Here is a 176,228-nt window from a genome sequence, read left to right on the forward strand (position 1 = left end):
ATGCAGGTCGGCGACCGGCTCGACCAGCGCCAATTGCTCGCCGATCTCGTCGCCCAGCAATACAAGCGCCGGGACATGGATTTCCAGCGCGGCTCCTTCCGGGTGCGCGGCGATACCATCGAAATCTTCCCCGCCCACCTGGAGGATGCCGCCTGGCGCATCTCCATGTTCGGCGACGAGATCGACGCGATCACCGAGTTCGACCCGCTCACCGGCCAGAAGACCGGCGACCTGAAATCGGTGAAAATCTACGCAAACTCCCACTACGTCACCCCCCGCCCGACGCTGAACGGCGCGATCAAGTCGATCAAGGAAGAGCTGAAACTGCGCCTCGCCGAGCTCGAAAAAGGCGGCCGCCTGCTGGAAGCCCAGCGGCTGGAACAGCGCACCCGCTACGATATCGAGATGCTCGAGGCCACCGGCTCCTGCGCCGGCATCGAGAATTATTCGCGCTACCTCACGGGACGCCGTCCCGGCGAGCCGCCGCCGACGCTGTTCGAATACATCCCCGACAACGCGCTCCTGTTCATCGACGAAAGCCACGTCTCCGTCAGCCAGATCGGCGGCATGTACCGAGGCGACTTCCGACGCAAGGCGACGCTCGCCGAATACGGCTTCCGCCTGCCCTCCTGCATGGACAACCGCCCGCTGCGCTTCGAGGAATGGGACGCCATGCGCCCGGATACCATCGCGGTGTCGGCGACCCCGGCAGCCTGGGAGCTGGAACAGTCCGGCGGCGTCTTTGCCGAACAGGTCATCCGCCCCACGGGCCTCATCGATCCGCCGGTAGAGGTTCGCTCGGCAAAAACCCAGGTCGACGACGTCCTGGGCGAAATACGCGAAACCGCCGCCGCCGGTTACCGCACCCTCGTCACCGTGCTCACCAAGCGCATGGCCGAGGACCTGACGGAATACCTGCACGAGCAGGGTGTTCGCGTGCGCTACATGCACTCCGACATCGATACGCTGGAGCGCATCGAGATCATCCGCGACCTGCGTCTCGGCGCCTTCGATGTGCTCGTCGGCATCAACCTCCTGCGCGAAGGCCTCGATATCCCCGAATGCGGCTTGGTCGCCATCCTTGATGCCGACAAGGAAGGTTTTCTGCGCTCGGAAACGTCCCTCGTGCAGACTATCGGCCGCGCGGCGCGAAACGTCGACGGCAAGGTCATCCTCTATGCCGACCAGATCACCGGCTCGATGAAGCGCGCCATGGACGAAACCGCCCGCCGCCGCGAAAAGCAGATGGCCTACAACGAGGCCCACGGCATCACCCCGGAATCGGTGAAGGCAAAGATTTCCGATATCCTGGATTCGGTCTACGAAAAGGACCATGTCCGCGCCGATATCGGCATCAAGGGCGTCAAGGGCGGCATCAACGAGCTGGTGGGCGGCAACATGCAGGCCCATCTGGATGCGCTGGAAAAGCAGATGCGCAACGCCGCCGCCGACCTCGACTTCGAAACCGCCGCCCGCCTCCGCGACGAGATCAAGCGCCTCAAGGCCGCCGAACTTGCCGTCATGGATGATCCCATGGCCCGGGAAGAAGCCAAAGCCATGGAAGGCTCATCCAGGAAAAAGAAAGGCACGGCATCCACGGGTCCAATCTCCCCCCTTGAGGGGGAGATGTCGGCAAAGCCGACAGAGGGGGGTGGTTCCACAACCTCCGCCCCCTCCTACTTCGCCAAACCCTCGCTCGACGACATGGGCCCGGGCACAGACACCGCCCGCCCGCTGTTCCGCAAGAACGACCTCGACGAAATGACCGTCGGCCGCACCGAAAAGCCGGTCAGGGGCAACCTGCCGGAAAAGCCGGACGCCGCCAAATCCACCAAACGCTTCTCACCCCTGCTGGAAGGCCAGCCCGAACGCGCCGCCCCCTCTCCGTCATCCTCGGGCTCGACCCGAGCCGACGACGCCCGCCCGCTTGTACGCGGCAAGGTTGGTGCAGGGAGCTATGAGGATGGGGGAGATGCGAAGCGGAAGGGGCGGACAAAGGGCAAGACGGGGCGGCCGGGGAAATAACTGGTCGATAAGATATATGATAGTAGGATTTCATATCCTAGGTGAACAGCTAAAATGAATATCCAAAACAACCTCCACGAGATGAAAATAAAAATGGCCTGCGCGAGTTGGCTAGAAGAAAAATACAACAAATTTTCGGATGGAATAATTATAAACGAGTTTAGCTCAAATAAAAGCAAGGCGAGAGCAGACCTAGCGTACGTATCCACAGAAGAACTAGTAGCAATAGAGATAAAAAGCAGTAAAGATAAATTATCACGACTTAGTGCACAAATAAAATTTCTTAAAGAGTGCTACAATAGGGTTGAAGTAGTAACAACAAAAAGACACATGCAAGTTGCAAGAGAAATTTGCATATTAGAAAACGTGGGACTTCATATAGTTGAAGACAATAGCATCATCACCATTCTTAAGGGGCGAAGAAGGAACATATCTAAAGAATCGCTTGAGCGACGGATATTTCCAGCAATGATCAGGAAAAGGCGCGACTTCACGCCTACAGAAGAATACTATAAAAAATTTCTACTAAAAAAATACACTCAAGAACAAATTAGAAAAACTGAAGGATTGGAAATTACCGAATGCTATATCAGAAGCTTGAACCCGAACCACATGAAGCGAACAAAGGCGGAACAACGTCGACTGGCATACCAACATGACCTTGAATCACTATTCAAAACCCTTCAATCAGCCCACTCTTCCTCCAACTCTTGAGCGGAAAAATCAGCGCCATAAAGCGACTGCCTGGTAAGGTGGATATTTATGCGACATGCGGTTGATTTCGCTGGGGATGTAATGCCAAACTCGCTTCGCAATTGCGTAATCTTTATCAATTGCGTACCCCAAATGTTAAGGCTTTCGTCCCAATCGACGCTCCTAATAGCGTGATCAGCCATTTGCCCATAAGCCTCAATTCGACGCGCACGGAATTCCTCGTCGGTCTCGCCGTCATCTCTTACGCAATCGCTTCTATAAAAATTCCATTGCGACTGAGTAGGGAGATCAATGCGAGGTCGGGGCACCCCACCACCACCTTGCTCCATAGCCCGCGCGCTGCCGCGGTCACTAAATACTAGACCACCAGCTTCGGAATTTACGACATTGAAAAAGCTACGTTCAAATATTTCTTGCGAAATGTTACCAGTGAAAGCGGAAGGGAAGGTCGTTGACGACAGAGATATTGTCGCAGCGGGCAGACGTTCTCTGATGTAAGCTACATCTTGCAACGCTGGTATAACATTAACCAACAGCCTTGCGTCACGCTGACCGTAGTCAATAATGATCGTAAAGTTTACTCCAGGCCGTTGAGAAAGAACATCAATTAAGGGGTGAATAGATAGAAGTGCTCGATCAGCAAAAGTTCGATCTATTCGAACACCAACTCCTCTTCCCAAATCAGCCGCTCTATCGACTTGTTCTAAGATAACAGCAGCAGATATAGCGCCTCTAAGCTGCAGCACAGGAATTGCCCCGTGAACTGCCTCTACAAACGCGATCCAATTAGAAAAACCATTGTTAGCGTTTCGCAGATTCTGAATTTCGGCGTATGATTCAGCGGCGAGTGGTGGATCGTATTCAGGATCAAGCTCAGCAAACCACCGACGTGAAGATAAAGCATGCCTAATCTTATCTATCCCGCGGGTTAAAGTACCGGAGCCGAGCCAAGGCTTGATTAGGATCAAAGGCACCAGCCTATCTTTCGCCAAATCAGGCAATTCAGCCAAAGCCACAACTTCCGCAGGACGGACTGATAAGATTGGAATATACGTCAACATTACTTCATCCCTAGACGTATACGCATTGCGTCCTCAGAAACTTGAAATCGAGTCGCAAGCAATGAAACAGCATCAGCCATACGATTCACTTCTAAATCCGACTTTATTTCTTTTATCTTATTAACAGGCATCAATATGTCGGACGCCAATCTGTTGGCTTCAGCTTCACATGAATCACTAAGCCGAGATCTGTATAAAACATTGTCACTTATGCCATCGCCTATCATATGCTTATGCAAAAAATAGTGAGACAATTCGTGAGCCAAGGTAAATCGACGTCAATACGATGGTTCATGTTTATTGATAAGTATTTTGTATAAATTCCCAGAGGGAAAAATCATTCCAGAAATACCTACATCCAACGTAGATATCTTCACCTCAAGCCCAAAATATTTAGCAAGTTCGCCAATCTTAACTGGGACTTGGTCCTGAAAACTGGCGATCACGTTGCGTATATCACTCGGCAACCGATCCCATTCTTGAGAATTACGCATCATTCTCCATACTCCGATTCCGGATTAGGGAAATCATCGACAGAGCGACGCCCGGCTTGTGAGCGGGCCACAATGACATCGACTCGCGCCTCGATGATCTGGCGGAGGTCACCATCTTCCCCCAACTGCTCTTGGGCATGCTCGAAGGCTGCATTGAATGCCTCAGTTTTCAGAATGCCGAAGCCAAAGACACCGACCACGGCAATAATTATGCCCAAAGCTGTAAGCATCAAAGGCAATGCTGTTAACACGACAACGATAGTGGTTGCGGCGTCAAAATTTAAATCTAATCGAGGTGGCTCCTGCCATTTCACAAAAGCGGAGAGCAGGAAAGCGCTGAATATGAAGCCGCCAATAAAGCCTGCAAGGGCCGCGCCAGTGGCAAACGTAGCTCGTCTTTTAGCTTTCGACATCTGGACTGATTCTTTGTTTCCCCTAAAAACATTATCACCGCTTTAAGTTGCAAAATCAATCTTGGAGTAGGTGTCAATTCAGACCGTCGCTCCAGTTACGCTATTGTTGTCAATTCCGCAGACGGCAGGCAAGTAATAACACGCCCTAGATGGGCAACTTCCGTCCGCCGCAGGTACAATGCGCTTCTTACAATCATTCAGAATACAACATTGTTACTTGCACGCCTCACAATTATCTTCCTCGATAAACGGTCCTGCGTTGCAAATTTCGCGGTTCTTCAGAACATCCTGATAAATGTCGCACGCCGCGAATCTGGCAAACATCCGGGCATTGCTGGGGTTGTATCCACTGCAATCGCACTCAGCGTCCAATCGCAGCGTTTCAGTTCATATCTTCAGTGGAAGGGCTAACGGGAGAATACGATCGCCCGGGCGCGACAAGGGCACAGCGATAGCCCCCAAAATGAACATTTCAGCAGCTGCCGCACACATAGCCACCCCCACCGCGCTCCGCTAATCTCCGGCCAAATCTCACCCCAGCCCGAGTCCAGTCATGCGCCTTACTCTCCTCGTCCTTCTCGCCGCCCTGTTCGCCACCCCGAGCCTCGCCGCCGGTCCCTACAAGACGCCGCAAGCCCTGCTGCAGGCGCTCTACAGCGGCGAAGGGCTGGACGACGACCCCAATGCCGCGACGGCCTATACGCACTTCTTCTCCGATGCGCTGAACCAGATGTTCACCGACGACTGGAACAACACGCCGGAGGGCGAGGTCGGCGCCATCGATTTCGATCCCGTCATCGACGGTCAGGATGGCGAGGCGAGCAATGTCGAAATCGGCGCGCCGATCATCCTCGACAGGACGGCCGAGGTCGAAGTCTCCTTCGACAATTTCGGCCGCCACACGCTGTTCTACACCCTGACCTACGAGCATGGCGGCTGGAAGGTGGACGACATCGCCAACCAGCAGGGCGAGTATCCCTGGAGCCTCGTGGATTTGTTCAAGACGGCAGAGTGAGGCGCCGCACCTGCGATCGTCCCCTCTCCCCGCCTGCGGGGAGAGGGCTGAAGCATGTCCCGCAAAAGTGTGCCGCGGTTTTGCGGAAAGACATGCGTAAAACAAAAAACCTAAAGCGTCTGAGCGAATCTGAAAGATCGCGACTCGCTTTAAGGTGAGGGGCAAACGCCTGAAATCAAGAGGCAAATTGGTTTATGTCGCCCCTCATCCGCCCTGTCGGGCACCTTCTCCCCGCGCGCGGGGAGAAGGGATATGCCGCCCCCTCCCGCCCAAACCGAATAAATCTCATCCCCGCAAATCCCCGCGCCAAAAGACCGCGCCATACTGGCCTCGTCCCGTCGCAAGGATAGGCCGTCAGGCGTGATGGCGAGGCGGGGCCGGTGCCGGGTGGATGGAGCAGACGCAAAGCCATCCCTTCGGGGTCCGCAGAAAATGGTCCCCTTCCGGAGACGGCGGGGCCGGTGAAAGCCGGTTCCGATTCTCGCTTCGGGCGTGCCTGTGCGGCACACAACGCTCTTTCTCAGGAAAGGGAAGCAGAGGGATCCGAGTTGCGGGCAAAAACCACTGAACGGGGCGCTGGCGAGAGCCACACCACCACTTCCATCGAGGCCCTTTCCAGCGCCCCGTCCGCTTGACCCACAACCCGCACACGGCGGGGCCGAAAACGCATGTCCGAAACAGGAGGACCGTCATGGAAAAGGATTTCAGCCGCATCTCGCAAAGGCTCGACAGCATGATCCAGAGGCACACGGCCGAGATGCTGGCCACGCCGATTCTCGTCTGCGCCAGCCGCGAGTGTCGGCAGCGGCGCAGATGCCGTTTCGTCGACCGCAATGCCGGCAACACCCCCTGGTGCCTTCGCGAGTTGGACAGCGAACAGCTGGCGGTCTACGGCAGCCTGCGCGATCTGGCGCGGGAATGGGCGCTGTGGCTCTATCCGGGCTCGTTCCTGCGCCAGGGCGAGGAAGCGGCCGGCCTCAACGCGCAGGCCAAGGCGGCCGTCGAAATCATCGCCGCCAGCCTGCCGCGGGGCGACCGGCTTTACCCGGAGGCGCGGGCGTGGCGGCGGGCGCTGTATCGTCGCCGCGCGCCCAAAAACGGGACACCGCCAAAAGCGACACAGCAAACCACTGAAATCTAAGGGATATGGGAAACGTCGGCGTGTTTTTTCTGGATTTTCTCACTTGTCTTTTCGCCGGAAAGCTGCCACCTATTCCCCCGTTCGGGCGTTTTCAATCCCGGAGACTGGACTGGCTGTATGGTCCCGGCGCGATCCGGGCGCACCACAATGAATGAGGTGCTGTAGACGTTCTTTCCCCGTTATCGTGACTTCTCGACTGCCTTTTCGCGTTGAGCGGAAAGTTAAGACGTCCTCACCCTTCCGGGGGTCTGGACACAATACTAAGGGAAAACAAGGACTTCTCCCATGGCCACCAAGGGCACCGTAAAATTCTTCAACCAGGACAAGGGTTTTGGCTTCATCACGCCGGAAGGCGGCGCGAAGGACGTTTTCGTCCACATCTCCGCCGTTCAGGCCGCTGGCCTTCAGACCCTGAAGGACGGCCAGCAGGTCACCTTCGACACCGAGCCGGATCGCATGGGCAAGGGCCCGAAGGCCGTCAACCTGCAGGCCTAAGCATTTCCAGGATAAGTGCGGCGCGGTTTTCCGTCAGGAAACGCGCAGAAGCGCACGGAGCCTCGGTTGATACCGGATACGGAAACGGCGCCCTCGGGCGCCGTTTTTCGTTTCTGGGACTTGAATTTTCGTAGCCTTCATCATCCCCGGAGATCGAATCCGCGATAGACTGACGGCCGAGCGTTATTCCGCCGCCTGCACCTCGGCCGCCGCCGTCAGCACCGTGTCGAAGGCAGCGGCAATGACCTCCGGCCCGGCCCCTGCCCGCGTTGCGTCGGTCGAAAGGATCTGCCGGTAGCGCCGGGCACCAGGCCACCCCTGGAACAGCCCGACCATGTGGCGCGTGACATGGTTGAGCCGCCCGCCCCGGCCGATATGCGCCGCCGCATGCGCCATCATCGCATCGCGGACATTAAGCCAAAAGTCCGGCGAGACCAGATGCCCCTGCGCATTGAACTCTTCAGGCGAGCGCACCGCCGGTGCCGCACCGGTCACCGGATGCGGAAAATATTGATCCACGCCCGTCAGCATCGCGCTATCATGATAGGCGGCACGACCGAGCATGACGCCATCGAGCGGGGTATCCCGATTGAGCTCCTCAAGGGCCTGGCTCAAAGTCTGAAGCCCGCCATTGATGCCGATGAAAAGATCGGGGTTTTCCGCCTTCAGCCGATGCACGATGCCATAGTCCAGCGGCGGAATGTCCCGGTTCTCCTTCGGCGACAAGCCCTGCAGCCACGCCTTGCGCGCATGCACCCAGACCGCATCGGTTCCCGCAGCGGAAACCCGGCCAACCAGATCGCGCAAGGCAACCTCCGGCTCCTGGTCATCCACCCCGATCCGGCACTTCACCGTCACCGGTATCGAAACCGCCGCCTTCATCGCCGCCACGCAGTCCGCCACCAGCGACGGCTCTCGCATCAGGCAGGCGCCAAACGTCCCGGACTGCACCCGATCCGACGGGCAGCCCACGTTCATGTTGATTTCGGCATACCCGAATTCTTCGCCGATCCGCGCCGCCTGCGCCATCTTGCCGGGATCATTGCCGCCTAGTTGCAAAGCCACCGGCCGCTCGGCCGCGTCGTGCCCCAGCAACCGCTCCCGGTCACCGCGCAGGATCGCATCCGCCACGATCATTTCCGTGTAAAGCAGCGTGTGGGACGACAGCAACCGCGCCAGCTGCCTGTAATGCCGATCCGTCCAGTCGATCATGGGGGCAATCGCAAACACCGGTCGCTGAAAATAGCGGCCGGTTGCGGCGGATTGATCTTTATACGCGGGATCAGGCTTCGTGTTCATGCCCGCTCTATACAGCCCATGGCTGGAAAAAGCGAGATGGTAACCAAATCAGTGCAAAGCGGCGGGCCGTGATACCCGCCGCATTTCAGCATGCTACTCTTCTTCCGGACGTCGCTAGAGACGCACGGATCCGTCGTCTTGCTTTACGGCTGAGCGTCAGTGAGCGGTAAATTTCGCCTCCCGAGCGGCGGAAATGAAGACCTCGCGTGCTTCCTCCGGAGAGCGCCGACCATCGAGCGCAGCACGGCACAAGCTGCGCGCCGCGACATATTTCGGTCCGCGCAGGTCCGGCCATGTATCCATCAGGCATATCAGGGCGTCGAAGGGGCCTTGGACGGTCAGAAGACCGTTCTTATCGGAACGCACCTCGACAGGATTTTCCCACTTGGTATGCGGCATCAATACCTCCTCAAATATTCTGCCACCACACGAACGCATGATAGCCGATTTGGTTCCGCTTGGGCAGTGGTAAACGGGGGACTTGAAACGAGAAAGCCTGCCGCGGGAGGAGGTGCGGCAGGCTTCCAATTGGACCGACGGCTGGGAGGAGGATAGCCATCGATAAGGCGTGACCATCTGGGAGGAGGAGTGATGATCACGACATCTGATAGTATAATGCTGCACCGCAAAATTTCAAGGGTATTTGATTGCGGCGCACCATTTTACCAGAACCGGCTGCGAGGCGGCGGCGATGAGGCCGAACCCAAGAGGTAACCGGCGAGAAACGCGGTCGCGCCAATCAACAGTGCCGCCGTGCCGGCTGCGGATGGGTGCTGCCTTGCGGTCAGGGCAACCGCATCTGCTTCCTCGCGTACATAACGGGCGGCATCCTTGGCCTTCTGGGAAACGCTGTCCTTGTCTGCAAGTTCACCGGTAAAACCGGTGCTGATATTTCGTACATTCGCCATGACAGTCTCCTTTCTTCGCTGGTCTCAAAACGACTGCCCAGCCCAAAGGTTCCATCCGCAAACGGTTCATCACGTCGCTGTCGCAATTGACTGATATTGTTACGCCGCGAAGACGAAAACCACTGTTTCCGATTCGATATATGTGGCATCGTGCCCATTAGGGTGCCTCATAAAAAAAACAAGTTCGCAGCCGCTACTGCGGAACATAAAAACAAAACAGGGAGAGAATCATGCATGCGGAGAACCTGAACCGTATTGTTGAAGTCAGTCTCTTGAAGGGCAGCGTCAGGCGTGACGTCGGTATCATGACAGTCAGGCAGGCACTTGAACTGCCGGATGTCCCGAGTCTCGAATACACCCATCCGGAACAGAACGCGCGCTCCGGCGGCCGGCTTCTGACACGCGACCAGCTGCAAGCTTACATCTGCGGCTGAAGTTTTTTTTCCCGCCGGGCTAAGCGATGCTATCCTTCAGCATCGCTCATGCCAACGGGATTCCCATGTCTACAGTCTTCCCCCCTCCTCAGCCTGTTTTGTTGCCCGTTGCCGATCGGGAAGACCGTTTTCCGGTCAGGCGCGTTTATTGCGTCGGCCGGAACTACGCCGATCACGCCATCGAAATGGGGCACGATCCCAGCCGCGAGGCGCCGTTCTTCTTCCAGAAGAACCCGGACAATCTGTTGTTCGGAAACGACAAATTCCCCTACCCGCCTCTTTCGGAAGACGTGCACCATGAAATCGAGATGGCAATCGCCTTGAAGGCGGGTGGTGCCGATATCGGTTTGGAAGATGCGATGGCCTGCGTTTATGGCTATGCGGTGGCGATCGATTTTACCCGTCGCGACCGTCAAGCGGAGGCCAAGGCCGCGGGACGCCCCTGGGAAATCGCCAAGGCTTTCGAACACTCCGCACCGATCTCTCCCATTCTGCCGGTCGAGACGGTCGGTCATCCGTCGTCGGGGCGCATATGGCTCAATGTGAACGGCGTCATCAAGCAGGACGGCAACCTCGATCAGATGATCTGGAAGGTTCCGGAAATCATCGCCGAGCTTTCCCGCCTTTTTGTTCTGGCGCCGGGCGATGTCATCCTGACCGGCACGCCCGCCGGTGTCGGCGCAGTCCACCGCGGAGACCGTATCAATTGCGGTATCGACGGCATAACGACACTGTCGCTTTCAGTCGTCTGATTCGAAACCAGCGCTCGCGTGGGCGGGCGGAAAGGATAAATCTTGCCCCTCTACGCCCTCGGTGACCAACAGCCGGAAATACCCAGCAAAGGACGCTACTGGATAGCACCCGATGCGCATGTCATCGGCAATGTCCGGCTGGGTGAGGATATCGGCATCTGGTTTGGAGCAGTCCTGAGAGGCGACAACGAACCGATTACGGTTGGAGCGTGCAGCAACATCCAGGAAGGTGCGGTCGTGCATGTGGACCCGGGCTTTCCCGTGACCATCGGGACAGGCTGCACAATCGGCCACCGGGCGATCGTGCACGGATGCACCATCGGCGACAACAGCCTGATCGGCATGGGCGCAACTGTTTTGAACGGTGCGGTCATCGGCAATAACTGCCTCGTCGGCGCCAACGCGCTCGTGACGGAAGGCAAGGTTTTCCCCGATAACTCACTAATCGTAGGAGCACCCGCGAAAGCCATCCGTATACTCGACGATGACGCTGTCGCGGGCTTGCGGAAATCGGCTGCCAATTACATCCGCAACTGGCAACGCTTTTCAACAAGCCTTCAGAGGCTCGACGGGTGAACTTGTGGCTGAACTTCTGACAGCGGCGGTTGTTTTCATCCTCCTCGGGGGCATTGCGATCATTTCCTTGAGATTTTCGCCACGCCTCGCCAGTCAGCACCGCAGCGACGAGACGACAAATGTCGTCCGGCTGGTGGCGAACATATTCGTGGTGATGACCTCACTCGTTTTCGGACTACTGATAAACTCCGCAAAGAACACGTACGAGAATATCGACGGCAACGTGCACTCCTACGCGACAAGCCTCATCCTGCTTGACCGCAGCCTGCGGGACATGGGGTATTCCGCACAGAGCGCCCGAGATCATCTCGCCACCTATGTGAGCGAAGCGATTCTTCACCCGGCACGAGCGCAAACCAATCAATCCGGCACAAGTGCAGAATCAGCTTTGCGCAGCCTCGGCGTTGCAATAGCGGCAATCACGCCGTCCAATACCTATCAGGATACGATCCTGATCGATCTGCGCCGCCAATATAACAGCATTGTCGAACAGCGCTGGAAGATCATCGAACAATCCGAGGGGGTCATCCCCAAGCCTCTGATTGGAATGCTGGTTGCCTGGCTGACGCTGATTTTTGCAAGCTTCGGCTACCGGGCGCCACACAATGGGCTGGTCATAACCGTGCTGATCATATCAGCCTTCCTGATGTCCATGTCGCTTTACCTGGTTCTGGACATGGATATCCCGTTCGCGGGCGTCATCCAGATTTCGGACGCGCCCCTGCATCGCGTTCTGCAGGAGCTGAAAAGCGACTGATAACGATCACGGCGATGAGACGGCAGATTGCTGGTATCTTTCCACGGTACGCAGAGTGACCGATTGCCGACGTCAGGCCGCGGCACAGGTCTGGCAGTGGCCCCTGATCTCGATGGTGGTCTTCTCCGTCTTGAACTTCTGCTGGGTCGCAAGAAAGGAGAGCCGCTCCTCGATAACCGAATCGCACAGCTCGGTAACGTTGCCGCAATCCTCGCAGATGGTGAAGGCGGTAACGCCGTGCTCATGGGCGTGATCGTGACGGTGGGCGCAGGCGACAAAGGCGTTGATGCTTTCCAGCCGGTGGACAAGGCCAAACTCCAGCAGCTTTTCCAGCGCGCGATACACCTGAAGCGGTGCGCGAAAACCATGATCGCGCAGTTTGTCGAGGATGGTGTAGGCGCTGAGCGGCGCATCCGCGTGGCTCAGCGCATCAAGGACAAGGTTCTGGTTGCGGGTCAATTGATGATCAGCCATCAGTGATGTCCTCCATGGATGGAATGAATGGCCGTTTCCGACGACCGGCCCGGCCAGAATGGCAGAAGACTGACAACGAAAAGGCAAAGGGCGGCAACGACGATAGACGGCCCGGAGGGCGTGTCGAAATGCAGTGAGCCGAAGAGCCCGCCAGTGACAGCCAGCGCGCCGATGACGGAGGCCATAACGGCCATGATTTCCGGGGATGAGGAGAAGCGCCGCGCCGTGGCCGCCGGAATGATCAGCAACGAGGTGATCAGCAGGATCCCGACGATCTTCATGGCAATGGCAATCACCAGGGCCATCAGCAGCATGAAATAGAGTTTCGTTCGCTCGGGCTGCAAGCCTTCGGCTTCGGCCAACTCGGCGTTGACGGTCGACGCCAGCAGTGGCCGCCAGAGATAGACCATCGCAAACAGCACGAGGATGCCGCCGCCCCACACGAGATCGATATCTGCCTCAGACACCGCCAGAATATCCCCGAACAGAAAGCCGACGAGATCAATGCGCACCCAGGTCATGAAGGCGACCATGACAAGGCCGATCGACAGGGCCGAGTGCGAGAGAATGCCGAGCAGCGCGTCCGTCGAAAGAGCGCCACGCCGTTGCAACAAAAGAAGCAGCAGCGAGACGGCGGCTGCGACGATGAAGACGGCGAGCATCAGGTTCAAATCGAACAGCAGCGATAGCGCGACCCCGAGCAGCGCCGAATGGGCCATCGTATCGCCGAAATAGGCCATGCGCCGCCAGATCACGAAGCAGCCGAGCGGACCGACCGTGATGGCGAGACCGATGCCCGCGACCAAGGCGCGGGTGAAGAAATCGTCAAACATGGCCGCTTTCCTTGTTGTCATAGCCATGCAAGCGGCTGTGGTGGCTGCACCCGCAATCGTCAGCATGATCATGCACGTCATCGTGTTCATGATCGTGGTGGTGGCCGTCTTCAGGATGGCAATGCTCGGTCACGCTGCCATCGGCGTGCAGCACGCGACCATCCGGCAGGTGGGTGTGATCATGATGGTGACTGTAGACGGCAAGCGTATCGGCGGCGCGGCCGCCGAAAAGCTTGCGGTATTCAGGACTGCGGCTCACATCCTGCGGCGTGCCACGGCAGCAGACGTGACCGTTGAGGCAGACGACCGTATCGGTCTCGGCCATGACGACATGGAGATCATGGGAAATCAACAGGATACCGCACCCCGTGCGATTGCGGATCTGGCGGATGAGATCGTAAAGCGCAATCTCGCCGGAGAAATCCACGCCCTGCACCGGCTCGTCGAGAACGAGAAGATCGGGTTTGCGGGCAATGGCGCGGGCAAGAAGCGCGCGCTGGAACTCGCCGCCGGACAGATGCTGAACCTCGGAGCGGGCCAGATGGGCAACACCGGTGGAATGCAGTGCGGTATCGATGTCCGTACGGCTGAGCGGGCCGGTCAGCGTCATCAGGCGCTCTACGGTGAGCGGCAGGGTCCAATCGATCGAGAGCTTTTGCGGCACATAACCGACACGCAGGCCCGCAAGGCGCGAGACATGGCCTTCATCCGGCTTCAAAACGCCGATGGCGGCTTTTGCGGTCGTCGATTTGCCCGATCCGTTGGGACCGATGAGCGTGACGATCTCGCCGCGTGCGATAGAGAAATCAACCCCGCGCACGAGCCAGCGGCCATTGCGGCGCACGCCAGCATTGGCAAGCGTCACCAGCGGAGCGGCATCCTGGGGCGGGCGGATATTCAGCATGAAAAAATTCCGAAGTTTGTGTTGCCAGCCGCTATGCCACACGTTATAGCATAACGCAATTGATGTAATAACATTACGTCAAGATACAAGTCAGGAGCCCCCCAATGTTCGCCAAAGCCTCCCTCCCCCTCCGTTCCATCCCTCACCGTCCCACCCGCGCGCTTATGGCAGCCGGCCTTCTCGGCACCGCGATGTTTTTCGGGGCCGGTGCCGCCCATGCCGAGGCGCCGAAGGTGGTGGTGTCGATCAAGCCGATCCACTCGCTGGTCGCATCGATCATGCAAGGCGTTGGTGAACCGTCGCTCATTGTCGAAGGTGCGGCTTCCCCCCACACCTACAGCATGAAGCCTTCGAATGCCGCGGCGCTCCAGGATGCCGATATCGTCTTCTTCGTCGGGCATGGGCTGGAAGCGTTCCTTGAGAAGCCGCTCGAATCGCTTGGCGGCGATGCCAAGATTGTCGAACTCGATGACGCGCCCGGCCTGACCAAGCTGAAGTTCCGCGAGGGAGGCGCCTTTGAAGCCCATGATCATGGACACGAGGGCGAGGAAGGCCATCCACACGGCGCTGACCATGGCGGCGATCACCAAGACGGCGAAGCCGGTGCAGATCATGCCGAAGCCCATCATCACGACGAGGGCGAATTCGACATGCACCTCTGGCTCGACCCGATGAACGCAAAGGCGATGGCCAAGGAAATCGAGGCAACGCTGGAAAAGGCCGATCCCGCCAATGTGGCGCGGTATCGCAGCAATCTCGAAGCACTCAATGCCCGTATCGACGCACTCGACACAAGCCTTGCCGCCAAGGTCGAACCGATCAAGGACAAGCCCTTCGTCGTCTTCCATGACGCCTACCAGTATTTCGAACACCGCTATGGCGTGAAGGTCGCAGGGTCGATCACCGTGAGCCCGGAAACCCTGCCGGGTGCGGAGCGGCTGTCGCAGATTCACGAAAAGATCAAATCGCTGGGTGCGACCTGCGTTTTCAGCGAGCCGCAGTTCGAGCCCAAGCTTGTAAACGTCGTGCTTGAGGGAACGCCGGCGAAATCTGGTGTGCTCGATCCGGAAGCCGGCACGCTCGAGGCCGGACCGGACCTGTATTTCCAGCTGATGGAAAATATCGGGACATCGCTCAACGATTGCCTTGGCACGGCGGGCTGAGAAAACGGCCCTTGGCTCTGCCTCGCGCAAGCAAGGCAGGGCAGATTGCTCCTGAAAGAGGCGGCCCTGCCGGACGGGCCGCAGCAGGAGCATGAGCCATGACTATCCACGGTTTCGCCGCAGCCACGGCAGCCTATGAGCGCGCCGACTACATCGAGGCCCTGACGATCCTGAACGGGTCACTCGGCAACGCACCCGGCCCTGACGTTCTCGCGCTGCTCGGCGCTACCCTCGAAAAACTCGGGCTGCTTGCGGAAGCGGCCGAAGCCTTCGAGCAGGCCGCTCGCTCCAGCAGCGCGGAGGCCAATCTGTTTCTCAGGAAAGCCGCCGCCCTTCATTTTGCCCTTGGCAATGACGATGCCGCGCAACTGATCGGGCTGAAGCTGCAGGAAACGTTGCCGGGCGACGTCGAGCTTGCCTATATCCTCGCGCAATCCTGCCTGCGAAGCGGCGACCCGGCAATTGCCGGGCGCATGGCGCCGGTGCTGGTGACGAGCGACAGGCGCGAGCACATCGAGCTTGCCGCACGACTGCTTGCGGAGGAAGAGCGCGATCCGATCTTGCTGACGCTGTTTTCGAAGATTGCGGCGCTCGATCCGGACGATCCTTACGCACAGTTCAAATATCTGTCGGTGGCGCGCAACTTCTGCGACTACGAGGCGATCGAAGCGATCGAGCGGGATTTCTGGCCGCGCGCCATGGCTGCCGGGCCTGCCATGCTCTGTGGGGAAACGGGCTACTCGAACCTTCTGCACTGCGGCGACGAGCGACTGAACAGGCTTGCGACCAACAACACGGCCACGGCCGGGGCAGACATCGTGACACTCGCCCGCCAGCGGCGCATGCGCGCCCACGCCTGGGCTGACAAAATCCGGATCGGCTATCTCTCCAACGACCTCTGGGACGACCATGCGACCATGCGGCTGTTCCAGAGCGTGCTGACGGCGCATGACAAGGAGCGGTTTGATATCACGCTTTACTGCTATACCCCGGAGCGCTTCGTCGGCTTTGATGGCGGCAATCGCAAGAGCTGGGGCCGGATCGTGCACATCGGGCGGATGAGCAATGCCGAGGCGGCCAACGCCATTCGCAGCGACGGCATCGATATTCTTGTCGATCTCAAGGGGCATACCGGTGGTTCGCGCACGGGCATTCTCAACCGCATGGTAGCGCCGGTGCAGGTGGCATGGCTCGGTTTCCCCGGAAGCACGGTCGATGTCGATTGCGACTATGTGATCGGCGACCGGATCGTTCTGCCGAACAGTTCCAAGCCGTATTATTACGAGAAATTCTGCCGGATGCCGGAGAGCTATCAGCCGAACGATCCCGTTCACCGCGCCTTGCCCCCGGCGAGGTCTCGCGCCGAACTGGGACTGCCGGAAGACAAGGTCGTCTTCGCTGCATTCAACACCCAGCGCAAGATCACGCCTACCGTGCTCGACTGCTGGGCGGACATTCTCGTCAAGGCGCCACACAGCGTGCTGTGGGTCATGGTGGACGGCGAACTGGCGCGCGGCAATTTTCTGAAGGCGATGGCAAGCCGCGGGGTTTCCGCGGAGCGGATCATCTTTGCGCCGAAGACGGATTATACGAGCCATATCGCCCGGCTGCAGGCCGCCGACATCGGGCTCGATACCTTCCCCTACAACGGCCATACAACGACATCCGACAAGCTTTGGGCCGGCCTGCCGGTAGTGACGTTCAAGGGCAGCAATTTTGCATCGCGTGTTTCCGAGAGCCTGTTGACGGCGCTTGGCGTGCCGGAACTGGTCGCGGATGATCGGGATGGCGCTGTGGCGCTTGCGGTGCATCTTGCGGGATCGGCGCAGGAGCGCGATCTCCTGAAGAAGAAGACAGCGGACAACCGCTTCCGGGCGCCGCTCTTCGATGCCGAACGATTCTGCCGGCATCTGGAAACCGCCTATGAGACCATGGCGGCTCGGGCCCGGAACAGGTTGCCGCCCGAGCATTTCGATGTGCCCGCCCTGCCGGCGCGCACATCGGCTTTTCGCTGAAATCAGTTCGCGGCAACAATGCCAGCGATGACGCCGGTGGCGACGCTGATCAGCAGGAAGTCGTTATCGACCCGCACCCACTGCTGGCCGCGCGGCGGCTGACGCAGCTTGTAGCGGCGGTAGTCGCTGACGGTGTGGGTGCGGCGGCGCTCGGTCTGCGACATGCGATGGCCGCGCGACCAGCGCTTTTTCTTCACCACGACCTTCTTTTCGACGATCTTGGTGTTTCCGTGTTTGTAGACGTTGCGCTCGACATGCCGCTCCTTGACCTGAGCAACCTCGAACGAGGCCGACTGAGGCTGCGCGAAAGCCGTGGGCGCCACAAGGAAAGAGCTTGCGACCAGAGCAATGAACAGACGTTTCATCGGGGTGTCCTTTCGTGTTTGACACCCCTTAACTAGCGGCCTCATGATGAATGAAAACTGAAGGATATCATTACATATTTGTAATGATATCCAATACTTATCAGCATTAACTCATCAAACGATCGAGGATATTGCAGTCTTTACAAGGCCTCATACGAGAAACGATCGAAATCCGCAGCCTTCGCCCGCCCGGATGTATCGAAGGCAAACATGCCGGCAAATGCGCCCGTGAACGAACCGTGTTCACCACGGCCGCCTTCATCGGAGACGACGCCAGCGTCTAGCACGGGACCGAGCGGTCGCCAGACGCGGAAACCATCGGCATGCCAGAAGAATTGCAGGTCGTTGTCTCGGATTTCCATGGCGAGATGCACCCGGCCTGCCGGCACTGCCTCACCGCTTTCGACCGGAAATGTCATGCGGCCATGCGGAAAGTCGCCATCGCAGGAAAAGATCGTGACGACGCGACCGAGCTTCTCATGCAGGGTTACGACGACCGCATGGAACTTGTGCCGGTTATAGTAGTGCGTCAGGCCGGCGGCCTGCTGATAGGTGTCCGGGTCGAAATCGACGACCGTTTCCACCCGGAACGAATGGTGCTCCTGCCGGCGGGCAACGAGCGACTGCTCGAACCAGCTGCCGATGCTTTCACGACCGAAAAGCCGAAGCGAGCCGGGATTTTCCGTCAAGGAAAACAGACGCGCCGGAACCGGAGTGCGCAGCCACTGAAATTCGAAGGGCAGATCCGGACTATCGAAATCGGTGGCGACCTTCGTCGGCTTCGCGATGACGGCGACATCCGCCGGGGCCGGCACGTCCACGGCGGGCACGACGCCGCCGTGCTCCAGATAAAGCCAGCCGTCCTCTTTCCAGACGCATTTCTGCAAGGCAGTTTCGCGGCCGAGGGTGCAGCGGCGATGCGGCGCGAGCGGGCGCCCGGTCAGGTGGGTGTGATAGACCTGTCCGTCCGGCGTTTCGATATACTGACCGTGACCGGCGCGCTGGAGCGGCGCTTCAGGGTGATCCTTCGAGGTTATGAGGTGCACCTGCGGGTGCATTTCGTAAGGGCCATCAATGGTACGCGAACGCGCCATGGTGACCACATGATCGTATCCGGTGCCACCCTCGGCGGTGGTCAGGTAATACCAACCATCGCGCTTGAAGAGATGCGGGCCTTCCACCAGCCCCTGTGTGCTGCCGGCGAAGATGTTGCGGATCGGGCCGATAAGGGATTTCGAGGCAGGGTCCCACTCCTGCAAGAGAATCCCGTCGAAAGCCGGATGCTTCGGCGCACCGCCGTAGCTTTCCGTGCGGTGATTCCATTGCATGTTGAGGAACCACTTGCGGCCGTCGTCATCATGGAACAGCGACGGGTCGAAACCGGAGGAATTGATGTAGATCGGCTCGGACCATTCGCCTTCGATCGTCGGCGAGGTCACGATGTAGTTGTGCGCATCCTTGAAATTGCCGTCGAAGCGCTTGACGTCGGTGTAGACCAGCCAGAACAGGCCATCGGCGTAGGACAGGCAGGGGGCCCAGACGCCGCAACTATCGGGATTGCCGCGCATGTCCAGCTGGCTTGCCCGCTCAAGCGGCCGTCGCACCAGCGTCCAGTTCACCAGGTCGCGGGAGTGATGGATCTGCACGCCCGGATACCATTCGAATGTGGATGTGGCGATGTAATAGTCATCGCCGACCCGGCAGATGGACGGATCCGGATTGAAGCCCGGAAGGATTGGGTTGCGAATTGTTGCGACCATGAATGCGACCTCCTCTTTTATTGCGCGGCATCCAGCATCAAACGAAACCGTAGAACAAGACTGCGAGGCGCGATTCAATGCTTCGCTTGAAAACTCAAACTGTAACGTTGCAGGAAGGTCACACACCCCGTGACAGGCGTGGTTTCCGACCGGCGAGCGAGCAATTGCGCATATTCGACTTTAGTCGCGCTCAATAAAGCAGTCATTGCAAAAGCCGGCGTTTTCCCTTGAAAGACCCGGCGAAATCGGCACTCTGAACAGTGCAGGAAAAAAGAGGAACAAACCCTGCGGGGAGGATTTAATGGCACCACTTCTCGGCATCAGCCGAACGATCGACGCCGTGACCGAATTTATCGGCAAGGCGGTTTCATGGCTCATTCTGGTCGCAGTGCTCGTCAGCGCCGGAAATGCCGTGGTTCGAAAGATATTCAACGTCTCGTCCAACTCATGGCTCGAGGCCCAATGGTACCTGTTCGGCGCGGCCTTCATGTTTGCGGCCGCCTATACGCTGAGCCAGAACGAACACATCCGAATCGATATCGTATACGGCCAGTTTTCACGGCGGGTCCAGCATTGGATCGACCTGCTTGGGCATCTTCTCTTCCTGATGCCCTTCGTGCTTTTGATGGTCTACTACCTCGTTCCCTATGTGCTGATGTCCTATCGTTCAGGCGAGGTATCCTCCAGCGCAGGTGGCCTGATCATCTGGCCGGCGAAAGGCATTCTGCTGGTGGGCTTTGTCCTCCTGGCGTTGCAGGGCGTCTCCGAAATCATCAAGAAGATTGCGATCATGACCGGCAACATGGAAGATCCGGCACCTTATGTGCCGACCCATGCGCCCCTTGACGACGTGGTCGTACCGGAGGCGCGTCCATGATCGAGTTCATTGCCGAAAACCTCGCGCCGATCATGTTCATGTCGCTGATCGTGTTCCTGCTCCTGGGCTACCCGGTCGCGTTTTCGCTTGCAGCAAACGGCCTGCTTTTCTTCATCATCGGCGTCGAACTGGCTCCGATGTCCGACAGCATCAACCTCTCCTGGCCGCTGCTGACGGCCCTGCCTGACCGGTTCTGGGGGGTGATGTCCAACGACACATTGCTCGCCATCCCATTCTTTACCTTCATGGGCATCGTGCTGGAGAAATCCGGCATGGCCGAAGACCTGCTCGACACGATCGGCCAGCTGTTCGGACCGATCCGCGGCGGCCTTGCCTATGCGGTTATCTTCGTCGGTGCGCTGCTGGCGGCGACAACCGGTGTGGTGGCGGCCTCGGTCATCGCCATGGGCCTGATCTCGCTGCCGATCATGCTGCGCTACGGCTATGACCGCCGCATTGCCTCAGGCGTTATCGCAGCCTCCGGCACGCTGGCGCAGATCATCCCGCCGTCGCTCGTGCTGATCGTTCTTGCCGACCAGCTCGGCCGCTCGGTTGGCGACATGTATGCCGGCGCGCTCATTCCGGGCATGGTGCTGACAGGCCTCTACATGGGCTACATCCTGCTGATGTCGTTCGCGAACCGCAACTCGATGCCGGCCCTGCCGCTTGAGGCGCGCACGCTGGGCTCGGGGGTCACATCGCTCATTGTGGCGCTCATCGTGGCAGGTGCCATTGCCTATACCGCCCATGTCTATCTCTCGCCGACGCAGGGCGAGAATGCAGACATTCTCGGCGCAACCGTTGGCACGCTCGTAATCTATATCTTCGCGCTTGCGGACAAGACCTTCAACGTCAACGCCATGTCGCGGCTGGCGCAGCAGGTCATCATCGTCCTCATTCCGCCGCTGGCGCTGATTTTCCTCGTGCTCGGCACCATCTTTCTCGGCATCGCAACGCCGACGGAAGGCGGCGCAATGGGGGCGGTCGGTGCGCTGATCATGGCAGCCGCCAAAGGCCGCCTCAGCATGGAGGTCATCAAGGGCGCGCTCGCTGCGACGACCCGGCTCTCCGCCTTCGTGCTGTTCATCCTGATCGGTGCGCGTGTGTTCTCGCTGACCTTCTACGGCGTCAACGGACACCTCTGGGTCGAACACCTGCTGGTCGCGATGCCGGGCGGGGAAACAGGCTTCCTGATCGCCGTGAACGTGCTCGTCTTCTTCCTGGCGTTCTTCCTCGATTTCTTCGAGCTGGCCTTCATCATCGTGCCGCTGCTGGCGCCGGCAGCCGACAAGCTGGGCATCGACCTCATCTGGTTCGGCGTTCTGCTCGGCATCAACATGCAGACGAGCTTCATGCACCCGCCCTTCGGCTTTGCCCTGTTCTATCTGAGGTCTGTGGCGGCGAAGGTGCCCTATCTCGATCGAATCACTGGCAAGAACATCGAACCGGTGACGACGGGCCAGATCTACTGGGGGGCCGTGCCGTTCGTCTGCATCCAGATCATCATGGTCGCGCTGACCATCATGTTCCCGCAGATGGTCATGCACTACAAGGGCGAAGGCTCAGGCGTCGATCCGAACACGATCAAGATCGAGGTGCCCGGTTTCGGCGGAGCTGGTGGTGGTCTTGGCCTGCCCGCGGATGGCAATGGCGGGCTCGGGCTTCCCGGCGGCTTGCAGTTGCCCGGCGGAAGTCCGCTGGACAACAACGGCGGCACTGCCGAGCCCCCGGCGAATGGCGGCACGGAACAGCAGAAGGCACCCGACCTCACTGCCCCACCGTCGTTCAACTGAGATCAAAGGGGAAACTTCAAGGGCGGCTCATCGGGCCGCCCTTTTCTTGCTTTTCATCCGGATCACAATGGCTTGGCGGGGTTCTCGCGATACCAGTCGACGATCGTGGGCATCATTTCCTCGAAGGCACCGGGCAGGAAGACGTTGAACAGGCCCATGCGGGCGGTGCTTTCGTTGCGGAAATCATGCATGGTACCGCGCGGGATGACGCAGACCGAGCCTTGCGGCATCTGGTGCCAACCATCGCCGACGAGAATGCTGGCCGTGCCTTCGATCACATAGAAAATCTCGTCGCTTTCGTCGTGCTTATGCGCGCCCGGGCCTTCATTCCGGGCTTCCAACCACCATTCGGAGATTGAGAATCGGTTGTTGGTCTCGGGGCCATCCGCCTTGAAGACGGCGCTGATGGCGCCCATCTCGTAGCGCCTTCCGCCATCGGGACCGAGCATGACCGGTGAAAACTCGCTCGACATGTCTTTCTCCTCCCAAGGCAACGAGATGAGCTTACGGTGGTTACGTGTCTAGCAAAAGCGAGAAAGCCGCCTGCGAGATCACAGGCGGCTTTCTTTTGATAAGATGACTTCGTTCAGCGGAGGTGAGCTTAGAGCTTGCCGCCGCGCTGCTGGATCATCATGAAGGTATCGTAGTTGTACTCGGCGATCTGGGCGTTGAGGTAATACTCGCCGCGGAAGGCCTTGATCGATTCCCAGATCTTCTTGAAGGTCGGGTTGGTGGCTTCCATGTCGGCGTAAACCTTGTTGGCTGCATCGAAGCAGGCCGACAGGATTTCCGGGGTAAACGGGCTGAGCTTGGCGCCGTTTGCGACGAGGCGCTTGATCGCCGAAGGGTTCAGGTAGTCGTACTTTTGCAGCATGTTTGCGTCCGCTGCTTGGGCGGCGGTGCGCAGCAGCGACTGATACGACTTCGGCAGACCGTCGTAAGCGGTCTTGTTGAACATGACGTGGACCGTCGGGCCACCTTCCCACCAGCCGGGATAGTAGTAGTACGGCGCAACCTTGTAGAAGCCGAGCTTCTCGTCGTCATAAGGTCCGACCCATTCGGCAGCGTCGATGGTGCCCTTTTCGAGCGCCGGATAGATATCGCCACCGGCGATCTGCTGCGGCACGACGCCGAGGCTTTCCATGACCTTGCCGGCAAAGCCGCCGACGCGCATCTTCAGGCCCTGCATGTCGGCAACGGTCTTGATTTCCTTGCGGAACCAGCCGCCCATCTGAACGCCGGTGTTGCCGCCGGGGAAACCGACAAGCCCTTGGGCACCCAGGAACTCGTTGAACATATCGATGCCGCCGCCGTGATACTGCCAGGCGTTGTGGCCACGGGCGTTGAGCGCGAAGGGAACGGCAGCGCCGAGCGCCCAGACCGGGTCCTTGCCCCAGTAATAGTAGGAAACCGTGTGGCAGGCTTCGACGGTGCCGGCAGCAGCGGCATCTGCGGCCTGCAGGCCGGGCACGATTTCGCCGGCGGCGAAGACCTGGATCTGGAAGTTCCCGTCGGTCGCTTCGGACACATACTTGGACAGCACTTCGGCGCCGCCATAGATCGTGTCCAGAGACTTGGGGAACGACGACGTCAGGCGCCATGTGACCTTCGGGATGGTTTGCGCGATGGCCGGTGCGGCAAGCGTTGCACCCGCAGCGGCACCCAAGCCGCCGATGCCGGCGCGCTTGATAAATGAACGACGATCCATGTGTTCTCCTCTTCTCTTTTTCTTGCGGACAGCCTCGCCATTCGAGACTGCTCCTCCCCGCAGATACCGAACCCGGGAACATCGGATTTCCCAGAGCCGGCGCTGTCATCTGGCCGTTTCGCAACCTTCCGGCGCGATACGCCAGGCTCGGTTCCGGACGCCAGATTACACGGTCCCCCCCGCCTGTCCAGTCACAGGAAAATATGCCTTCTTCGACTTTTGTCTAAGAAGGGAATTCAATGTTTGCAGCGACTTACGGAAATCACAGCCTGCAGCGGTTCGAAACGGCCGGGCCTGACGATATCGTTCGTCCAATGCGGCAGACAATACGGATTTGCGAGACCGCACCCGTCGCGTTTCCCGCACATGGAAAAACGGGGCAATTTTTTCCTCCTGGACGAAGGCTTGCAGGCGACGGTTCCTCGGATCGCGCGGAGAGTTTGCCTATGGTGTCGAGCAAATAACATTTCGGAGAAACGCCTTTATGAAACGCCTTCTGCTCATCGGTGTCGCCCTTGCCGCGCTGACTGCTCCTGCCGCTGCCGCCGACAAGCTGCTCAACGCTTCCTACGACATCTCCCGCGAGCTTTTCGTGGCCGTGAACGAGGCCTTCGTCGCGGCGCATCCGGGCGTCACCGTTGACCAGTCCCACGGCGGCTCCTCCAAGCAGGCGCGTGCTATCCTCGAGGGCCTTGAGGCCGACGTCGTGACCTTCAACCAGGTGACGGACGTGGATGCGCTGGTAAAGGGCGGCTTTGTTTCGGAAGACTGGAAGAGCGACTTCGCCAACAATGCGTCGCCCTACTACTCCTTCCCCGCCTTCCTCGTGCGCGAAGGCAACCCGAAGGGCATCAAGGACTGGGGCGATCTGGTCCGGGACGATGTGAAGGTGATCTTCCCCAATCCGAAGACATCCGGCAACGCCCGCTACACCTATCTGGCCGCCACCGCCTACGCCAAGGAAAAATTCGAGAACGATCCGGCGCAGGTCGAAGCCTTCATCAAGAAGATTTTCGACAACGTTCCGGTGTTCGACACGGGCGGACGCGCCGCAACGACGACCTTCGTCGAGCGCGAGACCGGCGACGTTCTGATCACCTTCGAAGCCGAAACCAAGGGTATTGCCAAGGAGTTCGGCGAAGACAAGTTTGACATCGTCGTGCCTGAAGTCAGCCTGCTGGCCGAATTCCCGGTGGCGATCGTCGACAAGGTGGTCGACAAGAACGGCACCCGCGAGCTTGCAAAGTCCTATCTCGACTTCCTTTACACCCCGGAAGGCCAGAAGATCCTTGCTGAAAACGGCAACCGGGTGAACGACGAAAAGGTCGCCGGCGAATTCAAGGACCAGTTCCCGGATATCCGCCTCGTGAAGGTCGAGGACGTGTTCGGCGGCTGGGATGCCGTCAAGAAGGAACACTTCGACGAAGGCGGCACGCTGGACAAACTTTACGGCAGCCGTTGATCCCCACAGGGATTTGTGAAAAACCGGGCCGCGGCCGGGCAGATGCCCGCCGCGGCTTCTCGGTGTTCCAGCATAGGGTATTCTCTTGGCAAGGCGCATTCTCCCCGGTCTGCCTCTGACGCTCGGCATCACGCTGGTCTATGCGGCCATCATCATTGCTCTGCCGCTCGGCGCGCTGGTCTTCAAGGCGGCCAGTCTCGGGCCTGAAGATTATTGGCGGATCGTCTCCTCCGAGCGCGCCGTTGCGAGTTATCGCGTGACAATCCTCTGCGCGGCTGCCGCGACGCTGTTCAATCTCGTTTTCGGCATGGCGCTCGCCTGGGTTCTGGTGCGCTACCGTTTCCCTGGCCGCAGGATTGTCGATGCGCTGGTCGACCTGCCCTTCGCGCTGCCCACAGCCGTTGCCGGCATTGCGCTCACCACACTGTTTGCCTCGAATGGCTGGTTCGGCGGCCCCCTGTCGGCGATCGGCATCAAGGTCGCCTATACGCCGCTCGGCATCATCATCGCCATGGCCTTCACCAGCCTGCCCTTTATCGTGCGGACCGTGCAGCCGGTGCTGGAAGAGCTGGACCCGGCGCTGGAAGAAGCCGGCCAGACGCTTGGCGCGACCGACCTCGAAATCTTCTCAAGGGTCCTGCTGCCACAACTCGTGCCTGCCTTGCTTGCCGGGCTGTCGCTGTCCTTTGCCCGCAGCCTCGGCGAATTCGGCGCAATCATCTTCATTGCCGGCAATCAGCCCTTCGAGACCGAGATCACAGCGCTGCTCGCCTTTATCCGGCTGGAAGAATATGATTATCCGGCTTCAGCCGCGATTGCATCCGTTATGCTGATTGCGGCCTTCATGATGCTTGCCGTGACCAATCTGCTGCAGGCCCGCGCCCTGCGCTACACGGAAAAGGGCTGAACGATGGCTGAGAAGCGTCCGCCCCGCATCGGCGAAAACCCGCTGTTTCGCGGCACCATCATTTCGATCGTGCTGATCCTCGTAGCGCTCGTGATTGTCGCACCGCTGATCGTGATCGGTGTCGAAGCCTTTTCCAAAGGATGGGCCTACTTCGCGACGACGATCGGGCAAGCCGATACGCGCCACGCGATTTTCCTGACGGCAGTCACCGCCCTCATCGCGGTTCCGATAAACACCGCCTTCGGCATTGCCGCCGCCTGGGCGATTACCAAATTCGATTTTCCGGGTCGTCGCCTGCTGCTGATCGCGATCGAAATTCCCTTTTCCATCTCCCCGATCGTTGCTGGCGTGTCCTACCTCTTTGTCTACGGCCTGCAGGGCCTGTTCGGCGAGGCGCTGCAATCGGCCGATGTCAAAATCCTCTTTGCACTGCCCGGCATCGTGCTCGCCAGCATGTTCGTGACCGCGCCCTTCGTTGCGCGCGAGCTTATTCCGCTGATGCAGGCGCAGGGGCGCGATCTTGAGGAAGCCGCGACATCGCTCGGCGCCAGCGGGTTTCGAACGTTCTTTTCGGTGACGCTGCCCAACATCAAATGGGCGCTGCTCTACGGCATCATCCTCTGCAATTCGCGGGTGATGGGCGAGTTCGGCGCCGTGTCGGTCGTCTCCGGCAATATCCGCGGCCAAACCAACACGCTGCCGCTGCACATCGAACTGCTTTACCACGATTACAATGCCATCGGCGCCTTTGCGGCCGCTTCGATCCTTGCTCTGCTGGCGATCGTAACCCTGATCGCAAAGGTCATTCTTGAGCGGCGCGGTGCCGGGCGCGTGCGCCGGCCCTCGCTTGCCGGCGCGGCACAGAAACCGGAGACCCTGACGTGAAAATCCGTCTCGAAGACGTCACCAAGACGTTCCAGACCTTCCGCGCCGTGCATGGCGTTTCGCTCGAGATCGACAGCGGCGAGCTCGTTGCGCTGTTGGGGCCTTCCGGTTCCGGCAAGACGACAATCCTGCGCATGGTCGCGGGCCTCGAGTATCCCGATGGCGGCGCAATCTACTTCGGGGCGGAGAATGCCACCCATATCGAGGTGCGCGACCGTGGCGTCGGTTTCGTGTTCCAGCACTATGCGCTTTTCCCGCATATGACCGTGGCGGAGAACATCGCTTTCGGGATGAAGGTTTCAAAGCGCAAACGCTCGCAGGCCGATGTCAACGAGCGTGTCGGGGATCTGCTGCGACTGGTGCAGCTTGAAGGGCTGGGAGACCGTTTTCCCGCACAGATTTCCGGCGGCCAGCGCCAGCGCGTGGCGCTGGCACGCGCACTCGCGGTCGATCCGAAGGTGCTGCTGCTGGACGAACCGTTCGGTGCGCTCGACGCCAATGTGCGCCGGGATCTGCGTCGCTGGCTGCGCAAAATCCATGACGAACTCGGGATCACCACGCTGTTCGTGACCCATGATCAGGCGGAAGCGCTCGATCTCGCCGACCGCGTCGTCATTCTCGACAAGGGCAAGATCGTACAATCCGGAACGCCGGAACAGGTTTGCCGCGCGCCGGAAAATGCCTTCGTCATGAACTTTCTGGGTGACGCCAACCGGCTGAAGGTGGACGTGAAGAGCGGCAAGGCCAGCTTCCAGGACACGAGCTTTGACGCCCACGGTCTGCCGGACGGTCCGGCCGAGCTTTTCTTCCGCCCTGCAGATGTGGCCTGGCGGGAGGATGGGCACGGTATTCCAGCCACCATCATCCGGGTCATCGATCGCCCGGATTCCCGCCGCGTGCTTGCCCTCACCCGCAATGGGCAGGCGGTCGAGTTCGACACAGCGCCGGAATTTCCGTTCAAGGCGGAGACCGAAGGTTTCCTCGACATTCGCCGTCCGCGGATTTACGCGCTGCCCTGACAGGTCTCAAAATGCAACGATAGCCAGAACGCAAAACGCCCGGAGCTTTCACTCCGGGCGCATTCATTTGTGCGACGTAACCGCCCTATTCGAGTTCTGCCGACTTGGTCCAGAGGTTGATGTCGGCTTCCTTGGCGTAGACATCGATCTCGGCCAGTTCGGCATCCGTAAACGTATCGTTTTCCAGCGCCTTCACGCAATCGATGATCTGCGACGAACGGCTGGCGCCGATCAGAGCCGAGGTGATGCGGCCGCCGCGCAGAACCCAGGCGATGGCCATCTGCGCCAGCGTCTGCCCGCGCTTTTCGGCGATGCCGTTGAGTTTGACGATGTTTTCGATGATCGACGGGCGGATGAAGTCCTTCTTGAGGAAGTGGTTCTGTGCCGCGCGGCTATCCTGCGGGATGCCGTTCAGATACTTGGTCGTCAGCATGCCCTGGGCAAGCGGCGAGAACACGATCGAACCCGCGCCGACCTCATCCAACGTATCCGTGAGCTTGTCGTCCTCGATCCAGCGGTTGAGCATGGAATAGCTCGGCTGGTGGATCAGAAGCGGGGTGCCGAGCGACTTCAGGATCGCGGCGGCCTCGCGAGTGCGCTGCGAGTTGTAGGACGAGATGCCGACATAGAGCGCCCTGCCCGAGCGCACGATATGATCGAGCGCAGCGCAAGTTTCTTCCAGCGGCGTCTCCGGATCGAAGCGGTGCGAATAGAAGATGTCGACATAATCGAGACCCATGCGCTTCAGGCTCTGATCGCAGGAGGCGATCAGGTACTTGCGGCTGCCCCACTCACCATACGGGCCCGGCCACATATCGTAACCGGCCTTGGAGGAGATGATCAGCTCGTCGCGCAGGCCGGCAAATTCCGTACGCAGAATGTCGCCGAAAGCCGTTTCGGCCGAGCCCGGAGGCGGGCCGTAATTGTTGGCAAGGTCGAAATGGGTGATGCCGAGATCGAACGCCGTGCGGCACATATCGATCTTGCGGTCATGCGGTGTGTCGTGGCCGAAATTGTGCCACAGGCCGAGCGAGACGGCCGGAAGCTTCAGGCCCGACTTGCCAACGCGATTGTACTTCATCTTTTCATAGCGGTTTTCCGCCGGTTGCCAGCTCATGTCCGATCCCTCTTCCCATGACGTTCAATCGTTTTAACCTGCCGTGGATATGACATGGCGCAGCCTGTCGAAACAAGAGGCTGATGGTGATTACCAATGCCGACCGGGGCTGATTGTTAAGGATTTTTTGCGACCTTGAAATGACGGAACGTCAATCCAAAGTCCTCGCTCGATTTGGTAGCGAACATGCTCGCAAGGGTTTCCCATGGCTCTGACAGGCCTGACGAAAATCGACAGGAACGATTTCATTTCAAAGGCCGCGGCCTTCCTGAAGACATGGGAAAACGCCGGCCTGATCGGCAAGACAACCGCTTCGCTGGCCGGCGCCATGCATGACGACAGCCGGCAGAACCCGACGGTCGGCTATGGGCTGAACCTCAAGGCCATGACCTACACCGAGATCGACAAGGCCTATCGCCTTGCGCTGACCGGCAAGACCGACGGCAAGCTTTCCAAGCTGCAGGAAAGCGGGCTGGATATCATCGAAGCCTGGAAGAAGGACAAGACGCCGACGACGGCGGAAGATGTCACGCTGATCAACACATCCCAGGGCAAGGCCGGAACGACCGCCGAGAAGAAGGCGCTGCAATCCCTGTGGCTGACGGACACGCAGGCAAGCCGTCTTCTCGAAGCAAAGCTCAAGGGCTATTCGGGGCTATTCTCTTCCATTGAACAGGGGATGATTGCGGCGCTGGCGAAAAACCATGTTTCGCCGCCTGCGGCCTCGCAGGAGCGGCTTGCCCTGCTCTCGCTTTATTACAATTCTCCATCGCTCATCGGCCCCGGCATCTCCCGAGCCATTGAGACCGATAATCACGCGCATTTCTGGTACGAGATTCGCTACAACCACGCCAACTACGCCTCGCGCGGCCTGCAGAACCGGCGCGAGGCGGAATCAAACAAGGTCGGCATTCTGGCCCCCGGAGACCGCAAGGACGTGGCGGATGTGCTGAAGGCGATGGACTTCCTGTTCGATCGCACTGGCGGCATGACAAGCGTCTACGAGAAGATCGCAGCGCGCGACAAGATCATTCTGACGAGCGAACTCGACAACACAAGCAAGACGACCGAGAGCATCGCCGAGGCGCGCAAGCAGACGTTTGAAGCACAAATTTCGAGCTATATGAAACTGCTCGCCGACACCTATGCCGAGGGCAATGCGCTGCATTTCGTGCAGGTTGGCGGCTCCGGCAATGACACGTTCACGGCAGGCGTCGCGAGCTATTCGGCCTTGGATTCCAGGACATGGCGCAATGAAAGCAACACCAACGATCTGGTGATGGCCGGCGACGGCAACAATTCGGTCAAGACCGGCGGCGGTAACGACTGGGTTTTCACCGGCAAGGGCAAGGATAAGATCGACCTTGGCGACGGCAACGACCACGTGTCGGCAGGCGCAGGTGAAGACGTTATCAATGGTGGCAAAGGCGCCGATATCATGGACGGCGGCATGGGTTACGACACCTATGTCATCGACAACACCGGCGACCGCGTGATCGACAGCGACAGGGGTAAGATCCGAACCGAAATTTCCCTGAAGAGCCTGACCAAGAACATCGACAGCTACACGAACCTGAAATCGGGACTGACGCACACGCTCAAGATCGATGAGGCGAAGCTGCCGGCCGGTGGCGACAGCATCACCTTCGAGGGAAGCAGCGGCAATGATACCTACCGCTTCTCCCTTGGTGACGATGACCTGACGCTGACGTTCAAGACCGGAGCAGGATCGGACAGGATCGTGCTGACGGCGCGACAAAATCCAGATGTCGGGCTGACGATGATCATCGTCAACGACGCAACAAGCACCGATCGCTTCGATCTCACCGCCTTCGATGCGCTGTCATTCGACGCCTTCAAGGGCAAGGCGGCTGACGCCGGACACTTTTACTACAAGCTAACCAGCCAGAATGGCGCGGGCACAATGGCGCTCTATTATGCGGATGACAATGCTGACGGGACTGTCACGCTGCATCAGAGCGTATCGATTTCATCCAGCCACGGACTGACGGACGGGATGTTCATCGTCTGAGGTTAGCGCAATACTCATACAAACCGCGTTTGCGGTTAGGTTCTCGCCCCTCCTCCGTAATGCTCGGGCCTGTCCCAAGCATCTGCCGGCCGAGCTGAAACGACGGGCTGGAAGATCCTCGGCACAAGGCCAAGGATGACGATCGGTAATCTGAACGCCTGAGACGGGAAGACAGCGACATCCGCGGTCTTCCCGCCAAGTTGTTAGCGCAGAAGCGCCTTCGCCTCTTCGATGCCAAGCGCAGCCGGCTGGGTGCAGGTGGTGGTCAGCTCGATGAACTGGCCGGTTTCGCCGGACTTCAGGATCGAGACCATGACATCGACGCCATGCAAGGCGCGCTCCAGCGAGCAACGGGCATCGCGGCCTTCGAGGATGGCGAGCGCCATATCCGCCAGACCTGCCGTGCGGTAGTTCGCCATTGGGCCCTGCGGATGCTCCTGGTTGGCGACGGCGAAGGGGTGATCCCACATTTCGAGCGGCTGGATATCCTTGTCGCGACCGCTGGCCGAGACCGTGCCGCCGAAGAAGTTCGGATCTGGCACGAAGAGCGAGCCTTCCGTGCCGTAGAGCTCCATGTTCCCGTGGCGATGCGACCATACATCCCAGCTGGCGGAAATCGTGATCGTCGCGCCGTTCTGGAATTCGAGCAGGGCATGGATGTTGGTCGGGGTTTTGACCGGTATGACCTCTCCCTTGCGCGGCTCGCTGGTGATCGTGCGGGTCTGGTTCGCCATGGAGGTGAGAGCCGCGACGCGCTTGACCGGACCGATCAGGTTGATGAGGTTGGCGATGTAATAGGGGCCGAGATCGAGGATCGGTCCGCCGCCGGGCAGAAAGAAGAAGTCCGGGTTCGGATGCCACATCTCCATGCCGGGACCCATGACGTGGCAGGTGCCGGAGGTAACGCGGCCGATCTTGCCCTGATCGACGTAATCACGCGCCAGCTGGTGGGCGCCGCCGAGGAAGGTATCCGGCGCGCAGCCGACCTTCAGGTTGTTGGCGGTGGCGATGCCGCGCAGCTGTTCGCCCTGCTCCAGCGACAGCACCAGCGGCTTTTCCGAATAGACATGCTTGCCGGCTTCGAGGATCGCCTTGGAAACCGGGAAGTGTGCATCCGGGATGGTGAGGTTGACGACGATGTCGACCTCGGGATTGGCCAGCAGCTGTTCGATGGTCTGGGCGGTAACGCCGTATTCAGAGGCACGAACCTCGGCGGCTGCCGGATTGATATCCGCGCAGGCGACGACCTTGATGCCCTTGAACAGCGGTGCGAGCTTGAAATAGGTGGTGGAGATATTGCCGCATCCGATGATGCCGACGCCAAGTTCTGTTGTCATATCAAAAGCTTTCTCTCAGTAGGTCTTGATCGAAGCGATCGAGCGCTCGGCCGTCGCCTTGTAGTCCTTCGGGTTGTCGTGCTCGACAACGAAATATTTGGCCGGCGTCTTGGAGAGCGCGGCAAACAGCCCCTTCCAATCAACGGTGCCGTGGCCGACATCGGCCCAGCCATCCTGATCCGCGTTCTCGCCGGCAGCGGCGATGTCCTTGACGTGGACGGCGGTGATGCGCTTGCCGTATTTCTCGATCCAGGCGAAGGGATCGGCGCCGCCGCGGATAACCCAGGCGATATCCGCTTCCCACGACAGATCAGGGCCGCCGGCAAAGATGTGATCCTGCGGCACGGAGCCATCCGGCAGCGCGAAGAATTCGAAATCATGGTTGTGCCAGCCGAAATCGAGGCCAGCCTTGCGGAAGGGCTCGCCGGCCTTCTGCAGGCGCTCGCCGAACGCACGCCAGCCGGCGGCATCGGTCGGGCGCTGGTCGGGCATCAGGTAGGGGCAATAGATCGCGCGGATGCCGAGCGTCTTGGCAATGGCGATGGCGCGGTCAGGATCGCTTTCCAGAAGATCGAGGCCGAAATGGGCAGAAGGCATAGTGACGCCGGCGGCGTCCATGTCTGCCTTCAGGGCGGCGAGCGCACTGTCGTCAAGGGCCGCGTAAAGCGCGCCATACCCTTCGACCTGGGTATAGCCGAGCGAGCCGACCGTCTTCAGCACATCGCCCAGCGGCGGGAAATTGCGGGCGCTGTAAAGCTGGAAGCTGACGTCATTCATGGGTATTCCTCCTCGTATGTTATTTGAGCCAGGTGTCGTAGTCCGACACCAACAGGTGGTTGGGAGCGGTATCTTCCTGGATGGTGGAGAAGCGGCCGACGGGCTCGCGGAAGTAATTGTCCGTGAGGTCGTCGTTGACGGTGGAGACCTCTCCGATCAGCACATCGGCGCCCTCCGCCCAGAAGGCGTGCCAGTTGCCAGGCAGCAGGGTGACGCTTTCGCCCGGCGCGAGTTTCAGAAGCGAACCAGCCGTCAGCCGGCGCAGGCGCGCATCGGTGGCAACCACGACATCGCTGTGCTCATCGACCGAACCATCGGCGAGCGAATTGTACATCTGCAGCACCAGCGTTCCGCCGCCGCGATTAATGATGTCCTCGGTCTTGACGGCGTGGCGGTGCAGCGGGTTTGCCTGATCCTTGGCCGTGATCATCAGCTTTTCGGCATAGACCATGCCCTGCCCCGTCCCGAGCGCATCTGATGTGCCGTTGCGCAGGGTGAAGAGCACGAGGCCGTAGCTTTCGAAACGGCCCTTGCCGAAATCGGTGATATCCCAGCCAAGGCGGGCATCGCGGATCGACGGGCTGTCGGTGGCAGCGTGAGCCTTCAGCTCGTCGGGCCGCCAATAGGCGAAGGGCGGCAGCACGAAGCCGAAGCTGCGCATGAAGGCATCGCTCTTTTCGATGATCGCATTGACTTCGCTGCGCAGCATGGCGCTCTCCTCAACCGTTGCCCTGGCAGGATTTGAGATCGTAGCCGGTGAAGACCGGGCTCTCGACCGGCTGACGCGGCGTGAAGCGGATGGTTCTGCTCTCGCCGGCCGTCAGGTCGAAGGCGTTGTCCGAGTAGCGGCCTTCGACATCGGCCTCGATCATCACATGCAGCGCAAGACTGGTGGCCGAAGCAGTAACTTCGAAGCTACCATCACCGAGCGGACGCGACGAAAGCGACAAGCCGGAAGGCTGCAGCTCCAGCGCCTTGTAGGTACCGGTGACATGGTGGCCTTCGCCGCGCATGCCGTTGGAGGCTTCGAAGGACCAGAAGAGCAGGTGATCAGCGGAGATGTCGCTCGCCGGGATGGCGAGCAGCGTTGCGGCGCGATCCGGGCTGCAGGTGCCGGCGGCGGCCGTCAGCGGGGTCTTCTTGCCATCCAGCGAGACAAGGAAGGTCTGCAGTTCGACGGTCACCGGCTCGGCCGTGTCATTGACCATGGAGAAGGCGATCTCCTTGCCATCCTTGGACGGGATCGCGGCAACCGCGACCGGCTGGAAGAAGCGGCGGGCCATGTAGTGCATGACCTTCCAGTTGCCGCCATAATCAAGGCTTGCCCAGGAGGCGACCGGCCAGGTGTCGTTGAGCTGCCAGTAGAGCGTGCCCATGCAATGGGGTTTGAGCGAGCGCCAGTAATCGACCGCGGTGCGGATGGCGAGGCCCTGCTGGACCTGGCTCAGATAGACGAAATTCGCAAAATCCTTGGGGAAGCGGAAATAGCGGAACATTGTGCCGGCGATGCGCTCGTTGCCGCCGGCATTCTTCTGGTGCGCTTCCATGACCGGGGACGCAATGTTGAGGTCCTTCTGCTCTGCGAATTGGTTCACGATCGACATGGAGGTGTAGGACTGGAAGCCGAACTCCGAGCAGAAGCGTGGACGCACGGTTCGGTAATTGTCGAAACTCTTGTTCTCGTGCCAGACGGACCAGTAGTGCATGTCGCCGGAGCCATCGGCATGCCAGGCGTCGCCATAGTCGAGATAGCCGGAGGCCGGGCTCGAGGGCCACCAGATGAGATGCGGCGCGACCTTGTTGAGTGCCACCTCGATGGTGCGGTTCAGGCGATCGTAGGAGACGAGGTAGCGGTCGCGATCCTTGCGGCTTTCCTCGAACCAGCTGAGCGCGCCGACCAGTTCGTTATCGCCGCACCAGAGCGCGATCGACGGATGCGACGCGAGGCGCTTCACCTGATAATCGACTTCCTCGGCAACGTTCTCAAGAAAATCCGGCGTCGAGGGATAGAGATTGCAGGCGAACATGAAATCCTGCCAGACGAGCAGGCCCAGCCGGTCGCAGAGATCGTAGAACCAGTCCGGTTCATAGAAGCCGCCGCCCCAGACGCGGATCATGTTCATGTTGGCATCGACGGCCGATTGCAGCAGGTCTTTCACGCCCTCGGGGCTGACGCGCGACATCAGGGCATCGGCCGGAATCCAGTTCGCGCCACGGCAGAAGATTTCGCGGCCGTTGATGCGGAAGGCAAAGCGGCTGCCGGCGTCGTCCTTGTCAGTGATGAGCTCGATGGTGCGGAAGCCGATCTGCTTCGTTACGCTTTCTCCGCCTAGGGAAACCGTGAGTTCGCTCAAGGCCTGTTCACCGCTGCCAGCCGGCCACCAGAGGCGCGGCTTCTCGACGGAGAAAACGTGGGTCATGATGGTCTCGCCCCCGTTGACGGCGCAATCGAGGTGATCCTTCTGGTCATCCAGCGACAGATCGAGGGAGACGACGCCGGGCTCGGCGGCGTGCAGCGTGACGGTCACCTGCAGATCGACGGCGCCGTTTTCCTGCGGCACCTGTTTTGTCAGAACATGCTCGATGCGGGCGGCGGCCATCTTCTTGAGCGCGATGCTGCCATAGATGCCGAGCGGTGCGACCGCGATGTTCCAGTCCCAGCCGAAATGGCACTGCGGCTTGCGCAGCATGTTGCCGTTCGGGATCGGCGAATTGCCGGTGGAATAGGGAATGTAGAATGGCTGCCTGGCCTGACGTTCCGCGCCCGCCGCAATCGACGAGCGGATGACGACGCGCAGCAGGTTTTCGCCCGCCTTCAGGGCGGTGGAGACATCCGGACGATAGCGGCGGAAACAATTGTCCGATTGCAGCACCAGAGTATCATTGACGTAAACTTCGGCCACGGTATCGAGGCTTTCGATATCGAGATACCAGTTGCCCGGAAGATCGCCTCCATCAAGCGTGAAACTACGCTCCAGCACCCAGTCCTTGTGAGCAACCCACTGCACATCATCCTCGTTGCGGCCGGCATAGGGGTCGGCGATGACGCCGGCCTTCTGCAGCGCGCTATGGACGTCGCCGGGAATGGAGGCGGTCAGCGCGTGCGACTCGTCTGCGCTGGCAAGCTGCCAGGTGCCGGAAAGATCGAGATTGATAGTGGGTGCGGACATGGGTGGGACTTTCAGAATCTGTGGGCATGCAATTGCGGTTAGGGAGCGCGGCTCTTACCCCCCTCTGTCACTCCGTGACATCTCCCCCTCAAGGGGGGCGATTGCAATGCGCCTCTCGCCCTCAAGGGAAATGAACAATCTCCCCCCTTGAGGAGGAGATGTCGGCAGAGCCGACAGAGGGGGGCGGATCCGCAATCTCAAAGCCGGTTTTCCGTCGCAGCATCAAAGACAGACGCCATCGACATATCGAAGCTGAGCTTGACCGGCGTGCCGGGCGTATAACGACGGCTACCGGCGATGCGGACCGACATGGTTTGCCCTGCAAGCTTTAGCCACAGCAGGTTGTCGGCGCCCATCGGTTCCTCGATATCGACCACGGCATCGTGGAACTCGCCGCCGGGCAAAGACTCGTCGACCTTCACATGCTCCGGACGGACGCCGAGGGTGACCTTGCGGCCAGCCTCAATCGGCGAACGGGCCGGATAGGCATCGAGGCCGAAATCCACGCCATTCACACGCACGAACTTGTGGCCCTCGCGATCGACGATCTCGCCAGAGAAAAAGTTCATCGACGGCGAGCCGATGAAGCCAGCGACGAAGCGGTTCTCCGGGAAATTGTAGATGGTCATGGGATCGGCAAGCTGCTGGATCACGCCGCTCTTCATGACGGCGATACGGTCAGCGAGCGTCAGCGCCTCGATCTGGTCATGGGTCACGTAGATCATCGTGTTCTTCAGCGACTGGTGCAGCCGCTTGATTTCCACGCGCAGTTCCGAACGCAGCTTGGCGTCGAGGTTCGAGAGCGGCTCGTCGAACAGGAACACGTCGACATCACGCACCAGCGCACGGCCGATGGCCACGCGCTGACGCTGGCCGCCGGAAAGCTCCGACGGCTTGCGCTTCAGGAGCGCCTGGATCTGCAGGATCTCGGCGGCACGGGCCACGCGCTTGTCGATTTCCGCCTGCGGCACCTTGGCGACCTTGAGGCCGAAGGAGAGGTTTTTCTCCACCGTCATCTGCGGATAGAGCGCATAGGACTGGAACACCATGCCGATGCCGCGGTCCTTGGGCTCTTCCCAGGTGACGTTCTTGCCCTTGATGAAGATCTGGCCGTCGGAGATATCGAGCAGACCGGCGATGCAGTTGAGCAAGGTCGACTTGCCGCAGCCGGACGAGCCGAGCAGGACGAGGAACTCGCCGTCGCGGATTTCCAGATCGAGATGTTCGAGCACGCTGACGGCGCCGAAGTTCAAAGACAGGTCCTTGATGGATACACTTGAATTCATGTGGGATCAGCCTTTCACAGCACCGGCGGCGATGCCGCGGACGAAGAGACGTCCGGAGACGAAGTAGACGATAAGCGGGACAGCGCCAGTGAGGATCGTTGCCGCCATGTTGACGTTGTATTCCTTCACGCCCTGCACCGAGTTGACGATGTTGTTGAGCTGCACGGTCATCGGGTAATATTCCGGCCGGGTGAAGACGACGCCGAAGAGGAAGTCGTTCCAGATGCCGGTGACCTGCAGGATCATCGCCACGACGAAAATCGGCAGCGACATGGGCAGCATGATCCGGAAATAGATCGCCCAGAACCCTGCCCCATCGATGCGCGCCGCCTTGAACAATTCTTCCGGCAGCGAGGCGAAATAGTTGCGGAACAGCAGCGTCAGGATCGGCATGCCGAAGATCGAGTGCACGAGGATAAGGCCGGTGAGCGTACCGTAAATGCCCATTTCACGCAGCACGATGACGATCGGATAGATCATCACCTGATAGGGAATGAAGGCCCCGACGACGAGGATCGAGAAGAACAGTTCCGACCCCTTGAACCGCCAGTTGGCCAGTGCGTATCCGTTGACGGAGGCAATCGCGATCGAGACGATGACCGAAGGAATGGTGATGCGAACCGAGTTCCAGAATCCGCGCGAAAGCCCGTCGCAGTTAAGACCCGTGCAGGCTGTTGCCCAAGCCTTTACCCAGGGCTCGAAAGTGATTTCCACCGGCGGCGAGAAGATGTTGCCGAGGCGGATTTCGGGCATGCCCTTCAGCGAGGTCACGACCATCACGTAGAGCGGCAGCAGATAGTAGGCGGCGGCGACGAACAGCGTGCCGTAGATCATGATGTTGCGCGGCGACAGCAGCGGCTTGGGCTTCCTGCCCTTGGGCCCACTCATGGCGACAACCGGTTTGTTGATTGCGATATCAGACACGCTTGCGCCCTCCCCCGAATTCCAGATAGGCCCAAGGCACGATGATGATGGCGACCGTGATCAGCATCATGGTCGAGGCGGCAAAGCCCTGCCCCAGGTTCTGCGCCTGGAACATATAATCGTAGACGTATTTTGCCGGGACTTCGGATGCGATGCCGGGACCGCCGGATGTCTGGGCCACGACCAGATCGTAGACCTTGACGATGCCCGACGCGATGATGACGAGCGTGGTAATGAACACCGGGCGCATCATCGGGATGATGATCTGCCCATAGGTCCTCCAGGCCGGAATGCCATCGACGCGCGAGGCCTTCCAGATGTCCTCGTCAATGCCGCGCAGACCCGCCAGCATCAGGCACATCACGAGACCGGTGCCCTGCCACAGGGCGGCGATCAGAATGCCATAGATGACGATGCTTGGCGTATAGAGAGGATCGAACGTGAAGCTCGTCCAGCCGAGCGACCGAACGACGGATTGAACGCCGAATTCCGGGTTCAAAATCCACTGCCAGACAAGGCCGGTGACGATGAAGGAGAGTGCGAACGGATAAAGGAAGATCGTCCGGAAGGTGTTTTCAAAGCGGATTTTCTGGTCCATCAGCGCCGCCAGCAAAAAGCCGATGACGAGGCTGAAAATCAGCGAGAAGAAGCCGTAAATAGCCAGATTTTCGATTGAAACGATCCAGCGGGGAGCAGCCCAGAGGCGCTCATACTGGTCCAGTCCGACAAAGTTCAGCCGCGGCAGCAGCTTTGAATTCGTGAACGAGTAAACGACCGTCCAGAGCGTGCCGCCCAGGAAGATGACGACCGCCGTCAGGATCATCGGGATGGAAGCAATCTTTGAATTCAGATTGCGGAAAAGTTGGTTGGGTCGGTCGGTTTTCGCGTGTCCCGCCATTATGATTTCCTCCGGTATCGCAAGCGCTTCTACAATCGGGAACCGGGCGCTCGGCGCTCCTCTGTATCCCCTCGCGTAACCTCGCCGCGCACGGCCCTCTTCAGGGGCCTTCTGCCGCGGACAGGCATGTCATCACGTCCTCAGGGCACCGCATACGTGAGGCGGATACAACCGGCCCCGCTTGTTGCGGAGCCGGAGCCGTGACGACACGATCGCGATCAGTCTGCAGATGCGATGATGTCTGCGAAGCGCTTCTGCGCGTCTTCCGGCGTGATCGACGGATTGGCGAAGAATTCGGAGAACAGGTCTTCCTTCTGCTTCTGGATATCGGCCGAAAGCAGCTGGTCGACGGACTGGATGACGTTGCCCTTGGCAAGAATGTCCAGACCCTTCTTCATGCAGTCGTTGGCGGCAGCGAGATCGACGTCGCCGCGAACCGGCAGCGAGCCCTTCTTCAGATTGAAGGCAACCTGGGTTGCGGGGGCAAGCAGCGTTTCCGCCAGCAGGTCCTGTGCCTTCGACTTTTCCTCGTCCTCAAGGACCGGGAAGTAGAAGGCGTCGCCGCCGGTGGAGATGACTTCGTTGACACCGAGACCCGGAAGGCAGGTGTAGTCCGTGCCAGCCGTCTGGCCCGCGAGCTGGAATTCGCCCTGCGCCCAGTCACCCATGATCTGCCCGCCGGCCTTGCCGGTGATGACGAGGTTGGTTGCCTGGTTCCAGTCCTGAACGTTGCTGCCCTTGGACATACGGCGGGCATCATCGGCAGCCTTGAAGACCTTGGCGATTTCAGGACCTGCCGCAACTTCGGCATCCTTGTCGCCGAACACCTTCTGGAAGGTATCCTTGCCGGCGATGGCAATCATCAGCACGTCGAACGCGCCGGCTGTCTGCCAGGGCTGACCGCCGACGGCGAGCGGCACGATGCCGGCCTTTTCCAGCGCCGGAGCGGCAGCGACGAACTCGTCCCAGTTCTTCGGAACTTCGACGCCGGCCTGCTTGAAGGCCCCGTTGGAAAGCCACAGCCACTGCCAGGAGTGGATGTTGACCGGCGCGCAATAGATCTTGCCGTCGATCGTGCAGCTGTCGAGCAGGCTCGCCGGCTTGATGACTTCCTTCCAGTTGCCCTTGGTCGCGACATCCGTCAGGTCGCGCATGAGACCGGCTTCGACCAGTTCCTCGGCCTGACGGCCATGGTTGAACTGGGTCGCGCCCATCGGGTCGCCGCCGGTGATGCGGCTGATCATGATCGGACGAGCGGTACCGCCGGAACCGGCGATGGCGCCATCGACCCACTTGTTGCCGGTCGCATCAAATGCCTTGGCGAGTTCGGCGACAGCCGCAGCTTCGCCACCCGAAGTCCACCAATGGGTGACTTCAAGGTCGGTCGCGTTAGCCGCGCCGAGCGGAAGCACCACAGTTGCCGCCAGTGCAGCAGCCAACAAACGCAATTTCATGAGATCTCCTCCCTCACTGTAACGTTACCGTAAAAGCGTAGACCAACTGTTTTTCAGACGCAACAGAGAAACCAAAAAAATACGATTCAAAAAAATGAAACAATTTTTGATTGTTTTTTTCGACATCTGCCGCAGACCATGACCCGCCACGCCGCAATGCACAACGCTCATAATACTCGCACTATATATTTGTTTACCGGTTATTTTTGCCGAATTTTAAAGCAGGCGCCAAACCCGATCCCTTCGCGGCGCAATACATCGCGCAATGCACCGCAACATTCTACTTCGCGTTTAACGCGAGAAAGATTAGGCAAAAAACCTCTCGACAGAGGACCTGTATCGTTACAGATTTCGCAAATTCGTCATCGCGGAGCCAGCCAGTGCCCCGCTGTTACAAATCGTATATAAGCAGGCTCATTAGGGTTTCGGACTCGATCATCAGACCACAAGAATAACCTTGCAGGTCCGACAGTCGGACAAACCTCGGATCTGGAAGGCATGTCGGGGCATGGACGAGAAAAGCAAACAAAAACATACGGCCGCGCCACCCGCGGCCGGCCATCGACCAACCCTTAAAACCATCGCCTTTATGACGGGGCTGGGCATCACCACGGTGTCGCGTGCGCTGAAAGATGCCCCGGACATCGGCGCCGAGACGAAGGAGCGGGTGCGCCTGGTGGCGCGGCAGGTCGGCTACCACCCAAACCGCGCCGGCGTGAGGCTGCGCACCGGCAAAACGAATGTCATCAGCCTGATCCTGAGCCTCGAAGAGGAGTTCATCGGCCTCACAAGCCCGATGGTGGTCGGCATTTCGGAAGTCCTCGCCACGACCCAGTATCATCTCGTGATCACGCCCTACAGCATGAAAAGCGACCCGCTGGATCCTGTGCGATATGTCCTGGAGACGGGCGCTGCCGACGGCGTGATCATCTCGCGCACGGAGCCCAAGGATCCACGCGTGGCGCTGATGATGGAGCGCAACTTCCCCTTCGGCACACATGGTCGCACCGATATGGGCCTCGTGCACCCCTTCCACGATTTCGACAACGAGCGCTTTGCCTATGACGCCGTCAGGAGACTGGTCGAGCGCGGACGGCGGCGGATCATGCTGCTCCATCCGCCGCAGGGCCTTACCTATCACATGCACATGAGAACCGGTTTCGAGCGCGGCTTGCGGGATTTCGGTGCAACGGCCGTGCCGTTCAATACCGTCGATCTCGACCACAGCCTTGATGAAATCCGTGTCGCCTGCGAAGCCGCGATGCGGGCACCGGGGGCTCCCGACGGCGTGATTTCAGGCAGTGGCGGCGGAGCGGTGGCTCTGGTCGCCGGGATCGAGGCTGCCGGCCTGCAACTCGGCCGCGATGTCGATATGGTCTCGAAGCAATCCAACGACATCATTCGCTGGCTGCGGCCGGAAGTCATTTCGATGCGGGAGAATTTCAGGCTGGCCGGACGCGAACTGGCAAAGGCCGTCATCGCCCGGATCGACGGGCAACCGGCAAGCGAGCTGCAGACGTTGAGCTACCCCCCGGACGAAGCCTAATATTTCGCGTGAGGACAGACGCAAACAGAACGGCCGCTGAGCGATCAGCGGCCGTTTCGATTTCATTTATATCGACAACACCGATCAGGCGTTGAGGCCGCTGCCCCACGGACCGTGGTGCGAATCCTTGCCGTCCGTCCGGTCGAAGCCGTGCGCGCCGAAGAAGTCGCGCTGCGCCTGGATGACGTTGGCCGTGCCGCGGCTGCGGCGGTAGCTGTCGAAATAACCGAGCGCCGAGGCCAGCGCCGGAACCGGCAGGCCGGCGAGAACAGCAGCGGAAACGACGCGGCGCAGCGCGCCATCGGTTTCCTTGACCATAGCGGCAAATGCGGGCGTGACGATCAGGTTAGCGACATCCGGGTCCTTGGTGAAGGCCGTGGTGATCTCGTCCAGGAACTGCGAGCGGATGATGCAGCCAGCGCGCCAGATGCGGGCGATGGTCGGCATCGGCAGGTTCCAGCCGAACTCCTTCGAAGCGGCAGACATGACGGCAAAGCCCTGTGCATAGGCGCCGATCTTGGCAGCAAGCAAAGCGCTTTCGAGATCCTTAACGAAGGCTGCCTTGTCGGCGATATCCAGCTCACCGCCGGGAAGACCGAGGACCTTTTCAGCGGCTTCGCGCTCTTCCTTCATGGAGGAAATGCTGCGCGCGGCAACGGCAGCTTCGATAGCAGTTGCCGGGACGCCCATGTTCTGCGCCTCGATGGCGGACCACTTGCCGGTGCCCTTCTGGCCGGCCTTGTCGAGGATCAGGTCGACGATCGGGCCGCCGGTGATCGGATCGGCAGCCTTCAGGACCTTCTCGGTGATCTCGATGAGGTAGGAATTCAGGCGGCCCCTGTTCCAGGTGCCGAAGACTTCGCCGATCTCGGTGGCGCTCATCTTCAGCCCGTCGCGCAGGATGCCGTAGATTTCGGCGATCATCTGCATGTCGGCATATTCGATACCGTTGTGGATGGTCTTGACGAAATGACCGGCGCCGTTTTCGCCGAGCCATGCAACGCACGGATCTTCATTGTACTTCGCGGCGATCGAGGTCAGGACCTTTTCGACGCGCTTCCAGCTATCTTCCGTGCCGCCGACCATGATGGACGGACCATGGCGCGCCCCCTCTTCACCGCCGGAAACCCCCATGCCGATAAAGGTCAGGCCCGAGTCCTTCAAGTTCTCGAAGCGGCGCATCGTGTCGCGGAAGTTGGCGTTGCCGGCATCGATCATGATGTCGTTCTTTTCGAGATAGGGCTTCAGGAGCTCCATCTGCTGATCGACGGGATCGCCGGCCTTGATCATGATGATGATCGGGCGCGGCGGGCGGATGGCGGCGACGAACTCCTCGATCGTCTCGCAGGGGACGATCTGGCCCTGCAACTCGCCGGCTTCCGCATAGAACTTGCGCGTTGCATCAACCGTGCGGTTGAAGACTGCGATCTTGTTGCCTTTTTCCGCGATGTTGAGCGCCAGATTCGATCCCATGACGCCGAGACCGATAAGGCCGATTTCCGCCTGTGCCACTAGTGTGCCTCCGTAAGACTGGGAGTTTTTGTCCGGGGGGCAGACAACTCCGCTTCGTGAATGCGTGCATGGGGCCGAGATATGGGAGGTTGGCCGCCCATGCTTTCGCTGACGGAGTTTTGGCATTCAAATCGAGCAACGACAAGCACTTGTTGTCGTTGACAGGGCTTTTCCGCAGGCGCTGATACGCACGTAAAGTTTTTGTGAATATCAGGGGCCGTTGGTGGTTATGTTTTTGAGTGAAAACAATACTATCCGCTCTATATCCGGGAACACGGAATGGGAGGCAGAATGTCCATCATGGAGGCCAGAGTCATCCACGCGAGCATCGCTCGCCCGTGGCATAACGTTTACGCTTTTGCAGCCAATCCACTGACGATGTCGCGCTGGGCGTCCGGCCTCAGCGACGGGCTGCGAAGGGATGGCGACGCGTGGCTGACATCAGGACCATTGGGCGAGGCACGGGTGCGTTTCGCGCCGCCCAATGACTTCGGCGTCATCGATCACCTGGTCACGATGCCGGATGGCCGTCAGGTTAACAACGCGATGCGCGTCGTCGCAAACGGCGACGGCGCCGAGGTGATGTTCCTGCTGCTCAGACAGCCAAGCATGAGCGACGCCGATTTCGAACGCAATGCACAATGGGTCATGAAAGACCTCAGGACGCTCAAAGAACTGATGGAAAGGGATGACCATGGGCCAGAGGGGTAACGATCGCCAGATCGACAACATCGAATTCGTGGTTGCGGATATCGCCCGATCACGCGCGTTTTATGGCGCAGCCTTTGGTTGGTCGTTTACGGATTATGGTCCGGAATACTGCGAATTCACAGACGGGCGACTGACCGGCGGACTGACGACCATGGGTGAAATCCGCAACGGTGGCCCGTTGGTCATCCTCTACGCGGACGATCTTGCGGATGCGCAGGCGAAGGTCGAAAAGGCAGGTGCGACGATCAGCCAGCCTATTTTCTCATTCCCCGGCGGGCGGCGTTTCCAATTTCTTGATCCCGACGGCTATGAACTGGCCGTGTGGTCGGACAAATAACCCACTCAGGCGGCGATCGAACGCCGCCTGTCTGCGATTTCCTGAAGGATGAGAATCGCGCCGATGATCTTGCCGGTGCTGGAGCGACATGGCGTCATGCGGCAACGCACGACAACCGTGCGACTGTCCATCTCCTTGGCGAAGGTGTAATCGACGTTCTCACCCTGGAAGCATTTGTCGAGATTGGGCTTGACCCTTTTCTCAAAGCGCTGGAGGCCCACGAATTCCACGACATGGCGGCCGACGAGATCCATCGGACGCTCTTCAAGCCGCTCGGCATTGGCGGGGTTCGTATAGAGATAGCGATAGTCCGGCGTAATCACCGCGATCCGGTCCGGCATGCAATCCAGGATGGCCTCGTTGAGAAAGCCTTCGTCCATGCGCGCCTTTCGAATGGACGGTACCGTGACGGGATGCGCCTGCAATGCGGTGTATCCCTCGGTACCGAAATAGCGGTCGGCAAGACGAGACAAAGCTTCGCGCTGGCGCAATACGCTGGACGTGTCGTCCACTTCCTTCTGGATAAGATCGAGCACGAACTCAAATTGCAGCCTAGCATCGGATACTGTCGTGGCGACTTCCTCATAGATCGATGTCAGGACCGGATCGATCTCCTGCCCCAGTATCTCCATCACCAGATCGTCACCAGCGCGTGCCGCCTGTTGCAACTGAGCGTATTTGAACCAGAAAAGCTCTATAAGCGATTTCAATTGTCCACCCCATCGCCGCCCCGGTAAATACCATCCCAGCGGCCTCTACACTTTAAAAATTTGCCCTGCTCCGACATGAACGAAGCAGTTGACCCCTCAGCAATAAGTAGCAGTTTACACGCGACAGGGGTGCGTTCAACACCGGCGCTTCGACCTGAAACGTTACCGCAGAAATAAATTAGGTAATTCCGATGTTACACATCTGAGACACGCGCCGATGAAGGCGCGCTAGTGCTGTCGGGAATCACAACCAATGTGGGCAAAGTTGAACTGGTGCCGAACACAACGCAAGGCCGCAATGTGCCGAAATGGTACGCCCGGGATATCTCAATCCTTCAACTGGCGCTTGATGTTCCAGCGATCGTGGTACCAGAGCCACTGGCCGGGATATTCCCGCACCCAGCGCTCCACGGTGTTGTTCAGAAGCTGGGCCATGCCCTGCACATCGACGCCTCCATCGGCGCGGCGCGGAACCTCGATCGCCGGTTCAAGTTCCAGCCGGTAACGGTTTCCCGGCAGACGGATGCAGCGCGCCGGGTAAACATCGCAGTCGAACTGGCGAACAAGCTTGGCGACCAGCGGATTGGTCTTGACGTCCTGACCGAAGAACGACGTGCTCAGGCCCTTGTTGAATTTCTGATCGACAAGGACACCGACGGCTTTGCCGCGCTCAAGCTGGCGGGCCAAGGTGAACGACGAACCGGCATGCGACGGCACGAGATTGCCCATGCGGGCACGGCGAAACTCGAACACCTTCTGCGCGATGTAAGGGTTGTTGGGCGGGCGAAACAGCACGGTGACATCAAGACCGAACGCCGCGCCGGCCACCGGCAGCATTTCGAAATTGCCGCTATGGGCGGTAAAGACGATAAAGGGACGCGGATTGTCGCGCAACTCGACGAACAACGGAATGCCGGACACTTCCACACGACCAGGTTTGCCCTGTTCCGGATCGAAATCGAACAGCTTGTCAAGAAAGACGTATTCCGCCGCCATGCGGCCCATGCCGCCCCAGCTTTCCATCGCGATATCGAGAAGTTCCGGCTCGCTCTTGTTCGGAAAAGCATTGCGCAGGTTCGTCGACATCAGCTTGTGACGCGACGTCTTCGGGCCGACGAAGCGAGCGAAACGATCTGCGAAATTCAGGGCCGCATCCGCCGGCAACAGCTTCAGAACCTGGAGCGGCAGAAATGCTATCTGCGCCAGAAGCCATTGCCGCGCATTGCGCGCGGCAAGCACCAGTCGGGTGAGCAGCATCTTCACAGGGATCAATCCACGCGCAGGATGATCTTGCCGAAGACCTGGCGCGATTCCATGCGCTCCAAGGCGCGGTCGATATCCGAGAAACTCACCTCGGTGTCGATGACCGGATACACGAGGCCCCGCGCCATCTTCTGCATGGCGTTTGCCATGTTTTCCATGCGGCAGCCGAAGGAACCGAAGAGCTTCAACTGCTGCTGGAACAGCATCATGAGGTTCATGTCGGTGGAGACACCCGAGGTCGAGCCGCAGGTGACGAGGCGTCCGCCACGTTTCATAGAGAGCATGGAACCCGCCCAGGTATCCTTGCCGACGTGCTCGAAGACGACATCGACACCCTTCTTCTTGGTGAGCTTGCGCACCACACCTTCGAAGCGATCCGTGCGATAGTTGATGACGTGATCGGCGCCGAGCGCCTTGGCGCGCTCGATCTTGTCATCGGATCCAACCGTGGTGATGACGGTGCAGCCGATCTTCTTGGCAAGCTGGATCGCCGCCGTGCCGATGCCGGACCCGCCGGCATGGACGAGGATGGTTTCGCCGGGCTCGAGCTTGGCGTTGTCGAACAACATATGCTCGACGGTGCCAAAGGTGACCGGCGCGAGCGCTGCAGCGACAGCATCGATGCCCGGAGGGGCGGGCACCAGCAGGCGCGCCGGCAGATTGATCTTCTCCTGGGCGAAGCCATCCAGATGGAAGCCGTGCACGCCACCGACATGTTCGCAGAGATTGTCGCGGCCTTCGCGGCAGGGACGGCAAAGGCCGCAGGTACGGGCGCCATAGACCGAGACGAGCTGACCGGGCAGAACATTGGCAACGCCCGGGCCAATGCTCTCGACCACACCCGAGGCTTCCGCACCGATGACCAGCGGCATTTTGCGCTTGGCGAATGCCATGCCGCGCCAGCCCCAGACGTCAATATGGTTGAGGGCAACGGCCTTGACGCGCAGCGTCACCTCGCCTGGGCCAGGGGCGTCCGGCTCCGGCAGATCGGTGATTTCAAGCTTGCGGTCATCGAGCAGTTGCAGGGCGCGCATGATGTTCGGTTCTTTCTTTATGCGGATCGTCGTCATACCCGGGCTTGTCCCGAGCATCTACCAGCGGTCTTAGAGGGACGTCAGCAGGTCCTCGGGACAAGCCAGAGGACCCCTCACCTCAAAATCAAGAGGCTGTCTATGCCGGTTCCGCGGTCATGACAAGGCTGGCGTTCTGGCCGCCGAAACCGAAGGAGTTCGACAGGACACCGGTAACCTGGCTGTCGCGCTTCACGTTCGGTACGACATCGAGCACGATGGCCGGATCGGGATTCTGGTAGTTGATGGTCGGCGGCAGGGTGCCTGTCAGCATGGTCTGCAGCGAGAACACCGCCTCGACAGCGCCAGCGGCGGTCAGCGTATGGCCGATCATCGACTTGTTGGACGACACCGGGATCGACGGCAGCTTTTCGCCGAAGACGGCCGACATGGAGAGGTACTCCATCTTGTCGTTTTCCGGCGTCGAAGTGCCGTGGGCGTTGATGTAACCGATGCCTGCCTCGTCGATACCGGCATCAGCCAGCGCCGCGCGGATCGTCGCGATCGCAGGGCCGCCGTCCGGCGAAGATCGTGTGCGGTGGAAGAGATCGGCCTTCTCGCCGCAACCCTTGAGGATGCCGTAGACGCGGGCGCCACGTGCGACTGCAGCTTCGAGCGATTCGAGAACGAGGGTTGCAGCACCTTCCGCAATGACGAAGCCGTCACGGTCCTTGGTAAAGGGCTTAGACGCCTTCTCCGGCGGGTCGTTCTGGGTGGAAAGCGCCGAAAGCAGAGCAAAGCGGATCAGGGCTTCCGCACTGACGGACCCATCGGTCGCGACGGTCAGCGCCCGGTCGGTGCGGCCCTGACGGATCGCTTCGACGCCAAGCTGGATGGCCGTGGCACCGGAGGCGCAGGCCGTCGACAGCGTGACAGGCAAGCCGCGGGTGCCGAAGCGGTCGGACAGTCGTTCGGAGATCGAGCCGAACATGACAGCTTCGTGGAAGACCGGATCGGGACGCTCGCGCATGGCGGCAAGGAAGCGGTTATAGGCATCGCCCGGCTTTTCGGACGGGCCGGAACGATCGGCAAGTTCGAAACGGGCACTCCATTCCGGCTCGATCGGCGGGGCCGCGAGGAACAGCGGGCCGTTGAAATCACCGGACATGCCGGCCTGCGCCAGAGCCTCCAGCGTCGTTTCGCGGGCCATGGCGTAGGAGCGCTCGACGGCGTTTGCCGCCGGCAGCTCGATGAAATCGACGGTGCCCGAGATCTTCGTCGACAGGCCTTCGGTTGGGAAACGAGTGATCTTGTGGATGCCGGATGTGCCCGAGGTCAGGGCCGACCAGTTGTCCTGAACCCCCTGCCCCAGCGAGGTAATGACACCCATGCCGGTGACGGCGATGATCGGGCGGCCGAGATGATCCTTGTAAGCGTCGCTCATGGCAGTCGCTCCTTATTCCGCAGAAAGCACGGCGACACCTTCGCCGCGTGCGTGACCGATGGTGGTGACGACAGCCGTTTTCGGCTGGCTCGCAAGCGATTTTTCCGCCGGATCAAAGGGCGGCACCTTGGCACCCGAACCGAGCGTCAGCGCCGCAAAGGCAAGACCGAGCGGGAACTGGGCCTCAAGGCCATGACCAACGAGGCCACTATAGCCGCGCAATGCCGCCTTCGGCAGCTTCGCCTCCACAAACGCCTTTTCACGGGCCGCGAGGTCCGGGAAGCCGGTGGTGCCGGAGAAAACGACGGTATCGGCAGCATCGGCGGCCTTGGCCGCGAGCGTTTCAAGGCGTGCTTCGAGCTTGCCGTCGTCGCGCTTGCCGCGATCGCCGCCAATATCGTCGATGGTCGCGTAGATGCGCGCATTGCGCGCTTCGGCATGTTCGCGCGATTCCAGCACAAGGAAGGCGCCGACCGAGCCGAGGATCATGCCGCCGCTTTCGGGCCGCGACCAGATCGGGCTCCAGCCATCCAGCGCATGGCCCTGGATGGCTTCGATGAGGAGGATCATGTCCAGCCGCTCGGCAGAAAACGCGCCACCGACCAGCGTGTGGGTCGACTGGCCGGCCTTGATGCGGGCGAAGGCGGTCTCGATGGCCGAGATGCCGGCCCCTTCCTCGCCCATGAAGGTACGCGACGAACCGGTGACCTTGTGGACGATCGAGATATTGCCGGCGAGCAGGTTGGAAAGCTGGGCGAGGAACAGCGTCGGGCGAAGCTCGGTCGTCAGCTTCTCGTTCAGGAGCTGTTCGCGGTCGTTGCGCTTCAGAGCCTCGTCGACGATGAGCGAATCGACATTGATATCGCGCTCGCCGCCGCCGGCAGCGACGATCATATCCATGCTGCCGCAGGCTTCGAGGTCATCCTTGAGGCCGGCATCGTCGAGCGCGAGGCCGGCGGAGAAGACGCCGAGGCGCTGCCAGTTTTCCATCTGACGCTGGTCACCGCGCTTGGCGATCTGCTGCGACCAGTCGATGGCCGGCAGGGGATGCACGGGATACGGGGCGAAACGCTCTGTCTCCACGATCACGTCCGGCGCCTTGTCAGCGCTTAGAAGCGCGACATGCGGCTCGATGCCGACACCCTGACTGGTGACTATACCGACGCCGGTGATGACGACGTCGTTTGGAGATTTCGGCTTGACCGGGGACATGGCTACTCCTGTGGCCGTGCGGACAGGGCCTCGAACAGACCCACCTCGCCCGCGCGCTTCTTGACGATCGGGCCGAGCGGCACCTGATCGAAGGGAATGGTACGCAACTTCAACTGCGCATCGCAGATTTTTTTGCCAGCCGATGTGATCTTGGCCTTCACGACGGCAAAGCCCGAACCGTCATGTTCCAGAAACGCCTCGATATCGAGCACCGCTTCCGGCTCGACGAAGGCGCGCATCTTGGCGCTGTCGACGGACATCAAGAGCGGCATGGCGGCAAAATCGGTTGCGGCGAGGACCAGGAAGCCACACGCCTGCGCCATGGTTTCAATCAACAGCACGCCGGGGACGATCGGATAGCCGGGAAAATGTCCCTCGAAGACCGGGCTCTTCGCCGGCACGACCGAACGGGCGGTCAAGGTGCGGGCCGAAAGATCCACCGTCTCGACGCGGTCGATCATCTGGAAATATTCAAGAAGCATCTAGGTCCAACTTGATGGTGCCGCACCCACTGCGGGTCCGGCCGACGACAGCTTTTTCGAAAACAAAACTGGCGCGCGTTAGGCGTGATCACTGCCGTCAAGTAAAAACGCAAATGCCGCCTGTCAAGCGCAACACGCGACAGGCGGCATCGATTGGTTCAAACCGTGCCTTTGGCCGATCAGGCCTTGGCGGCGCGCAGATCGTCGATCTTGGCGCAGAGGTTTTTCAGAACGAAGTATTCCTCGGTCGAGGCTTTGCCTTCGTTGACTTCCTGGGTCCACTGCTCGAGCGGGATCTTGATGCCGAATTCCTTGTCGATCGCAAAGACGATGTCGAGGAAATCGAGGCTATCGATGCCGAGATCATCGATCGTATGGCTTTCCGGCGTGATCGTCTCGCGATCGATCTCGCTGGTCTCTGCGATGATGTCGGCAACCTTGTCGAATGTAGCTGTCACGCCCGTAACCTCTTTAGAATCCGTGTTTGGGCGAACCTATAGGTAAATGACGCGCAAAAGCCAATGGGGTTGCAAGCATAGAGTTTCCGTTTTGGCAACGGTGTTGCCAAAACGACCAAACTCCCGGGAATTCAGCGAGCAATGACGATGCGGGTGTTCTGGAGCCCGGCCTGACGGGTCATGGCAAAAAGCGCGGCGGCATTGTCGGGGTGCAGGCGAACGCAGCCATGCGAAGCCGGGCGGCCGAGGCGCTTCAGGTCAAAGGTCGCATGCACGGCATAGCCACCGTTGAAAAAGACCGCGTAGGGCATCGGCGCATTGTCGTACTTGCGCGAGCGATGGTTTTTGGAAAGCCATTTAGCGCTCCAGCTGCCCTGCGGCGTGACGTAGCCCTTTCGCGCGGTCGAAACCTTCCAGCGGTAACGAACGATACCGTTCTGGGTGACGGTCATTTCCTGCTGCGACAGACTGATTTTGGCAACAAGATTGGCGGCGGATGCCGTGGCGGAATAAAACGGAATAAACAGAACGGCCAAGGCGGCCATAACAACGCGGCGCATTTCGGGTCCCTCTCCTATACTGTGCTCCACATGGAACAGTATAGTTGAGACCTATACAGAAATCAGAATGACAGAGACTTAAGCCGATTGGCAAACGAGGCATTAATAGATTGGGCAACGCCGCCGCAGTCTACAGGACAAACAGGAATGCAGCACACACCAGAACAAGGCCAAGAAGAGCCGCCCCCGCCCCATGGAAAACCGTTACGCCATCCTCGATGTCGAGCAGCGTGGCCACAGGGCGCCCGGCACCGTTGATCATGGGTTCATCCACCCTTGCACCCGCATAGATCCGAGGGCCGGCCAGCTGGATATCGAGTGCACCCGCCATGGCCGCCTCCGGCCAGCCGGAATTGGGCGAGCGGTGCAGGCCATGATCGCGGAAGGCGATATCGAGCGCATTTCGCGCACGGTGACGGCCAAAGCGAGCCCATGCGCCGATTGCGACCAGCAACGCGGAAAGACGCGCTGCCGGCAGATTGGCGAAATCGTCCAGCCGGGCGGATGCCCAACCGAAGGCAAGATATCTGGGGCTCTTGTGACCGATCATCGAATCGGCGGTGTTGAGCATCTTGTAGGCCAGCAGGCCCGGCAAACCGAACAGCGCATACCAGAAGGCGGGGGCGACGACGCCGTCGGAGAAGTTTTCCGCAAGGCTTTCAATCGCTGCGCGGCAGACCGCAGGCTCATCGAGCGTTTCGGGATCACGGCCGACAATCATCGACACAGCCCGCCGGCCACCGGCGAGGCCATCCTTCCGCAACCCCTGAGCCACACGGATCACATGATCAGACAGGCTTTTCTGGGCAAGGAAGACGGCAACCAGAACGACTTCCACAAGCCAGCCAAGAGGACCAAGCGACATCAGGGCATGATGAAGACCTGCCCCGACCAGCAGGCTTGCGGCCAGAAGGAAGAGGATGGTGGCGACGCCCGCCATGCGGCGCTGATAGTCGGTATAGCGGTTGCGGTTGAGCGTCGCATCAAACCAGCTGATGGCATGGCCAAACAGAACGACTGGATGTGGGAAACGCCGCCAGAGCCAGTCAGGGTCGCCGACAAACCGGTCTAGCAGGATGCCGGCGGCAAGGATCATTAGCAGTTCGCTCATGCTGCCCTACCGATTTCGCACAGGGCCTCTTGCAACGCTTGCGCCAGACGCGCATCACCGGCGCCGTCTGGTGTCAGCCCGATGCGAAGCCAGGTCGGGGCATAGTCGAACCTGCGTGTCAGGACATGCTGCCGGCAGAGCGCGGCGTGAAGAGCAGCAGCATCTCCATGCTCGACCAAGGCGAAAAGCGGCGTTCCGCCAATGATGGCAAGCCCTGCATCGCGCAATACGCCCTGGAGTGCGCGGCTTCGCCGGGCAATGAGCGCGCGGGTAGGGCTCATATCCTGCATCATCAGATGCGAGGCGATCACGAGCGCAGGCCCGGAAACAGCCCAGGGTCCGAGCCACTCGCGAAACAACGCGCGCACATCCTGCGACGCGATCACCAAGCCGAGGCGCAGGCCGGCGAGGCCGAAGAATTTGCCGAAAGAGCGGAAGACGATCAGATTGTCGTTCATGTCCACGAACCGGGCAACGCTGCTTTCCGGCGAAGTGTCGGCGAACGCTTCGTCCACCAGCAGAACTGCGCCCCGCGCCGAAAGCTGCGTGGCCAGATCCGCCAGTGCCTCTCGATCAATCAGCCTGCCCGTGGGGTTGTTGGGATTGACGACGATCACGAGGCCATGCTGTGCGGAAACCGCATCGAGATCGGAAATTTCATCGACGACGTGGCCGGCGGCGCGAAGGACGCGAGCATATTCGCCATAGGTCGGGCCGAGAATTGCAACAGGGCTGCCCGCAGGCAGCAGGCGCGGCAGAAGCTGGATCACCGACTGCGTTCCCGGCACGGCAAGCGGCAACGTTGCGCCGCTGCCATAATAATCGCGTGCAGCCTCGCTGGCTGTATCGAGAAGATGGCGGTCCGGCAGGCGGTGCCAGGCCGATTGCGGAATATCCGGCAAGACAACGGGATTGGGATTGATGCCGGTGGACAGATCGAGCCAGTCCGCCGGAGAACCGCCGTATCGTTGCGCGGCTTCGGTAATGCCGCCACCGTGAATGATCGGCGGAAGGCTCACGCTTCACCCCGGTCGATCAGATGCAGGAAGGAGCCGGCCACCTGCCCGCGACGCAGCCCCAATTTACCCAGTGCATTACCGGCCGCATCCGTTGCGGCAAAGAGGCGGTCGGCTGTCCCCTCCGACAGGATCGTGGCGTAATGGAACTCGTGCGTCATCAGGGGGCCTTGAAAAAACAGGTCGTCCAGCGGCTCCGCCCGTCTGTAGCCGAGATGGCGGCGACGTTCGAGGAAGCTGGTTTCCAGCGGCAGGAAACCGAGCATTTCGTAGCGACCGCCATCGGCCGCGACAAGCCCTTCGCCGAGAACCATATAGCCGCCGCACTCCCCGAAAATCCGGGTGCCGCGTTGACGTGCGGCATCCATGCTTGAGCGGAATTCGGTCGCAGCAGAAAGCGTGCCCGCGTGAAGCTCCGGATACCCCCCGGGAAGATAGACCGCGTCGGCATCCGTTGATGGCGCCTCGTCGGCAAGCGGCGAAAAGAAGGAAATCTCCGCACCCTGCCGACGCCAACCTTCCAGAAGATGAGGGTAGGCAAAAGAGAACGCGATATCCTTCGCGACGGCGATCGTCTGACCCAGTGGGGGGATGGTCGCAACCTCCCCCGCATGGCCGCCCCCGGCTGTTTTTGCGGTTGCGATGACGGCGTCGATATCGATACCGGCTTCGACAAGCGCGGCGGCGCCTTCGATGAAGCCGTCCAGCGCAGCATGTTCCTGCGCCTGAACCAGACCAAGGTGGCGTTCGGGCATGGCGAGCCTTGGATCGCGCGACAGAACACCGAGAACCGGCATGCCGATGGCGTCCAGAGCGCCGCGCAGCATGGCGGCATGGCGGTCGCTTCCGACCTTGTTGAGGATAACGCCAGCCACGCGGATGTCATTGCGGTGAATGGCATATCCTCGCACGAGCGCGGCGACCGAATGGGCCATCTTCGCACAATCCACCACGAAAATGACCGGCAGACCGAGAATGGCAGCCAGATCCGCCGGCGAGCCACGCCCATCCATCGCGGCATCGTGCAAGCCCATCATGGCCTCGACGACAAGCGTTTTATCCCCGGCACGGCCAGCCTGAGACATCAGCAAGGATGGGCGCATGGCCCAGGGATCGTAGTTAAAGCAGGTTTCGCCGGAAGCTGCGGCATGGAAGGCGGGATCGATGTAATCAGGCCCCGCCTTTCCCGGCGACAGCGCAACCCCGCGCCGGCGAAGCGCGCGCAACAGGCCGAGCGTCACCGTTGTCTTGCCGGAACCGGAGGCCGGCGCTGCGATCAGGATGCCACTCACGCCGGGTCCTTCAGGAAACGGCCGTCCACGCCGTTGCTCGTCAGCACCCGGCCTTCAAGGGCACCGAGCCAATCGAGGGCGGGCCGCAAACGGATGACCTCACCGACAACGACGATCGCCGGCGGCTCGATCCCGGCTGCCCGAGCGTCTGCTTCCGCCGTTGCAAGCGTTGTTTCCAAAACCTGCTGATGGGAAGTCGCGGCGTTGCAGACGAAGGCGACGGGCTCATCGACGCGACGGCCGGCGGCGATTAGGTTGCGCGCGATCTGGCCGATATGTTTCATCGCCATATACATCACGATCACTGGCGAGCCGCGCGACACGCCCTCCCAATCGATCCGGTCCGGCACAAGACCGGAGGAATCGTGGCCGGTGAGAAAGGTGACGGCGTGATTGACCTCGCGATGGGTCACCGGGATGCCGGCATAGGCAAGGCCGCCGATGCCGGCCGTTATGCCCGGAACGATGCGGAAGGGGATGGCATGCTCCACCAGAGTAAGAGCCTCTTCACCGCCACGGCCGAAGACAAAGGGATCCCCGCCCTTCAGCCGCAGCACACGTTTGCCTTGGCGCGCGAGTTCCACCAGACGCAACGAGATGTCGCGTTGCTTCGGCGAGGGTTTGCCGCCGCGCTTGCCGGCGAATTCGAGCACCGCACGGGACCTTGCGAGCTTCAGGCAATCCTCGTTCACGAGAGCGTCATGCACGATGACATCCGCATGGCTGAGCGCATGGGCGGCATGCAGCGTAAGGAGGCCGGGATCGCCGGGACCGGCGCCGACGAGCCAGACGCTGCCCTTATCGATCGTCGGAAGAGACTGGAAGAGACCGTTCATGACCGTGGCTCCGCCAGAAGCGGCGATGCGCTTGAATCGATTTCTGAAGTTGTCGATTCAAAATCTGAACGCCGACCGGCAAGCACTTGATATGACTCAGCTATTGCCACCGTTGCATTCTGCGATTTCAGCTTCGGAACGATCAACTCCGCCCCTTGCCCGCCACCCGCCAGCGCCGCAGCTTCGGCAACGCCGTGGCAGCCGGTGTGGGCGAAAACGATGGCGGACGGAGTGGCAAGACGGGGGGTCAGAGTCTCAAGCAAAGACGCGGGGAAGACGTGCAGAGGCACGCCGAAATGCCGGGCAGCCTCCATCACGGCCGGCTCACTGGCACGCTTATCGATCGATGTCACAAGCACGACGTCGCCGGCAGAACGGCCGCAACGCTTCAGGGCATCTTCGGCAAGGGAAATCACTTCTGAGGTATCCGTGCCGCGCTCACAGCCGAGCCCGAGAACAAGCCGCGACGAGCGTCGGTTGTTTATCTGCCCTGCCATTCACGCGCTCCCCCACGACATCAGTCAACGACGCGTCCGGGATTTGCGAAGCGAATGGAAAGTCTCAACCGCCCCGACAGCCCCGATGCAAAGCCCCTCCTTCAAGGTCGGCCACATCGGACATCTTTCCGGTCCGCCGGGCGGACGCTATCGCATATCTCTCGGTTTTACCCCCTTGCCCCGGCAGGGTCAAACCGGATTGCGCCATATCCCGTGACAACAGCGGCATGGGCGAAAAAGCATGTCTCTCCAAATATCTAACCCGGAGGAAACGTGATCGCCAATGCTTTGCATCTCAAGGCGATATCTGCCAAAGCACGACGTCCCTTTTGCCCTGCAGAGTCTCCCCCGTGCTCGAACTGACCTACCACATCCTTTTCTTCCTGTTTCTTGCTGCCTTTCTCGCCGGTTTCATCGATTCGATAGCCGGCGGCGGCGGCATGATCACCATTCCGGCCATGCTGCTTGCGGGCATTCCCCCGCTGGAAGCGCTCGGTACCAACAAGCTGCAGTCCCTGTTCGGCTCCGGTTCCGCCAGCATCGCCTATGCGCGCGGCGGCCACGTCAACCTGAAGAGCCAGTTGCCGATGGTGCTGATGGCAGCACTCGGCTCGGTGTTCGGCGCGCTGCTGGCGACCATCGTGCCGGGCGATGTGCTCAAGGTTGTCCTGCCGTTTTTGCTTGTCTCGATAGCTCTATATTTCGCTTTCAAACCAAGCATCAGCGATCTCGATCGCCACAGCCGAATGACGCCGTTTCTGTTTTCGCTGACGCTGGTGCCGGCGATCGGCTTTTACGACGGCGTGTTCGGGCCGGGAACCGGCTCGTTCTTCATGCTGGCCTTCGTGTCGCTTGCCGGCTACGGCGTGTTGAAGGCGACGGCACATACGAAGTTCCTAAACTTCGGCTCGAACCTCGGCGCGTTCGGCGTGTTCATCGCCTATGGCGTCGTGCTCTGGAAGGTTGGCATCGTCATGGGCGTTGGCCAGTTTGCCGGGGCGCAGGTCGGCTCGCGCTTTGCGATGAAGTCGGGCGCGAAGATCATCAAGCCGCTGCTGGTGATCACGTCGCTGGCGCTGGCAGCCCGACTGCTGGCCGACCCGAGCCATCCCATCCGGATCTGGCTCGGATTGTAGAAGGTCAGATTAAAATTCGACACCCTTCTGCCCCTTGATACCGGAGCGGAAGGGATGCTTGATCAATTCCATCTCGGTGACGAGGTCAGCAAACTCGATCAGCTCTTCCTTGGCGTTGCGCCCGGTCAGCACGACATGGGTCATGTAGGGCTTTTCTTCCGTGAGGAAGCGCACGACTTCCGCCACATCGATGTAGTCGTAGCGCAATGCAATGTTGATCTCGTCGAGCAGGACCATGGAATTGCGCTCGTCGAGAATGAGTTCCTTGGCCTTCGCCCACGCTTTTTCAGCCATCGCGACGTCACGGGCACGGTCCTGGGTTTCCCAGGTAAAGCCCTCGCCCAGCGTGTAGAACTGGCAGACATCGCCGAAATGCTTTTCGATCAGGTCGCGCTCGCCGGTTTCCCAGGCGCCCTTGATGAACTGCACGACAGCGCAGGGCATGCCGTGGGCAATGTGGCGGAAGATCATGCCGAAGCCGGCGGTCGACTTGCCCTTGCCCTTGCCGGTGTTGACGATCACAAGACCTTTTTGATCGGTCTTGGTTGCCATGATCTTGTCGCGGGCCGTCTTCTTCTTGGCCATCTTCATCGCGTGACGGGCATCGTCGTGGACGATTTCGGTGCCGGTTTCCTGTTCTTCGCTCATCGTCATCTCCCGTTCATCAATTCCGGCATCGCGCCGGAGAGGCTTGCCAGATCGAAGCGCGCCGAATTGGAGCGCGGCGACCAAAAACCCCTGTCGATTGCACCAAGAAGCCGCGCGCTCATCTCGCGAAGCGCGGCCGGGTTCTTGTCTTCCATGAAATCCCGCACCCGCTCATCCACGATGAAGGCCTGATAGACCGCCTCGAAATGCTGGCTGCGCACCGCCCCGGTGGTGGCCGCAAAGGCGAAGAGATAATCGACCGTCGCCGAGATCTCGAAGGCGCCCTTGTAGCCGTGGCGCATGACGCCGGCGATCCACTTCGGATTGACGACGCGCCCGCGCAGCACGCGGCCGATCTCCTCTTCCAGCGAGCGGATAACCGGTTTTTCCGGCCGGGAATGGTCGTTGTGATAGATCGTCGGGCGGGCGCCACCAAGCTTTTCAACGGCAGCGCTCATGCCGCCTTCGAACTGGTAGTAGTCGTCGCTGTCGAGCAGATCGTGTTCGCGGTTGTCCTGGTTCTGCACGACGGCCTCGATCGAGCCCAGACGGGCTTCGAACAGGCCGCGCTCGGCGCGCCCATCTTCGCCGGCACCGTAGGCATAGCTGCCCCAGGTAAGATAGGCCTCGGCGAAATCCGCACGATCTCGCCAGCCGTCTTCATCCATCAAAGCCTGAAGACCTGCTCCATAGGAACCAGGCTTGGCGCCGAAGACGCGGAAGGAAGCGCGGCGTGTCGCCTCCTTTTCAGCCATACCACCAGCCATAAGCTTTGCTGATTCCGCGCGCACACGGGCGGCGATCATGTTGTCGGCATCATCCTCTCCCAACGCACCCACGGCGCGGACGGCACTGTCGAACAGAGCAATCTGGTCGGGAAAGGCATCGCGGAAGAAGCCGGAGATGCGCAAGGTGACGTCCACACGCGGGCGGCCGAGCACGGCAAGCGGGATGATCTCGTAGCCGGTGACCCGGCGCGACATCATATCCCAGACCGGTTTCGTACCGATCAGCGCCAGCGCCTGGGCGATGTCGTCGCCGCCTGTGCGCATGTTGGAGGTGCCCCAGGCCGTCAAGCCGAAGGAGGTTGGCCACTCGCCATGATCCTGCAGGTAACGGCGGATCAACAGTTCGGCAGACTTGCGGCCAAGCTCGTAGGCTGCCGGTGTAGGAACCGAGCGGCTATCGACGGAATAGAAATTACGTCCTGTCGGGAGCACGTCCGGCCGGCCGCGTGTGGGGGCGCCGGAGGGACCGGGGGCGACGAAGCGGCCGTCGAGCCCCTGCAGCAAGGCCGTCATTTCGGCGCTGCCACAGGCGGTGATGGACGGCAGGATGCGCTTGTGCACCTCGTCCAGAACCGTTGCCGTATTCAGCCAATCCGCCGGGCGCGCTACCGTTCCATCGACCAATTGCAGCGCAATCAGTTCGATGCGCTCGACCGTATCGCCGACCGTGCGCCAGGGAGCATCGGAAACGGCCTGCAAGAGCGGATGCCGCGCCCCGTTCCATGGTAAAGCCATGGGGCAATCGAGCGGATCGAAGGCAGCACCATCATTCTGCGGGCAGGCATCGGCCGCTATAGCGCGGTTGAGGCTCTGATCCCGCCCCTCGCCCAGACCGCGCGGCACGCGGGCGAGCGCGACAGCCAGATCGGTCAGCAATCGACCTTCCGGCGCCACGCCGAAGATATGCAGGCCGTCGCGGATTTGCATTTCCTTGAGGTCGCAGAGATAGGCGTCGAGCTTTTCCAACGCCTTGTCCTCAGCGTCGCCAGCGGAGATACCGGCGTCAGCATCAAGGCCAATGTCTCGGACGAGATCGAGGATCTGGCGGCTGAGCAGCCGAAGCCGGCGCGGATCACCGCCTGAAGCGTCGTAATATTCATCGACGAGCGCTTCGAGATCCTTCAGCGCACCATAGGTTTCGGCGCGCGTCAAAGGCGGCGTCAGATGATCGATGATGACGGCGGCGGTGCGGCGTTTGGCCTGCGTGCCCTCGCCCGGATCGTTGACGATGAAGGGATAGAGATGCGGTGTCGGGCCGAAGATCGCTTCCGGGTAGCAGGTCTGCGACAGCGCCAGTGCCTTGCCCGGCAGCCATTCGAGATTGCCGTGTTTGCCCATGTGGATGATGGCATCGGCGCCGAAGCTTTCCCGCAGGAAGGCATAGAACGCGATATAGCCATGCGGCGGCACGAGGTCCGGCGCGTGATAGGTTTCCTTCGGATCGATATTGTAGCCGCGCGCCGGCTGAATGCCGACCAGTGTATCGCCAAAGCGCGACAGCGGCAGCGCAAAGACATCGGCCAGAATGAAGGGATCACCTTCCGGCTCACCCCAGCGTGCCGTAACGTCAGCCTGAATCTGTTCGGGAAGCGACGCGAAGAAAGCTTTGTAATCCTTGAGAGAATAGGTTTCGCGGATTTCGCGTGTCTTGTCTGCGAAGTTCGTCGGTCCGGCCATCAGGTGGCGCATTAGCGCATCGCCGTTTTCGGGAATATCCGCGATGGAATAGCCGGCTGATGCCATTGCCCGCAGCGTCTCGATGGTGCCGGCCGGCGTATCTAGGCCCACGCCATTGCCGAGACGGCCGTCACGATTGGGGTAATTCGCCATGACGATTGCCACGCGGCGCTGATGCGGCGCACGACGGCGCAGGCGTGCCCAATTGACGGCCAACTTCACGGCGAATCGAACACGGTCATCGAGCGGTTCATGGCCGACAATGTTCGCCTCGACTTTTTCGTCATAGATAGCGGCGGCCTTGAAGGACACGGCGCGGGAGAGAATACGGCCGTCAACTTCCGGCAGCGCCACGTTCATCGCGAGATCGCGTGCCATCAGCCCTTGCGGCGAAGCCTGCCATGCGGCCCGCGAGGAGCCGGAGAAGACCACCTGCAGCACTGGCGCGCCGGATGCTTCCAGCACCGTCGGCTTGCGGTCTGCGCCCGGAGCAGAGACCGCAAAGCCGGTGGCATTCATCACAACATCCGGCGGCGTCTCAGCGAAAATCGACTGAAGCGTGCCGACGGAAACGGCATCCTTGAGGCTTGCGACAAAGACCGGCAGGACACGGACGCCCTCCGCTTCAAGAGCAGAGATGAGAGCTTCGACCGGGCGTGTTTCGCCGCTCTGGACAAGCGCGCGGTAGAAGCAGATGGCAATGAGCGGACGTGTCGAATCCGCAGAGGCAGTACCCCCCTCTGCCCTATCGGACATTTGCCCCTCAAAGGGGGAGATCGGCTGGGGGACGCCTCTCGGCCCAATCTCCCCCCTTGAGGGTGAGATGTCAGCGGAGCTGACAGAGGGGGGTGAAAGCCGCGAATTCACTAGCCCCTTCCAAGCATCAACACCAACAACGCCGTGACCCGGCCACCAGATGCCGGCCTTCAGCAAGGGTGCGGCCGGCTCAGGCTTTTCCGTCCCCCCAACCAGCGCCCCGGCATAGGCAAGGAAACGCGACATGTTGTCGGCGCCGCCTTCGGTGAAATAGGCCAAGAGCGCGTCGCGATCCGCCGCAGCGACCGTTGAGAAATGCTCGATGCCGGGATCGGGCTTTTCGTAGCCCGGCAGCACCGCGATCTGGAAGCGATGGGTCACGGCCGCTGCATGCAGCGCTTCGAGAACGTACTGGAAATAACTCGCGCCACCGAGCGCCCGGACAACGATCAGCCTCGCATGCCGGGCCGTTCGCTCAACGTAGGTATCGACCGACATCGGGTGCTTGAGGCTGAGCAGGCTTGCGACGCGCACGCTTGGCCCGGCATCCCGGCCACGGCAGGCGGCAGCAACCGCCGCAAGCTCCGTATCGGCCGCCGACAGGAACAGGATATCGCCCGGCGATTGGCCGAGATCAATGGCCTCCTCGCCATCGGCGATGGTGCCTTTCTGGGCTAGGAGAAGATGCATTGCATTCTCCAAAAAATCGGAAGCATTGCGTCAGCCGCAGTCTCCCTCTTCTCCCCAGCGGGGAGACGTGCCGAACGCATGTGAGGCGATGGGGGGGTCTTCGCCGCAAACCCGAAGCCAGCCATCCCCCTCATCCAGCGCTGCGCGCCACCTTCTCCCCGTCGGGGAGAAGAGGGAACGAGCAGCGACCCCTCGCTCGACAAGAACAGCCTTTGCGGGCTTGGTCGCAAGGATGAAAGGAAGGATACAGCAAGCATCAAATCAGACCGCCGCTGCGATCGCAGCACGCACGGCCTGCTCGTCCATGTCATGCAAACCGATGACGACGAGGCGGGTGCCGCGGGTTTCACCGGCCGCCCAGGCGCGATCGAAATACTGGTCGATACGGCTGCCGACAGCCTGGATCAGCAGGCGCATCGGCTTGCCCGGCACATCGGCGAAGCCCTTGATGCGCAGGATGTCGTGGGCGGCGATCACGTCCTTCAGACGTTCGATGAAGGCCGCCGGATCGGCGATCGCCCCGAGCTCGACGACAAAGCTGTCGAATTCGTCGTGATCGTGTTCCTCGCCGTTTTCATGTTCCAGCTCGTGGTGAGACTTGCGGTTGGCAATATCATTTTCGGTTCCGACGCCGAGGCCGAGCAGCACGGCGGCGGAAACCTCGCCATTCTTCGCCTCGATCATCGCCGGCTTGCGGTGGGTGCGGCTCTCCACTTCCTTGCGCACGAAGGCAAGACCGGTCGAATCGAGCAGATCGGTCTTGTTGAGCACAATGAGGTCGGCGGCGGTTAGCTGGTCTTCGAACAGTTCCTCGATCGGGCTCTCGTGATCGAGATTGTCGTCTTCGACACGCAGCGCATCGACCTTGTCGTGATCATCGGCAAAGCGACCGGCGGCAACAGCGGCGCTGTCGACAACGGTAATGACGCCATCGACCGTGACCTGGGTGCGGATATCCGGCCAGTTGAAGGCGGCGATGAGCGGCTGCGGCAAGGCGAGGCCCGAGGTTTCGATGACAATGTGGTCCGGGCGACCGTCACGCTCGAGCAACTTTGTCATGGTCGGGATGAAGTCGTCGGCGACAGTGCAGCAGATGCAGCCATTGGTGAGCTCGATGATGTCGTCCTCGCTGCAGGCTTCGGCGCCGCAGCCCTTCAGCACGTCACCATCGACGCCGAGATCGCCGAATTCGTTGATGATGAGGGCGATGCGGCGGCCCTGCGCATTTTCCAGTATGTTGCGGATCATCGTCGTCTTGCCGGCACCGAGGAAGCCGGTGATGACGGTGGCCGGGATTTTCCCGTGAGCGGCATTCGAATTGGACATGATCAACCCTTCATCTTCAGCGGCAATCCTGCCGCGATAAAATACACCTCGGCGCAACGCGCCGCGACAGACTGGTGAAGCCGCCCGGCATGGTCGCGAAACTCCCGCGCCATGCGGTTTTCCGGCACGATGCCGAGACCGACTTCATTGGAAACAAAAACAACGCGGCCCCTGAGGCGCGACAGAAGATCGCCAAGACGCGCAAACTCCAACTGGATATCGCGCTCCTCAAGCATCAGGTTGGTGACCCAGAGCGTCAGACAATCGACGAGGATGGCGCAATCCGCGGCGTCGATCTCCACGAGCGCGCTCACAAGATCGACCGGCTCCTCATGGGTCGTCCAGCCATCACCGCGTTGGTCACGATGGGCGGAAATGCGCGCGCGCATCTCCTCATCCCAGGCGCGACCGGTCGCGATATAATGACGGTCGAGGCCACTTTCGGTGACGAGCTTTTCCGCGAAAGAGGATTTGCCGGAGCGGGCGCCGCCGAGCACCAGCACAGGACCTAGAGGGGATGTCATGGCCTCGCTCAGCCCTGCCACAACAACAGAGAGCAGATGATGCTGCCCGGCCAGCGATGAAAACCCGGCATATGCGGGTTCGTAACATTCTCAAGAGCCAAGACAACCTCCGTGCTGGCGCCGGGAGCGACACTCCCTTGTTCGGGCTCATGCCCTTTCAGAATGGCAGGTCTCCTGGCTCACGGCTCTACGCATCTCAAGACGCGAACGGGCCCGCCTCGCCTTCCCGGAGGTTCTGTCGTGAAAAGGCGGACGATTCGTAGAAAAAGAGGCGTCCCACCCCGGCTGATCGCGACAGTCTCCAGTGGCTTTTCCGGTAGGGAGTTGGCGCACGCCGGCCGCACCATGCGACCGCTCCGTCCGTTTGATCCCTGCCGGATGGCGGACCCTGACCGTTCTACAGTCGCGGGGTCGGCTGCGATGAGGATGCCCTGTTTGGGTCCATCCCGTCACATTCCCATTTACTCCCGAAACGCCCAGGCGATCCGGGAACCATCCATGGCCGATGATTAGGCTTTCGGTTGGAATGTGTCAATCAAAGCGCTATGTCCCGCCACAAACATGAAGGCTCCCGAGAGCCCTCCTTCGTGCCGCCTGTGTAGAACCGATGAAAATACCGATGCGTGTTCCCAAATTAGACCTGCGCCGACTGGGTTTCCTGTCCGTACTCCTTGATGTCGGTCGCATGCGGGCCTTCGCCCGGCGCAGCGAAATCGGTCTTGTGGCCGCGGGCTTCATCGTCGGGATCACCTCCGGGCTGGCTGTGTCCCTGATGAGCTGGATTTCGAGTGGCCTGCACCAACTGGTCTTCGGAATCGGCGACGACCAGCGTCTCAGTTCCACCGATTTCGGCGCGGACCGCACCGTGCTGCTGGCGCCCATTCTCGGAGGGCTGGTTCTTGGCCTCGTGCTGTTCATCCTGCAACGCTGGCGCAAGCGGCCGATCGTCGACCCGATCGAAGCCAACGCCCTCCATGGTGGCCGCCTTTCCCTAACGGACAGCATCATCGTCGCGGTCCAGAACCTCATTTCCAACGGCTTCGGCGCATCTGTCGGCCTGGAAGCCGGCTATACGCAGCTCGCTTCAGGCTTTGCTTCGAAGATCGGCGTTCTGTTGCAACTGCGGCGATCGGACCTTCGCACCCTGCTCGGATGCGGCGCGGCCGGCGCGATCGCCGCCGCCTTCAACGCCCCGCTTACCGGCGCATTCTACGCCTTCGAGCTGATCATCGGCTCCTACACGATCGTTTCGCTGACGCCGGTCGTCGTTTCGGCTCTGGTCGCCAATATCGTTGCGCAGAACCTGTCGAGCGGCGACTTCACGATCGATGTCGGCTCGTTCGGCTCTGTCATGACCGCGGATTACCCGCCCGCGCTTCTTTTGGGAGCCTTGTGCGCGGCCATGGGCATTCTGATCATGAAAGGCGTTTCGCTCACTGAGGAAGTAGCCCGCAAAAGCGCCATCCCCTCCGTCCTGCGGCCCGCGCTGGGCGGAATCGTCGTCGGATTGCTGGCGATCGTGTCACCGCAGGTCCTGTCCGCGGGTCACGGCGCGCTTCATCTCAATCTCTCGCACGAAACCACCATCCCCATGCTGATCGGATTGTTGCTGCTGAAATCCGTCGCTTCCGCCGTTTCCATCGGCTCGGGCTTCAGGGGCGGCCTGTTCTTTGCTTCGCTGTTCATGGGGGCGCTGCTCGGAAAACTCTTTGCCTACAGCGCACCCTATATTTTTGCCAGCGCGACATTGACTCCGGTCATCTACGCGGTGGTCGGCATGAGCGCGCTTGCGGTCGCGGTCATTGGCGGCCCGCTGACGATGACATTCCTGGCGCTGGAGATCACCGGCGACTTTCCGATCACCGTGCTGGTGCTCGCCGCGGTGATCACCTCCTCGCTGGTCGTGCGCACCACCTTCGGCTACTCCTTCGCCACATGGCGCTTCCATCTGCGCGGCGAAAGCATCCGCAGCGCCCATGACGTCGGCTGGATCAGGAACCTGACCGTCAATCGCCTGATGCGAACGGATGTGAGGACGGCAAGGTCGGACCTCACTCTCGAAGCGTTCCGACAGGAATTTCCCCTCGGCTCAACCCAGCGGGTCGTGATTGTCGACAAGGACAACCGCTATATCGGGCTCGTTCAGGTCCATGACGTCTACGCCAACCCGACCGAGGAAAAGGCGGAGACAAGCCTTACCTCCTTCGTCAGGCTGGGCAATGATTTCCTGCAGCCGACCATGAACGCGAAGCAGGCGGTCTCGCTCTTCGACAAGACGGAAAGCGACGCACTGGCAGTGGTCAACAATCTCGTCGAGCGCCGCGTCATCGGCTTGCTGACGGAGGCGCACACGCTTCGCCGCTACAGCGAAGAACTGGACCGCCGGCGGCGCGAGGCCTCCGGGGAAATATAGGGTTTCAACGCGACAGCAGTCGATCCAGCCAGCGTGGGTCGAGAACGGCTTCCAGTTCCGAGGCGACGTCGTCAAGCGCCGTGTCCACGGACTGCCGATAGTTCGAACCACCGCCTTCGATGCCGAAGCCGCGCAGCAGCGCAGCGCGATAGGCGTCGCTCGTGAACAGGCCATGCAGGTAGGTGCCTGAAATGCGGCCGTCGGCGGAGACCGCCCCATCGGGACGCCCGTCGATCAGCACGGCCGGACGCTGGGTGTCGATACCGGTCGTGCGGCCAAGGTGGATTTCATAGCCGCTCAGTGCCACATCATAGAGGGCAGACCATGCGCTGGAGTTTCGCACCGTCTTTTCCGGCGCCATCTCCGTCTCCACCGAAAGCAGGCCGAGGCCCTGGACCTCGCGAACCGTCCCCTCGATGCCGAGCGGATCGCTAACCCTTTCGCCCAGCATCTGATAGCCGCCACATATGCCGATGACGTGGCCCCCACGGCGGATGTGGGCGTCGAGATCGCGGTCCCAGCCCTGCGCTCGAAAATCGGCGAGATCGGCGATGGTCGCCTTGGAGCCGGGAATGACGACCAGCCCGGCATCCGCCGGCAAACGTTCACCCGGACGCACGAAGACGAGATCGACCTCCGGCTCGGCGGCCAGCGGATCGAGGTCGTCGAAATTGGCAATGCGGGCGAGAACCGGAACCGCAACCTTAAGCGCCGCCGCCTTGCCGCGCGCCAGGCGTTCGAGCGCGACAGAATCCTCTGCCGGAAGACGAGCGGCGGCCTTCAGCCACGGCACGACCCCAAAACATGGCCAACCCGTGAAGTCTTTGATCGCCGCAAGGCCACTGTCGAAAAGCGACACGTCGCCCCGAAACTTGTTGATCAAATAACCTGTGATCATGCGCCGGTCTTCGTCAGGCAGGATAGCATGGGTGCCGACCAGCGAGGCGATGACCCCGCCCCGGTCGATGTCGCCGACCAGCACGACCGGAACATTGGCCCTGACAGCAAATCCCATATTGGCGATATCGCCGGCCCGCAGGTTGATCTCCGCTGGAGACCCCGCCCCTTCGACGACGACAAGATCGGTACCGGCGCTAATCGTCTCGAAGCTTTCCATGACGGCGCCCATCAGCTTCGGCTTCAGAGCCTGATAGTCCCGCCCCCTGGCCGCACCCGCCACCTGTCCCTGCACGATAATCTGGCTGCCCGTTTCCGATTGCGGCTTCAGGAGCACGGGGTTCATGTGTACCGATGACGGAACGCGGGCGGCCAGAGACTGCAACCATTGCGCCCTGCCGATCTCGCCTCCATCGTCGGAAACCGCGGCGTTGTTCGACATATTTTGAGGTTTGAAGGGCGCGACCTTGAGGCCGCGGTTGGAAGCCAGCCGGCAAAGGCCCGCAACGAGTACCGTTTTTCCGACATCGGAGCCGGTTCCCTGAAGCATGATCGATCTGGTCATGACTATTTTCCTAGCATCGAAGCGCAACACTGAAAAGCCATGCTTTGCCGCAATTTAGCCCGCATTTCTTGGGTCGCGGTGGTGCAAATTCGGGCAGCCCTGCCCACGAGATATGCAATGTTTGCATGGTGTTCAGAAAGCGACATCAAGCGGCGAATTTGATCTCGATTTTCCCCTCGGCTGAGCGTATATCCGCGCCATCGAAATCACACGGGCGCATTCGCCCGCCACCCAGGGTTCAAACTGCCATGCTGTTCATCTTCTCCAAGCCCAACTTCGTCCAGATCGCATGGAACGCATGCGCACCGCGTAGCCAGTCGCGCGTGCGCAACACCGAGATGTCGGCACCGCTGGGTCCGTTGGGCTTTGTGCGCACCCGCAGCGTCGGCTGATCGCACGCACACCCCTCTCCCAAGTGAACTTATGCCGTATCTCGCAGCCGAGATGCGGCATTTTCTTTTGATGGCAGCGACAATCTTGAGTTGGCACATTGTGACAGGCGCCTGAACGCGAAAACCGCACGTCCGGGTTCGGAAACGTGCGGCTTGCCAAAAGTACGCATGGCTTGGCGATCTCTCGCCAGCACACCGTCCGGGACGCAATACCTGATCCGGCCGGGCAGCGAGTGTCCCCCGCCGCACGAAGACAATTAGCCTGACAGGGTTACCGGATCGTTATTAAGAGCGTCGTCGCACGATAAAATACGGCTTTTTTGATTTTTTTTCGCAAAGACCAAAAAATCTGGCGAGGACGCATATGGGACACAATCCGCCTACAATGAAACAGGCAAAGCAACGAGATTGTGAACCAGCCGCAAAATTACGCCCGACCGCCGGGCTTTTGCCCAATTTTTCGGCCCCACTGTTATAATTCAACAACTTGCACGCGCCCTTTGCCGGCGTTTTCGTAGACATTGTCACGAGGGCGCAGCGTGTGGCGGTTGATTTCTGCTGCGGAATACTTAGGCTGACTTTCGACGGCAAGAAGAGAAAGGCGCGCAGCACTTCCGCGCGACCATAAAGAGTATCTCCGAGGTCGTCGCAGGGGTGAATGACCAACCCTTTGCCGGTTGGCATCGACTGCAGCAGACCATGCAATTGGGCGACCGGGACATGCAGTATCCCGACCCTGCCCGGTGTTCGATCACTGCATTAAGACTGGGAGGTCTTAAACATGAAGAAGCTCCTCGCTTCCACTTTTCTCGCCGCTGGCCTCTATGCGATTGCCGGATCGGCACAGGCCGCAGACTGCGGTGACGTCAGCATCGCGGAAATGAACTGGGCTTCGGCAGGCGTAGCAGCGCAAGTCGACAAGTTCGTTCTCGAAAATGGCTATGGCTGCACCGTGACGCTCGTCACCGGCGACACAATGCCGACCTTCACCTCGATGAACGAGAAGGCAGAGCCGGACGTTGCGCCGGAATTCTGGGTCAACTCCGTTCGCACCGCGCTTGATGCGGCAATCGCCGAAGGTCGCCTGATCCAGGCCGCGCCGCTGCTTTCCGAAGGCGGTGTCGAAGGCTGGTGGATTCCGAAGTTCCTTGCCGATGCCCATCCGGACATCAAGACCGTTCAGGATGCGCTGAAGCACCCCGAGCTGTTCCCGGCGCCGGAAGACGCTTCCAAGGCTGCGGTTCATAACTGCCCGTCGGGCTGGAACTGCCAGGTTTCGACCGCCAACCTCTACAAGGCGACAGAAGCCGAGAAGGCCGGCTTCGAGCTGGTCGACACCGGCTCGGCTGCGGGCCTCGACGGCTCGATCGCCAACGCCTTCGAGAAGAAGACCGGCTGGCTCGGCTACTACTGGGCTCCGACGGCTATCCTCGGCAAGTACGAGATGACGAAGCTTTCCTTCGGCGTCGAGCACAACAAGGCGGACTGGGACGCCTGCACCGCGGTTCCGGATTGCGCCGCACCGAAGGTCAATTCCTATCCGACTTCGGATGTCTACACTGTTGTCACCAAGGCATTCTCCGAAAAGGCCGGCGTTGCCATGGACTACATGAAGACCCGCCAGTGGGATAACGGCACGGTGGGCAAGGTTCTCGCCTGGATGGACGAAAACCAGGGCACCAACGAGGATGCAGCCAAGCACTTCCTCGAAACCTACCCGGATATGTGGACCAAGTGGGTCGCTCCGGATGTCGCCGAGAAGATCAAGGCCGCTCTTTAATATAGGAGACCGGCCGGGCTTGCCTGGCCGGTCTTTTTTGATGCGCGGCGTAAAACAATCAGGCCTTGTCGGTATTTTTACCGTCACGAAAAGGCAAACGTCGCAAACCGGGCATAACGCCGCGGCGGATCATGTCAAAACAGTGACCGCACGCAGGGAGCGCCAAGATTCCCAGTGCCCGTCGGATGCAGTCCAGGTCGATGCGATCCTGATCGCCGAGACCGGAGCAAACGGCCAATAACTTCCGGTAGACAAAGGGGACAGGAATGGCACTTTGCGAAGTATTGCCAGGATTTCTATGTAAATTTCCCGCCTTCAGCGACAACTCGATCCGCATGGCGCGCAAGAGCATCGATGACGGCTTCAAGGCACTCGTCAGAAGCTATATCGACATCATCGATGCGGCCGTGCAGCCGTTGCAGGTGTTCCTGAATTTTCTGGAACGTCTTTTCGTCACGTCGCCCTGGCCGATCATTCTTCTTGCCATGCTTGCGATCGTCTACTTCGGCAGCCGCAACATCCGCATCACCATCGGCACCGCTCTGTCGATGCTGGCTATCGGCCTGCTCGGGCTGTGGAACGACACGATGGTCACGCTGGCGATGGTGACGGTCTGTACCTTCATCGCCATCATCATCGGCATTCCGATCGGCATCCTGATGGCCCGCTCGGACCGCGTCCAGTCCTTCGTCAATCCGGTCCTCGACGTCATGCAGACGATGCCGAGCTTCGTCTATCTGATACCGGTCGTGATGATTTTCGGCATCGGCAAGGTGCCGGGCCTGATTGCGGTGGTGATCTACGCCGTCCCGCCGATGATCCGCCTCACCAATCTCGGCATCCGCCTCGTCGACAAGGAAGTGCTCGAAGCCGCCGATGCCTTCGGCTCCTCCAGCTGGCAGCGACTGAAGAACGTGCAGATACCACTTGCCCTTCCCACCATCATGGCCGGCATCAACCAGACGATCATGATGTCTCTGGCGATGGTCGTCGTTGCCTCGATGGTCGGCGTCGGCGGTCTCGGCAAGAACGTGCTGCAGGCGATCAACAACCAGTTCTTCACCGTCGGCTTCCTCAACGGCTTTGCGCTCGTAGCGATCGCCATCATTTTCGACCGCACCAGCCAGGCTTACGGTCGCCGGCTGCAGAAGCACTCGGAGGTCATCCATGGCTAGTCACGCGATCGAGGTGAAGAACCTCTACAAGATCTTCGGCCCCAACGGAAAAGCCTTTGTCGAACAGGTCAAGAACGGCCTCGGCAAGGCCGAACTCAACGAAAAGCACGGCCATGTGCTGGGGCTTCAGAACATCAACATCTCCATGCCCGCCGGTGGCGTCATGGTGGTGATGGGGCTTTCAGGCTCGGGCAAATCGACGCTCATCCGTCACATCAACCGGTTGATCGACCCGACGGCCGGCGAAGTGCTCTATGACGGCGTAGACGTCTGCAAGATGAACGAGAACGACCTTCGTGAATTTCGCCGCCACAAGACGGCGATGGTCTTCCAGAAGTTCGCGCTTCTGCCGCACAGGACCGTTATCGAAAACACGGTCTACGGTTTGGAAATCCAGGGCGTGCCCGACGGTGAGAGCCGCAAGCGGGCGCAAGGCTGGATCGAGCGTGTCGGCCTCAAGGGGTTCGAGAACCACTATCCGAACCAGCTTTCGGGTGGCATGCAGCAGCGCGTGGGGCTTGCCCGGGCGCTGACCAATGATGCCGACATCCTGCTGATGGATGAGGCCTATTCGGCGCTCGACCCGTTGATCCGCGTTGATATGCAGACCGTACTGCTCGACCTCCAGAAGGAGTTGAAAAAGACGGTCGTCTTTATCACCCACGATCTCGACGAGGCGCTACGCCTTGGCGACAAGATCGCCATTCTGCGCGATGGCAAAGTTGTCCAGCAAGGCACGGGGCAGGAGATTGTGCTCAACCCCGCCGACGAATACATCACCGCCTTCGTGAAGGAAGTGAACCGGGGCCGCGTGATCCACGTCGAGACGATCATGTCGCCGCTTTCCGGCAATCCGCAAGGCGTTCCGATCACGGTCGGCACCGCGCTTGAAAGTGCGGCGCGGATGATGACCATGGCCAAGGTTTCGGTGGCCCATGTCGTGGATGTCAACGGCAAGCCGCTCGGATCGGTTGACCTTTCGGCGATCATCTCTGCGATGGTGACCCCGGTCAGTCATGAGAGGCAGGCGGCTTAAACGCGACCGTCGTAACGATCTCAAACGGATGCAGGCTTCGGCTTGCGTCCGTTCTGCATTTCGCGGCTTCCCACACGTTGAGCCGCCGCTTTCGACAGGGCGATGAACGGTTTCTCGACAAGGAAGTGCGCAACGGCCGCAGCGACGATCACCGCCAACGCCATCACAAGCATCATCACCGTGCCGAACGCACCGCCGAGAGGGCCGAAGCCGTAGGCTGCCTCCCCGCCCATGGTACAATCACCGACGATCGGCAGCCCGGTAAATTTTCCCGCAAGACTGCCCCCATTGATCAGTCGCGACTGCACGAAAATGTGCACCATGTAGATGGCATAGGACAGCGTGCCGAGCCACAGGAACGGCGTGGCCTTCAGCGCCCGGCTGACATGACCGGCTTCACGACCGAAGATGCAGATCGCGATGGCAAATACCCAGGGCGCGAAAACGCTGGCCGGCCCCTTGCCTGCAAACGTCACGAAAAGCACCACCAGGGCCAGCGCGGCAACCTCCAGCACCGTGGCGAGCGCAGCAGGACGATCCGGACGCCCCTGATGAAAGGCGACCAAGTAGCCGCCCGCGAACCGATAAAGCAAGGCGCCAAGCGAGAAGCCGTAAACGCAGCGGATCAGGCCAAGCTGCCAGGTCGTGTCCATATAGAGCGGTGACAGCGACCAGATCGAGATCATTCCGACGAAGATCGCCGGGATGAAGGCAAGCCAGTGACGCCGTCCAAGGACCAGCACGGCAAAGCCGAAGAACAGATAGGTCCACATCTCGGCGGAAATACTCCAGCTAGGGCTATTCCAGACCAGACGCGTATCGAAGCCCACTCCATTCAGCAAGGCGAGGCTTGAAAACAGCTCCGCAATCGTCATGCCCTCAGAAAACGGTGCGGCCGCGTCTCCTCGCAAGGCAGGCACGGCCCAGCGAAGCAGTTCAAAGCCCAGGAAGAGCGCGAGCACGGCGACATGAAGCGGATAGATGCGTCCAAGCCGCAGCAGGGCGAAGCGGAAATAATCGGTTCCGGTTGCGATTCTCTGACTGTAGCCGTGCGCGATCACGAAACCCGACAGGACGAAAAAATAATCGACGAACAGGTAGGCGTTGCGGATGAAAGGGCTGTCGGAAATCGGGCCGGCCGCAGGGAAGTGCATGACGGCGACGAGAAGAGCGCAGATGCCGCGCCAGGAATCGAGCGCGAGAAAGCGCACCGGCCGGACGGTAGTCCCGGTACCCGCCTGCCTTGATGCTTCAGAACTGGCCATGCTCACGCTCCGCCCGTCAGGCGCCTGTGCGCCCAAAATGCTTTCCCATGCGCATAAGGCATCAGCCAAAAAGGACGTGTTAATTTGCCGCTCTGGTTTCATCGAAATGACGCGGAAGGGTGAATGCTTTGCCAACGCGGCCGAGCGACGGGCCACTTTTACTCCGCTTTAACCATAACGGCAGCAGTGTGCAGGCTGCAATACCAGCCTCTTGAGCCAGGAACCGTTCCGCTTGTCCGCCGCACCCGCCAGGATCTCCATTCCTCAGCCGCTCGACGATCGCATGGTGCGATTGATCCGCAGCCTGGCGATGCTGCTCTCCGGCTTCGGGCTCTTCATCATGGTTCTGACGCTCAACCCGTTTCAGGGCGACGGCGCGCCCGGCGATCCCAATTCGACCAGCACGGCGAACGTCGTCAACCAGATCGGCTATCTTGGCCTCGGCGGACTTTCCCTGTTCTCCATGATGTCGATCGTGGAGCCGAAGGTCCTTGGCCGGCTTGTCTCGCCGAGCTGGCTCGTACTTTTCGGCATCGCGTATTTCTCCTGCCTTCAGTCCTACGATCCCACCGCGTCTGCACGCGGCGTGACGTTGAGCCTCGTGGCGATGACCATCGTGGCAGGCGTGTTGACGCTCCCCCGCAGCGAGAAGGATTTTGCCGAGGCGGCGGCGAATGCGGTGCTGTTGCTGATCCTCATCAATTACGCAGCTCTGGTTCTACTGCCGCAGCAGGCGATCCATCAGGCGACCTCCGCCGAAGCCTGGCACGCCGGCTTCTGGCGCGGCCACCTGTCGCACAAGAACGTAACCGCGCCGGTATTCTCGGTCCTTGCGATGTTCGGCATCTACTGCTTCCGGGCGGGCGCACGTCGCCGCGGTGCCGCAATCGCGCTGCTCGCCATCCTGTTCGTGCTGCACACCGGCTCCAAGACGACCATCGGCTTCCTGCCCCTGGCGATCGGCATCGTGCTGGGTGGACGCGCCGTCAGAAGCCCCGGACTGATGATCGCGGTGCACCTGATCTTTGCGGTGGTGATCGGCTGCCTGACGGTCGGAACGATCTATTCGCCGGCATTGCAGGCCGCGACGGCGGCGATCCTTGAGGATTACACCTTTACCGGCCGCGACGCGATCTGGGAGTTCGCCTCCGACAGCATCGCGGCCAATCCGTGGTACGGCCACGGTTTCGCGAGTTTCTGGCAATCGCCGGTGATCATGGCCATGGAGGCGAATTTCGAGGCAAGCTGGGACGTGCGCGGCATCATATCCGCCCACAACACCTTTCTCGATGCGTTGCTGACCTATGGCATTCCGGGCGGCAGTATCATTCTCGCTGTGCTCTTTTTGAAACCGCTTGTCGATTACGCCCGCGCATCGCGCCGCGGCAGCAGCAACTTCGCCGATTTCTGCGTCATGGTCATCGTCTTCATGACCTATAACGGCATGCTCGAATCCTTCATCCTCAACCGCGCAGACCCGCAATGGATGCTGACGGCTTTCGCCGTGTTCGGGCTTGGCATGGCGGCGAGGCTCGATCTACGACAGGCGAAGTCGTAACATTGCTTGCATCCACATAAAGATATCTTTATATGTTCATTCAATTTGAAACAGGAATGAGCAAGATGAGCGTTGCCACCAATCCCCTTTCGGAACTTCTGGCTACCAAGGGCGTATTGCTCGCCGACGGCGCAACCGGCACGTCCCTTTTTGCGATGGGTCTTGAGGCTGGCGAAGCCCCGGAACTGTGGAACGAGGCGAAGCCGGAAAACATCACGAAGCTGCATCAGGATTTCGTCGATGCCGGTGCCGATATCATCCTCACCAATTCCTTTGGCGGCACGCGCCATCGCCTGAAGCTGCACAACGCGCAGGACCGTGTCTACGACCTCAACCGCCGTGCCGCCGAGATCGCGCGTGCGGTCGCCGACAAGGCACCCCGCAAGGTCATCACGGCGGGCTCCGTCGGCCCGACCGGGGAACTGCTGATTCCTCTGGGTGCTTTGAGCTACGAAGATGCGGTGGAGGCTTTCGCTGAACAGATCACCGGCCTGAAGGACGGCGGCGCCGAGGTTGCCTGGATCGAGACCATGTCCTCGCCCGACGAAATTCGCGCCGCTGCGGAAGCCGCAACCAAAGTCGGCATACCTTTCGTCTACACCGGTTCGTTCGATACGGCCGGCAAGACCATGATGGGCCTGCACCCGAAGGATATCCATGGGGTTGCGCGTGATATCGGCGAGGGCCCGGTTGCCGTCGGCGCCAACTGCGGCGTCGGGGCATCCGATATTATTTCATCCCTGCTTGATATGACCGAGGCCGATCCGACCGCGATCGTCGTCGTGAAGGGCAATTGCGGCATACCGGAGTTCCGCGGCTCGGAAATCTACTATTCCGGCACGCCGCCGTTGATGGCGGACTATGCGAACCTTGCCCGCGACGCGGGCGCCCGCATCATCGGCGGTTGCTGCGGCACGTCCTGCGAACATCTCGCAGCAATGCGCGGGGCTCTGGACAACTATACGCCGGGAGAACGCCCGACACTCGACGTCATCATCGAGCGCATCGGCCCCTTGCGCAACAAGACGGCCAACGCGGCGGCGCCGGCGCCCACGCGCGAACGCGGCAACCGTCGTCGCAGCTGATCCGCAGCCGGCAGCGCTATCAGGCCGTCGAGACGGCCTGATAATAGCGGACATATCCGTCCTTGAGGCCCGGCTTGATGCAGTCGGTCAGATAGACTGAAAGCTGGAAGATCGAATCAAGCCGCTGTTCTGCGGCGATCAAGTCGACGATATAGCGCGTCATCTCATCGAAACGATCGGGATTTTCGATAACGCTGCGCAGAAAAGCCGCAAGAAACAGCCGACGGCTGACGACGTTGGCATTCTCCCGCTGGGATGCGTCCAGCGGCAGCCGGTGCAGGAAGACATAGAGATCAAGGAACAGCAGCAGGCCCCAGAATTTTTCCGTATCGGCCGGCAGTCCGGCATCCGTATAGAGCTTCGCCTTGGCCTCGTTGAGGGTTTCCGTGCGGGACCAGCGCCCCAGATCGTAGCGGTATGTGAACGACGGATCGAAAACCACGCGGCCCGCAGCAAACAACGACAGACAGATGGCCCAGTCTATGTAGCCGCCCGTCGTCGGATGATGTTCCACGAAGGACCGCATGACCGAGAGGAATGGCCGGGTTCGGAATATGCTGTAATAGATGCTGTTGTTGCCCTTGACCTTGCGGCCGTAGTCGATGAGCCGATCAGCGGGCGTGTCTGCGTCGATGGTGAACCGTTCGGTGTGACGGACACCATCCGTCAGCGTCCAGATCTGCGTGGCGGGCCTGACACCAACGACATCTTCGGGCAAAGTTGCAAGATCGACGGCCTTCTCATCCTCCCGGAAGAAAATCAGATCGTCATCCCCCATCGGCATCAGAAAAGGCGTTTCGACGGTGCCGAAAGCCGGCCTCCAGTTATCCGGTGCGCTCACCGCATCGGATGCAACATAGTGAAGCCGGGGTGAAAGCGTCTCCAGCCACCGCCTCTTTTCAGCATCGCCGGAGTTGTCGGAAACAATGAGCCGTGCGTCGACGTGTCGGGCGTAGGCCAAGGCGCTTTCGATCGCTTGATGCGAGCCCTCGAGGCTACGCTTGCTGGGCATGTAGATCGTAAGGAGAGTCATGGAGCAATGCTCTGCGATTTATCGGTCACGGCTCAATAGCTACTCTTGGCTACGCGAGGCTTACGTCAAACAGCAACGACGCCAGCTTTACCCCAGCCTCATCGGTTAGTGCTGGCTGAGATAACGTGAAGCGATGGAATATCCATGTCTGCCATCTTCCAGAGTGCCCTGAAAAACTATTCAGCCGGCAAATACCGGCAATGCCTGCTTCAACTTTCCCCGTTGCTGAAGCGAAGCGACGCGACCACGCAAGCCCTGCTTTTGGCTGCCCAGTGCCATGCGAAGATGGAGCAGTTCCAGGAGGCGGCCGGCTTCTATACACGGGCGGCGCAAAGCGCTCCGGACAAGGGCCAGATGCTGAAGCTGATGGCCGCGACAATGCTGACCCGGACGAGCCAGACCCGAAAAGCCCTGCAGGCTGCGCGGATCGCTGCCCGCTCGGGCGCTTTCAGCACCGATGCGGAGGAAACCTTCCGTCGCTGTCTGCACGGCGCGCTCAATTTCGATGAATGTGCCGCCGAGGACCAGCGCTTTCTCACCTATCTCAAACACGGCGACAATCGCTACCTTGCCGTGGAAAAGCCTTTCGACCACATCACATGGTGCGCGGACGAAGCAATCAACGCGCGTCAGACACGGGTGCCGAATACGGAGGCTTTTACCGCGCAATCTCGTGCCGAGCGGCGCAGCATGCCCCATACGTTCGCAAGCAAGATCAGACTTGGCTACCTCTCTGCCGATTTCATTGACCAGCACGCGACGATGCGCCTTTTCCAGGGCGCACTGATGCAGCACGACCCGGAAAAATTCGATGTCACGCTCTTTTGCCACACGCCGGAAAGCCTGCTGAAAAGGGATGGCGGACTGCGCCGCAGATATGGAAGGATCGTGCCGATCGGCCACCTCTCCGATGACGCGGCGGCGGACCTCATCCGGCATCACGGGATCGATATTCTGGTCGATCTCAAGGGGCACACGAAACATGCCCGTCCCGGCCTGGTCAACCGCGGGGCAGCACCGATCCAGGTCGCCTACCTCGGCTACCCCGGCAGCGCGACGGGTATCGACTGCGACTACATCATCTCCGACCGCATCGTAACGCCGGACACCAGCAAGCCTTATTATCACGAAAAGCTTTGCCGCATGCCGGAAAGCTATCAGGCCAATGACGACACCTGGCGCGCTCTTCCGCCGGCACTCTCGCGCAGGCAGCTGGGACTGCCAGAAAACGCCATCGTGTTCGCGGCCTTCAACGCGATCCGCAAGGTGACGCCGGCAACCGCGTCTCTCTGGATGAAAATCCTCAAGGCAACGGGCAACAGCGTGCTGTGGATGCTCTGCGAAGACCATTTCGCCCGGGACAACATGCTGAATTTCGTCGAGGCGAACGGCATTGCGAGAGACCGTATCCTGTTTACGGACGGCGCCGACTACGAGGTTCATATCGCCCGGCTGCGCGCGGCCGACATCGGGTTGGATACGTTTCCCTATAACGGCCACACCACCACCTCGGACAAGCTCTGGGCCGGCCTGCCCGTGCCGACGATGAAGGGGACACATTTCGCCTCCCGGGTTTCCGAAAGCCTGCTGACCGCCCTCGACGTTCCCGAACTCATCGCGGAAAACGCACGAGATTACGTGGCGCTTTGCACGCGTCTCGCGACAGACCACGCTGCGCTCAGGGCGATGAAGGAGAAACTGGCGGAAAACCGGTTTCGCGCGCCGCTGTTCGATACCGAACGCTTCACCCGCCATCTGGAATCCGCTTACGCCATGATGATCGCTCGCGCCCGGGAAGGGCTGGAGCCGGACCACCTCGACGTTGCAACGCTGCCGCCGCGGACGACACCCTTCCGATATTACGAAACCGAAGACGAACTAACGAGGAAACGTGCATGACCACCCTGCCCGATCGCGATACAGTTGCCGAGAAACTGGCAACCCTGGCCGAGCCGGATCGTTCCTATATCGAGCTCCTGATGCAGAACCCTGTGCAGGACGATCATCTGCTGGAGGGGCTTTACCGCCATCTCGACATAGCCTCCGGCGGACGTTTTCTGAACTCCCTGAAGCTTGAAAAACTCGGCGAATGGCTCGGCAACGCCGCCCCGGCCCGGCTGCAGATTCGTCTTATGGAAGTTGCGCGCTCGGGCCAGCATGCCGCCTATCAAGCATTTCGCAACGGCCTCAGCCGCTCGGGCGGACTTCAGCGCGCGTACCCGGAGGTCTGACCCGTCAGGGCGCACCGGGCACTTTGCGCACCACGGCAATGATCGGCCCCATGGGATGCGCGTTGTCGTAGCGGTTCAGCGCCGGCGCGTAGAGGCTTGAGATCGAACCGTCCAGAAAGAGCGCGTTCGGACAACCGAGCGTGTCTCGGAAAAGGGTCGCGAAATCGTGAAAGCGGACCTTTTCCAGCGAGATCGCCAGCAGCACATTTCCCTGGCGATCGACACCGACGCCGTTGCGGATCTGCAGGCTGTCGCTTTGCGGCAGGAATGCCGCATGAAGCGCGCCATCAATTACCAACATCGGACCGGACTGGGTGGCGAAATCCGGTTTATGGCTGCCAGCGAGATACGCCTCGGTTTCCATCAAGCCGGCAGTGTTGTCCTCGATGAAGAAGATGCCGTTGGGCTTGAGGTAAAAGTTGCCCCAGCCATTGCGGCGCGCGACCGCCTTACGCTCGACACCATCGGTGACCAGCAGGCCGACGGAACTCAGATCCGCCTCGTACATGCCGCCATTCATCGCGAAGACGAGATACTCCTGCTCGCGGCGCAGATCTTCCACCAGGGGCTGGAAAGCGCCATAGGCTTCGCCGTCGCGACCCTGATGGACGACACGGATATTGTCCTTTGCGGGATCGAAGCGGCAGACGGCGTAGGACTGGCCGAGGTGGGACACCGTTTCGCAGGCGGCTTCAGCGGCATCGACGGCAGTAGCCATGGCAATTCCCAGACAAAAGAGGCGAAGCATATCGATGCCCTGTTACGAAAGAATCGATAGTTGCACGCGGACGGAAGCAAAAGCGAGGCGCTTCAACGTTCAAGTGCCGCCATATGAAACCGCAATTGCTCCGGCGGATAGCGATAATCTGCTCCGACGGGACAGCCGGCGCGGGCGAGACAGCCTGATTGCATACAGCCCGTCTCTCCCGACTCGGTTTTGAGATAACTGCGGCACGGTTGGTACTGAAACCCCTCGCCAGTAATTGCCGCGGCAGGACAATGTGTGAGGCAAGGTTTTTCCGCACAGCTTTCGCATGGATGTTGGGTCGTCTGATGCCTCGGCACCGCGAACGAGCACCCGAAGCCCAAAGCGCCGCGATAACCGTGCCAGAGACCGTATTGGTGATGAATGAGAATGCCGAGGGGCGATGACGTCAATCCTTCCGCCTGCATGGCCCAGCGCTGGAATGGCTGCCATGGCGGATCGGAGGGGAAATAGACCGTAGCGCCAAATTGCCGAGAGAGCGGCCGCAGCACCGCCTTCGACCAGTTGTCGAGCGGGTGCTCGCCGCCGAGATCGGATTGCGCGCTTCTCCAGGCCGAAAAGGGTCGCCAAAGGGAACCACCGACATTGCCGACGAGCACGACACTTTTTGCCTGCCGACCCTCCTCAAGATACGGGGCGTTTTCCTGCTCATCGACATTCACCACGCCGCGTAAAAAAAGACCGTGCGGCTGAAGAGCCGCACGGAGGTCGTCAAGCAAATGATCGTTGTTGGCCGGGCCGGTCATTTCGGCTTCGGTCCCTGGGTCTGATAATGCGGTCGCCAGACTTCTTTCTGGATGAAATCAGCCACCTGCGCCGCGCCGCCTTGCTCCCTGGCGCGTTCGGGCTCTCTTCAAGTGAAAGCGTCGGGCATCGAATCCTTGCGCTTGGCGATGTAGTCGAGAAGCGCCTGATCGATCGCGGCATCAAGCGGCGGGGCCTCGTAATGGTCAAGCCAGCTGCGGGCGAGCGCATTGGCACGCTGCTCGATCCGCTTTTCGCCTTCCACTTCCCACTGCTCGAAGGAGTTGTTGTCGGCGAGTGCCGAGCGATAGAAAGCCGTCTGGAAGTTTGCCTGGGTATGGGCGCAACCGAGATAGTGGCTGCCGGGGCCAACTTCGCGGATGGCATCCAGCGCCTGCGCGTTTTCGGAAAGATCGACGCCCTCGGCCATCTTCTGCATCATACCGAGCTGGTCCTGATCGATCATGAACTTCTCATAGGACGACACCAGACCGCCTTCGAGCCAGCCCGCGGCGTGCAGCACGAAGTTGGTGCCGGCCAGCAGCGTCATGTTGAGCGTCGAGGCCGATTCGTGGGCGGCCTGCGCATCGGGAACCTTCGAGCCACAGAGCGAACCGCCGGTACGGAACGGCAGACCCAGACGGCGGGCGAGCTGGGCCGCACCATAGGACACCAGCGACGGCTCCGGCGTGCCGAAGGTCGGCGCACCCGACTGCATCGAGATCGAGGCCGCGAAGGTGCCGAACAGCACGGGCGAGCCCTTGCGGATCAACTGCGTGAAGGAGGCGCCGGCCAGAACTTCCGCCAGAATCTGCGTCAACGTGCCGGTCACCGTCACCGGGCTCATGGCGCCGGACAGAATGAACGGCGACACCACGCTCGCCTGATTGTGACGCGCGTAGACCTTCAAGGCACCGAGCATGGTTTCGTCGAAGACCATCGGCGAGTTGGCGTTGATCAGGTTCAAGGTCACGCAGTTGTTTTCGACGAAGTCGTCGCCGAAGACGAGCTTGGCCATGGCGATCGTGTCTTCGGCGCGCTCAGGTGCTGTCACCGAGCCCATGAACGGCTTGTCGGAATATTTGATATGGCTGTAGACCATATCGAGATGGCGCTTGTTGACCGGAATATCGACCGGCTCGCAGACCGTGCCACCCGAAGAGTGCATCGACGGCGCCATATAGGCGAGCTTCACGAAATTGCGGAAATCCTCGATCGTCGCGTAACGGCGGTTGCCGTCGAGATCGCGCACGAAGGGAGGGCCGTAGACCGGCGCGAACACCGTCGCCTTGCCGCCGATGTGGACACTGCGCTCCGGATTGCGCGCATGCCAGGTAAACTCCTTCGGCGCAGTCTTGAGCAGATCGCGGCAAAGACCCTTGGGAAAATGCACGCGCTGGCCGCGAACATCGGCGCCGGCTTCTCTCCAGAGTTCGAGAGCCTCGGCATCGTCGCGGAACTCGATGCCGATCTCTTCCAGAATGAGGTCGGCATTGCGCTCGATCAGCGCCAGGCCTTCCTCGTCCAGAACCTCGTATTCGCGAATCTTGCGGGTGATATAGGGAAGCGAAGGAGCGGGACCGCCACCGGTGCGCGACGCACGTCTTGCCGCAGCGCCTCGCCCCTCACCACGCGCGCGGCGACCGCCGGTATCCGCTGTCTGTTCTGTCACGTCGCTCATGTCTTCTGTCCTCTCCCACGCAGCATCCTGCGCTTGAATGATGGTCTTATGCTACCAAGGCATGCCTGCCGGACGGGTCTTAATGCGTCGCCGGATGGCGCAAGCCCGACAGGCCCGAAATGCAGATTGCGACACGTCGTCTTACCGCGTCGTTTTCAAGCGCGCCTGATAAAATATTGTTTTCCCATGCACAACGCCCACGGCAATTCCAGCGCCGGGAAAGCTTCGTCGTTTTTCATCGCATGCGACGTCGCAATCGAAAAGAGCTTTTGCGGCGGCGAAAGCTAAGTATAGTGCCAGTGTCGGGTGATATCCCGCCGGGAACCGAGGAAACCTATCATGGCAGATGACGATATCATTCTCGAGGAGCTTTCCGATGAAGAGCTCGTGCAGCAGATGCACGACGACCTCTACGACGGATTGAAGGAGGAGATCGAGGAAGGCACGAATATCCTGCTCAGCCGCGGCTGGGCGCCCTACGACGTGCTGACCCAGGCACTCGTCGAGGGCATGCGTATCGTCGGCATCGACTTCCGCGACGGCATCCTGTTCGTGCCGGAAGTTCTGCTGTCCGCCAACGCCATGAAGGCCGGCATGAACATCCTGCGCCCGCTGCTTGCCGCCACCGGCGCGCCGAAGCAGGGCAAGATGGTGATCGGCACGGTCAAGGGCGACATTCACGACATCGGCAAGAACCTCGTCGGCATGATGATGGAAGGCGCCGGCTTCGACGTGATCGACCTCGGGATCAACAATCCGGTCGAAAACTATCTGGAAGCTATGGAGCGCGAGAAGCCGGATATCGTCGGCATGTCGGCGCTGCTCACCACCACCATGCCCTACATGAAGGTCGTGATCGACACGATGAAGGAAAAGGGCCTGCGCGACGACTACGTCGTTCTCGTCGGCGGCGCACCGCTGAACGAGGAATTCGGCAAGGCCGTGGGCGCCGATGCCTACTGCCGCGACGCCGCGGTTGCGGTGGAAACGGCCAAGGACTTCATGAAGCGCAAGCACAATCAGCTTTCGGGCGCCTGATCGCCCGCACGCATTGTTACGCAAGAAAGCCGGCCACACCATGAACGGCGTGGCCGGCTTTCTTATATTCGCCCGTGACGGGAATGGGCGAACTAGCGGTCAATCATCAGTTGGCTGCGCGTTCTACGCTGCGGCCGGCATCCTGGGTGGCATCGACGGCATTTGCCGTATCCTGTCCCACGCCACGGATCGTGTTGCCGCAGGCGCTGAGCGTGGTGATCGAGAAGAGCACGATACCGATGGTGGCGATGGTCTTTGCAGTCATGGTAGGGTTCCTTACACTGAGACAGGACATTGGAGAGACATGATGATGTCGCTCGCAGAACGCACGAAACGCGAAAAAGTTCACATCATCGGTTGTGGCGCGATCGCGCGCGAAATTCTGGCCGTCTGCGAGGCGAACGGGCTCGATCACATCGACCTCGTCTGTCTGCCCGCCATCTGGCACAACACGCCCGACAAGATCACCCCCGGGGTCAAGGACGCGATCGAAAAGGCCCGCGCAAAGGGTTTCGAGCGCATCTTCGTCGCCTATGCCGATTGCGGAACAGGCGGCATTCTGGACCGGCTGTGCGAAGAAGAAGGCGTCGAGCGCATCGCCGGACCGCACTGTTATTCCTTTTTCGCCGGCAATGACGATTTTGCCCGCCGCTGGGAGGACGATTTCACGTCCTTCTTTCTGACCGACTTCCTCGTCCGGCAATTCGAAGCTTTCGTCATCGAGCCGCTCGGCCTCGATCGGCACCCGGAACTGCGCGACATGTATTTCGGGCATTACAAAAAGCTCGTCTATCTCTCTCAGCGGGAAGACGAAGACCTGCAAGAACGGGCGGAAAAAGCGGCGGAGCGGCTTGGGCTTGCCTATGAGTACCGCTTCACAGGTTATGGCGACCTGGCATCCGCACTGAAAAGCGCCTGAATCGGCAACGCTTCGTTAGGCTTAAGGTGAGTTTGGCCACCTGCCCGCCTCCCCCTTAATTCCATCGTAATCGCCGCCCCGCAGACTTGGCCCATAAACAAAAAAGGGCCACGGGGATGACAGACATTTTTCTCGGTGCGCAAGCCCGCGCACAGCAGACCAAGGCAGCGCAGGCCGCGGATCATGCGCAACTTTCCGACATCCTGCACGATCTTGCCGCCCGCTCCGGGCCAAGCATTACGCTGCGTGATCTGTCGATCGCCATGCAGGACCGTTCCTTCGGCGCGTTCCTCGTCGTTTTCGCGCTTCCAAACCTTATCCCCCTGCCCCCCGGCGCAACCTTCATTCTCGGCCTGCCCTTGATCTTCATCGCCTGGCAGATGGTCACCTCGCGCGACAACCGCATCCACCTGCCGAAGCGCATGGGCGACTATGCCTTCGATCGAGATTCCTTCCGCACGCTCGTATCCCGCATCACGCCCTGGCTCAGACGGGCGGAAACACTGGTAAAACCGCGCCTCTGGTTTGTCAGCAGCCGCCTGTCCGAACGGTTGATCGGCGTGCTCGCACTCATCCTCGCGATTATCATTTTCCTGCCGATCCCGTTCGGCAACTGGCTCCCGGCCTTCGCACTCGCCGTCATGGGCTTCGCCCTCACCGAGCGTGACGGCTTGGGCCTGGCAGCCAGCCTGGTGATCGGCGCCGCCTCCCTCGTGCTGGTCGGCACGCTCGTTTTTGCCGCCGGCGCATTGCTGACCCTGATCTTCTGAGAGACCGGATATGGAAAAGCCAATCCTCGTCGTCACCGCCGGTGGGCGCAATCCGCAGATCCTGATCAATGCGCTGGCCGAGCGCTTTTCCGATGTGTCGGTGCTGGAAGAACAGCCCGAATCGAAAAAGCTTTTCCTCAAACGACGGGCGAAGAAGCTGGGCTACATCACCGCTGCCGGCCAGTTTGCGACCATGGCCGCCTCGAAATTCGGTAAGCGTTTCACCGAAAAGCGTGCCGAAGAGATCGTTCGCCAATACGGCGTCAACGACGCGCCAAACGACACCATTCCGGTAACGCGGATCGACAGTATCAATTCGCCGGAGGCACTGTCGCATATTGCGAGGCTGCGTCCGGCCGCGATCTTCCTTGTCAGTTGCCGCATGCTGACCCCGGCCACGCTGGCCGCCATCACCTGCCCCGTCATCAACTTCCACGCCGGCATCAATCCGCAATATCGCGGCCTGATGGGCGGCTACTGGGCTCGGGTTAGGAACGATCTCGATAACTTCGGCTCGACCGTGCATCTGGTCGACGCCGGCGTCGATACCGGCGGCATTCTCTACCAGCAGCGCATCACGCCGGCCAGAAACGACAGCATGCACACCTATCCGCTGCTGCAGACCGCCGCCGCAACGGGCATCGCCATCCGCGCGGTGGAAGACGCGCTCACCGGCAGGCTCATGCCGCAAACAAGCGATGCGCCCTCGCAGCAATGGTATCACCCGCCGATCTGGACCTGGGCCTGGAACGGCCTGACCCGCGGCATCTGGTAACAATCCTCAGCGATTTTTGAGAGGTCGCTTTTGGACACGTCCCGCGTCGTGCCAAGATGCGCCCGCTTGCGCCGAGTTGCGCATTGTCGGACCAGAGGAGAACAGACGCGCATGGCAGACCGCATTATCGTTTACTGGCGCGATATTCCCGCGCAGGTCATCATCAAGCAGGGCCGCAAAAACGCCAAGCGCGAGCTTTCGCTGCGCTTCACGGAAGCCATCGACATGGCCGCGATGCGCACGGGTGCTGCCGAAACCGACGATTACCTCGCGGAATGGCGCAAGGCCGATCCGGTTCCCGTCTCCGACGACCTCGAAGCCGAAGCCGACGAGGCCGCAGCCGAAATCGAGGCGGCCTATGACAAGGAGCGTCTGGTCGCGCTGGTCAAGGCCGGGGGCCGGGACAATGTCTGACCTCAAACCAGCAGACAAACCCGTGAAAGGCAATGCCGCACCGGCGAAGAAAGCCACGACCGGCGCCTATACGCCCTCCGGTGTTTCGCCGAACCGTCGCGCTCGCCGCAGCTATACGATCCGTCTCTGGTCCGTCCGCCATTCACGCTTCCTCGAATGGTTCTACCACCGCTTCGCCGATCTCTTCCTGCTGCTGCATCCGCTGTGGAAGGCGCTGGGCTACAACCGCGTCGAAGCCCCGATCACCTTCGTCGAGCGTAACGTCAAGGGCCTGCTGTTCGACTGTCGCATGTGCGGTCAGTGCGTGCTGTCGTCCACGGGCATGTCCTGTCCCATGAACTGCCCCAAGCAGTTGCGCAACGGGCCTTGCGGCGGCGTACGGGCCAACGGCAATTGCGAAGTCGAGCCGGATATGCCCTGCGTCTGGGTCAAGGCCTGGGAGGGTTCCAGGAACATGGTGAAGGGCGATGCGATCATGAACGTGCAGAAGCCGGTCAACCAGTCGCTGCGCGAAACCTCCTCCTGGCTGCGCGTCACCGCGCAGGCTGCAGAGGCAAAAGAAGCCGCCGCAAAGGACGCATGATGGCCCATATCGACGAAAACCCGCTCGGCCGCCATCTTCCGCTTGATCCCCTGCCCGGTCATTCCTCGCGCGGCCGTCTGGAGCGCGTCCTGCGTCGCGGCGAATTCGCGGTCACTGCCGAACTCAACCCGCCGGACAGCGCCAATCCCGACGACGTTTACGAGCGCGCCGCGATCTTCGATGGCTGGGTGGACGGCATCAACGCCGTCGATGCCTCCGGCGCCAATTGCCATATGTCGTCCGTCGGTATCTGCGCCCTGCTGACACGCATGGGCTATGCCCCGATCATGCAGATCGCCTGCCGCGACAAGAACCGCATCGCCATTCAGGGTGACGTTCTGGGTGCCGCCGCCATGGGCGTGACCAACATCATGTGCCTGACCGGCGACGGCGTGCAGGCCGGCGACCAGCCGGGCGCAAAGCCGGTCTTCGACCTCGACTGCATGTCGCTGCTCGAAACCGTACGCACGATGCGCGACAATTCGAAATTCCTGTCCGGCCGCAAGCTGACCACGCCGCCGCAGGTCTTTCTTGGCGCCGCGATCAATCCCTTTGCGCCACCCTATGATTTCCGGCCGCTCCGGCTCGCCAAGAAGATCGAGGCCGGCGCCCAATTCGTCCAGAGCCAGTATTGCTTCGATGTGCCCATGTTCAAGCGCTACATGGACCGCGTGCGCGATCTCGGCCTCGACGAGAAATGCTACATCCTTGTCGGCGTCGGGCCGATGGCGTCGGCCAAGACCGCCAACTGGATCAGGAACAACGTGCCAGGCATCCACATTCCCGATGCGGTGATCAAGCGGCTGGAAGGCGCACAGGATCAGAAGAAGGAAGGCAAGCAGCTCTGCATCGACATCATCAACGAGGTGAAGGAGATCAAGGGCGTCTCGGGCATCCATGTCATGGCCTACCGGCAGGAAGAATATGTCGCGGAAATCGTCCACGATTCGGGCGTGCTGAAGGGCCGCACGCCCTGGAAGCGCGAGCGCAATCCGGGTGACGATACGGTGCAGCAGCGCATAGAGGATCTGAAGGACGGCAAGACGGAAAATCAGGAACAGATGGCAGAGACTGCAGCACATCATCCGCACTGAACCCGACTTGCCCCCCGGAAACGCCGGAAAACGGGGTTTTCCACCACAAACGAAACAATCGGGCACGGCGAAGGGCCTGGCCTTTTGACAATCCACCCGGGCGCACTACTAAGAAAGCGCTCGCCCACAGAGGATCAGACATGACCCGTACCATTGTTGCCTCCGCCACCCGCGAAATCATCATCGGCTTCGATCAGCCCTTCTGCGTCATCGGCGAGCGCATCAACCCGACCGGCCGCAAGAAGCTCGCCGCCGAGATGATCCAAGGCAATTTCGATACGGTCATCAAGGATGCGCTGGAGCAGGTCGCCGCGGGCGCCACCATGCTGGACATCAATGCGGGCGTGACCTCCGTCAATCCGAACGAAACCGAGCCGGGCCTGCTGGTCCAGACGCTGGAAATCGTTCAGGGCCTCGTCGATATCCCGCTCGCGATCGACAGCTCCGTCACCGCCGCTATCGAAGCCGGCCTGAAGGTCGCCAAGGGCCGCCCGCTGGTCAATTCCGTGACCGGCGAGGAAGAAAAGCTCGAAGCCATCCTGCCGCTGGTCAAGAAATACGACGTACCGGTCGTTGCCATCTCCAACGACGAGACCGGTATCTCGATGGACCCGGACGTGCGCTTTGCCGTTGCCAAGAAGATCGTGGAGCGTGCCATGGACCATGGCATCAAGCCGCACGATATCGTCGTCGACCCGCTGGTCATGCCGATCGGCGCGCTGGGCGATGCCGGCCGTCAGGTGTTCCAGCTGCTTTACCGGCTGCGCAACGAACTGAAGGTCAACACCACCTGCGGCCTCTCCAATATCTCCTTCGGCCTGCCGCATCGCCACGGCATCAATGCCGGCTTCATCCCCATGGTGATCGGCGCCGGCATGACGTCCGCGATCATGAACCCCTGCCGCCCGCAGGAAATGGAAGCCGTACGTGCCGCCAACGTGCTGAATGGCACCGACCAGAACTGCACCAACTGGATCATGACCTACCGCGACCACAAGCCGGCGGAAGCCGGTGCCCCCGCAGCCGCGGCGTCTGCTGCTCCGGCAGCGGGTGGCGGTCGCCGTGGTGGACGTGCAGCCCGCGCCGGCGCCGGCGCACGCTCTGAATAAACAGGAGGCGCCAGAAGGCGTCTCATCTCACGACATGCTGTCCTCCGGTCCACATGGGGGACAGAACCAGGAAAGAAAGAATATGTTTTTGAGTGCAGAGCTTCTGAAAGAGGTCGCAAGTTTCTGGTTTCAGGCGCCGCTGGTGATGTCTTCCCGTCTGAGAGACTTTTCGACCGCCACCGCCAGCGCTGCCGAGACGAATCGCATGGTCACGGAAAAGCTCTCGGCAGCCGCCGAAAGCTTCGTTGCATTGAACACCGCAATCCTGAAGGAAGGCATCGACGCCGTGGCGTCGCTTTCGACCGGAAGCTGTTCCAGCGTCATGGACGCCTCCGATCGCCTTGCGGTCGCGGCGCTCAAACCCTACGGCAAACGCATTCGCGCCAACGCCCGTCGCCTTGCCAAGTAAACCTCTGGCGAAATAAAAGGACCCCATCGTGTCGCCCAAGGAAAACCGCAGCGATCCCCTCGTGCTCTTCATGCCCTCCGGCAAGCGCGGTCGTTTCCCGGTCGGGACACCGGTGCTGGATGCGGCTCGCTCGCTCGGGGTCTATGTGGAAAGCGTCTGCGGCGGGCGCGCGACCTGCGGGCGCTGCCAGATCACAGTGCAGGAAGGCAACTTCGCCAAGCACCAGATCGTCTCGAAGATCGAGAACCTGTCGCCCAAGGGGCCGAAGGAAGAGCGCTACGAGCAAATTCGCGGCCTGCCGGAAGGCCGCCGTCTTTCCTGCTCTTCGCAGATTCTCGGCGATCTCGTCGTCGATGTGCCGCAGGATACGGTGATCAATGCGCAGGTGGTGCGCAAGGCTGCAACCGACCGCGTCATCGAGCGCAACGCCGCTGTCCAGCTCTGCTATGTCGAGGTCGAGGAACCCGACATGCACAAGCCGCTCGGCGATCTCGACCGCCTGAAGGCCGTGCTTCAGAAGGATTGGGGCTGGAAGGACCTGCTGATCGCCCCGCACCTCATTCCGCAGCTTCAGGGCATCCTGCGCAAGGGCAACTGGGCGGTGACCGCCGCCATCCACCGCGACATGGATAGCTCGCGCCCGTTCATCGTCGGCCTCTGGCCGGGCCTCAAGAACGAAGCCTACGGCATCGCCTGTGACATCGGCTCGACGACCATTGCCATGCACCTCGTCTCGCTGCTCTCCGGCCGTATCGCCGCCTCCTCGGGCACATCCAACCCGCAAATTCGCTTCGGCGAAGACCTGATGAGCCGTGTCTCCTACGTGATGATGAACCCGGATGGTCGCGAGGCCATGACCAAGGCCGTGCGCGAGGCCGTCAACCAGCTGATCGGCAAGGTCTGCGAAGAGGGCAATGTCGATCGCCACGATATTCTCGATGCCGTCTTCGTCGCCAACCCGATTATGCATCACCTGTTCCTCGGCATCGACCCGACGGAACTCGGGCAGGCACCGTTCGCGCTCGCTGTTTCCGGCGCGCTGCAATACTGGGGCCATGAAATAGACCTGGACATCAATCGCGGCGCGCGCGCCTATCTGCTTCCGTGTATCGCTGGCCACGTCGGTGCGGATGCCGCCGGGGCGACCCTTGCTGAAGGACCCTACCGGCAGGATCGTATGATGCTGCTCGTCGATGTCGGTACCAATGCCGAAATCGTGCTCGGAAACCGTGAACGCGTCGTCGCCGCCTCCTCCCCCACCGGTCCGGCCTTCGAAGGTGCAGAGATCTCTTCAGGCCAGCGCGCGGCTCCCGGCGCAATCGAGCGCGTGCGCATCGATCCGGTGACGCTGGAGCCGCGTTTCCGTGTGATCGGTGTCGACAAATGGTCGGATGAGGATGGTTTCAGCGAGGCCGCTGCCGCTGTCGGCGTGACTGGCATCTGCGGCTCGGCGATCATCGAGGTCGTCGCGGAAATGTACCTCTCCGGCATCATCTCGGAGGATGGCGTCGTCGATGGCGGCATGGCCGAGCGCAGCCCGCGCATCATCCAGAACGGTCGCACCTTTTCGTACCTGCTGCATGACGGCGACCAGCGCATCACCGTGACGCAGAACGACGTGCGCGCCATCCAGCTCGCCAAGGCAGCGCTCTATGCCGGCATCAAGCTGCTTATGGAAAAGCAGGGTGTCGAGCATGTCGATACGATCCGCTTCGCAGGTGCCTTCGGCTCTTTCATCGATCCGAAATACGCGATGGTGCTCGGTCTGATCCCGGATTGCGATCTGGATGAGGTCAAGGCCGTCGGCAATGCCGCCGGTACCGGCGCGCTGATGGCGCTCCTCAACCGGGGCCACCGCCGCGAGATCGAGGAAACCGTCAAGAAAATCGAGAAGATAGAGACGGCGCTTGAATCGAAATTTCAAGAGCATTTCGTCTATGCCATGGCGATGCCGAACAAGGTCGACAGGTTTCCGAAGCTTGCCAGCGTCGTGACATTGCCGGAACGAAAAGTGCTTTCGGACGATGGCGGCGAAGGTGGCGGACGCCGACGCAGACGCAGCCGCGAATAGGCGAGGCAGAACGGACGCAAAATGTGAAGGATCCCCGGAACTCCGGCTCGCTTTCTGCGTTTTGGCGACACTGTGGATCAAGCTGTCGCCCTCAAAACCCTCATCGATCAGAACAATGCCGCCCTCGAGGCGGCGCAGGAACTCGTGTATCTCGCAAACCTTGAACGCGGCATCATCCGCAAACAGGGCAAACGCGGATTTCTGTATTACGACCACGATGGCAAACGCATAACCGACCCGGACGAACTGAAACGCATCGCCGCACTTGCCATTCCACCGGCCTACACGGATGTCCTGATCTCGCCCGATCCCTTAAGCCACCTGCAGGCGACAGGCTACGACCAGCGGGGGCGCAAGCAGTATCGTTATCATCCCCAATGGCACGTCGAGAGAGGCCGTGACAAATTCGCACTTCTTCCCACCTTCGCGGCAGCTCTCCCCCGCATACGCGAAAAGGTCGATCGTGATCTGAGGCAACGAAAGCCCGGCCTTGAGAAGGCACTGGCAACCGTTGTGCTTCTACTCGACAGGCTTTTTATCCGCATCGGAAATCCCGTCTATGCCGCCGAGAACGGCTCCTTCGGCTTGACGACCTTGAAGAACCGGCATGTGAAGATCGAAGGATCCAGCGTGCATTTCAACTTCAAGGGTAAATCCGGCAAGGAATGGCGCCTAAAACATACGGACAGGCGCATCAGCCGCGCGATCCAGACCCTGCAGGAGTTGCCCGGCCAGCAGCTGTTCCAGTATCTCGACGAGGACGGAAAGCGTCATTCCATCCGCTCGCAGGATGTAAATGCCTATATACGCGAGGCCGCCGGCGCCGACTTTTCCTCACGCCAGTTCCGGACCTGGGGCGCGACCCATATGGCGGCAACGGCCTTGGCCACGATGGAGCCTCCGACGAGCCAGCGACAACTGAAACAACAGGTCAATGCCGTGATCGATGAGGTCGCATCAAGGCTGGTCAACACGCGTGCCGTCTGCCGCTCGTCCTACATCCATCCGCGTGTCTTTGAGGATTTCGAGACGGGAGCCCTGATGGAACTGGCGCGCATGCGCGCCAGCCGCAGCACATCCTTGCTGCGCTGGATGGAAGAGGACGAAATCCGCGTCATGCGGTGGCTGAGGCAGGCCGCAGAAAGCGCCGGTTAGCGGCGGATGCGCCGCTACCAAGCCATCGTCCGGATCAGTTGAGCGCGATAAACGCGGCCCGCACATGCTCTGCCACGGCCAGCACCGGCGCCGGCGCATCCTCTATCACCTTCAGGCCGATATTATATTGGCCAAGCTCCGGCAGGCCTTCCGCATCACCCAGCTCCACAAGTTCGCCCTGCACGAGGTAACGCGGCAGCGGCGCGATGGCGAGGTCTGCCTGAATGGCCGCTCTCTGGCCGGTGGTGTGCGCGCTCAGGAACGCGACCCGGAAGCGGCGGCCGGCCCGTGACAGACGCTCGACGGCGTCCGCACGCCAGACGCAGCCGTCCTCCCACATCGAGACCGGCAGCGGGTCCTTGGTATGGGCCGTGCCGCAGCGGATGCCCGCCCAGACCAGCTTTTCCTGCACCAGAATTTCCCCGGCGCTGCTCTCGTCATCGAAGAAGCTGTTGTAAATGACGATATCCATGCGGTGCTCGTCCACGCGCTTGCGCATGACGTTGCTGGTGCCGATCGTCACGTCCACCGTCACGTTGGGATAGGATTCGGCGAAACGTTTCAGCACTTCCGGCAGAATGCGCTCGCCGATATCCTCCGGCGCACCGACCCGTACGATGCCGTTCATATCCGGCAACAGGAAGCGCGAGACCGCTTCGTTGTTCAGCGCCAGCATGCGCCGGGCAAAACCAAGCAGCACCTCCCCTTTTGGCGTCAGCGACACGGACCGGGCATCACGCAGGAACAACACGCAGCCCAGCGTCTCCTCCAGCTTCTTGATCTGCATCGATACGGCCGAGGGGGTTCGATAGACGGTTTCAGCCGCCGTCGTAAAATTGCCGGTCTCGGCGATGGCGACGAACGTCTTCAACACGTCGAGTTCGAGGAGCGGCAGCACGTGCCGGAGCATCATATTCATAGCGACCTCATCTATCAGTTTTTCTGAAAGATAACTTGATTTCATTTCGTTTGATTGAACATGCATGCGCGCTCATAGTCAAGGCATACAGTTGAGATTGAAGGAAAAGGCCATGCGGAACACCGCCTCGAACATCCCTTCGCCCCCACTGGCTATGGAAGATGCAATCCGCTCGCTCACGAACTGGGCTCTCAAAAAGATTGCAGAACAGCGGGTGACGGCAACGCGGCGCCTGACGCAGGAAGAAATCGGAAAACTTCCGGAAAACCTGCGCCAGGACATCAGCAGCAAGCATCAAGAGAAGTGATGAAAGACATCAAATATATTCTCTTGAATGATGAATGAGGTTGCGGCATTACAGTTTCATGGTCGCGACCTTTTGACGAACTCTCAAAAGGAAACCAGTACAATGTCAGTTCACAGCTTCGAAACCTCCCATGGTTCACCCACCGGTGTCGCAGGCGTTCTTCATGGCGTCAGCGGCTTGAGCCATCGCATGCTTGCCTCCTGGCGCCGTCACCGCGCCGAGCGGGCTCTCGAAGGCCTTTCCTTCGACACGCTGAAGGATATCGGCTTTCCGTCCGCCGATGGTCTCGTAAGACATAACGTCGCCAAGGCGGATTCAGCGACACGATGACGTCGACTGCACAGAACAAGACAGCCTCCCATCCTCCCAAAGACTGCAGCTGTTGAAGAAGGGCATTCCCACACGATCGGAATGCCCTTTTTGCTTCCAGACGCATGTCGCAGTTGGAGTGGCCTGTTTCCGACACCTGCAGAGAGGATGCAGCGGCCCCCACGCAGCGATCGCAAGTTGCCGGTTTCGGAATTTTTCGTCAAACACTTCAAAGACGACATTTTTGTCGTTTGCAGCGCAATAATCAGGCAAGCTTACGATATTCTGATGCCATATTAGGCAACCCGCCGGGCATGCCGCAGAATAAACACTATGCAGTCGCAGCCGTCCATGCCAATGTCGCAATCAGGCAAGCCGTTTGTCCGGCTTTACCCTGAACTGAGCTATCCGTAGCGCATGGAACTCGCCGATGACCAAGCCCCTTTCCAAGAAGCGTTCTCTTGTTTTCTTCCTCGTGCCGAACTTTTCCATGCTGCCGTTTTCCGCGGCCATCGAGACGCTCCGCATTGCAAACCGCATGCTGGGCTATGAGGCCTACACATGGCGCCTCGCCTCGACCGATGGCCAGCAGGTGCTGTCATCGAGCGGTATCGGCATCGAGGTCAACAGTTCCCTGATGGACGAGCGCAAGTTTCTCGGCAACGAGAACCGCCCGTCTATGGTTCTGGTCTGTTCCGGCATCTATGTCGAGGATTTCCAGAACAAGTCGGTCAATGCCTGGCTGCGTGAAGTCTATAATCGCGGCGTCTCCGTCGGCAGCCTCTGTACCGGCGCGCATGTGCTGGCGTCGGCAGGATTGCTGACCGGCAAGCGCTGCGCGATCCACTGGGAAAACCTGCCCGGCTTTGCCGAGACTTTCCCACAGGTGGACGTCTATGCCGATCTTTATGAAATCGACAGCAACATCTACACCTGCGCCGGCGGCACAGCGTCCCTGGACATGATGTTGAACCTGATCGATCAGGATTTTGGCGAAAACCTCGTCAACCGGGTTTGCGAACAGGCCCTGACCGACCGCGTTCGTGGCCCGCACGACCGCCAGCGTCTGCCGCTACGCGCCCGCCTCGGCGTCCAGAACTCCAAGGTTCTGTCGATCATCGAACTTATGGAAGGCAATCTTTCCGAACCGTTGTCGCTGCTCGATATCGCAGACAGCGCCGGCCTGTCGCGCCGCCAGATCGAACGCCTCTTCCGCCAGGAAATGGGTCGCTCGCCTGCACGCTACTACCTCGAAATCCGGCTGGACCGCGCCCGCCATCTGCTGGTGCAATCGGCCATGCCGGTGGTTGAAGTGGCCGTTGCCTGCGGCTTCGTCTCCGCATCGCACTTCTCGAAGTGTTATCGCGAACTCTACAATCGCTCACCCCAGCAGGAACGTGCCGAACGCAAGCTGACGCTCCAGACCGCGCGATAAACGCGGTCTGCAATACAGTTGGCTGTGATTGAAGACGATGAGCGTCAGGCGCTCATCGATTGCAGCAGCGTCAGCTCGGAGACGATCCGGTTGCGGCCGTTGTATTTGGCCATGTAGAGAAACTGATCGGCGGCGTTGAGGTAGTTGTCGAAGGATTCCTGTGTTTCGACAGTCGCAAGCCCGATCGAAACGGTCACGGTCAGTTCCTCGTCGTCCGCCGTCACCTTGGCCTGCGCCAGATCCTCGCGCAACATCTCGCAGAATGAATTGGCGTCCGACACGGCAAGATTGTTGAAGAGAATGCCGAATTCCTCCCCACCCAACCGCGCCAGAAGGTGAGCTTCGCCGACAAGGCTGCGAAGACGCCCGGCCACGGCCTTCAACACGAGATCGCCGACTTCGTGCCCATAGGTGTCATTCAATCGCTTGAAATGGTCGATGTCGAGAATGGCGATCGAGGTGGATTGTCCCCGACGCAGACACTGCTCGACAAGGCGTGGCCCGTGCTGGAAGAAATGGCGCCGGTTGTAGATGTCGGTCAGGTAGTCGCGTGCCGCGATGTTGTGCAGCATCTGGATGCGCCGTCGTATGTTGGCGACGTGGTAGATCCGGCTGTTGAACTCATCGACCAGAAAAGGCTTCGGGATAAACTCCGTGCCGCCGTTCTGAAGGAAGCGGGCCGCTTGCTGCCGATCGTCGCCGCCCGCCAATGCCACGACGCTGACGCCGTCCTCGCCATGCCGTTGGCGGATTTCCGCAAGCAACGTGTGGGCGGTCATATCCGACAACACAAGATCCGTCACGACAACATCGATGCCCTCGAAGCTGTCGAGCGTCGCCAGCGCGCCGGCGCCATCCACGGCCTGCGAAACCTGAAACTGCTGCTGGCGCAGCATGGTGAGCAGTTCCGAACGTGATTCCTTTTTCGAATCGACAAGAAGCACATGGGTCGAAGTATTCGTCAGCACCCTGTCGACCACCGAGATGACCTGGCTGATCGAATCCGGCTGGCTCTTGATCACGCAGTCCACCACACCGCGTTTCAAGACCTCGCTTTGGGTCTCGTCGTTGAAGCTGCCGGTGAACACGATCGCCGCGATCCCATGGGACGTTACGTAATCCAGAGCCTCGCAATTGGGGCCATCCGGCAGGTTGAGGTCCAGGACGGCGACCGCAAATTCACCGGGATTGTCGTCTATGGCCATTCTGGCCGCGGCAAAGGTCGAGCAATGGGTAACGGAAAGGCCATGCAGCGTCTCCAGGCCATGCTTCAGCACGGTCGAAAACATGCGGGAATCCTCGATCAGAAGCATGCGTCTGTCGGCATGCTTCTGCACGTTGCTATCCCGCCCCGGCCCAATGCGAAAGCTCACGTTCCCGCCAATCTGAAGTGAGCCGATGCGTCTCGTTTTGAACGTCAGCTCTTATTTGTATCGTGAAGGGCAGCGCTGATTTCCTCTCGCGCAACCCCTCGATTCTCCTTGATGCAATCAAAACGACTGCCGATTGCGATTTGGTTAAAGTACCCCGTAAAAACAATGGTTTTACGCAGGGATACCTGATTTTTTGCAACGCCCGGTCGAAAAAGTTGCAAAGCCGCTCAGGCGCGCTTGGCAACCTTCGCACCGAGGCTCTGGATTTTCGTCAACGTGTCCAGATTTTGGTTCACGCGGCAATAGAATTCCTCGTTGATGAACGGCCGCATCATGAAGTCGTTGCCGCCGGCTTTCAGGAAGCGGGCCGAGAGCAGACGGTTCGATGAGGATGAAACGCCGATGATGCGCAACTGGTGCGGTCCGTAGCTGCTGCGAATGCGCCGTGTCAGCTCGAACCCGTCGATGTCCGGCATGTTGTAGTCCGTGATGACCAGAGCGATATCCGGATTTTTCTTCAGCGTTTCCAGTGCGACCGCGCCGCTTTCTGCGGAACTGGTCCGGAAATTGTAGCGCTTTAGCTGGGTCGTGAGCAGTGCGCGCGCCGTCGGGCTGTCATCGACGATGAGCACATGATGCCGGTGGTTCGTCAGAAACCGGCATACGGATTCCGCCAGCAGATCCACCGCAAACACGTTGTCCTTGATGACGTAATCCACGACATCCTTGGCCAAGAGCGCATCACGCGTGCTCTCCTGGTAGGTGCCGGTGAAAACGATCGTCGGGACGCTCATATCGATGAGATAGGAAAGCGCCTCGCCGTTTTCGGCGCCCGGCAGGTTTATGTTTGAAATCGCCAGCGTTGCCGGAAAAGTGGCATTCTCGACGGCAAACTGAAGATCGTCATAATCCTTGCAGACGATCACATCGATATCGAACAGCTCCTTCAGCCGCTTCGACACCATTGCCGAGAAAAGGTTGGAGTCTTCAGCAAGCACAATACGGTACTGCTGCAAGGATTCACCGGAATAATACATCCCGGACACGCCGAAAAATGACATCGATCGCCCATCTGAAAGGATTGTCCCCGCAAACAAGCTACGCCGAAAGCTTTTCGCAGTCGTTAATCGACCGCTGAAATAAGACCGCAAGTTGTTTTCGGTTATTTTCAGCGCGCCGGGGGCGCCAGGAGCGCCGGCCTCGTCAGTTCACCACGGCGGAACCGTTGACGATATCGACGTTCTCGCTGCCGTCGAGACCGATACGGTCGCCGCTCGGCGTCGTGACGAAACAGCCGTTCGGGCATAACGCTTCGGTACTACCCGGGCCGATCGCGACTTCCATCCGGCTTTCGCCCTCGACGATGACAAGAACCGCAGCCTCCGCATCCTTATTCGTGATGTTTGCGCAAAATGCAGGCTGCGCCACAGCGGCAACCATCAGACAAGCAGCGAAAAAACGCTTCATCGACACACCGGCACGCTCCGTGCCGCCCCCAAGACGCACCCGACCCGCTTTGGGCCAGGATGCAGGCCACCCAGCCGAAACAGAATAGACGCCGTTTCCCGGGAATGCCTAGAGATATAATCAGGCCGTGCTGAATGAGGGCTGAATAAGCCCGATCAGGTGTCGGAGGCGTCGCTTGTGCCGGTGCCGACAATACGGCGCGGACGGCGGCGATTGGCGCTGCGTGCCTTTGCTTCCTCCGCAGCGGGAGCCAAGGCCTCGGGTGCCGGCACATCCTGATTTTCGTCGTCTTCGGCCTGCGTCTCAGCGGTCGTCGCCCCGGCCTCGCCTTGGATGTTGAAAGGTTTGCCCAGCCCTTCCGCCTGGAAGCGCTCGAAAATGGCAAGACGCAACTCGTTTCTCACACCGGTTCCGTTGACGATATCGGCGAGATAGATGCGCAGTTCGAACGTCATGGTCGCATCAGCGAAGGCGACGAAGACCGCGATCGGCTCGGGGTTTTTCAATACGAGCGGATGGGCGTCGGCGATCTCAAGCAAAACGTCCATGATCCGGCGCGGTGCCGCCTCATAGCCGACGACCACGGGAATATCCGTTCGCCCGAGCTTGTTGCGGTGCGTCCAGTTACCCACCGGTGCGTTGATGAACATGGAGTTCGGCACCATGATGGTCTGGCGCTGGAAGGTCTCAATTTCGGTCGCGCGCACGGAAATCCGCTTCACGAACCCTTCCGTTGTGCCCGTCACCACCCAGTCGCCCACCTTGAACGGCCGCTCGACAAGCAGGATCAGCCCCGACACGAAATTCGAGACGATATTCTGGAGGCCGAAACCGATGCCGAGCGACAGGGCGCCGGCCACCAGGGCGAGGTTCGAAAGATCAAGGCCCGCCGCCGAAATGCCGATCAGCCCCGCAAGCCCTACCCCCAGGTAACCGACACCGGTCTTGATCGAGTTCCGGACCCCGGCATCGACGCGACTTCGCGCCAGAACGCTGCCGTCGAGCCAGCGTTGAAAGGCCCGCGTAGCAAAGTAACCGGCAACGAAGAACAGGATGCCGGCGACGATGCCGACGATGGAAATGGTGATGCTGCCGATACGAATATCGGTAAAGAAGCGAAAGGCCCAGGACTCGATGTCGGCGACCTTGAAACCCCATTGCAGGAGGATGAGGGGCACGAAGAAAAGAATGACGAGGGCATAGACCGTGAGGCCCAGAAACAGGCCGGCCTGATCCAGCGCCACCTGCTCCAGCTTGAAACGCTGTTCGAGATGGCGCCCGACGATGGTGCCTGCCAGGGCATTCTGCTTGGCGATCGCCTTGCCGCTCAGGATGCCGATATACATGGTCACGAAAATCGCGCCGGTCGTCACGATCTGATTGGCGATGAAGCGGCCAAGCCCCACATATCCGGAAAGGGCCGTCAGGATCAGCCCCGCTCCGATCACGACAAAACCGACGGACATGGCGCGCGGCCAGGGTTCGCCCAGACTCTCGGATTTGTCGGGGCCCGGCACCATCGGACGGATCAGCGCCATCGACATCAGCACGAGACCGATAATGACCGTGGCGATGAAACTCTTGGCGACGGTCAGGAGGATCGGCGAACTGAGGACCTCGCTGATCTTCCCGAAGAAATAATCGAGCCCGTTGACGAGCGTCATGACCAGGATCGCCTGAAACAGAAGGGAGGCGCCCCGATCGGACACGCGCACGAGCCGCCATGCCGGATTGCGCGGTGCAAGAACCGCGCGCGCCAGGCGCAGCACAAAGGTCAGCGCCACGCCAAGGCCGAGCGCCACCGAAACAAGCGGCGCAATATCCGGACGAAGGACATTGAACGTGTTGAGAAAAAAGTATGTAGACGCGGCAAAAACGGTGGCGACAAGCGTCGGCACCATCGTCGTCCAGAATGCGGCTGTGAGCCGGGTGATGTAGCCCGGCTCCTCGAGCTCGGCACGACGCCTCGTCAAGGGATCGAGAATCCGCCGGGTAGCGGTCACCAGCACCAGCGCTGCACACAGGGAAAGGAAGATGGAGGCGAGCAGCGCGAAACGCTTGTAGCTCCAGGCAAAGGTGAGCCAGCTCCCGACCGTGCGCCGAAACGCCTGCCCCTCGGTGACAAGCGCCGCAGACGCGTCGCGGAACATATCCCAGGAAATTTCGCTATGCTTCAGAAGAGCATTGGTAAACAGGTCACGCCGGATAGCGGTGACGGAATTGGAAAGCTTCGTCGCCTGGATGGAAAGATTTTCCGCCGAACCGGTGAGCGCATTGATGGCCCCGCGCTCTGCGGCGAGCCGTTTGCGCTCCTCCGTGACGACATCGGCCTCAGGCGGCGCGCCTTCCGCCGGCGGATCGCCGAGTTCGGTCAGCCGTGCCTTGATTTCGTCGAGGCGCGGGCGTGTCGATACGGAAACACCGATGATGCGCTTGCCGACGGCATCGATTTCCACCTTGAGTTCCGCGAGCTTGCTATCGTCTTCGCGCGCCTTGTTGACAGCATCCGTCAGGCGCTGGAGATCCTGGGTTGCCTGGTCAAGCTGCTGGGTTGCCTGATCCGATGCCGGCGCAACCGCGGGCTCCGCAGCCGGCTGGCTCTGTTGCGTCTGCTGTGTCTGTGGCTGCTGAACCGGCTGTTGCTGCTGCGCGTTGCCCGGAACGGCAAAGCCAAGCGAGAAAGCAAGGAGCAAGGCGGCGCGAAATCGAAACGTCATCAGCAGTAACAGGTCCTTTTGAAGGGCCGCCCGGCGGGCATCCCGGAATCAATGGCATTCATCGCTGCGTGCATAGGATTTATCGCGCCGCGATGCAAAAGCCCTGCCCTCCGTCAGCGGCATCAGAAACTTGATCCCGGCTGGGTGAGAAACGCAAGCTCGGCTTCGGTCGAAACCCGCCCCAGAATCAGGTTGCGATGCGGGAAGCGACCGAAACGGCGAATGATCTCGCAATGCCTGATGGCAAAATCGAGGTAGCGGGGATCGGCGAGATCGGAAAACAGACGCACGGAGTCCATCTGGTCCCGCAGATCCTCCGAATGCTCGAACGGCAGATAGAAAAACGCCCGTTGATCCACCGACATCCCGTGATCGGCACCGGCGTCAAGCGCCAGCCTCGCTTCGCGCAAAGCCAGACAATCGGTTGCAAAGGCGAGCGGCGAAGCCCTGTACATATTCCTCGGCAACTGATCGAAGAGGATGATCGTCGCCAGCCGCGCCAGAGGCGTCGCCCGCCAGCGGTCGTCGAGATGACGCGAAGCGGCAAGATGCGTCAGGCGAAAGCGACGGTCGCACTGGGCATCCAGCGCGGAATCGGGCGCGAACCATGCCTCCGGGGAGAGTTCATCGAACCAGAAGCTGACAATCTCTTCCGGAGCGCACATACCATTTGCATCGGGCACTGTTGGTTCCTCGTTTTCGGATTTGGCTGAAACTGCCTGCGCCAACACATAGCATCGCCCTGCGGTCTTTCCACTCTCGCATGCGTCTCTCTCACACCGCACCGCCGCGCCAATCTGGCAGAAACCGCGTGGCGCGCTATGTCCGATGGATTAAACTATAATGGTCACCCATCACGGAGTTGCATCATGAAGAAGATCCTTGCCGTGGCGCTCGGCGCCTTGTTCGTGACATCGTGCGTGGCAGGAGACGGAGGCCCGGGCCTGGAGCCCATCCCCGGAAGCATCACCTATAGCGGCCAGCCACGGACCAAACTGACCAAATCGCCCATCGGCAGTACCTTCACGCACTATTTCTACGGCCCGTTCGGCGAGCGGATCGAAGAAATCTACAGGATCGAGCCGGATCGCAGTCTGAAGATCGTGTCGCGGCAGGAACAGGACATTTTCTCGGCCATCAACGACTAAGACGGCAAATTGTTTTCCAGAGACCTCCTCTGTTGGGGCACGACTTTTCCCGGCGGGCAAGCAGAACAAAAAGTTCTGCGTTATAATATCCTACCTAATGAATAGAGTATGCCTGCTAACAACGGAGGTAGACATGCGAGGGAATTCAGTTTCCAAACTCATCACGGCGGCCCTGCTGGCCACCGCAATGCAGATCGGCAGCCTGGGGATGGCTCATGCCGACACGACTATTCTCAATGTCTCCTATGACCCGACCCGTGAACTCTACAAGGAGTTCAACACGGCTTTCGCCGAAAAGTGGAAGACCGACACGGGTGAGACGGTAACGATCCAGACCTCGCATGGCGGCTCGGGCAAACAGGCCCGCTCCGTGATCGACGGCCTTGAAGCCGATGTCGTAACGCTGGCGCTCGAAGCCGATATCGACGCGATCGCCAAGGAAAGCGGCAAGATCCCGGCGGACTGGAAGACCAAATTCGAAAACAACAGCGCACCCTACACCTCGACCATCGTGTTTCTGGTGCGCAAGGGCAACCCGAAGGGCATCAAGGACTGGGGCGACCTGATCAAGGACGATATCCAGGTTATCACGCCGAACCCGAAGACCTCGGGCGGCGCACGCTGGAACTTCCTGGCGGCCTGGGCCTGGGCGCGTGCCCAGAACAACGGCGATGACGCCAAGGCGCAGGAATACGTGACCGAACTGTTCAAGCATGTTCCGGTTCTCGACACCGGCGCACGCGGCTCGACCACGACCTTCGTCCAGCGCGGCCTCGGAGACGTGCTTCTCGCCTGGGAAAACGAAGCCTATCTCTCGCTTGAGGAACTTGGGCCGGATAACTTCGACATCGTGACGCCCTCGATCTCGATCAAGGCTGAACCGCCGGTCGCCCTCGTGGACGGCAATGTTGATGCCAAGGGCACCCGCAAGGTGGCGGAAGCCTACCTGCAGTATCTGTATTCGGATGTAGGGCAGAAGCTTGCCGCCAAGCACTACTATCGCCCCTTCAAGCCGGAGGTGGCCGACCCCGAGGACACCAAACGATTTGCGGATGTCAAGCTCGTCACTATTGACGAATTCGGCGGATGGAAGGAAGCTCAGCCGAAATATTTCGGGGATGGCGGGCTCTTTGACCAGATCTACAAGCCGGGGCAATAATTCTTTATGACCGCAAGCACAGCTAGGCGGTGGCAATTCAGACAGCCGAGCGTCATTCCGGGATTCGGATTGGCGCTCGGCGTTACTTTGTCATGGCTCTTTCTCATCGTTCTCATCCCGCTCTCCGGGCTCGTCTGGCGCACCAGTGCGCTTGGCTGGCCTGCTTTCTGGTCGCTCGCGACCGATGAGCGGACCGTCAATGCGCTTCGCATCTCCTTCGGGACGGCTTTCGCCGCTGCCGCCGTGAACGTCGTCTTCGGCGTCATTCTCGCGTGGGTGCTCGTCCGCTATAAATTTCCAGGCAAACGCATCATCGATGCGGTTGTCGACCTTCCCTTCGCGCTGCCGACGGCCGTCGCCGGTATTGCGCTTACGGCAATCTACGCGCCGAACGGCTGGATCGGCAGCCTGCTTGCGCCGCTCGGCATCAAGGTTGCCTTCACGCCCCTCGGTATTGTCATCGCGCTCGTCTTCGTCGGGCTGCCCTTCGTGGTTCGCACGGTGCAGCCGATCATGGAGGAGATCGACAAGGAAGTGGAGGAAGCCGCAGCAACGCTCGGTGCGACCCGTTTCCAGACAATCAGCCGCGTGCTGCTGCCGGGGCTCGCTCCGGCGGTTCTGACAGGCTTCGCGCTCGCCTTCGCCCGTGGCGTCGGGGAATACGGCTCTGTGATCTTCATCGCCGGCAATCTGCCCTACGTCTCGGAAATCGCGCCGCTTCTGATCGTTATTCGCCTCGAAGAGTTCAACTATCCCGCTGCCACCGCCATCGCGGCGGTCATGCTGATCATATCCTTTGCGATGCTGTTGATTATCAATCTCATCCAGGCCTGGAGCAGAAGGAGGTACGGCTATGGCGCTTGATACCTCCGCGCATGAGGTTCACCACCACACCAGCGAAACGGTTCGGACGGCAACCACCGAAAGCCGCATTGCCCGTTACGGCCTGATCGCCATCGCGCTCTGTTTCATTGGTCTTTTCCTGCTGCTGCCACTGGCCGCCGTGTTTACCGAAGCCTTCCGCAACGGCCCCGGCGAGTTCGTAACGGTATTGCAGGACCCGGAAACATTCTCGGCAATCCGCCTCACCCTGATCGTCGCCGGCATCTCGGTGCCGCTCAATCTGGTGTTCGGCGTTGCGGCCGCCTGGGCGATCGCCAAATACGAGTTCAAGGGCAAGGCGTTCCTCACCACCCTGATCGACCTGCCTTTCTCAGTGTCGCCGGTCATTTCAGGTCTCGTCTTCGTTCTGCTCTTCGGTTCGCACAGCGTTCTCGGCCCATGGCTGCAGAGCCACGGCATCCAGATTCTGTTTGCCGTTCCCGGCATCGTGCTGGCCACCGTGTTCGTCACCTTCCCCTTCGTCGCCCGCGAACTGATCCCGCTGATGCAGGAACAGGGCACGGCGGATGAGGAAGCGGCGCTCTCGCTCGGTGCGAGCGGTTGGCAAACCTTCTGGTACGTGACGCTGCCCAACATCAAATGGGGCCTGCTTTACGGCGTCCTGCTCTGCAATGCACGCGCCATGGGTGAGTTCGGGGCCGTGTCCGTGGTGTCCGGCCACATCCGCGGCCTGACCAATACCATGCCGCTGCAGGTCGAAATCCTCTACAATGAATACAGTTTCGTCGCCGCCTTCGCGGTTGCGACACTGCTGGCGCTGCTGGCGCTTGTTACCCTCGTCCTGAAGTCGCTGCTCGAATTGAAGTTCAGCGCTCAGATCGCCGCCAGCCGCCGGCACTGAAAGGTCAATCGCATATGGAAGTTCGTGTACAAAACATTCGCAAGGAATTCGGTCGCTTTCCCGCGCTGAACGACGTCTCGCTCGATATCCGCTCGGGCGAACTGATTGCATTGCTGGGCCCATCCGGCTCCGGCAAGACGACGCTGTTGCGCCTGATCGCCGGCCTTGAAAGCCCGACAGAGGGCACCGTCTATTTCGGCGAGGAAGATGCCTCCAAGAAAACGGTGCAGGAGCGCAATATCGGCTTCGTGTTCCAGCATTATGCCCTGTTCCGCCACATGACCGTTCTCGACAACGTGTCTTTCGGCCTGAAGGTTCGGCCGGGAAGCCGCCGTCCGCCGGCAGCCGAAATCCGCGCGCGCGCGCTTGAATTGCTCGATCTCGTGCAGTTGAGCGGCCTCGAAAAGCGTTATCCGGCCCAGCTTTCCGGTGGCCAGCGCCAGCGTGTTGCGCTCGCCCGCGCCATGGCGGTGGAACCGAACGTCCTCTTGCTCGACGAACCTTTCGGTGCCCTCGATGCCCAGGTCCGCAAGGAGCTTCGCCGCTGGCTGCGCGAAATCCATGATCGCACCGGCCACACCACGGTCTTCGTCACCCATGACCAGGACGAAGCGCTGGAGCTTGCCGACCGTGTGGTCGTCATGAGCAAGGGCAGTATCGAGCAGGTCGGAACCCCCGACGAAATCTACGACACGCCCAACTCGCCCTTCGTGTTCGGCTTCATCGGCGAGTCCAACATCATCCCGGTCAGGGTCGAAAACGGCCAGCTTTGGATCGAGGATCGGTCGATCGGTCTCAGCGCTGCCGGCGAGCCGGACGGCCCGGCCCAGCTTTATTTCCGCCCTCACGATATCGAACTGCTGGACGGCTGCGGCGGCTGCATTGCCGGTATTGTCACCGTTAGCCGGCGTGTTGCCGGCACGCGCCATGTCGAACTCGATATCGGTGCTGCCAACTGCAAGGTCGAGATCGAGTTGCCGCCGGAGAAGGCCGCGACCGACAAGTCCCGCATCGCTTTCCGGCCGACCCGCTGGCGGCTTTTCAGGGATGTGCCAAACGAAAACCGGACGCCTGCTCAAGTCTGATCGGACACGATCAGACTGCCAATGTTCCGCCGGCTTCTTCCCGAAGTCGCTGATATATCAGCAGTAACACAGGCAGGTTACGTTGACGGAATCGGTCTTCCTCTGCTCTAAGTTGATGCAAGGCCGTTTCCGCAGCGGGGCACTATGCAGTACAGAAGAGAGATCGACGGCCTCCGCGCCGTTGCCGTCGTTCCCGTCATCCTTTTTCATGCAGGATTAAGTTCCTTCAGCGGCGGTTTCATCGGCGTCGATATCTTCTTCGTCATCAGCGGCTACCTCATCACCTCGATCATCATCTCCGAGCAGGAGAAAGGCGGCTTCTCGATCCTGCGTTTTTACGAGCGTCGGGCCCGGCGCATCGTTCCCGTCCTCTCCTTCGTGCTGCTCTGCTGCCTGCCCTTCGCCTGGGCGTGGATGCTGCCGGCGCAGATGGAAGATTTTGGCGCGAGCCTGATTGCCGTCAGCCTCTTTGCCTCGAACGTGCTCTTCTGGCAGGAAGCCGGCTATTTCGCGCCATCGGCGGAATTGCAGCCGCTTCTGCACACCTGGAGCCTGGCGGTTGAAGAACAATATTACGTCGTCTTCCCGCTGGCAGTGATGCTGCTCTGGCGGTTCGGTCGCCCGGTCGTGATCGCAGCCATTGCGATAACAGCACTTCTCAGTCTCGCCCTGGCGCAGTACGGCTCGGCAAACTTCGCCACCGCCAACTTCTACCTGCCGACAAGCCGCGCCTGGGAACTGCTCGCCGGTTCGCTTTGCGCATTTCTGGTATCAGGTGGCTACGCCCGCAACAGCAATCTTCTGTCCGCGCTCGGGCTTGTCCTCATCGGCGTCGGCATTTTCGTCTATGACGCGGCGACACCCTATCCGTCCTTTTATACGGCCGTGCCGGTGGTCGGCACCGTGCTCATCGTGCTCTACGGCTGGCAGGGAACATGGACGGCGGCGCTTCTCTCCACCCGCCCCTTCGTGGGTATCGGCCTTATCAGCTATAGCCTTTATCTGTGGCATCAGCCGCTTTTTGCCTTTGCCCGCATCCGCCTCCTGACCGAGCCGTCACATACGGTGCTCATAGCCCTGGCTGCGCTGACTTTCCCGCTGGCCTACCTGTCCTGGCGCTACGTGGAAGGCCCTTTCCGCAAAGGCCCGATACCGTTTCTGCCCTCCTCTGCACACATTCTTGGCGCGACCGGTGTGCTTGCGGCGCTTTTCATCGGCATCGGCATGGTCGCCACACGCGACAACGGCCTGCAGTTCCGCCTGCCGCCGGGCGCCTTGAAAGCGCTTGCCTCGCAGGAAAACCCCGACCCGATCATGACCCGTTGCCTCTACGACAAAGGTGAAGCGAAGCTTGAGCATCCGGTGGCGGACTGCCTGACACCCGGCGCGAAAACCGTTGATACGATCCTCATCGGCGATTCTCACGCTGCGGCGATGGCGGGCGAAACGATGCGCGTATTTGAGAAGGCGGGCGCCGATCTCTACGTCATGACCCATTCCGCCTGCGTCGGCTTTTCCGGGTTTTATGTCTTCGACGCGAAATACAAGCTGCGCTGCAATTCCTTCTTCTCGGGCATTGAGGACTATATCCGCAGCAGCGACATCAAGACGGTCGTCATGTTGAGCCGATGGACGCTATATGTGGAAGGGACGCCCTTCGACAATGACGAGGGCGGGATCGAAGCATTGAAACCGCTCTACGTCGATCTCTACGATCGGCGCGACCAGCCCGCCGGTCGCGACAGCCCCGAGCGCAAGGATCGTGTCCTCAAGAAATACGTTGCGGATGTTCAGGACTATCTGAAGCGGGGATTCAATGTTGTTCTGGTCTATCCCGTTCCCGAAGCAGGCTGGGATGTGCCGGGTATCGTCGCCAAGGCAGCGCTGAATGGATCACCTCTGGAGTTCAGCACAAGCCTTGAACGGTATCGGCAGCGCAATGAAAAGGTGACCGCCGCCTTTGACGGTCTTTCGCATCCCAACCTTCGGAAAATCAAGCCTGCCGATGCCTTTTGCGGCAAACCACTGGTCGGTCGATGCATAAACAGTCTCGATGCGGACACGATCTACTATTTCGACGACGATCATCTTTCAGATACCGGAGCAGCATTGATGGCACCCGCCATTTTGGATGCCGTGAAATCCTTCGGGAAAGCCGACATAGACAAGTTGGCGGCAAATTAGCCGTCTTACTGGGTCTCTTGGGCAGCGTTTTCCGGTGTTACCACCAAGGGGTCGGGCGGCTGCGTGCTGCGCGAGCCCGCATCCTGATCGAAATGCTCGACCACGAGTATGCTCAGGATCGCTCCAACCACGACCCCGAGCACCGCAAGCATCAGCCCGCGTGTCGTCACCTCACTTACTCGTAAACGTAAACGACACGACGGGTCTGCGGATCGACGAGGACCGGACGGTCATTGAGGCGCACATAGCTGTAGCGGTAGTTGGGAACTTCAGCGACGGTAACGCCGGGCGGCAGCATGGTGCCGACGACCAGATCGCCTTCGTAGGATACGGTCGCAGCCGGCGTTGTGTCGATATAGGTACGCACTTCCGCAGGTGGAACGATGACATCGCCCTCGACGCGGCCGATCAGTTCGTCGCCAGGCGCAGGCGTCGCCACGGTTCCGGTTTGCTCGTAGCTGACGACAGGCACCGCGAGATCGGTGCGGTGCTGCTCGACGACAACCTGTGCGCCATTGTAATCCATCATGAGCTGTTCGGCGTAAACCCAGCCGCGCATCCCGTTGACGTCGATCCGGCACCAGTTCTCGCCGGCGATACATCCATCAAGCGCTCCGGAACTGCCGCGCGTCGCAACGCCGATCGCCGGATATTGGGAGCCGGGGCCGGCGTGGACGGTGATATCGGTCGCAGTCGTTGCCAGCATTTCAGCCGAGGCGAGACCAGCCGAGGCGCTTAGAACGGTGGCGGCGAGGATCGGTGTGAGGAGGCGGTTCATGGGGTCTTCTCCTGATTGTCGTGCAATTCACCGAAGCCTAACGCACGGTCAAAGCACAGGTTCCCCAGGCGGGCAAAGGTGCTCGACGACCTCCGGGCCCTCACACAGCCGTTGTCACCCTTAAGTTTCCGCCTCCTCGACCGTCTCGTTCATCTTCATGCGTGCCTGCGCCATCTCGTTGACGGCCGCCCGAAGTGTCGGATGTCGGGACATGAAAACGTTGAAGTCACGCCGCTCCAGTATGAACAGCTCGCAGAAATCGACGGCCACGACGTCGGCGGTGCGGCGGGTCCCCAGCAGCAACGCCATCTCGCCGAAGAACGACCCCGCTCCCAGCCTGATCTCCCCCTTGGGCACCTGCACTTCGACGGCACCGGAGGCGATGAAGTACATCGAGTCACCCCTGTCGCCGGCCCTGAGGATGCGGTCGCCCGGCGATGCCGAATGCGGGCGGAACATCAGCAGCAATTCCTCATGGGACGCCTCATCGATCGACGAGAACAACGGGAACGTCTCGATGATATGCTGGATTTTCATGTGATGCTGGCGATGCCGCGCCTCCTGCTGCGCCTGGATGAAAGCGAGCTCCGAAGACAAGGCCTCGAAGCGTTTCTTGCCATGCCGCGCCGCCCAGATAGGGTATGCCGTGCGGATCCGCTGCTTCAACTCGCCCGTGATCCAGAAGATGACCGGATTGATGGTGATCGAGAGGATTGCGCCCGCAAGGATCAGGCTTTGTCCCTCCGGCGTCAGCAGGCCAAGCGAAATACCGAGACCGGCGAGGATGAACGAGAACTCTCCGATCTGGGCAAGCCCCGCCCCCACCGCGAGCGCCATGCCGACGGGATAGCGAAGCAGCAGCACAACGGCGATCGACACCAGATACTTGCCGACCGTGATCAGCGCCAGCGTCGCCAGAACCTCGAGCGGTTCGCGAATGAGGATGGTCGGATCGAACAGCATGCCGACAGAAACGAAAAAGAGAACCGAAAACGCGTTCTGCAGCGGCAGGGAGTCCGCTGCCGCCCGGTGGCTGAGATGGCTCTCGCTCATGATGACGCCGGCGAAAAACGCCCCGAGCGCGAAGGAAACCCCAAACAGCACAGCCGAACCGAACGCGATGCCGAGCGCGATGGCAAGCACGGAGAGCGTAAACAGTTCGCGCGAACCGGTGCGCGCGACCTGCGTCAGCATCCACGGCACCGTCTTCGGGCCGAGCCAGATGGCGACGACGGCAAAACCGCCGACCTGGGCAAGCGTGGTCACGATATTCAACGCGATGCCCAACGCATCCGTCGGAACGGCATGGCCATCGCCATGACCGACGGCATGTCCGCCCAGGAGTTCGGCGACCAGCGGCAGCAGCACGAGCACCAGCACCATCGCCAGATCCTCGACGATCAGCCAGCCAATCGCAACGCGGCCCGCCGGCGAATTTACCAGATTGCGCTCCTCCAGCGCCTTCAGGAGAACCACGGTACTGGCAACGGAAAGACAAAGGCCGAAGACAAGCCCCCCGCCAAAACTCCAGCCGAAAAGATGGGCAAGCCCCATGCCGAGAAGCGTCGCGAAAATGATCTGCAGCACGGCGCCAGGTATCGCCAGCGCCCGCACCGCCTTCAGGTCGGAAGCCGAAAAATGCAGGCCGACGCCGAACATCAGCAGGATAACGCCAAGCTCCGCCAGCTGGGCGGCGATGTCGCCATCGGCGGTAAAGCCCGGAGAAAACGGACCGATCAGGACGCCCGCCGCCAGATAACCGACCAGAGGCGGCAGATGCAGCCGGTCAGCGAGATATCCAAGCACAGCCGCCGAAACAAATCCAACGGCGATCGTGGCAATCAATGCGATATCGTGATGCACGCACTTCCCCGACAAAATCAATAAAATCAAAGACCGGACATTTGCGGATATGCCCCCTGATGGCAAGTGGCGCTTTGCCCTGGGAACACTCACATCACCAGCTTAAAGCAAAATGCCCCGAAAAGGACAACGCATGCACCTTGCGGAAAAATTAGGCATGCGAACGCAAGTTTTGCGCAGAAATTTTTATCATTCGATAAATTTTTGACCTTTCGATAAATATTTGCATCAGCGAGAAACGCAAGGCATTGATTTTTATAGGTTTACGCAAACTGGCACGCTTCCTGCTTTCTTGTTCTCATCAGAAAAGCTCGCTTGCAGCGACAATGTGGAGAACAGGCTCATGGAAATCGGCGTCTTCATCCCGATCGGAAACAATGGCTGGCTGCTTTCGGAGAACGCGCCGCAGTACAAGCCCAGCTTCGAACTCAACAAGGAAATTACCCTGAAGGCCGAAAAATACGGCTTCGATTTCGCGCTTTCGATGATCAAGCTGCGCGGCTTCGGCGGCAAGACGGAATTCTGGGACTACAACCTCGAATCCTTCACGCTGATGGCAGGCCTTGCCGCCGTTACCTCCAGGATTAAGCTGTTCGGCACAGCGGCCACATTGATCATGCCGCCCGCCATCGTCGCGCGCATGGCCACCACCATCGACTCGATCTCCGGCGGCCGCTTCGGCGTCAATCTCGTCACCGGCTGGCAGCGGCCGGAATACAGCCAGATGGGCCTGTGGCCGGGCGACGACTACTTCTCCGACCGTTACGAATACCTCACCGAATATACGACCGTTTTGAAGGATCTCCTGACCATCGGCCAGTCGGATCTCAAAGGCAAGCATTTCACCATGGATGATTGCCGGATGAAGCCGATCCCGGAAGGCGACGTGAAGCTGATCTGCGCCGGTTCGTCCAATTCCGGCATGGCGTTTTCGGCCCAGTTCGCCGACTACAGCTTCTGCTTCGGCGTCGGCGTGAATACGCCGAAGGCCTTTGCCCCGACCAACGAGCGGCTGCTGGCGGCAACGGAAAAGACCGGCCGCGACGTCCGCTCCTTCGTTCTGACCATGGTGCTGGCGGAAGAGACATCCGAGGAAGCCTGGGCGAAGTGGGAACACTACAAGGCCGGCGCCGACGAGGAAGCCATCAAATGGCTCGGCCTGCAAAGCGCTGCGGATACAAAATCGGGCTCCGATACGAACGTGCGTCATATGTCGAACCCGGTTTCGGCGGTCAACATCAACATGGGCACGCTGATCGGCTCCTATGGGGAAGTGGCGGCGATGCTCGACGAGATGAGCGAAGTGCCCGGCACCGGCGGCGTCATGCTTACCTTTGACGACTTCCTTGAGGGTGTCGAGAAATTCGGAAAATACGTGCAGCCGCTGATGAAGAGCCGTCAGCACGTCCTGCCGATGCTGGAGGCCGCGGAATGAGCGAGGCTGTCGTGGCAGGCTACCAGCCCCGTCCTGAACTGACGAAAAGCGTGACCCTTCCGGCCCGCCCGGAACCGATCACGCTCAAGCCATCGGAAACCGCCGTCGTCGTCGTCGATATGCAAAATGCCTATTCGACCGAAGGTGGCTATGTCGATCTCGCCGGCTTCGACATTTCCGGTGCGAAGGGCACGATTGCCAATATCGGCAAGACGCTCGATGCAGCCCGTGCCGCCGGCGTTCTGGTCGTCTATTTCCAGAATGGCTGGGACAAGGATTACATCGAGGCCGGCGGCCCCGGCTCGCCCAACTGGCATAAATCCAACGCCTTGAAGCACATGCGGGCCAATCCTGATCTGCAGGGCCAACTGCTCGCCAAAGGCACCTGGGATTACGCGATCGTTGACGAGCTTCAGCCGCAGCCCGGCGATATCCTCGTGCCGAAGACGCGCTATTCCGGTTTCTTCAACACCAATATGGACAGCGTTCTGCGCGCCCGCGGCATCCGCAACCTCGTCTTCGTCGGCATCGCCACCAATGTCTGCGTCGAAAGCTCGCTGCGCGATGCCTTCCACCTCGAATATTTCGGCGTGATGCTGGAAGACGCGACCCATCATCTGGGCCCGGACTTCATCCAGCAGGCAACCGTTTACAATGTCGAGAAATTCTTCGGCTGGGTCGCGACCGTCAACGACTTCTGCGGTGCCATCAGCCAGGCAGCACCCGCCGACGTCTGAACCCAATTATCAAAGAGGAGAACAGCATGCCCAAGACTATCGTCGTGCCCACCGGCACCCAGAAGCCGCTCGCCCCATACTCGCCCGGCGCCCTCGCCGACGGCATCCTTTACGTTTCGGGCACCCTGCCCTTCGACAAAAACAACGATGTGGTCCATGTCGGCGATGCCGAAGCGCAGACGCGCCATGTGCTGGAAACGATCAAGAGCGTGATCGAAACCGCCGGCGGCACCATGGATGACGTCACCATGAACCACATTTTCCTGACGGACTGGGCCAATTACGGCGCGCTCAACAAGGTTTATGCGGAATACTTCCCGGGCGACAAGCCGGCCCGCTACTGCGTTCAGACCGGCCTCGTGAAACCGGATGCGCTGGTCGAGATGGCCACAGTCGCCCATATCGGCAAGAAGTAGTCCCATGCACTTCGAGGTTCACGGACGACAGGACGAAGCGGCAAGGACGATCGTCCTGTCGTCCGGCCTCGGCGGCTCCGGCACCTATTGGGCCCCGCAGTTGCCGGCGCTCACCGAACGGTTCCGCGTCGTCACCTATGATCATCGGGGCACGGGACGAACCGGAGGCACCGTTCCGGAAGATGGGGGCATCGCCGCGATGGCCGACGATGTCATGGCAATCGTCGAGGCGCTCGGGCTTCCACGTTTTGACTTCATGGGCCATGCGCTTGGCGGCCTAATCGGTCTCGAAATTGCCAGACGCCATCCCGACCTCATAGACTGCCTGATCCTGATCAACGCCTGGGGCAAGGCCGATCCGCATTCCGGCCGCTGCTTTGACGCCCGTATCGCGCTGCTTGAAAACACCGGGATCGAAGCCTTTGTGAAAGCGCAGCCGCTCTTCCTCTACCCGGCCGTCTGGATGTCGGAAAATGCCGAGCGCATGGCGGCTGACGAAGCCCATGGAATCGCGCATTTCCAAGGGCGTGATAATGTGCTGCGCAGGATCGCAGCCTTGCGAGCTTTCGATATCGAGGCAGACCTCGCAGACCTTGAGGTGGAAACCCTCGTTGTCGCGACCAAGGACGATCTGCTGGTGCCCTACACCCGCTCTCTGGCGCTGGTGGAAGCCATGCCAAAGGCAGAACTGGCCCTCTTCGATTTCGGCGCCCATGCCGTGAACATCGTCTATCCCGACCTGTTCAACGAAACCGTCATCAATTTCCTCACGCGACCGGAGCCTCGCTCATGACTGCATATTCCTCGACGATGGAGCGCTCGAACCCCGCCGTGGCAGATTTTGGCGCCGATGACCGCAAAGCCGACTTTCGCAACGCCATGGCGCGGCTTGGTGCTGCCGTCAATATCGTCACGACGGACGGTCCCGGCGGCTTGGCCGGCTTTGCGGCAACCGCCGTCTGCAGCGTCACCGACAATCCGCCGACCCTTCTCGTTTGTCTCAATCGAACGTCCTCGGCACACCCTGCCGTCGATGCAAACCGCGTACTGTGCGTCAACATTCTGGAACACGGTCATGAAGAGCTAAGCCGGCTCTTCGGCGGCAAGACGCCGGTTGCCGAGCGTTTTGCCGGCGCACGATGGTCGACGCTGGAAACAGGCGCGCCGGCCCTGGAAGATGCGCTTGTGTCCCTCGATTGCCGGATCAAAACCGTCTCGGACGGCGGGACGCACGACATCCTGATCTGCGAGGTCGTCTCGATCCGGGAAAACGAAGGCGGTCAGGCGCTCATCTATTTCAATCGCCGCTATCACACCCTGTAGCCCTTCACGTTCCCGCGATCCCTTGTCGAGAGCCGCGTCTGCATCTGGCGCGGGATGAAGCTTTGGCGTAAGGACGAGGGCGAGGAAGCGTCGTGGCCTGACGCTTGAGCGGTGGAGCTTTTGATGAACCGTCAGACGTTGCGTGTGGATATAAAGTCAGCAGGAACAGGATTTGCGTCTTTGCTTTTCGCCGTCGGAGTAGCGATGCTGGCCACACCCTCCATGGCCGCACAATGCGCCGGATCACCCGCCGCCGGCGTGGACTGGCAGGAATGCAACAAGAAGAATGTCGAGCTGCAATCCAGCGACCTGCAGAACGCGAACCTCTACAGTTCCGATTTCTCGCAGACAGATTTCTCCGGCTCCAACCTGAGCGGCGCCAATCTGGAAAAGGCGACCATGGTCAGGACCTGGTTTGAAGGCTCGACGGCTTCCAAAACCAATTTCTCCCGCGTTGAGGCGTACCGGTCCAACTTCGGGAAGATTTCCGCAGAGGGCGCAAGCTTCGTCAGCGCCGAGTTGCAGCGCGCCAATTTTGCCGGAGCGCAGCTGAAAAACGTCGATTTCGAAAAGGCGGAACTCGGCCGCACGGACTTCAGTCAGGCGACGATCGCCAATGCCAGCTTCGCCTATGCCAACCTGTCGCGCGCGATCTTCAATGGCACTGTCGTCGAAGGGCCCATGGCGTTCGACGGCGCCTTCATGTTCCTGACCCGTATCGAGGGGCTGGATCTTTCAGCCGCCACCGGCCTCCAGCAGCAGCAGATCGACCTTGCCTGCGGCGATGCCGATACAAAGCTGCCCGCAGGTCTCAAGGCATCTTCGAACTGGCCCTGTTCTTCGGACTGATGAGCAAGCTCTCCGCTACACGGTTGCGCGTGCGACAAGTCACGTCACGGCTTGAACCGAAACGCATCATCCATTACCTCCCGGAATGAATCTGATGAACGGCAGGAAACCATGGCAGCGCGCGACCGATATTCACGCAAACTTGAATGTGCCCGATGCCGAAATGAAGGTTACGCCGAGGTCTCTGAAGCTGACAAAAGCAGTCGGAGCGATCCGGATTTCAAGGTCGATTCCCTGCCCGTCGGATTTTCGACAGAACGGCCAGCGCGTGATCCCGCAAAACACATGATCCGATGCCGCTGCGGCCATGTCTTTGCTTTCAAACAGAAAAGCTATTACCCGCCAGGGGGCGAGCCGAGAGCCTGACCTTCAGAAGAACCGATTGAGGCAAAGGGTAAGAAACCCGTAGAACATCGCCGAGATCGCCAACGGCGATATTTACCCTGTCTGAAGGTCGCGTCTGCCCTATCTTCCTGCCTGCCGAGATTCGCAGTATAATTCTGCATCGGACTTCGAGAGATCACAATCTTCCCAGCCTGATGGAACCAATCAGCAACTGCGGTGTTGCTTTTGCAGTTGGAAACGGGAGTATCTCACATGCTCGCAAAATTTTCCTATATCGCTTTTGGATTCGTTATCGGCGCTGGCCTCCTGCTGGCCGCGACAAGCTTCTCTACTGACACATCCGCGCTTCAGAAAACCGGACGGTTAAACGGTACGGTCGCACCTGTCGATTTCCAGATGGACCGGTTTGGATAACGACACCACTTGCAGGTCAAGACGGCACGATCGAGCGGCCGGCCTCGGAAGTCGGCTGCTTTCCTCGGATCGACGTAATTTGTGTTGTGTCTAAACTGGCGAATATATCAGGCCGTGTTCATGGCACTTTTGAGAGCAGACCCGTCGTGCACACCGCTCTGGAAGTGCATGATCAGTTCTTTTGCGGCTGCCGTACCCTCTTGCGATTGCACGTCAATCGACTTGTCGCGGCAGATGGATCGCAGGAGGCCGTGCAGCATCTCAAGCTCACCCGGCATGATGGGGGTCTCATTGTAGGTTGAAGCGGTCATATTCTCCTCCTCCGGAGGGTGAAAGCATCAAAGCAGCAATATTGCCGCCGCGCTCCCTTCACTGACTACCAAACCATTGTCGCGACAATCATGTCATCAGCAGGTTTTCAGCCATCACATTCCCGCGATCTGATTTTGCACATAGGGCACGGCTCTCCTTACGCGCCGGAAGGTAAACGAAAACTTCCGCCAAACCCTTGAAGTGACTTGTCGCGGTCATCTCACAACTTTAGGGTCTGCCTGCATCGCCAAGACAAAAGGACATCCCATGGCCACCGGTTTGATCGCCCTTCTCGACGACATCGCGGCCATCGCCAAGCTCGCAGCCGCGTCCCTCGATGACGTTGCGGCCCAAACGGCAAAGGCGAGCGCGAAGGCTGCAGGGGTCGTCATCGACGACGCGGCTGTCACGCCGCGTTACGTGGTTGGCCTGTCACCTGCACGCGAATTGCCTATCATCGGCCGGATTGCGCTTGGATCGCTGAAAAACAAGCTGCTTTTCCTTCTGCCGATCGGCCTGCTTCTTTCGTACTTCGCACCGTTCGTCATCACGCCGCTGCTCATGCTGGGCGGTGTCTACCTCTGCTACGAGGGCGCGGAAAAACTGTATGAGGCGCTGTTTCCGCACGCTGCGCATCAGCATGAAGAGGAAATCTCGGCAGCGCCCGCCGATCCCACCGCCCTGGAAAACCAGAAGGTATCCGGCGCCATCCGCACGGACTTCATCCTGTCGGCAGAAATCATGGCACTCACCCTTGCCAATGTTTCGGCATCCAGTTTCTACACCCAGGCGGCCGTCCTGGCTTCCGTCGGCATTCTCATCACCCTCGCGGTCTATGGCGTCGTGGCGCTTATCGTCAAAGCCGACGACATCGGGCTTGTCCTTGCAAAATCGTCGGCCGGGCCCGTAAGGCTGTTCGGGCGCGGCCTTGTTGCCGGCATGCCCGGTTTTCTTCGGATACTGGCTGCCATCGGCACTGCCGCGATGCTCTGGGTCGGCGGCAGCATTCTGGTCCATGGCCTTGCCCAGCTCGGATACCATGCGCCGGAAGACGTGATCCACGGGCTTGCAGCCCAGGTCGCTGGCGTAGCGGGCGTGGCACACGGCGTTATCGAATGGCTCGCCACCTCGGCCATCCAGGCAGTTATCGCAATCGTTGTCGGGGCGGTGACGATCCTGATCCTGACCTTTGCCGTGGCGCCCATAAAGCGGCAGTTCGGCACCGCACGCCACTGACACCGAGGACCGTTTTGCACGCAAGGAAAAAATAACGCTCGAAGCCTGCGCGCGAATCCTCTACGTCCCGGCTGCGACTTGAAACGCCAGCCCGGCGCAAGCCCCTGTTTATACAGTGCCTTCAGTCGAAATGAATTCGATCTGGAGACAATGAGATGTCACACACCACTGAACTTCCCCCATCCCAAGCCGGCGAACGCGCTTTCTACCTGAGCGATGAGCAGATCGAAGAGCTGACCAACGCGCTGGTCTCGGCTCTCGATGATACTTTCCGCTTCCTTTCGGACAGCGCTCCGGCTCCTGCGACGCACTGAAGCGACGAGCGGCAGGATCGAGCCTTCTCAACGAAAAAGCTTGCGCTCGATCAAGGCAAATGATGTGTCTTCGATTTAGGACGTTTGAAAAACGCCCTTGATGCGCGGAGACAACATGCCGCTTCTGCCTTTCGTGCTTTCCATCCTCGCCTTGCTGCTGACGCCGGGGCCGACGAACACGCTGCTTGCCATCGGCGGCGCTGCACAAGGCTTTCGCCGCGCGCTGCCGCTTGTTGCAGCGGAAATATCCGCCTATTTGCTGGTCGTCACGCCGCTGGCCACTGTTGCCGCCGGTTTCCTGACGGCCTATCCGATGGTTGCGATCGCCTTGAAGGCCTGCTCGGCGGCCTGGATATTGTTCCTGGCGATCAGGCTCTGGCTGCCGCAGCGCCAAGACCTCGGCAGCGTCTCTTTCCGATCCGTGTTCTTCACCACCCTGTTGAACCCGAAGGCGATCATCATCGGGCTCGTGATCATGCCGCATGGAACGCTCTTCGAGATCGCCGGCAGTCTGGCGCTGTTTGCCGTTCTTATCCTGTTTGCGTCCGTATCCTGGCTGCTGTTCGGCGCGTTGGGTCTGGGACGCGTGCAATCCGTGGCACCCTCGGCGCTCAGACGCGTGGCTTCCGCCGTGCTGCTCGGCTTTTCCGTGCTTTTGGCATCGAGCCTGATCGCGTGATGTCTATTCCGCGGCGTTGCGGACGTCCGCCTCAATGGCGTAGGAGTAACCTTCAAGCATGCTGTAGGCCTTCTCGATCGCCTCGATCTGGCCCTCGGCCTTGGTGATGGCCTCGCCGATCGAATCGCATCGCGAGCGCAGCATGCTGCCCAGCACGTCGGCTCCGGAACGCCGACCGATCCTGCCCATGTGATTGCGCACGCGGCTGCGATGGCGCTCCATTTCAAGGATATGGAAACGGGCGCTGACGATCTCGTCGGAAAGCTTGCGCCGCATGGCGGCCACAGGGTCGTAGCTGCCGGGCTCACGCTCGTCCAGCAACACATCGTTTATAAGCGTTTCGAGAACCAGAAGCCCCTTGCGATCCGACGCATCGACAAGGGCGGGATCATATCCCGTATCGTCATAGACCTTGCGGCGGATAGGATCGAGCAGCAGCTCATAGGCCGTTTTCAGCTGGTCGAACGCCGCCACGTCGCCGCCACCGTCAGGATGAAGGCTCTTGGCCCGACGACGATAGGCGCTCTTGATAACCGCCGTCTCCGCGCCGCGCTCAACACCGACTATCTCGTAGGGATCGATCAAGGCTTCACCTGTCCTGCAACTCATCAACGGGAGCGATCTGTCGTAATCGCCGACGGCGAAAGCCGCAACATCAATTCGAATATCATACCCGATTCATGACTGCGATCCTGCCGACGAAGCGGTCATCCCATGCAAAACAGGTTCAAATCGTGGCAATCGCCACATTTTCCCCTCTACGATCGGCCCGCTCACTGCCCGCCGAACTGCGCCCTGTAGAGACGGCTGTACTGCCTGCCGGCCGCCAAGAGTTGTCCGTGGCGCCCCTCTTCGGCAATGCCGGAGCTGTCAACCACCACGATGCGGTCAGCCTCGCGAATCGTTGCCAGGCGATGGGCGATGATGAGCGTCGTGCGCCCTTCGGCAAGCTCCGCCAGCGAGCGCTGGATGGCCTGCTCGGTTTCGGTGTCGAGCGCCGATGTCGCCTCATCCAGGATCAGGATCGGTGGATTTTTCAGGAACATGCGGGCAATCGCGAGACGCTGTTTCTGGCCGCCCGAAAGCTTGACGCCGCGCTCGCCGATGATGGTGTCGAGACCGTTCGGCATGCTGGCGATGACCCCATCCAGCTCAGCACGACGGGCCGCCTCGAGAATCTCGGCTTCGCTGGCGCCCAGCCGGCCATAGCCAATATTCTCGCGGATGGTACCGGCAAACAGGAAGACATCCTGCTGCACAATGCCGATCTGCTGGCGCAACGACGTCAGCGTCATGTCCCTGATGTCGATACCATCAATGCTGATCGATCCTGCCGTCGCCTCGTAGAACCGAGGCAGGAGCGAACAGATGGTCGTCTTGCCGGCCCCGGAAGGCCCGACAAAGGCAATTGTCTCGCCGGCCTTGATGGACAGGTCAATGTTCACAAGCACCGGCTTGTCGGCGGAATAGCCGAAGGAAACGCCGCGATAGACGATATCACCCTTCAAGTGATCGACATGGATTGCATCCGGCTTATCGGCAATATCCGGCTCGACATCCAGCAGCTCGCGAAAACGGCGGAAGCCCGCAATGCCCTTCGGATAGGTCTCAATCACCGAGTTGATCTTTTCCACTGGCCGGAAAAAGACGGTGACCAGCAGCAGGAAGCCGACAAAGCCGCCCGCGGTCAACTCACCCGCCAGCACGAAATAGGCGCCGGAGATCAGCACGATCATCTGCGTCAGCCGCATGCTCATGTAGCTGAGCGACGTGCTCGCGGCCATGATGCGATAGGCGTCGAGCTTGGTGCGACGATAGTTCTGGTTGTCCTTCTCGAACAGTGCCCGCTCGTGATCCTCGTTGGCGAAGGCCTGCACCACCCGCATGCCGCCGACATTCTCCTCGATGCGGGCGTTGAAATCGCCTATCCGCCCATACAGAGCGCGAAAATTGTTGGTCATGCGGCTGCCGTAGCGGCTGGTGACCCAAGCCGTCAGCGGCACGACGATGGCGGTGATGAGCGCCAGTTTCCAGTTGACCGAAACCATCAGCGCGAGCGCACCGACGAAGGTCATCAAGGCGATGAACAGATCTTCCGGCCCGTGATGGGCGACCTCGCCGATTTCCTCAAGATCCTTGGTCAGGCGGCCGACGAGATGGCCGGTCTTCTGGTTGTCGAAGAAGCCGAAGGAAAGCTTCTGCAGGTGATCGAAAGCCACGCGGCGCATGTCGGTCTCGATATTGATGCCAAGCATGTGCCCCCAATAGGTGACGATCGCCATCAGCCCCGTATTGACCACGTAAACCGCCAGCAGCGCTGCCGAAGCAACCGCGATCAGAACCCACTCCTGGCTGAGCAACAACCGGTCGACGAACAGCTTCACCGCCATCGGAAACCCGAGTTCCAGCAGCCCGGAGAGGATGGCGCAGCCGAAATCGAGCAGGAACAACCCACGATAGGGACGATAGTAGGCAAAAAATTCACGCAGCATGAAACTTACTCAGGCGGCAAGCGCAGAAGTTGCGCGGCGCAGGGATTTAAAACTGGCATCCCTGTCTCATATTTGCCGCCCCGCGCCAAGAGCGGTCAGCCATAGCGCACAAAACGTTACCGCAAACCAAAATGGCGCCGGTCATAGGAGGCCCGGCGCCATTCAAAACGTCAGTTGCCCGTCAATCAGCTCAGGATGCGGCCTTCTGCGCCTCGCCCCGTACCGGCAAACGCCAGTTTGGGCGGATGAAGTGGCAGGTATAGCCGTTCGGTATGCGCTCCAGATAATCCTGATGCTCCGGCTCGGCTTCCCAGAAGTCGCCGACAGGGCTCAGCTCGGTCACCACCTTGCCGGGCCACAGGCCGGAGGCATCGACATCGGCGATCGTGTCTTCGGCGATCCGCTTCTGCTCATCGTTCTCGTAGAAGATCGCAGAGCGATAGCTCAGGCCACGGTCGTTGCCCTGCCGGTTCAGCGTGGTCGGATCGTGGATCTGGAAGAAGAATTCCAGGATACGGCGATAGCTGGTCTTTGCCGGATCGAAGACGATCTCGATCGCCTCGGCATGGGTGCCGTGGTTGCGATAAGTGGCATTCGGCACGTCACCGCCGGAATAACCGACGCGGGTGGACACCACGCCTTCGAAACGGCGGATCAGATCCTGCATGCCCCAGAAACAGCCGCCGGCCAGAACTGCGCGTTCAGTCGTCATCAGATATCCTCCACCTGGTTGATGTAGTCTCCATACCCTTCCGCAGCCATGTCTTCACGGGCAACGAAACGCAGGGATGCCGAATTGATGCAATAACGAAGGCCGCCGCGATCGATCGGGCCATCCGGGAAGACGTGGCCAAGATGGCTGTCGCCATGGCTGGAACGAACCTCGGTGCGGACCATGCCGTGCGAGACGTCCCGCAGTTCCTTCACATGCGCCGGCTCGATCGGCCTGGTAAAGCTCGGCCAGCCGCAGCCGGATTCGTACTTGTCCGACGAGGCAAACAGCGGTTCGCCCGAGACGATATCGACATAGATGCCCGGCTTCTTGTTATTGAGATACTCGCCGGTGCCCGGACGCTCTGTGCCGCTTTCCTGCGTCACGCGATACTGCTCGGGCGACAGCTTCGCGATGGCATCCGGGTTCTTGGTGTAGACTGTCATTGAGAACTCTCCTCGAATGATTTTTCAGAGAACGTTGTCCTTTGGGGTCGGGCCATATGTAGGTTCAAGACCAGCAACTTACAACGCGGCTCGTCGCCGATGCCGCAGCTGTGAACAGAGTGTCAAAACCCGTCAACCGCTTCAACGATCGCCATGGCCAGCTTCAGATGCGGGCGATCAAGCATGCGCCCGTCGAGCTGGATGGCGCCTGCCCCCGGGTTTTCAGCGAACAGCGCCACAATCCGCCGGGCGCGCGTGATTTCTTCTTCTCCCGGCGTGAACGCCCGGTTGATCACCTCAACCTGCGACGGATGGATCGCCAGCATGCCGGAAAATCCATCCCGCCGCCCACGCCGCGCATAGGCCTCCAGCCCCGAAAGATCCCGAATATCCGGGTAAACCGTCTCAATGGCCGGCACCCCGGCGGCATGGGCGGCAAAGAGCGCCAGCGACCGCACCATCCGGTAAGGCTCGGTATAATCCCCATTCGCTTCCCGCGCCGAGAGCGCGCCGATCGCCGCCGGCAAATCCTCGGCTCCCCAGGTCAGCCCGCAGATTTCCGGGCCAACCTGCGTATAGGTGCCAAGCTGAAAAATAGCCGCTGGCGTCTCCGTCGCAATGGGCAGGATCGGGAGCGTTGCCCCCGCCACCTTGCTCACATGCACCGACAGCGCCCGCATCGAGGCAGCGCCTTCCGCCTTCGGCAAGACGAGCCCATCAGGAAGACCTGAGGCCAGAACCCTAAGGTCCTTCTCCAGATCGTCGCTTTCCAGAGAACTAAAACGCACGAAGACCGCGCAGCCTGATTTATGTTCAGCGAGAAACTTACCTACAGCTTCCCGCGCCTTATCCTTCGAGGCGGCCACCACCGAATCCTCAAGGTCGAGAATGATCGCATCCGCACCCGAAGCGACAGCTTTTTCAAATCGCTCGGGCCGATCGCCCGGCACGAAGAGCAGCGAGCGCAGTCTCATAGCGGTCGCCTCTGCAACAGCGCGGTGCGCAGCATCTTGCAGACGACCTCGTCCCGCTGGTTGAACGTTGTGTGCTCGAAGGTGACGATGCCCGCACCCGGCCGCGAACCGGAGGGACGGAGCGCGGTTACTTCCGTCTCCACCCTCAGCGTATCGCCGACAAACACCGGCTTTGGCATCACCACCTTGTCGTAACCGAGATTGGCGACCAGCACGCCCAGCGTCGTATCGCCTACGGACAGGCCGACCGTCAGCGCAAAGGTGAAAGTGCCGTTGACGACGATTCGCCCAAACTCGGTCCCAGCGGCATATTCGGCATCCAGATGCAGCGGCTGCGGGTTGTGGGTGAGCGTGGTGATCAGCAGATTGTCGGTTTCCGTCACGGTGCGGCGGATATCGTGGGCGATCCGGTCACCGATAGCCCATTCATCGAAATAACGCCCCGCCATCACGTCTCATCCTTCACGACGGTCGCCATCACCTGGCTTTCGCTGACCTTCATGCCGACGGCGGCACGCAAACCCTTCACGGTGCCGTCGAAGGGCGCTTTCAGGCTATGCTCCATCTTCATCGCCTCGATCGTCATCAGCCGGTCTCCCTTGCGCACGCTTGCGCCTTCCGTCGTTTCGACCAGGGTGACCAGCCCCGGCATCGGCGAGAGGATTGCACCATCGCCACCGTGATCGGCGGCCTCGACGCGGCTGGCGCTTGGCAGGCCAAGCTGCCAGGCGGCCCCTTCATGAAAGAGCACGGTGTCCCCGCCGAAAGCGACGGCGCTGCCGGCTCCTCCGGCATGCCCGACATAAGGCTTGTCGCCGACCAGCACATTCACCCGGAAATCAAAGTCGGCGGCAATGCGAAAACCGGTCAGCGCGCCCCATGGATCGCTCTCATTCCGTCGCGAAAGGCTCGCCGCTGCCGCGTCGATGACGGCCTGTTCCGGCTCCTCCGTCACAAGCTTCCCGCCCTTGCGATCCAGAAAGCCGGTATCGACCGCCCGTGCCCTAAAATCCTCATCCTCGGCAATCCGGAAGAGCAGATTGGCGTTGGATTTCACCGGCCAGATCTCGATCTCGCCACAAGCCTTCGCCAGCCGGTCGAGGGCCGCGTCGCGATCATGGCCATGGGCGATGATCTTGGCGATCATCGGGTCGTAGAAGCTGGTGATCTCGTTGCCCTCTTCCACGCCGCTATCGACGCGCACCTTTTTGGGCAATCTCAAATGCTCCAGCACCCCGGTCGAGGGTAGATATCCGGTCTGCGGATTTTCCGCATAAAGCCGTGCCTCGACTGCGCAGCCGCGCATCGCGATCTCCCCTTGCGTCTTCGGCAGCGGCTCGCCGGCCGCCGCCTTCAACTGCCAAAGCACAAGGTCTTCCCCGGTGATCGCCTCGGTCACCGGATGCTCGACCTGCAGCCGCGTGTTCATCTCCATGAACCAGATGCGATCGGCCCGCAGTCCCTCGGAGGCATCGGCGATAAACTCGACCGTCCCTGCCCCGATGTAATCGACGGCCCGCGCAGCCTTCACAGCTGCGTCACAGATCGCCTCCCGCGTCGCCGCATCCATGCCGGGTGCTGGCGCTTCCTCGATGATCTTCTGGTGGCGTCGCTGCACCGAGCAATCCCGCTCGAACAGATGCACGGTATCGCCATGGCTATCGGCAAAGACCTGAACCTCGATATGGCGCGGATTGCGGATATATTTTTCAATCAGCACCCGATCATCGCCGAAGGAAGACGCCGCCTCGCGTCGGCAGGAAGCAAGCAAAGCCAGAAAATCCCCGGTCTCATCCACCCGCCGCATGCCCTTGCCGCCACCGCCGGCCACGGCCTTGATCAGCACCGGGTAGCCGATCTCGCCGGCTTCGCGCGCCAGCCTCTCATCGGATTGATCGTCCCCCATATAACCCGGCGTCACCGGCACGCCGGCGCGCTGCATCAGCGCCTTGGCCGCATCCTTCAGTCCCATCGCGCGGATCCCTGATGGCGGCGCCCCAACCCAGGTCATGCCGGCCGCCTGCACCGCCTCGGCAAATTCGGCATTTTCCGAAAGGAAACCATAGCCCGGATGAACAGCCGCAGCCCCGGTCTTCGCCGCAGCTTCCAACAGCCGCGGCACCGAGAGATAACTCTCCCGCGCCGGCGCTGGCCCGATTGCGACGGCCTCGCTCGCCTCCCTTACGTAGGGCAAGCCGGCATCGACCTCCGAATAAACGGCGATCGTGCGGATACCCAAACCGTTTGCGGTGCGAATGATGCGGCGGGCGATTTCGCCGCGATTGGCAATCAGCAAGCTTTCGAACATGGCTTCCTCACATCCTGAAGACGCCGAAGCGCGGCGCTTGCGGGATCGGTGCATTGAGAGCAGCCGAGAAGGCCAGCCCCAGCACGTCGCGCGTTTGCATCGGGTCGATGATGCCATCGTCCCAGAGCCGCGCTGTCGCGTAGTAGGGGCTGCCCTCCCGCTCATACCCCTCACGGACGATACTCTTGAACGTCTCCTCCTCCGCCACCGGCCAGGCCTCGCCGCGCATTTCCATCGCGTCGCGCCGGATCGTTGCCAGCACCGAGGCCGCCTGCTCGCCGCCCATGACGCTGATGCGGCTGTTCGGCCAGGTGAACAAAAACCGCGGCCGGTAAGCCCGGCCGCACATGCCGTAATTGCCCGCGCCAAAACTGCCGCCGATCAGCACCGTCACCTTCGGCACGCTGGCGGTTGCAACCGCCGTCACCAGCTTTGCCCCATCCTTGGCGATGCCGCCCGCCTCATATTTCCCGCCCACCATGAAGCCGGAGATATTTTGCAGGAACAGCAGCGGTGTACGCCGCTGGCAGGCAAGCTCGATGAAATGCGCGCCCTTCAGCGCGCTTTCGGAAAACAGCACGCCATTGTTGGCGATAACAGCCACCGGCATGCCCCAGATACGGGCAAAGCCGCAGACCAGCGTCGTCCCGTAAAGCTGCTTGAACTCATGAAACTCAGAACCATCGACAATACGCCCGATCATCTCGCGCACATCGTAGGGAATGCGCACATCCTGCGGCACGATCCCGTAGAGATCCGCCGGATCGAGTTTTGGCGCGCGCGGCGGGGCAAGCTCGATATCGACGCTCTTCACCCGGTTCAAACGCGCCACGATATCGCGCACGATCATCAGCGCATGGGTATCGTTTTCAGCGACGTGATCGACCACGCCGGAGCGCCGCCCATGGGTATCGGCGCCGCCCAGCTCTTCGGCCGAAATCACCTCCCCCGTCGCCGCCTTCACCAGCGGCGGGCCGGCGAGAAAGATGGTGCCCTGATTGCGCACGATCACCGTCTCGTCGGACATGGCCGGCACATAGGCGCCGCCCGCCGTGCAGCTTCCCATCACGCAGGCGATCTGGGCGATGCCGGCAGCCGACATCTGCGCCTGATTGTAGAAGATCGCACCAAAATGATCGCGGTCGGGAAAGACCTCCGCCTGATGCGGCAGGTTCGCCCCGCCGGAATCGACGAGGTAGACGCAGGGCAGCCGGTTTTCCAGCGCCACTTCCTGCGCCCGCAGATGCTTTTTCACGGTCATCGGAAAATAGGCGCCGCCTTTGACCGTCGCATCATTGGCGACGATCATCACCTCACGGCCCGAGACCCGGCCGATGCCGGTGACGATGCCCGCACCCGGCGCCTCGCCGTCATACATTCCGTTCGCCGCCAGCGTCCCCAGCTCCAGAAAAGGGCTGCCGGCATCGAGCAGCGCCTGCACCCGGTCGCGTGCCAGAAGTTTGCCCTTGGCGGTATGGCGTTCTCGCGCCCGCGCCGGCCCACCCTCGCGAGAGAGCCCAGCCTGTCGCCGAAGCTCCTCGGCAAGCCCCAGATTGACGTCATGGTTCGAACGAAATGCGTCGCTGTCGCGGTCAACGGCGGTGGAGAGAATCGTCATGAAGCGACAAGCTCCCGGCCGATCAGGTAGCGACGGATTTCATTTGTGCCGGCGCCGATATCATAGAGCTTTGCATCCCTCAGATACCGCTCCACCGGCCATTCCCTGGTGTAGCCCGCCCCGCCCAGCGCCTGGATCGCTTCCATCGACACTTTCACCGCATTCTCGCTGGCAAGCAGAATGGCGGCGGCGGCATCGGCGCGTGTGGTGCGCCCGGCATCGCAGGCCTGCGCCACGGAATATACGTAAGATCGCGCCGAATTCAGCGCCACATACATATCCGCGACCTTGGCCTGCATCAGCTGAAAATCGCCGATCGGCTTGCCGAACTGTTTGCGCTCCCGCACGTAGGGCAGCACGATATCGAGGCAGGCCTGCATGATCCCGAGCGGTCCGGCGGCCAGCACCGCCCGCTCGTAATCGAGCCCGGACATCAGGATTTTCACGCCCTCTCCTTCACGCCCCATCAAGGCTTCCGCAGGGATTTCGCAATCTGTGAAGACCAGTTCCGCCGTGTCGCTGCCGCGCATGCCCATCTTTTCGAGTTTCGGCGAAACGCTGAACCCCGCCGTGCCCTTCTCGATGATGAAGGCGGAAATGCCCTTCGGCCCCGCCGCCATATCGGTTTTGGCATAGACGACCAGCACATCGGCATGCGGTGCATTGGTGATCCAGAATTTCGTGCCGTTCAGCACATAACGGTCGCCCTTCTTCACCGCCTTGAGCTGCATGGAAACGACATCGGACCCCGCCCCCGCCTCCGACATGGCAAGCGAGCCGACATGCTCGCCGGAAATCAGTTTAGGTAAATAGCGGCTCTTCTGATCGGGCCGCGCCCAGCGGCGGATCTGGTTGATGCAGAGATTGGAATGCGCCCCGTAGCTAAGCCCGACGGAAGCCGAAGCCCGCGAAACCTCCTCCATAGCGACCACATGCTCGAGATAGCCGAGCCCCAGCCCGCCGAATTCTTCCTCGACCGTAATGCCGTGCAGCCCGAGCGCGCCCATTTCCGGCCAGAGCTGGCGTGGAAAACTGTTGGTCCGGTCGATGTCGGCTGCGATCGGCGCAATCTTGTCGGCAGCAAAACGCGCCGTCGTCTCGCGAATGGCATCCGCCGTCTCGCCGAGCGAAAAATCAAACATATTTCTCCTCCCCCCGAAACGCTCTCCCAACGCAGCGGGTCTATACAATTACATATGGAGGATCGCGCCGAAGTCCATTCGACGACAGCGAATTTCTGTGTATCGCCACTGGAAGCCTTCATCCGAACGGTGCTTGTTTTGGTTCAAGCACACCCGAAATTGGCACCGGGATACGCACGAAGGCGGGTGGAATGCCGGAGATATCGGCTATCGCAACGAGCGGCCGAGCGCCGCCGGTCGGCACTGTCAGAACTTCACGCCAAGCTGAAGCCCCGCATGGGTCAGCCCGTCATTCGGGCCGTCGCAGAGATTGGCATGGGAAGAATGATCGATCGTTGCGAGCACATTGACCTTGTCGGTCACGGCAACACCTAGGGAGGCATGCTCACGGAACAGGAAACGACAGCCAAGTCTTGGACCATCGCCGCTATCGAGATTGCCGTTGTGGACAGTGCCGCCGGCACCGAACTCCGCGAAAAACCGTTCGGTGATCGGCACATGCCAGTTCAGGCCCGCATAGGCCTGATCCACGGCGTCGGTCCCGCCGGAAACACCAAGCTGCACGCGCGGTTCCAGAAATATCTTGCCGATGCCGGTATAGGATGAATCGAACGGGGCGAAGTAGATTTCCGCCGATCCGAGAAGACCGCTCTGCTGCGAGCTCGAACTTTCGAGCAACCCGCCAACACCGATGCGAACCTCATCCACTATATCACCCGCATAAGTGGCCTGAGACGATACGAAAAACGAGGCTGCGACAAGAAGTATATTAGAAATGACGCGCATAACGCCTCCGAAAACCATCACGAATCATCAAAGCGATGTTATCGTCATGCTCGCCTTTGTCCATGAAACGTGCCTGATTTTCGCTGGCAGGATCAGTTTGGCGCAAGCCTCGAACAGTTCGCCCGACGGCAAACAACGCCACCACGCCGGACGGTAAGCCCTCGACCGCGTCAGCGCTATTAAATATGATAATGACCGGAAAGCTGGCTGGCGCCGTTTTGCGGCAATCGAACGAAGAGCCAGAGGAGGTCTGCCGAAGCCTTGAACGTCAGGACGCAAAGGCATTCATCGATTGGAAGCCATGGAGGGCAGCGTCTCAGTCTACCGACACAGGAAGCCGTAAAATCCTATTCCAGAAGATCGTGTGTCCGGGCAAGTCACCCTGCCCGGACACCGGTTTCATCGATCAGACGAGATCGAAACGGTCGGCGTTCATCACCTTGTTCCAGGCAGACACGAAGTCCTTGACGAACTTGCCCTTGGCATCGGACTGGGCATAGACCTCTGCGAAGGCGCGCAGCTGCGAGTGCGAACCGAAGATCAGGTCGACGCGCGTGGCGGTCCACTTGAGTTCGCCCGACGTGCGGTCACGACCTTCATAGACGCCCTTCGTGTCTGCGGACGGCGACCACACGGTCGCCATGTCGAGCAGATTGACGAAGAAGTCGTTGCTCAGCACTTCCGGCTTGTCGGTGAACACGCCATGCTCCGGCGAACCCGTCTTCAGGACGCGCAGACCGCCAAGCAGAACGGTCATTTCCGGACCTGTCAGGGTCAGGAGCTTGGCGCGGTCAACCAGGGCTTCCTCCGGCTTCATGAACTGGATGCGTTTTTCGTTCACGTAGTTGCGGAAGCCATCGATACGCGGCTCCAGAGCGGCGAAGGAGGCGGCATCCGTCTGCTCTTCGGAAGCATCCATGCGACCCGGCGTGAACGGCACGGTGACGTCGTGACCGGCAGCCTTGGCGGCCTTTTCAACGCCGGCAGCGCCTGCGAGCACGATCAGGTCGGCAAGCGAAATCTTCTTGCCGGATGCCTGGAAGTCGGCCTGGACACCTTCAAGAACGCCAAGGACCTTGGCGAGCTGCTCCGGTTCGTTGACTTCCCAATTCTTCTGTGGCTCCAGGCGGATGCGTGCGCCATTGGCGCCGCCGCGCTTGTCGGAGCCGCGGAACGTCGAGGCTGAGGCCCAGGCGGTCGAAACCAGTTCCTGAACGGAGAGGCCAGATGCGAGAACCTTGGCCTTCAGCTCGGCGATCTCGGCGTCGTTCACCAGCGGATGATCGACCGGCGGGATCACATCCTGCCAGATCAGGTCTTCTGCCGGCACTTCCGGACCGAGATAACGGGCCTTCGGACCCATATCGCGGTGGGTCAGCTTGAACCAGGCGCGGGCAAAGGCGTCGGCGAACTGATCCGGGTTTTCAAGGAAGCGGCGCGAGATCGCCTCGTATGCGGGGTCGAAGCGCAGCGCGAGGTCCGAGGTAAGCATGCGCGGCAGATGCTTCTTCGTCGGATCGAAGGCATCCGGAATGGTTGCGCCGGCAGCCTTGGCAACCCATTGATGGGCGCCGCCCGGACTCTTTTCCAGCTCCCATTCGTAACCGAACAGGTTCCAGAAGAAGTTGTTGCTCCACTTGGTCGGCGTCGAGGTCCAGGTCACTTCGAGACCGGAACCGATCGCATCCTTGCCGACGCCGGTGTTGAACTTGCTCGCCCAGCCAAGGCCCTGCATTTCCAGTTCGCCGCCTTCCGGATCGACGCCGACGAAGGACGGATCGCCCGCGCCGTGTGTCTTGCCGAAGGTATGGCCGCCGGCGATCAGCGCCACGGTTTCTTCGTCGTTCATCGCCATCCGGGCAAAGGTCTGGCGGATGTCGCGGGCGGAAGCCAGCGGGTCAGGGTTGCCGTTCGGGCCTTCCGGGTTGACGTAGATCAGGCCCATCTGCACCGCGCCGAGCGGTTCTGCCAGCTCGCGTTCGCCGCTGTAGCGCTCGTCGCCGAGCCAGGTGCCTTCTGGACCCCAGTAGAGCTCTTCCGGCTCCCAGACGTCGGCACGGCCGCCGGCGAAACCGAAGGTCTTGAAGCCCATGGATTCCAGCGCGACATTGCCGGTGAGGATCATCAGGTCAGCCCAGGAGATTTTGTTGCCGTACTTCTGCTTGATCGGCCAGAGCAGGCGGCGGGCTTTATCGAGGTTGACGTTGTCCGGCCAGGAATTGAGCGGCGCGAAACGCTGCTGGCCCATGCCGGCGCCGCCACGGCCGTCAGTGATGCGATAGGTGCCGGCCGAGTGCCAGGCCATGCGGATGAAGAGACCGCCATAGTGACCGAAGTCTGCCGGCCACCAATCCTGCGAATCGGTCATCAGGGCATGCAGATCCTGCTTCACCGCATCGAGGTCGAGCGACTTGAAGGCTTCCGCATAGTCGAAGTTCTCGCCCATCGGGTCGGAGAGCTTGGAATGGGTGTGCAGGATCTGAATATCCAGAAGCTCCGGCCACCAGTCGCGATTCGACCGGCCGCGCGGCGTATGCCCGCCGCCATGAGCAACCGGACATTTGCCGGCAGTATCAGTTTTCTGGTCCATCGTCGTTCTCCTTGGTTACGTCTATGTCTTCGAGGACCTGCCGCGCGTCCTAAGCCGCGTCACCCTCTTTAGAACCCTTCTATAGAAAGCCACTCATAAATTTAAGTTGGATTTTTTGATTGTCCCGATAAGATTATCTGATGAAGAATGTTACACTCAAACAGCTACGCTATTTTGAAGCTTTGGCCCGCGATGGTCGCTTCAAGCGCGCTGCGGATGCCTGTGCCATCTCGCAACCTGCGCTGTCCATGCAGATCAAGGAACTTGAAGAGGAACTCGGAAACGACCTCTTCGAACGCAACGCACGCGAGGTGAGGCTTACGGCCTTTGGCGAGAGCTTTGCCCTGCGCGTTCGTGGCGTCCTGAATGCCGTGGAGGAGCTTGCAGACTTCGCAAGAGCATCCCGCAATCAGTTTCTTGCACGCCTCAGGATCGGCATCATACCCACGGTGGCACCCTATCTTTTGCCGGCGATCATAAAGGATTTGAACGCCGCATTCGAGGGCATTCAGATCGAGGTGCGCGAAACCCAGACATCCAGGCTGGTGCAGGAGCTGAACCAGGGAAATCTCGATTTCGCGATCGTCGCCCTGCCCGTCTCGGAGCCGTCGCTTACGGAACTGAAGCTCTTCGACGAGGAATTCGTTCTGGTGCGGCGCCCGGAAGACAAGGGAAAACCGGTGCCGGAGCGCGAGGCCCTGCGCGAAATGCGGCTGTTGCTCCTGGAAGAAGGCCATTGTTTTCGCGAGCAGGCTTTGTCCTTCTGCAAGATCGGCTCGGCTCGCCCACGGGAGGTGATGGAGGGAAGCTCGCTGTCGACACTCGTGCAGATGGTCAGCGCCGGCATCGGCGTAACCCTCATTCCGGAAATGGCCGTCCCGATCGAGACCCGCTCCGCGGAGGTCTCCATCTCCTATTTCCCGACATCCCCGCCGTCGCGTACCATAGGCATGATCTGGCGCAACTCGACGCCGCTGACGAAGCAACTCGGCGAGATCGCCGAAGTCGTGCGACGATCGATCCGGCAAATGCGCGCCGGTGACTGAGGTCCACACTGGAGATTTGCGTTCCATTGTCGATGGACGTCTGGAGAAAAATCGGTTGGCTTGAAGTTGTCGCATCTGCCGAAACCGGCAACATCCGTGTTGACAGCGATCCGGCGCGGTTGACGCCGAATGGCAACGAAGCTACTCCACCTTCCCTATGTTCGGCTGCGATTGGATGTTGATCAGGTGGTGAAGGTGCTGGTTGTCTGTCGTCTGGAGCACGCGGCCAAAGCGCCCGCGTGGATGACAGCCCTTGACGGCATAGCGACATTCGTCTGCAGCACCTATGGCAATCAACCCGAACCGGACGTGCATCACTTCCGCGGCGGGAAATGGGTCGGCATTGTCGATTTCTTTCATCAGAACCCTGATCTGATCAATGCCTACGACTACTTCTGGTTTCCGGACGACGATATTGAAACCCAGCCAGAGACCGCCCTGGACTTTTTAAAGCTATGCACCAGCGAAGGGCTTGAACTGGCTCAGCCGGCGCTCTTGCCGTCAAGCTACTTCGCCTACCGGGAGACAATCGCAAATCCCAGGTTCCGGCTTCGCAGGACGAATTTCGTTGAGCTGATGATGCCTTTGATGCGGCGGGATTTCCTCGTGAAAATACTGCCGCTGCTGGAAGGAAAGCACGCCGCGCTCGGGATCGACTGGGTGTGGCAGACCATCGCTCGCGAGCCTTTCGAGAAAGTGGCCATCGTCGATCTTTATCCCATGCTGCACGGTCGCCCCCGCAACCTTCATCTTGTCGGCAAGATGAACAGTCAGGGCATCAGCCTTGCCGAGGAGCGGGCAAAAACATTTGCAAGCCACCACATCCAGCCGATGTCGCCGATCGTCTATAGCGGCAGGCTCAAGGGCGGCGCGGAGACACGCAGCAAACTGCGGCTGGCATTTGAAATTGCGCTCGGGTATCTCAGCGTAAAAAGCAAGATCGTCAACGGCCGCTGGCCGGAGACTTATGCGGCCAAACTTGCCTGGCGCCAGCTGCGGGCATCCCGCTGAGTTTCCTCTCTGTGTGGTGCTCACGTTTTTGCCAGAAACATATGTTCGAACGCTGCGCAGACGGCAGTTCAGTCACACTAGATAGGCTCTGGGACGCACTAACGGTCCCCCAAAAGTGGACCTCCAGACTGGAGAGACAGGGTTTACTTTTATTAGTCGGCTGGCTACTTAGCCATCTTTCGACAATGGACTAGCCGGCTGCCGGACGCTGAAAGCTAGCGATTTTTAATTGGGACGTTTGAAAGAATGAACGAAATTACGCCAATCCAAACCAAGGATTTACAGTCGTTGCAGGTGGTGGAAACGTCTCTCGTTCAGCGGCTTCTCACGCCTGAGCCCGGAATCAACAGCGAATATCCGCTGTTTTACCACCACGGTGACGGCCAGGCGGGATATGATACGCTGCGCAAAGCTTATTTCGTTCAGCGCGGCGCGCGGATCAGTTTTAACAGCTATTTCAACGCGTTTCCGGCTCATCTCTATGATCTGAAAGATCGCGAGGTAACGGTGGAAATCCGGGCCACCGGCGAGTTCTACCTACAGTTCGTCATGGCGCGACACGGAAGAAGCTGGGAGCACCTCTACAACAGCAAAGTAGAGCTTGGCGAAGGCGAAAGCGAGTTCGTCCGCTTGCCCACTCTCCCCTTTGATGGGTTGGTATATGCTGAAATCATCGCCGTGCGCGACACGGTCATCCACGGCATCGATTACAATATTGTAGGAAAGCCCAACAAGGACGTTACGCTGACTGCCGTCATTACGACCTTCAAGAGAAATGACGCGGTTCAGACGACAGGCAAACGGATTCAGGCCTATTTCGATGCCAACCCCGACCTTCTCCCTCGTTTCCAGCTCCTTGTAATCGACAATGGCGGCGATACCGACAGCATCCCCTTCAGCAAGGGCCGGGTCATCAAGAACAAGAACCTGGGCGGTGCCGGCGGTTTCACGCGCGGCTTGATGGAAGTCACCGACAACCAGCTTTCGTCGCATGTGCTGTTCATGGACGACGATGCCAGTTTCTTTCCGGAATCTCTTCGCCGGACAATCTCTGTGCTGCAGTTCTCGGCGTCTGAAAACCTGGCCGTCAGCGGCGCCATGATCACGGAAAGCCAGAAATGGCGCATGTGGGAGAACGGTGCCACATTCGACCGCAGCTGCCGTCCGATCGACAACGGCCGAGATCTGCGCAACTTCCATGAGGTTGTGGCGATGTCGGTCGGGCAACCGCGCCATTCGAAGAACAAATATGCGGGCTGGTGGTATTTCTGCTTTCCCGTGTCATCCGTAAAAGTCTGGCCTTTCCCGTTCTTCGTACGCGGCGACGACAGCTACTTTTCGCTTTCGAATGATTTCGACATCATCACGATGCCCGGCGTTGCGTCGCATCAGGAAGACTTCTTTACCAAGCAGTCGCCGCTGACCCTTTATCTCGACATGCGCTATCACATCGTCCATCACCTGACGTTTGATGATCTCGAGATCGGAAAGCGCAACATCCGCAAGATGGCCGAGCGCTATTTCAACCGCTTCAACAACAGCTACCACTACGAATCTGCCCAAGCCGTCAACCTTGCAATCGAGGACGTGCTGGCGGGAGATGCTTTCTGGGAACAGAATGTAGACATGGCCGAAAAGCGAAAGAAAATCGCCGGCATGACCATCCGCGAAAAGGTGCAGGACGGCGTATCGATCGATATTACACGCCTCACGAAACATTCCCCGCGCCGGAACAAGGGCCCGTGGATGTCATTCTGGCGGAGCGTGACGTTCAACGGCCACATCCTCCCGGAAAAACTCTTCTACAAACGGGCTGTTCTTTATCCGCTGGATGTCCGCGCAATTGAGCACGACACCTTCCTGCGCCCCTATTCCGTCACCCTCGACCCGTCGACCGGTAAGGGTTACACATGCAAGATCGACAAGAAGCTCTATTTCGAAAACCGCAAACAGTTCCTCGCCCTGGCGAAGCGCCTAGAGAGTGAATATGAGAACCTGCGGAAACGCTACACCGGAGCCTCGTCTACCATGACGGCCAAGGACGCCTGGAAGCGCCGTTTTGGAATGACGGCCTGAAGATCGAAACATTTTTTGGCCACAACCGAATACACCTGATGCAATCAATGACGATCGCGACGGGCTTAGTGGGGCCAAATTATCAAAGGACACGATGCGAGTAACGCGTATGCTGACCTCCCGAAGAGTGCCCAAAAAACCGAATATGAAAACAGAATGTAACCAGTCGACAGATCATGGCGACATAAAATATTTGCGTGACTTCGTGAGTTGATAGCCTTAAGCGCCTTAAACGTAGCGTAGCGACCAACACGATAAATTAAGCAGGAAACTTAGCATGGCTGATCAGAAGCAGGAAAAATTCGACGTCGGGGTTGTTGGCGTTGGTGTTGGTGCAAACTACGGCTCAGTTCTGACTTACTACAGCCTCTACAAGACGATCGAATCTTTCGGGAAGAAGGTTCTGATGGTCTCGAAAATCGGAGCTAAGGCGAGCGATCCCGAAATCCAGAATACGCATGCTATTCGCTTCGCTCGCGAACACTACAATCTAAGCAAACTGTATAGCCAGAAGACGGTCAAAGAGCTGAACAAGATTGCGGATACATTCGTAATTGGTTCTGACCAAGTCTGGAATTACGGCATCTCGCAGCATTTCGCAAAGGCGTTTTACCTTGATTTTGCTGGCGACGATAAGCGTAAGCTTTCCTACGCCGCTTCGTTTGGCCATGCGAAGGACCTTGCACCCGCGGAAGAAGTTCCGAAAATTTCGGCGCTGATGAAGCGCTTCAACGCGATTTCGGTCCGGGAAGACGTCGGTGTCGATATTGCGCGCGATACTTATGGTGTGCCGGCTAAACAGGTTGCTGAACCGATCTTTCTAACCGGGACCGAAAAATACCGGGAGCTCGCGGCGCGATCGACACTAGATGTGTCTGAGCCATACCTGCTCGCCTACATCCTTGATCCAACTCCGGAAAAAAAGGCTGCAATAGAGCACGTTGCCAAGAAACTGGGTTTGAAAATCAGGATCATTCTGGATGCTTGGCCACACCTCTTCGAAGAGAATAAGAAGAAGATGGATATTGCGGGGGCCGTCGAGGAAGGTATTGAAACGTACGACTTCCTGAAGCTCTACGCCAACTGCTCATACGTTGTTACCGACTCGTTCCACGGAACAGCTTTTGCATTGAAGTTCGAGAAGCCGTTTGCATCGATTGGCAACAAGCGACGCGGGGTGGTGCGTTTCGATTCAATGTTCCGTTTGATCGGCAATCGCGACCGATTCACGATGAAACCGGAAGAGATCGTCAAAAAGGACGCCCGCTTCCTGGCGCCCATGGACTATGCAAAAATCACCAGCGCGCTCGACAAGCATGTCAAGGAATCGAAGGACTGGTTGAAGGCCTCCCTTGAAAAACCCGTCAAGGACACGATCGGCGCTTCGGAACCCAAAACGACCGTGGCCTCTAAACCCAAAACTGTCGATACCGGTGGAACCGTCAGCGTGGAGTTCCGTGGCCCTGCAAACGCCGTTGGGAAGGTCGTTGATTTTCTGAAGCACCAGCTTAGCAAGCAGCGCTTTAAACTTGATCGACCGACATTTACAGCGAACAACGAAGTATGGCGAACGGAGCCGCTTGCTCGTGCAACACGGATCGCCGTAGCGTCGGCTGATGCTGCCGTGCGCGGAAATCTTGTCTGGACTGACCTGCCCGTTCCCTTGCGCGCAAATACCGCTTATGAGTTGACGATCGAATGGACGCTAAGAACATCTTCCCGTTCTGTAAATCTTCATATCCGCAATCCCGAAACAGGAAAATTTAAGGTCGTCGGCACCATTCCGGTCGGCCCGGAGGTCGATGTCCGACGCACGGATACAGTCAGCTTCATGGTCCCCGGCGACGGCTTCACGCAAATCATGTTCGGCGCGGTTCATTTCAGTGGCGTAAATGCCGGAGCGGATATTGCCACAATCACGGTGCAATCCATCAGGCCGGACGCTGTAGTTCCCAACGCGCCGGCCATCCCGGCGGGCAAAGCCGGTCGGGATCCAGCCCTCGTTGCCCGAGAACTGAGTCAAGCGGACAATGACCGTTTTATCGGCGCCTATGCCCAGCATAGGGTTTCGCGGAACATCGCAAATGCGCGTTCGCTTATGATGTACTACAGCCACGGCTTCGAGAAAGGCTTGAGCCGTACGACCAATTTTCGTCCAGGCTTCGGTGAAGCAACCATGTCTCAGCTCGCGCCCGAGATGAACAAATGGGTTGCTGCGGGTCATAGCACTCAGGATTCATTCTTCCAGATAGCAGCATCGGTGATGCATTCGTACTTCGAGCGCCATAAGGAAGCCGGAGTAGATGTGTCGCACTTTATGAAACTTTTCAGTCCTGCTGTGCAGGCCGAAATCAATAAGGCCGACAAAACACTCGGCGGTGCGGTAGCCGCGCATGCTGATCGCGAACCGGTGCTTGACAGCATTCAGAACCGCAACTTTCTTGAACTCGCCTTTGGACGCCGTAGCGTTCGTGAATTCACGTCGGAACCGGTCAAGAATGAAGATATTCGGCGCGCAGTCGAGATCGCGATGCAGGCTCCGTCCGTTTGTAACAGGCAGCCCGCCCGCGTTCATCAATTCGACGATGTCGATACCATGCGCGCGGTGCTCGACCTTCAGGGCGGTTTCCGAGGCTATAAAATGCCGCCAAAGCTGCTTCTGGTTACCAGTGATCTCTCGGCTTTTGTCGCTGCGGTCGAACGGAATCAGGCGTTCATCGACGGCGGCCTTTTCATGATGATGCTCCTGCTCGGAATTGAACAGGTTGGTCTCGGTGGATGCTCGCTCAACACCGCGATGAGTAAGGAACGTGAGGACGCAATCCGCAAGATACTGAACCTTCCAGAGTCGGAAATTCTCATTGCCTTCATTGCCGTTGGTCACTTCGATCCGGAAGTTATGATCCCGCGATCAAAGCGCATCGGCCTTGATGAAGTCCTCGTCAAACATTCCTGATATTGGCATGGCTCAAACTCTCGGAGCTATGGGGGAAACCTTGAAAAAATACGACGTCGCCATTCTCGGCGTGTGGTACGGGCTGAACTATGGCAGCCTGCTGACCTACTATGCACTGCGCAAACAGATTGAAGCCACGGGCAAGTCCGTGGTGATGGTCCAATATCTGCCGGATAACAAGCCGGCCAGCATGAGCGATGAGCAAAGGCCGGAAGCTCACAACAATCAGTTCATTGCCAAACAAGGTTATGAAACACACTTGTTGCAGTCTTCAAACGCGCGTTCGGTGAACGAACTGGCCGATACGTTCGTTGTCGGTAGCGACCAAGTCTGGAACTACCATATCGCCCGCCTGTACGACGAGTTTTTCTACATGTCGGCGATCGACGCAAACAAGCGGAAGATCGCCAACGCAGTATCGTTCGGTCATGCTGTCGATTTTGCACCCGCGGAGGAACGTCCGCGGATCGCGAACCTGATGAAGCGCTTCAACGCCATTTCGGTGCGGGAGGACAGTGGTGTCGATTTGATGCGCACGGAGTATGGCGTTCCGGCGGAATGGCACGCCGACCCGCTTCTGACGATCGATTCAGAAGACATACGCGCCCTTGGGACAGACGCAAAGATCGAGCTTGGCGAGAAACCCTACCTGCTGGCCTACATTCTCGATCCCAGCGAGGACAAGATAAACGGCATCATGGGTCTGGCCGCGAAACTCGGTCTGGAGATCAAGGTCGTGGTAGACGGCTTCGCCCACAACCGCACTGCAAACATCGAAAGACTTGGCGTCCTGGCGGAAAAAGCCCAAGACAATGTTGGCGTCGAGGAGTTTGTCGACCTGTTTGCAAACAGCTCCTATGTGGTCACTGATTCCTTCCATGGCACGGTCATGTCCATCAAGATGGAAAAAGATTTTGCGATTGTAACCACGGCGAAGATGCATCGCGGCCAGACGCGCATCGACTCTCTGTTGCGGCTTACAGGCCTTTTTGCGCGGCATACGTTCGATGCAAACGCGATTGCTGGACGTCGCCGGTTCGTGACGCCCATCGACTATACGCAAGTCAATCAACTCATCAGCCGAACGGCGGCATTGTCGAAATTGTGGCTGACGACAGCGCTCGATATTCCGATTGATGTCAAGATTGGAATTTCTCCCGTCAAACTGGATGATGGAGAGTTGTCCGATATCATGATCGGCAAAAAGAACTGGAGTTTTGGCCTGCTGGGCAAGCCCCCATACACTGAAGAAGTCAGGTTTCTGGCTGATGGAACCATCGCGGGCATACAGAGCAAAAACGAGTTCTACTGGGAGGTCCGCAATTCGACATTGCTGCTAAGCAACCGTCAGCGAGAACTTACACATAGTTTCAGCCTGAAGTCCCTGAAGTTTGGCAAGCCTGTGCTGCACGGCGACACGGTATTTGATCACTCCCTTGTTCATGTCCTAAGCTGACTGGCGAGCGCTCAAGCTCCGTAGTAACGCTGTTGCCAACAAGAATCGCAGATATCTAGGGTTAGGGAAGTTCATGCTGAGAGTTTGTGCCGTCGGGGCGGGGTTTAGCGGCGCGGTGATTGCGCGGGAGTTGGCGGAGAAGGGCCAGAAGGTTCTTGTCATCGACGAGCGTGCGCATATCGCCGGAAATTGCCATACGGAGCGCGATGCGGCCACCGGCGTGATGATCCATCGTTACGGGCCGCATATCTTCCACACCGCCGACGATCGCGTCTGGGACTATATCCGCCGCTTCGGCGAGATGATGCCGTATGTCAACCGCGTGAAAGCAACCGTCAAGGGCAAGGTCTACTCGCTGCCGGTCAACCTGCACACGATCAACCAGTTCTTCGGCACCACGATGGGACCGGCGGAAGCCCGCGCCTTCGTCGAGAGCCGTGCGCGCATGGACATCGAGGATCCGCAATCCTTCGAGGAGCAGGCGCTGCGCTTTGTTGGCGAAGAGCTCTACCACGCCTTCTTCCGCGGCTATACGCGCAAGCAATGGGGTGTCGAGCCGTCGCAATTGCCAGCCTCGATCCTGAAGCGCCTGCCGCTGCGCTTCAATTATGACGACAACTATTTCAACCATCCCTATCAGGGCATGCCGAAAGATGGCTACAGCGCCATCGTGAAGGGCATTCTCGATCACGAGAACATCGAGGTCCGCCTGAACTGCAGCTACGAAAGCCTCTCGGAAGAGTTCGCCCACGTCTTCTATTCTGGCCCGCTGGATCGCTATTTCCGCTACGATCTCGGCCGTCTCGGCTATCGCACACTGGATTTCGAAGAAGTGCGTGGCACGGGCGACATGCTGGGAACGGCCGTGATGAACTATCCGGACGAGGACGTGCCGTTTACCCGCATTTCAGAGCACAAGCACTTCGCCCCCTGGGAAGCCGATAAGTTCGAGAACACGGTTGCCTTCCGTGAATACAGCCGCGCCTGCGGCGAAGGCGACACGCCCTACTATCCGATCCGCCTGCTGGACGACAAGAAACTCCTCGACCAGTACGAAGAGCGGACGCGCGCGGAAACGTCGGTCACCTTCGTCGGACGCCTTGGAACCTACCAGTATCTCGATATGGACGTGACGATCGGCCGTGCGCTGGATGTGGCGGAAGCCTATCTCGAGCGCCTCTAAGGCCGCCGTCGAACGGCAGCCCGGCAGGATTTGAAAGGCCGGCGAAGCGCAAAGCTTCGCCGGCCTTTTCATTTCCGGCGGTCGACAGATGAGTTTTCGGTTGTAGCAAATGAAAAATCTGGTTTACTGAGGCTTCTCTGCTTGGCTTTTGGGGGATATTGCCGATGGAGTTGACCCGCAGGACGACGTTACTTGGAAGTTTGGCGTTAATCGGTAGCAGCGCGGTTCACAAGCCGGCATTGGCGGCTGCGGCATCCTATTTTTCGGGCACCGCCGTCGATAACGGCGTCACCTACAAAGCCACGAACTTCGCCAATATCGACAGGAAATGGCACCGCCAGGTTGTCAAGTATTTCAGCAGCGAGCCGATCGGCACCGTCGTCGTCGATACGCGGCATCATTTTCTCTACCTGATCATGGAGAACAAGACGGCGATCCGCTACGGGGTCGGCGTGGGCCGTGACGGCTTCAAGTGGTATGGCCGGGCGACGATCGACCAGAAAGCCCTGTGGCCGAAGTGGACGCCGCCGCCGGAAATGCGCAAGCGCCATCCCGACCTGCCGGAATCGGTGGAGGGCGGCTCCCCGAAGAACCCGCTTGGCCCCCGCGCTATGTATCTGCTGCGCGACGGCGTCGATACCGGTTATCGGTTCCACGGTACATTGGAGCCCGGCAGCATCGGCAAGGACGCCTCCTCCGGCTGTATCCGCATGTTCAACGAGGATGCGATCGACCTTTACCAGCGTTGCCCCATCGGCACGGCTGTCCAGGTTCTGCCCCATATTGCAGACCAGGCCCCTGCCCAGGTCAGCGACGCAACTCCGGTCGAATAAGGAAATACCCCATGTCTTTCGTAACCGGTTTCTTCAGGCCGCTTTTCGCGGCAGCCATACTCCTGAGCCTTACCGCGTGCAACACAACCGAACTGGCAGAGGTGGAAGAGCCCGCCGCCCAGCCCATGACCGGCCAGACGAACGATCCGGCCCCCGGGTTCGAGAACGTGGTGGCGGGGAGCGAAGAGGATTTCATCCTCAATGTCGGCCGGCGCACCTATTTCACGCAGGATTCGTCGACGCTCGATTCGGTCGCCAAGGCAACGCTCGACAAACAGGCCGTCTGGTTGAACAGCAACCCGCGCTGGCTCATCAAGCTGCAAGGCTTTGCCGATGATTCCGGCTCCGCTTCCAAAATGATGACGCTCTCCCAGAAGCGCGCCGATGTGGTCATGGCCTATCTCGCCTCCAAGGGCGTGGCGGCCAATCGCATGTGGGCCAAGGGCTACGGCAATGACCGCGAAGTGCGCGATTGCACGGATCGCTCCTGCAAGGTTCAGAACCGCCGCGTGGTTTCCAACCTGCGCACCGAGCGCGATTGATCAAGCCACTCCGGACGTGCATTCATCTGAATATCCGCACGCAAATGGCCGGGCCCTTCGCAAGAAGGACCCGGCCATTGACTTTTGATCGCCTTATTCCGCCGGCTGCAGCGCCGGTGTTTCCGCCTGCGTCTCGCTCGTGCCACCCGCCAGCGCCGCATTGAGCATTTCGACATCGAGCTCGTTTTCCCAGCGGGCAACGACGATGGTGGCGACGGCATTGCCAACGAAGTTGGTCAGCGCGCGGCATTCCGACATGAAGCGGTCGATGCCGAGGATCAGCGCCATGCCGGCGACCGGCACGGAGGGAACGACAGAGAGCGTGGCCGCAAGGGTGATGAAGCCGGCACCGGTGATGCCGGCAGCGCCCTTGGAGCTCAGCATGGCGACAAGCAAGAGCAGGATCTGGTCGCCGATCGACAGCGGGATATCCATCGCCTGCGCGATGAAGAGCGCCGCCATCGTCATGTAGATGTTGGTGCCGTCGAGATTGAAGGAATAGCCGGTCGGGATGACCAGGCCAACGACGGAACGCTTGCAACCTGCCTTTTCCATCTTCTGCATCAGGCCCGGAAGGGCCGCTTCCGAAGACGACGTGCCGAGAACCAAGAGCAACTCTTCCTTGATGTAGCGGATCAGCGCCAGGATCGAGAAACCGTTGTACTTGGCAACCGTACCCAGGATGACGAAGACGAACAAGAACGCGGTGAGATAGAAGGTGGCGATGAGGAAGGCGAGGTTGGCGACCGACCCGATGCCGTATTTGCCGATGGTGAACGCCATGGCGCCGAAGGCGCCGATCGGGGCTGCCTTCATCAGGATGGCGACCAGCCGGAAGATCGGCGCGGTCAGCGACTGAAGAAAATCGACGACCGGCTTGCCCTGTTCGCCGACCATGCCGAGTGCGATGCCGAACAGCACCGAGAAGAACAGCACCTGCAGGATGTCACCCTCGGCAAAGGCGCCGACGATGGTCAGCGGGATGATGTTCATCAGGAAGCCGGTGATGGTCGATTCATGCGCCTTGGTCGCATAGGTCGCGACAGCTTCTGCATCGAGCGTGCCGGGATCGATATGCATGCCGGCGCCCGGCTGCACGAGATTGGCGACGATCATGCCGACAACCAGCGCCAGCGTCGAAAAGGTCAGGAAGTAGAGCATCGCCTTGCCCGCGACACGCCCGACCTTCTTCAGGTCCGACATGCCGGCAATGCCGGTCGCGACCGTCAGGAAGATCACGGGAGCAATGATCATCTTGACGAGCCGGATGAAGGCATCGCCCAGCGGCTTCAGGCCGGCGCCGAAATCCGGATAAAAATGGCCGACGAGCATGCCGGCGATGATGGCAACGATCACCTGGAAATAGAGGTGGGTGTAGAATGGCTTGGCGTCGCGTGGTTCCGCGGCTGCAGACGAGATTTGCACGGCTTCCTCCTTTCGCACCCCAACCGGCAAAGCGGCTCTTCCCGGGGTGACTTGCTAAAACTGGAGAGATGCTTAGCAAGGGCCGTGCCAAGCTGATCAAGCGCTTTAAGCCATTATAAAATATAGGTTATTTTAGAAGGTCGGAGATCTACAGGATCATGTGTGCGATTTTCCGCACGACATGAATTGCAAAAGTGCGGATTTATGCCCACAATGAGCGATGGCAACCGTCTTGAATAAACGTCTCGCAAGTCCCTTCCATACGCCCCGGCGGCAATGGATGGCTTTTGCCGTGGCATTGCTTCTGGCTTCGGTGGCGGCACTTTATGCGGCCGGCATCTACGGCCGGGCCAGTGCCCTTTCAACGCTGGAGACACAGGGCCGTACGGATGCCAATCTCAAGGTCGCCTTGCTGCGCGCCGTACTGGAGCGACCACGCGCCCTCCCCTTTCTCCTGTCGCGCGACCGCGACGTGGAGGATGCGCTTATCGGCGCAGATGCCGGAAAGAGAAATCTGCTCGATCGCAAGCTGGAAGAGCTGGTCGCTGGCACCAGCGCTGCGGTCATTTATGTCGTCGATCGCAAGGGCCTGGCGATTGCCGCCAGCAACTGGCGCGAGCCGACCAGTTTCGTGGGCAACGACTATTCCTTCCGCGCCTATTTCTCCCGCGCAATGAAGGAAGGTACGGCCGAACATTTCGCGCTCGGCTCCGTCAGCAATCGTCCGGGCCTCTATATCTCGCATCGTATCGGCCCGGCCGACGCCCCGCTCGGCGTCGTCGTCGTCAAGATGGAATTCGACCGGCTCGAGCAGGACTGGCGGGAGACGCAACGCCCCTCCTACGTCGTCGATCCCAATCATGTGGTGCTGATCACCAGCATTCCCTCATGGCGTTTCATGACCACGCAGCCGTTGCCGACCGAAAGCCTCGCCGCCATCCGCGAGAGCCTGCAATTCGGCGAAGCCCCGCTTGCGCCGCTGCCCTTCACGCAGACAGAGGAGAGCAACATCATCCGCGCCGTGCAGCCAGGTGGCGGCGCGCAATCCTATTTGCGCATCACGACGTCTGTGGCGACCACGCCATGGCGGTTCGAATATCTCGTGCCGGTTTCCGATGCGGTTGCGGCAGGCATGCGGGAGGTACAGCTTCTGGCCGCCTTGGCCGTCGGCGCAATCGCGATCCTTGCCGCAATCTGGCTGCGCCGCCGCCAGACGTCCTCCGCCAACGCCGCCCGTGAGCAGGCCGCGCGCGAGGAACTGGAGCGGCGCGTGATCGAGCGCACGCGGGATCTGAGCCTCGCCCGAGACAGCCTGCAGGCCGAGATATCCGATCACCGGCAAACGGAGACGAAGCTGCAGGCGGTGCAACAGGATCTGGTGCAGGCCAACCGACTTGCGATCCTCGGTCAGGTCGCCGCCGGCGTCGCCCACGAGATCAACCAGCCACTCGCCACGATCCGTGCCTACGCCGACAATTCGAAAGTCTTCCTCGCCCGCAGCAAGCCTGAGCCGGTCCTGGAGAACCTCGATCTCATCGCCGGCCTCACCGACCGTATCGCGACGATAACCGAAGATCTGAAGGCGCTTGCCCGCAAAGGGCGCTCCGGCGAAGAACCGGTAAACTTGCAGGAGGTAATAGACGGCGCCGTCATGCTGCTGCGCAGCCGCTTTACCGGGCGCATGGACCGCCTGATCGTTTCCAACATGCCGCAGGGCCTTTGTGTGTTTGGCAACCGATTGCGGCTGGAGCAGGTTTTCATCAACCTCTTCCAGAACGCGCTTGAGGCCATGGAGGATCGTGAGGATGGGCGCGTGAACGTCTCCTTCGCCGTGGCGGAGAAGGACGTAATCGTGTCCGTCGCGGACAACGGCCCCGGTATTTCATCCGAAATCCTCAGCTCGCTGTTCGAACCCTTCAACACATCCAAGGAAAACGGCCTCGGCCTCGGCCTCGTCATCACGAAGGATATCGTCTCCGATTATGGCGGCCGGCTGGAGGTCGAGACGGATAAAGACGGCGCCTGCTTCAAGGTTCATCTCAGAAAGGTGCCAGCGTGACGACACCCGTTCTCCTCGTCGATGACGATCGGCCATTGCTGCGCGCTACCGCCCAGACGCTGGAACTCGCCGGCTTCGATGTCTCGCCGTTCAGTTCGGCGACAGAGGCACTAACGGCGCTCGACATGGATTTTGCCGGTGTCGTTGTGTCCGACATTCGCATGCCCGGCACGGACGGGTTGCAGCTTTTCGAACGCATCTGCGATCTGGACCGGGAAATTCCCGTCATCCTCATCACCGGCCACGGCGATATCCCAACGGCGGTGAAGGCCATTCAGGATGGTGTCTACGATTTCATCGCCAAACCCTTTGCGACCGAGCGGCTCATCCAGTGCGTACACCGGGCCGCGGAAAAACGTGGCCTCGTCATGGAAAACCGCCGCCTGAAGGAGGCGGCACGGCAGGCGGAGGATGGTTTTCCTCTGATCGGCCAGACGTTGGTAATGGACCGCCTGCGCCAGACCCTGCGCCAGATCGCCGATACGGATGTCGACGTGCTGGTGACCGGCGAGACTGGGAGCGGCAAGGAGGTGGTCGCCCGCCTGCTGCACGGCTGGAGCCGTCGCGCGAAGGGCAATTTCGTTGCGCTGAACTGCGGAGCCCTGCCCGAACAGGTGATCGAGAGCGAGCTTTTCGGCCACGAACCCGGCGCTTTTACCGGCGCCCAGAAGAAACGTATCGGTCGCATCGAGCATTCGAGCGGCGGCACGCTGTTCCTCGACGAGTTGGAAAGCATGCCGCCCTCCACCCAGATCCAGATGCTGCGTGTCCTGGAAATGCGGGAGGTGACGCCGCTCGGCACCAACGAGGTACGCCCCGTCGATATCCGCATCGTTGCGGCCGCCAAAGTCGATCTTGCCGATCCGGAGCAGCGCAAGGCTTTTCGCGAAGACCTCTATTACCGCCTGAACGTCGTGTCGCTTTCGATCCCACCGTTGCGCGAAAGGCGGGAGGATATCCCGCTGCTGTTCAGCTATTTCGCGGACCGTGCGACGCAGCGCTTTCAGCGTGAGGCACCCGCCCTTTCCGGTGACATCCTGCGGCATCTGCGCGAGCATGACTGGCCGGGCAATGTGCGCGAACTCTCGCATTTTGCCGAACGCGCCGTTCTGGGCGTCATGCCGTCCACGGCCACCGCGTCCAAGGCATCGGAGACGCACGGCCCGTCCGGTTCGCTTCCTGAACAGCTCGACCGGTTGGAAGCACAGATCATCCGCGACGCGCTTTCCGCCAATGACGGCAACGTGCAGCAAACGCTTGCGACGCTGGGGATCCCCCGCAAGACCTTCTACGACAAGCTCCAGCGCCACGGCATCGTGCGACGGGAATTTGCTGTGAAGGACGAGCAGTGAGCCGACGTCATCGCTGTCCGGCGCAATTTGCATATGGTTGGGAAATCTCGTCGCGCCCGTAAAAATCGAACGGTGGACAGCACGATTTTCGAGCCGAAGCACAAGCGGAAAAGAGCGCTCTAGAAGCGCTCAAACCACTTTAGCAAAACAAGCTATCAGATTTAAAATGGTGGGTGATCACGGGCTCGAACCGTGGACCCGCTGATTAAGAGTCAGCTGCTCTACCAACTGAGCTAATCACCCGTCCAGACCGCGTCGCCGCGGTGTGATTGGGCGTATAAAGGGCTTGGCCGGGATTGTCCAGTTCGGAAGATCATTTTTTTTGGCAAACCCGAAAAAAAATCCCTCAGATAATCTAAGCCAATGTTTTTTAGAGATAAAGTTCTCCACCGGCGATTTTGACCGCCTCCCCGCCAATGCGGGCAGTGGCGATTTCGCCCTTGTGGACATCAACATGCAGATGGATGAGAGAAGGCCGGCCCATCTCCACCCCTTGCTCGATCAGCACCGGATAATGCCCATCCATCAGTTGATCGAAGTGATGGATAGCGCCCGAAAATGCAGCGACGGCCGATCCCGTGGCCGGATCCTCCATCATGCGGAGCCCGGGCGCAAACATGCGGGCGTGGAAGCGCGCCGTGTGGTTCACGCCGCCACGACAGTAGAGATAGGCGCTGGCCAAAATGCCATCCGCCAGCGGCGCCAGCTGCTCCCAGGCCACCGGATCGAAATCCACCGCGGAAACGGCCGCCAGATCATGCAGCGGCACCATCACAAACGGGACCCCCGCGCTCCAGAACGAGGGCACATGGTTCTCGAAGCCGATCTGGGTGGACTTGAGACTGAGCGCATCGGAAAGCGCCTGCCGGTCGAAATGGGCATCGAGCCGGACCGATTTTCGTGGCAGATCGAACTCGGCAAACGTCGTGGCGTCCGCCTTCAGCCTCACGGCACAACGCACCGGCCCGATGTTTTCTTCCAGCACATGAACGATGTCCTGGTTCGATGCCCCGTTCTTCCGCTCGGCAATTGCGATTGCCGCACCGACCGTCGGGTGGCCGGCGAAGGGCAGCTCCCTTCCCGGCGTAAAGATTTTCAGTCGCGCCGCATGACCCGGCTGGGTTGGCTGGAACACGAACACCGTCTCGGAAAGGTTGAACTCCGCCGCAATCGCCTGCATCTTCCGATCATCCAGACCGTCGGCCTCGAAGACCACCGCCAGCGGATTTCCCGTCAGCCGTTCGGATGTGAAGACGTCATAGATCGCGTAGGGTCTGGCCACGAACTTCTCCTTCAGGTTCAACGGCATCGTTCCGTTGCAGAGGCGAACATAGGACGAAGGCCTTCATCCGTCACCCGTGTCTTTCGAATGGCCTGCGAAAATCCAGCTCAGGATTCCGGGCATGAACGGCGGATAGTCGTAAAGCGTCGGATCGGCGGTCGTGATGGCCATCGCCGCGTCGATTTCCGGCTGCGGATCATCGGCGGCATGGCGCTCGATGATCGACACAAGTTCGTCCGCAGTCTGCGAAAATCGGTAGAGGCGGAAGAGCGTGACGACGCTGTCGGCGTGCAGCGCCCAGAAGCTTTCTCCGGCTGTGGCGGCGGCGAGATCGAGCCCGGTTTCTTCCGCAACTTCCCGCCTCATATTGCCTTCGACATCGCAGCGCCCCTCAACGATATCGCTTGCGTCGAGCGAGCCTGCGGCGCAGTAGACCCGGCCGGGATTGGCGGTGTGCGGTCCCATTCGGATGGCGATGACCGCGCCATCGGCTGACAGGATCACAGGAAGGCCGAAAAGATGCACCGCCTTGTCGCGTGGCTTCGTTTTCCGCCAGAGGAGGAACGTCGAATAATCGACGAGATGGCATTCTCCACGGATTGCGCCCTGACGGATCATGATCGCCCGCGGCAGCACCATGCGACCGTTGAAGAAAGCGGGATTGCGGGCGATCTCCGCCTGCCAGTTGAGCGCCGCGGCCTGCGCTTCGGCCTGTTCGTAGGGATGCGGCGTATCGAGGACCGTCAGGTCGAAGTCCGAGACCGGAAAGATCGCACCGGCTTCGGGCCAGTCATGAAAATTGCTCATCAGCATCATCAAACATCCAGGGAAAGAACGATGGGGCAGTGGTCGGAGGCCTTCGGCCTGTCCCAGCCGATGCGGGGATAGCGCTCGACCTCCTGCCCCTTTGGAAAGATCGTGCGAAACGGCTGCCCGCCACGGATGATGTCGGGCACCGCCGCCGGGTTCTTTGCCGCCAGCGCAGGCGAAAGCCAGATGTAATCGAGCTGGCAGAGATGGCGCTCCTGCGGCCCGCGGCTGTGAAACAGCGTCCAGCGATCCAGTTCCGGCCTGCGGCGCATCACGTTTTCGGCAAATCCGTCATGGCTGAAAACATCGAGTGCGCTTTCCGCCTCCCGGGCAGGATGAAAAGTGTAGCCTGTCCGCCTGTCGCCACGAATATCGATGCGCTCCTGATAATCGTTCATGTCGCCGCAGATCGCGAAGGACGCACTTGAAGCGCCCTCGCCCCGCCCAAACCTGTCCTCGATGATGCGGCGGACCGCGCGCGCCTCCGCCTGGCGCACCGCCATGGTTGCCATCCGTCCGTCGAGCCCGTCGCGCGCCGGCCCCATCGACTTGAAATGCACGACGAACAGCGTCAGCGGCCGCCCGCCGATGCGAAACTCGAGTTCAAGGCAGTCGCGCCGGAATATGCGGTCTCCCGGCAGCTCGGTCGCTGCCAGGGTGTCGTTGAAAAGGTCGAAATCCGCATAGGTGACGCCGGCATGGGATCTGACGTCGATGCATTCGATCCGTTCGCCGTCGCGGCTTTCCTCGCGCACCAGCACGGCGACATCGATGCCGCGCCTGTCGTTGCCGTCGATCAGGTATTTCTGGCGGTAGCCGTTGCCGACCATGCGGAAGAGATAGCCGTACTCGAAAGCCTGAAGCGCCGCCATGTTGTCGGCCTCCTGCAGGCAGAGGATATCGCCGTCGCAATCTGCAATCGCCAGCGCCGACATCTGCCGCGTATCGTCGGTATGCGCGATCGTCCGCGCCTCTTCCAGCCGCTGATATTCCGCCTCGCTGCGCACATCGAAGAGCCGCAAAACCCGATCCTGCTTCAACTGGTTGCGATAGCCGGAAAAATCGAATCGGCTCATCAGGTTTTCGATGTTGAAAGTGGCAAGGCGAAGCGGCATGAGGGCATCCATATCGAATCCGGCGACCGCCGGCACAGTGACTGCGACTGTAGCCATTCGGTTGCAAATGTCGAATGACGGCTCGATGAAGCCGGAACGACCGGCAGACGCACCATATTTGGGTGAATGGCAGATCCCTGAATAATCTGCCGTTTTCGCCCGTTTCTCCTCGGATTATAACAGGCTGTGCCGCTGGGCTGGCATGATGGAGGGGACAATGGCAATGATGAGACTTACGCTGATCGTGGTTGCGACCATGCTGCTGAGCGCCGGTGCGGCGCGGGCAGACCTTTACGGCGCGATTTCGCTGTCGCCGGCGAACGGAGCAACCGGCTGGTCCTTCGACTTCACCTCGCGCTGGGAGGCCGAGGATGTGTCGCAGCGCAATTGCTACAGGCACGCATCCGATTGCCGCGTCGCCATATGGTTCAAAAACGCCTGCGGCGCGGTTGCGCGCGGCCCCCAGGGCTGGGGCGCCGACTGGGCGGAAACGCCTTACCTCGCCCAGAGCGCGGCCCTTGCGTCCTGCGCACGCCATTCCGGCGGCTGCCGGGTCATCCGCTGGCAGTGCTCCGGCGCCCGCTAGCGCCAAAACGCTGTTTTAGATCACCTTAATTGATTGAAACTATAATATAGTTTTCGAGATGCCTGCGACATGGCGTCTTCGGGGGCATGGGTTGGGAGAAAACATGGGCAGGCAACCTGGATGGGGCGAGCGGCTGCGTTATCAGTTCGATAAGAGTATGGCTGCGGGGCCGGTCGCGCTGATCGGCTGGCTCGCGATCATATCGCTGATGGTCATCGTCCTTGCCGGCGCATTCCTTGCCATCACGCAGATCGCGCCCGAAGGTGGTCAGCCCGTCAGCTTCATCGAGGGCTCTTGGGAATCGCTCATGCGCACGATGGATGCCGGCACCATGGGCGGCGACATCGGCTGGGGCTTCCGCGGCGTCTCGCTGGTGGTCACCATCGTCGGCATCTTCATCTTTTCCGCCTTGATCGGCGTTTTGAGCTCGGGTCTGGAAAACAAGCTCGACGAACTGCGAAAAGGGCGTTCGGTGGTTCTTGAAAAGGACCAGACGATCATCCTCAATTGGTCGCCTTCGATCTTCGATGTCATCTCCGAGCTGGTTATCGCCAATGCGAGCCGCAAGAAGCCGCGCATCGTCATCATGGCCAGCAAGGACAAGGTGGAGATGGAAGACGAGATCGCTTACAAGATCCCGGAGCTGCGCAACACGCGCATCATCTGCCGCAACGGCGACCCGACCGATCTTCACGACCTTGCGATCGTCAACCCGCAGACGTCCCGCTCCATCATCGTGCTTTCGCCGGAGGGCGACGATCCGGACTCACAGGTCATCAAGACCGTGCTGGCGCTGGTCAACGATCCGAAGCGCCGCGAGAAGCCCTACCAGATCGCCGCGGAAATCCGCGACAGCAGGAATGCCGATGTCGCCCGCATCGTCGGCGGCAGCGAACTGCAGCTGGTATTGGCCGACGATCTCATTTCACGCATCGTCGTGCATTCCAGCCGCCAGACCGGCCTGAGCGGCGTCTATTCCGAACTGCTCGATTTCGAGGGTTGCGAAATCTACACGCTCGAACAGCCCGATCTGGTCGGGAAATCCTTTGCAGCGGCCGTCATGGCCTACGAAGCCTCGACACTCATCGGCGTCTGCGACGAGAGCGGTGCCGTCCACCTCAATCCGGCCGCCGGCCGCGTTTTCCTTGCCGGCGAAAAAGCCGTCATCATCGCCGAGGACGATGCCGCAATCAAAACCGGCGATGCCAACCTCGCGGTAGACAAGGACGCGATCCGGGCCCCCGAGCCTCGTATGCCCGAACCGGAGCGCACGCTGATCCTGGGCTGGAACCGCCGTGGCCCGATCATCACGTTCGAACTTTCGCGCTACGTTGCGCCGGGTTCCTTGCTGACCATCGCGGCCGATACGCCGCAGCTGGTGGACGACATCGCATCGCTGAGGGTCGCCAACGACCACATGGCGGTTGAATACAGCGTGATCGACACAGGAAACCGGACCGCGCTCGAAGCCCTCGACATCCCGAGCTACGATCACGTCCTTGTCCTTGGCTACAGCGACAACATGGCGCCGCAGCCCGCCGACACCCGCACGCTCGTCACCCTTCTCCAGTTGCGCAAGATCGCCGAGCGCGCCGGCAAGCACATCGCGGTGGTGAGCGAAATGACCGACGTGCGCAACCGCGAGCTTGCCGAAGTCACCCGCGCCGACGATTTCGTCGTCAGCAACAAGCTGGTGAGCCTCATGCTGGCGCAGGCCTCGGAAAACGCCTCGATGGCGGCAATCTTCGACGACCTGCTCGACGAGGAAGGATCGGAAATCTACATGCGGCCCGTCTCGGACTATGTTGCGACCGATCAGCCCGTGAACTTCTACACGATCTGCCTCTCGGCCCTGCGCCGCGGCGAGGTTGCGATCGGTTATCGCCGGCAGCGCGAAAACGATCCAGATCACCGCAATCTCGGCGGCGTCGTGGTCAATCCGCTGAAATCCGAGACACTGCAATTCGGGCCAGAGGACCGCATCATCGTTCTCGCAAGGGATTGATCCACCCGCAGAAAACCGTGCAGCAAGGCGGAACGCGAAGTTTTTCGCCTTGAAGTGGCGCGAGACCTCGGCGACCCATAACAAGATTGATTTCGTTGAGGAGAAGCATCGTGAACAAGGCCATAGAGACGGGCAGCCTCTCGCGCGCCGGGCAACTGTCCGTCGAAATGACCCGCTGGCCCAGCGTGACGGGCAGTGACGGCGAGGCCCAATTCTCGTCACGGCTGACGAGCCTGCTTCGCAGCCTTCCCGCCTTTTACGACACGCCGGAGAATGTGTTTGCCCGAGACAGTCACGGCTCCCCCGCGCGGCAGAATGTTTTCGCGCTGGTTCGCGGCGAAGGCCGTCGCTGCCTCGTCCTGGCCGGCCATTTCGACACGGTGTCGATTGCCAACTACACCACGCTGTCCGCGCTCGCCTGCGAGCCCGAGGCACTCACGACAGCGCTGATCGCCGAGCTTTCCGCCAAGTCACGCAATGCCGTCGAGGAAAAGGCGCTTTCCGACCTGCTGACCGGAGATTTCCTCGCCGGTCGTGGCCTCCTCGATATGAAGAGCGGCCTTGCCGCAGGGATCGCCGCGCTGGAGCGTTATGCCGCGCTCGCTCAAAGACCTGGAAACCTCCTCTTTATCGCGACACCCGACGAGGAAAACCGCTCGCGCGGCATCCGCAGCCTGCGTGACAGACTGCCGGACATCGCTTCTCAGCTCGATCTCGATATCGTCGGCGGCATCAATCTGGACGCCAGCGGCGACGATGGCGATGGCGGGCTGGGACGTGCGGTCTATCTCGGGTCGGTCGGTAAATTCTCTCCCTTCGCCTTCGTCGCCGGGCGCCCGACCCATGCAGGTTATGCCTATGACGGCGTCAGCGCCCACCTGATTGCAGCCGAGATCATGCGGGCGGTGGAATTCAACAGCGCGCTTTGCGACGAGGCTCATGGCGAGGTTTCGCCGGCGCCCGTCTGCCTTGAGGCAAAGGATGTGCGCCACGGCTATGAGGTGACGACGCCCGCCCATGTCTGGCTGTCCTTCAACTGGCTTACCCATCGCCGCTCGCCGACCGACATCCTGGAAGAATTTTCAGCCATTGCCACCGCGGCCATGGACAGGGCGCTGCAATCGCAGAAGGAAAACGGCGATGCCTTCTTCGCACGGCAGGGCATCGAACGAAATGTCCGCGCCGAAGGCCGCGTGATCAGCTTCGGGGAACTGCGCAAGCTGGCGGCGGAAACGGCCGACGGCGATACGATCCGGAGAATAGCAGCCCTTGAGGAAAGCCTGGCGACCAGTGACGAGCCGCTTTCGGCCACCCGAGCCGTGGTGGGTGAACTGCTGACGGCAACCGGTCTCGAAGGTCCATTGGTCGTGGTTGGTTTTTCGACGCTGCATTATCCACGCGTCCATACCGGAGATCTCGGAGAGGCCGGACAGGAATTTGCGAGACGTCTGCAAGTGGCCGCGTCCCTGATTGAAGATCGCCATCAGACCAGCATCTGCTTCCGGCAATTCTTCGCCGGCATTTCCGACATGAGCTTCTTCGGTCATCGGCCAGACACGGCGCAGTCGGAAACGCTGAAGGCCAACACGCCCGTTCCCGCCTTTGTCGATGCGACCCCGCAAAACGCCCTCTCCTACCCCGTTGTAAATATCGGTCCATGGGGACGCGACTATCACCAGAAATGGGAGCGGGTGCACATGGGCTACACCTTCGAGGTGCTGCCGGATCTGATCCACGAATGCACCCTCGCGGTGCTTTCCCGATAAGCCCACGAAACGGAAAAGGTCGCCGATGGAAACCCACGGCGACCTTTTGGCTCAAGCGTGACGGGTAAGGCGCGCAGAGACACGCCTCGAACGAAAGCTGACTAAGCAGCCGTCTCGCCCCGAATCAACGTTCCGAGGCGGGAGATACCGTCCTCGATCATCTGATCGTTGGCGCAGGAGAAGCTCATGCGGAGCGTATTCGCACCCGAACCATCGGCGAAGAACGCCTTGCCGGGCACAAACGCAACCTTCGCCGTTTCCAGCGATTTCGCCAGCAACTCGGCGCCGTCCATGCCCTTGGGCAGGGTCAGCCAGATAAACATACCACCTTCCGGCTTCGTCCAATGCACGCCCTCCGGCATGTATTTTTCAAGCGCCGCCAGCATGCAGTCGCGGCGATGGCTGTAGACGGCCTTGATCTTTTCGACCTGCTTGTCGAAGCCACGCTCGGCAACAAGCGAAATCGCCATCTGGTTGATCGTCGAGGAGTGCAGGTCGGCCGCCTGCTTCATCAGCACGAGTTTGCGGATCACCTGCGAGTTTGCAACCGTGAAACCGACACGGAGCCCCGGCGCCAGCGTCTTGGAAAAGCTGCCCGAATAGATCGTCCGGGTCTTTTCGATGTCGCCGCCATTGCGCGCCAGTTCGATCGCGAGGATGGGCGGGATAGCCTCGCCATCGTAACGCAGCGACTGGTAGGCCGCATCTTCGATGATGGCGATATCGAGTTCGGCAGCCAGATCAAGCAGGCGCTCGCGGCCTTCCCGATCGACCGTTTCACCGGTCGGGTTGGAAAAATCGGCCGAGAGATAGGCGAACTTCACCGAGCCACCGGCGTCGGAAGCCGCAGCACGATAGGAATCCGGTGTGCGATTGCCGTTCAGCGTCAGCTGATCGTATTTCGGCTCATAGGCATTGAAAGCCTGCAATGCGCCCAGATAGGTGGGCCAGGTTACGAGCGCCGTATCGTTCGGCGACAGGAACAGCTTGCCGATATAATCCAGCCCCTGCTGCGAGCCGGACGTGATGAAGATGTTTTCCGGGCCGGCGGTGATGCCGATCTTCGCCATCTCGTCGGACAGCCAGCGGCGCAGTGGGAGATAGCCCTCGCTCACGGAATATTGCAGCGCCGCACTGACCGTCGGGCCGCTGAAGATTTCGGAATAGACCGACTGGAATTCTTCGTTGGGAAACAGCGCCGGGTCTGGGATACCCCCTGCGAAGGAGATGATATCATGCCGATCGAGCAGCTTCAAAAGTTCGCGGATTTCAGACGCGCGCATGCGAACGGAGCGCGTGGCGAAGATTTTTTCCCAATCCAGCATTGGATGTTTCCTCAAGATTATATTTTACGGAAACAAGACCACGCCGGACGAATTAAGTCAATGTTGCTGACCTAAATTTCGCCGTTCGCGAAGAGGCAAATTCTCACCTTCTGCAGTCTCGATCAGGCATCAAATAAAATGCCCGAACAGGCCTGCTGTCAAAGGTTAAGGCAATTCATGCAGCGCCTTTATGCGACGCAGAATGGTTACTTTCGGAGCCTGAAAGTGCCGGCTCAGGTTTCGCCCGCATCCTCACCGGTGTAGAGGCTCAAAAGCACGAGAACACCGATGGCACAAAGTATTACTGCATCAAACCAGGCGAAATAGTTCATAATGGTCGTCATCACACGATCCTCCCGATTGTGAAACGTGACGCTCCATCAGTCTGTTCCTCATGTGACGATTTTACAACTGAATTTCCTCAATAAAATCATAAATTTATACTGCACCGCAGCAATCTCGTGCACTAAAATGCAAGCGAAACCAGTGCCTTGAATATAGTCTCCGCACTGCAACCATCGTTCCAAGGCTGCCGGCAGCGATACCCCAAAATGCAGAAAGCCGGGAACGAGCCCCGGCTTTCGCAGATGTCTTGGGAGACGATCGATTAGTTGCGGGCCTTGTCGACCAGCTGGTTCTTGGCAATCCACGGCATCATGCCGCGCAGCTTGGCGCCAACTTCTTCGATCTGGTGCGCATCGTTGACGCGACGGATGCCCTTGAAGCGGGCCGCACCCGAGCGGTATTCCTGCATCCAGTCCGAGGTGAACTTGCCGGTCTGGATGTCCTTCAGGACGCGCTTCATCTCCGCCTTCGTTTCTTCGGTGATGATGCGCGGGCCGGTGACGTATTCGCCCCATTCAGCGGTGTTCGAGATCGAGTAGTTCATGTTGGCGATGCCGCCTTCATAGATCAGGTCGACGATCAGCTTCACTTCGTGCAGGCATTCGAAATAGGCCATTTCCGGAGCGTAACCGCCTTCGACCAGCGTTTCGAAGCCGGCGCGGATCAGCTCGACAAGACCGCCGCAGAGAACGACCTGTTCGCCGAAGAGGTCGGTTTCGCACTCTTCCTTGAAGTTGGTTTCGATGATGCCCGAACGGCCGCCGCCAACGCCGCAGGCGTAGGAGAGAGCGAGGTCAAGCGCATTGCCGGAAGCGTTCTTCTCGACAGCAACGAGGCAGGGAACGCCGCCGCCCTTCTGGTATTCGCCGCGAACCGTGTGGCCCGGGCCCTTCGGTGCGATCATCACGACGTCGAGCGTGTCCTTGGGCTCGATGAGGCCGAAGTGAACGTTGAGGCCGTGCGCGAAGGCGATCGCAACGCCGTCACGGATGTTCGGAGCGATCTCGGCCTTGTAGATGTCGGCCTGCAGCTCGTCCGGGGTTGCCATCATGATCAGGTCGCCCCACGTGGCGGCGTCTGCAACGGTCATGACCTTGAAGCCGTCGGCTTCGGCCTTCTTGATGGTGGCGGAGCCGGCCTTCAGAGCGATAACGACGTTGTTGGCGCCCGAATCCTTCAGGTTCAGCGCGTGGGCGCGACCCTGCGAACCGTAGCCGACGATGACGACGTTCTTGGACTTGATGAGGTTGAGGTCAGCATCACGATCGTAATAGACGCGCATTGTAGTGTTCCTTCCCGTTGCTTGTCTTGAGTGGTCCATTGTCTTGCCGGCCTGTCCCTCAGGACGCGGCCGAATTCTCGTTCGTGCCGTAGAGCCGGAGGAAGGCGTCGATCGCCCGCTCTGCCCTTCGGTCGAAATTCCTGTCCTTCTCGGAAATAGGCTCTCCGAGCAGCATGCGCAGATGCAGGTCGGAGACGATCAGCCCGTACAGCGTGCCATAAGCTTCGTCCGCATCGTCGAAACGCACCAGCCGCGCGCGGCGTGCTGCTTCGAGAAGCGCCCCTGCCCGCTTGCCGATCTGGCGGCGCCCACGCTCCTGCAGCATATGGCCGAGCTTCGAGCCATCCCGGCTCGCCTGCCCGATCGCCAGACGGTTGAGCGCCAGAGAAACGTCACCGGCCAGCACGTCCAAGAGATCATGGGCAAAGGTCACCAGCAATTCATGCAGCTTGGCGGCATCGAGCCGTCCGGCATGGGCTTCGAACGTGCGAACCTTGCTCGCCTGGAACCCGATCATGGCCGACAGCAAGCCGTCGCGATCGCCAAACCACTTGTAGAGACTTTCCTTGGAGCAGTTAGCGGCACGGGCCACGCCCGCCGTTGTAAGCGCCTTCTCGCCACCATCGACAAGCAGTCGCAACGCGCTGTCGAGAACAGCGTTCTGACGCGGCGAAAAATCCGACTGGTTCGAGTGGACGGCGATCTGCACAACAAGCTCCTCAATCAGTACCGTACGGTACGGTTCGTGCTTATGACGCAAAGTTTTGATGCCGTCAAGCGGCTTTCTCGCGCTCGAAAAAGCATCTTGGATTACCCCCGAAATGGGCATCACGGCACCGGGTCTCCCACCTTCCGTTCCTGTGCCCGCTCCGCTAGTCTCTCTGGAAAAACATAGTCTGAGGAAACCCACTGTGTCGCACCGCCGTTTCATTGCTGCAAGTTCACGCGCGCTTGCCTTGGTTGCAGCCCTCGCGACAGTTTCGTCTCCCGCACGCGCTCAGTCAGAGGGCGAAGTCTACAGCCGGATCGAGCAGCTGCACGGCAATGCGGAGGCATTTACCGGTCCCTTCGACAACCTCACCCAAGCCATGCGCGACGGCGATGCCGAGACGATCGCGGACCTCGCCGAGTATCCTTTGACCGTAAATGCCAATGGCGAGGTTTACGACATCCAGAACGCCCAGGACTTCATCGATAATTTCGATGCGCTGGTCATGGAGGAAACCCGCAGTGCCGTCGCCCGTCAGCGTTACGACGATCTGTTCGTCAACAGCGATGGCGTGATGCTGGCCAATGGTGCCGTCTGGATGGGCGCGATCTGCGATGACGGCGACTGCGCGATCTCGCACTGGGCAATTACGGCGATCAACAACTGAAAATTATTTCAAACCAAAAGCATAACTCGAAAAACTGAATCAGATTGGCAACATCAGGTTCAATGAAGGGGAGGACCGAAACTATGAAAACTCTGCTGGCCGCCTTGGCGGTTCTGATCGCCTCGGCGTTTTCCGCCGCAGCCGAGGATGCCCCCTATGTCGGGACCTGGGATTGCGAAGTCTCGACCTTCACCTTCACCGCCAATACCTACGATCCGGGCGAAGGCCCTTTACCGATCGAGAAGGTCGAGAAGGATGGCGCAAACTACATTCTCACGATGCCCGACAACTACCAGATCGGCCTCTCCAGTGTGACAAGCAGCTCGATGCAATGGCTCTCCATGGCATCCGGCGATATGTTCAACTGCAAGAAGGTGAAAGCGACCGCCGTTTCCTCTTCCGCCACCGAAAATCGCTGCGGTTGGCTGCAGAACCCGACCCCCGGCAACTGGTGGCTGGACGATGCGGATGCCAGCTGGACGATGATGACACAGGGCGGCGGCTACGAGCCGGAAGGTATGGATATCATCCCCGACATTTCCGAAGGCGATTACGTGCGCACCAATGGCAATTACGGCTATGCCTGCGCCTGCATGGAGGTGGAAACCGATGCGGACGAAGAGCGCATCACCCGCATCCTGTGGTTCCGGCAGTTGTCGATCTCGAAATGCGAGAATGACAACAACCTGGATGACCCTGAGTAACGCCGGAGACCGTCTCGAACCTCGCCAGATGCCGTCACGGTCCTTACCGGGCGTAATCCACCGGCACCCCGGCCCCGCTCTTCAGGATTTCCATGGAGATGGAGGCTGAAACATCAAACAGCTCCACCTTGCGTACGATCTGCTTGTAGATGGTGTCGTAGTGCTCGACCCGCGGCAGCACGACCTTCAGGATGTAATCGTAGTTCCCCGTCAGGCGATGCGCTTCGACGATTTCCGGAATATCGGCAATCACTTTGCGGAAAAGATCGATCCAGTCATCGGCGTGATGCGTGGTCTTCACCAGCGCGAAGACCGTCGTCGGCACCCCCATTTTCTCGCGGTCGAGCACGACGATGCGCCGCGCGATGTAGCCGGTTTCCTCAAGCCTCTGGATGCGGCGCGAACAGGCGGACACGGAGAGGTGGACCCGCTCGGCCAACGCGCCGATCTGAAGGCTCGCGTCGTCCTGCAACAGAGTCAGTATCTTTTTGTCCCGTTCGTCCAGCACGCGATGATTCTCCGTTGAAATTCTACCCCGAACAAATTTGAAGCGCAGTTCGTCGATATCACACAAATCATAAGCGCAAATCTGCGTTTCGCCATCCAACAACGCAATCACTTTCCACCGAAGCTTCGGCACACTACCCTTAATCGGAAACAAGGGAACATCGACATGCGCAAGATCGGTCTTATCGGCGGAATGAGCTTCGAAAGCTCGGCTGTTTATTACAAGCTGATCAACGAGATGGTGCGCGAGCAGCTGGGCGAGCTGCATTCGGCCGAGGTGCTGCTGCACTCTGTCGATTTCCAGACCATCGTCGATATGCAGAAGGCCGGTCTCTGGGACGAGGCCGCCAACCGCCTCGCGACGGTCGCCTCTAGCCTGGAAGCTGCCGGCGCCGGCTGCACCCTGATCTGCACCAACACCATGCATCTCATCGCCGACGAGGTGCAGGCTGCGACCTCGATCCCCCTCATCAACATCATCGACGAGACAGCCGGCGCCATCCGCGACGCCGGCCTCAAACGCCCCTTGCTGCTCGCCACGCGTTACACCATGGAGCACGGCTTTTATACCGGCCGCATGGCAAGCCATGGTATCGACGTCATGGTGCCGGATGCCGACGACCGCACGACGGTCCACAACATCATTTTCGCTGAACTCTGCGCCGGCAAGGTTCTCGACACCTCCCGCCAAGCCCTCTTTGCCGTCATCGACCGAGCCGTCGCCAACGGTGCCGACAGCATCATCCTCGGCTGCACAGAAATCTGCATGATCCTTGACCCGGAAAACCTCGCTTTGCCGGGTTTCGATTCGACCCGCATCCACGCCTGCGCCGCAGTGAAGTTTGCTTTGGCGGATGAGGCTTGTGTGGACCGCGACGCGGCCTAACGCCAGCGGCGATACGGTTGGTGTCTGTCTGATAGGAACTCATCTGGACAGATGCCAACAGAAGGCTCCAAAATACGAGCAATATGCCTTTATAATCTGAATTCCGGCTGTGACCTCAACTCTCTGACTAAATCTTTCCGTCTATATTGATTTCCGCATTACTTGATGCGACAGATGACACCGCAGCAACACGGCTCGTTTGGCGATGCGGTTTCATTTTTTATTGTTGTTTGAACCGTTCACTCTCTGAGACGATATCACCCAGAACCTGGGTCCGAAGACTAGAGGGGAACTTTAAATGAGCAAAATTACAAAAAATACGAGCGTAACTCTTAACGGCTCAACCAGCTTCAAGCTCGGAACTGATACCTATACTTGGGACGACCGCTTCATTTTCGTGATTGACGCGTGGGTACCCAACACCGATCCGGTTCGGTCGGTAACCTTTACGCTGTCCGGCAAAAGCTGGGGTGCATCCTTCCTGAATTTTGGCGGCAATACCAAAACCGTGATTACGGACGCTACGACCGGCGCCGATGACGACACCCGCGTCTATATCGATTTCATCGCCCTCTCGAATGCCGGCCCGAACACGGTCACACTTAAAAACGTCGAGGTGCGGACCATCAGCGGCTATGCAAGCGCCGATACCGTTAGCATTGGCTATTACGCCAATTCTATCATGCTTGGTCGTGGCGATGACAAACTGACCATGACAGGCAACGGCGAGATCGGCTACGCCGACATGGGACGCGGCAATGACACGCTGACCACCGGTAACGGATATCTTTTCTCGGCCGCGATGGGGCGCGGCAACGACACGGTCAATGTCGGGACCGGCGATTTCGGCCTGATCGACCTCGGGCGCGATGCCGACATCGTCAAGTTTTCGGCCAACAGCGGCACCGGGAAAATCTACGCCGGAGAAGGCATTTCGGACGACCTTGCCGGAGCAAGGGACTTCGATACCGCCGATTTCTCAGCCTTCACGAAAGCGCTGAACATTGATCTCGAGGCAGGAACAGCCTCGACCGACAGCGCATTCTTTGAAATCCGCGCTTTTGAAAAAGCGATCGGCGGTCGCGGCAACGACACGATCCACGGCAGCGACAGTGCCGATGTTCTGGATGGCGGCGCGGGCCTGGACAAGCTTTACGGCCATCTGGGCGCGGACATATTCCTGTTCGAAAAAGGCGATACCGGAAGCACCAGAACGACCGCCGATACGATCTACGACTTCACGAGCGCCGACAGCATCAACCTCACCCGCTGGGACGCCAACTCGGGCAAGTCCGGCACGCAGGATTTTGCTTTCATCGGCACGAAAGCCTTCAGCGGCGCCGCAGGCGAACTCCGCTATACGAAGGACACTTCCGATACATGGATCGAAGGCGACACCAACGGCGACAGCAAGGCGGATTTCATTATCCGCCTCGATGACGCTCTCAAGCTGACAGCCAGCAACTTCGACCTGTAGAAAGATTTTCTTTCAAGGAAACACGGTCGCCCGTGGTTTGGAAACAAACCTCGGGTGATATCGTGGGAGCCATCCGCGAGCAAGGGCGCTGCTCTACGCCACCGTCTCGTCGTAAGCCTTTCGCGCGGCCCTGATCTGCTCGTGATTTTCGGTCGACCACGCAACAACCGGCAATACGATTGCCAGAAACGACCGTCCAAGGTCCGTCAATTCGTACTCGACACTTGGCGGCTGCGTCGGAAACACCGTGCGCTTCAAAAAGCCATCCCGCTGGAGATCGCGCAGTGTCTGCGTCAGCATGCGCTGGGAGATATCGGGAATCATCCGTCGCAGAGCCGAAAAGCGCACCGGTCCATCTGCAAGCCCCTGGATGATCAACGTGTTCCACTTGCCGCCGATATTGTCGAGCACGTCCCGCACCGGGCAATTCGACATCGTATAGGTCACGCCGCCGATCACCATTACCTTCTCGGCACGGGCTGTCCTGGCAATCTGGTTCATGCTGATTTCCTTCACTTTAGCGCCTGGGTTACCTCGACGTAACTACGGCATCAAAAACTGCCATCTTTACATCCGTGGGCGCTTCACGAAATAAGATATGGTCTCAAAAAGGAACCATATCTCAAATCGGAACTTTCAGCAAGAAAGACACCGGTTTCGGGACAATCAAGGGAAACAGTCATGTCCGAAACACTCCTCGTCACCGGCGCCTCCGGCCAGCTCGGACGTCTCGTGCTCGAAGCGCTCCTTACCTCCGGCAAGGTAGCAGCGACAAGCATCATCGCCACCTCGCGTGATCCGGGCAGCCTGGCCGCCTATGCCGAAAAGGGCGTGCAGACCCGCCGCGCCGATTTCGATGACCCGGCCTCGCTCGAAACGGCCTTCGCTGGTGCCGATCGCGTTCTCGTCGTCTCGACGGATGCACTGGATGTGCCCGGCAAGCGTCTCGTCCAGCACACCGCCGCTATCAACGCCGCCAAGGCCGCAGGCGCCAAGCATATCCTTTACACGTCGATGCCGAACCCGGACAACTCGGCGGTCAGCTTTGCTCATGAGCATCTCGGCAGCGAACAGGCCGTCAAGGCCACGGGCCTGCCCTACACCATCCTGCGCAACGGCTGGTATCAGGAAAATCTCTTCATGGGCCTGCCGCACGCCTTTGGCGCCGGCAAGTGGTACACATCTGCCGGCGACGGCAAGATCGCCCATATCGCCCGCGCCGATATTGCCGCCGCCATAGCGGGCGCCATGCTGTCGGCTTCCGATGAAAGCAAAACCTACACCCTGACAGGCCCGGTTGCCCGCACTGCGGCAGAGATTGCGGCCATCGGCTCCCGGATCGTCGGCAAACCGCTGGATGTCGTCGATGTCACCGACGAACAACTGAGCGCCGGTCTTGCAGGCGCCGGTCTTCCGCCGTTCCTGATCCCGGTCGTCGTCTCCTTCGATACCAACACGCGCGAAGGCAAGATCGACATGGTCACCGGCGATGCAGAGGCCCTTGCCGGCAAGCCGCTGACGACGCTCGAAACCTTCTTCGAAACCAACAAGGCCGCTTTCGCCGGCTAATCCGAAACGACGTGCGGCCGGGTCAAATAGCCTGGCCGCATGCCTTGCGGAAGCGGCGCACGGTTTCCGCCATGCCGTATTCGAGCGCATCCGCCGTGAGACCATGGCCGATCGAGACTTCATCCAGCATCGGAATGTGTTTCGCCAGCAACGGCATGTTGTCGACGGTCAGATCGTGTCCGGCGTTGACGCCAAGGCCCAAGCCATGGGCGATCTCAGCCGTCTTTCCAAGCTCGATGGCGATCGTCTTAGCCTTGTCTTCGTCATCGAAGCAGCCGCCATAGGGGCCGGTATAAAGCTCTATGCGATCAGCGCCGGTTTGCTTCGCAATCGTCAGAGCTTCCTCGTCCGGCACACCATCGGCGAACACAGAGACCCGCAGGCCGCTCTTTTTCAGGCGGGAAATAACATCGGCCAGAAGCGTTTCATTCGCGCGAAAATCCCAGCCATGATCGGACGTCGCCTGTGCCGGGTCGTCCGGCACCAGCGTCACCTGCTCCGGCTGGTGGCGCTCCACCAGTTCCAGAAACTCGGCGTTCGGGTAACCTTCCATATTGAATTCCGCTTCGGGAAACTCGTCGTCGATCAGGTTGCGAATCGGTGCAAGATCGGAAAAACGGATGTGCCGCTGGTCGGGTCGCGGATGAACCGTCAGCCCGCTCGCGCCGGCCTGAAGGGCGATCCGGCCAAGCCCGATCACGGACGGCCAGGGCAAATCCCGGCGGTTTCTCAGCATCGCGACGGCGTTCATGTTCACAGACAGTTTCGCAGCCATTTCAGCACTTTCGAAGCGTTTGACGGTTGAAGGCAGCCCCTTCTATCGCGTCCTCGTGCCCCCCGCAATCGATTGCCTGTCCTGAACGCGTACAGCTAAAGTCTCACGCTTATTTCACATCCAATGAAAATTTAATGGAACAAAGCCCCTGACAAGGAGTGCAAATTCCGATTTAATACCAATTCATCTCCAGTCGTGCCTAGCGAGCGCGGAGATGACCCCAGGAAGGACTGAAATCGATCCAATGACCCGTTTTGCTCGTCATATCGAGCCCCTTTTCGCAAGACATGACTGCCATGTGGCCCGGCAGCCAAGGACCGGCGAAAGATGAGCCCCGAACCGCACGATAGCCTCCGCCCTCCGACAGCCGTTCTGCGTGAGGCGCTGCAGCGCATTCTTGCGAGCGCCTGCTTTGCGCGCTCCGAACGGTTGCGGGCTTTCCTGAAGTATGTCGTGGAAACCGAACTCGAAGGTGGCGGCGCCCATCTCAAGGGGTACACCATCGCCATCGATGTCTTCGCCCGGCCCATGGCATTCGATGCCGACGGCGATCCGCTGGTGCGGGTTCATGCCGGCAAGCTGCGCAAGCTTCTGGACAGCTACTATTCAGGGGAAGGCAAGGACGAGGAATGGCGCATCTTTATCCCCAAGGGCAGCTATGTGCCGGAGTACCTGTATCAGGTAGCCCCACCGGCGGAAGTGGTCGTGCAACAGGCTGAGGCCGTTTCACCCGCAGCACCATTGCCGTCCTCGACTTCTGCCGAGGCTTCACCCGTCGCCATGCCTCCGGCCGCAACGCGGGCACGACGTTCCTGGCTGCCGGCGCCGATGTCCTCGCATTTCGCCCTGCTGTCGATCCTGCCCCTGCTGATCGTCGGTCCGCTCGCCACGCCGGCCATGAGCGTCAACGCCAATCTGCGCATGAATAGTCCGCCGGCGCTGGGCAGCATGCGGTTCGAGCGCGCGCAGGATCTGCCGCAGGTGACCATCAACGGCGCATGGCCACGCAACAGCCTGCCGGCCCGCTTTGCCGATACGCTTCGCTCGGCGGCCTCGCATTTCCGCACGATCACGACGCTCGGAACGCGCCTGCGCAGTTCGCAGCTGGCCTTCACCATCACCGTCGCCGATGACGAGGAAGCCGACGGCATCAAGATCAGCGTCACCAACAACACGACGTCTGACAGCGTTTTCGCCCTCTCGATCGACCGGGATCAGTTGGAGGACGAAAGCGACATGCTGTTCGAAAGCGTTTCGCTGGCAACGCGCGTGTTCGGCCTCGACGGAGAGATATATCGCTATGCCAGGGCGCACGCGCTCGAAAGCGCGCTGATGAACTGCATGTCGCTGACCGAAACCTATCGGCGCGAACAGACCAAGGTCGCGTTCCAGGACGCGCGCAAATGCCAGGACGCGCTTTCCAATGACCGCCGCAACACGCTGAAGTTCATCGTCAGCGCCGGCGCGCTTCCCGCCAGCATAGATCGATAATCGGGAAAACCGGGCCGATTCGGCTCAAAGTTGAGCTTTTTCATCCTGGTTTTCACGAGAATCCGGCTCGTTTCCGGCAGTTTAACGCGATTTTATCCCTAAGATTACTAATTTTCAGCTTCCCGCCTCGCGTGTATTCATAGGCTGGGAAGTGGAGAAGCCTGATTGCTCGTCAGGCAAAGCACAGTGGTCTGTCGTAGCCATTCCGGTGGCGTGCAAAGCGAAGAAGAGCAGGCTTTGGCTGAAGGCCGCGCAAGCGGAACCTCATGCCGAACCGACCTTTCCGCGAATTGGACCATTGTGGAGACTGTCACTCGCATGCCGGAAGAAATGAAACAGAATACCTTCGCGCCGCAGCCGCGCGCAGAAGGCTCGTTCCTGCCCATACTGCCGCTGCCCGGCACTATCCCGGACACACAGGTCGGCATTGCCGACATGGCCGATGCCTTCGGCGTCACCCACCGCACCCTGCATTTCTATGAGGAAAAGGGCTTGCTGACCGCAGACCGCATGGGTCCGATGCGAGTCTATGGTGCTGAAGACATTCGCCGCATGGCCGTCATCAATGCCTGTCGCGAGATCGACATGCCCATCGTCGCGATCCAGGAGCTGATGGCCGCCCTCCTCTCCGCGGCCTCCCGCGAGGAAGCCTCGCAGATGTTCCGCGACGCTCTTCACGGCCACAAGCGCGAACTGGCCGCCCAGCAATCGATCTTGCGCCGGCAGATGCAGCGTGTGAGCGAACTGCTGGAATCCGCCGAAGAAGGCGCGCTGGATCAGCCGCAAGCCAAGCCGATCCATCTGTCACCGATCGAGCTCAAATGCGTGGGCTTCATGGCAGAAGGTTATCCCGCCACCCGCATCGCCACGCTGATGGACATGGACCTCACCGCCGTCCTGACGCTCGAATCCGATATCATCCGCAAATTCAACGGTCACAACCGTTTTCAGGCGGTGGCAAAGGCTGTGCTGATGGGGTTCGTCTCGGCCGACTGACGACCGTCAGCGCACGATCGTCAGCGTCTCGGCAGCCCGCGTGATCGCCGTGTAGAGCCAGCGCTCGCGCGTGTCGCGAAACGCCCAGCTTTCATCGAACAGCACCACATTGTTCCACTGCGAGCCCTGTGCCTTGTGCACGGTCAGCGCATAACCGTAGTCGAACTCGTCGTAACGCTTGCGCGTCGACCACGGAATTTCGCCCTCGACATCCTCGAACGCCTGCTTCAACAGCTTGATCTTCGCCGCCCCGCGATCCATGTCGTCGTCTTCGGGCCGGATCATCAGGTTGATGCCCGGCTTTACGGTCTCCCGCGAGGATGTCATCACCTGCCAGAGCGAACCGTTCAGCAATCCCTTGGCTGGATCGTTGCGAAGGCACACCAGCTTGTCGCCGGATTGCGGATAGTCCGTGGTGAAACCCTTCAGCTCACGCAGACGCATATTGTAGCGCCGCCGGGTCTTGTTGGTGCCGACAAGCACCTGATCGGCATCCAGCACCAGGCTCTGTGTCACGTCACCCTTTGAAATCACCCGCGCGGTGCTGCCATAGTCGCCGTGCATGATTTCCTTGCCCTCGCGCACCTGCATGGCAAGCTTGATGATCGGGTTGTCGCGTGCCTGCCGGTGAATATCGGTCAGCAGGAAATCCGGCTCGTCATTGGTGAAATAGCCGCCGCCCGACACCGGCGGCAACTGGCCCGGATCGCCGAGAACGAGGATCGGCGTGCCGAAACTCATGAGGTCACGCCCCAGCGCCTCGTCCACCATCGAGCACTCGTCGACGATGATCAACGCCGCCTTGGCGACGGGCGATTGCCTGTTGATCGAAAACATCGGCGCAATCGAGGTCTTGCCGGTCTCCTCGTTGGAAACCTCCTCCTCACCGCGCGGACGGTAGATCAGCGAATGAATGGTCTTGGCGTTGCTCGCGCCCTTGGAGCGCAGCACCTGCGCCGCCTTGCCGGTAAAGGCCGCAAACAGCACGTCGCCATCGACATGCTCTGCGAAATGCCGCGCTAGCGTCGTCTTGCCGGTACCGGCGTAACCGAACAGCCGGAAAAGCGGCTTGCGCCCTTCCTTCAGCCACTGCGAGACGGCTTTGAGCGCCTCATCCTGTTGCGGTGCGAATTCCATCGCCCGAAGTGGCAGGATTCGGGGCCGAGATGCAAGCGCCGAACGAGGCCGGCCGATATCTCCGGTGGGCAAGTGCCCGCAAGTTCTCAGAGTGCCTTGCCGCCAAGGCATTGATCGTCAAAGAATTACAGAGGCGTTTCAGGAGGATTCGGTGAGCGACGCATTTGGCTTCATGTTCGGCTTCTACGGCCTGCTCCTGGGCCTCGCCGTGGCCGAAGTTGTCTCCGGCTTTTCACGCGCCTATGATGAACGCCACAGCCGCAGGATCGGGGTTGTGGCGCCGCTTTTCGGCACGCTGCTTCTCGTCGATCTCATCACCTTCTGGATGAACGCCTGGGCCTATCGCGATCTTGCCGACGTCAAATATATCACAGCGCTTGCCGTGGCGCTCGTGGCCCTGCTCTATTATTTCGCCGCCACACAGGTCTTCCCCAAAGCCACCGAAAACGACACGCTGGATCGCCACATCATGGAGCACCGGCAGGAGGTGGTCTTCTGCGTGTTGATCAGCAACCTCATCACCCAGGTTCCGAACACGATCTCTGCCGTCACGACGCCGTGGCCGCCGGCCGATATCGGGCTCTGGGCCGGGCTCAACATGATCTACTACATCCTGCTGGTCGTTGCCGCACTGGCAAAGACCAAAAAGGTCGTCGGCACCGCCGTCGGCATCGCGATCGTCTATGTCACCGGCGCGACGGCGCTCTTCGCATAGGATGCAGCCGTCACGTCCCGATATCTCGCACCCACGGCATATGTTCCTTGGAAAACGCGGATGATCCCGCTATCTGGGTTCCGGCAAAGGACATGACCGCCCGTGACATCACCGCAACTTCCCCATCCCGACCCCGAAGAAACCTCGGTTGAAACCGGCGAGGTGGAAACAGCGGACGACAAGGCTCCGCTCAAAACCGGGATCGGTCGCTGGCGTCCGGCCGGACAGTGGGCATTGCTGCTCGTCGTATCCGTGGTGCTTGCAGGCCTCCTCGAACTCACCGGAATCCCCGCAGCCCTCTTGATGGGTCCGATGGTCGCCGGCGCCCTCTGCGGCATCAACGGCGCCACGATCCGCCTGCCGCGGCCGCTGTATTACTGCGCGCAGGCCCTGATCGGCACGATGATCGCCGAATCGATCTCTCCCGGCATTCTCGGCAACCTGCTGGCCAACGCTCCTCTGTTTCTGGCGATCATCGGCTCCGTCATCGCTATGAGCACGCTGTCGGGCTATGCGATCAGCCGGCTCGGCATCCTGCCCGGCACCACCGCCATCTGGGGCTCGTCTGCGGGCGCTGCAACGACGATGCTTGTCATGTCGGATGCCTACGGCGCCGACACCCGCCTCGTCGCCTTCATGCAGTATCTGCGCGTGGTCTTCGTCGCAGCCGCCGCTTCGCTGGTGGCGCGCTATTGGGCTGGCATAGACGGTACAGGTCCGGCCATCGTCTGGTTCGGGCCCATCGACCCGATTTCCTTCGGCGAGACCCTGGCGGTTGCTGCCATTGCCGGCTTTCTCGGCAAGAAGCTTCGCGTTCCCGCCGGCATTTTTCTCTTTCCGTTCCTGATCGGCGCGGCGCTGAGCATGAGCGGCCTCATCGTCATCCATATTCCGGAATGGCTGCTGGCGATCAGCTATGCGCTGCTCGGCTGGAACATCGGCCTCGGCTTCACCCGGCCGATCATCACCCATGTTGGCCGCGCGCTTCTTCCCACCGTCATCTCCATCCTGGTGCTGATTGGCTTTTCCGGTGTGCTCGCCTACATCCTCACCCGCACGCTCGGCATCGATCCGCTGACGGCCTATCTCGCCACCAGCCCCGGGGGCATGGATTCGATCGCCATCATCGCCGCCTCCAGCAATGTCGATATCGCCTTCGTCATGTCGTTGCAGACGGCTCGCCTGCTGCTGATCATGGCCATCGGCCCAAGCCTTGCCCGTTTCGTCGCGGCCAGGACCGGCGCCAAACCGCTGCCTTAAACAGGCCGCAGACGCCACCTGTCAGGCAGCGCCCTTCCCCAAAGGGTCGTTCTCCAGAACGATCGGCTTTCCATGTGGCGTCGCTTCCGCGGCCCGCTGCCAGGCCTTGGTAGCCCGCTCGAGATCATCGCCTCGCACGATGGAAAGCTCCGACAGGATGCGCGACAGCGCAGCCACCCAGCACTCGTAGTAATCGCTTCCATCGGCACAACGCCCCGGCCGGTAAAGTTCCTGCGACAGAACCTCCGCCCATTCGCTCCACGAAAACACGCCGCGCTCATGCAGCCTGACCGTCATCGCAAAGGCTTCCGCCTGCCAGGGCTCGGCAAAGACGGGCCCGCCATCCTGCGCCAGCGGCAGGCCGGGCACGTCACGCAACGACTTCGAAACATCATGCAGGCTCAAGATAGCTCTCCCAGGCATCGATCGAGACCGTCAGTCCCTTTTGCGCGCCCTCACCCCAGATTTCAGCCGCATCGAAAACGACCGTGTAGACCCACTGCGGATTTTCGCCCTTGCCATGGGCGTTGTCGTCCGGAAACACGAAGGACCCCTGCACCGCCTCGACAGTGCCGACACGGCCTCGCACATAACGCGGCAGCCGCGTATGGGTCTCGGGGTTGAAATTGCGGGTGCGCACCCTGTCGCCTGGCTTGTAGATCGCCGGCCCCGCCGCCGGCCTGTCGCAAGGCCCGCCCTTTGCCAGCACGCCTTCGACCATGTCTGCCTTCAGCACCCGCTTCGGCGTGGCACCCGGCCCGGTCATCACACCGCTCGCAAGCTCTTTGGTGCTCGCGAACCCATGGCGTTCCAAAAGCGTCTGCAAGGCGCGCAGCCAGATTTCGTAGTAACTCGCTGAAAGATAGGTCGCCGGTGGAATGTTTTCCCGCGCATGCCGGCTTTCATCGATCGTCCAGGCCCCGAAGGCCCCGCAAGAGAGCGTCAGCCCGAGCGCCCGCTTCTCCCACTCCGCATGGAAAGTGGGCTCGTCCTTCTCAGGCGCAACCGGGCCGAAACCGTGCTGACCGCCAAGATCGTGCGGCCCGTTCATCAGGCAGCCTCCAGCGCAATCGCGGTACCGATCATTGCATCGCGGCTGACGAGCTCTGCAAGCTGCTCCTCGCTAAAGCCTTCCGTGCCTTCCGGCCGCTCGGGAATAACGAGATAGCGTAGTTCGGCCGTCGAATCCCAAACCCGGATCGCCTGCCCCTCCGGCAGCGCCAGCCCGAATTCTGCAAGCACCCCGCGTGGATCGATGACGGCGCGAGAGCGATAGGCCGGTGCCTTGTACCAGACCGGCGGCAAGCCCAACACGGACCACGGGTAACAGGAGCAAAGCGTGCAGACGACGAGATTGTGGGTTTCCGGCGTGTTGAACACGGCGCGCATATGCTCGCCCTGCCGGCCGGTGTAGCCGAGGCTGGCGATCGCCGCCGTCGCATCGTCCTTCAGCCACTGGGCAAACTCTGCATCTGCCCAGGCCTTCGCCACCACGCGGGCGCCATTGCGCGGCCCGATCTTCGTCTCATAGGTCTCGACAATGGCATCGATCGCCTTGGGATCGATCAGGCCCTTGGCCGTCAACAAGGTTTCCAGCGCCTTGACCCGCGCCTGCATGTCGGAAAATTCGTTGCCGTGGTGGTGATGATCGTGGTTGTCGTGATCGTGCATGGCACACTCGCTGACTGTAGGAAACGAATCCGGTGCTATTTCAGCATCGGCCAAAGGCTGACGACGAGCAAGACCGCCATCGTGATATTGAACCATTTGAGACGCACGGGGTCGGACAGCCATTGCCTGAGCGCCGAGCCGAAACCTGCCCAGGTGGAAACGCTCGGCACGTTGACGATCGCGAAGATCAGCCCGACGATCAAGACGCTCGTGAGGTAGCTGTCTTCACTCGTGTAGGTCGCCATCGCCGAGACTGCCATGACCCAGGCCTTCGGATTGACCCATTGAAACGCTGCTGCCTGCAGGAAGGTCATTGGCACGGCACCGGTCCTGCCATCGGAAAGACTGCGCGAGGTCGCAATTTTCCACGCGATCCACACCAGGTAAGCGCCACCGGCAAATTTCAGGATGGTGTAGAGAAGTGGCACCGAATGCAGCAGCGCACCCAGCCCAAGCCCGACCGCGACCAGCAGCGACAGGAACCCTGCTCCGATGCCAATCATATGCGGGATCGTGCGCACAAAGCCGAAGTTCACGCCGGAGGCAAACAGCATCATGTTGTTCGGACCGGGCGTGATCGACGTCGTGAAGGCAAAGAGAAACAACGCCAGAAGCGTGTCGGCCTGCATGGATGGAACCTCCCGAAATTTATCATCAGCCTTCAAGGACTGAATTTAGGTCAACATAACTGACCTATTGCGCACCGCCACCCGAAACTTGTCATGGTGACAAGAAACGCTCACGGGCGTTACACCTCGTGAAAATACTGCCGAATCCGCTCTTATGAAACATGGTCGCCCGCCCTATCTTGAAAGCAAGATTCAAAGGAACCGCCCATGACCTCCCTAATCCCAACGACCAAGTTCCCGAATGGCATCGAAGTCCCCGTTCTCGGCCAGGGAACATGGCACATGGGCGAGAGCCGCAATCACGCGAAAGAAGAAGCCGACAGCCTGCGCCACGGGCTGGATCTCGGCATGACACTGATCGACACCGCCGAAATGTACGCCAATGGCGGAGCGGAAACTGTGGTTGGCGAGGCCGTGCGCGGACGGCGCGACGAGGCTTTCATCGTCTCCAAGGTTCTGCCATCCAATGCCAGCGCCAGCGGCACGGTGCGCGCCTGCGAACAAAGCCTGAAGCGGCTGGGCACCGATCATATCGATCTGTACCTCCTGCATTGGCGCGGCAGCTATGGCTTCGACGAAACGCTGGAAGGCTTCGAGCGCCTTGCCAAGGCCGGCAAGATCAGGGCCTGGGGCGTCTCCAATTTCGATGTCGATGACATGGAGGACCTCGAGCGCCTCTCCAGCGACTGTGCCGCCAACCAGGTCCTTTACAATCTCGCCCGCCGCGGCATCGAATACGATCTCCTGCCGTGGTGCGCCAAGCGTGGCATCCCGATCATGGCTTATTCGCCTCTGGATGAAGGCCGGCTTCTGCGCCACCCGGAGCTGGTGCACATCGCCAAGGCCCATCAGGCGACGCCTGCTCAGATCGCGCTCGCCTTCGTCATCAGCCACCCCGGTGTGATCGCCATCCCGAAAACCAGCTCGCGCCAGCGGGCGGAGGAAAATCGGGCGTCCGCCGATATTCACCTCACGCCGGAAAATCTGGCGGCACTTGATGCGATATTCGCCCCGCCAAAACGAAAGAAGCCGCTCGAAATGATCTGAGCGGATTGCGCGGCATTGCCCCTCACCCTAGCCCTCTCCCCGCCGGCGGGGAGAGGGGACGACCGAGTTTGCCGCTTGTCCCTTCTCCCTGTCAAAACGGGGAGCAACCATGTTTCATGCATGTGAGTATTTTGGTGTCCATGCGGTGTTACGGGCAAGGACAGCGTTTGCCA

General features: G+C 60.1%; 169 protein-coding genes, 1 tRNA gene and 1 riboswitch (1 of these 171 cut by a window edge). Of the genes, 85 read left to right on the forward strand and 85 right to left on the reverse strand.

Annotated features, from left to right (window positions below; genetic code table 11):
- Both uvrB and BLX89_RS24390 read left to right on the forward strand, forming a co-directional pair.
- A protein-coding gene (uvrB, locus tag BLX89_RS19565) for an excinuclease ABC subunit UvrB (protein WP_075292648.1) crosses the window boundary here: on the forward strand, positions 1–2,025 show its 3' portion. The gene continues 957 nt to the left of window position 1, outside the view; only the last 2,025 of its 2,982 coding nucleotides appear in the window; its start codon lies beyond the left edge, outside the window; its stop codon occupies positions 2,023–2,025.
- 54 nt (positions 2,026–2,079) lie between these two features.
- A complete protein-coding gene (locus tag BLX89_RS24390; RefSeq protein ID WP_143523690.1) occupies positions 2,080–2,739 on the forward strand; it encodes a sce7726 family protein in 660 nt (219 codons plus the stop codon).
- Here the strand turns inward: BLX89_RS24390 and BLX89_RS19570 are convergent.
- Genes BLX89_RS19570 through BLX89_RS19580 form a run of 4 tightly spaced genes read right to left on the reverse strand, consistent with a single transcriptional unit; the run spans position 2,709 to position 4,707 of the window.
- The gene (locus BLX89_RS19570) at positions 2,709–3,800 is read right to left on the reverse strand and encodes a beta family protein (protein WP_075292649.1); all 1,092 of its coding nucleotides are present in this window, start codon (positions 3,798–3,800) and stop codon (positions 2,709–2,711) included. The two genes, BLX89_RS24390 and BLX89_RS19570, sit on opposite strands and share 31 nt — an antisense overlap.
- Positions 3,800–4,066 carry an ImmA/IrrE family metallo-endopeptidase gene (locus BLX89_RS25490; protein WP_083637709.1) on the reverse strand — a complete coding sequence of 89 codons (267 nt, stop codon included), beginning with the start codon at positions 4,064–4,066 and terminating at the stop codon, positions 3,800–3,802. Before BLX89_RS25490 ends, BLX89_RS19570 begins: the two co-directional genes overlap by 1 nt.
- Before the next feature lie 12 nt (positions 4,067–4,078).
- Positions 4,079–4,297, reverse strand: a complete 219-nt coding sequence (locus BLX89_RS23965; protein ID WP_143523691.1) for a hypothetical protein — start codon at positions 4,295–4,297, stop codon at positions 4,079–4,081.
- Positions 4,294–4,707, reverse strand: coding sequence for a hypothetical protein (locus BLX89_RS19580; protein WP_075292650.1), 414 nt, complete (start codon positions 4,705–4,707; stop codon positions 4,294–4,296). The genes BLX89_RS23965 and BLX89_RS19580 overlap by 4 nt, the downstream gene beginning before the upstream one ends.
- A 553-nt stretch (positions 4,708–5,260) precedes the next feature.
- On the opposite strand from BLX89_RS19580, the gene BLX89_RS19585 reads away from it, so the two are divergent.
- From BLX89_RS19585 to BLX89_RS19595, 3 genes are all read left to right on the forward strand, one after another.
- The gene (locus tag BLX89_RS19585; RefSeq protein ID WP_075292651.1) at positions 5,261–5,722 is read left to right on the forward strand and encodes a DUF3828 domain-containing protein; all 462 of its coding nucleotides are present in this window, start codon (positions 5,261–5,263) and stop codon (positions 5,720–5,722) included.
- A gap of 691 nt (positions 5,723–6,413) precedes the next feature.
- On the forward strand, positions 6,414–6,863 hold the full coding sequence (locus BLX89_RS24395) for a hypothetical protein (protein WP_075292652.1): 450 nt from the start codon (positions 6,414–6,416) through the stop codon (positions 6,861–6,863).
- A gap of 285 nt (positions 6,864–7,148) precedes the next feature.
- Complete coding sequence (locus BLX89_RS19595; RefSeq protein ID WP_075292653.1) at positions 7,149–7,358, forward strand: cold-shock protein; 210 nt, start codon at positions 7,149–7,151, stop codon at positions 7,356–7,358.
- 183 nt (positions 7,359–7,541) lie between these two features.
- Here the strand turns inward: BLX89_RS19595 and dusA are convergent, their stop codons facing one another.
- From dusA to BLX89_RS19610, 3 genes are all read right to left on the reverse strand, one after another.
- Positions 7,542–8,657 (reverse strand): tRNA dihydrouridine(20/20a) synthase DusA, encoded by a 1,116-nt coding sequence (dusA, locus tag BLX89_RS19600; protein ID WP_075292654.1) that lies wholly within the window; start codon positions 8,655–8,657, stop codon positions 7,542–7,544.
- A 156-nt stretch (positions 8,658–8,813) separates the two neighbouring features.
- Complete coding sequence (locus tag BLX89_RS19605; protein ID WP_075292655.1) at positions 8,814–9,056, reverse strand: DUF982 domain-containing protein; 243 nt, start codon at positions 9,054–9,056, stop codon at positions 8,814–8,816.
- Between the two features lie 263 nt (positions 9,057–9,319).
- Positions 9,320–9,565, reverse strand: a complete 246-nt coding sequence (locus tag BLX89_RS19610) for a hypothetical protein (RefSeq protein WP_075292656.1) — start codon at positions 9,563–9,565, stop codon at positions 9,320–9,322.
- 227 nt (positions 9,566–9,792) lie between these two features.
- Here BLX89_RS19610 and BLX89_RS19615 point away from each other — a divergent pair, with 227 nt between their 5' ends.
- The 4 genes from BLX89_RS19615 (at position 9,793) to BLX89_RS19630 (ending at position 12,084) form a co-directional block, all read left to right on the forward strand.
- Entirely contained in the window at positions 9,793–9,999 is a 207-nt protein-coding gene (locus BLX89_RS19615; protein ID WP_083637718.1) for a hypothetical protein, read from the forward strand.
- Between the two features lie 65 nt (positions 10,000–10,064).
- A complete protein-coding gene (locus BLX89_RS19620) occupies positions 10,065–10,751 on the forward strand; it encodes a fumarylacetoacetate hydrolase family protein (RefSeq protein ID WP_075292799.1) in 687 nt (228 codons plus the stop codon).
- 42 nt (positions 10,752–10,793) lie between these two features.
- Positions 10,794–11,327, forward strand: a complete 534-nt coding sequence (locus tag BLX89_RS19625; RefSeq protein WP_075292658.1) for a gamma carbonic anhydrase family protein — start codon at positions 10,794–10,796, stop codon at positions 11,325–11,327.
- A gap of 4 nt (positions 11,328–11,331) precedes the next feature.
- Entirely contained in the window at positions 11,332–12,084 is a 753-nt protein-coding gene (locus tag BLX89_RS19630; RefSeq protein WP_075292659.1) for a bestrophin-like domain, read from the forward strand.
- Between the two features lie 72 nt (positions 12,085–12,156).
- Here BLX89_RS19630 and BLX89_RS19635 read toward each other — a convergent pair whose 3' ends face one another.
- From BLX89_RS19635 to BLX89_RS19645, 3 genes are read right to left on the reverse strand one after another with little or no spacing between them, the layout of a single operon-like run.
- On the reverse strand, positions 12,157–12,558 hold the full coding sequence (locus tag BLX89_RS19635; protein ID WP_075292660.1) for a Fur family transcriptional regulator: 402 nt from the start codon (positions 12,556–12,558) through the stop codon (positions 12,157–12,159).
- Positions 12,558–13,391 (reverse strand): zinc ABC transporter permease subunit ZnuB, encoded by an 834-nt coding sequence (gene znuB, locus BLX89_RS19640; RefSeq protein ID WP_075292661.1) that lies wholly within the window; start codon positions 13,389–13,391, stop codon positions 12,558–12,560. Before znuB ends, BLX89_RS19635 begins: the two co-directional genes overlap by 1 nt.
- Entirely contained in the window at positions 13,384–14,295 is a 912-nt protein-coding gene (locus tag BLX89_RS19645) for an ATP-binding cassette domain-containing protein (protein WP_075292662.1), read from the reverse strand. The genes znuB and BLX89_RS19645 overlap by 8 nt, the downstream gene beginning before the upstream one ends.
- 164 nt (positions 14,296–14,459) lie before the next feature.
- Between BLX89_RS19645 and BLX89_RS19650 the strand changes: the two genes are divergently transcribed.
- Together BLX89_RS19650 and BLX89_RS19655 are read left to right on the forward strand one after the other, a co-directional pair.
- The gene (locus BLX89_RS19650) at positions 14,460–15,458 is read left to right on the forward strand and encodes a zinc ABC transporter substrate-binding protein (RefSeq protein ID WP_075292800.1); all 999 of its coding nucleotides are present in this window, start codon (positions 14,460–14,462) and stop codon (positions 15,456–15,458) included.
- A 98-nt stretch (positions 15,459–15,556) separates the two neighbouring features.
- Entirely contained in the window at positions 15,557–17,473 is a 1,917-nt protein-coding gene (locus BLX89_RS19655) for an O-linked N-acetylglucosamine transferase, SPINDLY family protein (protein WP_075292663.1), read from the forward strand.
- Positions 17,474–17,475: 2 nt separating this feature from the next.
- On the opposite strand, the gene BLX89_RS19660 is transcribed toward BLX89_RS19655, so the two are convergent.
- On the reverse strand, positions 17,476–17,838 hold the full coding sequence (locus tag BLX89_RS19660) for an RcnB family protein (RefSeq protein ID WP_075292664.1): 363 nt from the start codon (positions 17,836–17,838) through the stop codon (positions 17,476–17,478).
- Between the two features lie 140 nt (positions 17,839–17,978).
- Positions 17,979–19,598, reverse strand: a complete 1,620-nt coding sequence (locus BLX89_RS19665; protein ID WP_075292665.1) for a glycoside hydrolase family 43 protein — start codon at positions 19,596–19,598, stop codon at positions 17,979–17,981.
- Positions 19,599–19,899: 301 nt separating this feature from the next.
- Here BLX89_RS19665 and BLX89_RS19670 point away from each other — a divergent pair, with 301 nt between their 5' ends.
- Together BLX89_RS19670 and BLX89_RS19675 are read left to right on the forward strand one after the other, a co-directional pair.
- Positions 19,900–20,475, forward strand: a complete 576-nt coding sequence (locus tag BLX89_RS19670; RefSeq protein ID WP_075292666.1) for a TRAP transporter small permease subunit — start codon at positions 19,900–19,902, stop codon at positions 20,473–20,475.
- A complete protein-coding gene (locus tag BLX89_RS19675; protein ID WP_075292667.1) occupies positions 20,472–22,268 on the forward strand; it encodes a TRAP transporter large permease in 1,797 nt (598 codons plus the stop codon). Before BLX89_RS19670 ends, BLX89_RS19675 begins: the two co-directional genes overlap by 4 nt.
- A gap of 62 nt (positions 22,269–22,330) precedes the next feature.
- Here the strand turns inward: BLX89_RS19675 and BLX89_RS19680 are convergent, their stop codons facing one another.
- Positions 22,331–22,741: a cupin domain-containing protein gene (locus tag BLX89_RS19680; RefSeq protein WP_075292668.1), complete on the reverse strand. Its 411-nt coding sequence runs from the start codon at positions 22,739–22,741 to the stop codon at positions 22,331–22,333.
- 128 nt (positions 22,742–22,869) lie between these two features.
- Entirely contained in the window at positions 22,870–23,976 is a 1,107-nt protein-coding gene (locus BLX89_RS19685; protein ID WP_075292669.1) for a TRAP transporter substrate-binding protein, read from the reverse strand.
- 484 nt (positions 23,977–24,460) lie between these two features.
- On the opposite strand from BLX89_RS19685, the gene cysP reads away from it, so the two are divergent.
- The 4 genes from cysP to BLX89_RS19705 all read left to right on the forward strand — a co-directional run bounded on the left by cysP (position 24,461) and on the right by BLX89_RS19705 (position 28,249).
- A complete protein-coding gene (gene cysP / locus BLX89_RS19690) occupies positions 24,461–25,438 on the forward strand; it encodes a thiosulfate ABC transporter substrate-binding protein CysP (RefSeq protein WP_075292670.1) in 978 nt (325 codons plus the stop codon).
- A gap of 85 nt (positions 25,439–25,523) precedes the next feature.
- Positions 25,524–26,345, forward strand: a complete 822-nt coding sequence (cysT, locus tag BLX89_RS19695; RefSeq protein WP_075292671.1) for a sulfate ABC transporter permease subunit CysT — start codon at positions 25,524–25,526, stop codon at positions 26,343–26,345.
- A gap of 3 nt (positions 26,346–26,348) precedes the next feature.
- The gene (cysW, locus tag BLX89_RS19700) at positions 26,349–27,230 is read left to right on the forward strand and encodes a sulfate ABC transporter permease subunit CysW (RefSeq protein ID WP_075292672.1); all 882 of its coding nucleotides are present in this window, start codon (positions 26,349–26,351) and stop codon (positions 27,228–27,230) included.
- Positions 27,227–28,249 carry a sulfate/molybdate ABC transporter ATP-binding protein gene (locus tag BLX89_RS19705; protein WP_075292673.1) on the forward strand — a complete coding sequence of 341 codons (1,023 nt, stop codon included), beginning with the start codon at positions 27,227–27,229 and terminating at the stop codon, positions 28,247–28,249. Before cysW (BLX89_RS19700) ends, BLX89_RS19705 begins: the two co-directional genes overlap by 4 nt.
- A gap of 85 nt (positions 28,250–28,334) precedes the next feature.
- Here the strand turns inward: BLX89_RS19705 and mgrA are convergent, their stop codons facing one another.
- Positions 28,335–29,366: an L-glyceraldehyde 3-phosphate reductase gene (gene mgrA, locus BLX89_RS19710; RefSeq protein WP_075292674.1), complete on the reverse strand. Its 1,032-nt coding sequence runs from the start codon at positions 29,364–29,366 to the stop codon at positions 28,335–28,337.
- Between the two features lie 205 nt (positions 29,367–29,571).
- Between mgrA and BLX89_RS19715 the strand changes: the two genes are divergently transcribed.
- Positions 29,572–31,398: a calcium-binding protein gene (locus BLX89_RS19715; RefSeq protein ID WP_075292675.1), complete on the forward strand. Its 1,827-nt coding sequence runs from the start codon at positions 29,572–29,574 to the stop codon at positions 31,396–31,398.
- 203 nt (positions 31,399–31,601) lie between these two features.
- Here BLX89_RS19715 and BLX89_RS19720 read toward each other — a convergent pair whose 3' ends face one another.
- The 8 genes from BLX89_RS19720 to BLX89_RS19755 all read right to left on the reverse strand — a co-directional run bounded on the left by BLX89_RS19720 (position 31,602) and on the right by BLX89_RS19755 (position 41,244).
- A complete protein-coding gene (locus tag BLX89_RS19720) occupies positions 31,602–32,735 on the reverse strand; it encodes a Gfo/Idh/MocA family protein (protein WP_075292676.1) in 1,134 nt (377 codons plus the stop codon).
- 15 nt (positions 32,736–32,750) lie between these two features.
- A complete protein-coding gene (locus BLX89_RS19725; RefSeq protein WP_075292677.1) occupies positions 32,751–33,512 on the reverse strand; it encodes a sugar phosphate isomerase/epimerase family protein in 762 nt (253 codons plus the stop codon).
- A 19-nt stretch (positions 33,513–33,531) separates the two neighbouring features.
- A complete protein-coding gene (locus BLX89_RS19730) occupies positions 33,532–34,221 on the reverse strand; it encodes a D-lyxose/D-mannose family sugar isomerase (RefSeq protein ID WP_075292678.1) in 690 nt (229 codons plus the stop codon).
- A 10-nt stretch (positions 34,222–34,231) separates the two neighbouring features.
- A complete protein-coding gene (locus tag BLX89_RS19735; RefSeq protein ID WP_075292679.1) occupies positions 34,232–36,682 on the reverse strand; it encodes a beta-mannosidase in 2,451 nt (816 codons plus the stop codon).
- Between the two features lie 197 nt (positions 36,683–36,879).
- A complete protein-coding gene (locus BLX89_RS19740; RefSeq protein WP_075292680.1) occupies positions 36,880–37,968 on the reverse strand; it encodes an ABC transporter ATP-binding protein in 1,089 nt (362 codons plus the stop codon).
- Between the two features lie 6 nt (positions 37,969–37,974).
- Positions 37,975–38,856: a carbohydrate ABC transporter permease gene (locus BLX89_RS19745; RefSeq protein WP_143523698.1), complete on the reverse strand. Its 882-nt coding sequence runs from the start codon at positions 38,854–38,856 to the stop codon at positions 37,975–37,977.
- A gap of 28 nt (positions 38,857–38,884) precedes the next feature.
- Positions 38,885–39,790: a carbohydrate ABC transporter permease gene (locus BLX89_RS19750; protein WP_075292682.1), complete on the reverse strand. Its 906-nt coding sequence runs from the start codon at positions 39,788–39,790 to the stop codon at positions 38,885–38,887.
- A gap of 218 nt (positions 39,791–40,008) precedes the next feature.
- Positions 40,009–41,244, reverse strand: a complete 1,236-nt coding sequence (locus BLX89_RS19755; protein WP_075292683.1) for an ABC transporter substrate-binding protein — start codon at positions 41,242–41,244, stop codon at positions 40,009–40,011.
- A gap of 508 nt (positions 41,245–41,752) precedes the next feature.
- On the opposite strand from BLX89_RS19755, the gene BLX89_RS19760 reads away from it, so the two are divergent.
- Entirely contained in the window at positions 41,753–42,790 is a 1,038-nt protein-coding gene (locus BLX89_RS19760) for a LacI family transcriptional regulator (protein ID WP_075292684.1), read from the forward strand.
- Positions 42,791–42,874: 84 nt separating this feature from the next.
- Here BLX89_RS19760 and gndA read toward each other — a convergent pair whose 3' ends face one another.
- Complete coding sequence (gndA, locus tag BLX89_RS19765) at positions 42,875–44,302, reverse strand: NADP-dependent phosphogluconate dehydrogenase (protein ID WP_075292685.1); 1,428 nt, start codon at positions 44,300–44,302, stop codon at positions 42,875–42,877.
- 291 nt (positions 44,303–44,593) lie between these two features.
- On the opposite strand from gndA, the gene BLX89_RS19770 reads away from it, so the two are divergent.
- Together BLX89_RS19770 and BLX89_RS19775 are read left to right on the forward strand one after the other, a co-directional pair.
- Complete coding sequence (locus BLX89_RS19770) at positions 44,594–45,013, forward strand: polyketide cyclase (RefSeq protein ID WP_075292686.1); 420 nt, start codon at positions 44,594–44,596, stop codon at positions 45,011–45,013.
- A complete protein-coding gene (locus BLX89_RS19775) occupies positions 44,997–45,350 on the forward strand; it encodes a VOC family protein (RefSeq protein WP_075292687.1) in 354 nt (117 codons plus the stop codon). Before BLX89_RS19770 ends, BLX89_RS19775 begins: the two co-directional genes overlap by 17 nt.
- Before the next feature lie 5 nt (positions 45,351–45,355).
- On the opposite strand, the gene BLX89_RS19780 is transcribed toward BLX89_RS19775, so the two are convergent.
- From BLX89_RS19780 to BLX89_RS19840, 13 genes are all read right to left on the reverse strand, one after another.
- Positions 45,356–46,060 carry a PAS domain-containing protein gene (locus BLX89_RS19780; protein WP_075292688.1) on the reverse strand — a complete coding sequence of 235 codons (705 nt, stop codon included), beginning with the start codon at positions 46,058–46,060 and terminating at the stop codon, positions 45,356–45,358.
- Positions 46,061–46,387: 327 nt separating this feature from the next.
- Positions 46,388–47,317, reverse strand: coding sequence for a lipid A biosynthesis lauroyl acyltransferase (locus tag BLX89_RS19785; RefSeq protein WP_075292689.1), 930 nt, complete (start codon positions 47,315–47,317; stop codon positions 46,388–46,390).
- A gap of 11 nt (positions 47,318–47,328) precedes the next feature.
- Entirely contained in the window at positions 47,329–48,357 is a 1,029-nt protein-coding gene (locus BLX89_RS19790; RefSeq protein WP_075292801.1) for a zinc-binding dehydrogenase, read from the reverse strand.
- A gap of 136 nt (positions 48,358–48,493) precedes the next feature.
- Positions 48,494–49,777 carry a beta-ketoacyl-ACP synthase gene (locus tag BLX89_RS19795; RefSeq protein ID WP_075292690.1) on the reverse strand — a complete coding sequence of 428 codons (1,284 nt, stop codon included), beginning with the start codon at positions 49,775–49,777 and terminating at the stop codon, positions 48,494–48,496.
- Between the two features lie 12 nt (positions 49,778–49,789).
- Positions 49,790–50,989, reverse strand: coding sequence for a beta-ketoacyl-ACP synthase (locus BLX89_RS19800; RefSeq protein WP_075292691.1), 1,200 nt, complete (start codon positions 50,987–50,989; stop codon positions 49,790–49,792).
- 2 nt (positions 50,990–50,991) lie between these two features.
- Positions 50,992–51,471, reverse strand: a complete 480-nt coding sequence (locus BLX89_RS19805) for a 3-hydroxyacyl-ACP dehydratase FabZ family protein (protein ID WP_075292692.1) — start codon at positions 51,469–51,471, stop codon at positions 50,992–50,994.
- A 179-nt stretch (positions 51,472–51,650) separates the two neighbouring features.
- Positions 51,651–51,929 (reverse strand): acyl carrier protein, encoded by a 279-nt coding sequence (locus tag BLX89_RS19810; protein WP_075292693.1) that lies wholly within the window; start codon positions 51,927–51,929, stop codon positions 51,651–51,653.
- Between the two features lie 131 nt (positions 51,930–52,060).
- Positions 52,061–52,489 carry a L,D-transpeptidase gene (locus BLX89_RS19815; RefSeq protein ID WP_075292694.1) on the reverse strand — a complete coding sequence of 143 codons (429 nt, stop codon included), beginning with the start codon at positions 52,487–52,489 and terminating at the stop codon, positions 52,061–52,063.
- 130 nt (positions 52,490–52,619) lie between these two features.
- Complete coding sequence (cbiB, locus tag BLX89_RS19820) at positions 52,620–53,600, reverse strand: adenosylcobinamide-phosphate synthase CbiB (RefSeq protein ID WP_075292695.1); 981 nt, start codon at positions 53,598–53,600, stop codon at positions 52,620–52,622.
- The gene (cobD, locus tag BLX89_RS19825; protein WP_075292696.1) at positions 53,597–54,619 is read right to left on the reverse strand and encodes a threonine-phosphate decarboxylase CobD; all 1,023 of its coding nucleotides are present in this window, start codon (positions 54,617–54,619) and stop codon (positions 53,597–53,599) included. Before cobD ends, cbiB begins: the two co-directional genes overlap by 4 nt.
- The gene (locus tag BLX89_RS19830; protein WP_075292697.1) at positions 54,616–55,908 is read right to left on the reverse strand and encodes a cobyrinic acid a,c-diamide synthase CobB; all 1,293 of its coding nucleotides are present in this window, start codon (positions 55,906–55,908) and stop codon (positions 54,616–54,618) included. The genes cobD and BLX89_RS19830 overlap by 4 nt, the downstream gene beginning before the upstream one ends.
- Positions 55,905–56,744 (reverse strand): uroporphyrinogen-III C-methyltransferase, encoded by an 840-nt coding sequence (gene cobA, locus BLX89_RS19835; RefSeq protein ID WP_075292698.1) that lies wholly within the window; start codon positions 56,742–56,744, stop codon positions 55,905–55,907. Before cobA ends, BLX89_RS19830 begins: the two co-directional genes overlap by 4 nt.
- On the reverse strand, positions 56,741–57,241 hold the full coding sequence (locus tag BLX89_RS19840) for a cobalamin biosynthesis protein (protein WP_075292699.1): 501 nt from the start codon (positions 57,239–57,241) through the stop codon (positions 56,741–56,743). Before BLX89_RS19840 ends, cobA begins: the two co-directional genes overlap by 4 nt.
- A gap of 227 nt (positions 57,242–57,468) precedes the next feature.
- Between BLX89_RS19840 and BLX89_RS19845 the strand changes: the two genes are divergently transcribed.
- Positions 57,469–58,377, forward strand: coding sequence for a TSUP family transporter (locus BLX89_RS19845; RefSeq protein ID WP_425348623.1), 909 nt, complete (start codon positions 57,469–57,471; stop codon positions 58,375–58,377).
- A 9-nt stretch (positions 58,378–58,386) separates the two neighbouring features.
- Here the strand turns inward: BLX89_RS19845 and cobO are convergent, their stop codons facing one another.
- From cobO to cobU, 4 genes are all read right to left on the reverse strand, one after another.
- The gene (cobO, locus tag BLX89_RS19850; protein ID WP_075292701.1) at positions 58,387–59,025 is read right to left on the reverse strand and encodes a cob(I)yrinic acid a,c-diamide adenosyltransferase; all 639 of its coding nucleotides are present in this window, start codon (positions 59,023–59,025) and stop codon (positions 58,387–58,389) included.
- A gap of 2 nt (positions 59,026–59,027) precedes the next feature.
- Entirely contained in the window at positions 59,028–62,936 is a 3,909-nt protein-coding gene (gene cobN / locus BLX89_RS19855) for a cobaltochelatase subunit CobN (RefSeq protein WP_075292702.1), read from the reverse strand.
- A gap of 261 nt (positions 62,937–63,197) precedes the next feature.
- Positions 63,198–64,262, reverse strand: coding sequence for a cobalamin biosynthesis protein CobW (gene cobW / locus BLX89_RS19860; protein WP_075292703.1), 1,065 nt, complete (start codon positions 64,260–64,262; stop codon positions 63,198–63,200).
- Positions 64,263–64,264: 2 nt separating this feature from the next.
- A complete protein-coding gene (cobU, locus tag BLX89_RS19865; protein WP_075292704.1) occupies positions 64,265–64,786 on the reverse strand; it encodes a bifunctional adenosylcobinamide kinase/adenosylcobinamide-phosphate guanylyltransferase in 522 nt (173 codons plus the stop codon).
- 147 nt (positions 64,787–64,933) lie between these two features.
- A riboswitch (cobalamin riboswitch) is annotated at positions 64,934–65,298 on the reverse strand.
- Positions 65,299–65,405: 107 nt separating this feature from the next.
- On the opposite strand from cobU, the gene BLX89_RS19870 reads away from it, so the two are divergent.
- On the forward strand, positions 65,406–67,199 hold the full coding sequence (locus BLX89_RS19870; protein ID WP_075292705.1) for a chloride channel protein: 1,794 nt from the start codon (positions 65,406–65,408) through the stop codon (positions 67,197–67,199).
- 4 nt (positions 67,200–67,203) lie between these two features.
- Here the strand turns inward: BLX89_RS19870 and BLX89_RS19875 are convergent, their stop codons facing one another.
- On the reverse strand, positions 67,204–68,661 hold the full coding sequence (locus BLX89_RS19875) for a cobyric acid synthase (RefSeq protein ID WP_075292706.1): 1,458 nt from the start codon (positions 68,659–68,661) through the stop codon (positions 67,204–67,206).
- Positions 68,662–68,909: 248 nt separating this feature from the next.
- On the opposite strand from BLX89_RS19875, the gene BLX89_RS24820 reads away from it, so the two are divergent.
- The 4 genes from BLX89_RS24820 (at position 68,910) to BLX89_RS19895 (ending at position 73,044) form a co-directional block, all read left to right on the forward strand.
- On the forward strand, positions 68,910–69,053 hold the full coding sequence (locus BLX89_RS24820) for a hypothetical protein (RefSeq protein WP_198935174.1): 144 nt from the start codon (positions 68,910–68,912) through the stop codon (positions 69,051–69,053).
- 781 nt (positions 69,054–69,834) lie between these two features.
- Positions 69,835–70,833, forward strand: coding sequence for an ABC transporter substrate-binding protein (locus tag BLX89_RS19880; protein ID WP_075292707.1), 999 nt, complete (start codon positions 69,835–69,837; stop codon positions 70,831–70,833).
- Positions 70,834–71,099: 266 nt separating this feature from the next.
- Positions 71,100–72,008 carry an ABC transporter permease gene (locus tag BLX89_RS19890; RefSeq protein WP_075292709.1) on the forward strand — a complete coding sequence of 303 codons (909 nt, stop codon included), beginning with the start codon at positions 71,100–71,102 and terminating at the stop codon, positions 72,006–72,008.
- Complete coding sequence (locus BLX89_RS19895; RefSeq protein WP_075292710.1) at positions 72,001–73,044, forward strand: quaternary amine ABC transporter ATP-binding protein; 1,044 nt, start codon at positions 72,001–72,003, stop codon at positions 73,042–73,044. Before BLX89_RS19890 ends, BLX89_RS19895 begins: the two co-directional genes overlap by 8 nt.
- Positions 73,045–73,064: 20 nt before the next feature.
- Here the strand turns inward: BLX89_RS19895 and BLX89_RS19900 are convergent, their stop codons facing one another.
- Positions 73,065–74,309: an acyltransferase family protein gene (locus tag BLX89_RS19900; protein WP_075292711.1), complete on the reverse strand. Its 1,245-nt coding sequence runs from the start codon at positions 74,307–74,309 to the stop codon at positions 73,065–73,067.
- Between the two features lie 232 nt (positions 74,310–74,541).
- Here BLX89_RS19900 and BLX89_RS19905 point away from each other — a divergent pair, with 232 nt between their 5' ends.
- Both BLX89_RS19905 and bmt read left to right on the forward strand, forming a co-directional pair.
- On the forward strand, positions 74,542–75,867 hold the full coding sequence (locus BLX89_RS19905) for an O-antigen ligase family protein (RefSeq protein ID WP_143523694.1): 1,326 nt from the start codon (positions 74,542–74,544) through the stop codon (positions 75,865–75,867).
- 65 nt (positions 75,868–75,932) lie between these two features.
- Positions 75,933–76,952 carry a betaine--homocysteine S-methyltransferase gene (gene bmt / locus BLX89_RS19910; protein ID WP_075292802.1) on the forward strand — a complete coding sequence of 340 codons (1,020 nt, stop codon included), beginning with the start codon at positions 75,933–75,935 and terminating at the stop codon, positions 76,950–76,952.
- 19 nt (positions 76,953–76,971) lie between these two features.
- On the opposite strand, the gene BLX89_RS19915 is transcribed toward bmt, so the two are convergent.
- Positions 76,972–77,985, reverse strand: a complete 1,014-nt coding sequence (locus BLX89_RS19915) for a glycosyltransferase family protein (RefSeq protein ID WP_075292713.1) — start codon at positions 77,983–77,985, stop codon at positions 76,972–76,974.
- A gap of 144 nt (positions 77,986–78,129) precedes the next feature.
- Here BLX89_RS19915 and BLX89_RS19920 point away from each other — a divergent pair, with 144 nt between their 5' ends.
- Positions 78,130–79,884: an O-linked N-acetylglucosamine transferase, SPINDLY family protein gene (locus tag BLX89_RS19920; protein ID WP_075292714.1), complete on the forward strand. Its 1,755-nt coding sequence runs from the start codon at positions 78,130–78,132 to the stop codon at positions 79,882–79,884.
- The gene (locus BLX89_RS19925) at positions 79,881–80,216 is read left to right on the forward strand and encodes a hypothetical protein (RefSeq protein WP_075292715.1); all 336 of its coding nucleotides are present in this window, start codon (positions 79,881–79,883) and stop codon (positions 80,214–80,216) included. Before BLX89_RS19920 ends, BLX89_RS19925 begins: the two co-directional genes overlap by 4 nt.
- A gap of 4 nt (positions 80,217–80,220) precedes the next feature.
- On the opposite strand, the gene BLX89_RS19930 is transcribed toward BLX89_RS19925, so the two are convergent.
- From BLX89_RS19930 to BLX89_RS19940, 3 genes are all read right to left on the reverse strand, one after another.
- On the reverse strand, positions 80,221–80,964 hold the full coding sequence (locus tag BLX89_RS19930; protein WP_075292716.1) for a phosphodiester glycosidase family protein: 744 nt from the start codon (positions 80,962–80,964) through the stop codon (positions 80,221–80,223).
- Between the two features lie 62 nt (positions 80,965–81,026).
- Complete coding sequence (locus tag BLX89_RS19935; protein ID WP_075292717.1) at positions 81,027–81,728, reverse strand: 4Fe-4S dicluster domain-containing protein; 702 nt, start codon at positions 81,726–81,728, stop codon at positions 81,027–81,029.
- Positions 81,729–81,835: 107 nt separating this feature from the next.
- On the reverse strand, positions 81,836–83,407 hold the full coding sequence (locus tag BLX89_RS19940; RefSeq protein WP_075292718.1) for a trimethylamine methyltransferase family protein: 1,572 nt from the start codon (positions 83,405–83,407) through the stop codon (positions 81,836–81,838).
- Between the two features lie 339 nt (positions 83,408–83,746).
- On the opposite strand from BLX89_RS19940, the gene BLX89_RS19945 reads away from it, so the two are divergent.
- Positions 83,747–84,445: a corrinoid protein gene (locus BLX89_RS19945; RefSeq protein ID WP_075292719.1), complete on the forward strand. Its 699-nt coding sequence runs from the start codon at positions 83,747–83,749 to the stop codon at positions 84,443–84,445.
- Between the two features lie 106 nt (positions 84,446–84,551).
- On the opposite strand, the gene BLX89_RS19950 is transcribed toward BLX89_RS19945, so the two are convergent.
- The gene (locus BLX89_RS19950; RefSeq protein WP_075292720.1) at positions 84,552–84,710 is read right to left on the reverse strand and encodes an entericidin domain-containing protein; all 159 of its coding nucleotides are present in this window, start codon (positions 84,708–84,710) and stop codon (positions 84,552–84,554) included.
- 42 nt (positions 84,711–84,752) lie between these two features.
- On the opposite strand from BLX89_RS19950, the gene BLX89_RS19955 reads away from it, so the two are divergent.
- From BLX89_RS19955 to BLX89_RS20000, 10 genes are all read left to right on the forward strand, one after another.
- Positions 84,753–85,364: a DUF1638 domain-containing protein gene (locus BLX89_RS19955; RefSeq protein WP_245292874.1), complete on the forward strand. Its 612-nt coding sequence runs from the start codon at positions 84,753–84,755 to the stop codon at positions 85,362–85,364.
- Between the two features lie 116 nt (positions 85,365–85,480).
- Positions 85,481–86,134 (forward strand): exopolysaccharide biosynthesis protein, encoded by a 654-nt coding sequence (locus tag BLX89_RS19960; RefSeq protein WP_075292722.1) that lies wholly within the window; start codon positions 85,481–85,483, stop codon positions 86,132–86,134.
- Between the two features lie 10 nt (positions 86,135–86,144).
- Positions 86,145–86,909 carry a formyl transferase gene (locus BLX89_RS19965; RefSeq protein WP_075292723.1) on the forward strand — a complete coding sequence of 255 codons (765 nt, stop codon included), beginning with the start codon at positions 86,145–86,147 and terminating at the stop codon, positions 86,907–86,909.
- Between the two features lie 111 nt (positions 86,910–87,020).
- Entirely contained in the window at positions 87,021–87,323 is a 303-nt protein-coding gene (locus BLX89_RS19970) for a virulence factor (protein WP_075292724.1), read from the forward strand.
- Complete coding sequence (locus BLX89_RS19975) at positions 87,316–87,906, forward strand: methylenetetrahydrofolate reductase C-terminal domain-containing protein (RefSeq protein WP_075292725.1); 591 nt, start codon at positions 87,316–87,318, stop codon at positions 87,904–87,906. The genes BLX89_RS19970 and BLX89_RS19975 overlap by 8 nt, the downstream gene beginning before the upstream one ends.
- Complete coding sequence (locus BLX89_RS19980) at positions 87,906–89,000, forward strand: methylenetetrahydrofolate reductase (protein WP_075292803.1); 1,095 nt, start codon at positions 87,906–87,908, stop codon at positions 88,998–89,000. Before BLX89_RS19975 ends, BLX89_RS19980 begins: the two co-directional genes overlap by 1 nt.
- Positions 89,001–89,140: 140 nt before the next feature.
- On the forward strand, positions 89,141–90,109 hold the full coding sequence (locus BLX89_RS19985) for a methyltetrahydrofolate cobalamin methyltransferase (RefSeq protein WP_075292726.1): 969 nt from the start codon (positions 89,141–89,143) through the stop codon (positions 90,107–90,109).
- 82 nt (positions 90,110–90,191) lie between these two features.
- A complete protein-coding gene (locus BLX89_RS19990) occupies positions 90,192–90,518 on the forward strand; it encodes a hypothetical protein (protein WP_075292727.1) in 327 nt (108 codons plus the stop codon).
- 70 nt (positions 90,519–90,588) lie between these two features.
- Positions 90,589–92,589: an ASKHA domain-containing protein gene (locus BLX89_RS19995; protein WP_075292804.1), complete on the forward strand. Its 2,001-nt coding sequence runs from the start codon at positions 90,589–90,591 to the stop codon at positions 92,587–92,589.
- 72 nt (positions 92,590–92,661) lie between these two features.
- Positions 92,662–93,744 carry a DNA topoisomerase IB gene (locus BLX89_RS20000; RefSeq protein WP_083637726.1) on the forward strand — a complete coding sequence of 361 codons (1,083 nt, stop codon included), beginning with the start codon at positions 92,662–92,664 and terminating at the stop codon, positions 93,742–93,744.
- A 34-nt stretch (positions 93,745–93,778) separates the two neighbouring features.
- Here BLX89_RS20000 and BLX89_RS20005 read toward each other — a convergent pair whose 3' ends face one another.
- Entirely contained in the window at positions 93,779–94,663 is an 885-nt protein-coding gene (locus tag BLX89_RS20005) for a LysR substrate-binding domain-containing protein (RefSeq protein ID WP_075292728.1), read from the reverse strand.
- 97 nt (positions 94,664–94,760) lie between these two features.
- Between BLX89_RS20005 and BLX89_RS20010 the strand changes: the two genes are divergently transcribed.
- The 3 genes from BLX89_RS20010 to BLX89_RS20020 all read left to right on the forward strand — a co-directional run bounded on the left by BLX89_RS20010 (position 94,761) and on the right by BLX89_RS20020 (position 96,714).
- Positions 94,761–94,970, forward strand: a complete 210-nt coding sequence (locus BLX89_RS20010; protein ID WP_158025970.1) for a hypothetical protein — start codon at positions 94,761–94,763, stop codon at positions 94,968–94,970.
- A 102-nt stretch (positions 94,971–95,072) separates the two neighbouring features.
- Positions 95,073–95,300, forward strand: coding sequence for a hypothetical protein (locus BLX89_RS20015; protein WP_075292730.1), 228 nt, complete (start codon positions 95,073–95,075; stop codon positions 95,298–95,300).
- Positions 95,301–95,709: 409 nt separating this feature from the next.
- A complete protein-coding gene (locus BLX89_RS20020) occupies positions 95,710–96,714 on the forward strand; it encodes a GlxA family transcriptional regulator (RefSeq protein ID WP_075292731.1) in 1,005 nt (334 codons plus the stop codon).
- A 44-nt stretch (positions 96,715–96,758) separates the two neighbouring features.
- Here BLX89_RS20020 and BLX89_RS20025 read toward each other — a convergent pair whose 3' ends face one another.
- The 5 genes from BLX89_RS20025 to BLX89_RS20045 form a co-directional block, all read right to left on the reverse strand.
- Positions 96,759–98,051 (reverse strand): GGDEF domain-containing response regulator, encoded by a 1,293-nt coding sequence (locus tag BLX89_RS20025; RefSeq protein ID WP_245292875.1) that lies wholly within the window; start codon positions 98,049–98,051, stop codon positions 96,759–96,761.
- Positions 98,052–98,314: 263 nt separating this feature from the next.
- Positions 98,315–99,148: a response regulator gene (locus tag BLX89_RS20030; protein ID WP_075292733.1), complete on the reverse strand. Its 834-nt coding sequence runs from the start codon at positions 99,146–99,148 to the stop codon at positions 98,315–98,317.
- 142 nt (positions 99,149–99,290) lie between these two features.
- A complete protein-coding gene (locus BLX89_RS20035; RefSeq protein WP_075292734.1) occupies positions 99,291–99,554 on the reverse strand; it encodes a hypothetical protein in 264 nt (87 codons plus the stop codon).
- A gap of 155 nt (positions 99,555–99,709) precedes the next feature.
- A complete protein-coding gene (locus BLX89_RS20040; RefSeq protein ID WP_075292735.1) occupies positions 99,710–102,271 on the reverse strand; it encodes a mechanosensitive ion channel family protein in 2,562 nt (853 codons plus the stop codon).
- A gap of 122 nt (positions 102,272–102,393) precedes the next feature.
- On the reverse strand, positions 102,394–102,936 hold the full coding sequence (locus tag BLX89_RS20045) for a DUF924 family protein (RefSeq protein ID WP_075292736.1): 543 nt from the start codon (positions 102,934–102,936) through the stop codon (positions 102,394–102,396).
- A 204-nt stretch (positions 102,937–103,140) separates the two neighbouring features.
- Between BLX89_RS20045 and BLX89_RS20050 the strand changes: the two genes are divergently transcribed.
- The 6 genes from BLX89_RS20050 (at position 103,141) to BLX89_RS20075 (ending at position 109,591) form a co-directional block, all read left to right on the forward strand.
- A complete protein-coding gene (locus BLX89_RS20050; RefSeq protein ID WP_075292737.1) occupies positions 103,141–103,419 on the forward strand; it encodes a hypothetical protein in 279 nt (92 codons plus the stop codon).
- A 133-nt stretch (positions 103,420–103,552) separates the two neighbouring features.
- On the forward strand, positions 103,553–104,578 hold the full coding sequence (locus BLX89_RS20055; protein WP_075292738.1) for a sulfate ABC transporter substrate-binding protein: 1,026 nt from the start codon (positions 103,553–103,555) through the stop codon (positions 104,576–104,578).
- Positions 104,579–104,584: 6 nt separating this feature from the next.
- The gene (gene cysT, locus BLX89_RS20060; RefSeq protein WP_075292739.1) at positions 104,585–105,442 is read left to right on the forward strand and encodes a sulfate ABC transporter permease subunit CysT; all 858 of its coding nucleotides are present in this window, start codon (positions 104,585–104,587) and stop codon (positions 105,440–105,442) included.
- Positions 105,432–106,322, forward strand: coding sequence for a sulfate ABC transporter permease subunit CysW (cysW, locus tag BLX89_RS20065; RefSeq protein ID WP_075292740.1), 891 nt, complete (start codon positions 105,432–105,434; stop codon positions 106,320–106,322). The genes cysT (BLX89_RS20060) and cysW (BLX89_RS20065) overlap by 11 nt, the downstream gene beginning before the upstream one ends.
- A gap of 14 nt (positions 106,323–106,336) precedes the next feature.
- Positions 106,337–107,407, forward strand: coding sequence for a sulfate/molybdate ABC transporter ATP-binding protein (locus tag BLX89_RS20070; protein ID WP_075292741.1), 1,071 nt, complete (start codon positions 106,337–106,339; stop codon positions 107,405–107,407).
- A 144-nt stretch (positions 107,408–107,551) separates the two neighbouring features.
- Complete coding sequence (locus tag BLX89_RS20075; protein WP_075292742.1) at positions 107,552–109,591, forward strand: acyltransferase family protein; 2,040 nt, start codon at positions 107,552–107,554, stop codon at positions 109,589–109,591.
- A 5-nt stretch (positions 109,592–109,596) separates the two neighbouring features.
- Here the strand turns inward: BLX89_RS20075 and BLX89_RS24670 are convergent, their stop codons facing one another.
- From BLX89_RS24670 to BLX89_RS20085, 3 genes are all read right to left on the reverse strand, one after another.
- Positions 109,597–109,761 carry a hypothetical protein gene (locus tag BLX89_RS24670; protein WP_158025971.1) on the reverse strand — a complete coding sequence of 55 codons (165 nt, stop codon included), beginning with the start codon at positions 109,759–109,761 and terminating at the stop codon, positions 109,597–109,599.
- Between the two features lie 5 nt (positions 109,762–109,766).
- Positions 109,767–110,369, reverse strand: a complete 603-nt coding sequence (locus BLX89_RS20080; protein ID WP_075292743.1) for a DUF1236 domain-containing protein — start codon at positions 110,367–110,369, stop codon at positions 109,767–109,769.
- Positions 110,370–110,489: 120 nt separating this feature from the next.
- On the reverse strand, positions 110,490–112,232 hold the full coding sequence (locus BLX89_RS20085; RefSeq protein ID WP_075292744.1) for a cation:proton antiporter domain-containing protein: 1,743 nt from the start codon (positions 112,230–112,232) through the stop codon (positions 110,490–110,492).
- Between the two features lie 343 nt (positions 112,233–112,575).
- Here BLX89_RS20085 and rutA point away from each other — a divergent pair, with 343 nt between their 5' ends.
- From rutA to BLX89_RS24675, 8 genes are all read left to right on the forward strand, one after another.
- Positions 112,576–113,667 (forward strand): pyrimidine utilization protein A, encoded by a 1,092-nt coding sequence (gene rutA, locus BLX89_RS20090; protein WP_075292745.1) that lies wholly within the window; start codon positions 112,576–112,578, stop codon positions 113,665–113,667.
- Positions 113,664–114,404 carry a pyrimidine utilization protein B gene (rutB, locus tag BLX89_RS20095; RefSeq protein WP_075292746.1) on the forward strand — a complete coding sequence of 247 codons (741 nt, stop codon included), beginning with the start codon at positions 113,664–113,666 and terminating at the stop codon, positions 114,402–114,404. Before rutA ends, rutB begins: the two co-directional genes overlap by 4 nt.
- Positions 114,405–114,430: 26 nt before the next feature.
- A complete protein-coding gene (rutC, locus tag BLX89_RS20100; RefSeq protein ID WP_075292747.1) occupies positions 114,431–114,820 on the forward strand; it encodes a pyrimidine utilization protein C in 390 nt (129 codons plus the stop codon).
- Between the two features lie 4 nt (positions 114,821–114,824).
- The gene (gene rutD / locus BLX89_RS20105; protein ID WP_075292748.1) at positions 114,825–115,613 is read left to right on the forward strand and encodes a pyrimidine utilization protein D; all 789 of its coding nucleotides are present in this window, start codon (positions 114,825–114,827) and stop codon (positions 115,611–115,613) included.
- Positions 115,614–115,630: 17 nt separating this feature from the next.
- On the forward strand, positions 115,631–116,143 hold the full coding sequence (gene rutF, locus BLX89_RS20110; RefSeq protein ID WP_143523699.1) for an NADH-dependent FMN reductase RutF: 513 nt from the start codon (positions 115,631–115,633) through the stop codon (positions 116,141–116,143).
- A 204-nt stretch (positions 116,144–116,347) separates the two neighbouring features.
- A complete protein-coding gene (locus BLX89_RS20115) occupies positions 116,348–116,992 on the forward strand; it encodes a pentapeptide repeat-containing protein (RefSeq protein ID WP_075292750.1) in 645 nt (214 codons plus the stop codon).
- Positions 116,993–117,086: 94 nt separating this feature from the next.
- Complete coding sequence (locus BLX89_RS20120; RefSeq protein WP_158025972.1) at positions 117,087–117,281, forward strand: hypothetical protein; 195 nt, start codon at positions 117,087–117,089, stop codon at positions 117,279–117,281.
- A gap of 308 nt (positions 117,282–117,589) precedes the next feature.
- Positions 117,590–117,751, forward strand: coding sequence for a hypothetical protein (locus BLX89_RS24675; RefSeq protein ID WP_158025973.1), 162 nt, complete (start codon positions 117,590–117,592; stop codon positions 117,749–117,751).
- 107 nt (positions 117,752–117,858) lie between these two features.
- Here BLX89_RS24675 and BLX89_RS20125 read toward each other — a convergent pair whose 3' ends face one another.
- Positions 117,859–118,062, reverse strand: a complete 204-nt coding sequence (locus tag BLX89_RS20125; RefSeq protein ID WP_075292752.1) for a hypothetical protein — start codon at positions 118,060–118,062, stop codon at positions 117,859–117,861.
- A 268-nt stretch (positions 118,063–118,330) separates the two neighbouring features.
- On the opposite strand from BLX89_RS20125, the gene BLX89_RS20130 reads away from it, so the two are divergent.
- The 3 genes from BLX89_RS20130 (at position 118,331) to BLX89_RS20135 (ending at position 120,292) form a co-directional block, all read left to right on the forward strand.
- A complete protein-coding gene (locus BLX89_RS20130; protein WP_075292753.1) occupies positions 118,331–119,299 on the forward strand; it encodes a DUF808 domain-containing protein in 969 nt (322 codons plus the stop codon).
- A 155-nt stretch (positions 119,300–119,454) separates the two neighbouring features.
- A complete protein-coding gene (locus BLX89_RS24680) occupies positions 119,455–119,613 on the forward strand; it encodes a hypothetical protein (protein WP_158025974.1) in 159 nt (52 codons plus the stop codon).
- A gap of 115 nt (positions 119,614–119,728) precedes the next feature.
- Entirely contained in the window at positions 119,729–120,292 is a 564-nt protein-coding gene (locus tag BLX89_RS20135; protein WP_075292806.1) for a LysE family translocator, read from the forward strand.
- 3 nt (positions 120,293–120,295) lie between these two features.
- Here BLX89_RS20135 and BLX89_RS20140 read toward each other — a convergent pair whose 3' ends face one another.
- The 11 genes from BLX89_RS20140 to katG form a co-directional block, all read right to left on the reverse strand.
- Entirely contained in the window at positions 120,296–120,901 is a 606-nt protein-coding gene (locus BLX89_RS20140) for a J domain-containing protein (RefSeq protein ID WP_143523695.1), read from the reverse strand.
- Between the two features lie 164 nt (positions 120,902–121,065).
- The gene (locus BLX89_RS20145; protein WP_075292755.1) at positions 121,066–122,784 is read right to left on the reverse strand and encodes an ABC transporter ATP-binding protein; all 1,719 of its coding nucleotides are present in this window, start codon (positions 122,782–122,784) and stop codon (positions 121,066–121,068) included.
- Between the two features lie 190 nt (positions 122,785–122,974).
- A complete protein-coding gene (msrA, locus tag BLX89_RS20150; protein ID WP_075292756.1) occupies positions 122,975–123,496 on the reverse strand; it encodes a peptide-methionine (S)-S-oxide reductase MsrA in 522 nt (173 codons plus the stop codon).
- On the reverse strand, positions 123,496–123,942 hold the full coding sequence (gene msrB, locus BLX89_RS20155; protein ID WP_075292757.1) for a peptide-methionine (R)-S-oxide reductase MsrB: 447 nt from the start codon (positions 123,940–123,942) through the stop codon (positions 123,496–123,498). Before msrB ends, msrA begins: the two co-directional genes overlap by 1 nt.
- A gap of 122 nt (positions 123,943–124,064) precedes the next feature.
- Positions 124,065–124,916 carry an HpcH/HpaI aldolase/citrate lyase family protein gene (locus BLX89_RS20160; RefSeq protein WP_075292758.1) on the reverse strand — a complete coding sequence of 284 codons (852 nt, stop codon included), beginning with the start codon at positions 124,914–124,916 and terminating at the stop codon, positions 124,065–124,067.
- Positions 124,913–125,365, reverse strand: coding sequence for a MaoC family dehydratase (locus BLX89_RS20165; RefSeq protein ID WP_075292759.1), 453 nt, complete (start codon positions 125,363–125,365; stop codon positions 124,913–124,915). The genes BLX89_RS20160 and BLX89_RS20165 overlap by 4 nt, the downstream gene beginning before the upstream one ends.
- Positions 125,365–127,224, reverse strand: coding sequence for an acetyl/propionyl/methylcrotonyl-CoA carboxylase subunit alpha (locus tag BLX89_RS20170; protein ID WP_075292760.1), 1,860 nt, complete (start codon positions 127,222–127,224; stop codon positions 125,365–125,367). Before BLX89_RS20170 ends, BLX89_RS20165 begins: the two co-directional genes overlap by 1 nt.
- 7 nt (positions 127,225–127,231) lie before the next feature.
- Complete coding sequence (locus BLX89_RS20175; protein ID WP_075292761.1) at positions 127,232–128,842, reverse strand: carboxyl transferase domain-containing protein; 1,611 nt, start codon at positions 128,840–128,842, stop codon at positions 127,232–127,234.
- Positions 128,839–129,984: an isovaleryl-CoA dehydrogenase gene (locus BLX89_RS20180; RefSeq protein ID WP_075292762.1), complete on the reverse strand. Its 1,146-nt coding sequence runs from the start codon at positions 129,982–129,984 to the stop codon at positions 128,839–128,841. Before BLX89_RS20180 ends, BLX89_RS20175 begins: the two co-directional genes overlap by 4 nt.
- Positions 129,985–130,230: 246 nt before the next feature.
- On the reverse strand, positions 130,231–130,770 hold the full coding sequence (locus BLX89_RS20185; protein WP_158025975.1) for an acyloxyacyl hydrolase: 540 nt from the start codon (positions 130,768–130,770) through the stop codon (positions 130,231–130,233).
- A gap of 406 nt (positions 130,771–131,176) precedes the next feature.
- The gene (gene katG / locus BLX89_RS20190) at positions 131,177–133,360 is read right to left on the reverse strand and encodes a catalase/peroxidase HPI (RefSeq protein WP_075292764.1); all 2,184 of its coding nucleotides are present in this window, start codon (positions 133,358–133,360) and stop codon (positions 131,177–131,179) included.
- A 140-nt stretch (positions 133,361–133,500) separates the two neighbouring features.
- On the opposite strand from katG, the gene BLX89_RS20195 reads away from it, so the two are divergent.
- The 8 genes from BLX89_RS20195 to BLX89_RS20230 all read left to right on the forward strand — a co-directional run bounded on the left by BLX89_RS20195 (position 133,501) and on the right by BLX89_RS20230 (position 144,463).
- Positions 133,501–134,406 (forward strand): hydrogen peroxide-inducible genes activator, encoded by a 906-nt coding sequence (locus BLX89_RS20195; protein WP_075292765.1) that lies wholly within the window; start codon positions 133,501–133,503, stop codon positions 134,404–134,406.
- Positions 134,407–134,535: 129 nt separating this feature from the next.
- Positions 134,536–135,417 (forward strand): DUF707 domain-containing protein, encoded by an 882-nt coding sequence (locus tag BLX89_RS20200; protein WP_083637733.1) that lies wholly within the window; start codon positions 134,536–134,538, stop codon positions 135,415–135,417.
- A gap of 246 nt (positions 135,418–135,663) precedes the next feature.
- The gene (locus tag BLX89_RS20205; protein ID WP_075292767.1) at positions 135,664–137,493 is read left to right on the forward strand and encodes a glycosyltransferase; all 1,830 of its coding nucleotides are present in this window, start codon (positions 135,664–135,666) and stop codon (positions 137,491–137,493) included.
- Between the two features lie 277 nt (positions 137,494–137,770).
- Positions 137,771–140,449 carry a polysaccharide pyruvyl transferase family protein gene (locus BLX89_RS20210; RefSeq protein ID WP_075292768.1) on the forward strand — a complete coding sequence of 893 codons (2,679 nt, stop codon included), beginning with the start codon at positions 137,771–137,773 and terminating at the stop codon, positions 140,447–140,449.
- Positions 140,450–140,456: 7 nt separating this feature from the next.
- Positions 140,457–141,905: a polysaccharide pyruvyl transferase family protein gene (locus tag BLX89_RS20215; protein ID WP_158025976.1), complete on the forward strand. Its 1,449-nt coding sequence runs from the start codon at positions 140,457–140,459 to the stop codon at positions 141,903–141,905.
- A 73-nt stretch (positions 141,906–141,978) separates the two neighbouring features.
- On the forward strand, positions 141,979–143,088 hold the full coding sequence (glf, locus tag BLX89_RS20220; RefSeq protein WP_075292770.1) for a UDP-galactopyranose mutase: 1,110 nt from the start codon (positions 141,979–141,981) through the stop codon (positions 143,086–143,088).
- Between the two features lie 164 nt (positions 143,089–143,252).
- Entirely contained in the window at positions 143,253–143,921 is a 669-nt protein-coding gene (locus BLX89_RS20225; protein WP_075292771.1) for a L,D-transpeptidase, read from the forward strand.
- Between the two features lie 11 nt (positions 143,922–143,932).
- The gene (locus BLX89_RS20230) at positions 143,933–144,463 is read left to right on the forward strand and encodes an OmpA family protein (RefSeq protein ID WP_075292772.1); all 531 of its coding nucleotides are present in this window, start codon (positions 143,933–143,935) and stop codon (positions 144,461–144,463) included.
- A gap of 93 nt (positions 144,464–144,556) precedes the next feature.
- On the opposite strand, the gene BLX89_RS20235 is transcribed toward BLX89_RS20230, so the two are convergent.
- On the reverse strand, positions 144,557–145,888 hold the full coding sequence (locus tag BLX89_RS20235) for a dicarboxylate/amino acid:cation symporter (protein ID WP_280950595.1): 1,332 nt from the start codon (positions 145,886–145,888) through the stop codon (positions 144,557–144,559).
- 280 nt (positions 145,889–146,168) lie between these two features.
- On the opposite strand from BLX89_RS20235, the gene BLX89_RS20240 reads away from it, so the two are divergent.
- Positions 146,169–147,947: a sensor histidine kinase gene (locus BLX89_RS20240; protein ID WP_083637739.1), complete on the forward strand. Its 1,779-nt coding sequence runs from the start codon at positions 146,169–146,171 to the stop codon at positions 147,945–147,947.
- Positions 147,944–149,299, forward strand: coding sequence for a sigma-54-dependent transcriptional regulator (locus BLX89_RS20245; protein ID WP_075292774.1), 1,356 nt, complete (start codon positions 147,944–147,946; stop codon positions 149,297–149,299). Before BLX89_RS20240 ends, BLX89_RS20245 begins: the two co-directional genes overlap by 4 nt.
- A gap of 167 nt (positions 149,300–149,466) precedes the next feature.
- On the opposite strand, the gene BLX89_RS20250 is transcribed toward BLX89_RS20245, so the two are convergent.
- From BLX89_RS20250 to BLX89_RS20265, 4 genes are all read right to left on the reverse strand, one after another.
- Positions 149,467–149,542 (reverse strand) — tRNA-Lys (locus BLX89_RS20250).
- Positions 149,543–149,669: 127 nt separating this feature from the next.
- Positions 149,670–150,581 carry a PhzF family phenazine biosynthesis protein gene (locus BLX89_RS20255; RefSeq protein ID WP_075292808.1) on the reverse strand — a complete coding sequence of 304 codons (912 nt, stop codon included), beginning with the start codon at positions 150,579–150,581 and terminating at the stop codon, positions 149,670–149,672.
- Positions 150,582–150,644: 63 nt separating this feature from the next.
- Positions 150,645–151,388: an NUDIX hydrolase gene (locus BLX89_RS20260; protein ID WP_245292876.1), complete on the reverse strand. Its 744-nt coding sequence runs from the start codon at positions 151,386–151,388 to the stop codon at positions 150,645–150,647.
- An 8-nt stretch (positions 151,389–151,396) separates the two neighbouring features.
- A complete protein-coding gene (locus tag BLX89_RS20265) occupies positions 151,397–152,506 on the reverse strand; it encodes an endonuclease/exonuclease/phosphatase family protein (RefSeq protein ID WP_075292809.1) in 1,110 nt (369 codons plus the stop codon).
- Between the two features lie 223 nt (positions 152,507–152,729).
- Here BLX89_RS20265 and BLX89_RS20270 point away from each other — a divergent pair, with 223 nt between their 5' ends.
- The 3 genes from BLX89_RS20270 (at position 152,730) to BLX89_RS20280 (ending at position 156,863) form a co-directional block, all read left to right on the forward strand.
- Positions 152,730–153,092 carry a DUF4189 domain-containing protein gene (locus BLX89_RS20270; protein ID WP_083637750.1) on the forward strand — a complete coding sequence of 121 codons (363 nt, stop codon included), beginning with the start codon at positions 152,730–152,732 and terminating at the stop codon, positions 153,090–153,092.
- A 103-nt stretch (positions 153,093–153,195) separates the two neighbouring features.
- The gene (locus BLX89_RS20275) at positions 153,196–155,097 is read left to right on the forward strand and encodes a CASTOR/POLLUX-related putative ion channel (protein WP_075292776.1); all 1,902 of its coding nucleotides are present in this window, start codon (positions 153,196–153,198) and stop codon (positions 155,095–155,097) included.
- 110 nt (positions 155,098–155,207) lie between these two features.
- A complete protein-coding gene (locus BLX89_RS20280) occupies positions 155,208–156,863 on the forward strand; it encodes a M20/M25/M40 family metallo-hydrolase (protein ID WP_245292877.1) in 1,656 nt (551 codons plus the stop codon).
- 101 nt (positions 156,864–156,964) lie between these two features.
- Here BLX89_RS20280 and BLX89_RS20285 read toward each other — a convergent pair whose 3' ends face one another.
- From BLX89_RS20285 to BLX89_RS20295, 3 genes are all read right to left on the reverse strand, one after another.
- Positions 156,965–158,188, reverse strand: coding sequence for an aminotransferase-like domain-containing protein (locus tag BLX89_RS20285; protein ID WP_075292777.1), 1,224 nt, complete (start codon positions 158,186–158,188; stop codon positions 156,965–156,967).
- A gap of 607 nt (positions 158,189–158,795) precedes the next feature.
- Positions 158,796–159,815, reverse strand: a complete 1,020-nt coding sequence (gene ilvC, locus BLX89_RS20290; protein WP_075292778.1) for a ketol-acid reductoisomerase — start codon at positions 159,813–159,815, stop codon at positions 158,796–158,798.
- A 58-nt stretch (positions 159,816–159,873) separates the two neighbouring features.
- Entirely contained in the window at positions 159,874–160,524 is a 651-nt protein-coding gene (locus BLX89_RS20295; protein ID WP_075292812.1) for a TetR/AcrR family transcriptional regulator C-terminal domain-containing protein, read from the reverse strand.
- 220 nt (positions 160,525–160,744) lie between these two features.
- Here BLX89_RS20295 and BLX89_RS20300 point away from each other — a divergent pair, with 220 nt between their 5' ends.
- Positions 160,745–161,191, forward strand: coding sequence for a hypothetical protein (locus BLX89_RS20300; RefSeq protein ID WP_075292813.1), 447 nt, complete (start codon positions 160,745–160,747; stop codon positions 161,189–161,191).
- 341 nt (positions 161,192–161,532) lie between these two features.
- Positions 161,533–161,895, forward strand: a complete 363-nt coding sequence (locus BLX89_RS20305) for a DUF4087 domain-containing protein (RefSeq protein ID WP_075292814.1) — start codon at positions 161,533–161,535, stop codon at positions 161,893–161,895.
- A 43-nt stretch (positions 161,896–161,938) separates the two neighbouring features.
- Here the strand turns inward: BLX89_RS20305 and BLX89_RS20310 are convergent, their stop codons facing one another.
- The gene (locus tag BLX89_RS20310) at positions 161,939–162,403 is read right to left on the reverse strand and encodes an Lrp/AsnC family transcriptional regulator (protein WP_075292815.1); all 465 of its coding nucleotides are present in this window, start codon (positions 162,401–162,403) and stop codon (positions 161,939–161,941) included.
- Between the two features lie 165 nt (positions 162,404–162,568).
- On the opposite strand from BLX89_RS20310, the gene BLX89_RS20315 reads away from it, so the two are divergent.
- Complete coding sequence (locus BLX89_RS20315; protein ID WP_075292779.1) at positions 162,569–163,288, forward strand: aspartate/glutamate racemase family protein; 720 nt, start codon at positions 162,569–162,571, stop codon at positions 163,286–163,288.
- A 298-nt stretch (positions 163,289–163,586) separates the two neighbouring features.
- Positions 163,587–164,765, forward strand: a complete 1,179-nt coding sequence (locus BLX89_RS20320) for a calcium-binding protein (protein WP_075292780.1) — start codon at positions 163,587–163,589, stop codon at positions 164,763–164,765.
- A 93-nt stretch (positions 164,766–164,858) separates the two neighbouring features.
- Here BLX89_RS20320 and BLX89_RS20325 read toward each other — a convergent pair whose 3' ends face one another.
- Positions 164,859–165,227, reverse strand: a complete 369-nt coding sequence (locus tag BLX89_RS20325) for a winged helix-turn-helix transcriptional regulator (RefSeq protein ID WP_425348624.1) — start codon at positions 165,225–165,227, stop codon at positions 164,859–164,861.
- A 219-nt stretch (positions 165,228–165,446) separates the two neighbouring features.
- Here BLX89_RS20325 and BLX89_RS20330 point away from each other — a divergent pair, with 219 nt between their 5' ends.
- Positions 165,447–166,334: an NmrA family NAD(P)-binding protein gene (locus BLX89_RS20330; RefSeq protein WP_075292782.1), complete on the forward strand. Its 888-nt coding sequence runs from the start codon at positions 165,447–165,449 to the stop codon at positions 166,332–166,334.
- 22 nt (positions 166,335–166,356) lie between these two features.
- On the opposite strand, the gene BLX89_RS20335 is transcribed toward BLX89_RS20330, so the two are convergent.
- A complete protein-coding gene (locus BLX89_RS20335) occupies positions 166,357–167,109 on the reverse strand; it encodes a pyridoxine 5'-phosphate synthase (protein ID WP_075292783.1) in 753 nt (250 codons plus the stop codon).
- A gap of 327 nt (positions 167,110–167,436) precedes the next feature.
- On the opposite strand from BLX89_RS20335, the gene BLX89_RS20340 reads away from it, so the two are divergent.
- Both BLX89_RS20340 and BLX89_RS20345 read left to right on the forward strand, forming a co-directional pair.
- On the forward strand, positions 167,437–168,600 hold the full coding sequence (locus BLX89_RS20340; RefSeq protein WP_075292784.1) for a hypothetical protein: 1,164 nt from the start codon (positions 167,437–167,439) through the stop codon (positions 168,598–168,600).
- Between the two features lie 318 nt (positions 168,601–168,918).
- Positions 168,919–169,596 carry a MerR family transcriptional regulator gene (locus BLX89_RS20345; RefSeq protein ID WP_075292785.1) on the forward strand — a complete coding sequence of 226 codons (678 nt, stop codon included), beginning with the start codon at positions 168,919–168,921 and terminating at the stop codon, positions 169,594–169,596.
- A gap of 6 nt (positions 169,597–169,602) precedes the next feature.
- Here the strand turns inward: BLX89_RS20345 and BLX89_RS20350 are convergent, their stop codons facing one another.
- Positions 169,603–170,733 carry an ATP-dependent DNA helicase gene (locus BLX89_RS20350; protein ID WP_075292786.1) on the reverse strand — a complete coding sequence of 377 codons (1,131 nt, stop codon included), beginning with the start codon at positions 170,731–170,733 and terminating at the stop codon, positions 169,603–169,605.
- A 151-nt stretch (positions 170,734–170,884) separates the two neighbouring features.
- Between BLX89_RS20350 and BLX89_RS20355 the strand changes: the two genes are divergently transcribed.
- Together BLX89_RS20355 and BLX89_RS20360 are read left to right on the forward strand one after the other, a co-directional pair.
- Positions 170,885–171,448, forward strand: coding sequence for a hypothetical protein (locus BLX89_RS20355; RefSeq protein ID WP_075292787.1), 564 nt, complete (start codon positions 170,885–170,887; stop codon positions 171,446–171,448).
- 162 nt (positions 171,449–171,610) lie between these two features.
- On the forward strand, positions 171,611–172,708 hold the full coding sequence (locus tag BLX89_RS20360) for an AbrB family transcriptional regulator (RefSeq protein ID WP_075292816.1): 1,098 nt from the start codon (positions 171,611–171,613) through the stop codon (positions 172,706–172,708).
- Positions 172,709–172,729: 21 nt separating this feature from the next.
- On the opposite strand, the gene BLX89_RS20365 is transcribed toward BLX89_RS20360, so the two are convergent.
- The 4 genes from BLX89_RS20365 to BLX89_RS20380 are packed head-to-tail and all read right to left on the reverse strand — an operon-like array spanning position 172,730 to position 175,008.
- A complete protein-coding gene (locus BLX89_RS20365; protein ID WP_425348625.1) occupies positions 172,730–173,107 on the reverse strand; it encodes a nitrile hydratase accessory protein in 378 nt (125 codons plus the stop codon).
- Positions 173,100–173,759, reverse strand: a complete 660-nt coding sequence (gene nthB, locus BLX89_RS20370) for a nitrile hydratase subunit beta (RefSeq protein WP_075292789.1) — start codon at positions 173,757–173,759, stop codon at positions 173,100–173,102. Before nthB ends, BLX89_RS20365 begins: the two co-directional genes overlap by 8 nt.
- Positions 173,759–174,379 (reverse strand): nitrile hydratase subunit alpha, encoded by a 621-nt coding sequence (gene nthA, locus BLX89_RS20375; RefSeq protein WP_075292790.1) that lies wholly within the window; start codon positions 174,377–174,379, stop codon positions 173,759–173,761. Before nthA ends, nthB begins: the two co-directional genes overlap by 1 nt.
- A 35-nt stretch (positions 174,380–174,414) precedes the next feature.
- The gene (locus tag BLX89_RS20380) at positions 174,415–175,008 is read right to left on the reverse strand and encodes a LysE family translocator (RefSeq protein WP_075292791.1); all 594 of its coding nucleotides are present in this window, start codon (positions 175,006–175,008) and stop codon (positions 174,415–174,417) included.
- Positions 175,009–175,215: 207 nt separating this feature from the next.
- On the opposite strand from BLX89_RS20380, the gene BLX89_RS20385 reads away from it, so the two are divergent.
- Positions 175,216–176,055 carry an aldo/keto reductase gene (locus BLX89_RS20385; protein WP_075292792.1) on the forward strand — a complete coding sequence of 280 codons (840 nt, stop codon included), beginning with the start codon at positions 175,216–175,218 and terminating at the stop codon, positions 176,053–176,055.
- Positions 176,056–176,228: the final 173 nt, after the last annotated feature.

Origin of the sequence: Pararhizobium arenae, assembly GCF_001931685.1 — a bacterium.
GTDB classification, from domain to species: Bacteria; Pseudomonadota; Alphaproteobacteria; order Rhizobiales; family Rhizobiaceae; genus Pararhizobium; species Pararhizobium arenae.

Coding starts and splice junctions, on each gene's coding strand:
- BLX89_RS24390 (WP_143523690.1), top strand. CDS start 2,080: ATGAATATCCAAAACAACCTCCACGAGATGAAAATAAAAATGGCCTGC.
- BLX89_RS19570 (WP_075292649.1), bottom strand. CDS start 3,800: ATGTTGACGTATATTCCAATCTTATCAGTCCGTCCTGCGGAAGTTGTG.
- BLX89_RS23965 (WP_143523691.1), bottom strand. CDS start 4,297: ATGATGCGTAATTCTCAAGAATGGGATCGGTTGCCGAGTGATATACGC.
- BLX89_RS19580 (WP_075292650.1), bottom strand. CDS start 4,707: ATGTCGAAAGCTAAAAGACGAGCTACGTTTGCCACTGGCGCGGCCCTT.
- BLX89_RS19585 (WP_075292651.1), top strand. CDS start 5,261: ATGCGCCTTACTCTCCTCGTCCTTCTCGCCGCCCTGTTCGCCACCCCG.
- BLX89_RS24395 (WP_075292652.1), top strand. CDS start 6,414: ATGGAAAAGGATTTCAGCCGCATCTCGCAAAGGCTCGACAGCATGATC.
- BLX89_RS19595 (WP_075292653.1), top strand. CDS start 7,149: ATGGCCACCAAGGGCACCGTAAAATTCTTCAACCAGGACAAGGGTTTT.
- dusA (WP_075292654.1), bottom strand. CDS start 8,657: ATGAACACGAAGCCTGATCCCGCGTATAAAGATCAATCCGCCGCAACC.
- BLX89_RS19605 (WP_075292655.1), bottom strand. CDS start 9,056: ATGCCGCATACCAAGTGGGAAAATCCTGTCGAGGTGCGTTCCGATAAG.
- BLX89_RS19610 (WP_075292656.1), bottom strand. CDS start 9,565: ATGGCGAATGTACGAAATATCAGCACCGGTTTTACCGGTGAACTTGCA.
- BLX89_RS19620 (WP_075292799.1), top strand. CDS start 10,065: ATGTCTACAGTCTTCCCCCCTCCTCAGCCTGTTTTGTTGCCCGTTGCC.
- BLX89_RS19635 (WP_075292660.1), bottom strand. CDS start 12,558: ATGGCTGATCATCAATTGACCCGCAACCAGAACCTTGTCCTTGATGCG.
- znuB (WP_075292661.1), bottom strand. CDS start 13,391: ATGTTTGACGATTTCTTCACCCGCGCCTTGGTCGCGGGCATCGGTCTC.
- BLX89_RS19645 (WP_075292662.1), bottom strand. CDS start 14,295: ATGCTGAATATCCGCCCGCCCCAGGATGCCGCTCCGCTGGTGACGCTT.
- BLX89_RS19650 (WP_075292800.1), top strand. CDS start 14,460: ATGGCAGCCGGCCTTCTCGGCACCGCGATGTTTTTCGGGGCCGGTGCC.
- BLX89_RS19655 (WP_075292663.1), top strand. CDS start 15,557: ATGACTATCCACGGTTTCGCCGCAGCCACGGCAGCCTATGAGCGCGCC.
- BLX89_RS19660 (WP_075292664.1), bottom strand. CDS start 17,838: ATGAAACGTCTGTTCATTGCTCTGGTCGCAAGCTCTTTCCTTGTGGCG.
- BLX89_RS19665 (WP_075292665.1), bottom strand. CDS start 19,598: ATGGTCGCAACAATTCGCAACCCAATCCTTCCGGGCTTCAATCCGGAT.
- BLX89_RS19670 (WP_075292666.1), top strand. CDS start 19,900: ATGGCACCACTTCTCGGCATCAGCCGAACGATCGACGCCGTGACCGAA.
- BLX89_RS19675 (WP_075292667.1), top strand. CDS start 20,472: ATGATCGAGTTCATTGCCGAAAACCTCGCGCCGATCATGTTCATGTCG.
- BLX89_RS19680 (WP_075292668.1), bottom strand. CDS start 22,741: ATGTCGAGCGAGTTTTCACCGGTCATGCTCGGTCCCGATGGCGGAAGG.
- BLX89_RS19685 (WP_075292669.1), bottom strand. CDS start 23,976: ATGGATCGTCGTTCATTTATCAAGCGCGCCGGCATCGGCGGCTTGGGT.
- cysP (WP_075292670.1), top strand. CDS start 24,461: ATGAAACGCCTTCTGCTCATCGGTGTCGCCCTTGCCGCGCTGACTGCT.
- cysW (WP_075292672.1), top strand. CDS start 26,349: ATGGCTGAGAAGCGTCCGCCCCGCATCGGCGAAAACCCGCTGTTTCGC.
- mgrA (WP_075292674.1), bottom strand. CDS start 29,366: ATGAGCTGGCAACCGGCGGAAAACCGCTATGAAAAGATGAAGTACAAT.
- BLX89_RS19715 (WP_075292675.1), top strand. CDS start 29,572: ATGGCTCTGACAGGCCTGACGAAAATCGACAGGAACGATTTCATTTCA.
- BLX89_RS19720 (WP_075292676.1), bottom strand. CDS start 32,735: ATGACAACAGAACTTGGCGTCGGCATCATCGGATGCGGCAATATCTCC.
- BLX89_RS19725 (WP_075292677.1), bottom strand. CDS start 33,512: ATGAATGACGTCAGCTTCCAGCTTTACAGCGCCCGCAATTTCCCGCCG.
- BLX89_RS19730 (WP_075292678.1), bottom strand. CDS start 34,221: ATGCTGCGCAGCGAAGTCAATGCGATCATCGAAAAGAGCGATGCCTTC.
- BLX89_RS19735 (WP_075292679.1), bottom strand. CDS start 36,682: ATGTCCGCACCCACTATCAATCTCGATCTTTCCGGCACCTGGCAGCTT.
- BLX89_RS19740 (WP_075292680.1), bottom strand. CDS start 37,968: ATGAATTCAAGTGTATCCATCAAGGACCTGTCTTTGAACTTCGGCGCC.
- BLX89_RS19745 (WP_143523698.1), bottom strand. CDS start 38,856: ATGAGTGGGCCCAAGGGCAGGAAGCCCAAGCCGCTGCTGTCGCCGCGC.
- BLX89_RS19750 (WP_075292682.1), bottom strand. CDS start 39,790: ATGGCGGGACACGCGAAAACCGACCGACCCAACCAACTTTTCCGCAAT.
- BLX89_RS19755 (WP_075292683.1), bottom strand. CDS start 41,244: ATGAAATTGCGTTTGTTGGCTGCTGCACTGGCGGCAACTGTGGTGCTT.
- BLX89_RS19760 (WP_075292684.1), top strand. CDS start 41,753: ATGGACGAGAAAAGCAAACAAAAACATACGGCCGCGCCACCCGCGGCC.
- BLX89_RS19770 (WP_075292686.1), top strand. CDS start 44,594: ATGTCCATCATGGAGGCCAGAGTCATCCACGCGAGCATCGCTCGCCCG.
- BLX89_RS19775 (WP_075292687.1), top strand. CDS start 44,997: ATGGGCCAGAGGGGTAACGATCGCCAGATCGACAACATCGAATTCGTG.
- BLX89_RS19785 (WP_075292689.1), bottom strand. CDS start 47,317: ATGCTGCTCACCCGACTGGTGCTTGCCGCGCGCAATGCGCGGCAATGG.
- BLX89_RS19790 (WP_075292801.1), bottom strand. CDS start 48,357: ATGCGCGCCCTGCAACTGCTCGATGACCGCAAGCTTGAAATCACCGAT.
- BLX89_RS19795 (WP_075292690.1), bottom strand. CDS start 49,777: ATGAGCGACGCTTACAAGGATCATCTCGGCCGCCCGATCATCGCCGTC.
- BLX89_RS19800 (WP_075292691.1), bottom strand. CDS start 50,989: ATGTCCCCGGTCAAGCCGAAATCTCCAAACGACGTCGTCATCACCGGC.
- BLX89_RS19805 (WP_075292692.1), bottom strand. CDS start 51,471: ATGCTTCTTGAATATTTCCAGATGATCGACCGCGTCGAGACGGTGGAT.
- BLX89_RS19815 (WP_075292694.1), bottom strand. CDS start 52,489: ATGCGCCGCGTTGTTATGGCCGCCTTGGCCGTTCTGTTTATTCCGTTT.
- cbiB (WP_075292695.1), bottom strand. CDS start 53,600: ATGAGCGAACTGCTAATGATCCTTGCCGCCGGCATCCTGCTAGACCGG.
- cobA (WP_075292698.1), bottom strand. CDS start 56,744: ATGAACGGTCTCTTCCAGTCTCTTCCGACGATCGATAAGGGCAGCGTC.
- BLX89_RS19840 (WP_075292699.1), bottom strand. CDS start 57,241: ATGGCAGGGCAGATAAACAACCGACGCTCGTCGCGGCTTGTTCTCGGG.
- BLX89_RS19845 (WP_425348623.1), top strand. CDS start 57,469: ATGGGCGAAAAAGCATGTCTCTCCAAATATCTAACCCGGAGGAAACGT.
- cobO (WP_075292701.1), bottom strand. CDS start 59,025: ATGAGCGAAGAACAGGAAACCGGCACCGAAATCGTCCACGACGATGCC.
- cobN (WP_075292702.1), bottom strand. CDS start 62,936: ATGCATCTTCTCCTAGCCCAGAAAGGCACCATCGCCGATGGCGAGGAG.
- cobW (WP_075292703.1), bottom strand. CDS start 64,262: ATGTCCAATTCGAATGCCGCTCACGGGAAAATCCCGGCCACCGTCATC.
- cobU (WP_075292704.1), bottom strand. CDS start 64,786: ATGACATCCCCTCTAGGTCCTGTGCTGGTGCTCGGCGGCGCCCGCTCC.
- BLX89_RS19870 (WP_075292705.1), top strand. CDS start 65,406: ATGCGTGTTCCCAAATTAGACCTGCGCCGACTGGGTTTCCTGTCCGTA.
- BLX89_RS19875 (WP_075292706.1), bottom strand. CDS start 68,661: ATGACCAGATCGATCATGCTTCAGGGAACCGGCTCCGATGTCGGAAAA.
- BLX89_RS24820 (WP_198935174.1), top strand. CDS start 68,910: ATGCTGTTCATCTTCTCCAAGCCCAACTTCGTCCAGATCGCATGGAAC.
- BLX89_RS19880 (WP_075292707.1), top strand. CDS start 69,835: ATGAAGAAGCTCCTCGCTTCCACTTTTCTCGCCGCTGGCCTCTATGCG.
- BLX89_RS19890 (WP_075292709.1), top strand. CDS start 71,100: ATGGCACTTTGCGAAGTATTGCCAGGATTTCTATGTAAATTTCCCGCC.
- BLX89_RS19895 (WP_075292710.1), top strand. CDS start 72,001: ATGGCTAGTCACGCGATCGAGGTGAAGAACCTCTACAAGATCTTCGGC.
- BLX89_RS19900 (WP_075292711.1), bottom strand. CDS start 74,309: ATGGCCAGTTCTGAAGCATCAAGGCAGGCGGGTACCGGGACTACCGTC.
- bmt (WP_075292802.1), top strand. CDS start 75,933: ATGAGCGTTGCCACCAATCCCCTTTCGGAACTTCTGGCTACCAAGGGC.
- BLX89_RS19915 (WP_075292713.1), bottom strand. CDS start 77,985: ATGACTCTCCTTACGATCTACATGCCCAGCAAGCGTAGCCTCGAGGGC.
- BLX89_RS19920 (WP_075292714.1), top strand. CDS start 78,130: ATGTCTGCCATCTTCCAGAGTGCCCTGAAAAACTATTCAGCCGGCAAA.
- BLX89_RS19925 (WP_075292715.1), top strand. CDS start 79,881: ATGACCACCCTGCCCGATCGCGATACAGTTGCCGAGAAACTGGCAACC.
- BLX89_RS19930 (WP_075292716.1), bottom strand. CDS start 80,964: ATGCTTCGCCTCTTTTGTCTGGGAATTGCCATGGCTACTGCCGTCGAT.
- BLX89_RS19935 (WP_075292717.1), bottom strand. CDS start 81,728: ATGACCGGCCCGGCCAACAACGATCATTTGCTTGACGACCTCCGTGCG.
- BLX89_RS19940 (WP_075292718.1), bottom strand. CDS start 83,407: ATGAGCGACGTGACAGAACAGACAGCGGATACCGGCGGTCGCCGCGCG.
- BLX89_RS19945 (WP_075292719.1), top strand. CDS start 83,747: ATGGCAGATGACGATATCATTCTCGAGGAGCTTTCCGATGAAGAGCTC.
- BLX89_RS19950 (WP_075292720.1), bottom strand. CDS start 84,710: ATGACTGCAAAGACCATCGCCACCATCGGTATCGTGCTCTTCTCGATC.
- BLX89_RS19955 (WP_245292874.1), top strand. CDS start 84,753: ATGATGTCGCTCGCAGAACGCACGAAACGCGAAAAAGTTCACATCATC.
- BLX89_RS19960 (WP_075292722.1), top strand. CDS start 85,481: ATGACAGACATTTTTCTCGGTGCGCAAGCCCGCGCACAGCAGACCAAG.
- BLX89_RS19965 (WP_075292723.1), top strand. CDS start 86,145: ATGGAAAAGCCAATCCTCGTCGTCACCGCCGGTGGGCGCAATCCGCAG.
- BLX89_RS19970 (WP_075292724.1), top strand. CDS start 87,021: ATGGCAGACCGCATTATCGTTTACTGGCGCGATATTCCCGCGCAGGTC.
- BLX89_RS19975 (WP_075292725.1), top strand. CDS start 87,316: ATGTCTGACCTCAAACCAGCAGACAAACCCGTGAAAGGCAATGCCGCA.
- BLX89_RS19980 (WP_075292803.1), top strand. CDS start 87,906: ATGGCCCATATCGACGAAAACCCGCTCGGCCGCCATCTTCCGCTTGAT.
- BLX89_RS19985 (WP_075292726.1), top strand. CDS start 89,141: ATGACCCGTACCATTGTTGCCTCCGCCACCCGCGAAATCATCATCGGC.
- BLX89_RS19990 (WP_075292727.1), top strand. CDS start 90,192: ATGTTTTTGAGTGCAGAGCTTCTGAAAGAGGTCGCAAGTTTCTGGTTT.
- BLX89_RS19995 (WP_075292804.1), top strand. CDS start 90,589: ATGCCCTCCGGCAAGCGCGGTCGTTTCCCGGTCGGGACACCGGTGCTG.
- BLX89_RS20005 (WP_075292728.1), bottom strand. CDS start 94,663: ATGAATATGATGCTCCGGCACGTGCTGCCGCTCCTCGAACTCGACGTG.
- BLX89_RS20015 (WP_075292730.1), top strand. CDS start 95,073: ATGTCAGTTCACAGCTTCGAAACCTCCCATGGTTCACCCACCGGTGTC.
- BLX89_RS20020 (WP_075292731.1), top strand. CDS start 95,710: ATGACCAAGCCCCTTTCCAAGAAGCGTTCTCTTGTTTTCTTCCTCGTG.
- BLX89_RS20030 (WP_075292733.1), bottom strand. CDS start 99,148: ATGTCATTTTTCGGCGTGTCCGGGATGTATTATTCCGGTGAATCCTTG.
- BLX89_RS20035 (WP_075292734.1), bottom strand. CDS start 99,554: ATGAAGCGTTTTTTCGCTGCTTGTCTGATGGTTGCCGCTGTGGCGCAG.
- BLX89_RS20040 (WP_075292735.1), bottom strand. CDS start 102,271: ATGACGTTTCGATTTCGCGCCGCCTTGCTCCTTGCTTTCTCGCTTGGC.
- BLX89_RS20045 (WP_075292736.1), bottom strand. CDS start 102,936: ATGTGCGCTCCGGAAGAGATTGTCAGCTTCTGGTTCGATGAACTCTCC.
- BLX89_RS20050 (WP_075292737.1), top strand. CDS start 103,141: ATGAAGAAGATCCTTGCCGTGGCGCTCGGCGCCTTGTTCGTGACATCG.
- BLX89_RS20055 (WP_075292738.1), top strand. CDS start 103,553: ATGCGAGGGAATTCAGTTTCCAAACTCATCACGGCGGCCCTGCTGGCC.
- cysT (WP_075292739.1), top strand. CDS start 104,585: ATGACCGCAAGCACAGCTAGGCGGTGGCAATTCAGACAGCCGAGCGTC.
- cysW (WP_075292740.1), top strand. CDS start 105,432: ATGGCGCTTGATACCTCCGCGCATGAGGTTCACCACCACACCAGCGAA.
- BLX89_RS20070 (WP_075292741.1), top strand. CDS start 106,337: ATGGAAGTTCGTGTACAAAACATTCGCAAGGAATTCGGTCGCTTTCCC.
- BLX89_RS20075 (WP_075292742.1), top strand. CDS start 107,552: ATGCAGTACAGAAGAGAGATCGACGGCCTCCGCGCCGTTGCCGTCGTT.
- BLX89_RS20080 (WP_075292743.1), bottom strand. CDS start 110,369: ATGAACCGCCTCCTCACACCGATCCTCGCCGCCACCGTTCTAAGCGCC.
- rutA (WP_075292745.1), top strand. CDS start 112,576: ATGGAAATCGGCGTCTTCATCCCGATCGGAAACAATGGCTGGCTGCTT.
- rutB (WP_075292746.1), top strand. CDS start 113,664: ATGAGCGAGGCTGTCGTGGCAGGCTACCAGCCCCGTCCTGAACTGACG.
- rutC (WP_075292747.1), top strand. CDS start 114,431: ATGCCCAAGACTATCGTCGTGCCCACCGGCACCCAGAAGCCGCTCGCC.
- rutD (WP_075292748.1), top strand. CDS start 114,825: ATGCACTTCGAGGTTCACGGACGACAGGACGAAGCGGCAAGGACGATC.
- rutF (WP_143523699.1), top strand. CDS start 115,631: ATGGAGCGCTCGAACCCCGCCGTGGCAGATTTTGGCGCCGATGACCGC.
- BLX89_RS20115 (WP_075292750.1), top strand. CDS start 116,348: ATGCTGGCCACACCCTCCATGGCCGCACAATGCGCCGGATCACCCGCC.
- BLX89_RS20120 (WP_158025972.1), top strand. CDS start 117,087: ATGAACGGCAGGAAACCATGGCAGCGCGCGACCGATATTCACGCAAAC.
- BLX89_RS24675 (WP_158025973.1), top strand. CDS start 117,590: ATGCTCGCAAAATTTTCCTATATCGCTTTTGGATTCGTTATCGGCGCT.
- BLX89_RS20125 (WP_075292752.1), bottom strand. CDS start 118,062: ATGACCGCTTCAACCTACAATGAGACCCCCATCATGCCGGGTGAGCTT.
- BLX89_RS20130 (WP_075292753.1), top strand. CDS start 118,331: ATGGCCACCGGTTTGATCGCCCTTCTCGACGACATCGCGGCCATCGCC.
- BLX89_RS24680 (WP_158025974.1), top strand. CDS start 119,455: ATGTCACACACCACTGAACTTCCCCCATCCCAAGCCGGCGAACGCGCT.
- BLX89_RS20135 (WP_075292806.1), top strand. CDS start 119,729: ATGCCGCTTCTGCCTTTCGTGCTTTCCATCCTCGCCTTGCTGCTGACG.
- BLX89_RS20140 (WP_143523695.1), bottom strand. CDS start 120,901: ATGAGTTGCAGGACAGGTGAAGCCTTGATCGATCCCTACGAGATAGTC.
- BLX89_RS20145 (WP_075292755.1), bottom strand. CDS start 122,784: ATGCTGCGTGAATTTTTTGCCTACTATCGTCCCTATCGTGGGTTGTTC.
- msrA (WP_075292756.1), bottom strand. CDS start 123,496: ATGACGACTGAACGCGCAGTTCTGGCCGGCGGCTGTTTCTGGGGCATG.
- msrB (WP_075292757.1), bottom strand. CDS start 123,942: ATGACAGTCTACACCAAGAACCCGGATGCCATCGCGAAGCTGTCGCCC.
- BLX89_RS20160 (WP_075292758.1), bottom strand. CDS start 124,916: ATGAGACTGCGCTCGCTGCTCTTCGTGCCGGGCGATCGGCCCGAGCGA.
- BLX89_RS20165 (WP_075292759.1), bottom strand. CDS start 125,365: ATGGCGGGGCGTTATTTCGATGAATGGGCTATCGGTGACCGGATCGCC.
- BLX89_RS20170 (WP_075292760.1), bottom strand. CDS start 127,224: ATGTTCGAAAGCTTGCTGATTGCCAATCGCGGCGAAATCGCCCGCCGC.
- BLX89_RS20175 (WP_075292761.1), bottom strand. CDS start 128,842: ATGACGATTCTCTCCACCGCCGTTGACCGCGACAGCGACGCATTTCGT.
- BLX89_RS20180 (WP_075292762.1), bottom strand. CDS start 129,984: ATGTTTGATTTTTCGCTCGGCGAGACGGCGGATGCCATTCGCGAGACG.
- BLX89_RS20185 (WP_158025975.1), bottom strand. CDS start 130,770: ATGCGCGTCATTTCTAATATACTTCTTGTCGCAGCCTCGTTTTTCGTA.
- katG (WP_075292764.1), bottom strand. CDS start 133,360: ATGGACCAGAAAACTGATACTGCCGGCAAATGTCCGGTTGCTCATGGC.
- BLX89_RS20195 (WP_075292765.1), top strand. CDS start 133,501: ATGAAGAATGTTACACTCAAACAGCTACGCTATTTTGAAGCTTTGGCC.
- BLX89_RS20200 (WP_083637733.1), top strand. CDS start 134,536: ATGGCAACGAAGCTACTCCACCTTCCCTATGTTCGGCTGCGATTGGAT.
- BLX89_RS20205 (WP_075292767.1), top strand. CDS start 135,664: ATGAACGAAATTACGCCAATCCAAACCAAGGATTTACAGTCGTTGCAG.
- BLX89_RS20210 (WP_075292768.1), top strand. CDS start 137,771: ATGGCTGATCAGAAGCAGGAAAAATTCGACGTCGGGGTTGTTGGCGTT.
- BLX89_RS20215 (WP_158025976.1), top strand. CDS start 140,457: ATGGCTCAAACTCTCGGAGCTATGGGGGAAACCTTGAAAAAATACGAC.
- glf (WP_075292770.1), top strand. CDS start 141,979: ATGCTGAGAGTTTGTGCCGTCGGGGCGGGGTTTAGCGGCGCGGTGATT.
- BLX89_RS20225 (WP_075292771.1), top strand. CDS start 143,253: ATGGAGTTGACCCGCAGGACGACGTTACTTGGAAGTTTGGCGTTAATC.
- BLX89_RS20230 (WP_075292772.1), top strand. CDS start 143,933: ATGTCTTTCGTAACCGGTTTCTTCAGGCCGCTTTTCGCGGCAGCCATA.
- BLX89_RS20240 (WP_083637739.1), top strand. CDS start 146,169: ATGGCTTTTGCCGTGGCATTGCTTCTGGCTTCGGTGGCGGCACTTTAT.
- BLX89_RS20260 (WP_245292876.1), bottom strand. CDS start 151,388: ATGAGCAATTTTCATGACTGGCCCGAAGCCGGTGCGATCTTTCCGGTC.
- BLX89_RS20265 (WP_075292809.1), bottom strand. CDS start 152,506: ATGCCGCTTCGCCTTGCCACTTTCAACATCGAAAACCTGATGAGCCGA.
- BLX89_RS20270 (WP_083637750.1), top strand. CDS start 152,730: ATGATGAGACTTACGCTGATCGTGGTTGCGACCATGCTGCTGAGCGCC.
- BLX89_RS20275 (WP_075292776.1), top strand. CDS start 153,196: ATGGGCAGGCAACCTGGATGGGGCGAGCGGCTGCGTTATCAGTTCGAT.
- BLX89_RS20285 (WP_075292777.1), bottom strand. CDS start 158,188: ATGCTGGATTGGGAAAAAATCTTCGCCACGCGCTCCGTTCGCATGCGC.
- ilvC (WP_075292778.1), bottom strand. CDS start 159,815: ATGCGCGTCTATTACGATCGTGATGCTGACCTCAACCTCATCAAGTCC.
- BLX89_RS20305 (WP_075292814.1), top strand. CDS start 161,533: ATGGCATCCGGCGATATGTTCAACTGCAAGAAGGTGAAAGCGACCGCC.
- BLX89_RS20315 (WP_075292779.1), top strand. CDS start 162,569: ATGCGCAAGATCGGTCTTATCGGCGGAATGAGCTTCGAAAGCTCGGCT.
- BLX89_RS20320 (WP_075292780.1), top strand. CDS start 163,587: ATGAGCAAAATTACAAAAAATACGAGCGTAACTCTTAACGGCTCAACC.
- BLX89_RS20325 (WP_425348624.1), bottom strand. CDS start 165,227: ATGGTGATCGGCGGCGTGACCTATACGATGTCGAATTGCCCGGTGCGG.
- BLX89_RS20330 (WP_075292782.1), top strand. CDS start 165,447: ATGTCCGAAACACTCCTCGTCACCGGCGCCTCCGGCCAGCTCGGACGT.
- BLX89_RS20335 (WP_075292783.1), bottom strand. CDS start 167,109: ATGGCTGCGAAACTGTCTGTGAACATGAACGCCGTCGCGATGCTGAGA.
- BLX89_RS20340 (WP_075292784.1), top strand. CDS start 167,437: ATGAGCCCCGAACCGCACGATAGCCTCCGCCCTCCGACAGCCGTTCTG.
- BLX89_RS20345 (WP_075292785.1), top strand. CDS start 168,919: ATGCCGGAAGAAATGAAACAGAATACCTTCGCGCCGCAGCCGCGCGCA.
- BLX89_RS20350 (WP_075292786.1), bottom strand. CDS start 170,733: ATGGAATTCGCACCGCAACAGGATGAGGCGCTCAAAGCCGTCTCGCAG.
- nthB (WP_075292789.1), bottom strand. CDS start 173,759: ATGAACGGGCCGCACGATCTTGGCGGTCAGCACGGTTTCGGCCCGGTT.
- nthA (WP_075292790.1), bottom strand. CDS start 174,379: ATGCACGATCACGACAACCACGATCATCACCACCACGGCAACGAATTT.
- BLX89_RS20380 (WP_075292791.1), bottom strand. CDS start 175,008: ATGCAGGCCGACACGCTTCTGGCGTTGTTTCTCTTTGCCTTCACGACG.
- BLX89_RS20385 (WP_075292792.1), top strand. CDS start 175,216: ATGACCTCCCTAATCCCAACGACCAAGTTCCCGAATGGCATCGAAGTC.